Raw genomic sequence first — 229739 nt, 5'->3', positions numbered from 1 at the left:
GCTGGCCGTCGAGGCAGGCCTCGATGTCGGCGCGCATCTCGTCGGCGGACTGGTAGCGGTAGTCCGGGTCCTTGACCAGGGCACGCAGAACGATGGCGTCCATCTCCGGCGTGATCTCCGGGTCGAAGACGCTCGGCGGCTGGGGCTCCTCCCGCACGTGCTGATAGGCGACCGCCACGGGGGAGTCACCGATGAACGGCGGGCGGACCGTCAGCAGCTCGTAGAGCAGACAGCCCGTCGAGTACAGGTCGGAACGGGCGTCCACCTGCTCGCCCTTGGCCTGCTCCGGTGAGAGGTACTGGGCGGTGCCGATGACCGCGGACGTCTGCGTCATCGTCATGCCGGAGTCGCCCATGGCGCGGGCGATGCCGAAGTCCATGACCTTGACCTGGCCGTTCCGCGTCAGCATGACGTTGGCCGGCTTGATGTCGCGGTGGACGATCTGGTTGCGGTGCGCGTACTCCAGGCCCTGGAGGATGCCGATGGTCATCTCCATGGCCCGCTCCGGCAGCAGCTTGCGGCCGCTGTGGAGAAGCTCACGGAGAGTGGAACCCTCGACGTACTCCATGACGATGTACGGGATCGAGACCCCGTCGATGTAGTCCTCGCCCGTGTCGTAGACCGCCACGATCGCGGGGTGGTTGAGCGAGGCGGCCGACTGGGCCTCCCGGCGGAACCTGGCCTGGAAGGTGGGGTCGCGCGCGAGGTCCGCTCGCAGCGTCTTCACCGCCACGGTGCGGCCGAGGCGGGTGTCCATCGCGAGGTAGACCTCCGCCATGCCACCACGGCCGAGCACCTGGCCCAGCTCGTACCGGCCGCCGAGGCGACGCGGCTCTTCCATAGCTTCCTACCAGCCCTCTCCGTCGGATCCCGACCGCACCGATGTGTGGTCCGGCGGCTGTGCTCCGGGCATACGGTACCCGGCTCGCCTTCTGTGACCTGGCCGACCGCGTCACCCGATACAGGACCGGTATCGCAACGTGCACCGATGTGAAGGCGACGTGAGCGGGGTCACTTCTTGCTGTTGATCACTGCCTGCATCACGCTCTTCGCGATCGGGCCGGCCAGACCGCCACCCGAGATTTCAGCGCGATCGGCCGCACCGTCCTCGACGACCACGGCCACGGCGACCGGCGAGCTGCCGTCGCTGAGCTTGGCGTAGGAGATGAACCAGGCGTACGGCTTCTCCTTGTTGTTCACGCCGTGCTGCGCGGTTCCGGTCTTGCCGCCGACGGTGACGCCGTCGATCTTCGCCTTGCCACCGGTGCCCTGCGGGTCGTTGACGACGGTCTCCATCATGTCCTGGAGCTTCTGCGCGGTCTCCGAGGACATCGGCTGGGACAGCGTCTCCGGGTCGTGCGTCTCGATGACGTCGAGGTTGGAGGCGCGCAGCTGGTCGACCATGTACGGCTTCATCAGCTCGCCGTCGTTGGCGACGGCGGAGGCGACCATGGCCATCTGCAGCGGGGTGGCGCGGTTGGAGGCCTGCCCGATGCCGTCCATGGCGTTCTGCGGATCGTTGTCCTCGGGGTAGACGCTCTCGGCGGCGCGCACGGGGACGTCCAGCTCGGCCTCGTTGAAGCCGAACTTCGAGGCCTGCTCCCGCATCCCCTCGTTGCCGACGTTGTGCGACATCTTCGCGAAGACGGTGTTGCACGAGACCATGAGCGCATAGCGCAGGCTGGCGTTCTTGCACTCGCCGTGCTCGTTGGTGAGGTCGGTGCTCGTGCCGGGCAGCTGGTACGGGTCGGGCGTCTTCGTCTTGTCGTCGATACCCGAGACGATGCCCTTCTCCAGCGCCGCGGCGGCCGTGACGACCTTGAACGTGGAGCCCGGCGGGTAGGTCTCGCGCAGCGCGCGGTTCAGCATCGGCTTGTCGGCGTCCTTCTCCAGCTTCGAGAAGGTCTTGCTGTCCTGGGTGCTGATACCGGCGAAGGTCGACGGGTCGTACGACGGCGTGGAGGCCAGGGCGAGGATCGCGCCGGTCTTGGGGTCGAGCGCGGCTACGGCACCCTTCTTGTCGCCGAGGCCCTGGAAGGCGGCCTTCTGCGCGGCGGCGTTCAGGGTGGTGACGACGCTGCCACCCGCCTTCTTCTTGCCGGTGACCATGTCGAGCGTGTTGCGGAAGAAGAGCCGGTCGTCGTTGCCGGTGAGGATGCCGTCCTCGAGGTTCTCCAGCTGTGAGGCGCCGACGATCTGGGAGGCGTATCCGGTCACCGGAGCCCACATCTCGCCGTTCTTCCAGGTCCGCTTGTATTCGAAGTCCGTTCCCTTCGACGCGACAGACCCGGTGATCGCCTTGCCGTCGACGATGATGTTGCCGCGTGGGGTGGCGTAGCGCTCGATGGAGACTCGACGGTTGTACTTGTTGTCCTGGAGGGCATTCGCATCGACGTACTGAAGCCAGTTGTCGCGGATGAGCAGGGCCATGATGAGTAGGCCGCAGAAGATCGCGATCCGGCGCAATGGCTTGTTCACATCAGCCCTTTCCATGAGCCAACAGGTGCGCCTGTTGCTTCGGTCTCTGGGTTTTCTCGGTGCCGATGACGCTGGTGCTCATCCTTGGCCGCCCACAGTCTAGGGGCAGCGGCTGTGTCCCCTGGGAGGGGCGGTCCCGACGACTGATGAAGAGACGCATCAGGAGCGTTGTGGGTTCCCTAAGCCGTCCGTCAGGAACGCGTCCGAGGGGCTGCTCAACACTTCGGCTGTCTGCCCGCTGGCCACGTTGAAGAGGTGGTCAAAGGTGTAGCCCCAGGTGCTGCTGAGGTTGCCGCTCTTCGCGTACCCCCCTGTCGTTGCGGATCTCGTAGTCGTTCGCGGTGCAGTTGTCCCGTACAGCGGAGCGGCCTATCAGAGCCTGTCAGATGGCTGGCAACTCTGAGGCCATTACTGGTGGCCGTGTTGTCCGTCCAGCCTGACCATGACGTGAGACGTCGTCCCACCACTACGTCCTGTGCGTGACCTGCGCAAAGACGGGGGAGTAAGTACAGAGATCGGTTGGTGTCCGACTCGGTCTCCTAGGTGCTGAGCTCGGGCTGCCGGCGACGCAGGCTCCCGCGCGAACTGATGCACGGGCACGCGGCGCACCGCAGTGCACCACGTGGCGCCGCGACGGCACCTGAGACTGCGTTCCACTGTGAGCTCCACCGCCTGGTCCGGATCTGGGCCGGACGTGATCCCGAGATGTCAGCCGCTGTGATCGAAGTCCAGTCGATCAAGACCAGTGAGAGTGGCGAGATTCGTGGATTCGACGCGGGCAAGCGAACGGGGCACGTGGAAGATGCACATGATCGTCGACACGATGGGCCTTCTGTAGGCCGCCGTCACCTCCGAGTCCGTGCAGGACCCCGCCGTAGGCCGCATCGGCGTGGCCCGGCTCGCCGCTGGGCTTCCGTACGGGCAGTCTGGGCAGGGCCGACGGCGGATACGTCACCCCGCTGATTACCCGCTGCTCAGTGAGCCCACGATGCTCTGTGCATCGTCGTCGGGATCGTGAAGCGGACCGACGACGTCAAGGGCTTCGAGATCCTGCTCCGTCGCTGGGGGTGGAGCGGAGTTTCGGTCGGCTGGCCCGGCCGACGCCTCGCCCGCCTACGAGCGATTGACCGCCCCATCCAAGGCCATGATCAAGATAGCGATGATCCGACTGATGCTCGTCCAGCTCGTCGGGCGGCCATCGTCGTGGAGCTGTGAAACCCATCGCAAGGCCATCCGAACCGGAGACCGCCGAGGGCCTCATCGCAGTGTGATCAACCAGCCACCCGGCTGATCCCGAACGCATTGCGCCAACCCCTGCAGAGCCTCTGCAGGATGATTTGCTCGGAATCGAGACGATGACGTCCAACGAGCGGGAGTCATACATTCACTTAATGGATCTTTTGTCTACCTATTCACGCGGTAGGTGAGCGTGGCTGATATAGATCATTTGTTCGATAAGTTGCTTGTTGGCGCTCAAGTGCCTGAGTGAACATTTGATGTCGATCACCGGGAGGCCCCGTCCGGGGAGATATGGGGCCACTACTAGGTAGGGGGAACAACATGCGCACGCGCACAGCCGCCGTCTGCACTGCTGCAGCTATGGCCACGCTCACGTTCACTGGTCAGGCGTCGGCCACTCCGCAGAGCGCCGACCCCCGGGCGGGGTCCGTAACTTCCGTCTTCCAGCCCACAGTCGCAGGTGGCACCGCGAGTTGCTCGACGACCGGGGCACGAGGCAGCATGGGCACGACTCGACCCTCAGGGGACCTTTGGCCCTACCAGGAGTTCAAGGTCGCTCTGTCGGTTACAGATACGGCCGGTGATGGTCACCATGTTCGGGTCCGTTTCCTCAGCAAGGGGGTCGGGAGCGAGGCGGTTTCCAAGTGGCCGTGGCGCTCCCTCACCTCGGGCAGAGGCGACACTCTCACGGTCAGTACTACCGCACGGTCCGACTACGGCATCGCTGAGACTGGCGTCGAGGTGGCGCGCTTCGAAGGCAGTCGAAAGCTCAACTCCTGCACCGATTGGACCTGACCGGCGGCCATGTGGCCCCCAGGGAGCGGCCTGTCCGTGAGGTGGCGGTTCACGGGCTCTGCCTCGCGCGGACCGGGCGACATCACATCTGAGTAGCGCTGCTGTCTGCCGCGGCGCCCTGCCTCAACAGGCATCCATCAGATCGCTGATGATTCTCGGCGAATCCGGTCGACGGTGTACGGACGCGATCTACATGGAGCTGCGGTGCAGAGTACGTGGGACTAGCGGGCCGACGGGCTGCGGGGTGGTGACCATTTCGGAGGGTCGTCAGGTCGGCGTGGTGTGTGAAGTACACGCACTGTGGTCTTAGGGAACGTCGTGGCGTGAGTCTCTGTGGGCTCAGATCCCACACCCGTCGCTTGGCAGGTCCGACGTTGTGCAGATCAGACGGGTGTCACTCTCCAGAGTGGCACCCTTCTGCGTTCACTCCTTCCCACCCCTATCTGACCTTGGTCAGTGCGTATGGGTCACCTGTGGGACAGGATCAAGGTCGGCCGTCTCGTCGAGCGCGAGGGCGATAAGGCTGGTGGTCTGCTGCCGGCAGCCCTGAGGATCTTCGCGCAAATCCGGTACTACGCGGCGATGACGTGGTCGGCGCGGGATGAGCTCCGCTGAGTAGCTGTTGTCGTTCCGATCTTGAGGGGGACGTCGATCTATCGGTTGATTGCAGTGGCTGCCAGCATGAGAACACGGCCTCTTGGTAGCTCGGGCTTGCGAAGCCAATTCGCGATTCAGGAGACCCTGTTGCCGCAGTTCCACGACGGCGTCAGGTCCGTTTCTGGTAGGGGCCGCGTGGTTGTTCGAGGGTCTGTGGCGGGAGCGGGTGACGTTGATCTAGGGCTCGTCGGTGGGCAGGCCGAGGTGCTCATGTGGTCGCAGATGCGGAACACCATGGTGCTCATTGAATGTGGTCACGATGCACCGGTCTCCGCAGGGGCCGCTGCGTGGCCGGCAGGGATGAGGCCGTGGATGACCTTGCGGGTGGTGGCGGGCTTCGGCCTGGGCGAGGTCGGTGGTGGACTGGTGGGGCTACCTCTACGGCCGCGGGCACCACCGCACGGCGGCGAGCGTCAACGGCGTGCAGTTGGCCTTCGCGCGGCCTCGGTTATCGTTCTGCCGCGGCACCACGCTCGCCCGCTTCTCGGCGATCGTGATGTCGGCGTGCCGCAGGCTCAAGGTTTCGCGATACGGACCCCCGCGTCCAGCGGCAGGGCGAACACCAGCACGTCCTCACCGTCCGCAACTGCGGTGGGTGACCTGAAGAGTAGTGATGTTGATGGAAGTGATCGGCATCATGCGACAGGACCGGCGCTGCCGGGGCGAACTACCTGGGTCATTTCGGCGTCGGGGTTCGGAGCGGGCGTCGGAGCCGGGCGCCGGGCTGTGTCGCTGATCCGCAGCAGGATGCCGATCAGGGCCCAGTTGGCGATCACGGAGGAACCACCCGCCGCGAGGAACGGCATGGTCATGCCCGTCAGCGGGATGAGCCCCATCACACCGCCCGCTACCACGAAGATCTGCAGGGCGAAGGCGCCGGAGAGCCCGACCGCGAAGAGTTTGCCGAAGGGATCGCGGGCGGCGAGGGCGGTACGGATGCCCCGCTCGATGATCAGCGCGTACATCAGCAGGATGGCCATGACGCCGGCCAGCCCGAGTTCCTCGCCGAATGTGGAAAAGATGAAGTCCGAGTTGGCTGCGAAGCCGATCAGGTCGGAGTTGCCCTGGCCCAGGCCGGTGCCCATGACACCGCCGGAGCCGAAGGACATGATCGACTGACCGATCTGCTCGCAGGCCCCCGAGGTCTCGTAGCAGCCGAACGGGTCGAGCCAGGCATCGACGCGGGCCTGTACATGGCTGGCGAACGAAGCCACGCCCACGGCACCGCCCACGGACATCAGCAGACCGATCACGATCCAACTGGTTCGCTCGGTGGCGACGTACAGCATGATCACGAACATGCCGAAGAACAGGAGCGACGTACCCAGGTCGTTCTCGAAGACGAGAATGAGCAGGCTGATGGCCCAGATGGTGATGATGGGACCGAGGTCGCGGCCACGCGGCAGGTAAAGGCCCATGAAACGGCGGCTGGCCAGCGCAAGCGCGTCCCGCTTCACCATGAGGTAGCCGGAGAAGAAGATCGCGAGGAGGATCTTCGCGAACTCGCCCGGCTGGATGGAGAATCCGGCAACGCTGATCCAGATCTTTGCGCCGAACACGTCGGCACCAAGGCCGGGGACAATCGGCAGGATGAGCAGGACCAGTGCGCCCACCATCGAGATGTAGGTGTAGCGCTGCAGGATGCGATGGTCCTTGAGGAAGACGAGCACCGCAGAGAACAGGGCGAGGCCGATGCCCGAGTACATCAGCTGGTTCGGTGCCGATGCGCTGAAGACGCCGAACTGGGCCTTTGCGAGTTGCTGTAGCCGCTCGGACTGGTCCAGCCGCCAGATGACCACCAACCCCAACCCGTTCAGCAGCGTCGCCAGAGGCAGCAGCAGCGGGTCGGCGTAGGCCGCGAACTTCCGTACGACAAGGTGGCCGGCACCGGCCAGAAGGCCGAGGCCTAGGCCGTAGCCCAGCAGACCGGTGGGCACCTGCCCATTGATGGCGAGACCCACGTTGGCGTAGGCGAACACCGGGATGACGACCGCGAACGCCAGCAGGGCCAGCTCGGTGTTGCGTCGGCTAGGGGTGCCGATCGCGCCGATCGTGGACGTGTGCTGCGTCGACGGGTTGGTAGTACTGCTCATCGTGTGACTGGGCCCCTCGCGGCTTGCCTACTGCTCACCGCACCGTGAGACCAGTTCCTGCTCCTCCTCCGAGAGGCTGGGGCCGGTCGACGGTGTGGGTGCGGTCTGGGACGGGGTCGGGGACGCCGAGCCTGTCGGCGTCGGGGTCGGGGTCGGTGTGGCCTTGGACGTGAGAGAGGTCTTCGTGGTTCCCGTGACCCCGCCGGCCTCGCCCTCGCCGGTCTTGGCGTTGTTGTCCGCCGCCTCGCGGCGCTCGGCGTTCTTCTTGCACGCCGACGCCTGGGTGGACAGCTCCGTGATCTTCTTCTCGGCGTCTCCCAGACCGCCCTCGGCGATCGTGGCCTCGACCAGCTTCTGCTGGTAGGGCGGGAGGTACTTGAGTTCGATCTCGGGGTGGTCCTTCTGCACCTTCGAGAGCGAGATCCAGGCCAGGTCCTGGCTGATGCCCCGGTACAGCGCCACGTGGTCGTCGTTGGCGCCGACGTAGTACTGCGTCTGGGTCCAGCGGTAACCGCCGTACATCCCCCCGCCGACGACGGCGAGGGCGAGGACGCCGAAGAAGGATCTCTTCAGCCACCTGCGCTTCTTGCGGGGCTTGACGAAGTCGTCGTCCGAGTAGTCGTCGAAGCTGCCCGCGGCCGGCATGTACCCGGTGGCGTCGCCGGAGCCGGGCGGGCCGAACGCGCCGCCGCCCTGGCCGTGGCCCTGGCGGCCGAGGCCGGAGGCGCGGCCGGCCGGGGTCTGCATGATGCCGTTGTCCTGCAGGTGGAGCTGGTTCTCGGCGACCGCGCCGACCACGACCGGGGTGTCGGAGAGCTGCCCGGCGAGGGTGTCCCCGGTGTCGAGGTCGAGGACGTCGGCGATGATGACCGTGATGTTGTCCGGGCCGCCGCCGCGCAGCGCGAGCTGGATCAGCTCCTGCACGGTCTCCTGCGGGCCCTGGTAGCTGGCGAGGGTGTCCTCCATCGTCTGGTGGGACACGACGCCGGACAGTCCGTCGGAGCAGATCAGGTACCGGTCCCCGGCGCGGACCTCACGGATGGAGAGGTCGGGCTCGACGTGGTCGCCGCTGCCCAGGGCGCGCATCAGCAGGGAGCGCTGCGGGTGGGTGGTGGCCTCCTCCTCGGTGATGCGGCCCTCGTCGACCAGACGCTGCACCCAGGTGTGGTCCTGGGTGATCTGGGTGAGGACGCCGTCCCTGAGGAGGTAGGCGCGGGAGTCGCCGACATGCACGAGGCCGAGTCGCTGACCGGTCCACAGCAGGGCGGTGAGCGTGGTGCCCATGCCCTCCAGCTGGGGGTCCTCCTCGACCATGGCACGCAGCTGGTCGTTGGCGCGCTGCACGGCGGTGCCGAGCGAGGTGAGGATGTCGGAGCCCGGGACGTCGTCGTCGAGCGTGACGAGGGTGGAGATCACCTCGGAGGAGGCGACCTCACCGGCCGCCTGGCCACCCATGCCGTCGGCGATCGCGAGCAGCCGGGGACCGGCGTAGCCCGAGTCCTCGTTGCCCTCGCGGATCATGCCTTTGTGCGATCCGGCGGCGAAGCGCAGTGACAGACTCATGCGCACCTCGCCCGTCGGCTCCGGGTACATCCGCACGGTGCCCACCCTCCGGTCGGGAGCGCGCCGGGGCCCCTGGTGGGGGACTCCGCTGCGTGCTCGCTCCGCTCGCGCCTATTCATGATGTAGCACTACTTCCGCAGCTCGATGACGGTCTTGCCGATGCGGATCGGCGCGCCGAGCGGAATCGGCGTGGGGGTCGTCAGTCGGTTCCGGTCGAGATACGTGCCGTTGGTGGATCCCAGGTCCTCGACGATCCACTGGCCGTCGCGGTCCGGGTAGATCCGGGCGTGCCGGCTGGAGGCGTAGTCGTCGTCCAGCACGATCGTGGAGTCGTGCGCGCGGCCCAGGGTGATGGTCTGGCCCTGAAGCGCCACGGTGGTGCCCGTCAGCGTGCCCTCGCTGACGACGAGTTTGGTCGGGGCGTTGCGCCCGCGGCGACCGCCGCCGCCGGTGGCGGCCGCGGGCTGCTGGCCGCGCTGCTGCGGGGGCGCGGCCTGGCGGGCGGCCGCCTGCGGCCGCTCCCGGCGCGACCCCCGCTGGGTGACGCGCGTACCGAACAGGTCGCTGCGGATGACCTGCACGGCCACGATCACGAACAGCCACAGTACGGCCAGGAAACCCAGCCGCATGACCGTGAGGGTCAGCTCTGACATTGCCCCCGCTTCACCCTTCGGCTTGCCGGTAAATGATGGTGCTGCTGCCCACGACGATCCGCGAGCCGTCGCGGAGCGTAGCGCGGGTGGTGTGCTGCCCGTCCACCACGATGCCGTTGGTGGATCCGAGATCCTGGATCGTCGAGGGCGTTCCGGTCCGGATCTCGCAGTGCCGGCGGGAGACGCCGGGGTCGTCGATCCGCACGTCGGCTTCGGTGCTGCGTCCCAGCACCAGCGTCGGGCGGGAGATCTGATGGCGGGTGCCGTTGATCTCGATCCAGTAGCGCGTGCGTCCGCCGGCCGCCGGACCGCCGGGCGGTCGCTGGCCGAGCGAAACGCCGGGGCGGCCGCCGCCCGGTGGTGGTGCCGCCGGCATGGGCGGGGCACCCGCGGGAGCCGCGGTGGGCGGGTAGCCGTAGCCGCCGGGGCGGCCGGCGGCCGGGCTGGCCGGGGCGCCCGAGGGCGCCTGCTGGTCCGTGGATCCGGCGAGCGTACGGCTGCGCACCCGGTACAGACCGGTGTCGAGATCGTCGGCCTTCTCCAGATGGACCTTGATGGGTCCCATGAAGGTGTAGCGCTGCTGCTTCGCGTAGTCGCGCACCATGCCGGCGAGCTCGTCGCCGAGCTGGCCGGAGTAGGGGCTGAGCCGCTCGAAGTCGGGTGTGCTCAGCTCCACGATGAAGTCGTTGGGGACGACCGTGCGGTCGCGGTTCCAGATGGTCGCGTTGTTGTCGCACTCCCGCTGGAGCGCTCCCGCGATCTCCACGGGCTGGACCTCGGACTTGAACACCTTGGCGAAGGTGCCGTTGACCAGACCTTCGAGACGTTGCTCGAACTTCTTCAGGACTCCCATGGGGCACCTCCTCCGTCGTCACCGCTCTGCGTACCGAGTCGGTACTGCTTACTGATCGTATCCACGCGCCAGGAAATCGGCTGGTTCCCCCGGTCGGCCCGGTCGACCGGTGTCATCCGGTGTCGGTGCCCACTGAGGTCCCTCTGCCGGATTCCCGCCGGAGCTCGTCTTCGAACTACCTCGTCCGAACTCTGCCAAGGATCGTAGAGGCGGTGCGTGACCAGTGTCCCGCACCGGACTGTGCGCCCCGTCCCTCTCCTGTGGAGATGGCCGGGACCGGTACGAGGTTGATACGTGAACCAGCACTCGTTGATACGTGGCCCGAGGGCCCGTGTGTTCGGTCCGTGCTGGTCGCTGCCGTCGCGTCGCCGTGCGGCCGGGCCGGCGGGGAACAAGTGATGTGAAGCCACCCTCTCCACCGTGCTAATCTTCTGCATGTCGGAAGGCGCCGACACCGCAAGGAACGGGGCCTGAGGACACACCCAATGCGCGGGTGGCGGAATAGGCAGACGCGCTGGATTCAGGTTCCAGTGCCCGCAAGGGCGTGGGGGTTCAACTCCCCCCTCGCGCACAGCGAAGCGGTCTCATCGTAGTCACGATGGGACCGCTTCTTTTTGTGTGCTCGCGATCTGCTCGACCGTGTGGAATACGGCGAGCCGTGGCCCTGAAGTGTGAGGAGTCTCTCAGGGGCCCGGGTAAGGGCTTTCGTCTTTTGGGGGCGCGGAACGTCGTGGGGGCGTGCCGGGTCTCCTGCGCGCGGTGCGGGACGCATTCCGGTCAGCCTCATGTGAATCGCCGCACATAGGGATGTGGGCGATGTTTCACGTGAAACGGTCCAACAGGGCCGGAGGGTCGCATCGGCGGCGGCGACCTCCGGGCGGAGGTCGCGAAACCCGTCACCACCGTTGACGCCCGTCTGTCACCCACCTATCTTCTGGTCGGCAATTCGCACAACGTTCGTATTTTCGAACGGACTTTGCCTTCTCCTGCCCCCCGCACCTGTCAGAGACGAGGCGCACATGGCACCGCCGCTCTCCCGCCGTTTCCTCCTTCAGTCCGCCTTGCTCACCGCGGCCGCACCGGCGGTCTCCCTCGCGGCGGGGAGCGGCCGTGCGGTCGCCGCCACGGTCCCGACACCTTCCGCCTGGTCGGTGCGGCCGTTCGAACTGAAGGACGTGACGCTCGGCCAGGGCCTGTTCGCCGAGAAGCGCCGGCTGATGCTCGACCACGGCCGTGGCTATGACGTCGACCGTCTGTTGCAGGTGTTCCGGGCGAACGCGGGCCTGTCCACCAAGGGCGCGGTCGCGCCCGGCGGCTGGGAGGGACTGGACGGCGAGGCCAACGGCAACCTCCGCGGCCACTACACCGGGCACTTCCTGACGATGCTCGCCCAGGCCCACGCCGGCACCCGGGACACGGTCTACTCCGACAGGATCCGCTACATGATCGGAGCCCTGGCCGAGGTGCGCGAGGCGCTGCGCACCGGTCCGCGCATGCTCGCCGTGACCGGCAGGTTCGGCACCGCGCACGAGAACGTCCGGGGCTCCCACCAGTACGTCGACCTGCCGAACAGCGTGCTCGGCGGTGCCTCCGCGATCACTCTGTCGGCCTGGGTGAAACCCACGCACCACGCCGACTGGGCGCGGATCTTCGACTTCGGCGACAACACCACCCGCTATCTGTATCTGGCGGCGCGCAACGCGAGCGGTGTACCCCGCTTCGCCGTCACCACCAACGGGCCGGGCGGGGAGCAGGGGCTCAACGGCACCGCCGCCCTGCCGCTCGACAGGTGGAGCCACCTCGCGGTGACGATCGGCGGCGGCACCGGCACGCTCTACGTCAACGGCACGGCCGTCGCGCGGAACACGTCGATGTCCCTCACCCCGGCGGCCCTCGGCGCCCTGACGAACAACTGGCTCGGCCGGTCCAACTTCCGGACCGATCCCGTCTTCGCGGGGGCGTTCGACGAGTTCAACGTCTGGTCCCGGGTGCTGACGGCCGCCGAGATCACCTCGCTCCAGGGCAGCCGGGCCCCGGACTCGTCGGCGGGCCGGGGCGACCTGGCCTCGTACGACTTCTCCGAGACCGGCGGCGGCACCTTCGCGGACGGTTCCGGGCGTGGCCTGACCGCCACCCTGCGCCGCACCTGGGGCGCGCCCAGCCACGACGGGTTCCTGGCGGCGTACCCGGAGACGCAGTTCATCGAGCTGGAGTCGATGACCAGCGGCGACTACACGCGCGTGTGGGCGCCGTACTACACCGCGCACAAGATCCTGCGGGGTCTGCTGGACGCCTATCTCCACGTCGACGACGAGCGGGCGCTCGACCTGGCGTCGGGCCTGTGCGACTGGATGTACTCCAGGCTGTCGAAACTGCCGGACGCCACTCTGCAGCGCATGTGGGGCATCTTCTCCAGCGGGGAGTACGGGGGCCTGGTCGAGGCGATCGTCGACCTTTACGCGATCACCGGCAAGGCGGACCATCTCGCCCTGGCCAGGCTGTTCGACCTGGACAAGCTCATCGACGCCTGCGCCGCGAACACGGACACGCTCGACGGTCTGCACGCCAACCAGCACATCCCGATCTTCACCGGTCTCGTCCGGCTGTACGACGTGACGGGCGAGGCGCGCTACCTGAGCGCCGCGAAGAACTTCTGGGGCATGGTGATCCCTCAGCGGATGTACGGGATCGGCGGCACCAGCACGGCGGAGTTCTGGAAGGCGCGCGGGGCCGTCGCCGGGACGATCAGCGACACCAACGCCGAGACCTGCTGCGCCTACAACCTGCTCAAGCTGAGCCGGAGCCTGTTCTTCCACGAGCAGGACCCCAAGTACATGGACTACTACGAGCGGGCGCTGCTCAACCAGGTCCTCGGGTCCAAGCAGGACAAGGCCGACGCCGAGAAGCCCCTGGTCACGTACTTCATCGGGCTGGAGCCCGGGCACGTGCGCGACTACACCCCCAAGCAGGGCACCACCTGCTGCGAGGGCACGGGCATGGAGAGCGCGACCAAGTACCAGGACTCGGTGTACTTCGCCCGGGCCGACGGCAGCGCGCTGTACGTCAACCTGTACAGCGCCGCGACGCTGGACTGGTCCGCGAAGGGGGTGACCATCGCCCAGAGCACCGACTACCCCCGTGAGCAGGGCACCACGATCACCGTCGGAGGCGGCGGCGCGGCCTTCGCGATGCGGCTGCGGGTGCCGTCCTGGGCGACGGCGGGCTTCCGGGTGACCGTCAACGGCGGCGTGGTGGACGGCACTCCGGACCCGGGGAGCTACTTCACGATCCCCTCCCGCACCTGGGACGACGGGGACGTCGTACGGGTGTCGATCCCGTTCCGCCTGCGGACGGAGAAGGCCCTCGACGACCAGTCGCTCCAGACGCTGTTCTACGGACCGGTCAACCTGGTCGGCAGGAACAGAGCCACGAGCTATCTGCCGGTCGGGCTCTACCGCAACGCCGGGCTCTCCGGCGACCTGCTGCCCTCCCTCACCGCGGTGAGCGGAAAGCCGCTGCACTACACGCTGGACGGCACCGAGTTCGCCCCCTTCCACGAAGGGAGCGAGGACCCGACCCACGCCTACGTCAGGCGGGCGGAACCGAAAGTGGTCCTCGGCGGCACGGACTCGGGCGTCGCCAATCCGGCGAAGCGCGACGGCACGACCCTGCTCGACGAGATCTGGGCCGGGGCACCGTTCGCCGACAAGAGCGCGCTGGTGGCGCGGGTGCAGTCGACCGTCACCTCCTGGGTGTCGGCCGGGCTGCTGAGCCAGGCCGACGGGCAGCGGGTGGTGACCACCGCAAGGAACGCGACCTACGCGGCCTGACGGCACGGGCGGCCGCTCCCGGGGACGGGAGAGGCCGCCCCGCGCGTGCCGGCGCGCGCGGGCTACGCGGCGAGCCGCGCGGCCAGGTTCTTGGCCTTGACGACCGCGTCGTCGAAGGCCTTCGCGCGGGACGCCTCCGAGAGGGGGATCAGCTCGCTCATCGCGGGGTTGTGCGGGGCCATCGTGAGCTCCGGGACGATGAAGTCGACCTCCAGCCCGAGGGCTTCGGACAGGACCGCCGTCAGGTAGTTCTGCACGTACTCCAGAGGTTCGCGAGGGGTGCCCGGAGCGTAGGAACCGCCCCGGCTGGCGACGACCGTGACCGGGGTGCCCTTGATCTTCGAGTCCTCGGTCATGGCGGTGCGGCCGATGAGGACGACGTTGTCCAGCCACGCCTTGAGGGTCGACGGGATCGAGAAGTTGTACATGGGCGCGCCGATCAGGACCGCGTCCGCCTGCTCCAGCTCCACGATGAGCTTCTCCCGCTCGGCGAAGGCGGCGGCCTGCTCGGGGGTGTGCGTGGCCGGGTCGGCGAAACCGGCGGTGTGCGCGTCGGCGCCGATGTGCGGAACGGGATCGGCGTGCAGGTCGCGATAGACGACCGTGCCGTCCGGATGCTGGTCCTGCCATGCCGTGCGGAAGGCCTCCGTCACCGCACGCGATGACGAGGCGCCGACGGGAAACACGGACGAATCCAGGTGCAGCAGCGTGGCCATGGGGAGCTCCCGAAGAAGTGGCTTCGTTTTCGTACTCAACTATGAATAACACAGTCACTTACTTTTTTTCATCCCCGAACTCCGGACCAGTACTCTTGTTCTCATGGCGGAGCAGCAGGGCATCCATGGCGCCGGGCCGTGCCAGCAGGTCGACGAAGGCATCACCCGTGTGTTCGCCCTGCTCGGAAAACGCTGGACGGGTTTGATCGTGGCCGTCCTGATGCCGCATCCCGCGCACTTCGCCGACCTGCGCAGGGCGATTCCCGGCATCAGCGAGCGGATGCTCTCCGACCGGCTCACCGAACTCGGCGCGGCCGGGCTGGTGGTGCGCGAGGTCGACGACGGCCCGCCCCTGCGCGTCACGTACCGGCTGACCGAGGCCGGGGCGGCACTGGATCCGGCGCTGCGGGAACTCAGGAACTGGTCCAAGAGCCATCTGTCCCCGAGTTGGCCCTGTGCGGGGGCGGAACAGCCCTAGGCCGGACCGCCCGGCAGCGGGTGGGGCGCTCGGCTTTCCGCTGGTGCGGGCGGGTGGGACGCAGAGTTTTCCACAGGCTCTGACGCGTTTCGGCCACCGGCTGTAACGTCAGCACGAGTTGATGTTCGCGTCTGGACGTGTACGGGGGAGGCGGTCGTGATGACCGAGGCCGGGACGACGGCAGGGGCAGTGCCGGTGGCCGACGCGGGGGCGGCGTCGCCGTCGGCCGCCGCACGGGTGCCGGGAGTCGCGGGGTTCGCTCGGTGGCCCTCGGTGGGGTCGCCCAAGGACGAGGGCAAGGCGCTGCGCACGCGGGTGCCCCGCAGCGCGCACGCCGACCTGACGCTCACCACCGACCGGCCGGACGCGGTGTCCGCGGTGGAGGAGTCCAACCGCGGCCGGATCGCCGGCCTCACCCCGATAAGGGTCGGCAGGATGGCGGCCACCCCCTTCGCGTTCCTGCGCGGCTCCGCCGGCCTCATGGCGTACGACCTCGCCCGTACGCCCATGACCGGCATCGGCGCCCAGCTCTGCGGCGACGCCCATGCGGCCAACTTCGGTCTGTACGGGGACGCCCGCGGCGGTCTGGTCATGGACCTCAACGACTTCGACGAGACCGTGCACGGTCCCTGGGAGTGGGACCTCAAACGCCTCGCCGCCTCCCTGGTGCTCGCCGGCCGTGAGGCGGGCGCCGACGAGGACATCTGCCGCAAGGCGGCGTACGACGCGACGGGTGCCTACCGGCGCACGATGAGGCTGCTCGCCAAGCTCCCGGCGCTCGACGCGTGGAACGCCATCGCCGACGAGGAACTGGTCTCGCACGCCGACGCGCACGACCTGCTGGGCACGCTGGAGCGGGTCTCGGAGAAGGCGCGCGCCAACACCAGCGGACGTTTCGCGGCCAAGGCGACCCGGGCGGTGGAGGGCGGCGGCCGCCACTTCGTGGACGCCCCGCCGGTGCTGCGCCGCGTGCAGGACGAGGAGGCGGTCGCCGTGGCCACGTCCTTGGAGCAGTACCTGACCACGCTGTCGGAGGACCGCCATCCGCTGCTGGCCCGGTACGCGGTCCAGGACGTGGCGTTCCGGGTGGTCGGCACCGGCAGTGTGGGCACCCGCTCCTACGTCGTGCTGCTCCTGGACCACCGGGGGGAGCCGCTCGTCCTCCAGGTGAAGGAGGCCCGCCCCTCGGCGCTGGAGCCGCACCTGGCCACGGCCGGTTTCGAGGTGCCGGAGGTGGACCACGAGGGCCGTCGGGTGGTCTGCGGCCAGAAGCGCATGCAGGTCGTCAGCGACATGCTGCTGGGCTGGACGACGGTCGACGGACTGCCCTTCCAGGTACGCCAGTTCCGCAACCGCAAGGGCAGTGTCGACCCCGCCGCGCTGGCCGCCGACCAGGTCGACGACTACGGCCGTATGACCGGCGCCCTTCTCGCCCGCGCCCACTCCCACAGCGCCGACCCCCGCCTCGTCTCCGGCTACTGCGGCAAGAACGACGAACTCGACGAGGCCGTGGCCACGTTCGCCGTGACCTACGCGGACAGAACGGAGGCGGACCACGCGGACCTGGTGACGGCGGTGCGGGCGGGACGGGTCGCGGCCGAGATGGGGGTCTGAGGGGAGGCCGGCGAGGGGCCTCCGGGCATCCCGGGCCACGCCGAGCGGGCGGCTGGACGACGCGAGGTCGTCCCTCCGCCGCCGGTCTCCGGCGGCTTTCGCCAGGGGTCGGAACCGTGGCCTAGGCTGGGTCGGGTGACGACCCCGGAAGCCGAGCAGACACCGTCCGAGCGCCCCACCGAGCCCGGGCGGCCCGATGAGGCCACCGAGCCCGTCGAAGGCGCGGTACCGACCGAGGGAACCGAGGGCACGGCGTCCGGCGGGAGTGGTGGCTCGGGGCGGCCCGAGGAGCGGTTGGAGCGGGCCGTGCGGGCGGCCGAGCAGGCGCTGATCGAGTACGAGATCGCCGTCGAGACCTTCCGGGTCGAGGTCGAGAACTTCTCCCGGCTGCACCACCAGAAGCTCGGCCCCGTGTACGCGCGGCTCGACGAGCTGGACGCCCGGATCGCGGAGGCGAAGGCCGCGCGCACCGGCGACCCCGAGGACCTGCGCAAGGCCCAGGAGGCTCGGGCCCGGGTCATGCCCATGCCGGGTGTGGAGGAGCTGTTCCACGGCTGGATGGACTCGGAGGGCATCTTCCCCGAGGCCGCGGCCATGCTCACCGATCAGCCCGTACGGTCCCCGGAGCGGGTGCGCCCGAGCGACGAGGCTCGCCGGCTCTACCGGGAGCTGGTCCGCAAGGCCCACCCGGATCTGGCCCAGGACGACAAGGAGCGGGCGCGGCGGGACGAGTTCATCGCCCGTGTGAACGCGGCGTACGGGCGCGGTGACGAGGTGCTGCTGCGGGAGCTGTCCGAGGAGTGGGCGACCGGGCCCGTGCCGGAGGAGCGCAGGCCGAGCCGGGCCGAGGAGCTGTACGCCCGGCTCGAATGGCTCGCCCAGCGCAAGGAGATGCTCTCCTTCGTCGCCCGGGAGCTGGAGGAGGGTGCCATCGGGTCGATGCTCCGCCTCGCGCCGCAGGACCCCGACCGGCTGCTCGACGAGATCGCCGACCAGTTGCTGGCGGAGGTCGAACAGCGGGAGAGCGAGCTGGCGGGGCTGCTCGCCCGGGACGAGTAGCCCGGGGCCCGGTCGGGTAGCGTCGTACGCATGCATCTCGGAGCTGGTGTGCCCACGGTCGAGGTCGGAGACCTCAAGGACGACGACTTCCTGCTGGACGTGCGGGAGGACGACGAATGGCAGGCGGGTCATGCCGAAGGGGCACTGCACGTCCCCATCAGTGAGTTCGTGGCGCGCTACGGCGAGGTGACCGAGGCGGCTCCGCAGGATGGCAGGGTCCATGTGATCTGCCGCTCGGGCGGTCGTTCGGCGCAGGTCACCATGTATCTCGTCCAGCAGGGCATCGATGCCGTGAACGTGGACGGCGGCATGCAGCTCTGGGCGGCCGCGGGCCGTCCGGTGGTGGACGGCAAGGGCGGGGCGGGGTTCGTTCTGTAGGGAACCCGTTCCCTACAGGTGCCGGAGCCGGGGAAGGCGGCGGCGCCGGGTGCGGGTGGGGCGCGCGGAGGAGCGTGCGCGCCCCGGGGCGTGGCGTGCGCGGGTACTCAGCCCAGCGGGTGCGCCGCCAGAAGGTCCCCCAGCGCCTCTTCGTGGGCCGCCGCGGGACCGAGCGAGAGTTCCAGGTGCTTGGCCCAGGCGTGATAGCGGTGCAGGGGGTAGTCGACGTCCGCGCCGAAGCCCCCGTGCAGATGCTGTGCGGTCTGCACGACCCGTCGCACGCCCTCCGCGGCCCAGATCTTGGCCACCGAGACGTCTCCGGCGGCGGGCAGCGCGCCTGCCGCTCCGGAGGTGATCCGCCAGGCGGCCTGCCACAGCGTCGCCTCCATCGCGCGCAGGTCGATGAAGCGGTCGGCGGCCTGTACGGCGACGGCCTGGAACGTGGCGATCGGGAAGCCGAACTGCTCGCGTTTTCCGGCGTATTCGCTGGTCATGCCGAGGACGGCCTCGCCCAGGCCGAGTGCCAGCGCGCACGTCCCGGTGGTCAGCAGCTCCCGCAGCCGTTCCCACGCCCCCTCCGCGTCGATGACGTCCCGCGCGGGGATCCGGACGGACTCCAGGCGCAGTTCCGCCAGCCGTTCGCCGTGCGTGGAGATCTGCTCGGCGAGCGTCACCCCCGCGTGGGCGCGGGGAACGAGGGCGAGTACGGCCCGGCCGTCCGCGGCGGCAGGACCCCGGCCGGTCTCATGGGCAGTCCCGTCGGAGGTCTCGTCGCAGATCCCGTCCGAGGTCTCGTCGGTGGAGAGGCCGATGACCGACTCCGGCGAGGGCGTCGCGGGGACGACGACGAAGTCCGCCTGCTGTGCCCAGGGCACCGCCGTCTGCACGCCGTCCAGGATCCAGGAGCCATCGGGGTCCCGCCGTGCGGTCACGGCGAGTTCGGCGGGGTCGTGACCGGTCAGGCCGTGCGCGGCGACGGTGAGGACGACCTCCCCGCGGCCGACGCGGGCGAGCAGATCCGCCTTCAGCTCCTGGCTCCCGTGTGCCTGCACGGCCACGGCGGCGGCACTGCTCTCCAGCAGCGGCCCCCTGGCCAGCACCTTCGCCGATTCGCGCAGCACCAGGCAGAGCGCGACGGGATCGAGGCCCGACCCGCCGTACGCGGGGTCGAGCAACAGGCTGAGGAGGTCCGCGTCGGCGAGCTTCGCCCACAGGGCCCGGTCGAAGTCGTCGGCCACGGCTCCCGGAACGAGCGACGGACTCGGTACGGCGTCCGGTGCGACCCCGGAGAACACCGCCCTCGCCGCCTCGGCCGCCGCCTGCTGCTCCTCGGTGAAGGTGAAGTCCACGGTTCCGCCCTTCCGTGCCGCCGATGACAGGGCGTCAAGATAGAACAGGTTCTAGAAGAGGGGAATGGCGTGGGGCCGGGGGATGGCCGGGCCTCGGGCACGGCACGCACCGCGCCGTAAGGTGTCCCCCGCTGTGGATAACCTCGGGGTGCCGTGCGAGCGGTGTGACGATGTGACTGTTGTGACCATCGGGGTGTGCCGGACGGGCGTGGCTGAGTAAGTTCCGGTGGGGAAGTGGACCGGGTCGTGGGAATCGGGGAGCGGGGCGCAATGGACGCGAACGACGAGGTCTCGAACGCCCGGCGGGGGCCGGACGAGCCCGAGGGCTCCGACTCCGCGAGCGAAAAGGGACCGCGTGTCCCGCGGGATGCGCGGCAGGCCCCGGACCCGGCGCCGTCCAGCGCCGGGGAGCCTGCCCCGCCGCTGACCCCGGACCCTGAGCCGACGGCGGACCCTGCCCCGACGGCGGACCCCGCGCCGCCGTTGGCCGCGGACCCCGCCCCGCCTATGGCCGCGGACCCCGCGCCGCCGTTGGCCTCGGACCCCGCCGCGCCCAGGAGCGCGGAGCTTGCCGGGCCCGTGGCCGCGAACCCCGGGCGGGCCTCTTCTCCGGGTTCGGCCGCGTCGGCGGACGCGACGGCCGACCCGGTGACCCCCCTGGCCGAGGACCCGGCGCTCGGTTCGGCGGCGGGCTCCTCGCCGGACGCGTCGGGGGTTTCCTCGCCCTGGCCGCGCCCCGAGCGGACGGGCGGGCCGGCGCGGCCCGCGGCCGGTATCGCCGCGCTGACCCTGCCGTACCAGATAGCCGTGGCGCTGGTGCTCGCGGTCGTGGGGGTGGTGACCTGCGTCCATCTCGGGCTGGTGTTCCTCCATATCGCGCCCTCGAACACGTTGACGAAGCAGCACGGTCGGGCGGTGGACGAATGGGTGTATCCGGAGTTCGAGCAGAACTGGAAGCTGTTCGCGCCGAACCCGCTGCAGCAGAACATCGCCGTGCAGGCGCGCGCGGAGGTCCGTACCGCCGATGGTGAGAGACGTCAGACCGGCTGGTTCGACCTGTCCGCGCTGGACGGCGCCGCGATCGACGGGAACCCGGTGCCGAGCCACACCCAGCAGAACGAACTGCGCCGGGCCTGGGACTTCTACGTCTCCACGCACGACGCCGAGAACCGCGCGACCACCTCGCGCGGCGATCTCTCCCAGCGCTATGTGCGCCGGATCGTGGTGATGCGCCTCGACCGCGAGGGGGCCGGCGAGCCCGGCGCCGTGATCGAGCGGATCCAGCTCCGGTCCCGTACGACCAACGTGCCGGCGCCCGAATGGAGCGAGGAAAAGGTGTCCGACAAGCCAGTCGTCCGCGAGCTGCCCTGGTGGCAGGTGACCGACGACGACCGGGCGGACGCCGCCGCCGACGCGGGGGGTGCCGGCCGGGCCGCCACCGGCCGGACGGAGGCGAGCGCCGAATGAGCGGCTCCGTGCGTCCGACCACCGGCCCGGTCCGCCAGGGGAGCCCCCTGGTGCGGCTCACCGCCCCGATAGGCAACGGGATCACCCGTGTCACGGATCGCGCGCTGGGCCCGTACCAGAGCGCGATCATCCGTATCGGCTTCTCCGCGACGTGGCTGCTGTTCCTGCTGCGCGAGTTCCCGCACCGGCGCGAGCTCTACGGCCCGAACGGGCCCTGGAGCTGGGAGCTGGCCCAGCAGCTGACCGCGAGCAACGAAGCGTTCACGGTGCTGATGTGGTCCGACAGCATGGTGTGGTTCGAGATCGTCTACGCCGTCGCCGTCCTGTCCGGCCTCCTTCTGCTGCTCGGCTGGCACACCCGTGCCATGAGCGTGCTCTTCATGGTCGGTGTGCTCTCGCTGCAGAACCGCAGCGTCTTCATGGGCGACGGCGGCGACAACGTCCTCCATCTCATGGCGATCTATCTCGTCTTCGTCCGCTGCGCCCAGGTCTGGTCACTGGACGCGCGGCGCGCCCGGCGTGGGCGCGAGCGCCTGGAGCCGGACGGCAGGGCACCGGAGGACCGGGGTGGTGTCGCGCTGTGGTGCGCGCTCGGGTTCGCGCTGCTGCTGGCGACCTTCGGCGGTCTGGTCCCCGGCGGTCTGCTGGGCGGCTGGCTGACGTTCTTCTGGGGGTTGTGGGCGGTGCACGCCCTGTGGTGGGCCGTAGGGCGCATCGAGTCGGACACCAAGCCGCGTGCGCTGCTCGACATCGTGGGCAACCTCGTGCACAACGCCGCGCTCGTCGTGATCATGGCCGAGGCGTGTCTGATCTACGCGGCGGCCGGCTGGTACAAGATCCAGGGCGGGCGCTGGCAGGACGGCACGGCGGCCTACTACCCGTTCCACCTGGACTACTTCTCGCCCTGGGCCTCGCTCTCGGACCTGCTGTCGTCGAGCGGCACGATGGTGATGCTGGTGACGTACGGGACGGTGATCGTGCAGGTCGCCTTCCCGTTCACGCTCTTCAACCGGCGCGTCAAGAACGTGCTGCTGGCGGTCATGATGACCGAGCACGCCGTGATCGCCGTCGTGCTGGGCCTGCCGTTCTTCTCGCTCGCGATGATCGCCGCCGACGCGGTCTTCCTGCCCACGCCCTTCCTGAAGCGTCTGGGCGGGCTGGTGGCGCGCGTGCGCGACCGCGTCGGGCGCCGGCTCCTGCAGGGGCGCGCCCTCACGATCCCCGGCCCGCGCCGCCCCGGCGCCCCCGACGAGGGGGAGGCGGCCGAGCAGCCCCGCGTAGGCTTCACCGCATGAACGATCCGCTGAGCGAGCCCGGGGGCGTCCCGACGGCGGGGCCCGCGGAGGCTCAGGTGCCGGGACGTCCTGCCGCTTCGGCGCCGGGACCCGCAGGGGTTCAGGGGGCCGCGCGGTCTGCTGGTTCGGCGGCGGGATCCGCAGGTGGTCCGGCGGCAGAGGCCATGGGCGGGCCGGGAGGTCTGAGGGGAGCCTGCGGCCCGGGGGTGGCTTCGGGTGCGTCGGGCCGGCGGCCGGAAGGCGATCCGCTGCGGGTCTGGCGGCGTCTCGTCGACACCGCCGTCCTGCTCGACGGTTTCCACGCGCTCAAGCACGCCGTCCGTTTCGGCGCCGAGGTGTCGGTGGCCGTGACGGCCGACCGTGCGGCGGCCCTCGCCCTCGCCGACGAGCTGGCCCCGGACGTACGGGACCGGCTCGGGGACCTCCTCCAGGAGGTCCCGGAGGAGACGTACCGGGCGCTCGTACCGCGCCCGCACCCCACCGCCGTCGCCGCGCTGGCCGTACGCCCCGCGCGCGCGGACCATCTGGCGGCGCTCGCCCGCACCCCGCGCGCCGCCCCCGTCGTCGTCCTCGACAACCCGCGCAACCTGGGCAACGCGGGCGCGGTGATCCGGCTGGCGGCCGGGTTCGGGGCGACCGGTGTGGTCACGACGGGCACCCTGGACCCCTGGCACCCCACGGTCGTGCGGGGCGGGGCGGGGCTGCACTTCGCCACCGCCGTCGAGCGCCTGGAGGTGGCCGACCTGCCTCCCGGCCCGCTCTTCGCGCTGGACCCCGAGGGCGACGACATCCGGGGGCTGAAGCTCCCGGACGACGCCGTCCTCGCGTTCGGCTCCGAGCGCAGCGGCCTGTCGGCCGGGCTGCGCGCCCGTGCCGACCACCTGCTGTCGCTCCCGATGCGCCCCCAGGTCTCCAGCTACAACCTGGCGACCAGCGTGGCGATGACGCTGTACCACTGGAGCGCGGGCTCCTTCTGAGGAGCGCGCCCAGCCTCCTGCAACACGCTTTAGCGGAGCGTCTCGCTGCGGACCTCGACCACCCGGAACCGGTTGGCGACGAAGGCTCCGTCGCACAGGGCCGCGTTCGCCGCCGGGTTGCCGCCGGACCCGTGGAAGTCCGAGAAGGCCGCCGTCTGGTTCACGTACACCCCGCCCGTGAGGTTGAGTGACAGCTGCGCGCACTCCTCCAGGCAGACCTCCTCGACGGCCTGGGCCACCTCCTCGGAGGTCGTGTACGCGCCGACGGTCATCGCACCCTTGTCGCCGATGGTCCGGCGCAGCAGCTCCAGCCCTTCCGCGGCCGAGTCGACGGCGACGGCGAACGACACCGGCCCGAAGCACTCGCTGAGGTAGGCGGCCTCGTCCTCCGCGCCCTCCCAGTACTTCCGCGCGCCGTCGAGCTTCACGATCACCGGCGTCCGGACGACCGCGTCCGGGAACTCGGGGTTGGTGATCTCCCGTGAGGGGAGTGCGACCTCGCCGAGCGCGGCGGCCGCTTCGAGGCGGGCCTTGACGTCGGGGTTCACGAGCGCGCCCAGCAGCGCGTTCGCGCGCGCGTCGTCGCCCAGCAGACCGCCGACCGACCGGGCGAGGTCGGCCACGACCTCGTCGTAGGACTTGGGGCCCTGGTCGGTGGTGATGCCGTCGCGGGGGACGAGCAGGTTCTGCGGGGTGGTGCACATCTGGCCGCTGTACAGGGACAGGGAGAAGGCCAGGTTGGAGAGCATGCCCTTGTAGTCGGCGGTGGAGTCGATCAGCACGGTGTTGACACCGGCCTTCTCCGTGTAGACCTCCGCCTGGCGGGCGTTGGCCTCCAGCCAGTCGCCGAACGACGTCGAGCCGGTGTAGTCGATGATGCGGATCTCGGGGCGGGTGGCCAGGTCCTTGGCGATGCCCTCGCCGGGACGCTCGGCGGCGAGCGCGACCAGGTTGGGGTCGAAGCCGGTCTCGGCGAGCACCTCGCGGGCGGCCTGGACGGTGAGGGCGAGCGGCAGCACCGCGCGCGGGTGGGGCTTCACCAGGACCGCGTTGCCGGTGGCGAGGGAGGCGAACAGGCCCGGGTAGCCGTTCCACGTCGGGAAGGTGTTGCAGCCGATGACGAGCGCGGTGCCACGGGGGACCGGCGTGAACTTCTTGGTGAGCGCGAGCGGGTCCCGCTTGCCCTGGGGCTTGCTCCACTCGGCCGCGTCGGGGGTGCGGACCTGCTCCGCGTACGCGTACGCCACCGCCTCCAGGCCCCGGTCCTGGGCGTGCGGCCCGCCCGCCTGGAAGGCCATCATGAAAGCCTGGCCGCTGGTGTGCATGACGGCGTGGGCGAACTCGTGGGTGCGGTCGCTGATCCGCTTCAGGATCTCCAGGCACACCGCCGCGCGCGCCTCGGCGCCAGCGTCGCGCCACGCGCGCTGTCCGGCCTTCATGGCGGGCAGCAGCACGTCGAGGTCGGCGTGCGGATAGGTGACGCCCAGCTCGATGCCGTACGGGGAGATCTCGCCGCCCACCCAGTCGTCGGTGCCGGGCTGGCCGAGGTCGAGCCGGCTGCCGAGGAGGGCGTCGAAGGCCGCCTTGCCCTCGGCCATGCCCAGGCTGCCGTTCTCGCCGTACGCCTTGGGGTGCTCGGGGTGGGGCGACCAGTACGCGCGGGTGCGGATCGCTTCCAGCGCCTGGTCGAGGACGGGCCGGTGCTTGGCGATCAGGGCGTGCGCGGACGGTTCGGCGGCCATGCTGGACCAACTCCTCACGTCAAGGACTCTTCTCAGAGCTCTGACCTGGGCAGGAATGGATTCGAGAGGTGTGCGGGGGGTGCTCTCGGGGGACGGGGCGAAATGCCTTGTTCCACGGAGTGCTGGGCGACGGGTGGGCGGACAGAGTTAGAGTAACCGAACGATCGGTCGGGACAAGGGGGTCCGCCGTATCTGTGGACAACCCCGTGCGGGAGGATCGCGCACATGACAGGACTCGACCCCGGCAGCCCCGTGGCCGTCGTAGGGACCGGCACCATGGGCCAGGGCATCGCCCAGGTCGCACTGACCGCGGGCCACTCCGTACTGCTGTTCGACACTGCGCCCGGACGGGCGCGGGAGGCCGTCGAGGCGATCGGCGGCCGGCTCGACCGGCTCGTCGCCAAGGACCGCATGAGCGGCGCCGACCGGGACGCCGCGCGTGCCCGGCTGCACGCCGCCGAACGGCTCGCCGACCTCGCGGACTGCGGATTGGTCGTCGAGGCCGTCCTGGAGCGGCTGGACGTCAAGCAGGAACTGTTCCGTGCGCTGGAGGACGTCGTCGGCGAGGACTGCCTGCTCGCCACCAACACCTCCTCCCTCTCCGTCACGGCCATCGGCGGCGCCCTGCGCAACCCGGGCCGTTTCGTGGGCCTGCACTTCTTCAACCCCGCGCCGCTGCTGCCCCTGGTGGAGGTCGTCTCCGGCTTCGCCACCGACGTCACCTCGGCCACGCGCGCGTACGAGACGGCCCGCGCCTGGGGCAAGACGCCTGTGGCCTGCGCCGACACCCCCGGATTCATCGTCAACCGCATCGCACGGCCGTTCTACGCCGAAGCCTTCGCGGTGTACGAGTCGCAGGCCGCCGAACCCGTCACCATCGACGCGATCCTGCGCGAGTGCGGCGGGTTCAGGATGGGCGCCTTCGAACTGACCGACCTGATCGGGCAGGACGTCAACGAGTCCGTCACCCACTCCGTGTGGCGGGCCTTCTTCCAGGACGTGCGCTTCACGCCCTCGCTGGCCCAGCGCCGGCTCGTCGAGTCCGGCCGGCTGGGCCGCAAGACGGGGCAGGGCTGGTACGACCACGGCGAGGACGCCGAGCGTCCCGAGCCGCACACCGCGGACCCGGTCCCCGCGCCCGCGTACGTGGTCGTCGAGGGTGACCTCGGCCCCGCCGCGGACCTGCTCACGCTGATCCGCGAGGCGGGCATCTCCGTCCGCGAGGACGAGGAGGACCACGGCACCCGGCTCGTCCTGCCGAGCGGCGGCCAGCTGGCCCTCGCCGACGGCCAGACCTCCGTGGAGTTCCGGGACGTCGTCTACTTCGACCTCGCGCTCGACTACCGCAGGGCCACCCGGATCGCCCTGTCCGCCTCCCAGGACACCTCGCCGCAGACCCTCGCGGAGGCGACGGGCCTCTTCCAGGCGCTCGGCAAGGACGTCAGCGTCATCGGGGACGCCCCCGGCATGATCGTCGCGCGCACGGTGGCGCGGATCATCGACCTCGCGCACGACGCCGTCGCCAAGGGCGTGGCCACCCAGGAGGACATCGACACGGCGATGCGGCTGGGCGTCAACTACCCGCTGGGGCCCTTCGAGTGGAGCCGCAGACTGGGCCGAAACTGGGCGTACGCCCTCCTGGACGACCTGCACCTGCGCGACCCCTCCGGGCGCTACGCGCCCTCGCTGGCGCTCTACCGCCACGCCTACGCCTCGGACAAGCGGGAGGGCACCTCCTCATGACGACCGCCAAGCGCGACACGTACACCCCGGAGACGCTGCTGTCCGTCGCGGTCCGGGTCTTCAACGAACGCGGTTACGACGGGACCTCCATGGAGCATCTCTCCAAGGCGGCCGGAATCTCCAAATCGTCGATATACCACCACGTCACGGGCAAGGAGGAGTTGCTGCGCCGGGCCGTCAGCCGGGCGCTGGACGGTCTCTTCGCCATCCTCGACGAGGAGCCCGCGCGCGGGGGGCGTGCGGTGGAGCGCCTGGAGCACGTCGTGCGGCGCATGGTCGAGGTACTCATGGGCGAGCTGCCCTATGTGACCCTGCTGCTGCGGGTGCGCGGCAACACCGACACCGAGCGCTGGGCGCTGGAGCGGCGCCGCGACTTCGACCACCGGGTCGCCGACCTGCTGAAGGCCGCGGCGGCCGAGGGTGACGTGCGGCGCGACGTGGAGGTGCGGCTCGCCACCCGGCTGGTGTTCGGGATGATCAACTCGATCGTGGAGTGGTACCGGCCGGACGGGCGGGGCATGGGCGAGCGGGAAGTGTCCGAAGCGGTGACGCACCTGGTCTTCACGGGGTTGCGCGCCCCGGAGTGAGCGCGCCCCCCGGAGTGAGCGCGTGCGGGGAGGCCGCGCGCCGTCGGCGGGTCCACGCGCCCGCCGGGAGGTCCGGGTGCCGGGGGCGGCCGCGGCCGGTCACCCCTCCGGTTCCACGTCCTCCTCCTCGAACACCAGCAGGGTCCGGGTGCTGAGCACCTCCGGGATGGCCTGGAGCTTGGTGAGGACGACCTCGCGCAGGGCCCGGTTGTCCGAGGTGTGCACCAGGAGCAGGACGTCGTAGTCGCCGCCGACCAGGGCGATGTGGGCGGCGCCCGAGAGCTGGCGCAGCTGGTCGCGGACGGTGCGCCAGGAGTTCTGCACGATCTTGAGGGTGATGTAGGCCGAGGTGCCCTTTCCGGCGCGCTCGTGGTTCACGCGCGCCCCGAAGCCACGGATCACGCCGTCCTCGATGAGGCGGTTGATGCGCGCGTAGGCGTTGGCGCGGGAGACGTGGACGCGTTCGGCGACGGACCGTATCGAGGCACGGCCGTCGGCCTGCAGCATGCGCAGGATGTCCTGGTCTATGGCGTCCAGCGGGCGAGGGGGCGGCAGGGCCGGGCCGTGCTCCGGCGGCTCGGCCATTTGTTCAGGTGCCATGTGCCCCTGCCTCCCTGCCATGGACGGACTGCGTTCATTCCAGGCTGTGCAGAACCGTTTGTCCACAGCCTGTGGGTGCGTGTAGCCAAAATGCGTCAACGACCGAACAATCGGTAGGTGAGACGCGTCACAACCGTGCCGCGTCCCTGAGCCACTCCCACGAGGAGGTGCCGTATGACGGTCATGGAGCAGCGGGGCGCGTACCGCCCGACACCGCCGCCCGCCTGGCAGCCCCGCACGGACCCCGCGCCGCTGCTGCCCGACGCCCTGCCCCACCGCGTGCTCGGCACGGACGCGGCGGCCGACGCCGACCCCGCGCTGCTGCGCCGGCTCTACGCCGAGCTGGTGCGCGGCCGCCGCTACAACACGCAGGCGACCGCCCTGACCAAGCAGGGCAGGCTCGCCGTCTACCCCTCCAGCACCGGCCAGGAGGCCTGCGAGGTCGCCGCCGCGCTCGTCCTGGAGGAGCGGGACTGGCTCTTCCCCAGCTACCGCGACACGCTCGCCGCCGTCGCCCGCGGCCTCGACCCCGTGCAGGCGCTCACCCTGCTGCGCGGGGACTGGCACACCGGCTACGACCCGCACGAGCACCGCGTCGCGCCGCTGTGCACCCCCCTCGCCACCCAGCTCCCGCACGCCGTGGGCCTCGCGCACGCCGCCCGCCTCAAGGGCGACGACGTGGTGGCGCTGGCCCTGGTCGGCGACGGCGGCACCAGCGAGGGCGACTTCCACGAGGCGCTCAACTTCGCCGCCGTCTGGCAGGCACCGGTGGTCTTCCTCGTCCAGAACAACGGCTTCGCGATCTCCGTCCCGCTCGCCAAGCAGACCGCCGCCCCGTCGCTGGCCCACAAGGCCGTCGGCTACGGGATGCCGGGCCGCCTGGTCGACGGCAACGACGCGGCGGCCGTGCACCAGGTGCTCGCCGAAGCGGTGGCCCACGCGCGCGCCGGCGGCGGTCCCACGCTGGTCGAGGCGGTCACCTACCGCATCGACGCCCACACCAACGCCGACGACGCGACCCGCTACCGGGGCGACGCCGAGGTCGAGACCTGGCGGGCGCACGACCCGGTCGCGCTCCTGGAGCACGAGCTGACCGAGCGCGGCCTCCTCGACGAGGACGGCATCCGGGCCGCCCGTGACGCCGCCGAGGCGATGGCGGCCGACCTGCGCGACCGCATGAACCAGGACCCGGCGCTCGACCCCATGGACCTCTTCGCCCACGTCTACGCCGAGCCCACCCCGCAACTGCGCGAACAGCAGGCCCTGCTCCAGGCCGAGCTGGCGGCGGAGAACGAAGGGGCGCAGCCGTGACCACCGTCGCCCTCAAGCCCGCCACCATGGCGCAGGCGCTCAACCGCGCGCTGCGCGACGCCATGACCGCCGACCCCACCGTGCACGTCATGGGCGAGGACGTCGGCGCCCTCGGCGGTGTCTTCCGCGTCACCGACGGGCTCGCCAAGGAGTTCGGCGAGGACCGGGTCACCGACACCCCGCTCGCCGAGGCGGGCATCCTCGGCACCGCCGTCGGCATGGCCATGTACGGCCTGCGGCCGGTCGTCGAGATGCAGTTCGACGCGTTCGCCTACCCGGCGTTCGAGCAGCTCATCAGCCATGTCGCCCGCATGCGCAACCGCACGCGCGGAGCGATGCCCCTGCCGATCACCATCCGCGTCCCCTACGGCGGCGGCATCGGCGGAGTCGAACACCACAGCGACTCCTCCGAGGCGTACTACATGGCGACTCCGGGCCTCCATGTCGTCACCCCCGCCACCGTCGCCGACGCCTACGGGCTGCTGCGCGCCGCCATCGCCTCCGACGACCCGGTCGTCCTCCTGGAGCCCAAGCGCCTGTACTGGTCGAAGGACGCCTGGAACCCCGAGGAACCGCCGGCCGTCGAGCCGATCGGCCGCGCGGTCGTACGCCGCGCCGGCCGCAGCGCCACCCTCATCACCTACGGCCCGTCGGTGCCCGTCTGCCTGGAGGCCGCCGAGGCGGCCACGGCCGAGGGCTGGGACCTCGAAGTCGTCGACCTGCGCTCCCTGGTCCCCTTCGACGACGAGACGGTCGCCGCGTCGGTGCGCCGGACCGGCCGCGCGGTCGTCGTGCACGAGTCCGGCTCCTACGGCGGTCCGGGCGGCGAGATCGCCGCCCGTGTCACCGAGCGCTGCTTCCACCACCTGGAGGCGCCCGTGCTGCGCGTCGCCGGGTTCGACATCCCGTACCCGCCGCCCATGCTGGAGCGGCACCACCTCCCCGGCGTCGACCGGATCCTGGACGCCGTGGGCCGTCTGCAGTGGGAGGCGGGGAACTGATGGCCCAGGTGCTGGAGTTCAAGCTGCCCGACCTCGGGGAGGGGCTGACCGAGGCCGAGATCGTGCGCTGGCTGGTCCAGGTCGGGGACGTCGTCGCGATCGACCAGCCGGTCGTCGAGGTCGAGACGGCCAAGGCCATGGTCGAGGTTCCCTGCCCCTACGGCGGTGTCGTCACCGCCCGCTTCGGCGAGGAGGGCACGGAACTGCCCGTCGGTGCTCCCCTGTTGACGGTGGCGGTGGGGGCACCCGCCGCGGACGCCACCGCCGGTGAGGGCTCCGGCAACGTGCTGGTCGGCTACGGCACCGGTGCGCCGCCGGCGCGCCGCAGGCGGGTGCGGCCCGGGGAACCGGTCCGGTCCACCCCGTCGGCCGGGCCGGCGGCCCGGCGCACCGTCGTCGACACGACACCGGTCCCGGTCGCCGCTCCCGCGTGCCCGGACGGACCCGTGCCGGTCATCTCCCCGCTCGTCCGCCGTCTCGCCCGCGAGAACGGCCTGGACCTGCGGACCCTGCACGGTTCGGGCCCCGAGGGGCTGATCCTGCGGGCCGACGTGGAGCACGCGCTGCGGGCCGCCACGGCCCCCGCCACCGCTCCCGCCTCGGTTCCGGAGCCGAGTGCCGTCGCCGCGCGGCCCGCGCCCGCCGAGGCGCCCTCCGCCACCCGCATCCCCCTGCGGGGCGTCCGGGGCGCCGTCGCCGACAAGCTCTCCCGGAGCCGGCGCGAGATCCCCGACGCCACCTGCTGGGTGGACGCCGACGCGACGGAACTGATGCGCGCCCGTACGGCGATGAACGCGGCCGGTGGTCCGAAGATCTCCGTCCTCGCGCTGCTCGCCCGGATCTGCACGGCCGCGCTGGCCCGTTTCCCGGAGCTGAACTCGACGGTCGACATGGAGGCCCGGGAGATCGTCCGGCTCGACCGGGTGCACCTCGGGTTCGCCGCGCAGACCGAGCGAGGGCTGGTCGTGCCCGTCGTCCGGGACGCGCACACCAGGAACACGGAATCGCTCACCGCCGAGTTCGCCGGCCTGACCGAGGCGGCCCGGACCGGGACCCTGACACCCGGCCAGCTGACCGGCGGGACCTTCACCCTGAACAACTACGGCGTGTTCGGTGTCGACGGCTCCACGCCGATCATCAACCACCCCGAGGCCGCCATGCTTGGCGTCGGCCGTATCGTCCCCAAGCCGTGGGTGCACGAGGGCGAGCTGGCCGTACGGCAGGTCGTGCAGCTCTCGCTCACCTTCGACCACCGGGTGTGCGACGGCGGCACGGCGGGCGGCTTCCTGCGCTTCGTGGCCGACTGTGTCGAACAGCCGGCGATGCTGCTGCGCACGCTCTGAGCAGCGGATCCACCCGGCCGGGACCGACCGCCCACCGCGTCGGGCCCCGGCCGGGCCCTGATCACGCGGTCTCCCCCACGTTCCCTGTGATCGTCGGGGCCCGCATACTCGGAGGGTGACCGCGTACGAGCCCCCGGGCGACCCCGGTACCGAGCCGTTCGACGCCGTCGTGCTCGCCGGAGGAGCCGCCCGGCGGCTCGGCGGCGCCGACAAGCCCGCCGTGCGCGTGGGGGGCCGGGCGCTGCTCGACCGGGTGCTGACCGCCTGCGCCGGGGCCGGGACGACCGTCGTCGTCGCCGAACCCCGGCCCACCGCGCGGCCCGTGCGGTGGGCCCGCGAGGAACCCCCGGGCGGCGGCCCGCTCGCCGCGCTGGGCGCCGGCCTCCGGCACACCACCGCTCCCCGCGTCCTCCTTCTCTCCGCCGACCTGCCGTTCCTGGGGGAGGAAACGGCGGGATGTCTGCTCCGCGCCCTCTCGGACAGCGCGGGCTCCGCCGACGGCGTGCTGGTCACCGACGCCGACGGCCGTGACCAGCCCCTCGTCGCCGTCTACCGGGCCGAGGCCCTGCGCCGGGAACTGGCGCGGCTCGCCGCCGAGCACGACGGCCTCACCGGGCTCCCCCTGCGGCGGCTGACCGCCGCGCTGCGCCTCACCCGTATCACCGACCCGGTCGCGTCCTTCGACTGCGACACCTGGGACGACATCGCCGCCGCCCGCGCACGGATCAGGGAGCATGGCCACGTGTTGGATGAATGGATTTCCGCAGTCAAGGACGAGCTGGGGATCGACCTCGATGTCGACATCACCGAGTTGCTCGACCTCGCCCGTGACGCCGCCCACAGCGTGGCCCGGCCCGCCGCCCCGCTGACCACCTTCCTGATCGGCTACGCCGCCGCCCGGGCCGGGGGTGGCCCGGAGGCGGTCACCGAGGCGGCCCGCAAGGCGTCCGCCCTGGCCCTGCGCTGGGCCGAGGAGGACTCACCCGGCGCCGGACCGGACGCCGGATGACCGCCCAGGACGCCGAAGAGTTCGACGTGGAGGAGGCGCTGGCCGTGGCCAACGACAGGGCCGTCCAGGGACCGAAGGAGCCCCTCCCCTCCCACGAGGCCGCTGCGCCGGGGCAATCCGACGCGCACCGGGCCAAGGGCGAATCCCCCCACCGGGCCACCTCCTGGCCCGAGGCCCGGGCCGTCGCCGAACGTGCCGCCCGCACGACCGGACGCCGGGCCCCCGTGTCGGTCCCCGTCGACCGGGCGCTCGGACTCGTTCTCGCCGCGCCCCTGACCGCCCTCACCGATCTGCCCTCCTTCGACACCTCCGCCATGGACGGCTGGGCGGTGGCCGGTCCCGGCCCCTGGGCCGTGCGGGAGGAGGGCGTGCTCGCGGGGCACGCCGATCCCGGGCGGCTCACGGACGGCGAGGCGGTCCGGATCGCCACCGGCGCCCGTATCCCGCCCGACACCACCGCCGTCCTGCGCAGCGAGCACGGCCGCACCGACGACAAGGGCCGGCTGCATCCGACCCGGGACCTCCTCCACGGGCAGGACATCCGCCCCCGGGGCCAGGAGTGCCGCCACGGCGACCAACTGCTGCCGCTCGGCACCCAGATCACCCCGGCCGCGCTCGGGCTCGCGGCCGCCGCCGGGTACGACACGGTGAGCGTGCTCCCCCGCCCGCGCGTCGAACTCCTCGTCCTGGGCGACGAACTGCTCACCGACGGGCTTCCGCGCGAGGGCCTCATCCGCGATGCCCTCGGCCCCATGCTGCCGTCCTGGCTGCGGGCGCTCGGCGCCGAGGTCACCGCCGTGCGCCGCCTGGGGGACGACGCCGACGCCCTGCACCGGGCCGTGAAGAAATCCTCCGCCGACCTCATCGTCACCACGGGGGGCACGGCCGCCGGGCCCGTCGACCACGTCCACCCCATCCTGCGCCGCGTGGGGGCCGAACTCCTCGTCGACGGCGTGAAGGTGCGCCCCGGGCACCCCATGCTGCTGGCCCGCACCCGGCAGGACCAGCATCTCGTCGGGCTGCCCGGAAACCCGCTGGCCGCCGTCTCGGGGCTGTTCACCCTCGCCGAGCCGCTGCTGCGGACACTCGCCGGGCGCCCGGCCCCGGAGCCGTACACGGTGCCGCTGCGCGAGGGGGTGCACGGGCATCCGCACGACACCCGCCTCGTTCCCGTCGGTCTGCGCGGTGACGACGCCGTGCCATTGCACTACAACGGTCCCGCTATGCTCCGCGGAATCGCCACCGCCGATGCCCTTGCCGTCGTACCACCCGGCGGCGCCCGCCCGGGTCAGGAGCTGGAACTGCTCGACCTGCCCTGGGCGACCGCGGGGATCCAGGTGTGTTTCACGTGAAACATCGGTACGGCCGACCGGCCGTAGGACCAACGGTGTTTCACGTGAAACGACGGGCCGTCGGGGGCGGAGCACAGCCAGGGGACGTACGTCGAAACGGGGAGTGTTTCACGTGAAACTGCCGGGCCAGGACGCGATCGCCCGCAATGCGGACGAGCGTCTGGTGACCCACCAGGTGAGGCTGCCGAGACAGGAGGTCGAGCGGCCCATCCGACAGGTCGGCAAGCGGCTGGCGATGGCCCTGTTCGTGCTGGTCGCGACTGCGTTCATCGTCTACGCCGACCACGAGGGGTACAACGACAGCTCCGACGGCTCGGTGGATCTGCTCGACGCGTTCTACTACGCCACCGTCACCCTCTCCACCACCGGATACGGCGACATCACCCCGGTCAGTGACGCCGCGCGGTTCACCAACATCTTCGTGATCACACCGCTGCGTGTGCTGTTCCTGATCATCCTGGTCGGGACCACGCTGGAGGTCCTCACGGAACGCACCCGTGAGGAATGGCGACACAACCGCTGGAGGGCGGCCTTGAGGGACCACACCGTTGTCGTCGGCTGGGGGACGAAGGGACGGTCGGCGATCCAGACCGTCTGCGCGACCGGGCTGAAGAAGGAACAGGTCGTCGTCGTGGACCCCAGCTCCAAGGTCATCGAGGCCGCGAACGCCGAGGGGTACACGGGGGTCGTCGGTGACGCCACCCGCAGCGATGTGCTGCTCCGGGCCGAGGCGCAGAAGGCGCGGCAGATCATCATCTCCACCGCGCGGGACGACACCGCCGTCCTGGTCACGCTGACCGCCCGCCAGCTCAACCGCCAGGCGAAGATCGTGGCCGCCGTGCGGGAGGAGGAGAACGCGCCGCTGCTGAAGCAGTCCGGGGCGGACGTCGTCATCACCAGTGCCAGCGCGGCCGGAAGGCTGCTCGGGCTCTCCGTGCTCAGCCCGGCGGCCGGCATGGTGATGGAGGACCTCATCCAGCAGGGCAGCGGGCTCGACATCGCCGAACGGCCGGTCATAAAGGCCGAGGTGGGGCGCGGGGTACGGGAGACGGAGGACCTGGTGGTCAGCGTGCTGCGCGGACATCGGGTGCTCGGCTACGACGATCCCTCCATCGGCCGACTCCAGCTGACGGACCGGCTCATCACCATCGTCCGTGCCACCCCGAGCACGAAGATCACCCCCGAGACCAAGCACCTGCCGTAGCGGAAGCGAGAGGGTGGCCCCGGGGTTCCGCACCCCGGGGCCACCCTCTTGGCGTGCACGTCTACTTGCGGTTGTACAGCCGCATCGTGATCGGCCCGAAGACCAGCACGAACAGGGCGGACCAGCCCAGCGTCCAGGCGATCTCCGCGGCGGGCCACTCGCCCGCCATCAACGCGCGGACCGCCGAGGCGAGATGGGTGACCGGGCTGTTGTTGACGAACGCCTGGAGCCAGCCGGGCATCGTGCTCGGGTCGACGAAGACGTTGGACAGGAAGGTCAGCGGGAAGATCACCATCATGCTGACGCCCATCACGGACTTCTCGGTGCGCAGCATCAGGCCGAACATCGTCCAGATCCACGAGAACGCGAACGAGAAGACGATGAGCAGCGCGACCCCGGCGACCACGCCCAGCACCCCGCCGTCCGGGCGGTAGCCGAGGATCATGCCGACGGTGAGCATCACCACGGACGCGATCGCGTAGCGCAGGGCGTCGCCCAGCAGATAGCCGACCATCGTCGACGGCCGCCAGATCGGCAGCGAGCGGAAGCGGTCGAAGACGCCCTTCTCGATGTCCGTGTTGACGGAGACCCCGGTGTACATCGTGATCATCACGACCGACATCACCAGGATGCCCGGCAGCAGGAACTGGATGTACTGCTCCGGCGAGCCGGCCAGCGCACCGCCGAAGAGGTACGTGTACATCAGCACCATCATGATCGGGAAGGCGGTGACGTCGAAGAGCTGCTCCGGCACGTGCTTGATCTTGAGCATGGCCCGCCAGCCGAAGGTCAGCGAGGCCGACAACGCGCTGGGCCGCGGTGGCCGGTCCTTGGAGATGAGCAGCGCGGCGAGCGAATCGGCGCTGACGGGGGCGAGTTCCTTGTTGTCGGTGGTGGTCGCGGTGCTCATACCGCCGCCTCGTCCTTCGTCTCGGGGGCGTCGTCGGCCTGCGCGGCCGCTGCCTGGGTGTCGTGTCCGGTGAGGGCGAGGAAGACCTCGTCCAGGCTGGGCTGTCCCAGCGAGAAGTTGTCGACGGTGATGCCGGTGCGGGCCAGTTCGGCCAGGGCCCGGGCGGCCGCCTCGGCGGCTCCCTGTCCGTTGGCCGATCCCGCGCCCACGCGGGCGGTCAGCGCCACCGGGTCCGGTTCCCGCTGCACGTCGGCGTCGAGGGCCAGCCGCAGCACCTCCTCCGCCTGCGGCCGCTGGGCCGCGTCGCGCAGCCGCAGATGGACGGAACCGGCGCCCACGGACGCCTTCAGCTCGCCCTTCGTGCCCTCCGCGATCACCTTGCCCTGGTCGATGACCGCGATCCGGGACGCCAACTGGTCCGCCTCGTCCAGATACTGCGTGGTGAGCAGCACGGTCGTGCCCTGGGCGACCACCGCGCGCACGATGTCCCACACCTGGTTGCGGCTGCGCGGGTCGAGTCCGGTGGTGGGCTCGTCGAGGAAGAGCAGGTCGGGTGTGTTCAGGATGGACGCGGCGATGTCGATACGGCGCCGCATGCCGCCCGAGTAGTGCTTGACCTGCTTCGCGGCGGCCTCGCTCAGCCCGAACGCCTCCAACAGCTGCCCGGCGCGCAGCCGTGCGGCCGCTTTGCCGTGGCCGAGGAGCCGGGCCAGCAGCACCAGGTTCTCGGTGCCGGTCAGGTCCTCGTCCACGGAGGCGTACTGCCCGGTCAGGCTCACCCGGCCGCGGACCTCGTCGGCCTCCCGGACCACGTCGTGACCGAAGACGTGCGCCTCACCCCCGTCGGGGCGCAGCAGGGTGGCGAGCATTTTCACCGTGGTCGTCTTGCCGGCGCCGTTCGGGCCGAGGACGCCGTAGACCGTGCCGGCCGGCACGGCCAGGTCGACGCCGTCGACGGCCCGGGTCTCGCCGAAGGTCTTCACCAGACCCGCGGTCTCGATCGCGAGGCCGGACGTCTGTGCGCTCATGTCTGAGATCCTTCCGCGTACGGGGCCCGTGTCCTGGGCTACGCAAAGGGAGACCACGGGGACCGCCGAAACTCATCGGTCGCCGCGCGAAAAGTCGGGGACCGCGTTTCGCACTCGGTGTCGAAGCGGTTCTCGTGTCCCGTCCGCACGGCACTGCAACCTTCACGGTCTCGCCGATGGCCCGGGGACGCATCCCTATTTCCGACGGCGGGTCTCGGAGACCGGGCCGGGGAGCCAGGCCGGCGGGGCGGGCGCGGGTGTGGGCCGCGCGAGTTCGGCCTGGATGAGGGCGCGGGTCGGCGGGGATGGACTGGCGTCGGCCGGGCCGGCGGTGGCCCCGGGGCCGTCGGCCGACCGCCCGGCGAGGAGCGGGCCGGGGCCGAGGCGTGAAGGAGTGGGTGCCGGGGGCGAGGCGTGAAGGAGTGGGTGCCGGGGGCGTGACGTGGGGGTCGGGGAGTAGCGTCCCCCTCATGCATGCGATCACGATTCCCGAACCCGGTGGACCCGAGGCCCTGGTGTGGGACGAGGTCCCCGACCCCGTACCCGGCGAGGGCGAAGTGCTGATCGAGGTGGCGGCGAGCGCGGTGAACCGTGCCGACCTGCTCCAGCGACAGGGTTTCTACGACCCTCCGCCCGGCGCCTCCCCCCACCCCGGCCTGGAATGTTCCGGGCGGGTCGCGGAGATCGGGCCCGGGGTGGCCGGATGGAACGTCGGCGACGAGGTGTGCGCGCTGCTCTCCGGCGGCGGTTACGCGGAGAAGGTCGTCGCCCCGGCCGCCCAGCTGCTGCCCGTGCCCGCCGGCGTCGGCCTGACCGCGGCGGCCGCCCTGCCCGAGGTGACCTGCACGGTCTGGTCGAACGTCTTCATGATCGCCCATCTGCGGCCGGGCGAGACCCTGCTCGTGCACGGCGGCTCCAGCGGCATCGGCACCATGGCCGTCCAGCTCGCCAAGGCCGTCGGCGCGAAGGTCGCGGTCACGGCGGGCACCGAGGAGAAGCTGGCCCGGTGCGCCGCCCTGGGGGCTGACATCCTGATCAACTACCGCGAGCAGGACTTCGTCGAGGAGGTCCGCAAGGCGACGGACGGCAAGGGCGCGGATGTGGTCCTGGACAACATGGGCGCCAAGTACCTCGACCGCAACGTCCGCGTGCTCGCCGTCAACGGCCGCCTCGCGATCATCGGCATGCAGGGCGGCGTCAAGGGCGAGCTGAACATCGGCGCCCTGCTCGCCAAGCGCGCGGCGATCAGCGCGACCTCGCTGCGCGCCCGCCCGCGGGAGGAGAAGGCCGCGATCGTCGCCGCCGTGCGCGAGCACGTGTGGCCGCTCCTCGACGGCGGCCACGTGCGTCCCGTCGTCGACCGCGAGATCCCCATGGACAACGCGGCCACGGCCCACCGGGTGCTGGAGGACAGCGGCCACATCGGCAAGGTGCTCCTGGTCGTGCCGTGACCGGCGGACACGACCGAGCCGCACCCTGACCCGACTGACCCGACTGACCCGACCGACCCGCGCGAGCCGGCCGGCCCTGCACGGTGCGGGTCATACGCACGCCGCCCCGCTCAGTACCGCCGTATCCGCAGCCCGACGAAGGCCAGACCGAGGCCCGCGCCCATCAGGATGAGGCCGCTGCCGAGGGCCATGACCCGCAGGACGGGTTCCTCGGCGGTCGCGTTGTCGGCTCCGGGCGGGGCGGCCGGCGGGGGCGGAGCGGTGTCCGGGCCCGTCGAGGTGCCGGTTCCCGGGCCGTCCGGTTCGGGGACCGGATCCTCCGAGGGCGCGTACGTGTCGTCCGGGGCCGCGGGCCAGGCCTCCTGCCGCCCGGGCCGCTCCCGGCCCTCGCCCGCGCGGCTGCCGGCCCGGGAGTTCGCGGGGCCGGGCTCGGCCGCGTGGACGGACGGTACGGCCCCCGCCACCAGGACCACGAGCAGTCCCGTGACGGGGACGAGTCCCGTCAGGCGCGTCGAGCGAAGCCAAGGAGCCACGCCCCCAGGCTCACACGCCCCCCGCCCCCCGGCATCCCGGCCCGGAGCGCGGGGTCCGCGCCCGGTCCGCGCCGGCGGCTCCCGCGTGCACGGTGGATCACCCTGAGTGGGGGGCACCAGCCCGGTGGGGTGGGGGCGTGGGAGAGAATGAACGGCATGGAGATGCCGAGGAACGAACGGTCGCCCGAACAGCCCCAGATCCTGGTCGTGGGCCAGGACGGAATGGCGGTGGGCGGCGGAGGAGACGAGGACTCCCGAGAGGTCCCGGTGACGGAGATGGTGGAACAGCCGGCCAAGGTCATGCGCATCGGCAGCATGATCAAGCAGCTGCTCGAAGAGGTCCGGGTCGCCCCTCTCGACGAGGCCAGCCGGGCGCGGCTGAAGGAGATCCACGCCAGCTCGGTCAAGGAACTGGAGGACGGTCTGGCGCCCGAGCTGGTCGAGGAGCTGGAGCGGATCTCCCTGCCCTTCACGGACGAGGCGATCCCGAGCGACGCGGAGCTGCGGATCGCGCAGGCCCAGCTGGTCGGCTGGCTCGAAGGTCTCTTCCACGGGATCCAGACGACGCTGTTCGCCCAGCAGATGGCCGCCCGGGCCCAGCTGGAGCAGATGCGCCGCGCGCTGCCGCCCGGCGTCGGCGGCCACGAGGGCGACGACGACCCGCGGACGATCGGCCGCTCGGGAGGCCCGTACCTCTAGGGCCCGTCGGGCGACACCCCGTCCGGCACTCCCGCACACACTCCCACCCCCCACGCACGCAAAGGGCCCGGCACACGAGGTGCCGGGCCCTTCCACATGCCGGGGTGCGCGGGGCGTCAGGACGGGTTGCCCGAGGAGACCTTGAGGACGATCGAGGGCATGTCCTTGGGGTCGACGTCCTCGTCGGCCGACGGGTACTGCTCCATCACCGTGCCCTCGCCGTACGTGTTCTCGTCGACCTTCTGCACGTCGTACTCCCAGCCCGCGGCCTGGAAGCACTTCTTCACCGAGTCGATGTTCTTGAAGGTGAAGTCCGGCAGTTCGATCTTGTCCGGGTCGTTGTACGACTCCACGGGCTCCGTGCACGCGGTCGTGTCGATGACCTTCGAGGTGTCCGGTCCCTTGTGCCCCTCGACCACGGTCGGAGAGGAGGAGGACTTGCCCGGACCGCTGTCGCCGCCCTCGCCCTCCGTCCCCTTGCTCAGGGTCAGTGCCACGATCAGCCCGCCGACCGCGAGGACCGACACGGCGACCGCCCCCAGGATCACGCCCTTGTTGCTCTTCCCGCCCCCGGAACCCCCCGCCGACGGCGAGGACTGCTGAGGCGAGATGGTGTACGGCGGCGGGGTGGCCGACCCCTGCTGCGGCGCGTACTGGGCCGTCTGCGGCGGGGTCGGGTAACCGCCCTGCTGCGGGTAGCCGTAGGACGGGGCGGGCGTGGGCGTCGGCGGACCGTAGCCGCCCGTCGCGTGCGGCTGGTACGGCGTCTGGACGCTGCCCGGCTGCGGCGCGCCCGTCTGGTCGATCGGGGGGAAGACGGCGGAGGAGACGCCGGCTCCGCTGGGCATCTGCGCGCCCGGCACGATGCTCGGTGCGACGGCCTGGAGGGACGCGGCGACCCGCATGCACTCGCCCCGCATCGCCTCCGCGCTCGGGAACCGCTCGTTCGGGTTCTTCTTCAGCGCGCGGGCGATGATCGCGTCGACGGCCGGCGGCAGGGAACGGTTGATCGAGGAGGGAGCGACCGGCTCCTCCTGGACGTGGGCGTACGCGATGGCCAGCGGGGAGTCCGCCTCGAAGGGCAGCCGCCCGGTGGTCAGCTGGAACAGCATGATGCCGACCGAGTACAGGTCGGAGCGGGCGTCCACGCCACGGCCGAGGGCCTGCTCGGGCGACAGGTACTGGGGGGTGCCGACGACCATGCCGGTCTGCGTCATCGACGTCACACCCGACTGCATGGCGCGGGCGATGCCGAAGTCCATGACCTTCACGACGTCGCGCTTGGTCATCATCACGTTGCCCGGCTTGATGTCCCGGTGGACCAGGCCCATCTCGTGGCTGATCTCCAGCGCCGCCAGCACGTCCGCGGTGATCTTCAGCGCCGTGTCGGCGGGCATCGCGCCGAGCCGGGCGACGTCGGCGTCGAGCACCGAACCGAGCGGCTTGCCCTCGATGTACTCCATGACGATGTACGGCGTCGTCATGCCGTCCATCTCGTCCTCGCCGGTGTCGAAGACGGAGACGATGTTGGTGTGGGTGAGCTTCGCCACGGCCTGCGCCTCACGGCGGAAACGCTCGCGGAAGGCCTGTTCGCGGCCGAGTTCGGTGTGGAGCGTCTTGATCGCGACCTGCCGGTCGAGCACCGAGTCGTACGCGAGGTGGACGGAGGCCATACCGCCCTCGCCGAGCAGGTCACGCAGCTGATAGCGGCCACCGGCTAGCGACCGCCCCGCGTACCGGCCCTGTGCGGCGTCCTGGCTCATCTTCCTGCGTCCCCCATCGGCGCGCGAAAGCTGCTGGCGTTGCTCCCGCGATTCGGTGATCCCTGATCCTGCTGGTGATCCTTTGAGCTATTCCCGGCCAAGTCTGCCCCAGGGCACCGGCACGTCAAGCGCGGTGCCCGATCCGTGACCGTACGCGAAAGAAGCGTCGCGGAAGCGTTACAGGGGGCCTACGCCCGGTACACAGAACTTGCACGAGTGCGCGCGCTGCGGGTTTCATGGCCGACTCGACCTATGGATCCACCTTGAACCCGTCGTGAACCCCGTCGCGCATCCAACCCGGACCGGCCCCTTGCGTGAAGGCTGTAGCGTGGCCGACGGAGACCGTAACAAGTACCGCGCGGACCGCGGGCAGAAACGACGGCGAGGACTGATGGCACAGCAGCAGCGCTCTCAGGGCCCGTCCGACCCCGAGGCGGCTGGTGGCGGCATGTCGGACGCGCCGGAGTTGTGGGGCAACGGCGGCCTGGTCGGCGACGGTCGGTACCGGATGACCCACCGGCTCGGCCGGGGCGGCATGGCCGAGGTGTTCGCGGCGGAGGACGTGCGCCTCGGCCGTACGGTGGCGGTCAAACTGCTCCGTTCCGACCTGGCCGAAGACCCCATTTCCAAGGCCCGCTTCACGCGTGAGGCCCAGGCCGTGGCCGGTCTGAACCACCACTCGATCGTGGCGGTCTACGACTCCGGCGAGGACGTCGTGAACGGCACGCCCGTGCCGTACATCGTCATGGAGCTGGTCGAGGGCCGCACCATCCGCGACCTGCTGATCAACGCGGAGGCGCCCGGCCCCGAGCAGGCGCTGATCATCGTCTCCGGTGTGCTGGAGGCGCTGGCCTACTCCCACCAGCACGGCATCGTGCACCGCGACATCAAGCCGGCGAACGTCATCATCACCGACAACGGTGCCGTGAAGGTGATGGACTTCGGCATCGCGCGCGCCCTGCACGGGGCGTCGACGACGATGACGCAGACCGGCATGGTCATGGGCACGCCCCAGTACCTCTCCCCGGAGCAGGCCCTCGGCAAGGCCGTCGACCACCGCTCCGACCTGTACGCCACCGGCTGCCTGCTCTACGAACTCCTCGCGCTGAGGCCGCCGTTCATCGGCGAGACCCCGCTGTCGGTGGTCTACCAGCACGTCCAGGACATCCCGGTACCGCCCTCCGAGTCCTCGGACGGGGCGGCGCCGCCGGAGCTCGACGGCCTCGTCATGCGCTCCCTCGCCAAGGAGCCGGACGACCGGTTCCAGACGGCCGAGGAGATGCGCGGCCTCGTGCAGTACGGCCTGCAGATGCTGTACGACCAGGGCGGCCACACCGGCACCTGGAACACCGGGCCCGTCGCCATGCACGACGGCAGGCACACCCCGCCGAGTGGTATGTCCGGTACGACGGTCATGCCGCACCCCGGGGACGGCACCTCGCAGATCCCGCAGCCGATCCTGCCCGGATACGGCGGCGGCCGGGACGACGGCGGCTTCGAGGGACGGGGCAACCGGGGCAGCGGCCGCGGCAAGCTGTGGATCCTCGCCGTTCTCGCGGTGATCGCCATCTCCGCCGGTGTCGCGCTGGCGCTGAACACCAAGGACAACGGCAACGGCAGCGGCGGCCCCGGGACCTCGAAGTCCCCGACGGCGACGTCCTCCAGCAAGGACAAGGACACCAAGGAGACACCCACCGACGAGGTGACCGAGGAGGAGACGCAGGACAACACCGGCTCCGGCGACAACCCCGACTACACGCCGTCGTACACGCGGTCCCCGTCCTTCAGCCAGTCGCCGACGGACGAGCCGACGGACGAGCCGACCTCGGAGGAGCCGACGGCCTCCGAGGAGCCGACGACCTCGGAGGAGCCCGAGCCGCCGGTGACCGAGAGCCCCGACGAGGGCAGCAGCGGCGACACCGCCGGCCTGCCGGGCGGCATCGGCGACGACGAGGGCTGATCCGCGTGTGCGCCCAGTGGCCTCCGGGTCACTGGGCGCACATCTCGCCCACCGTCCTGGCCCCCAGGGCCCGCGGAACCGAACCGCGGCCCGAAGCGCAGACATCCGGCCGCACGGATGGAGCAACTTCCGCAGCCGATCTCGACGCCCGCCCCCGGTGAACCCTTCCCGTGGCCGGGGTGGCCGGGATAACGTGCCCGTGTTCCGGCCCCCTGCCGGGCTGCCAACCAGTGCTGTGACCAGCAACTGTTCCCGACGGACACGATCCACGGGGACCCCCTCCGACCGATTTACTTGGAAATCCAAGGAAAATCGCAGGTCAGTAGGGGTTTCACAGGAATGTGGAGCACTGGGTAACGTGCCTCGTGCAGGGCGCTCGCCGGGGCACCTGTCACGTCTGTTCCCGGCCAAGGGCACCCACCCCGTGCACGGGCACCGGGATCAGGCGAGCCGCACTGGTCTTCGGCAACCCCGGGGGCCGGACCGACGGAGGAGCACACGTGACCGTGGAGAGCACTGCCGCGCACAAGCCGCGACGCAGCGCCGCAGGCAAGACCGGCACCACCGGCAGCAAGGCGGCCGGCACCACCGGCACCAGGCGCGCCGCGACCGCCAAGAAGCCGACGAACGCCCAGCCCGAACTCGTCCAGCTGCTGACGCCCGAGGGCAAGCGTGTCAGGAACGCCGAGTACGACCCGTTCGTCGCGGACATCACCGCCGACGAGCTGCGGGGCCTGTACCGCGACATGGTGCTGACCCGGCGCTTCGACGCCGAGGCCACCTCCCTGCAGCGCCAGGGCGAGCTGGGCCTGTGGGCCTCGCTGCTCGGCCAGGAGGCCGCCCAGATCGGTTCCGGGCGGGCCACCCGCGAGGACGACTACGTCTTCCCGACCTATCGCGAGCACGGCGTCGCCTGGTGCCGCGGTGTCGACCCGGCCAACCTGCTCGGCATGTTCCGCGGCGTGAACAACGGCGGCTGGGACCCGAACAGCAACAACTTCCACCTCTACACGATCGTCATCGGCTCCCAGACGCTGCACGCGACCGGGTACGCCATGGGCATCGCCAAGGACGGCGCCGACTCGGCGGTCGTCGCCTACTTCGGCGACGGCGCCTCCAGCCAGGGCGACGTCGCCGAGGCGTTCACCTTCTCCGCGGTCTACAACGCGCCGGTCGTGTTCTTCTGCCAGAACAACCAGTGGGCCATCTCCGAACCGACCGAGAAGCAGACCCGCGTGCCGCTGTACCAGCGCGCCCAGGGCTTCGGCTTCCCGGGCGTCCGCGTCGACGGCAACGACGTCCTCGGCTGCCTCGCCGTCACCAAGTGGGCGCTGGAGCGCGCCCGCCGGGGCGAGGGCCCCACCCTGGTGGAGGCGTACACGTACCGCATGGGCGCCCACACCACCTCCGACGACCCCACCCGCTACCGCCTCGACGACGAGCGGGTGGCCTGGGAGGCCAAGGACCCGATCGCGCGCCTGCGCGCCTACCTGGAGTCCGAAACCGACACGAACGAGGGATTCTTCGCGGAACTCGAAGCGGAGAGCGAGGCGTTGGGAAGGCGAGTGCGCGAAGTGGTGCGTGCCATGCCCGACCCGGACCACTTCGCCATCTTCGAGAACGCGTACGCGGACGGACACGCGCTCGTGGACGAGGAGCGCGCCCAGTTCGCCGCGTACCAGGCGTCGTTCGCCGATGTGGACGAAGAGGGGGGCAAGTAGCGATGAGCACGCAGACAGCCGCGCAGACGGCGGGGCAGAACGCCGGGCAATCCGCCGTGAAGAGCATGGCGATCGCCAAGGCGATCAACGAATCGCTGCGCAGGGCCCTCGAAGCCGACCCCAAGGTCCTCGTCATGGGCGAGGACGTCGGCAAGCTCGGCGGGGTGTTCCGCGTGACGGACGGCCTGCAGAAGGACTTCGGCGAGGACCGGGTGATCGACACCCCGCTCGCCGAGTCGGGCATCGTCGGCACCGCCATCGGCCTCGCCCTGCGCGGGTACCGCCCGGTGGTCGAGATCCAGTTCGACGGCTTCGTCTTCCCCGCGTACGACCAGATCGTCACCCAGCTCGCCAAGATGCACGCGCGCTCGCTGGGCAAGGTCAAGCTCCCCGTCGTCGTCCGGATCCCCTACGGCGGCGGCATCGGCGCGGTCGAGCACCACTCCGAGTCCCCGGAGGCGCTGTTCGCGCACGTCGCGGGCCTGAAGGTGGTCTCGCCGTCGAACGCGTCGGACGCCTACTGGATGATGCAGCAGGCCATCCAGAGCGACGACCCGGTGATCTTCTTCGAACCCAAGCGGCGCTACTGGGACAAGGCCGAGGTCAACCCCGACGCCATCCCCGGCCCGCTGCACAAGGCCCAGGTCGTCCGCGAGGGCACCGACCTCACGCTCGCCGCGTACGGCCCGATGGTGAAGCTCTGCCAGGAGGTCGCCGACGCGGCGGCCGAGGAGGGCCGCGCCCTGGAGATCCTGGACCTGCGGTCGGTGTCCCCGCTGGACTTCGACTCGATCCAGGCGTCCGTGGAACGGACCGGCCGCCTGATCGTGGTGCACGAGGCCCCGGTGTTCTTCGGCTCGGGCGCGGAGATCGCCGCCCGCATCACCGAGCGGTGCTTCTACCACCTGGAGGCGCCCGTCCTCCGTGTCGGCGGGTACCACTCCCCCTATCCGCCGGCCCGGCTGGAGGAGGAGTACCTGCCGAATCTGGACCGGGTGCTCGACGCCGTCGACCGCTCGCTGGCGTACTGAGGGAGAGGTCCGTGACGACGATGACAGACACGTCTCCGCGCGAGTTCAAGATGCCCGACGTGGGCGAGGGACTCACCGAGGCCGAGATCCTCAAGTGGTACGTCCAGCCCGGTGACACCGTCACCGACGGCCAGGTCGTCTGCGAGGTCGAGACGGCCAAGGCCGCCGTCGAACTGCCCATCCCGTACGACGGTGTCGTCCGCGCCCTGCACTTCCCCGAGGGCACCACGGTCGACGTCGGCACGTCGATCATCGCGGTGGACGTGGCGGGCGGGGCCCCGGCCTCGGCGCCGGCCGCGGCTTCGGCCGAGGCAGCCACGCCCGCCCGGCCCGTCGCGAAGCCCGAGCCGGTGGCCAAGAAGCCCGAACGCAAGCCGGTCCTCGTCGGCTACGGCGTCGCCGAGTCGTCCACCAGGCGCCGCCCCCGCAAGGGCGTGCCGCCGGTGGCGGCGCCCGCCGAGGACACCCTGTACGCGGCCACCGCGATCCAGGGCGTCCAGGGCGAGCTGAACGGACACGGTCACAGCGCCGGCGGGCCCCGCCCGCTGGCGAAGCCGCCCGTCCGCAAGCTGGCCAAGGACCTCGGTGTGGACCTCGCGACGATCACACCGTCCGGCCCGGACGGCGTGATCACCCGTGAGGACGTCCACGCGGCCGTCGCCCCGCCGAAGGCTCCCGAGCCGGTGGCCCAGGCGCCCGTGGCCCCGGCCGCTCCCGCCGCCTCCGTCGCGGCTCCGGCCCCGGTGGCGTCGTACGACGGCGCGCGCGAGACCCGGATCCCGGTCAAGGGCGTCCGCAAGGCGACGGCGGCGGCGATGGTCGGCTCTGCCTTCACCGCGCCGCACGTCACGGAGTTCGTGACCGTCGACGTGACGCGCACGATGAAGCTGGTCGAGGAGCTGAAGCAGGACAAGGACCTCGCGGGTCTGAGGGTCAACCCGTTGCTGCTGATCGCCAAGGCACTGCTCGTGGCGATCCGCCGCAACCCGGAGATCAACGCCTCCTGGGACGAGGCCGCCCAGGAGATCGTGGTCAAGCACTACGTGAACCTGGGGATCGCGGCGGCCACCCCGCGCGGTCTGATCGTGCCGAACATCAAGGACGCCCACGCCAAGACGCTGCCCCAGCTGGCGGAGTCGCTGGGCGAACTGGTCTCGACGGCGAAGGAGGGCCGCACCAGCCCCGCCGCGATGCAGGGCGGCACGCTCACCATCACCAATGTCGGGGTCTTCGGCATCGACACCGGCACGCCGATCCTCAACCCCGGCGAGTCCGCGATCCTCGCGGTCGGCTCGATCAAGCCGCAGCCGTGGGTCCACAAGGGCAAGGTGAAGCCCCGTCAGGTCACCACCCTGGCGCTCTCCTTCGACCACCGACTGGTCGACGGGGAGCTGGGCTCCAAGGTGCTGGCGGACGTGGCGGCGATTCTGGAGCAGCCGAAGAGGCTGATCACGTGGGCGTGAGGCCCTCGACCGAGTAGGCTGACGGGAAAGGGCCGGTCGCAAGTTGCTGTTGCGACCGGCCCTTTCCTCGACTCCGCTCAGGTGCCGTCAGCGGCGGTTGAGCACGTACACCGGCGTCCCGTCCTCCGCCGCGCCCCTGGGGTGGATGCAGGCGTGCTTGCGCAGCAGCCGCAGACATTCGTTGACGCGGTGCACGGACAGCCCCGTACGGCCCGCGATCGCCTCCAGCGGCTGCCGCAGCTCTCCCTTCTCGACCAGCACCGGGGCGATCACGACGGCCACCGTCCACACGTCCTCCGTCACCGACAGCCGCTCCCGCCAGTCGGCCAGCACGGTCTCCGTGGTGGGCTGCTTCGGGACCGTCGTGGTGTCGGACACCGGCCGGGCGAGAGTCAGGGCGTCGAGCCGGTCCGCGATGCGCTCCATGGCCTGGGCCATGACCTGCTGGGCGGCGAGGGCGGCGGTCTGCAACTCCACCATCTGCTCCTGCAGGGCGATGGACCTGTGCTGTGCCACCGTGAGCTGCTCGTCCGCCTGGAGGTTGCGCTCCTCCAGCCGGACGATGGCCTCCGCCACCTGCTCGGGCATGGCGTAGGCGATGGGCGCGCCCGGCTCGGAGGGTTGCACCTCGGCCTCCTCCAGGGTGTAGGAACCCTCGCGCTGAACGGTCTCGATCACCTCCACGGCCCATTGCTTGAACGGAGCCGCAGTGGGCTTTGTGCAGGCGGTGACGAGAAAGAGGAGGCCCTGCATATCGATGAGAATCAGGTCTCGACGCCACCCTCTACCTGCGGGAATGCTGAGACCGTAAGTCCTGCTGACGGTCTCGAGGGCCGCTCGGTGTTCTAGCGGGACATGGTCGGAGACCGCTTTGCTGGGGCTGGTATGTCCTAGTTCCTTGCACACATCCACAGCCGGGAACCAATGAGCTCCGTCCGGCATGGTCAGCCGGCGGACGCGAGCTCCGGTAGCCGCGTAGACGAAGTCGCTGATGTCGATCGCCTCGTGCCGGGGGCCGGGCTCGGGCTGGTGCCTGCTGGGTTCGATCATGTGAACCACCTCCGCTGCGGAACGTAGGGCGGAGGAAATCGAATATGCCAGTTGAACTAACCATATTCACCCGTGCGAGGTAGAAAGCCCGGTTCGGCTTGCGCGAGGAAAACCGGAAGGGGGCCACCGCGGTGAGCGGTGGCCCCCTTCCCGTGCGTCCGGCGAGGCGGGCCTAGAGGGCCGCGAAGCCGTAGTTGAGGAGCTTCTTCGCGTCCGCCAGACGGGCGTCGGCGGAGGTGGCGGTGAGGACCGTGCCGTAGATGGTCTTGCCGTTGCGCGTGGCGGCGAAGACGAGACAGTACTTGGCCTCGGTGCCGGAGCCGGTCTTGATGCCGATGGTGCCGTTGTAGGTGGTCAGCAGCGGCTTGTTGGTGTTCTCCCAGGTGTAGTAGCGGTAGCCGCCGCTCTTGGTCGTCACCTTCTGCTTCGTGGTCACCGTCTTCACGATCGTCTTGAACGTGGAGTTCTTCATCACGCTGCGGGCGAGCGTGGTGAGGTCCTTCGGCGACGACTGGTTGGTGCCGTTGCTGATGCCGTCGAACGAGTCGAACTTCGTGTTCGTCATGCCGAGGCTCTTGGCGGTGGAGTTCATCTTGCCGATGAACGACTTCACGCGCGCGGCACGCGTCGAGCCGGTGCCGAACTTGTCGGCGAGCGCGTACGCGGCGTCGCAGCCCGACGGCAGCATCAGCCCGTAGAGGAGCTGACGGACGGTGACCTTGTCGCCGACGATCAGACGGGCCGAGGAGGCGTCGTTCTTGACGATGTAGTCGCTGTACGCGCCCGCGACGGTGACCTTGGCGTCCAGGTTCAGGTTCTTCTGCGACAGCACGACCTTGGCGGTCATGATCTTGGTGGTGGAGCCGGTGGCACGCGGCGTGGTCGCGGTCTTGCCGAAGCTCCTGCCGGTCGCCGGGTTGATCACGAAAGCGCCCTTGGCGTTGAGCGTGGGCTTGGCGACCGCGGCCTGTGCGGGCGCGGAGCCGACGACTCCGGTCGCGATCATCGCGCCGGTGGTCACGACGACTGCAGCGGCTCTGCGGACACGTACGCCCTTTATGGCGGTAATCAAGTTAAATACCCCGATTGCGTCAAATGTCTGTGGAGCGCGGCCACTTGGGCTCCGGGTTTCGGGCAAGCAGGGCCGCTTCTCGTGTGACAAGTGAGTAGCACAAAAGGTTGCGCTCCGGGTGGTGCGGGGGGCAATTCAGGCCCACCTCACACCCCTTCGACAGCCTTACGGCGGTTTTTCGTCCGGATCGTGGACGCCGACGGCGATGCGTACGTGTTGTATCTATGCTGTGGACATGGCTTCCGCCCCCGCTCCCTCCGCCACCGGCACCCTCCCCGCCCCTGCCTCCGTCGTGAAGCAGCCCCCCGCGGCCGACCGCGTCTACACCCACGTCAAACAAGGTGTCCTGGAGCGGCGTTACGAGGGCGGCACGCTGCTCACCGAGGGCGAGCTGGCCGAGGCGGTCGGCGTGTCCCGGACACCGGTGCGGGAGGCGCTGCTGCGGCTGGAGGTCGAGGGGCTGCTCAAGCTCTACCCGAAGAAGGGCGCCCTGGTGCTGCCCGTCTCCGCCCAGGAGATCGCGGACGTCGTCGAGACCCGGCAGCTGGTCGAGGAGCACGCCGTCCGCAAGGCGGTGCCCGCCTCGCCGCGGCTCCTGGCCCGGCTGGAGGAGCTGCTCGACCAGCAGAAGGCCCAGGCCGCCGCCGGGGACCTGGCCGCGGCCGCCGTGACCGACCGCTGTTTCCACGCCGAGATCGTCCGCAGCGGGGGGAACGAGATCCTCTCCCGCCTCTACGACCAACTCCGCGACCGGCAGCTGCGGATGGGCGTCGCCGTGATGCACGCCCACCCCGACCGCATCACCAAGGCGCTCCACGAGCACGAGGAGATCCTCGGGGCGCTGCGTGCCGGTGACGCGGAGGCGGCCGTGGCGCTCGTGCACGGGCACGTCAACTGGTTCTCCAACCTGGCGCGGGGGGAACTGCGTTGAGCCGCCCCGTCATATCCTCGTCCGCCGGGTCCCTGCCCGGGGACCCGCCCGGCGGCCGTCGCGCCCTCGCCGTCTGGGGCGTGGGCGTCTCCGTCTACTTCGTCGCCGTCATCTTCCGCACCTCGCTGGGCGTGGCCGGCCTCGACGCCGCCGACCGCTTCCAGGTGGGCGCCTCCGCCCTGTCGACCTTCTCGATCCTGCAACTCCTGGTCTACGCGGGCATGCAGATCCCCGTCGGCCTGCTGGTCGACCGGCTCGGCACCAAGAAAGTGCTGACCCTGGGCGTGCTGCTGTTCACGGCCGGCCAGATCGGCTTCGCGCTGTCGTCGTCGTACGGCACGGCGCTGGCGTCGCGGGCGCTGCTGGGCTGCGGTGACGCGATGACGTTCATCAGCGTGCTGCGGCTGGGCAGCCGCTGGTTCCCGGCCCGGCGCGGGCCGATGATCGCGCAGATGGCGGGCCTGGCCGGCATGGCGGGCAACCTGGTCTCGACGCTGCTGCTGGCCCGTCTGCTGCACGGGGTGGGCTGGACGGCGGCGTTCGCGGGCAGTTCGGTCGCCGGCCTCGTCGTCCTCGTCCTGACCCTGCTCTTCCTGAAGGACCACCCCGAGGGGCACGAGCCGGAGCCCTTCCCGCACCACGGGGCCGCGTACGTGCGGCGGCAGATCGCGACGTCCTGGCGGGAGCCCGGCACCCGGCTCGGGATGTGGGTGCACTTCACCACCCAGTTCCCGGCGATGGTGTTCCTGCTGCTGTGGGGGATGCCGTTCCTGGTCCGGGCGCAGGGCCTCAGCCGTGGCACCGCGGGTGAACTGCTCACCCTCGTCGTCCTGTCCAACATGGTCGTCGGACTGGTGTACGGCCAGATCGTCGCCCGGCACCACACGGCGCGGCTGCCGCTGGCGCTCGGCACGGTCCTCGCGACGGCGACGGTGTGGGCGGCCACGATCCTGTACCCCGGCGGCCACGCCCCGATGTGGCTCCTGGTCGTCCTCTGCGCGGTGCTCGGCGCCTGTGGTCCGGCGTCCATGCTGGGCTTCGACTTCGCCCGCCCTGCGAACCCGCCGGAACGTCAGGGCACCGCCTCCGGGATCACCAACATGGGCGGTTTCGTGGCCTCCATGACGACCCTCTTCGCGGTCGGCGCCCTGCTGGACCTGACCGGCGACGACTACCGTGTCGCCTTCTCCGCCGTGTTCGTCCTCCAGGCCCTCGGCCTGGCACAGATCCTCCGGCTGCGCGGCCGAGCCGCCCGCCGCGAGAGGGAACGCCTGGTGGCGAGCCGGGTGGAGACGGTGCACGTCCCGGTCTGAGGGCCCGCCGACGGCGGGTCCCCCGGACGCGGCGGCTAGACGGTCACCGCGAACGCGCGCAGGATCGCCGCGATCAGATGCGGGTCGCCCTCGGCCTTGATGCGGTCGGCGACGAGGTCGGCGGTGACGCGGCCGCAGGCCAGGCGGACGTAGGTCTCCCAGTCGAGGGTGAGGGTGGCGGCGGGGCCGAGGGCGGGGGAGGTCTCCAGGGTGCCGCGGCCCTGCATGTCGACGCGGACGGTCCGGATGAACTCCACCGGGCCGTGCACGTCGAGGACGACCGCCGAACTGCGGGGCGCCTGCGCGTCCTCGGCGATCACCTTCGGCAGGACGGAGAGCAGCTCGTCCCGGACGACGTACGCGCCCGGCGAGTCCAGGTTCCCCGGCTGCCCCAGTGCGGCGCGCAGGTCCTGTTCGTGGACCCAGACGTCGAACGCGCGGTTGCGCATGGCCTGTTCGAGGGTGATCTCCGTGCCGAGCGGACCACGGACCTTGTGGCCCGGGTCCCGTGACTCGTTGCGCAGCTGGCGGTTGCGCCGGATGATCGTGTACTCCAGCTCGGAGGTCATCTCCGGCGCCGTGTGGTGGCGGCGGGCGTCGACCTGCATCTCCATGTACCGCTGGTGCTCGGTCCGTACGTGGTACAGGTCGCGCGGGAGGGTGTGGATCGGCCGCGGGTCGCCGAGCATCTCGCAGTCCAGGCCGATGACATGGGAGACCACATCACGCACCGACCAGGCGGGGCACGGCGTCCGCCGGTTCCACTCGCCCTCCACGAGCGGCGTCACCAGCTCGGATATCGCGTCCACGGAGTGGGTCCAGGCGTCGGCGTAGGGCTGAAGAGTGGGATGCAGACTCACGGAAACGGGACCCCTCGGGCGGTCGGTACCTGTCAGTACGGTCGGTGCGTGTGGGTATGTGGGTGGCGGTTTCGGTGGGGGCGTCGGCGTTGACGGCGGTGAGTGGGCGTCGGCGGCTGTCGGTGGGTGTTCTGAAACGTTAAGTTACGCTGCTGTGAGGCACCCCGGCAGTGCTTTGGTGTGACGATCGTAGGCCGGTGTGGACGGCTCGAATGCCAGGACGGTGGTAGTGTGCGCGCCTCGCTCATCCAGATCGGCGTAGAAGAGGACGAATCGACCGATTCGCGCAGGCGGCGCGTGGCCTCGTTGGTGCGGGAGCAGGCCGGTGCCGATCTCGTCGTCCTGCCGGAGCTGTGGACCACCGGCGCGTTCGCGTTCGAATCCTTCACCACGGCGGCCGAGCCGCTGGAGGGGCCGACGTACGAGGCGATGGCCAAGGCGGCGAGCGACGCCGGCGTATGGCTGCACGCGGGCTCGATCCCGGAACGGGACCCCGACGGGCCCCTCTACAACACCTCCCTGGTCTTCTCACCGTCCGGAGATCTCGCCGCCGCCTACCGGAAGATCCACCGCTTCGGCTTCGACCAGGGCGAGGCCGTGCTGATGGGCGCAGGCTCGGAACTGGTGACGCTGCGCCTGCCCGGGACGACCCTCGGCATCGCCACCTGCTACGACCTCCGCTTCCCCGAACTGTTCCGCGGGCTCGTCGACGCGGGCGCCGAGACCTTCGTGCTGTCGGCGGGCTGGCCGGAGCGGCGGCGCGCGCACTGGACCCTGCTGGCGCGGGCGCGGGCCGTGGAGAACCAGGCGTACGTCCTCGCCTGCGGAACGGCCGGTACGCACGCGGGAGTCGCCCAGGCGGGCCACTCGATCGTGGTCGACCCGTGGGGCGAGGTGCTGGCGGAGGCGGGCCCCGACGAGGAGGTCCTGACGGTGGAGTTCGACCCGGCGAAGGTGGCCGCCACACGCGAGCAGTTCCCGGCTCTCAAGGACAGGCTGCTGGGGCTGGAGCGACCGCGCCGCTGAGCCCCGCCGGGAGCGGCCCGAGCCGGTCGCCGGTCGTCAGTCGTCCCTCTCCCGCTCCGCCAGGTTGATCACGCACACCGTGACGGCGATGAGCAGTGCCGGGTCCGCGTCGTCGCGGACGACGTCGAGGCCGTAGGTCTCGCGGACCCGCAGCCACCTGCGGGAGATGTGCGCGAGGAGTTCGCCGTCGTACTCGACCACGAACTCACGGTCGAGGATCTTGCCGCTGACGTCGAGTTCGGTGCCGTCGGCGAGGGAGACGCGGTAGTGGTTGCGCAGCAGGGAGAGGCGTTTGCGGCGGACGGTGGCCAGCGGCTCGCCGTCGCGTTCGACGACCATCGTGTCGCGCAGGGCGAACATCTTGCGGCGGATGTCGATCAGGACCCGCCCCTGGGTGTCCTTCAGCTCGAAGGTGTCCCGCAGCCGCATGGCCTTGCCGTCGACGAGGAACTGCTTCGTGCCGTGCTCGTCCTCGATCCAGTAGTCGTCACCGATGCCGAGGAGCCGGTCGCGTACGAGGAATCTCATGCCTTCAGGCGTTCCCCGCGACCGGCTCCGAAACATCGGCGGTAGGCCGAATGCGGCTGCCCGGTGGCCCGTGGCCCCGGTTCGGGTGCCGTCGGCGCCCGCGGGGTCAGTAGCCCCGCTGCTGTCGGTCGTCCTCGATCACCGGTGTCGTGGGCGGCACCACCACCCGCCGACGCCTGGCGATGCTGCTGAAGGTGGCGACACCGATCAGTCCGACGATCATGAAGATGACACCGACCAGGTCGAGGTTGACCCCCTGCATGTCCCAGTCGGTGGCGAACGTGAGGATGGCCCCCACGGCGATCAGGATGATGCACCCGCCCAGGCCCATGAGTGTTCCCTCCAGTGTCCGGTCGGTTCGGCCGGTCGTTCCGGTCGTTCGGTCCTACCGGTTGACATCGGGTACCCGGACGGGCCGCTCCGTAACAGCGGCGGGGGGACTGACCCGGCGTCAGCCCTCCAGGAAGGCCGCCAGCGCGTTCGCCAGCAGGTAGGGGTCCTTCGCGCCGCACAGTTCGCGGACGCTGTGCATCGAGAGGATGGCGACGCCGATGTCGACGGTGCGGATGCCGTGGCGGGCGGCCGTGATGGGGCCGATGGTGGTGCCGCAGGGCATGGAGTTGTTGGAGACGAACGTCTGGAACGGCACGCCGGCCTTCTCGCAGGCGGCGGCGAAGACGGCCCGGCCCGAACCGTCCGTGGCGTAGCGGTTGTTGACGTTGACCTTCAGGATCGGGCCCTCGTCCGCGCGGGGGTGGTGCGTCGGGTCGTGGCGCTCCGCGTAGTTGGGGTGGACGGCGTGCCCGGTGTCGGAGGAGAGACAGACCGTGCCGGCGAAGGCGCGCGCCCGGTCCTCGTAGGAGCCGCCGCGGGCGAAGACCGAGCGCTCCAGCACCCCGCCGAGCAGCGGGCCGTCCGCGCCGGTGTCGGACTGGGAGCCGTTCTCCTCGTGGTCGAAGGCCGCGAGCACGGGGATGTACGGCAGCTCGTCGGCGGAACCGGCGACCGACGCGAGGGCGGCCGTACCGGCGTGCACGGAGAGGAGGTTGTCCATCCGGGGACCGGCGAGCAGGTCCTCGTCACGGCCCAGGTACGCGGGGGGCTCGACGGAGTGGGTCATCAGGTCCCAGCCGGTGACCTCACCGGCGGGGATGCCCGACTCCTCCTCCAGGAAGGCGATCAGGTCGCCGTCGCGGACGTCGTCGCCGAGACCCCAGACGGGCTGCAGATGACGCTGCTTGTCGAGTTTCAGACCGTCGGAGGTGACATTGCGGTCGAGGTGGATGGCGAGCTGGGGGACGCGCAGGAGCGGTCTGTCGACGTTGACGAGGCGGGTGGTGCCGTCGCGCAGGGAGAGCCGCCCCGCGAGGCCGAGGTCGCGGTCGAGCCAGGAGTTGAGCAGCGGGCCGCCGTAGATCTCCACGGCGATCTGGCGCCAGCCGTGCGCGCCGCTGTCGGGGCGGGGCTTGACCCGCAGGTTGGGGGAGTCGGTGTGCGCGCCGACGATGCGGAACGGGGTGTGGGGGGCGGCGCCCTCCGGCACGTACCAGGCGATGATCGCGCCGCCGCGCAGCACGTACTTCCCGCCCAGCGAGCCGTCCCACGCGTCGGTCTCCGCGACCTGCCGGAAGCCGGCCTTCTCCAGCCGCTCCGCGGCGCTCGCCACCGCGTGGTACGGGGTCGGGCTGCTCGCCAGGAAGGTCATGAGGTCGTCGGTGTGGCCGCGGTCGAAGCGTGGGGGTGTGCGCATGGGGTTCACCTTAACGACGTACGAGGGCCCGCTCCCGGGGGATGGGAGCGGGCCCTCGTGGGTGAGCGTGCGGGGGAGGGGGCGCCGGACGGACGGGCAGGGTCCGTCCGGCGCCACGACCGGGACGCGCCCGGGGCGGGCTGCCTAGAACGCCGACTCGTCCAGCTCCATCAGGTCCAGCTCGACACCCTCGGAGATCTTGCGGGCGAGGGTGACGCCCGGCAGGACGTTGGCGGCGAAGAACTTCGCCGCCGCGATCTTGCCGGTGTAGAAGGCCTTGTCCTTGGCCGAGGCGGTCGGGAGCTTCTCGGCGGCGACGGCCGCGCCCTTGAGCAGCAGGTAGCCGACGACCACGTCACCGGAGGCCATGAGCAGGCGGGTGGTGTTGAGGCCCACCTTGTAGATGTTCTTGACGTCCTGCTCGGTGGCGGCGAGGTCGGTGAGGAGGAGGCCGACGATGGCCTCCAGCTCGACGGCGGCCTTGGCGAGGTGCTCACGGGCGGTGTCCAGCTGCTCGCCGCCCTCGCCGAGCGCCAGGAACTTCTTGATCTCCTCGGCGAGGGTGTTCAGCGCCGCGCCCTGGTTGCGGACGATCTTCCGGAAGAAGAAGTCCTGCCCCTGGATCGCGGTGGTGCCCTCGTACAGGGTGTCGATCTTGGCGTCGCGGATGTACTGCTCGATCGGGTACTCCTGCAGGAAGCCGGAGCCGCCGAAGGTCTGCAGGGACTGGGCGAGCTGCTCGTAGCCCTTCTCGGAGCCGTAGCCCTTGACGATGGGCAGGAGCAGGTCGTTCAGGGCCTCCAGCGCCTTGAAGTCCTCGCCCGCCGCCTCCTTGACCTGGATCTCGTCCTGGATGGAGGCCGTGTAGAGGACGAGGGCGCGCATGCCCTCCGCGTACGCCTTCTGCGTCATCAGCGAGCGGCGGACGTCGGGGTGGTGCGTGATGGTGACCTTGGGTGCGGCCTTGTCCATGAAGTCGGCCAGGTCGGTGCCCTGGACGCGCTCCTTGGCGTACTCCAGCGCGTTGAGGTAGCCCGTCGACAGGGTGGAGATCGCCTTCGTGCCGACCATCATGCGGGCGAACTCGATGATGCGGAACATCTGGCGGATGCCGTCGTGCTTGTCGCCGATCAGCCAGCCCTTGGCCGGGTGACGGTCGCCGAAGGTCATCTCGCAGGTGTTGGAGGCCTTCAGGCCCATCTTGTGCTCGACGTTCGTCGCGTACACGCCGTTGCGCTCGCCCAGCTCGCCGGTCTCGAAGTCGAAGAGGTACTTCGGGACGAGGAAGAGGGACAGGCCCTTGGTGCCGGGGCCGTGGCCCTCGGGGCGGGCGAGGACGTAGTGGAGGATGTTCTCCTCCATGTCGTGCTCACCGGAGGTGATGAAGCGCTTCACGCCCTCGATGTGCCAGGAGCCGTCCTCCTGCTGGACCGCCTTGGTGCGGCCGGCGCCGACGTCGGAGCCCGCGTCGGGCTCGGTGAGGACCATCGTGGAGCCCCACCGCTTCTCCACGGCGACCTGGGCGATGTGCTTCTGGACCTCGTTGCCCTCCTCGAAGAGGATGCCGGCGAACGCGGGGCCCGAGGAGTACATCCAGACGGCCGGGTTGGCGCCCAGGATCAGCTCGGCGAAGGCCCAGATCAGGGAGCGGGGCGAGGTGGTGCCGCCGATCTCCTCGGGCAGGCCGAGCCGCCAGTACTCGGAGTCCATGAAGGCCTTGTAGCTCTTCTTGAAGGAGGCCGGTACCGGCGCGGTGTTCGTCTCCGGGTCGAAGACCGGCGGGTTGCGGTCGGCGTCCGTGAAGGACTCCGCCAGCTCGTTCTCCGAGAGCCGGGTCAGCTCCTCCAGGATGCTCTTCGCGGTGTCCGTGTCCATCTCCGCGAACGGGCCCGTGCCGTACAGCTTGTCGCGCCCGAGCACCTCGAAGAGGTTGAACTCGATGTCGCGGAGATTCGACTTGTAGTGCCCCATGGCGACGGCTCCGTAAGAGAGATCGGCGAGGCACTGGATCCTCGCGCTTGTTCACATACCAACGAGTAGCTTCTCTGTCGATGATGCTACCCATCGGTAATAAGAAGCAACCCCGAGCCGTCCATCTGTGACTCGTTACGCTTTGCCGCATGTACGGCTACGACCAGAGCGCCGGTTCCCAGCAGCAGTACGCCCCGCCGCCGCAGCAGCAGATGCCCGGGCAGATGCCCGGCGGCCAGATGGGGGGCGGGTACGGGCAGCAGCCACCGCTGTACCCGGAGCCGTCCCCGCCCTCCCTCGCGGACGCGGTCCGCGCCTTCACCACCGGCCAGCTGGCCGCGGAGGACTTCCAGCAGGTCTTCGCGACCTCCAAGGTGTACTGCCCGCGCGGCGACAACCCGGGGTTCCTCGCGCTGCACAACACCCAGCAGCCGGTGATCCCCATGTTCACCTCGCTCAAGGAGCTGCGCCGGTACGCCGGCAAGGAGTCCAAGTACTTCGTGATCACCGGAGCCGAGGTGATCGACCTGCTGCCGACCGGATACGGCTTCGTCCTGGACATGGAGGGGGAGCACCGGATGGTGTTCGACGCGAAGGCCGTGGAGCAGATGGTGGAGTTCGCGATGCGGCGGATGTATGGCTAGACGCCATTGCTTCGCAGACGGGTGATGCGGCGCGCGCGGCCTCCCGTGACCCCCGGATGGGCCGCGGTGGCGCCGTGTCGGCGCGCTGAACCGTTTCCTCGCCGGTGACCGGGATGGTCGTCCCGCCGTTGGTCCTCCGGGGCCAACGGCGTTCTGCTGTCCGGGACCGCGCGGGAATGGGATGCGGCTCGTGCGCTGTTGGGGGTAGCAGAAAGTTCAACAGTCAACTAAACTGAGCGCACAAGGAGGTACCGACATGCCCGCAGTGACCGTCGAGAACCCGCTGACCCTGCCCCGTGTCGCCGCGCCGACCGACGCGGTGGCCCGGCCGGTGCTCACCGTGACGACCGCGCCCAGTGGTTTCGAGGGCGAGGGATTCCCGGTCCGCCGTGCGTTCGCCGGGATCAACTACCGCCACCTCGACCCGTTCATCATGATGGACCAGATGGGTGAGGTGGACTACGCGCCGGGAGAGCCGAAGGGCACCCCCTGGCACCCGCACCGCGGCTTCGAGACCGTCACCTACATCATCGACGGGATCTTCGACCACCAGGACAGCCAGGGCGGTGGCGGCACCATCACCAACGGCGACACCCAGTGGATGACGGCCGGCTCCGGCCTCCTCCACATCGAGGCGCCGCCGGAGTCGCTGGTCATGTCCGGCGGTCTCTTCCACGGCATCCAGCTGTGGGTGAACCTCCCGGCCAAGGACAAGATGATGGCCCCGAGGTACCAGGACATCCGCGGCGGCCAGGTCCAGCTGCTCACCACCCCGGACGGCGGCGCGCTCCTGCGCGTCATCGCCGGTGAGCTGGACGGTCACGAGGGGCCGGGCATCACCCACACCCCTATCACCCTGCTCCACGCGACGGTGGCGCCGGGCGCGGAGATCACCCTGCCGTGGCGCGAGGACTTCAACGCCCTCGCCTACGTCCTCGCCGGACGGGGCACGGTCGGTGCGGACCGGCGGCCGATCCGTCTCGGCCAGACGGCCGTGTTCGGCTCGGGCTCCTCGATCACCTTCCGCGCGGACGAGCAGCAGGACGCGCACACGCCCGACCTGGAGATCGTTCTCCTCGGCGGACAGCCGATCCGTGAGCCGATGGCCCACTACGGCCCGTTCGTCATGAACACCCGCGACGAGCTGCAGCAGGCCGTCGAGGACTTCCAGAAGGGCCGGCTGGGGACGATCCCGGCGGTCCACGGGATGACCCCCGAAGGGGTGTAGAACCGTAGTTCTGCCGGCAGTCGGCTGCCGGTCTGTTCAGGCAGAAGCCCCGTCCACGCGTGGACGGGGCTTCCCGTCTTTCGGTTCACCGCGTTCCGGGTGATCATGCCCACCCGGAAAACCGCTGGATCAGCCTTCCTCCCCCTGCGTAGGTTTTGGCATGTCCACCCGGTCGGCTGACCTCCGGGACGGGTGGCTCTCAGGGGGAGATCAGCACGCCTGACCGCCCCGGCCCACAGGCCGGGGCGTCGTCAGGCGTGCCCGCTGCCCTCGCCGTAAGGACAGGGGAACGGGGACAGACCATGGACAGAGTGCTCGACGACCAGGGAGTCCGCCGCCGGGACGCACTGCGTCCTCCGGTCGCTTGAGTACTGAGGCCCCGCTGCTCCTGCGCTTCCGCACGGCCGTCGCGGTCGTCCCGACCGCCTGCTCGGCGGCCGCGACCCCGGCCCTGGCCCTCGTGCGGCGGCTGCCGCTCTGGTCGGTCCCGGTGGTGTGGACCGTGGCCCTCGGCCTGTGGGGGCTGTCCCGGCAGCACACGGTGTGGCGGGACGAGGCCGCGACCTGGCAGGTGGCACGACGGTCGGCCCCCGAGATCTGGCACATGCTGGGGCAGGTCGACGTCGTCCACGGGCTCTACTACCTGCTGATGCACGGTCTCTTCGCGTGCTTCGGCCCCGGAACGACGACCCTGCGGCTTCCCTCGGTGCTGGCCATGGCGGTGGCGGCCGCCTGTGTGACGGTCATCGGCCGCCGGCTGGCCGGGGTCCGGGCGGGCCTGGGCGCCGGGCTGGCGTTCGCGCTGCTGCCGGCGGTGCAGTTCCACCTTCAGGAGGGCCGCCCGTACGCGATCGTCACGGCCGGCGCGGGACTCTCGACGCTGCTGCTGGTGACCCTGCTCCACCGGCAGCGGGACGGCGGCCGGGGGGCGCGCGGGGCGGCTCTCTGGGCGGCGTACGGGGCTGCGCTCCTGGTGTGCGGGCTGCTGAACTGGCTTTCGCTGCTGATCGTGCCCGCGCACGCGGCGACCCTGGTGTGGACGCGGGCGGCGCGGCCGGTCTGGGCGCGGTGGGCGGCGGCCTCGGCGGTCGCGACGGCGGCTGTCCTGCCGTTGATCCTCTTCAGCCGCGGGCAGTCCGGTCAGGTGTCCTGGATACCGCCGCTGACCTGGCACATGATGATCGGGCCCGCCGTCCTGCTGACGATCGGAGGGCTCGGGGCCCTGCTGGACCGGCCCCGGGCGGGGCGGCTGTCGGTCACGGCCGTCGCGCTGCCGTTGCTGGCGGTCCCGCAGCTCGGCCTGCTCGGCCTCTCCCTGATCCAACCCCTGTTCCTGGAACGCTATGTCCTGTCCGCGATGGTGGGTCTGGCGCTCCTGATCGGGGCGGCCCTCGGCGCGGCGGTGCAGGCCGTCCCGCCGCGGTTCCCGCAGGCGGCGTCCTGGCTCGTCCCGGTGGTGGTCGCCGTCGCGACGGTGGCGCTGCTGCCGCAGTCGCTCGCCGAGCGGTCCCCCGCCAGCCGCGTCGACGACGTCCTCGCGACCGCCGAGGACGTACGACGCCTGAAGCGGCCCGGCGACGCGGTGGTCTTCGTGCCGGCGGCCCGGCGCGACACCGCGCTGGTCTCCCCCGGCGACTTCGCGGGCGTACGGGACATCGCGCTGGCCGTGAGCCCCGAGCGGTCCGGGACGCTGAAGGGGGTCGAGGCGGACCCGGCCCGGATCCGGGCCGCGATGCTCGCGCAGCGGCGGATCCTGCTGGTCACCGACAGCCCCGACGTGGCGAAACCCCCGACGGCGCGACGGGACAGGACCAAGGCCGCCGTCCTGGAGCGCTACTTCACTGTGGTGGCGGACGAGCGGTCCCACGGGCGGTGGCTGCTGGTGTACGAGCGGGACTGAGCGGGGGCGGGCCTCGGGGCGGTCGCGTCCCGGTGCCGTGCCGTGCCGTGCCGCCCGGTCGCGGGCGGGTCACCCGGGCGGGGTGTCACAGCAGGGCGGGGGAGTGCGGGGCGTGATGCCCTGGGGGTGTGCAGGTGCTTCCCGAGGGCGTGCGGCGTGTGGCCGCGTGGTGTGCCGTGCTGCTGCTCGTCGCCGGGGTGGGGTACGTCGGTGTCCGGCTGTGCGTGGAGTTCCGGACGGCGCTCACTCCGGTGCTGCTCGCCCTGCTGGGGACCGCGCTGCTGGGGCCGTTGCACCGGAGGCTGGTCGGGGCGGGGGTGCACCGGTCGGTGGCGGCGGGGCTCACCTGTGTCGCCGTGCTCGGGATCGTCGGCGGCGCCGTGTACGTCGTGGCCGTCGCCCTCGTCGAGACGGGAGACCAGATCGTCGCCTCGCTGCGGAACGCGGCGGACGATCTCGCCTCGCACTTCGGGGCGGCCGGCACCTCGCTCGACGATCTGGCCGCCCATGCGAAGGAGCTGCTCGCCCGGTTCGGCGGGACGGCGGCCTCGAACGTCATCAGCGGGGTGAGTGTCGTCGGTGAGGCCGTGGCCATGGCCGTCCTCGCGCTGTTCCTCGTCTTCTTCTTCCTGCGGGACTCCCACCGGGCCGTGGCAGCCCTGCGGGCCATGTCGCCGCGCGGGGGCGCGGACCTGGTGGAGGCGATCGCGCGGCGGGCCTTCGAGGGAGTCGAGGGGTTCATGCGGGGGACGACGCTCATCGCGCTCATCGACGCGGTCTGCATCACGGTGGGCCTGCTGATCCTGGACGTGCCCGGCGCGATCGGGCTCGGCGCGCTCGTCTTCGTGGGGGCGTACCTCCCCTATCTGGGCGCGTTCGTCTCGGGGGCGGTGGCCGTGCTCGTCGCGCTCGCGGACCGGGGGGTGGTGATCGCGCTGTGGGTGCTCGGGATCGTCTTCGCGGTGCAGATGCTGGAGGGGCATGTGCTCATGCCGATGATCCAGAGCCGGACCGTGCAGATGCATCCGGCCGTCGTGATGCTCGCGATCACGGCGGGGGCGTCGGTGGCCGGGGTGCTCGGCATGCTGCTCGCGGTGCCGCTGACGGCGGCCGTCCTCGGGGTGGTGCACGAGCTGAGGGGGCGGTACGCGGTGGAGGGGGCCGGGGGGTGAGCCCCGACGGGCCGGGCGGGCCCCGGCCCCGTGTGTGCGGCTCCTAGACGAGTCATTCCGATGTGATCAGTGGTCGTAGGCGATCAAGGATCGAATGACGGGCTGACCGGTCTTGTGGTTGTGCCAGATCGCGGCGGCCATCGCAAGGATGCGCTGGGCGACGCGGACGGCGACACCGTCGAAGGTGCGGCCGCCGTGCCGTTCCAGGTCGAGCTGGCCTTTGAGGGTGTCGTTGACAGACTCGATCAGCTGCCGCACCGACTTCAGGAGACTCTCGCCCCTGCGCTTCTTCTCGCGCTTGAACGAAGGACGCAGCAACTCCGCGCCCCGGAGGGCCAGATCGGCCTCGAACTCCTTGGAGGCGAAGCCCTTGTCCGCGATCACCAGCAGCCCCGGCCGGCCCGCAGCCAGGTGCGGTTCGCGATCCAGCATCGCGGACAGCACTTCCCGCTCGTCCGTTTTCGGGTTCGCCAGTGCCCACAGGATCGGCATGCCGGTCGGGGTGCACACCAGGTACAGGCGCAGGCCCCAGAAGAACCGGGAGTGCGAGGCGCAGTACCCGTATCCGGCCCAGCCGGCCATGTCCGACCGCTTCACCGTCGGACGCGAGCGGCCACACTCCACCGGCGTGGAGTCGATGATCCAGTGGTTGTCGAACCAGAAGTCCGTATCGACGGCCAGCAGCCGTATCACCTTCTTGACCAGCGGCAACGCAGCCCTCAGCCGCTTGTTCCAACCCGGCTGCCTGGGCACGTACGGGAACATCGCTCCCAGCCGGGAATCCACGAACCGCAGCCACCGCGACTCCGAAGTGAAACCCAGTAGAGCCTGCGCGACGGCAAGAGTGACCAGCTCGGAATCCGTCAGCCGCGGCGGCCGGCCCAGCCATCGGGTACCGCCGATCCCGTCGTCGATCTTCACGTACAGTGCCGTCAGCAGGGCGTCCAGGTTGTTCGTCACACAGCGATCTTGGACGCCCTGTCTGCGTTCCCGGACACACCGTCAGCATTCGGAATGACTCGTCTAGTGCCGCGGCAGGCAACGTTCGCCCCGTCGCGACGCCCGGCACGCTCCCCCACTCTCGGCTTCGCTCGAGCGGGAGGGCCCCCACCGCCGCACCGGGCACAAGCCCGAGTACATCCAGCACGAGGGCATGCGCCCGGCACGCCGAGAGCACGCACCGGACGCCGCTCCTTCACGGGCAAACGTTGCCTGCCGCGGCACTAGTTCATCGGTCTACCGGTCTCCCGTTCGAGCCGTCCGGTGGTGGCGTCTCGTGCAGCTCGAACCAGGTGCTCTTGCCGTCGCCGCGGGGGTCCACGCCCCAGGCGTCCGCGAGCATGTCCATGAGGACCAGGCCGCGGCCGGAGGAGGCGAGTTCGCCGGGGTGGCGTTTGTGGGGGAGGGCGTCGCTGGCGTCGGTGACCTCGACGCGTATCCGGCGCTTGCCGCCGTCGCCGGTCACCTCGGCGACGAGGAGGGCGTCGGCGTCCGTGTGGACGAGGACGTTGGTGAGCGTCTCGGAGACGAGGAGCACCGCGGAGTCGACCTGGTCGCGGCAGTTCCAGTCGTGGAGCAGTTCGCGCACCTGCTGGCGGGCGCCGGCGATGCGTTCGGGCTCCGCCTGGGCGACGGTGAGCGCGGTGCGGCGTACGGGCGGGCGCAGGGCGTCGTCGTGGTCGTGCCCCTCGCTCTTGCGGCACAGCAGCAGCATCGCTATGTCGTCCTCCCGCCGGTCGGCGAGCGGGCCGGGCGTGTGGTGCGAGGAGGGGCCGTGCACCCCTTGCACCAGCGCGTCCGCCAGCGCCTCCAGCCGTCCCGGCGCCAGACCCGCGAGGCCCGGGTCGGCGGTGGCTAAGACGGCGGTGCCCGGCCCCTCGCCGAGCGGCTCCCCGGCGGGCCCGTCCCCGGGTGGGGCCGGGTCGAAGGATTCCAGGATGGTGCGGATGCGGCGCCAGCCGGTGTCGAGGTCGTGGCCGCCCGTCTCGATGAGGCCGTCGGTGCACAGCAGCATGGTCTCGCCGGGTTCGAGGACGAGCCGGGTGGTGGGGTAGTCGGCGTCGGGGTCGATGCCGAGGGGGAGCCCGCCCGGGGTCGGACGGACCAGCACCGTGCCGTCGGCCATGCGGACCACCGGGTCGGGATGCCCGGCGCGGGCGATGTCGAGCACGCCGGACGCCGGGTCGACCTCGACGTAGAGGCAGGTCGCGAAGCGCAGGTCGGCGAAGTGGGCGGCGGAGTCGTTGGTGACGCCGTGCAGGAAGCGGGAGGCGCGGGAGAGGACGGCGTCCGGGGGATGCCCCTCGGAGGCGTAGGCGCGCAGGGCGATGCGGAGCTGGCCCATGAGCCCGGCGGCACGTACGTCATGGCCCTGGACGTCACCGATCACCAGGGCGAAGCGGCCGCTCGGCAGGGCGATCATGTCGTACCAGTCGCCGCCGACCTGCAGCCCGCCGCCGGTGGGCACGTACCGTGCGGCGACGCTCATGCCCGGTATCTCCGGCCCCAGCGTGGGGAGCATTGTGCGCTGGAGGCCGTCGGTCAGTTCGCGTTCGGTCTCGGCGGCCCCCGCGCGGGAGAGCGCCTGGGCGAGCATGCGGGCGACGGTGGTCAGCACCGAGCGCTCGTCGGGGGTGAAGGTGACGGGGTGGGTGAAGCCCGCCATCCACGCACCCATCGTGCGCCCGGCGACGGTCAGCGGCAGGAACGCCCACGACTGCCGGGCGAACTGTTCGGCGAGCGGCCAGGCCGTGGGGTAGCGGGCCTTGTAGTCCTCGGGGGAGGAGAGATAGACGGCACGGCCGGTGCGGGCCACCTCGGCGGCCGGGTAGTCCGTCTCCAGCGGCATATGGGTGAAGGGGCCCTCGGCGCCCCGGCTGTGACCGTGGTGGCCGATGACGGTGAGACGGTCGGCCTCCACGCCGAAGACGGCGAGCCCGTCCGGGGAGAATCCCGGCATCGCCAGGCCCGCCGCGACCCGCAGCACCTCCTCCGTGGACCGCGCCTCGGCCAGCGCGCGCCCGGCGTCCAGCAGGAACGCCTCGCGCGAGCGCCGCCAGTCGCCGGTGACGGACGGCGCGCGGGCGGCGGTCGCCGGCGAGGGTTCGGTGACCTCCTGGAGGGTGCCGATCAGCTCGAAGGACCTGCGCACCGGGTCGAACGTCGGCTTGGAACGGCTGCGGACCGTGCGGAGCACCCGGCCGTGTTCGTCCATGACCCGGATCCGCACCTCGGCGAGGGTGTCCTCGGCGACGGCGAGCTGCACCACCGACACGATCTCGTTCCAGTCGACGGGGTGCAGACGGGACCGCGCACCGGCCTGGGTGAGGGTCGCCGGCTCGGCGGCCAGCCCCAGGAGCCGGGCGGCCTCGGCGTCCACCGTGACGGTTTCGGCAGCGCTGTCCCAGGTCCACAGTCCCGTCGCGAGGGCGGACAGGACGTCCCCCACAGTGGGCGGGGGCTCACCAGTGCGCATTGACCCACTCTAAGAACAGCTGATCGGACCGTGCCACCGGCGCTGTACCGGGTACCGATCGGGACCGGAGGCACGACAAGGGAACACGACCGGTGGCGACGGAGGTGACGGCAATCGACGCTAGCGACAGTAACCGCTTGCGGTCCTGCCCATGGCTATGACCGTGTGTATCCGGTCAGGGTTGAGCCTCTCGTGCGAGAGGGCTCTCGTCCGTCAGCGGTAAATGGTGGGGAGGTGATCTCGGGGTGGCCGGTACCCTGGGGCTTGTTTCACGTGAAACATCGGCCGTGAGACACCGGCCGTGAGGCACCCGCCAGATCCCCGATCAGCGAAGGCTGGATGAACGACGATGCATCGGTACAGGTCCCACACCTGCGGCGAGCTCCGCGCCTCTGACGTCGGCACCGACGTCCGGCTGAGCGGCTGGCTGCACAATCGGCGCGACCTGGGCGGCATCCTCTTCATCGATCTCCGCGATCACTACGGCATCACGCAGCTGGTGGCCCGTCCGGGCACCCCGGCCTACGAGGCGCTGGACAGGATCTCCAAGGAGTCGACCGTCCGCGTGGACGGCAAGGTCGTCTCGCGCGGCTCCGAGAACGTCAACCCGGACCTGCCCACCGGCGAGATCGAGGTCGAGGTCGGCGAGGTCGAGCTGCTCGGCGCGGCCGCCCCGCTCCCCTTCACGATCAACGCCGAGGACGGGGTCAACGAGGAGCGGCGCCTGGAGTACCGCTTCCTCGACCTGCGCCGCGAGCGCATGCACCGCAACATCATGCTGCGTACGGCAGTGATCAGCGCCATCCGTCACAAGATGACGGCCCTCGGCTTCAACGAGATGGCGACCCCGATCCTGTCCGCCACCTCCCCCGAGGGCGCCCGCGACTTCGTCGTGCCCTCGCGCCTCAACCCGGGCAGGTTCTACGCCCTCCCGCAGGCCCCGCAGCAGTTCAAGCAGCTGCTGATGATCTCGGGCTTCGACCGGTACTTCCAGATCGCGCCCTGCTTCCGTGACGAGGACGCGCGCGCGGACCGTTCGCCGGGCGAGTTCTACCAGCTCGACGTGGAGATGTCCTTCGTCGAGCAGGAGGACGTGTTCCAGCCCATCGAGAAGCTCATGACCGAGCTGTTCGAGGAGTTCGGCAACGGCCGGCACGTCACCTCCCCGTTCCCGCGCATCCCGTTCCGCGAGTCGATGCTCAAGTACGGCTCCGACAAGCCGGACCTGCGGGCCCAGCTGGAGCTGGTGGACATCACCGACGTCTTCGAGGGCTCGGAGTTCAAGGCCTTCGCCGGCAAGCACGTACGCGCGCTCGCCGTGCCGGACGTCTCCGCCCAGCCGCGCAAGTTCTTCGACCAGCTCGGCGAGTACGCGATCGAGCAGGGCGCCAAGGGCCTCGCCTGGGTGCGGGTGGCCGAGGACGGTTCGCTGTCCGGCCCGATCGCCAAGTTCCTCACCGAGGAGAACGTCGCCGAGCTGACCAAGCGCCTGTCGCTGGCCGCCGGTCACGCGGTCTTCTTCGGCGCGGGCGAGTTCGACGAGGTCTCGAAGATCATGGGCGCGGTCCGCGTCGAGGCCGCCAAGCGTGCCGGGCACTTCGAGGAGGGCGTCTTCCGGTTCTGCTGGATCGTCGACTTCCCGATGTACGAGAAGGACGAGGAGACCGGGAAGATCGACTTCTCGCACAACCCGTTCTCGATGCCGCAGGGCGGTCTGGAGGCCCTGGAGACCCAGGACCCGCTGGACATCCTCGGCTGGCAGTACGACATCGTCTGCAACGGCGTCGAGCTGTCCTCCGGCGCGATCCGGAACCACGAGCCCGACATCATGCTCAAGGCCTTCGAGATCGCGGGCTACGACCGTGAGACCGTCGAGGAGCAGTTCGCGGGCATGCTGCGCGCGTTCCGCTTCGGCGCCCCGCCGCACGGTGGCATCGCGCCCGGCGTCGACCGCATCGTCATGCTCCTCGCGGACGAGCCCAACATCCGCGAGACCATCGCCTTCCCGCTCAACGGCAACGCCCAGGACCTGATGATGGGCGCGCCGACGGAGCTGGAGGAGGCGCGGCTGCGCGAGCTGCACCTGTCGGTGCGCAAGCCCCAGCCGAAGTAGGGCCTGCCCTTTTCGCCAGGCTTTTCCGTGAAGGGACCGGAAATCGTTCGTCGATTTCCGGTCCCTTTCGCGTGCGCGCACCGGAAAAGCCGGTGAACCGTCCAATGTGACGCGCTGCCCGGCCGGACCGGCGGGGATGCACCGCCGCCGCGATGCCGGTACCGGCCCTGACCTCGGCCTCCGCGTCCGCTTCGGTGTCGCCGGCCGAGTGCCACGGGGTACGCGGCAGATCACGCCCGCCCGTATTCCCGCCGGAAAAGGACGGCGATTTCGAGCCGCTTCTCCTTCCGGAACGGAATCCGCGCGCGAATGCGAGGTGAACCACAGGTCCTTCCCATGGCTTTGACAGCCTGCCTCCCTAATTTCCTGGCCATGACGGGAAACCAGACCGGAAACGAGAAGGCCCAAGGGCCGAAGCACAAGCGGGACCTGACGCGCCGCAGGGTCGTCGTGGCGGGCGCGGGCGCCGTGGCCGCCGTGGGCGTGGGCGGAGCGGTCGTCGCCACCGCGAGCGCGGGCACCAAGGGCGAGGCGGCCAGGAAGACCCTCGCCACCGCGAGCGCGAGCGCCGGCGAGGAGTGCTACCGGCTCACCTCGGAGACCACCGAAGGCCCGTACTACATCGACGCGGACAAACTCCGCCAGGACATCACCGAGGACAAGGAGGGCATCCCCCTCACCCTCCGGCTGAAGGTGATCGACGCCGAGACCTGCAAGCCGGTCCGCAACGCGGCCGTCGACATCTGGCACTGCGACGCGCTCGGTCTCTACTCGGGCTACGAGAGCTTCTCCGAGGGCGGCGGCACCCCGCCGACCGACGCCCCCACGGGCACCCCCACGGACGTGCCGACGGGTGAGCCGCCGGCCGGGGGCGGCGGGGGCGGCGGGGGCGGTCACGAGGAGCCCACCAGCGACACCCGCTATCTGCGCGGCACCTGGAAGACCGACCGGCAGGGCCTCGTCACCTTCGAGACGGTCTTCCCGGGCTGGTACCGGGGCCGCTGTGTGCACATCCACACGAAGGTCCACGTCGACGGCGAGTGGACGGACGCCGGGTACGAGGGCGGCACCACCTGCCACACCGGACAGTTCTTCTTCGCCGAGGAGGCCGTGCTCGACTCCGCCGAGGTCGAGCCGTACTCCACCTCCACGACCGAGCGCACCACCCTCGACGACGACACGATCTACGACGGCAGCGGTGTCCAGGGAGGGCTGCTCAAGCTGAAGTACCGGAAGAAGAACGACATCTCCCGCGGTGTCGTCGGCTCCCTCACGGTCGGTGTCGACCCCGAGGCCACGCACACCGGCAGCTGACCCGGCCGCCGTACGTCCGGCCCGGAACCCCCTGTGGTTCCGGGCCTTCGGCATGCGCCGGAGCCGCGCCGGGTACCCGCCGGGGAGGTCATCAGGTGACGCACAGGTTTCCCGACGGAGGAACACAGCGGGAGGAGGTGTGATGGGACGTACAGGGTGAGGGAACCCGTAGGAGCTGGAGGAGGCCATGAAACCGGTCGTGATGGTGGCGGTGTTGCTGGTCGTGGGGGCGGTGGTCGCGATCGTCGCGCGGCGGCGGTCCGTGGGCGACCCCGGTCCGGCGTCCGGCCTGGACGCGGAGGCCGACGCCAATCGCCGGGTCGTACGGCTGGGCGGCAGCCTGGCCGGCATCGACGTACGCGCCCAGGCCGGGGCGGGCGGGGCCGCGGCCGAGTCCCTGACCGACGCCACCGAACGCCTGCGCACCGCCCGCGCCCAGCTCGCCCGGGCCCGCACGCCCGACGACTACGCGCGGGTCTCCCGCACGGCGGTCGAGGGGCTGGACCATGTGCGGGCGGCCCGTGCCGCGCTGGGCATGGAGACGGGGCGGCCACCGGCCACCGCGAGCGGCTCGGTCACCGCCACCCGCTGACCCTCCGGCCGGCGGGACACCTGGGACGACACGCGTCTTCCGCTCACTCGGGGTCCTCCTCCGGCGGGGATGCCAGCGCCTCCTCCTCCAGAAGGCGTTCGGCGATGTCGTCGGCCCAGGTCTGGGCCCAGCGGCGGAGTTCCAGGACTGCCTCCGCGTCCAGCCCGTGGCGGACGAACTCCCGGTCGTCGAGCCACTCGGTGCCCTCCAGACGGGACTGCAGGTCGGTGAGATCGAAGGTGCTGGACGTGGCGGAGGTGTGGCGCCGGGCCAGTTCCTCCAGTTCGGTGACGGTCCGCTGCGCGGTGGCCGCGTGCACGGCGATCAGGTCGCGGGCGGCGCCCCGGTCGGCCACGGCCCGGACCTTGGCGCCGAGCACGTCCTCCAGGGAGAGCGTCGGGCCCCACGCCGTGCGGACCGGCGGGTGCCAGAGGGTTTCCTTCAGCAGGTCGAGGGTGTGTTCCTCCGCCGTGACGGGATCGGTGACGAGGAGACGGGCGGAGAGCGGGGACGTCTCCACCGCGTGCGCCGCCCAGCCGCGTTCCGTCAGGCCCGCCCGGACCGCCGCGGCGATCTCCGCCATCGGGGCTGCGTGCTCCGTCGCCACCTCCATGTCCCGGCCGGGCGGCCGCGCCTGGACGAGCCCGTGCGCCTGCGCCGCGAGATCGCCGGTGAGGGCGAGGGTGTACGGGGCACCGGTCTCCAGCACGTCGTCCAGGAGCCGGCGGAGTTCGTCGGGGACGCCGTTCACGGGTGCGCCCCGAGGACGGCGGGGCGCTGCGGTGCCGGGTCTCTGCGGTGCCGGGAGGGGGCCATGCGGGAATTATCACGGCCCCGCCGGCCGGACCGGTCGGTACGGCTCAGTACGGCCGGCGGCCCAGCCAGTTCCCCGGCGGGTCGAAGTTGGCCACCACGAAGGTCCAGCCGTTCCCGCATCGGGCGCCGGCCGCGCCGACCCGTGTCGAGGTGCGCCAGACCAACTGGGTGTAGTGCAGGCACTCCCGGTCGTTCACGCAGGCGTTGGAGGGGCGGTCGTAGTCGTCCCGCTCGTCCAGCCAGAGGCGGGCCGCGTCCGCGAGGGAGTAGCGCGGGTTCGACCCCTTCGCCAGGTTCTCGCCGAACCGGCTGTTCGAGTGGATCAGCTCGCAGTCGGCGACCCGCACACGCGCCCACCGCCGGGCGTGCGCGGCGACGGACTCGTCCCAGACCAGCGGGGGCACGCCTACGTCGGCTCGCGCCTCGTTGACGACCGTCAGGAAGTCGCCGATCTGCGAGGGTCGTGCCGGGGGCGCCACCGAGCCGGCCGCCCCCGGCGCGGTGGCCGTCGTCGCCGTGATCGCCTCCACGGCCGTGGGCCGGGGGCCGGCCGCCCGGGCCGTCACCGGCGCGAGGGTCAGCAGGGCCGCCACCGCGGCCGTCGTCGCGCGCCACCTGTCCCGGCCGGGCGCCGGACCTCGTCCCACCACTGCTTCCGTTCCCCTCTTCGTGCCAACTTCCCTGCCACCGCCGACACTTGTACGGCAGGTGCCGTAGCGTGCGAGGGCCCAAGGAGCGCTCTGCCACCCCATCGGGGGAAACGGGGGCGGCGGGGGTTTGGGCCGGCCGCCACGGGGGCGGCGGGGATTGGGGCGGACGCCCCGGCCGGCCCCGCCTCCGACGGTACGGTCGCCCGGGGCGGTGCGCGCGTTCGGTGCGCGGCAGAGGGTGGGGCGGTGCGTTGTCGGGTGCGGGTGCGTGGGGGCTTCTCGCGCAGTTCCCCGCGCCCCTGAAACCCCAGGCCCTGCGGGCCTGGAAGCCCGGAGCCCCATGGCCCTGAAAGGCGGCCGGTGTCGGGCGTGAGAAGCACGGGGCGCAGCCCCTGCTTCTCAGGGGGCGCGGGGAACTGCGCGACCAGCCCCCACGCACCCGCACCCGCCCACGCACCCGCCACTCCCTCCACCGACCCGGGGGCCGGTGGCTACGGTGTGTGGCCGCTGGTCGGGGTGTGGGTGAGTCTGGAGGGCAGGTACATCACTCAGTGCTCGCCCGAGGTCTCCACCGCACGGTCGGAGAACAGGTCCTCGGCGCGCTCGACCGTGCCCGCCCGGTCGAGCCAGGCACTGACGAGGGTGAGGTCGGTGCACGAGGCGATGCGTTCACGGACGTCCTCGGTGACGGGGACGCCGCGTACTTCGAGGACGCGCAGGACCCCTTTGGCCTCGCCTTTGGCCTCGCCCTCCAGGTAAGCCGTCTCGCGGACGGTTCCGCGACCGGGAAAATAGCTGACGAAGCTCATGATGTCCCTCTACTTTTCTCCGGCGGGGGTACCCCGCAGGTTGATTTCCAGGAACTCGTAGAAGTAGTCGACCGCCTTCTCGTCCGTCGCCTGCAGGGCGCGGCCCATCGCGTCCAGTATGTCGTTGATCAGGGCGTTTCGGGCGTGGGTCAAGGCGGAGAAGGCGGCCATGGCGAGGTTGTTCGCCGCAGTCCTCGCGTCAGTGATCACCGGAAGGTTGTCCGGTCCGACGACCATGGGGTGGGTGCGCTGGGTGGTCCAGCCTCGGGTGCCACAGTCGAAGGGGCCCGACGCCCACTTGGCGGTGCGCCGGTCCTGGCAGACGACGAGCAGGAGCACGGGCAGCCGGTACTTGGACTGGAGGTACGAGACGTAGTACGGCCAGCTCATCTCCTTGCCGGGCTTCCGGTCGCCCTGTACTTCGACGGCGAGCATGAAGTCCTCCCCGTCGGACGGGCCGATGCGCAGCACGGTGTCCACGCGCCGCTCCAACGGCTTGGTCTCCGTCACGTCGGTGGTGAGCGCGTCCACGGTCGCCTTCCCGGGAAAGGGGAGGCCGAGCACCTGGAAGACAGGTGCGAGGATCTCCGGCCTCTCCTGGAAGATGCGGTGCAGGCCCTCATGGGCTGATGTGACCATGAGGGGAGGCTAGGGAGCATTCAGGCGTGGTCCGGGGCGACTTGAGAGTGGATCACTCTTTCGAGTAGCGGCAAAACGTTCACGCCGTCATCTGCGCAGCCCGGCGGGGGCGTCGCTACGCGGGTGTGCCGAAGTTCTGGGTCCAGTAGTTGCCCGGGCCCGCCAGGCCGATGCCTATTTCCTTGAAGCCGCAGTTGAGGATGTTGGCCTTGTGGCCGGGGCTGTTCATCCAGCCGTCCATGACGCTGTCGGCGGTGCCGTACCCGGCGGCGACGTTCTCGCCCGCCGAGCGGTACGCGTAGCCGACGCGGCCGAGGCGGTCGGTCATGGAGGAGCCGTCGGAGCCGGTGTGGGACATGTTCGAGTGGTCGGCCATGTCCTGGCTGTGGTTCTGCGCGGCCTTGGTGAGCTTCGCGTCCACGGTCACCGGCGAGCAACCCGCCTTCGCGCGCTCGGCGTTGACCAGTTCCAGGACGCGGTCCGCGGGGCCGGAGTCCGCGCTGGTCGGGGCGGGGGCGGGGGTGACCTTCGCCTTCGCGGGGTTCGGGGTGTTCGCGGGACCGGTCGGCTTGTCGGCGGTGTCCGCCGGCTTCTCGGCGGGCCGGTCGGCCTTCTTCGAGGGGGACGCGCTCGGTGTGGGGCTCGACCGGCGCTTGCCCGGCTTGCGGGACGGGGTGGGGGAGGCCGGGGCGTCCGCGACGGAGATCCGTTCCCGCTCGGAGGGCGTGCTCGACGGTGTGGGATCGGGTGCGGGGTCCGACTTCTGTCCGCCCCACCAGGAGGCGGCCGTGTCGCGCCAGCCGCCGGGCCCGTCACCGCTCACGACGAGGGTGGTGCCGCCCACGGCCACCACGGCCACCACGACCGCTGCGGCTATGACGGCCCTCCGGCGTCCGGCACCCCGGCGCTTCGCCTTCGCGGCGTTGCGGGCGGAGGCCCTCGGGGCGCCCTTCTTCCGGCGGTGACTGCTCATGCATGGCCTCACAGACTGGTCCGGCTTCGGTCCGACGGCGTCGCGACCTCGGCGGCCGTGGCCGTGGCCCTGGCGAGCCCGGTCATTATGGAGACCGTCGAGCACCCCGGGCAACGAACATGCGTGCTACTTCGGGTGTGGTCCTGGTTACGTTCCGTGCAGGCTCCGCCGTCGACGAGGCGCACCCCCGGCGCACCCGCCCCCGCGTCAACACCCGTCCGGGACCAGGCAGAAAGCCGTTGCGCGCCGACGGCCGGAGCCGACGTCACGGATCTCGGCCGTCGGTTCGATTCGGTATCCGGTGGCTGAAATGGCCGATAGATGCAAGGAGGAGTGCGTTGTCGCCCTCGAAAAGCGGGGCGATTGACTCCATTGCGGCACATTTCGGTCGTGACGCATGTCACCCCGATTCGAGGTGGGTGAAGGACGGCCGCAGACTGGAAGGACGTGGCGGGGCTCCCGTAGAGCGGATCCTCGTACGGAGATTCCCGAGGCCCCGCGACGGATCGGCCGTGGAGGAATCATGACGGCAGTCACGCGGGCGCAAGCCCCGGTCGAGATCGAGGGCGACGGCCTCGAAGTGCGCATCCAGGACCTGGGCGACGGGATGAGCGTCGCGTTCCTCAGGCTGCCCCAGGGCATCGACATGACCCCGGCCCTCAAGGGCCTCCCCGACGATCTGTGCCAGTGCCCGCACTGGGGCTTCGTGGTCCGCGGCCGGCTGCGGATGCGCACCAAGGAGGGTGAGGAGTTCTACGAGGCCGGACAGGCCTACTACTGGTCCCCCGGCCACTCGCCGGAGGCCCTTGAGGACGTCGAACTGGTGGAGTTCTCCCCGACGAAGGAGTTCCGGGAGGTGCTGGACCACATCAAGTGACCGGCACCCGCTGAGCCCCGCCCGCCGGCCCCCGCCTGCCCGCACGACGGTGGCCGTCCTCAAGTGGCCATCGAGGAAGTTCAGTTCGGCGGCAACCTATCCGCGAGCCGCGACCACACATGAGTCGGAACCCCCTTCACAGGGGCTCCACACGAACCACGTGTTCCCCCGCATCACGTACGTTACGTAAGGACTCATCCGTGGCCTCTGCCTCCCCGCGCCCGTCCCACCGCCGGTCCCTCCGCAAGCGCCGGACCCTCGTGGTCTCCGCCGCCGCCGTGGCCGCCGCGGTCGGCGCAGGCGTCCTCGTGATGAACGCCAGTGCCAGTCCCGCCGACCTGTACCACCAGGTGCTGCCCGCCAAGGACGGCTGGGCGGCGTCCGGCTCCGGTACGACCGGCGGCGCGAAGGCCGACGCGGCGCACACCTTCACGGTGTCCACCCGGGCGGAGCTGGTGAAGGCGCTGGGCTCCGCCACCGACACCACCCCCCGGATCATCAAGATCAAGGGCACGATCGACGCCAACACCGGCGACTCCGGCAAGAAGGTGACCTGCGCGGACTACGCCTCCGGCACGGGTTACTCGCTCTCCGCCTACCTGAAGGCGTTCGACCCGTCGACCTACGGCAAGAAGGCTCCGAAGGGCGCACAGGAGACCGCGCGCGAAGCCGCCGAGACCAGGCAGAAGAAGAACATCGTCTTCAAGGTGCCCGCCAACACCACCCTCGTGGGCGTCCCCGGCACCAAGGCGGGCATCCTCGGCGGCAGCCTGACGGTGCAGAACGTCAAGAACGTCATCATCCGCAACCTCACCTTCGCGGACACCCAGGACTGCTTCCCGGCCTGGGACCCGACCGACGGCTCGTCCGGCGAGTGGAACTCCAACTACGACGCCGTCACGGTGCGCGGCGCGACCAACGTCTGGGCAGACCACAACACGTTCACGGACGCGCCGACCTTCGACAAGACCGAGGCGACCCACTACGGCCGCAAGTACCAGGTCCACGACGGCGCCCTCGACATCACCAACGGCTCGGACCTGGTGACCGTCGAGCGCAACCAGTTCCTGAACCACGACAAGACGATGCTGATCGGCTCCAGCGACACCGACTCCAGCGGCAAGCTGCGCGTGACGATCCACCACAACCTGTGGAAGGGGATCGTGCAGCGGGCACCCCTGGCCCGCATCGGCCAGATCCACCTCTACAACAACGTGTACGACACGACCACGGTCAACGGCTACGCCCCCAAGTACAGCATCGACTCCCGCGCCAAGGCCCAGGTCGTCGCGGAACGCAACGTCTGGAGGATCCCGGCCGACGCGAAGGCCGCGAAGCTGCTGAGCGGCGACGGCACGGGCTCGGTCGCCGGCACCGGCAACATCGTCAACGGCAAGGCCACCGACCTCGTCGCCGCGTACAACACCGCGAACTCGTCGAAGAAGCTGAAGACCACGGTCAACTGGACCCCGGCCCTCACCGCCGGCCTCCAGAGCACGGTCACGGACCTGCTGACCGACCTGACGGGTACGGGGACGTCGGCCGCGGGCGCCGGCCTCCTGTCGTAGCCCTCATGAACTCCTGGCCGGGGGCGCCACCTTGAGGCCGGGAAGGTGTCCCGGACCCGATCAGGAAGGGGTCCGGGACACACGCGAAGAGGGGCCCGGGGCGCGAGCACGCTCCCTGGGCCCCGTGGGCTGAGCGGCCGCCCCAGCCGATCAGGTGGTCTACGAGTGGCTCGACCGTGGAGGGGTCAAGCAGCACCACAGGTCTCAGAATCCCAGATAGGTGATCTGGACGACGTAGACCCGCTCGCTGCGTGCGACGACCTGGTACGTGAACATGCCGCCAGGGACGATCATGTTCCCGCCCTTCGGGTCGAACCCGGCATGGGCGCCTCCCTGTACGTGGAGTGCCTCCGCAGCCCTGACCAGTTCGTTCGCCTTCTTCTCCACACCCGAGAGGAAGCCGGGTGGAGCAGTGCGGGCGGCCTCCTCCGCGCCGAAGGCGTACTCCCACTTACAGCTCACCCGCGCACAGCCTTCATGGCCTCGTCCAGTACGTCGCTCAGCTCTCGTAGCGCTTCGTGCGTGACGACGGGATCCTCGTGCTCCAGGTCGCTCGTCGCGCGAGCGTGGCGGGCGGACAGCTCGGGGCGGCGGGCGATCTCGATGTCCCTGGCCCAGGCGAGGACCCAGCTCTGTACCGGACTCAGGGACTGCCACTCGACGGCCTTGGCGAAGGCTTCGTCCTTCGTCCTCTGCATCTCTTCCAGACGGCCCGGGTCGACGACGGCGAGGGCGGCGCGCAGGGCGTCAGGAGTCTGTTCGGGGCGGGGGATCAGCTCATGCCCGTGATCGGCCTGGGTGCTCATGGTGTCCTCCAGAGGGTGCCCCGGCCAGAGTATCCGGCGAAGGGCGAGCAGGCTCTCGCCGCTCACCGCGCCACCTCCAGGTGTCCGTGCGCCAGGCCGGAATCCCCGGCGGGGCGCTCCCGGCAGTCGCGGCACCGTGCGCCGGGGCCGGGCGAGCGGAAGCCGCGGTCACAGCCGTCGCAGTTCCGGACCTTGTACTGGACGGGCGTGGGTGCCGGCTCGGCGGCGGCAGGGGCGCGCCACGGTGGCAGAGGCGGGAGCCGGTCTGTCAGGCGGTGGGCCAGGAGGGCGGCCGGGCGGTACAGGGGTTCGGCGGGCAGGTCGCTGGTCAGGGCGTCGCGTACGGCGGTGGGGGTGAGGTCGCGCTCCAGCCAGGCGGCGACACCGGGAGCGAGGTGTTCGGCGTCGGTGGCGGAGAGCAGTAGGCGGGGGTCTTCGCGGCGGAGACCGGCGAGGATGTCGGTCGCTGTCCGGAGGAAGGCCGGGGAGGTGTACCCGGGCTGGGGCACGGCGGGGAGGGCTCGGCGAGGGGGCTTCTTCCGCTGCTCGGCCGCCCGGCGGGCCGGGGCACCGGCCGCGTGCTCGGGTGCGTCGGCGGGCGCGTCCCCGTGTCGGCCCGGCTGGTTGCAGGAGACGGTTCGGGTGACGATCCGGCCGCTCTCGGTGCGTTCGCGGGTGCGGCGCAGGTAGCCGTGGGTCTCCAGTTCGCGCAGGCCGGCGGCGATACGGGCCGAGCTCTCCGGGAAGCGGCCGGCGAGCGTCCTGATGTCGACGCGGGCGCCGGTGGGGAGCGACTGGATGTGGACGGCGAGCCCGATGGCCAGCGCGGACAGCTCCGGGTGCTGGGCGAGGTGGTTGCCGACCACCGTGAAGCGGGTGGAGTGGCGGGAGTTGTCGTGAATCACGCCGCCCGTGCGGGTGCTCCGGCGCGGGTTGTTTTTGCCCGTGGGACGGGCCTGGGCGTGCGGGTGCACGCTAGGGTTCTGCGTATCCATCGGGAAGTCCTGTCTTCCTCGGTGGTCAGGCCCTCGCACTGGGATTGCCGTCCCGGCGGGGGCCGTCGCATGTCTGCGGTTGTGTGGTGCCGCGCTGAGCGTAGAGCAGTCAACCTGTCCCGAAGCCAGCCAAGTTGGTGATGTTCACTCGCGAGAGTGAGCGGGAGCCGCGGGCGGGAGGGGTGGGGCTTGGTGGGGTTTCTTTCCCCATCATGTTTCTTTGGGAAGATCACCCGTGGCACCGGAGTTCGGGTTTCTGGGCTTCGGTGGGAGGCCGGGTCCGGGGCTGCACGCCGGGCGGTGCGCCGAAGCCGAGCGGCGAGGCAGCCCGTGTGGTGAAGCTGCCCCGACCGAAGACACAGGTTGTTGAGCAGGACTAGTCGCTGTGATCGGCCCGGCGCAGGATGTCGCGTTCCCGGCCCGTCCGGGTGTCGAGAGAGTCCTCGTGGTCGATGACGATGGTGTCGTCGGCATCCTGGGCCCGGAGGTGGGTCCCGTAGGCGTCGGTCGCCCTCACCAGAAGCGCGTCCTGGTGTGCCGCGGGCCAGCTCTGGAGCAAATAGGACTCCACGACCTCGTCCACCACCGTGTGGTCGACAGCCTTGTCCCTGCCCCGGGCATGGACACGCAACCTATAGTGGCCCGGCCCTCGCGAAGCCAGCGAGGGCAGGTCCACGGGGTCATCCATGGGGGGAGCGACGAGCGCTTCTCCGGACGGGGACCGCCATGAGATCTCGGCGATTTCCTCCCAGTCCGCAGCGGGCTCGGGCTTCGCGGCATGCAGCTCGACGGTCACCCGGACGTCACCGGTGTGGATCCCGGTCGACACCTCGATGGCTCCGTCGACGGCCGACACGAGCCCGTTGTGAGACGAGTCGAGGTCATCGGCCACGGGCCCCTCCGGATCCGAGATCTTGAAGAGGTGATACTCGGCGGGCACCAGAGCGATTCGGATCTGGACCGGCTCATTCACCGGCGAGAGCCCGACCAGCGGGTCATCGGGCGACGAACTGCGTGAGGATCGCCTGCACTTCGTAGATGTCCACGCCCTTGGTGAACGTCTTCTCGATCGGTTCGTGGGTGCCGGAGAGCCAGATCTTCAGCTCGGCGTCCAGGTCGAAGTGTCCGGCCGTCTCGACCGCGAAGTGCGTGATGCTGCGGTACGGGACCGAGTGGTACTCGACCTTCTTGCCGGTGATCCCCTGCTTGTCGATGAGGATCAGTCGGCGGTCGGTGAACAGCATGGTGTCGCGGATGAGCAGGTATGCGGCCTGCACCTGCTCCCCACGCCCCAGCAGCCGTGCGTAGTCCTGCTGGGCCTTGCCGGTGTCCACGGTGTGCGCGTTTCCGAACAGTGCCATGCACGGGGAGACGCGCACCCGGGTGTTCGGGTTGCCTCCCCTACTGCTCGGGCGTGCCGCCGAAGCGCTCCTTGTACGTCTCCAGGTCGTCGTCGGTGAGCTTCGCGAAGAGGACCGGGGGGACCGTGAAGGGGGTGCCCGCGGGGACGAAGGCGAGGGCCCTGGCCTCCTCCGCCGTCACCCAGGCCGCCGTGTCGTCCTTCAGGGCGAACGCGGCGCGCATGGCGGCCGAGGACGCCGGGATGAAGGGCTCGGAGACCACCGAGTAGAGGTGGATGAGGTTCATGGCGGTGCGCAGGGTGAGGGCCGCGGCGTCCTGGTCGGTCTTGATCTCCAGCCAGGGGGCCTTCTCCTCCAGGTAGGAGTTGCCCGCCGACCACAGGGCGCGCAGCGCGGCCGCCGCCTTGCGGAACTGCAGGGCCTCCATCTGCGCCTCGTACTCGGCGAGCAGACGGGCGATCTCCTCGCCGAGACGGGTCTCCGCCTCGCCCGCCGCCGCGCCCGCCGGGACCTCGTCGCCGAAACGCTTCCTGGAGAAGGACAGCACGCGGTTGACGAAGTTGCCGAGGGTGTCGGCGAGGTCCTTGTTGACCGTGGCGGTGAAGTGCTCCCAGGTGAAGGAGGAGTCGTCCGACTCGGGGGCGTTGGCGATGAGGAAGTACCGCCAGTAGTCGGCCGGGAGGATCTCCAGGGCCTGGTCGGTGAAGACACCGCGCTTCTGCGAGGTGGAGAACTTGCCGCCGTAGTACGTCAGCCAGTTGAAGGACTTGACGTAGTCGACCTTCTTCCACGGCTCGCGGATGCCCAGCTCGGTGGCCGGGAACATCACCGTGTGGAACGGGACGTTGTCCTTCGCCATGAACTGCGTGTACCGGACGGGGTGGTCGCCGCCGTCGGCCTCGTACCACCAGGACTTCCAGTCGCGCTTCTCGCCGTCCGGGGCGGCGTCCGACCACTCCTTCGTCGCGCCGATGTACTCGATCGGGGCGTCGAACCAGACGTAGAAGACCTTGCCCTCCGCCGCCAGCTCCGGCCAGGTGTCGGCCGGTACCGGGACGCCCCAGTCCAGGTCACGGGTGATGGCGCGGTCGTGCAGGCCCTCGTTCAGCCACTTGCGGGCGATGGAGGACGACAGGTGCGGCCACTCCTCCTCGTGGGCCGCGACCCACGCCTCGACCTCGTGCTGCAGCTTGGACTGCAGGAGGAAGAGGTGCTTGGTCTCGCGGACCTCCAGGTCGGTGGAGCCGGAGATGGCGCTGCGCGGGTCGATCAGATCGGTCGGGTCCAGGACGCGGGTGCAGTTCTCGCACTGGTCGCCGCGGGCCTTGTCGTAGCCGCAGTGCGGGCAGGTGCCCTCCACGTAGCGGTCCGGGAGGAAGCGGCCGTCGGCGGGCGAGTACACCTGGCGGATGGCCCGCTCCTCGATGAACCCGTTCTCCTTGAGGCGGCGCGCGAAGTGCTGGGTGATCTCGACGTTCTGCGGGGAGGAGCTCCGGCCGAAGTAGTCGAAGGCCAGCGCGAAGCCGTCGTAGACCGCCTTCTGCGCGTCGTGCGCCTGGGCGCAGAACTCGTCGACCGGCAGGCCCCGCTCCTTGGCGGCCAGCTCGGCGGGGGTGCCGTGCTCGTCCGTCGCGCAGATGTACAGGACGTCGTGGCCGCGCTGGCGGAGGTACCGGGAGTACACGTCCGCCGGGAGCATGGACCCCACCATGTTGCCCAGGTGCTTGATCCCGTTGATGTACGGAAGGGCGCTGGTGATGAGGTGTCGAGCCATCGGGGGATGCTCCCAGGTCGGTCGATTTCGTGAGTCTTGAAATCCTAGCCGACATGGGTGTGCCGCCCGCCTCCCGTTTTGACGGGTGGGAAGCGGGCGGCACGGGGTGGTGCGGGCGTGCGGCGGGGTTGTGGTGCGGGGTGCGGTGCTACGGGCGCCAGGTGGCCAGGATGCCCTCGTAGACCTCGGCGTCCGTCAGTTCGCGCGGGGTCTCGCCGGCCAGGAAGTGGGAGGTCGTGGCCGTCTTCAGCTTGCGGAGGTAGTCGAAGGCCTTGTTCTCCGGGTCGCCGAACGCGACGAACGCGAAGTGGACGCCGGGGTGGTTCTCGGCCGCGTCCGCGAGCGCCTGGTTGGCCGGGGTCTTGGCGTCCGGGGCGCCGTCGGTCTGGAAGACGACGAGGGCGGGGGCGCCGGCCGCCGCCTTGCGGTGCTGGGCGAGGACCTCCTCGACGGCCACGTGGTAGCTGGTACGGCCCATGCGGCCGAGGCCGGCGTGCAGGTCGTCGACCTTGTTGTCGAACGCGTCGAGGGTCAGCTCGCCGGTGCCGTCCAGTTCCGTGGAGAAGAAGACGACCGGGACCGTGGTCTTCTCGGGGTCGAGGTGGGCGGCGAGGGCGAGGGTCTGCTCGCCGAGGGCCTGGGCGGAGCCGTCCTTGTAGTAGCCGCGCATCGACGCGGAGCGGTCCAGGACGAGGTACACCTTGGCGCGTACGTCGGTGAGGTCCCGCTTGGCGAGTACGGCACCGGCGGCGTCGTAGGCGGTGCGCAGGCCGGCCGGCAGGGCCTCGGCCTCGCCCCCGCCTCCGCCTGTGGTGGAGGACGGGACGGCCTCGGCTTCGCCCTCGGCCCGGTCGGCGTCCCCACCCGCACCACCCGTGCGGCTTTCGTCGTCGGCCTCGGGTGCCACCTGGGGGGCGGCCCCGCCGTCGGCGTCCGCGGCTTCGGGGGTGGCCTCATCGGCCACGACGACGAGGTCCGCGGCTTCGGAGGGTTCGGCGGCGACCGGTTCGGCGGCCTCCGGTTCGGGGGTGGCTTCCGGTTCGGCGTCGACGGCCGGTTCGGGGGTGGCCTGCGGCTCCGGGGTGACTGCTTCGGGTTCCGGGGTGGCTTCCGGTTCGGCGGCAGCGGCCGGTTCCGGGGAGACCTCGGGCTCAGGAGCGCTCTCGGGCTCCGGTGCGGCCTCGGGCTCCGGTTCGGTCTCGGCGGCGGCCTTCGGTTCTTCGGCGGCTTCCGTGGCGTCTCCGGCCTCAGAGGCCGACGGCCCCGGCTCGGCCGACGCCTCGGTCTCGGTGACGGACGCGGGGGTCGCCTCCGCTGCGGGCGCATCTGCAGGGGCCTTGGCGGCGGGCTCCGGCTCGGCTTCCTGCACCGGCACCGGCTCGACATCCGCGACGGCCTCGGGCTCCACCTCGGTGGTCGGGGCCACGGGCTCGGCGTTCCCCTCCGGCTCCGTGGCGGTGTCCGCCGTCGCGGGCTCGGCCTCGGCGACCGGCTCGGACGCGGCTTCGGCGACAGGCTCGGCGGGCTCCTCGTCAGCGGCACTCTTCACGTCGGCCGCGGCCGACACCTCGGGCCCGGCCTTCTCCGCAACCTCCTCCACCTCGGGCTCGACGGCAGCGGCGGGCTCGGCCTCGGCGACCGGCTCGGCCTCGGCGACGATCTCCGGCTCGGCGGCGGCGACCGGCTCCGGCTCGGCCTTCTCGGCGGGCTCCACCTCGGGCTCGACTGCAGCGGCGGGCTCCACCTCGGGCTGAACGGCGGCGGGCTCCACCTCCACCTCCACCTCCGGCTCGGCGGCAGCGGTGGTCTCCGGCTCGGCGGCAACGACAGGCTCGGCCTCGGTGACCGGCTCGGGCTCGGCCGGGGGCGTCTCCGCCTCGGCCTTCGGCGTGGCCTCAACCGCGGCGTCCTTCTCCACAGCCGCCGCGTCCGTCTCCGGAGCCGACGCGCCCTCCTTCGAAGTCTCCGCGTCCGTCCCCGGAGCCGCCGCGGGCGTCTCCGGTGTTCTCTCGGTCGGCTCGCCGTCCCGCGGCTTCGGGACCGTCACGTTGTCGAAGGCGGCCGAGACGAGGTCGTCGGCCACGGAAGAGGTCGCGGGCTCGGTCGCCGGGGCCGGGACCCTCGGCTCGGCGGCCGGCGGTGTCGCGGCCCCCTCGGCCGCCGCCGCGGAGGTGTCCTCCGGGGCGGAATCCCGCTCCGCCTCCTGCGAAGGAACCGTGTCGCGCCCCTTGCGTGAGCGGCTGAACGCATTCCGCAGGAGAGAGAGAATGCCCATGTGCGCAACCCTTCGGGTGAGTTGAAGCCGTCAATCCCTGGCCAGGACGGACACGTAAGGTTAACGGCCAGGCGCGGTGATCTTGGGGTGGGGCGGGTCCTTTCACTAACTCCGCCACCCCGCCCTGTCAACACCGCCCGGACCGCCGCAGGTTCACCCCTTGTTCACCTCGCGTCCCCGCGCTCGCACGCACGCCCCCCTAGCGTCGCGCTCACACCAAGAATGTACAAAGAGCACCGAGGAGCGCGCTGTGCGCAAGCTGCTGCCCATGATCGGCTCGCATCCCGGCGGCCGTTCCGCCCTGACCTGCCGGTTCCGCTGTGGTGACGCCTGCTTCCACGAGGTACCGAACACCAGTTCCAACGCCTACGTCGGCGATGTCATCGCGAGCGCGCTCAGCCGCCGCTCGGTGATGAGGGCCGCCGCCGTCGTCACCGTGGCGGGCGCGGCCGGCACGGCCGTCACGCTGGGTTCCGCCGCCCCCGCCGCCGCGGCCACCACGGCGGAGTCCGCCGAGGCCGCCAGGACCGCCGCGGCCAAGGGTGGCAGGAACAGGGCCGCCCGCGGTCTGCGGTTCACGGCCGTCGAGCCGAACACCGCCGACACCGTGACCGTCCCCGAGGGCTACCGGCAGAACGTGGTCATCCGCTGGGGTGAGCCCATCCTGCGCGGCGCCCCCGCCTTCGACCCCGAGAACCAGACGGCCAGGGCCCAGGCCGGGCAGTTCGGCTACAACAACGACTTCCTCGCGCTGCTCCCGCTCCAGGGCGAGCGCGACCGCAAGCTGCTCGTCGCGAACCACGAGTACACCGACGAGATCCTGATGTTCCGCGGCTACGACGCCGCCAACCCGACGCGTAACCAGGTCGAGGTCGCCTGGGCCGCCCACGGCCTGTCCGCCGTCGTGGTCGAGGAGGACCGGCGCACCGGCAAGCTCACCGCCGTGCCCCGCCACCAGCTCAACCGGCGGGTCACCGCCACCACCGAGTTCCGGCTGACCGGCCCCGCCGCCGGGTCGGCGCTGCTGAAGACCTCCGCCGACCCGACCGGCACCAAGGTCCTCGGCACGCTCAACAACTGCTCCGGCGGCACCACCCCCTGGGGCACCACGCTGCACGGCGAGGAGAACTTCAACCAGTACTTCGCCAACAGCAGCCGTATCACCGACAAGCGGTACGGCATCGGCACCGGCGCCAGCGAGCGCAAGTGGGAACGGTTCGACAAGCGGTTCGACGTCGCCCAGGAGCCGAACGAGGTGCACCGCTTCGGGTACGTCGTCGAGTTCGACCCGTACGACCCGTCCTCCACCCCGCGCAAGCACACCGCGCTCGGGCGGTTCAAGCACGAGGCCGCCACCATCCGGCTGACCTCGGACGGGAGTCCGGTCGTCTACTCCGGCGACGACGAGCGCTTCGACTACTTCTACAAGTTCGTCAGCAGCAAGCGGATGAAGAAGGGGTCGGGCCGTTCCGTCCGCGAGTACAACCTCTCGCTGCTGGACGAGGGCACGCTCTACGTCGCCAGGCTGACCGGCGACTCCCCTGCGATCGAGATCGACGGCACGGGCAAGCTCCCGGCGGACGGCGAGTTCGACGGCGCCGGCGAGTGGATCCCGCTGGCGACCGCCACGGCCGGGGGTGCCGTCTCGCACGTGGACGGGATGACCGCCGAGGAGGTCTTCGTCTTCACGCGGCTCGCCGGCGACAAGGTCGGCGCCACGAAGATGGACCGCCCCGAGGACATCGAGCCCAACCCCGTCACCGGCAAGGTCTACGTCGCCCTCACCAACAACTCCAACCGCGGAGTCGGCGCCAACCCCAAGGCGGACGAGGCCAACCCGCGCAACGCCAACAAGCACGGCCAGGTCCTCGAACTCACCGAGCACCGCAACCGGCCCGAGAGCACGACGTTCGGCTGGCTGCTGTTCCTCGTCGCGGGCGACCCCGAGGACCCGGCGACCTACTTCGCCGGCTTCCCGAAGGACCACGTCAGCCCGATCTCCTGCCCGGACAACGTGGCCTTCGACCCGCACGGCAACCTGTGGATCTCCACCGACGGCTCGCAGCTCGGGTCGCACGACGGTCTGTTCGGTGTCGCCACGCGCGGCAAGCGGCGCGGTGAGCTGAAGCAGTTCCTCACGGTTCCGAGCGGCGCCGAGACCTGCGGCCCGATCATCCAGGACCGCCGCGTCCTGGTCGCCGTCCAGCACCCGGGCGAGATCGACGGAGCCACCGTCGAGAAGCCGAAGAGCACCTGGCCCGACGGCCCGGGCCGCTACGTCCGCCCGGCGGTCGTCGCGGTGTGGCGCGCGGACGGCGACGACATCGGCGTCTGATCTCGTCCGCACATGCGCATGCGGGCCGTCCTCCTGTCGGGGAGGACGGCCCGCACGTCTGCGGGTGCCGCGTGGTTCAGGGGGCCAGGCAGCCGACGCCCGGGAGGCCCGCCGGGTCCACGAGGGCGGCCGGGTCGGCGAGCGCGGCCGGGCTGACCAGTTCGGTCAGGCCGGCCGGAGTCTCGGCGACACAGGTGACGGTGGTGACCGGGTCCGGGATCGCCACGGCGGCGGGGGCCGCGGTGCCGGCGAGGGCGAGGGTTCCGAGCAGGACGGTCGCGGTGCGACGCATGAAAAATCCCCTTATAGGTAGGGCGGTTGAACAGGATTGATCATGACTGCTCCTCGGCCGCGTACTCGCCCCCCGTCACCCGCGCGGGGCTGACGTAACGATTCGGCGCCTGCGCCGGGTTGACCCGGGGAACCGGGAGACCCGGACCGGCCGGCGGGGGACCCCGGGTCACAGGGGCGTGGTGATCGCCCGTGCCGCCGCCACCTCCTGGCGCAGCGGCTCCAGCACGCTCCCGGGCGGCCCGCTGAGGTCGGAGCGCACCTCGTAGAGGTTCTCCGTCCTGCGCAGCCCGTCCGACAGTTCCCGCAGCTGCAGCGTGACCTGGTCGACCTCGGCGGTGGACGGCGGCTCCGCGCCCTGCTTGATCCTGACCCGCGCGGCCGTCGTCGCGTCGACGATCCGTTCGACCGCAACGACCAGCGGCCACCAGGCGGCGGCCCGCCGGCCGATGGGCGGCGGTTCGGTGAGGGCCCGCTGGAACTCCGTACGGATGGCGGACAGGTCCCGGTAGAGACGGCGGCGCATCCGGACCCGGTCGGCGGGGGCGGCCGCGCCCCTGCCGAAGGTCTGCTCGACGTAGGCGGCCGTGTCGGCGACGGCGTCCGCGAGCCGGGCGCCGACCCGGGCGTGCCAGCTCTCCGGCCAGAGCAGATAACCGGCGACCAGGGCGATCGCGCAGCCCATGAGGGAGTCGACGAGACGCGGTACCAGCAGGCCGGTGCCCTGGTGGTTGAGGATGTCGGACAGCAGCAGGATCACGGGGGTGATGGCGGCCGTCTGGTACCCGTAGCCCCGGGGGGTGAACACGGGGATGAGCGGTGCGAGCAGCAGCATCACGGGTACGTCCCACCAGCCGCGCGGAACCTCCGCGAGGATGCCGGCCGCGACCACGAGCCCCACGACCGTGCCGAGCGCCCGCAGCAGTGCCCGCGAGAACACCGACCCGAAGTCCGGCTTCAGGACGAACGTGATGGTCAGCGCCACCCAGTAGGAGCGCGGTACGGGCACGAGCGACACCAGGGCCTGCGCGATGCCGATGCACAGGGCGAGTCGCAGGCCGTAGCGCCAGGAGGCGCCGGAGAGGGCGACGTTGCGCGCGACCCGGGCGGCGCGCACCCCCAGCGGGGCGGGGCCCCCGGCCCGGTCGCCGGCCTTCCGCAGCGCGTCAGGCGACTTCTCGGTGGCGACGTCGGCGGCGTGCCGCAGCGCCTGGTCGACCGCCCGCCCGATCTCGCTGCGGGGCTCCGGCAGCCGCAGGCCGAGGGGCCCCGAGTACCCCGTCTCGACGGCCTCCGCGAGATGCCGTACGGCCACCGGGATCTCGGCGGGCAGCGGTCTGCCGGACAGCCGGACAGCGGGGGCGGCCTCCACCAGCGGGGTGATGGCGTTCAACTGGGCCAGCAGCCGCACCAGTTCGGGGCTGCGGCCGTGGTGGCGGGCGCGGCGGGCGAGCACCAGGTCGTAGGACTGGTTCAGGGACTGGGTGACGATGTGCCGGGCCGCGTCGTAGGCGTCCGCCTGGCCGGCGGGATCGTCGCCGGTCGTGGTCGCGAGCAGGTCGGCGACCTTGCGGTAGGTGTCCGCGACGGAGTCCCGTTCCGGAACGCCCGCCCTGAGGGGCCAGGCGAGCAGGGCCAGGACGAGGACCAGGAGGCCGCCGCCGGTCATCAGGACCGGGGCGAGCCACCACTGCCCCGGCATCGGCAGGCCCGCGCCCACCACCGAGTTGAGGAGCAGGAGCAGCCCCGACACGGAGGCCACCGCGCCGATCGACGAGATCATCCCGGAGACGAGGGCGGCCAGGGTGAGCGCCCCGACGGTGACCCAGCCCTGCCCGTACACCAGCGAGCCGAGCGTGATGCCGACGGCGGCGAACAGCTGCGGGATCGCGATGTTGATCAGCCGCATCCGGTACGCCGCCGCCGTGTCGCTGATGACCCCCGACAGGGCGCCCATGGAGGCGAGTGCGCCGTACTCGGGCCGGCCGGCGGCGAGGCCGAGCGCCAGCGGCAGCGTCAGCGTGATCGCCGCGCGGGCGACGGCCGGCCGGTTGACCGGGGTCGGCTGCGGCTGGAGGTTCCGCACGAGCCAGTCGGGCGGGGCGAGGCCGATGGGGAACGGGCGGGACATGTGCCCATTATGACGGGGGGATTCCGGGGGTTCCGGGGGGTGTTTGTGACCTTTTGGTTCACCCGCGCCGGTGCAGGGCCAGATCCACGGTGACGGCTTCGTGGTCGGTGCCGGACAGCTTGAGGAAGCGGATCCCGCGTGCGGAGAAGTCCTCGTGGGAGACCAGGACGTGGTCGATCTGGGCGCCGAACCTCGGGGTCGTCCGGGACGGCCAGGTGGGCCTGCGGTCCTGTCCCGTCAGCCGGGCCGCGTCGCTCAGGCCGGTGTCGAGGACGGCCCGGAAGGCCGCGTGGTCCTGGGAGGCGTTGAAGTCGCCGGCCAGGATGGCCGGCGTCTTGCTGTCCTTCGCGGCCCAGGCCCGCAGCGCGTCGAGCTCCCGGCGCCAGGTGTCCAGCTCCCCCGGCAGCGGGGGCATGGGGTGGGCCAGCTGCAGCCGTACGGGCCGGCCCTCGATGTCGGCGATCGCGCCGGGCATGCCCATCGAGCCGGGGACCGGGGCGGCGGACGTCAGGGGGTAGCGGCTGAGGATGACGGAGCCGGCGGGGCCGTAGCCCTCGATGGACTGGCGGTACGGGTACTCGACGGGCTTCTTCTTCGCGCCGCCGGTGCCGCCGGTGCCGCCGTTGCGGTCGTCGAGGTAGCCGAAGGTGTCGCGGAGGGTGGCCGAGCAGGTGAGTTCGCACTCCTCGACGAAGACGATGTCGGGGTGGTCGCGGCGTACGGCCTTGATCAGGGCGTCGGTGCCCTGGCCGAACTCCACGTTCGACGTCATCACGCGGACCTCGGCGAGCACCGGGCCGGTGGGCTCGGTCGCCTTCCCGTAGGGCTCGATGTACCAGGCGAGCGCGGCGAGGACGATGACGCCCCAGGCCAGGCCGGTCCACCAGCGGGCGACGAGGGAGAGGAGCAGGGCGAGGGCGGTCGGGGCGAGGAGCCAGGGCAGGAACGCGAGGAGTTGGGGGACCGGGGTGAAGGCGTCCGCGTCGACGGTGCGGGAGAGGACCACGAGGGTGACGCCGAGGAGGAGCAGGGCGGCGAGGGCGGCCTTGCCGCGGTGTCGCTTGCGCCGGCTCGGGGGTGGGGTGGCTTCCGGTGTCGGGTCGGGTGTCGGGTCCGGCGTCGGTTCCGGCCGCTCGATGGTCGCGCTCTCCACGGGCCGGGGCCTCTCGTTCTTGGTGCGGGGGTCTTTGTTAGGACGGGTGGGGTGGGGAGAAGGTTGCGTGGGGAGTGGGGTGCGTGTTGTGGGTGCGGATTGGGGGGTGTGGGGGGTGCGTTGTCGGGTGCGGGTCCGGTGGGGCTTCTCGCGCAGTTCCCCGCGCCCCTAAATGCTCAGGCCCTGCGGGCCTGAAAGCATCCGGCCCTGCGGGCCTGAAAGCCGGGCCTCGCCGCTGGAAGGCCGGGTACCCGCCCCTGGAAGGTCGGGCCCCGCCCCTTGGAAGCTGGGCTTGGCATGCCTGAAAAGCACGGGTGGGCCGTGCTTTTCAGGGTGGGCCGGTTCGGTCGGGCGGGGGCGTCACATGCGGGTGTGGGACTCCGGGGCCGTTGCCAGGGACCAGATCACGAAGACCGCTACGCCGATGCAGATCACGGACCAGACCGGGGCGTACGGCAGGAACATGAAGTACTCGATGGCGAACAGGGACGTCAGGGCGATGCCCACCGCACGGGCCCAGTCGCGGCCCTGTATGACGCCGTAGCCTGCGGCCAGGACGGCGACGCCGAGCACCAGGTGGATCCAGCCCCACGAGGTGAGGCTGAACTCGAACACGTAGTTCCCGATGTTCGTGTACACGTCGTCCGTGGCGATCGCCGCGATGCCGTTGAGGATGCTCATGACGCCGATGACCATCATCAGGACACCGGCGAAGACCATCCCGCCGTGGGCCCACTCCGAGCGGGCCTCCCGGTGGCGCGAGGGCGTCTCCTGCGACGTGGGGTTCGAGCGCGGTGCGGTGCTGTGCTGGGCCATGAGGGCCTCCTCCGACGGATGGACAGCTCACCCGCATGCTCACGCGCGGGGCGGGGCGCCGCATGCGGTGTAGGCCGAACGGGTGAATCGCCTCCGTCACGCGGCCGGGGGCCGCGCCCCGTCCACCCGTGCCAGGAAGCCCTCCAGCGCCTTGTTGAACTCGTCCGGGCGCTCCAGGTTCGGCAGGTGGGCGGCGCCGTCGACGACGTGGAGGACGGAGTCGGGGAGGGCGGCGTGCATGGCCTCGGCGTCGGATACGGGCGTGTACGTGTCGTCGGCGCCCACGACGACCAGGGCCGGGACGGTGACCCGGGTGAGCAGCTCGCGGTAGTCGGGACGCTCGGCGCGGCCGCGCAGGGCGGCCGCCGCACCCACGGGGTCGGTCGCCGTCATCATGCCGCGCACGTGGGCCACGGCCCCCGCGTCCGCGTACGGCGCCACCATCTTGAACAGCACCTCGTCGGCGTACCCCGACATGCCCTCGCGCAGCAGCCGGTCGGCCATGGCATTGCGGTGGTGCCGGCCCTCGGGGGTCTCGGCGGCGGGGAAGGTGTCGGCGAGGAGGAGTCCGCGGACGCGGTGCGGGAAGAGGCGGTAGCACTCCATCGCGATCTGGCCGCCCATGGACAGGCCCCCGAGGACGAAGTCGCCGATCCCGAGACGGTCGAGCAGGGCTTCGATGTCGCCGGCGAAGGCGGACAGCGGGGTGATGCCCGGGACCACGGGGGAGGCGCCGTAGCCGCGCAGATCGGGGGCGACGACACGGCGGGAGGCGGCGAACGCGGTGATCTGGGGGTGCCACATCGTGCGGTCGAAGGGATGGCCGTGGACGAGGACCAGGGGGAGGGGGCGGGACGGGCCCGCATCCCCTTCGTCCTCGTATGCGAGGAAGGTGGCGGTCATGATCCGACCCTAGGGGCGCCCCGTCGGTCGGTGCAATAAGATCTTTGCCCTCGGTGCAATGTGGTGAGGGCCCGGGAGAAGGCGGGGAACGGTCGTGGCCGACTACCGGCGTATCGCCGATCGCATCGCGGACGACATCGCCGCCGGGCGGCTGCGGCCCGGCGACCGGCTGCCGCCGCAGCGGGTGTTCGCGCGCCGGCGGGGAATCGCCGGGTCGACCGCCGGGCGGGTCTACGCGGAACTGGTGCGCCGCGGTCTGGTGGTGGGGGAGGTCGGACGGGGGACGTTCGTCCGGGCGGCGCCGCCCGGTCCTGCCGGGAGGGCACTGGCGGAGCCGGCAGGCGCCGCGCCCGTGAACCTGGAGCTCAACTACCCTTCCGCGCCGGGCCAGTCGGAGCTGCTGGCCGCCGGGCTCGCGCCGCTGCTGCGGCCCGACGTGCTGACGGACGCGCTGCGCACGGCCCCGGCGGCCGGGACGCCCGCCGCGCGCGAGGCCGCCGCCGGTCTGCTCGCCACGGAGGGCTGGCGCCCGGCCCCGGACCGGTTCCTCTTCACCGGCAACGCCCGCCAGGCCATCGCCGCCGCCCTCGCCCACCTCGTACGGCCCGGGGCCCGCGTCGGCGTCGAGGCGCTCACGTATCCACTGGTCAAGGAGATCGCCGCGCGGCTGGGCGTGACCCTCGTGCCGCTCACGACGGACGGGCAGGGGCTGCGGCCGGAGGCGGTGGCCGCCGCGCACCGGGCGGCGCCGCTGTCCGCGGTGTACGCGCAGCCGACCCTGCACAACCCGACGTCCGTCACGATGGGCGACGGGCGCCGGAGCGAACTCGCTTGTGTGGTGCGGGAGTTGGACCTGCCGGTGATCGAGGACCGGATCTGGTCGTTCCTGGGGGACGGGGACGGGGACGGGGACGGGGACGGGGGCGCGGGGGGCTCCGGGGCGGGGGCTCCGCCGCCGCTGGCCGCGTACGCGCCGGAGCGGGTGTTCGTCGTCGACGGGCTGTCCAAGCGGGTGGCGCCGGGGCTGACGGTCGGGTTCCTGGTGGTGCCGCGGGGGCGGGCCGGGCAGGCGGCGGACGCGGTGCGTTCGGGAGGCTGGGCGGCGGGGCGGTTCGCGCTGGAGGCGGGGGCTCGGTGGATCGGGGACGGGACGGTGGGACGGCTGGTCGCGGCGAAGCGGGCGGACGCGGCGGCGCGGCAGCGGCTGGTCGCCGAGGAACTGGCGGGGTTCGCCGTACGGGGCAATCCGCGGGCGTACTACGCCTGGTGGGAGCTGCCGGAGCCCTGGCGGGCCGACACGTTCTGCGCGGCGGCGGCCGAGCGGGGGGTGGCGGTGACCCCCGGGTCCGCGTTCGCCGTCCCCGCGGTGGGGGCGGGGGCCGGCCGGGCGGAGCGGGAGGCGGGGGCCCCGGTCGCCGCTTCCGCGTCGGACTGCGTCAGGCTCGGACTCGCGTCGGTTCCTCCGCCGGAGCTGGCGGGGGCGTTGCGGACGCTCGCCGACGTCGCACGAGGCGGTCCGTGAGCCAGGCGATCGCGGCCACGGTGGTACCGAGGCCCAGCAGACCCCAGGTCACACTGCGCAGGGTGGCGGTGAGCGCGTCGTAGACGGCGCCGGCGGCGGCCGGGGAGACGTCGGGCGGCAGGTCGGCCAGCGTGAGGTGGCGGCCGAGGGCGACGGCGACGCCGAGCAGCGCACCGCCGAGAGCCGCGCCGAGGCCCGTCGCGCAGACGGCCCGACGGCGTTGTGTCGCGACGAGAATGCCACCGGCGGCCAGCGCGAGGGCGCCGACCGGGAGCCAGAACGCGGCGATTTCGAGCACGCGGTATCCCTTTCGAAGCTGGACCAGTTCCGTGGCCGACAGCACCTCGACCTCGGTGTGCGCGACGGGGATGCGATGGGCGAACGGCACGTGGTCGCGGACGAGTTGCCGTTTGACGAGTTCGCCGATCGGCGCGAGGTCGAGCATCACCGGGCGGACCGCACCGGCGTACGCGCCCCCGCCGTGTGCGCCGCCACGGCCCGCGCCCCCGCCCTCCGCACCCTCGCCGTCCGCGCCCCCGTCGCCCGCGCCGCTCCTGCCGTACGCGCCCTCCTCCCGCACCGCCGTCAGCACCGCGTCGTGCGCCGCCCGGTTGGTCAGATGCCAGGCCGTGCGGAACGCCTCGGTGCGGGTGAAGGAGTGGGCCGCGTCGTACGTGAACTCCGCGACCGGCCGCCGCAGTCGCGGCCCCACCCGCACCTCGCGCAGGATCCCGGCGGCGACCGCGTCCGCGAGCGCCTCCCGGACGGCGGGGTCGGCGGCCAGCGGTGCCATGACGGCCTCGTAGCGCGTGCGGTCCGCGATCTCGTACGTCGCCCACGCGGCCAGCGCGCCCGTCGGCATGAGCAGGCAGGCGAGCACGGTCAGCGCGGCCGACAGGGTGCCGCGGGCACGGGAGAACACCCCTCCAGGCAAGACCCCGGCCCGGCGCCGCGCGAGCGCTCCCGCCCCGGGTGACTGCGAATGGCCCCCCAGGACAAGCCGAACGGGGAGGACCGGGCGAGGCGGCCGGCCTGCCGTTCGCCCGGGGGGCGGGGGCCGTGCGGGGCTGGGGCCGTGCGGGGCGCCTCCGGTGGAGCACTCACCCGAACGGGTGTTACCTGGAGGGGAGGTGACAGGGGGTAGCGAGGGGGCGGTGAGGAGGCCGAACATGCGTGGTCATTCAGGTGCCCCGGTCCTGCGGGGCCTCGTCGCGGCCGGGATCACGGGCGGTGTGCTGACGGTGACGGCGCTCGGGACGGCGTCCGCGGCGGTGGACCGCCCGGCGGTCCGCTCCCACGCCGGCCACGAGGGGTCCGTGCGCGGCACGGTCGTCGCCCGCGGTGATCTGAACCTCCGTGAGCAGCCGACCACGCACTCCCGCGTCGTCGGCTACCTCGCCCCCGGCAGCCATGCGCGCGTCGACTGCGTGGTGCGCGGTCAGAAGGTCTTCGGCGACCGGCACTGGTACTGGCTCGCGGGCGTCCGCGGCTGGGCGAGCGCCGTGTACGTCGACACCCACGGCCGGTCCGTCCCCGCGTGCACGGACCCGTGCCCGCGCTGGAAGGACTGCGATCCCTGCCAGGACGGGCACGGGCACGGCGACGGGAACGGATCCGTCTCGTTCACCTGGACCTTCACGGCCTCCGGCACCTGGGAGCGGACGGAGGACTGAGGCGCAGGACCAGGACCGGGAACGGGGTGACGGGGTGCCGGGGACGTACGCGGTGCGAGTGGCCGCCGGCTCACCGCAGCCGGTGGCCCGTCGCGTCCTCGTGCGTGTAGTAGCGGTAGAAGTTGACCACGAGGAACCCCGCCGCGACGGCGAGGGACATGGCCACGGAACGCAGCACGGAGTGCTGGGACGCCTGGCTGTAGAGGAACCCGAACGCGCAGCCCGCGAAGGCGGCCCAGAGAGCGGCGTGCAGTTCGCGGCGCAGGCGCGGGGCCACGGTCAGCACGGCGATGTGCAGCGCCGCGAACACGAACGCGGTCACGAGGCCGAACAGGACGTTCCAGCCGGTGATCGGGCCGGCGTCGCGGTTCATGGCCGCCGCCCAGTAGCCGTAGACGAGGCCGAGGGCCACGGGCACGATCCGGTTCGCGAGCGCGTGGGTGCGCTCGCTGAAGACGTCGGGCGTGGCCGGCACCACCGGCCTGCCCGGAGTGGGTGCCATCTGCGCCATGGGAGCACTCCTCTCTTCCCGCCCCCGCGACTTGCCGCCCCGACTACCAGAGCACACCTGGGACGACCCCCTGGCAAGTCGGACGACGAAGCCCGTGACGAAAGTGCGGGGCCGTTGTGCCGGGGCCGGGGCTGAGGCACAAGGGGCCGGGGTGTGCGGATGCGCCGGGCGTGGCGGCGTGCTTCGCTGAGGGACATGCGGGTTCCGATGCCGGGGCCGCGTGCGCGTCGGGAGCCCGATCCCGTCGAGCGGCACCCGCCGCTGCGGGTCCGGGGGCATGACATCACCTGGCTCCCGCCGCTGGTGGTGCTGTTCGCGGTGCCCGTGGTCGACTGGTACACGGGCGGCGACTTCCGGATCATCTCCTGGCTGGTGCTCGTGCCGGGTCTGGCCGCCGCCGTGTGCGGGGTGTGGACGACGGCGCTGTTCGCGGTGCTCTCGATGCTCATGTACTTCGTGGGCGACAACTCCTGGCCGCACGAGTACCGCACCGGTCTGCCCGACTTCGTCCTCGTCGCCCTCGGCGGAATCCTCTCCGTGCTCGCGTGCGCGGTCCGGCTGCGCGGGCAGGAGCGGATGCTGCACATGCGGGCCGTCGTCGACACCACCCGCCGCATCCTGCTGCGCCAGCTCCCGCCGGACGTCGGCGGCCTGGACCACGCCGAGATCTACCTCGCCGCCGACAGCCAGGCCCGGGTGGGCGGCGACTTCTACGACATCCAGCCCAGCCCGCACGGCACCCGCGTCGTCGTCGGTGACGTCCAGGGCAAGGGGCTCGCGGCGGTGGAGGCGGCGTCCGTGCTGCTCGGCACGTTCCGCGAGGCCGCCTACTGCGAGGCCGACCCGGTGACCGTGGCCGAGCATCTGGAGACCCGGATGGTGCGGCACGTGCGGTACTGCGCGCACGTCGGCCGCGACGACTCCGAACGCTTCGCCACCGCCGTCCTCCTGGACTTCCCCGAACTCCGCAGCGAACGGACGGACTGGGGACCGGACCTCGCCGGCCTCGACGCCCTGACCGTGGACATCGTCAACTTCGGCCACGAGCCCCCGCTCCTGGTCCGCCCCGACGGCGTGCGCTTCCTGCCGCTGCGTGACGGACTCCCGCTGGGCCTCGGTGAGCTGGACCCGCGAACCCGCCGGACGGCCACGGTCCGGCTCGCTCCCGACGAGACGCTGCTGCTGGTCACGGACGGGGTGACGGAGGCCCGCGACGGCGACGGCGTCTTCTTCCCCCTGCGCGAGTACCTCACCCGCGCCCTGGTCGCCGGGCCGGCCGCCCTCGACCCCGCCGCCCTGGTGCGTCTCGTCCGCGACGGCGTCCTCGCCCACACCGGCGGCGGCCTCGACGACGACACGACGATCTTCGCGGTGCGCCGGGCGTCGGAGCCGATGCGCAGGGCGCCCGGGACCCCTAGGTGAGCGCCCCGGCCGCGCTCCCTCCTCGCCTCTTTCCCCGTTCGCACGTGCAGCGGTTACGGTGCTGGCAGGCGTACGTGATCGGCGGGGAGCCGACGGGAAGCCGACGGCGAGTCGACGAGGAACGGCGGGGAGACAACGATGCCCGGAACAGTGCTGCTGCTGGCGGCCTCGCCCATGGGCAGGGGCTGCCTGGTGGACGCGGCCTCCGTGCTTCCCGTGCTGGCGGCCGTCACACCCGAGGTGCTGTCGGGCACGGGCACGGCGAACGTCGTCGAGCTGGCCGATCCGGTGGAGCCGCAGGCCGTCCTCACCCGGCTGCGGGCGGCGGCCACCGCGCCGGGCCCGCTCACCGTCTACCTCACGGGACAGCTCCAACTCGACCGCAGACAGCGGCTCGTGCATCTGGCGCTGGCGCGTACGACGCCGGCGACCGTGCGGTACACGGCGTTCCCGTGGCACTGGATCGTGGAGGAACTGCGGCTGCGCGCCCCCGGATCCACGACCCTCTTCGTCGACCTGCACGCCGACGCGGAGGTGTGGCGGCAGCTGGCGGAGCAGCCGCTCTCGGCCGGGCCCGGGGTGAGCCTGTACGGGCGGGTCGCGCCGCCGGCGGGCGGGGTGCGCCGGGCGGTGGCCCTGCCCGGGTACATGAAGGCGCTGGCGACGATACTGCGCAGCGGGCAGCGGCCGGCGGCCGCGGTCCTCCACGAGCAGGTGGTCGCGCGGGCCGGGGGCCACGGTGACCTGGTGCTGGCCCGGGACGCCACGGCACCCCCGGCCACGACCCCGCACGGTGCGGCCGCTCCCGTGGCCGCCGCCCCCGCGAACCCTGCCCCCGTGAACCCTGCCCCCGTCGACCCGGGCCCCGCGAACCCCGCCCTCGCGGACCCGGACCCCCTGCCCGCCGACCCCCACAGCGCCATCGCGGGCGCCGTCGAGGCCGGGCAGCACGTCGAGGCCGCCGGGCTCGCCGCCCGCTGGGAGCAGGGGGCGCTGCGGGAGTTCGGGGACGGGTCGGAGGAGGTGCTGCACTGGCGGGAGGTGCGGGCGGACCTGGCGATGTTCGCGGGGGACGCGGCCGGGAGCTGCGAGACCTGGCTGGGGGTCGCGGCGGCGCGGCTCGCGGCGGGGCGGCCCGCGCGGGACCCGGCGGTCGAGGCGGCGGTCGACCGGGCGCACCACCAGTGGGGGCTGGTCACGGACACGGGGCGCGCCCTCGAACTCGGTGCCGTGCTGGTGGAGTTGCGCGGCCGGGTACCGGGCCGCCGGGCCGGGGCCCTGGCGCACGCCCGGCAGCGTCTGGCCGAACTCGCTCGGCAGGAAGATGAGTTGAGGTCGGCCCAGCACGTACCCGGTCAGTCGAGCCGGTCGATGAGCCGTCGTCCGTCCGTCGTAGATCGATGAGCCGTCGATCAGGGCGAATGCGGGGCCGACCTCGGAGGGGAGTCGTACGGGGCCGCACCGGCACTGCACAGGGTGGACACCGTACGTTGATCACTTAAGCGGTCGCCGTTCCGGAACGGATCGGAGCCGGATCAGAGAATGATCAGAAACTCCTCTGCCGCTCGCAAAGTCCACCCCCGGTCACAACCCGTGGGCCACGGCGGGTCACTCAGGACGAGGCCGGGATCAGCACCCTGAACCACGCCCCCCGGTGCGACGCGTGGGACGGTTCCAGCGTGATCGTCCCGCCGTGGGCCGTCGCGATCGCCGCGACGATGCTGAGGCCGAGCCCGCTTCCGGCGGCCCGTGTCTCCTCACCGCGCACGAAGGGGTCGAACAGCCGGGCGCGCAGGTCGTCCGGGATGCCGGGGCCGTCGTCCAGGATCTCGATCACCCGGTGGCCGTCCTCCGTGCCGAGCCCCAGGGTCGTCGTCGTCCCCGGCGGTGTGTGGACCCGCGCGTTGGCCAGCAGGTTGGCGACCAGCTGATGCAGGCGTAACGGGTCGCCGGTGACCGTGTGGTCCCCGGGGGCGAGCAGCAGCCGCACGGGGTGGCCGGGGTGGCAGTCGCGGGCGGCGGAGACCGCGTCGCGGCACAGCTGCGCCAGGTCCACGCAGGTCAGTTGCAGGGGCTGGCCGAGGTCGAGGCGGGTCAGCAGCACGAGTTCGTCGATGAGCGTGCTCATCCGGCCGACCTCGGTGGCGATCCGGCCGAGCGCCTCCTGCCGCATGGGCTCGTACGCGGGATCGCCGACCCGGGCGAGTTCGGCGTAACCGGAGATCGTGGTCAGCGGGTTGCGCAGTTCGTGCCCGGCGGCCGCCATGAACTCCCGCAGCCGCCGCTCGGTGTCCTCCCGCTCCCTGACCTCACGGCGGCCGAGCCGGCGCGCGCCGAACAGGACGGTGGCGAGGAGGGGCAGCGCGGCGGCCGTCTCGACCCGGAGGAGGCGTTCGACCGCCCGCCGGTCCTCCGCCGTCGACCTCGCGATCACGACGTAGCCGCCCGCGTGGTTCCGGTCCGTCCGCGGCACCCGCACCACCAGGGCCCGGTAACTCCCCCCGAACGCCGAGGGGTTGGTGCGCGCCGCGTACGTCCGCAGCCGGGCGGGGGTGAGCGTCGGGAAGGCGGGGAGCCCCTTGGACCCCGGGTGGCGCTCCACGACCCTGCCCTCGGCGTCGAGGACGAGAACCAGGTCGTTCCGGCCGACGGGCGGGGCCGGGACGAGGGCCGGGGCGGTGGTGGGCGCGGGCGCCGGCGCGGGGGCGTACGCCGAGGCCGGGGGCGGCGCCGGTACGGGTGCCGACGCCGTCACCGCCGCGGACGGCGGGAGCGAGGCCGTGGTCACCTCCGGGCCCGGCGCAGGAGCCTCCCGGGCACCCGGACGCGTACCCGGAACCGCCCCCGCAGCCGCGACCGGACCACCGAAACCGCCGAGTGCGCCGGCCCGCGCTATCTCCTGGTCGGTGCGGGCGGTGAGCTGCTGGGCGAGGGTGTGGGCGGAGAGGGCGGCGACCGCGCCCAGGGTGGCGAGGGTGGCGATCAGCCAGAAGCCGACGGTGCGCCGGCCCGCGCGATGGGGGCGGATCGGCTGTTCCACGGGCGACAGGGGGCGGCCGGGGAGCGGCCGGAGGCACGTGTCACTCGGCGCGAGCAGCCCGGCCGCCCTGATGTTCTCGCCCAGTCCGGTGAACCCGCTCATCCGACCAGCCCGTTCACGCCGTCCAGCCTTCCGTGGCCCTCGCCATCGTCGCCCGCCCCTCCCCCGGCGGCTCCCTCCCTCAGTGCGTGCACAGTTGGTAGCCCACGCCCCTGACCGTCCGTATCAGCGACTGGCCCGGCTCGCCCAGTTTGCGGCGCAGGTAGTAGATGTACGTGTCGACGACGCCCGACCCCTCGTCGCGGTGGTTCCACACGCGTTCCTGGATCTGGCCGCGGGACAGGACGCGGCCGGGGTTCTCCATGAGGTAGCGCAGCAGGGCGAATTCGGTGGTGGTGAGGTCGACCGGCCGGTCGGCGGCCCAGACCTGGTGGGCGTCGGCGTCGAGTTGGATCGCCCCGGCGCGCAGCCGGTTGCGGTCGGGGGCCGGCCGTCCGCCGCCGGACCGGCGCAGCAGGGCGCGGACGCGGGCGGCGACCTCCTTCAGCTCGAACGGCTTGGTGACGAAATCGTCGCCGCCCATGTCCAGGCCGCGCACCCGGTCGTCGACACCGCCGAGTCCGGTGAGGAACAGGACCGGCACCGCGTTGCCCCGGTCGCGCAGGGTCCGGCACACCTCGAAGCCGCCCAGGTCGGGGAGGTTGACGTCGAGGAGGATCAGATCGGGGTCGTGGCGGGTGACGGCCTGCAGTGCCTGACGCCCGGTCGCCGCCGCGGTCACCTGGTATCCGAGGAACTCCAGCGCCATGGTCAGCATGGACCTGATCCCCTCCTCGTCGTCCACGACGAGGAGGCGCCCGGTGGGTGCCGCGGTGCCCGCCGACGGGGACTGCGCGGCGGAAGTGGCTGGTGGGACTGCTGATGGGGCGGAGGGCACAGGGGTGGTCATGTCCTGTTCCTTTGCGGCCGTGACCTCAAATTGAGATCTCAAGTTTCGGCAGAGTCCGTATCGTCACACGTACCGGCAGGTAACGGAGAGCGGTTCCGGATTGATCCGGAACGACCCGTTCCCCGCCTTCGTCCCCCTCCGCCCGCCCTGCCCGGGACAGCGGCGAGCGCCGCCGGGGGACCCGTGGATCCGCCCGTCGGCGCTCGCCGTACTGCCGTGACCTGCGTCTAGTCGGTGAAGATGAAGTACTTCCAGGCCCCGTACGTCGTGGTGTTGACGTTGTCGCCCGAGGCCGTGTCGCGGTACTCGGAGCGGAAACGGAAGCGGATGTTCGTGGTCGGGGTGCCGGTGAGGGTGATGTTCGACCCGCCGGAGGTGCCGAGCTCGAAGTACTGGGCGCCCCAGTCCCGCCATGCGCCGTCGTAGTAGTACTCCAGCTGGAGGCGCTGCTGACGGTTCGGGTAGTACGTCATCACGGTCTTCAGGACGGGGTCCTTGGACTTGCGGACGAAGTGGTACTTGTGGCCCCAGGCCGTCTGCGTCTTGTAGTGGCCCGAGATCGACGACGAGATCTTGACCTTGGTGTAGACGGTGTTGGTGACCGTCCTCGCCTTGTAGCGCGAGTCTCCCGCGAACTTCACCGAGAGCTTGGTGTCACGCTTCAGGTCGACGGTGGCCGACAGGTTCCCCTGCGAGTTCACCGTCCCCGACTTCACCAGCTTGTTCGGCCGGTCGGAGCCGTAGGGGTCGGCCCAGATCTCGACCTTGCGGTTCTTGTACGTCGTGCCGAGGTGCGCCGTGAACTTCACGTCCGCGCCGTAGGAGTAGGTCTTGCGGTTCTTGTCCAGGGTCAGCGTGGGCGTCGCCCGCGAGACCTCGACGGTGTCGGAGGCGGACGCGGCGGTGTGGTCCGCGTCCCCCGCGTACTTCACGGTGTACTTGACCTTGCCGCCGGCCGGCGGGGTGTCGGAGAAGCCGTAGCTGCCGTCGGCGGCCACGGTCACCGCGGCGAGGGCCTTGCCGGACGTGGACTCCAGGTCGGTGCGGGTCACCGTCAGCTTCACCCCGGCCGGGAACGCCGCCTTCGAGGTGATCTTGCCCTTGACCGTGAGCTTCTTGGCGCGGGTGGCCGTGGCGGGGGCGTTGACGGTGAGCGTCGTGAGCGCCCTGGTGGGGGCGTCCAGCGTGCGCAGCGAGTACACGCCCTCGTCGTTGTACGTCACCGCGAACAGGCGGGAGCCGTCCGGCGCCCAGGCCAGGCCGGAGTCGGGCAGCTCGTCGCCGCCGCTGCCACTGCCGGTGTTCGGGAAGTCGTACTCCCGGACGGAGGTGGTGGAGCCGGGCTCGTAGATGTAGATGTCGGGCTCGTAGATGCCGTCGATGCCCGCCGCTACCGTGCCGTCGGGCGCGATGGCGACCGAGTTGGGGTAGGTGTCGCTGGCGTAGGTGCCGTCCGCCGTCAGGTCGGAGGTCTTGAAGACCTGGTGGTGGTACGGGGAACCGCTGGCCACCACGACGCGCTGCCCGTCCGGGGTCACCGCGAGGTCGCCCATGTTCCCGCCGCCCGTGTCCACGGCGGCCGTACGGGAGGCGGTGCCCGAGGAGACGTCGTACACGGCCAGCTTGCTGCCGCCGGGCTCACCCGCGACCAGGGCGCCGGAGCCGGGGGCCGCGTCCAGGACCGGCGCGTAGTACCAGAGGTGGGTGGTGTCCTGGTCGAGGGCGACCACGGGCTCCTCGCCGGACAGGTCCAGCGAGCCGATGTCGCCGTCACCGGCCGCGCCGTAGCCGAACCAGAGCCTGCCGCCGGCCAGGGCCAGACCCACCGGGGCGTCGCCCACCGGGTAGCGGGCGGACTCGGTCTCCGTCGCCGTGTCGATCGCCACGATCTTGTCGGCGTCGCGCACGGCCCCGTACAGGGTGCCGGAGTCGGCGGACAGCTCCAGGCCCTGGACGCCCGGCAGGTTGGTGAACTGCTTGCGGACGATGCCGTAGTAGTCGGTGACGACGATCTTGCCGTTCGTCGGGTCGCTGATGAAGACCCGCTGGTGGACGCCGTCCACCACGATGTCGGCGCTCGACGCGACCGGCAGGACCTTGGTGCTGTCGGCGGACGCCGTCGGCGCGACCGTGAGCGCGGCGGAGCTGAAGAGGACTGCCAGAGCGGTGGCAGCCGGAAGAGTGCGCATACGCACGGTGTCGAACCCCCCGGTACGAAGAAGTGGGTGCGTCCTCGCGCGGGGCCGGTGTGTTCGACCTGTGCGGCGCGTGTGACGCATGTGAAGCGTGTGCGAAGACTAAGTCATGCCACGGACAAGAGGGTCACAGGGGGTGGTGGAGAACTCAAAGCATTTACGGGACGCACGTCCACTCCGGCGCGCGCGCCGTCCGCGCACCCCGCGCGCGGTCACCCGAACGGCCCTGAACTGCGCCGTCACCCGGTCGGCCCACTGCTATCCACAAGGGGAGGGGACGTATCCGACGTACCCGCGAAGGGAAGAACCACCCATGGTCAGCCTGTCCGTCGACCTGTCCGTCGACTTCGCCCGGGGCCTGAACGACGCCTGGTCCAAGGTCGCGCAGTTCGTTCCGCAACTCGCCGCCTTCCTCGTCGTCCTGGCCGTCGGCTGGTTCGTCTCGAAACTGATCGCCCGCGTCCTCGACCGCCTCCTGCGCAAGGCCGGCTCGGAGCGCCTCTCGGAGCGTGCCGGAGCGTCCCGCCTGCTCCAGGACTCCTCCTACGACCTGACCGGCATCCTGCGCCGGATCGTGTACTACGCGCTGATGCTGCTCACCCTGCAGCTCGCGCTCGGGGTCTTCGGCACCAACCCCGTCAGCGCGATGATCAACGACATCGTGGCCTGGCTGCCGCGCGCGGTCGTCGCCGTCGTGCTCGTCGTGGTGGCGATGGCCATCGCCAACGCGGTGCGCGCCGTCGTCGGGGGCGCGCTCGCCTCCGTCTCCTACGGCCGGACCCTCGCGACCACGGTCTGGGCCTGCGTCGTCGGTCTCGGCGTCATCGCGGCGCTCGGCCAGGCCGGCATCGCCCAGGACGTCACCCGCCCGGTCCTCTACGCCGCGCTCGCCACGGTCGCCGGGATCCTGGTCGTCGGGGTGGGCGGCGGCCTGATCGGGCCGATGCGGCAGCGGTGGGAGCGGGCGCTGACGACGGTGGAGCGGGAGACCGTGCACGCGCGGGGGAGCGTGGCGGCGTACCGGGAGGCGCGCGAGACCGTCCCGGCCAGCCGGACGACCGCCGACGTCTGACGGCCGCCCCCGGCGCGTCGTCCGCTTCCGCACACGGGTCCCCGCATCCCCTCGTCAGGGGTGCGGGGACCCGTGCGTTCGGCGGTCGCCACCCCCTCTTCCCGGGGCGGACGCACAATCTCCCTCCGAGAGGGATAGCCGTGCGCGGCCCGGCACGTCGTGAGGGGTGCCGAGAAGGGGGAGGGTCGATGAAGGCATCGAGTCACGACGAGTTCCGTGAATTCGTGGCGATGCGCTCCACCGCGCTGCTGCGGCTCGCGGTGCTGCTCACGGGAGGGGACCGGCACGGAGCCGAGGATCTGCTGCAGATCGCGTTGATGAAGGTCTACGGGCGCTGGTCGAGCATCGAGCAGCCCGAGGCGTATGTGCGCCAGGTCATGTACCGCCAGCAGGTCAACCGCTGGCGGCTGCGTCGGCACCGCGCGGAGACGACGGTGCCCGTCCTCCCCGAGTCGTGCACCGACGCCGACGCCGGGGCCGAGTCGGAGCTGCGGATCGCGCTGTGGGCGGCGCTCGGCCGGCTCTCGAAGCGCCAGCGGGCCGTGGTCGTCCTGCGCTACTTCGAGGACCTGCCGGAGGCCGAGGTCGCGGCGCTGCTGAGGTGCCCGGTCGGCACCGTGCGCAGCACGGCACACAGATCGCTCGCCAAGCTCCGGGCCCTCGTACCGGAACTGGGGCCCGCCGGGCCCGCGGAGGACCAGACACAGCAGCTCGCGTTCACGCCGAAGGGGGTCCAGGGATGACGACGGAGCAGGTGGAACGGAAGATCCGGGAGACGCTGCACGCCGTCGACCTGGACCGCGTACGGGCGCCCGGCGATCTGGTGGACAAGGTGGTACGCAGGCGTGCCCGGCGCCGCTTCGCGCAGGTGGCGGGGACGGTGGCGGCCGTGGCCGGGATCACCGTGGGAGCGGTGTTCGGGTTCGGGGGCGGCCCGGGGAGCGACCAGGACCGGCCGGTGCGGCCGGCGGCGCAGACGCCGGAGGGCTGGCATCCGTGGCGGACCGAGGCCCGGGGCCTCGTCGACCGGGGCTGCATGGTGGACGGCTCCGCGCTGTACTGCGCCGGGTACAAGTACGACGCCGTGAAGTTCGACGCGAACACCGGCGAACGGCTGTGGACGGTCAAGGCGATCGGCGACGGCTCCGGGCCCGTGTCCGTGTTGAGCCGACCGGTCGGCGTGCGCGACGGCGTGCTCTACGTCTACCGCGCCCACACCGCCGAGAAGGGACCGGGCGGGAACTACGCCCCCGGCACCGACCTGGCGGCGGTGAACACCGACACCGGCAAGGTGCTGTGGTCGGTGCAACTGGCGAGTGACAACCGCGACGACCAGGCCGCCGTGCTCATCGACGGCGCGGTCCTGGCCAACACCCCGAGGGACCGGACGCTGTCGGCCGTCGACCCGCGCACCGGCAAGGTGAAGTGGCGCCACAGCTGGGGCAAGGGCATCTGGTGCGACCGGGTGGCGCTGAGCGGCGTGCCGTACCTGCTGTGCTCGCCGGAGACCAAGAAGCCCGGCCCGACCGAGTTCCTCCGTCTCGATCCGGCCACCGGACGGACCACCAAGGTCGCGTCCCTCCCCGACAGGCAGCAGATCGTCGGGACCTGGGGGGACCGGATCGTCCTGACCACGGTGCCGGAGCGGACGAGCGTGGTCTTCGAAGAGGAGGAGCAGAAGGCGAGGACCGAGAGGCTGACCGTCGTCGACAGCTCGGGCAGGCAGACCCCGCTGTCCTACCCGGTCCGGGGGACACAGGTCGCCAAGGCCCTCGTCGGGGACCGTCTGATCTCCGTGACCCGTGCGGGCCGGGCGTCCTCCTACTCGCTCACCACGGGCAAGGTCCTGTGGACCGCCCCGGTCGGCATCAAGGTGCCCGAGTTCGAGTCGAACTGGCCCGACCTGGCGAAACCGGTGGTGTCGGCGCACCGGAACGTCGTGTACTTCTTCGGCCCGAACGGCGATCTGTCCGGCCTCGACGCGGACACGGGCGAGCGGATCTGGCGCGGACACATCGACGTCGGCAAGGACGGGGCCATGCCCCAGGCACTGGTCTACGGGGACGTCCTGATCGCCCGGAGCGGCAGCCGCATGGTCTCCCTCCTGCCGAGTCTGGACGGCTGACCACACGGCCCCGGCCCTGGCGGCCGACCACGTGCTCCTGGCCGGGACGGCGCCTCTCCGTCCCGGCCGGCAGCGCGAGTTGCGGTAAAGCGGCCGGTGTAAGCGGGGTTACTGGCATGCTTACGTCATGGCAGGTACGGCCGAGCGTGACGATCCCGAGGTCATCGGGCGCAGGGTGCAGCGACTGCGGACGGAACAGGGCCTCACACAGCGTCAGTTGGCCGAACCGGCGTACACCCCGGCGTACATCTCGACCCTGGAGGCGGGCCGTGTCCGCGCCTCCGAACCGGCCCTGCGGCACATCGCCGAACGGCTCGGCGTGGACTACGAGGAGCTGGCCACCGGCCGCCCCGCCGGCTTCGCCACCGAGCTGCGGCTGCGGCTGACCGGCGCCCAGCGCACCCTCGCCGGCGGCGCCACGGAGGCCGCGGCCGAGGAGTTCGCGGCCGTCCTCGCCGAGGCGGAGGAGCACGCACTGGTCGCGGAGCACGCCGACGCGCTGCTCGGGCTCGGTGAATGCGCCCTGGAGACCGGGGACCTGGAGAGCGCCCGGCTGCGGTTCGAGCAGGTCGAGCAGTGTCTCGGCGACGCCCCGCTGTCGGCCCGTGTCCCCGCCCTGCGCGGTCGCGCCACCGCCCACTACCTCGCCGGTGAACTCCGCTACTCCTGCTATCTCTACGAGTCCACCCTCGACGAGCTGAACCGCAACGGCCTGCACGACCCGGACGCCTTACTGCTCCTCTACACCGGCGTCATCGCCCCCTACATGGACATGGGCGCCCACGCCCGCGCCGCCCAGGCCGCCGAGCTGGCCCTCGCCCTCGCCCCGCGGTCCGGCGATCCCGCCCTGGTCGCCCGGATGCACCGCTCGGTCGCCCGCACGATGATCGCCGAGGGCCGGATCGCCGAGGCCGACGCCTCGCTCGCCAAGGCGTCGGAGCTGTACCGGCAGCTCCAGATCCGCACCGAACTGGCCAACTGCCACTGGATGCGCGGCTATCTGCACGCCCAGAACGGCGACTACGCCCGCGCCGAGGACGAGCTGCGCGAGGCCCGCCGCATGCTCTCCGCCAAGCGTGCCGCCCTCTACACCAGCCAGGTCGCCGTCGAACTCGCCGACGTCCTGCACCGCCGCGGCAAGTCCGAGGAGGCCGGCGAGCTGCTCCGCGAGGTGCTCAGCGACCTCAGCTCCGAACGCGGCGCCCTGCACTCGGCCGCCGCCCACCGCCTCCTCGGCATCATCGCCGAGGACGCCCGGGACGCGGACACCGCCGAGGAACACTACGTACGGGCGCTGAGCCTGCTGGAACGCGCGGGCGCCGCGGGTGACCTGGCCGACCTGTGCCGTCTGCTCGGTGACCTGTACCGCCGTTCCGGCCGTGTCGAGGCCGCCCTCGACGCCTATCGCACCGGCCTCGGCCACCGCACCGCCCCGGGCACCACCACCCTCGGCCCGGCCCCCGCGCAGCCCCCTCTGTGACGCGGGCTCAGTCGTCGAAGGTCCGGGACACGAGGACGGTGCCCTCCTTGTCGTACACCGTGACCCTCTCGGTCAGGCTCCGCAGGCGCTCGGCGTGCGGGGTCCCCGCCTTGCGGTGCGTGAGCACGTACCAGGCCCCCCAGTCCTTCTTCCCGGACAGCCGCAGGACCGTGCCGTCGAGGGTGCGGCCGTCGCTGAGTTCGAGCCGGACGCCGGCCGCCGGGGTCCGGGTGCCGAAGTAGAGGCCGGACAGGAGGGCGTAGTCGGTGCCCGACACCGCCTCCTGCATCGCCGCTCCCGGGCGGCTCCTGTCGATGTCCTCGTCGAGCAGGTTCTGGAACTCGACGAGTTCGGACATCAACGGCTCGTACGCGTGCTTGCCCTTGCCGGTGAGCCAGATCTGCGTGCCCTTGCCGACGTCCACGCGCTCGCCCGGCTCGACGACGCGCGTCTGCCCGGCGTACGGTCCGGCGATCCGGGCGGGCGTGGGCGAGGCGCTCGCGGTCGGCGCCGGCGGCGCCATGGGCCGGACGGTGGGGGGCGGGCCGCCGGGCCGGAGCGTCAGCACCAGGGCGAACGGGAGCAGCAGCAGGGCGCAGCCCGTGCCCAGCGCGGCGGCCCGGCGCCGCCGCCGGACGGCCCGGCCGTCGTGCTCGATGGCCCGCAGCGGCACGGCCTGCGGGGTGATGTCGTACGCGGCGTCGGCGAGGGCCTCGCGCAGCAGCCGCCCGGTACCGGCGTCGTGCGCGCCGTCCTCGACCGTACCCACGTCGGTTCCGCCTCCGTTCCCTGTCCCTCGTGCTGCGGTGGTGTCCGGGCCGGTCCCGGGGGTGGGCTGGTTCATGGGCGGGCTCCGGAGACGGGCGACGGGGCGGCGTGGGCGGCGCCGGCGAACTCGGGGTGCGCGCGCAGGGCCTGCAGGCCCCGGCGGAGGTGGGTCTTGACGGTGCCGAGGGAGCAGCCGAGCAGCTGGGCGATCTCCGTCTCGCCGAGGTCCTCCCAGAAACGGAGCACCAGTACGGACCGCTGCCGGGCCGACAGCGCGGCCAGCGCCTGGAGGACGGCGGCCCGCTGGGCGATCGACTCGGCGTGCCCGGCGTGCCGCTCGTGCACCCGCTCGGGCAGGAACGGCGTCAGCAGGTGGGCCACGCGTCTCTTGCGCACGCGGCTGATGTTGTTGTTGACCAGCGAGCGCCGGACGTAGAAGTCGACGTCGTCGCGCGGTATGCGCCGCCAGCGGGCGTACACCTTCGCCAGGGTGGTCTGCACGAGGTCCTCGGCCTCGTGGAAGTCTCCGGTCAGCATGTGCGCGGTGCGCACCAGACGGGGCCAGGCGGCGGTGGCGTACGCGGCGAAGTCGGCGGCCTCCGGTGATCCGGGTTTCTCCTGCGGCACGGGCGGCGGTCCTCGGGGCTCGGGAACGGGGGAGCATGCCGTGCGGGAGCGGGGTGGTCAAGTCCCGCTCCCGCACGGCCGGTTCGGCGCGGTCGTCGCGACAGGGTCACCGCCGCGCCGAACAGGGCGGTCAGCGCAGCCGCAGCCGGGAGTAGACGCCGCCCTCGGTGTCGTGGACGGTCACCCCGCGCAGGAACTCCTGCCCGTCGTCCACCGCCGGCAGATCCGCGACGGCGTACCAGACGCCCCAGCCCGGCTTCCCGGGCAGTTCGATCAGCCTGCCCTGGACCGGGCCCGTGCTTGTGCGGACCGTCACGCGGGAAGCGGTCCCCTTGCCCCCGTAGTAGACGCCGGAGAGGTAGTAGCGCCCCTCGAAGGCGGACGCCTGGAGGGACACCCCCGGCCGGGACAGGTCGATGTTGCCGTCGACGACACTGCGGAACTGCGGGAGGTCCGGCAGGTCCGGCTCCAGCCAGTGCTTGCCCTCGGCCGTCATCCAGAACTCGAAGCCCGGCGCGGCGACGACGTGCTCACCGGGCTGGACGATGCGCGGAGTCGGCGCCTTCCGGGCGGCCGTCGCGGCCTCCGCGACGGCGGCCACCGTGCCGGCGCCGTGCGCCGCCTCCCCCCGCGAGGCGGCGTACGACGCCGTCGACGCCCCCGCCAGCAGCGTGGTCAGCGCTGCGACGGCGACGAGTGTGCGCATCCGTGTCATGGTCATGAACGGACGACCCCCAAAGGTGTGTTGGTTCAGGTGCGTTGGTCTGACACTCCTGAAACCCGGGAGGCGTACGGCACGGATGACACGGCTGGGACGATTTTTTCCGCGGCTTCCCCGCCGCCCCGTCCCCCTGCGTGTCACCTCACCGCAGAGCGCTGCCCCCCTTCCACTCCGCCCAGTCCAGGTTCCAGTCGCCGTAGCCGTTCCCGACGGCCACGGTCTCCTCCGAGCCGGTCACCTTCACCACGTCACCCGGGATGACCTGGTCGTAGAACCGCTTCGCCGTGCCGTCGTCCGCGAGACCCACACAGCCGTGGGTGACGTTCTGGCGGCCCGCGTACGTATTGGCCTTCGGGTTCTCGTGCAGATACGTTCCGGAGGTGGTGAGGTGGACCGCGTTCTCGTACCAGCCCGCGTACGAGTCGCCGTAGCCGACCGTGCGGGAGTCCATGAACACCCGGCTCTGCTTGTCGGAGACGACCATCGTGCCGTTCCACGTGTCCATGCCGGGCGCGCCGGCGGTGACGGGGATGCGCTCGGTCGAGCCGTCCTTCTCGACGGTCATGACGTGGCGGCGCACGTCCACCGTGGCGACGAGCGAGCGGCCGATCGTGAAGTGCCGGGTCAGACCCGCGCCCACCTCGACCGTGACCTTCGTGCCGGGCTTCCAGTAGGCGCGGGGCCGGTAGTCGACGCGCTGCCCGTCGGCGAGGTTGTGGTCCTTGACCCAGCTCCAGGACCCCTCGGTGCCGTTGTCCGTGCCGACCTTCAGCTCCTTCTCCACCCGTGCGCGTTCGGCCGGCGCGACGGGCCGGCCGAAGGTGACGGATATCGGCATGCCGACACCCACGGTCTGCCCGTCGGCGATGTTCACGCGCGCCCCCTCCAGGGCCTTCGGCGGCGCGGGGGCCGGCGTCGCCCGCCCGGCCCCGGTCTTCCCCTCCCCCGCCGAGTCCGCCCGGGCGTGCGCCTTCGGTATCGCGCTCGGCCCCTCGACCCGTACTCCCTCGCCGACCCCCGCACAGCCCGTGAGCGTCAGCGCGAGCGCGCACGCGGCCGTCGCCGCGAGCGCGTGGACGAGACGCCGGGCCCGCCCCGCCCCCGTCGTCCCGCCTTCCGCGGCTCTCTTCCCCGAGCCGCCGTTCCCCGTGGTCATGGTCCCCCCAGTGGTCTTACGACCAGATGTCCGACGCGGTGTGACACCGCGATGTGTTTCGATGTGTGGCGTACGTACGGGACCTGTACGCACGGCGGGGGCGGCCGGGTTGCACGGCGATGCGAGGAACTTCGGGAAAACCGGCGGGGGGCATGACCGAGGAAGAGTTCGACACGTTCTACGCGACCGCGTTCCCCCGGCTGACCGGCCAGCTCTTCGCCTTCACCGGGGACCACGGGGAGGCGCAGGACGTGGTGCAGGAGGCTTTCGTACGGGCCTGGGACCGGCGGCGGGACTTCCTCGCCGACGGGGCGCCCGAGGCATGGATCCGGACCGTGGCGATGCGGCTCGCGGTGAGCCGGTGGCGCCGGGCCCGCCGCTGGCTGGACCTGGTGCGCCGCACTCCTCCCCCGGACCACGTGCCGGGGCCCGATCCCGAGCGGGCGGTACTGGTCGACGCGTTGCGCAGGATTCCGGAGGCACAGCGGATGGCGGTGGTTCTGCACCATCTGTGCGACTTGAGTGTGGAACAGGTAGCCTCCGAGACCGGCGCCCCCGTGGGCACGGTCAAGGCCCGGCTGTCCCGGGGGCGGGCGGCGCTGGCACGCGAACTGGCCCCCGGCGAGGGTGAGAAGGAGGACGGCCGTGTCCGATGACCTCACCGTCCGGCTGCGCGAACTGGCCGAGACCGCCGAGACCCCGCCGCCCGGCTCCGGTGCCGAGGTCCGTGCCGTCGCGGGCCGCAGGCGCCGCCGGCGCCGGACGTCCGCCGCCGTCGCGGGCGGCTGCGCGGCGGCCGGCCTCGCCGCCGTGCTCACCCTCAACGCCGCCTCCCACGGCACGGAGCAGCGCCCGGCCACGACCGCCAGCGGTTCGGCCAGCGCGTCGGCCGCTCCCGACGTCACGGTTGACCTCTCGAGCCGCGTCCTCGTCTACGCGGGCCGTGAACTGCCCATCACCGCCGGCAAGGACGGCGAGCCGACGCCGACCGGCCTGATGAACGTCACCCGCAAGCTCGACACCGCGAGGTTCTCCGGCGACACAGTCGGCATCGGTGAGGGGTACACGCTGAACCTGAACTGGGTCGTGGAGTTGTCGCCCGTCGCCACGGGTGCCACGACGGAGGCGGGGCAGCTCGGCGACGCGGACGCCGCCACCCCCGCCAGCGGGAGCACGAGCCCCGCGCCGACGCGGACCGGGCGCCCGATGTCGCTCTGGATCGCCGCCATCGCCCACAACGAACAGGCCCCCGGCACCCGCGATGTCACCAGCGGCTGGATCGGCCTGCGCACGGCCGACGCCCGATGGCTGTTCGAACGCCTGCCCGAGGATGCGGTCGTGGACATCCGGAACCCGCGCTCGACCCCGCCCCCGACCCCGTCCGCCAGCCCTTCCTCGGGCGAGGGGCGGGGCTAGGGCCCGGCGCCACGGGCCCGTACGGGGGAGTGGCTCACCCGTACGCCCCCGTGCGCTGGTGGGCGGGCCCGGGTGGTGTTGGCGTGGGAGCGGAAACATCGTGCTCCCGGGAGGCTCCGCCATGCGTCGTCCGTACCGTGTTCTCGCCCGGGTCGTGGTCCTCGGGATGCTCGCGGGCGCGGCGGGCTGCTTCGTCGACGATCCGGGGCACCCGCGCGGTTTCCCCGAGGCGGCCGTCGACGACACGGCCTCCCCCTCGCCCTCCGCGCCGTCCGCCCCCGCCCTCACCGACGCCCGGGCCCGCAGCGCCCTGCTCCGCCAGGGCGACCTCGGCGACACCTGGGCCGGCACCAAGGGCGCGGCGACCTGGCGGGACGGCCTCCTCAAGGGCCGCACCGACCGCCCCGAGTGCCAGGAGCTCCTCGACGCGGTGTACGCCGAGGACGTCCTCGGCAAGCCCCGGGGCGGGACGGCCGTCGCGGGCTTCGACGACTTCGAGTACGGCGCCCAGCTGCGCTACCAGGTGGGCGCGTACGACCGGGCCGACGTCGACGCCCGGCTCGGACACCTCCGTCAACTCGTCGACGAGTGCGGGAAGTTCACCATCACCGGCTCCCAGGGCCGGGAGCACGGCGCCGAGGTCGCCCCGGTGGACCTGCCCGGCGACCTGGGCGACGCCCGGCAGGGCCTGCGGCTGGTCGTCAGCGGTGACGTCGAGGGCGAGGACAGCGCCCTCACCTTCGACCTCGCGACCGTCCGCGTGGGCGACACCGCCGCCCTCGTCACCCACGGCGGCCTCTACGGCATCGACGACACCGCAACCCGCGACGCCGCCCGCGCGGGCGCGAAGCGGCTCCGGGACGTCCTGGAGAAGGAACGGCAGGGCGCGACGAACGGCGGGAAGACCCCGAAGAAGGACCCGAAGAAGGACCCGAAGAAGGACCCGAAGAAGACCGGTGAGGCGAGCCCGGGGACGAGTCCCGAGGACGACCGGACGACGACTCGGCCTTCCGAGGAGGAGACCACCGAGGAGGACACCAGCGAGCAGGACACCTCCGAGGAGCAGTCCCCGGACGGGACGTCCGCCGACGAGGACGACTACTCCGACGAGGCCGGGCGGCCCGCCCGCGTCACCGGCCCGCCTCCTTCCCCTCGTTCAGCAACGGCGTGAGTATCGCCGCCAACTCCTTCTCGTCCAGGCGTGCTTGGACGGCACCCGCGATCCTGCCCGCCCGGTCGACGAACAGGGTGAAGGGCAGGAACTGCGGGTTCACCATGCCGCGCGGCAGTTCCAGGAACTGCCGGCCCTTCGGGTCGTGCAGGCTCGGGTAGGTGAGGCCGAACTCCCGCTGGAAGGCCCGCGCGTTCCGTCGTTCGACGTCGGTGCTGATCCCCAGGACCCGCACGCCCCGGTCCCCGAACGTCCGGTACGTGCGCTCCAGGGCGGGCGCCTCGGCCCGGCAGGGACCGCACGAGGTGGCCCAGGCGTTCACGACGACGACGTCGCCGCGGTAGTCGGAGAGACGGACCTGCTTCCCGTCGACCGTCCGGCCGGAGAACACGGGAGCGTCCGTGCGCTCGGCCACCGGAACGCGCTCGAACGGCTGGGGCATGCCCGACTGCGCCGAGTCCGTGTCGAGCACCAGCGGTTCGCTCGTCGAGCAGCCGGACAGCAGCACGACCACGAGCGCGCACAGGGCCGCCGGCCGGGCCGTCTTCCTGATGGCCATCGGGTGCTCCAGCTCCGTCAGTGGGTGTGGTGCGGCGGTGTCGTGGGAGCCGTGACATCGGAGGGAGCGAGGCACTCGTTGTCCTGTCCGAGATGTCTCACGACGGGGGAGAGGCCCACGAGGACGGCGTCGGGGGCCGCCTCGCCGACGGTGAGCTGCACCTCGACGGACGGCTCCCGGCCGTAGGTCACCAGCACCTCCCGGCCGTCGTCGTCCGTGCTCGTACGCCAGGCCCAGTCCACCCCGTCGACCTGGGTGCACGCGTCGTCGGTGGCCCCGAGCCGGGGGAAGCCGCAGCGCGCGACGACGGCCCCGTCGCCCCAGACCGCCGCGCCCTCCGTCGTGGTGTCCGACCGCTCCAGCCCGGCCAGCCGGTCGGGGTAGCGCTCGCCGACCCGGGCGCAGGCGGGATCGCCGGCCAGGGGAGCGGCGGCGAAGCTGTAGGTGGGTGCGCTCAGCAGGTGCACCGTCACCGCGGCGGCGAGGGCGAGGGCGCCGACGGTCGACGCGGCGATCCAGGTGCGGCGGGACATGCCGAGATCGTACGGGGTGCGCGTCGGCGTCCGCCGCTCAACCTCGTTCGGAGGAGGGCCGCACCGACCGTCCCGTGCCCGGCTTCACGCCCCACACGTACACCGCGTCGTCCTCGTGCATGATGTTCCAGAGCCGTTCGGCGTCCGCGTAGCGCAGGTTCACACAGCCGTGGGAGCCGCCCCGGAACAGGTCGTCGAGGACGCCGTGGAAGGCCTGCCCGTCGTTGAAGAACTGGGCGAACGGCATGGGGGCGTTGTCGTACAGGTCGGAGTGGTGGTCACGGTTCTTCCAGTAGACCGTGTGCCAGCCGGTACGGGTCTCCTGGCCGTCCCTGCCGGTGCGCACGGGCACCGGCGCGTAGATCACCCGCTCGTCCTCCTGCACCCACATCAGCTGACGGTCGAGGTCCACACACGTCACCTGGTACGTCCGCACCGGGCACTTGCCGGCCGCGTTCGGGTCGGGTCGGGCCTGCACGACCAGCATGGTGCGGTAGGTGGCGAGGCCCGCGTAACCGTCGGCCGGCCGCACCCCCGTGCGCTGCTGGAACGCGCGGATCGCCACGCAGTCGGCGGGGGACTGACGGCCGTCGGCGGGAAGCCGGAGATGGCGTTCCAGGTCCCACTGGTAGGGGCCGGTGCGCGTGACGCACTCCGGCGCGGGCGCCGCCGCGGCGGCGGGGACCGCCGTCCAGCCCAGCAGGGCGGAGGTCACCGCCGCGACCGTACGTATCCGGGTCCTGCGTGTCCTTCGTCGGGTCGTCAAAGCGGCCTCCGGTACTCACACACTCGCTCGCCGAACCCCCTCCCAGAGATACGGCATTCCGCGCGCCCCGGAGACGTCCTGCTGGGCCGAACGGGAACCGGCCTCGGGCCGCCCACCGGGATGTCCTCCGGTGGGCGGCCCGTGCGGTGCCGCGAGCGCTCGGGTCAGCCGTCGGCCGTCAGCCGTCAGCCGTCAGCCGTCTGCCGTCCCGGTCCGTCGGCCCGTCAGCACTTCTTGCCCTTGCACGCCTCTCCCCGCTGGTTGCGCAGCTTCACCAGCAGCCCGCTCCCGGACGAGGCGTTCGCCGGGGTGAGGACGTACGGCCCGGTGACCGGCTGCTTCGGCTTGAGGTAGCCCTCGGGGACGTCGGTCTCCACCAGGTGGTACGTGCCGGGCAGCAGCGAGCCGAACGAGCAGGTGCCGGCGCGGGAGGTGGCGCAGTCGTTGACGAAGCGGTCCTTGCGCATACCGCCGCGCTGCAGGCCGGGCACGCCGTTGGTGTTCTGCCACAGCTCGAACACCGCTCCGCTCAGCGGCTTGTCGGTCTTCCTGTCCAGCTTCAGGAGCGTCAGCCGCACCGACTTGGTGAGGCCGGCGTCGACCGTGTGGTTCACATGACCGGGGTCGCCGACGCGGACGACGGTCCGGCCGTGCGTGTCGGCGTCGGAGTCGATCGCGCGGTTCGAACCGGCGCCCTTCACGGTCCACTTGAGGGAGGCGAGAGTGGGCCGCCCCGGCAGCGCGGTGGTGTCGACGCCGCGGTGGTCGAAGGAGACCCGGTAGGTGGTGTTGGGCCGCAGGCCCTGGCCGCTGCCGATGTAGTACTCGCCGTTGGCGTCCGTGCGGGCCGTGAGGTCGGGGCCGGGCGACAGCGGGTCGAGCGTCACCTTCACGTTCCTGACCGGCGGCTCGGAGGGGTCCTGGATCCCGTTGCCGTTGACGTCGTACCAGACCCGGTTGCCGATCTGGACGGGTGCGCGGTCGCAGACCATCTCCAGGTCGGCGAGGCCGTTGCCCTTGCCGAAGAGCAGCGCACGCCGTGCGGCGTCGGCACTCCAGGTGTTCTGGACCGTCAGGTTGCCCTCGGTCCGGCCCTTGCCGGTGTTCCAGCGGCGGACGCCCTGCTCCCAGGGGTGGTTGTCGAAGGGGTCGTAGACCGTGCTCCACAGCCTGTTCCGGAACGGCTGGAGCGCCGTGCCGCCCTGGGTGACCTGGTCCTCGTGGGCGTCGGTGAGGGCGGTCGAGTCGTCGTAGAACTCGCCGTGGCCCGGCCCCTCGTCGTTGTTGGGCCGCGCCCCGTAGAGCGCGTCGCACCGGGCGTTGTTCTCCAGCGTGTACGTGGCCCCGGAGGCGCACACGCGCAGCACGTCACCGGCGGCGACGGCCCGGACCAGGCCGCTGTTCCGGGCGTTGAAGGGGTAGGTCGCCGTCCCCTGCATGTCGGCGAAGCGGTCGCGGAAGCCCAGCACCAGGTCACCGTTGTCGGCGATCTCGATGTTGGACAGGATCGGCTGCGGCGCGGAGACGAAGGAGAGGTGCCCGGGCACGGGGACCCGCTGGTTCCACGCCTCCCACATGGCGCTCAGCGGCTGGCCGACGGTGGCGGGCTTGGTGCAGCGGGCGACGCTCGCGGGCAGCCCGGTGAACCGGTACGCGCAGCCGCGCGGGTAGTTCATCGCCGTGTGGAACAGATGACGGAACGAGCCCTGCCGGAACTCGTAGACGTGCGCGGTGACCTCGGACGGGTCGCCCCACGGGGCGCTGCGCGTCACCGTGTTCTCCGCGCCGCACACCCCGCCGACGAGCACCCGGCCGCCGCGCACCCCGATGCCGTACGGGTGCCAGCGGCCGGCGCAGTCCTCCGGCTCGGGGATGACGTGCGAGCGGTACCTGCCCGGGTACACCCCGTCGCCGCTGCCGCGGATCGGCACGGTGTACAGCCGGGAGTCGTTGAGGCTGACCGCGTAGAGGGTCCGGCCGTCGCCGGAGACGTCGACGTCGCCGAGGCCCTCCCGGCCGACCCGGCTGTAGACGGGGTAGTCCCGGAGCCAGTCGTCGGACTCGTCGTGCTCGGTCAGCAGGCCCGGGAGGGTGACGAAGGTGCTCACTCCGGAGGCGCTGTTGCGGCGGTAGACCGTGTTGGTCGCGCCCGCCGGCCCGTACGCCGCGTGCCGCTTGACCAGTGTGCCCATGTAGGTGTTGCCGGTGCGGTCGTTGCCGATGCCGAACACGGCGCCCTGCTGGGTGTTGTTGGTCAGCCGCTCGACCGTGCCGCCGGGGTGGGTGTCGGAGAAGTTCCCCGCGAACCGCACCAGGCCCTGGTGGGTGTCGGGGGCGTCGCCCTTGGTCAGGTTGCAGGTCACCAGGTCGGGGTTCTCCTGGCAGTAGACCCCGGGCTCCCAGAAGCCGGTCGTGTACGTCACGCTGCGGTTCCGGGAGACGTCCACGAAGCCGACGCCGCTGCGCATGACGCTCGGGCCGTCACCGAGTCCCGCGATCGCCGGCTGCAGGGTGCGCGGGTCGGGGTTGTGGACCTGCACGCGGTACCTGCCGCCGAGCAGGGTGGTGGCTGACGGCTGGAACCAGGCGACGCCGTAGGAGTTGGTGGTCAGGGTCACCACGGTCCCCCGGTCGTCGGTCAGGGTGACCCGTACCCCCGCGCGGCCCTTCTCCAGCCCGGTGTCGTACGTCCCGTCGACGTCCACGTCGTTGACGACGCGGACGGTCACGTTGCCGTCGCCGGGTGCCCGGCCGGCGACCGGGCCGCCGGAGCCGGGGCCGGCCGGGACCGCCTCGCCGGCCGGGCCGAGCACCAGCGCCGCCGAGACGGCCAGGACCAGACCCACGCCCCCCGGAGTTCTTCGCTTCACGCCACGTCCTCTTCTCCTGATGTCCTGCCGAGGCGACGGAACCCGGTGCCCGAAGCCGACGCCTGCATTCATATGAAGTGCCAAGCGCGACTAATCAGGCCGAACGGGGCACGGAAGGGAAGGGAGGCGGCGGCGTGATGCCGGGAATGTGGAGATTCGGGGGAGGTAGGGGTGCGGGGACGCGGACGGCGGCCGGGTGATGTTCACCCGGCCGGGCCAGTGACGGCGTCCCCGCATGGCGTACCGCGGGGAATGGGGGTAGGCCGAGGCAGGTCAGGCCGGAGGATCCGCGAGCGGTTCCGCCAGGGACTGTTCCGCCCAGATCACCTTGCCCTCGGGCAGGAAGCGGGTGCCCCAGCGCTGGGTGAACTGGGAGATGAGGAAGAGACCGCGGCCGCCCTCGTCGGTGGTGCGCGGGTGGCGCAGATGGGGCGCGGTGGCGCCGCCGTCGAACACCTCGCAGATCAGGGTGCGTTCGAGGACGAGCCGGAGCCGGATGGGTCCGGCCGCGTGCCGGATGGCGTTGGTGACCAGCTCGCTGACGACCAGTTCGGTGGTGAACGCCAGCTCGTCCAGCCCCCACACCCCGAGCTGCCGTGCGGTCGTCTTGCGGGCCTCCGCGACGAGCGCCGGGTCGGCCGGCAGCTCCCAGGAGGCGACCCGGTGCGCGGGCAGCCGCCGGGTACGGGCCAGCAGGAGGGCCACGTCGTCGGTGGGGCGGGCCGGGGCGAGGGCGTCGAGGACACGCTGGGCGTGCCGTTCGAGGGAGGGCTCGGGCCGGGCCAGCGCACGGCACAGCGCCTCGCGGGAGGACCCGGCGAGCAGGCCGTCGGTGTGCAGGGCGATGACGGTGCCCTCGGGGAGGTCCAGCTCCAGCGCCTCGAAGGGCTGCTGGTCGACGCCGAGCGCAGGCCCCCGGGGCAGCGCGGGGAAGGTGACCGTGCCGTCGGGGGCGACCAGGGCCGGGGCCGCGTGTCCGGCGGCGGCCATGGCGCAGGTGCCCGACACCGGGTCGTGGACCACGTACAGACAGCGGGCCCCGACCGTCGGGCCGCTGCCCCCGTCCGGCTCGGCGCCCTCCTGCCGTGCCGACTTGGCCACCATGTCGTCGAGGTGGGCGAGCACCTCGTCCGGCGGCAGATCCAGGTCGGCGAGGGTGCGGACGGCCGTACGGAGGCGGCCCATGGCGGCGGCGCCGTCGATGCCGTGGCCCGCGACCTCGCCGATGACCAGGGCGACGCGGGCGCCGGAGAGCGGGATGACGTCGTACCAGTCGCCGCCGAGGCCGGTGAGTTCGTCGGCGGGCCGGTAGCGGGCCGCGACCTCGGCCGCGTCCTGCTCGGGCAGCCGGCGCGGCAGCAGGCTGCGCTGGAGGACGAGGGCGGCGTCGCGCTCGCGCGTGTACCGGCGGGCGTTGTCGACGCAGACGGCGGCCCGGCCGACCAGCTCCTCGGCGAGGCCGAGGTCGACCGCGTCGAAGGGGTCGAGCCGGTCGCGCCGGAAGAACGTGGTGATGCCGAGCGTGATGCCGCGCGCCCGCACCGGCACGATCATCACGCTGTGCAGCCGGAGCGCCTCCGCGGGCAGCGCCCGGCCCCCCGGCACGGCCTTGGCCCACTCCGCCGACAGCGGGTCCAGCCGCGGCTCCGACCACGAGCGGCCCTCGACGAGCACCCGCACCGGCGGCGAGCCGGCCGCGTACGAGGCGAACGCGCCGACCTCCAGGACGGCCTCCGGCACCCCGTCGTGCACGGACTGCTGGGCGACCCGCCGCAGCGGGACGGAATCGTCGTCGAGGGGGCCCGGCTCGGCTCCCCGCAGTACCGAGTCGAGCAGGTCCACGGTCACGAAGTCGGCGAGCGTCGGCACGACCACGTCCGCCAGCTCCTGCGCGGTCCGGCCCACGTCGAGGGTCCGGCCGATCTGCTCACCGGCCCGGTCGAGCAGGGCCAGCCGGATACGGGCGCGGTGCTGCTCCGAGACGTCGACCACCGTGTAGTACACGCCGATCGGGCGCCCGTGGTCGTCCTCCAGCCGGGTGAACGACATGGCGTGCGCGGTCTCGCGGTGCGGTGCCGACCGCAGCCGGCCCACGTGCTCGTAGTCGAGCACCGGGACGCCCGTCTCCAGCACCTTGCGCATCTGCGCCTCGATGCGCTCGGCGTCGAGGCCGGGCTGCACCTCGGCGAGCCGCAGCCCCACGCGCTCGTGCGCGCGGCCGCCGCCGAACCGCTCCAGCGCCGCGTTCGACCACACGAACCGCAGCTCCGTGTCCACCATCGCTATGCCCACGGGCGACCACGCGGTCATCCGCTCCAGCACCGTCCGGCTCATGTCCCAGCCGGGAGCGTCCGAGGCATCGGAGACGAGGGCCACCCAGTGGGCCGCCCTGAGCGGATCGGGGCCGGAGGGCGCCGGGGACGGGGAGAAGGGCAGGCGGGCGGACGGCGAGCCGGGTCCGGACACGGTCTGCCGGACCGCGGGCCCGCCCTGGGCGGCCGCCCAGGAGCCGGGCACCGGAGCCGGGCGCGCGCCGCCCCCGGGTGCCGTCCGCGGCGCGCCCGAAGCGGCGGACCGGGACGACTCGGGCCGTGGCGGGGCGGGCTTGGGCGGGGGCGGTCCGTGCCGGGCCGGGCCCCCGGGAGCCGGCCCCCGGACGGGTGCGGCGGGAGACGGTGGCCCGGCGTGGGAAGGGGACGGGGGTGCCCCCTGGGCCGGAGACGGCGGGGTGGGCCGGTCCAGGGAGGGACGGCCGGGGCGGGGGGCGGACCGGCCAGCGGGTGCGGACGCCCCGGTGGAGCCGACCGGGCCCGAGCCGTACGCCGGCCGCGCCGAGCTTCCCGCCGGGCCCGAGCCGTGTGCCGGGGCCGTGCCGCTCGCCGGGCCCGGGTGAGCCGGCGAGGTGCCCGCGGTGCGGGTGGCCGCTGCCGGGCCGGGGGCGCTCACCGCCCAGGGGCCGCTCATCGCCGCAGGGTCGTCCGTCGGCGCTGAGCCACCCGTGTGACCCGTCGAGGTCGCCTCGTGCGTGGGGACGACGCGGACCATGACCTTGAGGGGGTGGCCGTCGCGGTGGCGGGCGGTGAGGATGCCGGACCAGCCGCCGAGGGCCCGATGCGTTTCGGCCAGGAGGCCGATGCGTTCGTGGTCCTCGTCGAGCAGGAGCGTGCGGACGCTGCGGCCGAGGATCTCGGCCGCCGGATACCCGAAGAGCAGCTCCGCGTCCCGGGTCCAGCTCGTCACGAACCCGTCCGCGTCGATCAGCAACGGCGCGGCATCGGCCACGTCGAAGCGCTGACGGGAAACGGCACTGTCCCTGTCGGTCCCCACGGCGACCCTCTCTGTCGCTGAGACGCCCTCAGGCCCCATTATTCACCTTGTGTGATCGCAGGTGGGCCAACTCGTGACGGCGCAAATCGCGCGGTCGCACGCCGCGGCGCACGGACCGGGCGCGCCGCGAGCGCTCACCGGGCACCCGACCGCCGCGCACGAGTCCCCCACGCCCGGGCGGGATCGTGCCGGATCGGGCGCCATCGGGACGAAGCCGGCTGCACGTACACCCCCGCTCCGCACACGCGGGCACTCCCGTCCGCCATCATCCATGCAGCCGTACGCCGGTAGTGCGCCCCCGTACGCCCCCCAAGCTCCGGCGTGTCGAAACAAGCGCCCCCTCCGCGGAAGGGCGCGAAGGGGGCGGGGGAAGGTCAGCCCGGCATCGAGGCGTCAGCGGCCGCGGGACTCCGGATTGCGGGACCTCGGGTTTGCGGGACCTCGGGTCTGCGGGACTCCGGTCGCGGGACTCCGGCGACCGGGGCGGCCGACGAACCCGCCGTCACCCGCGCGCAGTTCACCGACGTCGGGCGAGACGGATGTTCCTGTCCCCGTCAGGGACGGACGGCGGCCGGTGCCTGCGGCCCGTGCCGGAACTCGGGGTCCACCTGGGCGGCCAGGTCGTGCCCGGTGGCGGCGTCGGCCCACGCGGCGGCGTTGCGGAGGTGGAACTCGACGGCCTGGCGCTGGAACGTGACCCAGTCCTTCGTACGGGTGTCGACGGCAGCCCTCAGCTGCGTCAGCGTGTGCAGGTTGTGCGCCTCCAGCTCGCCCTGGGGCCGCCCCTGTTCCTGCGCGCGGACGTACGACGACTGCACGCAGTACGCCAGCAGGTCGTCACCGACGTGCTCCTTGAGGAAGAGCAGGTCGTCCTCGCCGGTGACCTTGTTGCCGACGACGGCGATCGGGACGCCGAACTCGGCGGCGTGCTCCCGGTACTGCCGGTACACGGACACGCTCTTCCGGGTCGGCTCGGCGACCAGGAAGGTCATGTCGAACCGGGTGAAGAGGCCGGAGGCGAAGGCGTCCGCGCCGGCGGTCATGTCGACGACGACGTACTCGCCGGGCCCGTCGACGAGATGGTTGAGGTACAGCTCCACCGCGCCCAGCTTGGAGTGGTAGCAGGCCACGCCGAGATCGCTCTCGTCGAAGGCGCCGGTGACCATCAGCGGCACACCGTCCACCCGGGCGACGTGCCGGCCGTGGACCTCGTCGTCCCCGAGCAGTCGCAGCAGCCGCGAACCCCGCCCCGGTGGGGTCGTCTTCACCATGGCCTCGCGCGAGACGATCCGCGGGTTCGTGCCGCGCAGATGGTCCTTGATCTCGCCGGTGCGCGAACTGAGCGCAGGGGCGCCGAAGTTCTCGCTCTCGTCAAGGCCGAGCGCGTGCGCGAGATGCTGGTTGATGTCCCCGTCGATCGCCACGAGCGGCGCTCCCGAGCGGGCGAGATGCCGGGCGAAGAGCGCGGAGAGCGTCGTCTTGCCGCTGCCGCCCTTGCCTACGAAGGCCACGCGCATGGACCGTCACCCCGCTCGCCGTCGGCGGCACCGTTGACGCCGATAATGAAAATGGATGTCATGAACGTAGCGTCCGGAGCGAGGGACAGGATTGTCAAATCCGCCCCATATCAACTCACCCGCGAGGCCCGGCGGGTTGGTGAGCCCTTTACGGTGCTCCGACTCGCCGTTGGGGCACTCGTGAGGTCGCCGTGAGAACTCGGAGGAGTTGATTCCCCTTGTGTCCCAAATGTGTGACACCGAGGGCGTGGTCGTCTCCGAGGCGGCGGCGGAGCCGGGGGCCGAGGCGTCTTTTCCCGAGGTTGACAGCCCCTACCCAGTGGTAAACGATGTGCAGACTCTGTGGCTCAAGTGACCCTTGGGCCCAGTGTTTTCTTCGACCACTCACACCCTGGCGCGGCCCCGGACGGGCACGGCCTCGTGCTGCCGTCCTGCTGCCACGCCCCGGGTCGGGTCTCGTACGTTCGAGTTCGAGAATGGGATCTGCATGTCCATAGTGAGACGTGTCATCGTGAGCCGCCTGGTGGGAACGGGCATCGCGGCTCTCGCGCTGAGCGCGGCCGTGTCGGCTCCGGCCTTCGCCACCGACACGCCCGGCGGCGACGGCTGGGGCAAGAAGAGCTACGCCCCCGGCCAGGGCGCGGGCACCCCCACCGAGACCGACCGCTGCGAGTTCTCGCTGGACGGCGTGAAGTTCGCCGACTGGGTCAAGCTCGACGAGCAGAACCTCAAGCCCACCGACGACGGCAAGGTCCACATCAAGGTCCGCGCGGCCTCCGACGCCACGACCTGCACGGTCTCCCTCGCGTCCTACCTCGCCCACGGCCCGACCTTCGCCACCTCCGGCGAGCAGGTCCTCGTCGACTTCGACACGGTGACGGTCAAGCAGGGCGGCGCGGACTCCCTCGACATCGCGGTCCCCGACGCGGGCTGCTTCGGCCAGGTGGACCTGTACCGGGGCAAGGTGAAGTTCGACGGCAAGTTCGACGCGAACGACGGCTTCGAGCACGGCGACGTCCCCAAGGGTCCCGACCGTCCGGTCATCAAGGACAAGCTGATCGCGGCCTGGAACGGCGGCACGAAGGACTGCACGACCGAGCAGCCGCCGGGCGAGGAGAACCCCCCGGCCGAGGAGAACCCCCCGGCCGAGGAGCAGCCGCCGGCCGAGGAGCAGCCGCCGGCCGAGGAGCAGCCCCCGGCGGACGAGAAGCCCCCGGCCGACGAGAAGCCTCCGGCCGACGACACCCCGAAGACCGAGCCCTCTCCCTCCGACTCCGCCCCGGCGGCCCCCACCCCCAACGGTGGTGAGCCCGGCGACCTCGCCGAGACGGGCGGCGGCAACGCCATCCCGATCGCCATCGGCGCGGCGGGCCTGGTGGCCGCGGGCGGCGCCATCTTCGTGGTGACGCGCCGCAGGGGCGCGGGCCGCACGGGCGCGTGACGGGCTCGTAGTCCTTCTGGACGATGCGGTGCCCCCACCTCCACGGAGGCGGCGGCACTGCATCGGTCTGTCCGGCGGACAGCGCCCGTCGAGCAGGTCCCCCTCGGCTACGCAGCCGCGCCGCGGAAGCGGGCCAGGAGCGCCCGGGCCTGCTCGGCGCCGGCGTCGAAGAACTGCGTGGCCGGGGCAGGCGGCACGGCGGGCCCCTGCATCCGGACCTCGTCGCAGGTGAAGCAGAACGCCGCCTCGAACAGCGGCAGGTCGAGGGCGGCGTCGTACGCCCGGACACCCCATCCCGGCGAGAACCCACAGCGATGCCGCACACCGCCGGGCAGGCTCTCGACCAGGTCCAGAACCTCGGCGACCTCCGCCCCGACCCAGTGGCCCACCACCGCACCGGGGTACGGGGCGCCCCGCGTGCCGGGCAGCCCGGAGATCCTGACGACCTCGATCAGAGCGGTGGCCGCGACAGCGGGCGCGGGAAGCTGCATGACCGCAGTCTGCCCGTCACCGTCACCGTCACCGTGACCGTCACTGCCACCGCCTGCGGCCTCGGGTGTGACTACGCCGCCACCAACTGTCCGGTCGGCGTGACGCCGAACGCCCGTCCCCGTACGGCGAAGTCCGACGTGCCACCGTCGTCCGCCCAGGCCAGGAAGACGGATTCCGCACCGTCGCCGAAGGCGGCCGCGGCGCAGAGCTGGAAACGGTCACCGGCCGTCGCCGTACTGACCTGGACCTTGTCGCTGAGCGAGAGCGCGGTGTCCGAGCACATCTTCGCCATGACGGTGGGAACGGTGTCGAAGGTCGCCGCGCTCTTCTCCACCCAGGCGAGGAGGAAGCGTCCGCCCGGCAGCGCGGTGAGGGCCGGGCTGGAGCGGTTGAAGTCCCGCGGCTGCCCCGCGGTCACGCTGGTGATCTCTACGCCCCCTCCACCGGGGGCGTAGACACTGGCCTCCACGGTGGTCTGCGGGACACCCAGGTCGCTGGGCCCGATGCCGTCGATGTGCGCGACGACGAACCGTCCGTTGTCCAGCAGCGTGATCGCGTTGTCGCCCTTGAAACCGGAGGCGTTGGGCTGGACCTCTCCGCCCTGCGGGACCCCTTCGAAGTCGAAGACCCGGAAGGTGAGCCTGCCTCCGCCGATCGACGAGGGGTCGGTGGTCCAGGCGATGACGTAGTTCCCGTCCGCCAGTACCGTCACGGCCGGGTTCACATGGAAGCCCTCGGTGGTGTTCACCGTGAACTCCGGGCCGGCCTTGATGCCTTCGGAGGTGAACCGCTGGGCCCGGATCCGCTGGTCCGCGCGGGACCCCGCCCAGGTGACGAGACAGCCGCCGTCGACCATGTTCGTGACGGACGGCCGGGTCGCCGGGTCGATCTCGGCGCCGTTGACCTGGACCTCGGGCCCCGACGGCTGCCCGCCGACGAACCGCCGCAGCTTCAGCTGTGGGCCGGGCGGCGGGTTGAAGGCCTCTTCCCTCCAGACCGCGAACGACGAGAACCCCGCGGACTCGATCGTCGGCCACTGCCGGTTGGTGTTGCCGCCGAGCGCCGCCGCCGGGCTGCTGACCTGGAACTCCGCGCCGAGCTTGGCCCCCGTCACGCCCAGGTTCTGCCCCTTGATCCCGGCGTTGCTCTCGTCCGCCCACGTGGCCATGTACTGCGCACCGAGGACGGAGTCGACGGACGGTTGGAACTGAGCGCCGCTGGTGGTCGTACTGACCATGATCTCGCCCATGCCGTACTCCGTTTCGCCTTGGTCTCTTGACTGCGGATGACGGATGCGGGGGCGGCACGGGCGCGGCGCTACCAAAAGCGTGACACGCCCTTGCACCCTCTGCATCCGCATGTGCGCGGTCGCGGGTCCTCACCCCGGGAGCGAGCCCCGGGCGACTTCAGCCGAGTCGGCGCTGTCCCAGCCGTTGCCCCCGGCTCTCGGCCACCCGGATCGCGTCCGCGAGCGCCTCGCTCAACCGCTGGACGAGAAAACGGAGTTCAAGGTCCGGAGTGTCGGCCGTCAGCATCTCCCCCGCGTGACCGAGCAGTTCACGGCCCATCCCGAGCCGCACGCCCTCCACGACATCGGCTGCCCGGGACACGGCACCACACTCCCCGTCCGTGACCAGGTAGCAGGCCTTGCCCCCCTCTCCGACCCACGGCAACAACCGCATCTCATCCGCCGCTTCGCCGTCCATCAGGCGACCTCCAGCCCATGGATCCAGCACGGACCGGGCATGTCCATCCCCATCGCCGCCATCGCCGACTCCCGCCGCCGGAGCCGTTGCTCGTGGGCAGCGACGTAGGGGCGTACGGCGACGGTGGCGGCACCGTCGAACTGCTCGTCGAGGCCGTAGGGGGAGCGGTGCGCCGGGAGGGGGGCCGGGGCCGTCGCGGTCCACCGGTCGAGGAGCGGCTCGACAGCAAGCCGATCTCCGGCGCGCCGCCGCCCGGTGCCGCGAATGAACAGAAGCCGCAGCCGCCGGGCGGCCCGGCGGATAGGGTCGAGCACGTCGATGCTCCTAGCTCAGCGTTGACCATGCCCCGGGAGGTCTTACCCACCTCGCCGGGGTCTTTCATGGCACCAGACGGTATCGGCTACCGGTGCACCTGTCTACACCTAGGTGCACCGGCAGTCCTCTATGTTCGAATCTCCGCCGCTGTGTACGGTTCTGGTGTGATCGATTTCGACCCCACCCGGCCCAAGTGGGTCCAGATCGCCGATGTGCTCCGGACTAGGATCGCCAGCGGTCAGTACCCGCCCCGCACGATGATCTCCGAGGTGCGGCTTGAGCAGGAGTTCGGCGTGGCACGAACGACCGTCCGCAAGGTGACCGCGGCCCTGCGCGCGGAGGGCCTGATCACCACGACCCCGGGCATGGGCTCCTTCGTCGCCGAGCCCTCTCCTGTCACGGATGAGGTCGGCTGAGGACCGACCCGCCGCACGGACGTCGGATGAGTGCCGCGCGGACCTCGTAGAGGGTGGGCCTGTCCTCGGGAGCGTGGCTGAGCATGGCGTTGATCAGTTCGCCCAGCTCACCGGGCGCCTTCACGGGGCGGCGCCGACCGTCCGCCACGGCTTGTCTCTGCACGGGTCGAGGAGCGTCGTCCGGGTATTCGACCGCTCGCCAGCCGGTGGCGGAGATGAGCAGGGACGCGCCGAGGGCGTAGATATCGGCTTCCGGTGTCGGCTCGGCTTCGCCGGTGGCGAGCACACTGCGGGCGATCTCGGGTGCTTCGTAGTGGACCAGGCAGCCGCGGAACGGGAAGTCGTATCCCTCGGGCACGCTTCCGCCACGGGCGAGGGCGAGGTCGACCAGGTGCGACCGTTCGGGCCCGATGATGAAGTGAGCGGGCTGCACGTCACCGTGTGCCCAGCCCTTCGCGTGCAGTTCGGCCAGTGCCTCGACGCAGCCCAGGGCAACGTCCGTGTGGGGCGCGATGGACGAGTCCGGTCGACGGCAGGGTTCCCACAGCCGGTACAGGTCCGGGCCTTCGTGCCACGGCTGGAAGTTCCACGTGCCGCGCTCCCACTCGCCGTAGGCGATCTCATCGAGGCCGAGCCGATGCAGTACGGCACCCTCGCGCGCCGGCGCGAGCGCGGTCCAGGGCTGGGCGGCCCAGTCGGCCGTGGCCTCGATCGGGTGGCCGAGCTTCACGGCGTAGTGACCCCGTGGGCTCTCCACCTCCCAGACCGTGGAGCCCCGGCGGTTGATGACCAGGTGGTGAGCCGTGGGCATGAGCGCGTCGAGCACCACGATCGGCAGTTCAGGGGTTGGGCCGGACAACGTCTCTTCTCCTTCCGGGCGGACGCGACCGACTACGAGTCGTGGCCGGTCGCGTCGCTGTGGGGTGGGGTCAGTCCTGACCGTAGGGTCGGCCGCAGTCCGAGTCGCACTGCGCGAGGTTCGTGCCGTCCACGGTCCACAGCTCGTCGAAGACCATGAACCCGGCCGCCTTCATGGCGTGAGCCGAGGCAGCGACCCGCTCAGGGTCACGCGCCCCGCCGCCCGGCTTCGGGTTGTGGTGCAGGAAGCGCCCCGCGTACTGCTCGCACAGCTGGGCGTACTCCTTCGTGTGCAGGATGAGCGCGTGGAGGCCGAGGTCCACGTCGTCCGACGGGACCATGGGGACCGTCGCGGTGGCCGCCGTGACCACGAACGCGAGCGCCTGGTCCGCGATCCGATCGGCATCGGAAACAGTGGTGAGCGGGAGCGGCGCCGGACGGGCGGCGGCTTCGGTGAGCAGCAGCCGCTCAAGCGTTATCGGCACTGCGCGGGGCCCTGTGGAGTGGACGCAATGCCTAAAAAGAGTGCATGCATTGCCAACTCGCCGGCACGTAACTCGGGCACTCTTGATCAAGCGGCGACTCGGAGAACGGAGCCGCGCTGTCGGCCCAGGCGTCTATGGCCGGAAGTTGTGAACGCGTTTCATAATGCGGCTGTCGAACAGACACAGAGGAGATCCATGAATCTGCGGCGCAAGTCAGCGGTGGTACTTTCCACGCTTGCCCTGGCATCTGCCGGCATAGCGACAACGGCTACCCCTGCGGCGGCTGTTGGAGGGTGCCCTTCTGGAAAGCTCTGCCTGTATGAGGGCACAAACTTCACATCTCTCACCTTCACCAGTGCCAGCACCAAGCTCTGCTACGACCTGGCTTCCTTCGGCAACGGGTTCCGGAACGGCGTCCGTTCATACGTCAACAATCTTCCGGTGAAGGCCGAGGTGTTCCACAGTATCGGCGCCAGTACCGTCGTGCTGGACGGGACCATCAGTCCCGGTGGATCCAGCTCCAATACCGGCAGCACGACTTTCGGGGCCAGTGGTGTCGTATGCACGGGTGGAGCGCGATAGGCAGGAGCTGCCACCTGCCATGAATGAGCTCCAGCCCACGGCGTTGGAGCAGTCCTTCCTCACCAGGCAACGCGCATCAATCACGTTGCGCACCAACCGGGAGAGCGGATGCGAATCGCAAAGAAAATTTCGGCAGCAGCCATCACGACAGCGGCGATACTTGGAGTCGGCCTGGCTACCGCTGCACCAGCTGCCGCTGCTGGCCCGACGGGGTGCAAGAGCTGGCGCGACAGCAACTCCGTGAGGGGCTACGCGGACTGCTCTGGCGGCGCCGGATACGTTCGCGTCGTCGTCACGTGCAGGGATTACCGCGGCGTGGACTCGAAGCACGAGGGCTCGTGGATTGCGGCCTCGTCATCAGCCGCATCGGTCTACAGCTGTGGAGGCCAAACGGCCTGGGTTGTAGCCGCCACTTACCAAACGAAGATAGAAATCCGCTAGTTGCAGAGTGGGCATTAAGTCCCGATTTCCCGCACTGAATTTTTCTGACAACTGAAAAACGGAACTCTTCGCACCGAACCCAAAAAGATCAAATTTGGGCATATGGACTACGCCTCCCATTCTAGCCACAGCCAACGCGGGAGGCGTGGTCCATGGTAATCCGGACAAGGTGAATAAATGCACCAGATAGTGCTCCGGGTCATTGCAATGAGCAGGACCCCAGCCAGATAACTGCGCTTCTTCGAGTTGGCCACCGATCGGGTGATGGGCCGTGAAGCGCAACGAGCGATTCCCGCGGGCTGTTGATCGAGATGTCTGACGTCTTTAGAAGCCATCTCATTTGGATGACTCGGTATTCTGTGGGTCATGGTGGGGATCGTTGAGCGGCTGGTGCCGGACGAGTTGTGGGAGTTGTTCCAGCGGGTGGTGCCGGAGGCGCCGTCGCGGCCGCAGGGCGGTGGTCGGCGTCGGCACGGCGACCGGGAAGTACTGGCCGCGATCGTCTTCGTGGCTACGTCGGGTTGTACCTGGCAGCAGCTGCCTTCGGCGTCGTTCGGCCCCTCCGGAGCGACCGCCCACCGGCGGTTCGCCGAGTGGACGAAGGCAAGGGTGTGGGCCAGGCTCCACCGCCTGGTCCTCGACGAACTCGGTGCCCGCGGTGAGCTGGACTGGTCGCGGTGCGCGGTCGACTCGGTGAACATGCGGGCCCTGAAAAGGGGGACCTGACGGGTCCGAATCCTGTCGACCGGGGCAAGTACGGATCGAAGATCCACCTGATCACCGAACGGACAGGTCTGCCCATATCTGTCGCCATTTCCGGGGCCAACCTGCACGACAGCCAGGCCCTGATCCCGCTCGTGAAGGGCATCCCGCCGATCCGCTCGCGCCGAGGCCGACGACGGCGCCGGCCCGGCAAACTCCACGCCGACAAGGGCTACGACTACGCCCACCTGCGGCGATGGTTACGCAAGCGCGGCATCACCCACCGCATCGCCCGCAAGGGAGTCGAGTCCTCACAACGGCTGGGGCGCCACCGCTGGATCATCGAACGCACGATGGCATGGCTCGCCGGCTGCCGCCGCCTCCACCGACGCTACGAACGCAAGGCCGACCACTTCCTCGCCTTCACCAGCATCGCCTGCACCCTCATCTGCTACCGCAGACTCACCAAATGAGATGACTTCTTATCGCGCTGCTCGGGGGCCTCGTTGGTCATCCATCCTGCCGCACTCGACCTACCAGCGCGCTCCCGCGCTGTGCGCGGGCCGCGAAACCCCGCCATGGAAAGGCATCAGAGGCAGTCAGCCTTTCACCTGGGATCTTGCCCGATCCTATGGATCAGAAGGTCGTCGGCTCGAGCATGGTCGCCTCTTGTGGGCGTGCCGGATGCGCGTAGGCAGACCCTGCGGAGCGTGTCATGAGGTGCCGGGCAGCGAGCGCAGGCGGCCCGAGCGAGGGATCTGTCGCGGCTGGGGAACGGGCCGCTCAGGTCCAGCCCTCTCGAGCCGTCCGAGATTGAGCAATCCTCCCGTCCTCGCACGTACCCGTACCCGAGTGCACTCGGGTTTCGGAACGCGGACGGAGATCAGGGCATGGTGAGGAAGCTGTCGCGTGGTGGGGTCGCGTTGGCCGCGGGCCTGGTTGCCCTGCCCTTGGTGGCGGCGTGCAGTGGGGGCGGGGACGAGGCGAAGGGGAAGGCCAGTCCTGTCGCCGCGGCGGTCGCGCCGGCCAAGGTCGAGGTGATCGCCGAGCTGACGGGGTGCGAGGTGAAGATCCGGACCGAGGCGGAGGAGCTGCGTGAGGGCGTGTGCCAGACCTCGGCGGGGGACTACCTCATCACCACCTTCCCCAAGGAGAAGCTGAAGGAGGTCTGGCTGGAGTCGGCCTCCATGTACGGCGGGAAGTACCTGGTCGGTCCGCAGTGGGCCATCTCCGCCAAGCCCCCCGTGCTCAAGAAGCTGAAGGCCAAGGTGGGCGGCACGATCCGGGACCTGAGTCAGCCGAGCGCCTCGTAGTCGCTGAGGGTGTACGCCTCCTCGTCGTCGATCGCGTCCTCGTCCCAGTCGATGGAGAGGGCGGTCGGACGGCCGTCCTTCGCGTAGTCGACGTCCACGATGTCGGCGCCGTCACGCCGTGCCGTCTCCGCCTGCTTCAACAGCCCGGCGATGGTGGGGACTTCGGACGGATTCCGTTCCACCGCACGGCGGGCGCTGTCGTCGAGTCCAGTGGCCTTCACGACTTTGCCGTCCCGGACCGTCACCGCGAACGTGCCGATCAGCGAACGTTCACCCTCGCTCGACGTGAGGGTGAACCGGTACGCGGACGGCTCCTTCCAGGAGGGTGCCGGTGTCGCCACCTCCCTCGGCTCCTCCCTGCACGCGGAGAGCGTCGACAGCAGCGTGCCGGCCAACGCGGCGGCGGTCAGGGCGCGGTGGCGTACTCGTACGGTGGCGGGTGTCGTCATGGTGGTGGCCTCCTGGTGGGACGGGCACCACTGAGACGCCGGACGGGCCCACGACGTTCGGCGGGACCGCCGCGCGGCTCGACATCCGGCCCGACGCGGGGCGGAGGGCTCTGTTCCGGGGAGCGAGGGGGCAGCATGGCCTCATGACGAAGCTGTCCGCACCTTCGGCCCCTTCCGCCTCCCCGTCCACCTCGTCCCCGTGCACCTCGTCCCGGTCCTCCTCCTCGCTGCTGTCGCTGTGGTCCCAGGACTCCGTGCTGTCGATCGGATCGGTCGGATCCGTGCTCTCCGTGGGGTCCGTGGGCTCGGTGCTGTCCGTCGGCTCGATCGGGAGCGCCCTGTCGGTCGGCTCGATCGGTTCCTCCCTGTCGCTGATCTCGACCGGGTCGTGGCTGAGCACGGGGTCCCTGTTCTCCGCGCAGTCACGGTGGTCGGTGCTGTCGTGGCGTTCCCGCGGGGGCTTCATGACCGCAGGGGCGGTGGGAGCGGTGGGTGTGGCGGCCGGGGGCGCTCTGCTGCTGACCCGGCTGCTGAACAGGGCGGACAGCGCCACCCGGTGACGTCACCCCGTCACGGCGCCGCTCGCCGACCGGACCTCGCTCACGTCCTGCGCCAGGCGCCGAGCAGCTCGTCCGGACCGTAGGCCGCCTGGAGGCCGGAACAGCCGACCCCGCTGCGGGAGACCGCCACCAGGGGGACGGGCCGGTCGGTGAGCGCAGCCCGGTGCTTCTGCAGCGCGGCCAGATCGTGGTCGTCGAACGCGGAGTTCTCCAGCCACTTGACCGAGCCGAGGAAGAGCAGCTCCTTGGCCACGGGCTGCCGGTCGGCGCCCACCAGGTCGATCTCGACGTCGTTGCTGCGGGTCCAGTAGCCGCCGATCGCCGGGGCCGCGGGGAGCTGCCCGTCCGGCAGGAGGCGGGCGAGCGATTCGCGGACCAGGGGCTCGATCGCGCGGCCCCGCCAGCTCGTCCACCGCTCCTGGATCCGGGCCAGCGTGAGATCTCCCCGCATACGCTCGATCTCCGCCATGTGCGGGTCCAGGAACATGAGCCAGAACCGCAGGTAGGGGTCGGCCACCCGGTAACGGCGTTCCTTCGACGGGCGCAGCGATACGGGCAGTTCGGCCGCCACCACCCGGATCGTGGGCGCGACCGTCGGCCTCGCGCAAACGCGAGAGCCCCGCTTCGCTTGCGCGAAACGGGGCTCTCGGGATGGAGCGCCGGGCAGGCCTTGCACCTGCATTTCCCCACAGGAAGTGGGGCGTCTTTCCTTGGACCACCAACGCATTGAGTACTACCGGGTGTTTCCGTTTCCGGTGAGCGGCTCGTGATCAACTATAGCGGATCCTCGGGGGTGTTGCATCCTCGAAGATCCGCCGGTCAGAGCAAGTGCGCCTGGGGCGCGTACTCGACGACCAGGTACTTGGCGTTGTGCTCGCCGAAGGCCGCGCGGAGGATCGGTTCGGCCGTCGCGGGGTCGTCGACGCCGATGACGATGCGGCCGGTGCCGTCGAGGCCGACCTCGCGCAGGTCGAAGGTGCCGTCCCAGCGGGTCATGTCCTCGCTGATCCGGTCGAGGAGGACGGTGAGGTCCCGTTCGTTGATGTCGTGGTCGTGGATGCGGAGGGTCACGCCCCGCTCGGCCGCGTCGCAGGCGGCCTTGTCGAAGGCGGCGGAGGGGATGCGGTAGAGGTCCGCGCTCGCCGTGTCCTCGTCGACGACCAGACCGGCGTAGGCGTCGGCGTGGCGTCCGGTCGCCAGTTTCTCCAGGCGGGTGAGGGTCCGCTGCAGCGGGGTGTCGTCCACGGTGTCGGCCCTCTCGGGGAAGCTGCCCTCCGGGCGGGTGCCGTCGCAGGTCGTCGTGGCGGCCGGTACGGCTGCCACGGTCTGCGCGCCGGCCGTCGAGCCCTGGAGCCCGCCGAGAGCCAGGACGGCGACGGCCACGGCCACGATCGTGCCGGGCCTGACGGGTGTGCGCTCGGCCATGTGTCCCTCCGGTGTTCGCCGATGTGGGGCCGCCCGGGTGGGCGGGACCGCGATCGGTACTGAGACGCCGGAGGAGGGCGCGGCGTTCGGCCCGTGGGCCGGAGATTTCACGCCCTCGCCGTTCTCACCCCGTCCGTCGCGTCCTCAGCGTCGCGCGGGGGTTGCGCTTCCTGAGCTTCGCCCGTCTCTGTGGGCCGCGGGCGGCCGGGGTCAGGCGCCAGTAGCCGTACGGGTTGTGGAAGAAGTCGTCGTCCTCGAACCGTTCGCACTCCAGACGGTTCATGATCCAGCGCGGGGCGTCCTCGGCGATGCGGAAGCCCTCGCCGTCCTGGACGCCGTGCTCCGGCTGCTCCGTCAGCAGGTAGTACGACGCGATCTGCATGGTGGCCATCCAGTCGAGCATCAGCTTCGGCTCGGGCACCCCGGTGGTTCCGGGGGCCAGCTCCACGTCGGCCTCGCCCAGGAGGTGCATGCCGCAGCTGTGGTAGACCTCCCCGTCGTAGATCACCGGCGCGACCCAGGCCCGGACGAGGGCGCTGGCCAGGTCGTCCACGGTCTCGGCGGCCGCCGCCTCGCTCGCCAGGGCCAGCCACCGCTCGCGCCCGCAGGTCACCCCGCTGGACTCGTTCTTCACCGCGGTGGCCCCGTGGGCCAGCAGGGCCGCGGTGACGGCCAGTGTGCGGCGGGACACGTCGAGGCCGGTGGCCTGGGAGATCGGGGGCGACAGGACGTAGACGACCGAGTCGTGTGCGTCCACCGCGGCCCAGTCGCTCTCGCCGAACCCGTCGTCGCCGGTGATCTGGCGGGAGCCGAGCGCGGCGTCGAAACACTCCCGCATCCGGGGGTCCGGCTCCTGCTGGAACTCGTCGAGTTCGAAGTCCCCGCCACCGGCCTCCTCGACCACGCGGCCGAGGACGTCGGGGTCCAGGCCCACGCCGATCGCACACAGCACGTGCCTGGGCGTCACACCGTACGCCGGGACCACGAAGCGCGTGCCCTCGATGACGTGTCCTTGCCATGCTTTGCTCATCGGCACAGCATCGCAGACGCCCGCACGAGGTCCGGGCCGCCCGGACGCCAACACGCCTGCCGCACAAGCCCGTTCGTGTGTCTCCCCGCGCCCCGCGCCCCGGGGAACGGGGCACGGAGAGACGGGGCACGGAGAGACGGCCGGTCACCCCGGCCGTGCCGGTCGGTTCAGTAGCCGACCCGGAACGTCGCGTCCGCCCTCTCCGTCGCCGTGGAGACCGGGTCGATGCGGAGCACGTAGTTGCTGTGGCGGATGTAGCGGGTCGGGTTGTTGTACGAGCGGAAGGACGACCACGTCGAGTCCGCGAGGCCGGCTACCCGGGTGAACGTGGCGTCGGCGGCGAAGGTCGACGTGCCGTCGTTCACGTCGAGGCGGAGGGCGTAGTCGTAGTGCCGGAGGTAGCGGGTGGGGTGGCTGACCGACTGGAAGGAGACCCCGGAGGAGTCCGCCAGGCCCGGGACCAGCTTCCACTGGGAGTCGGTGAACGGGTCGAAGGGGTACTCGTCGATCCGGCCGACGTAGTTGCTGTGGCGGACGTAGCGGGACGGGAAGTTGTACGACTTGAGGCGGTTCCAGGCCGGCGCGCCCCACCGGGCCAGCAGGTTGGTGTACTCGGTCGAGGTGATCGGGTGGATGCCGCAGTGCTTGGAGTTGAGCGGCTGGGTGTAGAGCCTCTGGTCGAGGGCGGTCCAGGTGCCGGAGGCGAGGTTGCCCGACTGCCAGGCGTAGAAGACGCCGTTGGGGGTGTACGTGTCTCCCCAGAGGTACCAGGTGTCGGAGGTCAGGGACTTCACCACCGTGGGTGCCTCGGTGCCGCCGTGGGAGGCCGCGGTGCTGAACGGTGTGAAGCTGCCGGGGTTCAGGGTCGTCGAGCGCGCGCCCACGAGGGTCTGGTTGACCTTGTAGTAGAGGTAGTTGACGCCGTTCACGCCGACCGTGAGGTTGCCGTCGATGATGTCGTAGCCGGGGTCGAAGAAGACCTGGGGGCTGGACGTCGTGACGAAGTCGGTGGTGTAGCTGACCATGATGACGTTGTGGCCGCTGCTGTTCACCGAGGAGTAGAGGATGCCGTACCGGCCGCGCGCCGCGTCCCAGTAGGCCTCCGGGGCCCAGCTGTGGGTGGTGGTCATGTCGTGCAGCTTCACGCGCCGGTAGCCGGTGAAGGTCCGCAGGTCGGTCGAGTCCCAGACGTGGATGTAGGTGCTGTTGTAGTTCCAGTCGGTGCCCTTGAGGTCCGTCGCCAGGACGACGAACGTGCCGTCCTGCTTGCGCATCAGGAACGGGTCGCGCAGCCCGCCGGCGCCCTGGGTGGGGGTGACCAGGGGTGCGTTCTGGTTCAGCGGGGTCCAGTTGAGCCCGTCCTGGCTGACGGCCAGGTGGAGGCCGTAGTCGGCCTCCAGCATGGTGGTGGACTCGGTGAAGTAGACCATCGCGTACGCCGAGTCGGCGGCGTGGGCGGTGCCCGCGCCGAGGGTGAGCACACCGGTCGCGGCCAGCGGCACGGTCGCCGCCGTGCCGAGGAACATACGGCGGGAGAGGCCGGGCCCGCTGGTCATGTCGTTCATGTCCGGCTCCACTTCTGGTTGTTCTGGCCGTTGCAGGACCACAGGACGAGCTTCGTGCCGTTGGCGGTCGCGGCGTTGTAGGCGTCCAGGCAGAGGCCGGAGTTGACGTTGACGATCGTGCCGTCGGCGTTCACGTGCCACTGCTGGTTGGTGCCGCCGTGGCAGTCCCAGATGACGACACGGGTGCCGTTGGAGGTGCCGCGGTCCCAGGCGTCCAGGCACTTGTTGCCGTACACGACCAGTTCCTTGCGGGAGGTGTACTGCCAGACCTGGTTCTGGCCGCCGGAGCAGTCCCACAGCTGGGCGTCCGTGCCGTTGGTGATCGTGTTGTTGTCGATGTCCGCGCAGCGGCCGGAGCCCGTGCCGGTGATCAGCGTGCCGTTGGTGCCGGGCAGCGGCCGTACGACGATGCCTTCGAGGGTGGGGGCGCCGGTGAACGTGATCGTGTTGGCGCTGCCCTTGGTGAGCGACAGGGCGACCGAGATGGTGCCGGGGGAGGAGCCGGTCGGCGGGAAGGAGACCTTGGTGGAGGTCTGGCCGTTGACGGTGAGGGTGCCGACGCGTGCCGTGGAGGTGTTGTTGGTGTAGGAGACGTCGACCGTCTTCAGCCCGGTGTTCCCGGCGACCACGCCGGAGAAGCTCGACGTGCCCGTGTAGGTGCTCGATGCCTGCTCGGTGCCGCCCTTGACCGTGAGCATCACGGAGGTTCCGGCCGGGACGCTGGTGGTGTAACTCGTGCCGGGCGTACCGACGTCGGTACGGCTCCACAGGTCACGGACGGTCGCGGAGGCGTTGGTGAGGCCGAGGTCGGACCAGCGGACGGTCATGTTCTGCGTGGTGGAGGTGCGGTTGAGCAGGACGACCGCGCGGTTGCCGGTGCCGGAGAGGACCTTGCCGTAGACCTGGAGGCCGGTGGTGTCCTCGGCGACCTTGACGCCCTGGAGGCCGCGGGGGTCCTGGTCGACGGCGATGACCTCGGAGTTCTTGAGGATGTTCGCCGTCTCCGTGGTCATGGTGGAGAGGTCGTTGCCCGCGAGCAGCGGGGCGCCGGAGATTGCCCACAGGTTCATGTGGGTGCGGTCCTGGGCGGCGGTGAGACCCATGCCGATCATCAGCATGTCGGGGTCGTTGTAGTACCCGGTGTGCTGGGCGGTGGGGTGCACGTTCCGGTCGTAGTTGGTCAGCATGCCCGCGTACGTCAGGCCCTGGCCGTGGTAGAAGATGTCCGTGTTCGTCCGCCACATCGGGCCCATGCCCGGCGCCCAGTTCCAGGGGTTGGAGTAGCCCCAGTTGCACAGGGAGAGGGCGAGGGGGCGGCCGGTGGTGGCGGTCGCGGTGGCCACGGCGTCGCTGATCGCCTGGTAGGTCGTCTTCGGGTCGAGGCGCTCGGCGTCGCCGCCGCACCAGTCGACCTTCACGAAGTCGAAGCCCCACTGGGAGAACCGCGTCATGTCCTGGACGTAGTGGCCCTCGCTGCCGCTGCCGGGAGCGGCGGGGCGGCCGGTGGGGAAGTAGTAGCCGCAGCCGTCCTTGCCGGCGTCGGTGTAGATGCCCGCCTTCAGGCCCTTGCTGTGGATGTAGTCGGCGATGGCCTTCATGCCGCCGGGCCACTCGGCCTCGTCGACGGTGATGTTGCCCGCGCTGTCGCGGGTGCCCTGCCACCAGCCCTCGTCGATGTTGATGTACTCGTAGCCGGCCTCGGGCAGCCCGGCGGCGACGAACGCGTCGACCTGCTTCTTGATGACGTCGTAGTCGACCTTCGCGGCGAAGGCGTTCCAGGAGGCCCAGCCCATCGGGGCTTCGGGGACGGGGATCTGGCGGTCCGTCACCGCGACCGGGGCGATGTCGGTCAGCGTCCGGGGGGTGGGGGCCGCGGTCGGCGGCTGGGCGAAGATCAGGGCGGCTGTGGCGGCGGTCGCCAGGGTGACCGCGCGGATCACCGTCTTCCTGCAAAGTCGTTGGAGACCACGGGAGTTGGCACGTGGAGGGGAGGTCATGCGGCTCCTTCGATGGATACCCGGAGATCGATATCTCGAACGGGGATCGGCACGCCGAACATGCTGGCTGGCCGAAAGTAGAGCCGGGAGAGAGGGAAGTCAACGGGTGTGGCAGAGGTGGTTTTTGAACCGGTCACATTTTCTGCGGTGCCGAGCCGGGATGGGGCTCGGCGTCGCGCCTTGGCGGTCGCGTCGGACGATTGGGAACACAGATGCGCCGAGTCCGAGGGAGGGGGGTTGGCCTTGATGGCTTTCGGCCCGGTCAGGCCTTGTGGCCGGTCACCTTCGCTGCACTCGCAGGAGGTGCGCAGCGCGAGGGACCGGAAGGGCTACCGCTTGGCCCGCCCGCGGCCCCAGGCGGCCAGCGGCCCGAGCGCGTCGTTGAGGCGTGTCCCGTCGTCCGTCAGTGAGTACTCCACGCGGGGCGGCACCTCGTCGTAGGAGACGCGTCGCACGATGCCGTCCGTCTCCATCTCGCGCAGATGCGAGGCCAGCACCTTCTCGCTGACCCCCGGAAGCAGCCGGCGCAACTCGCCGAAGCGGCGGCTCGGATGCTCGTGCAGGGCCCAGAGAATCAGCACCTTCCACTTGCCGCCGATCACCTCCATCGCGGTGTCGATCCCGCAGGCGTGCTCGTCCGGTGCGCCCGGCCGGTTCAGCGTCGTCATGTGCCCCACCCCTTTGACGTGCTCGCTCTCCTCAGAGTAACCACCCACTCCGAAGTGCCTACTTGATCACGTCCGCGCCCGCGACCAGCCTGTTCGGCATGACACAGAACGCTCTGGAGAAGACCTCCGTCACCCTGCTGGGACTCGGCGCGATGGGCACCGCGCTGGCCCGTGCCTGGCTCGCCGCCGGCCACCCGCTCACCGTCTGGAACCGCACTCCGGCCCGCGCCGAGGCGCTCGCCGCCGAGGGGGCCAGGGTCGCCGGCAGCGCCGCTGAGGCGGTCGCGGCGAACTCCCTGGTCGTGGTCTGCCTGTTGGACGACGCCTCCGTCGACGAGGCAATTGCGGGTGCCGACTTGGCCGGACGCGACCTGGTGAACCTGACCACCAGCACCCCCGCCCAGGCCCGTGTCCGCGCCGAACGGGCCCGTGAGAGAGGCGCCCGCTATCTGGACGGCGGCATCATGGCCGTCCCACCGATGATCGGCGTCCCCGAGGCCGGCGGTTACGTCTTCTACAGCGGCTCGCGCGAACTCTTCGAGCGGCACCGTACGACCCTGGGCGTGCCGGCCGGCACCGCCTACGTGGGCGAGGACGCGGGCTTCGCGGCCCTGCACGACGTGGCCCTGCTCAGCGCCATGTACGGGATGTTCGCCGGGGCCGCGCACGCCTTCGCCCTGATCCGCAAGGAGGACATCGACCCCGCGTCCCTCGCCCCGCTACTGGCCGACTGGCTCACCGCGATGGCCCCGTCCGTGCACGGCACCGCCGACCGGCTGCGGAGCGGTCGCTACACCGGGGGCGTGGTCTCCAACCTGGCCATGCAGGTGGCGGGCACGCCGACCTTCCTCACCACCGCCGAGGAACAGGGCGTCAGCCCGGAACTGCTCAACCCCTACTTCGCGTTGATGCGCCGCCGGTCGGCCGAGGGCGGTGGGGAGGAGGACCTGACCGGGGTGATCGACCTGCTGGTGCGCTGACCGGCGTATCGGTGGGTGGCCGCCGCACCTCGGCCCCGCCTCGCCGCCGGGCCATGGGATGCGTCGGCGGCGGGGCGTCGGTGCGGTGCCGTCCGCGCGTACCCGCTACACGTGGCCCACGACGTGGGCGGCACCGGGAGATGCCTGAACGGGCTGTCGGCAGTCCGGGACGGCCGGTGGCGGGGGCTGGCCGTCGAGGGCTCGGCAGAGGGCGGCGTGGAGGTGTTCGGCTTCGGCGAGGGTGAGGGTCAGCTCGGTATGGGTGGGGTGGCCGCCGGTGTGGGTCAGCCGCAGGGGGACGGCGAGACGATCGTCGTCGGTCCGGCGCACCGGTCGTCCTGGTGCGCGCTCGATGGTCCAGCTCATGATGCGCCGCCCCTTCCGATTCTCGCGAGGCGGTACGCGCCCCACAGTTCCTGCCCGGCCTCGCACCCGTCCTGCGCCTTGGGAATGCCGTTGCAGCCCCGGTCGCACCTGCGGGTGTGCTCGAACCACAGCCGATAGGTGCGGAGCATGGGCATCTCGTCGCGCCGGACGGCAGCCTTCACTCGTCCGTCGGTCACCGGCTCACCTCCGCGAACCGTCGTGTGCGAGCCGGTGACACCGAGCAGCTCGGGGTACGGCCACGTGAGCGGGTCTGAAAGGCGCACTCAGGCTTTCGCTCGGCGGCGGCCAGGTAGGGCCGGACCATGGCGGTCGCAGCGCCATCGAGGGGGGTGTGCAGTCCGTACGGGGAGCGGTGGGCCGGGAGCGAGGGGGGCGCCGTGAGAGGCGACTCGGAAAGCCGGTCGGTGGCGGATACCGCCGTCCGCTCGCCCGCTCGGCGTCTGCCGGTGCCGGGCGCCCATACGCCCAGTACCCGTTTCACCCATGTGTGGATAATGCTCACTGCCATCAGCTCCTCTGGGTTTGGCTGGTGGCCACGCCCCCGGACGGTTGCGCCCGTCGCGGGGGTCCTCACTTCGCAAGCGGGTCTGTGGCCTGTGTCTGTGATCAGAGCCTCGCCGCATGCCGCTCCTGGTGGCGCTGCGGTCCCACCGAGGCAGCCGTCATGGTCATCGTCGCGTCCCTCCCAAGCACTCGCGTTCGGCGTGGTCCATCACCGGCCGTCGAGGCTGCCGTCCCACTAGGCTCGTCCGGTGATGCATATGAAGGTAGAAGTCCGTGATCACTGCTTGAAGTGACTGCGAGTACAAGTGTTTTGCTTCGCGCACGGAAATGGGGCTGTTTATGCAGTCGAGTTCGCGACCAGCCCTGACCAGCAGTCAGGGAACGACTGCTCGCCCTCGCACGGGCGTCATTTCCGGCCATGTCTTCCGGGTCATACGAGAGCAGGCGGGGCTCACCCAGGAGGAAGCGGCTGAGCGGCTGCGTGTGTCCGCGGACACGATCGCCGGGTGGGAGTCCGGCCGTCGCCCTCTGACCGCTGTACCGGTCGGGCAGATGCTCGTGCATCGTCACCGGCTCATGCAGATGGGCACCGTGCCTGCGCTCCTTCGGGCCCTCGATCGTGCCCTGGAGGCAGACGTCCTCCTCGCCGGCGCCCTCGACGGTGCGGCTGGGGTCGAGGACAGCCCGCTCGGAGCCTGCGTGATGCAGCGTGATCTCGTCGAGGTGCTTGCTTGGCCTCTCAACCGCGTACCGCCCCAGCCTGTCCGGGACTTGACCGCCGCGCGCCGCAGGCGCCGAGGACCCGCGCCGGCCGGGCCGGAGCTGTCGGCATCCGACCGGACTCGCTTCTTCACGCAGATGCGGCGCACGGCCGAGCAGGCACGTGGAGAGGATCAGTTCCTCCTACGCCGCCAGGCCTTGTACCTCTCCGGATACGACGATCAGCCCGACACATCGCAGTGGCTCGCCCACCAGCAGGCCACTGAACGCCCCGGCGACTGGCTCACCCGCTGGCTCAACTCTCGTTCCGTCGCAGCCGTCTCGGCCCGGCAGGGAGACCGGGACCGCATGAGCCACTTCATCGACACCGCGCTGATCGACGATGACTCCGGTGAGGCGGCGAACCTGAACTACTGGGCGTACTGGATCGGCGAGACCGCCCATCTGGAACTGACCGACGACTTCATTGCCACCCGCACCCCCGGGCCATGGCCGGGTGACAAGCTGCTCGTTCACCTCGCTCAGGGATTGGCTCCGAATCACGGTTACGTCGACCTCAACATCCACTCTGTGTGGTCCCTGCTCCAGGTCCGGCCTCACCTGCTGCGATCCGGTACTGCTAGTGCTATGACCGCATAGGTTCGCCGGGTGGGCGGTCGTAGCGGTTGGATGTGCGGTGACATCCGATCCGACCGCTGGAGGCGCGGTGGCCGAGCCCGTCCGTGTGCGCAGACTGACCGACCAGGAGGGGCAGAAGCTGCAGCAGATCGTGCGCCGGGGCAGCGCCAGTTCTGTTCGCTACCGGCGGGCGATGATGCTGCTGGCCTCGGCAGGCGGGAACCGAGTGCCGGTGATCGCCCAGCTGGTGCAGGCCGACGAGGACACCGTCAGGGATGTGATCCACGCGTTCAATGAGAAGGGCCTGGCCTGCCTGGACCCTCAGTGGGCGGGAGGCCGTCCCCGCCGACTCAGCGATGACGACGAGGACTTCGTTATCGCGACGGCCACTACCCGCCCGGTCAAGCTCGGCCAGCCGTTCACCCGCTGGTCGCTGCGCAAGCTGGTCGCCTACCTGCGCAAAGTGCACGGCCGGCTGATCCGCATCGGCCGTGAGGCGTTACGGTGCCTGCTCGCCCGCCGCGGCGTCACCTTCCAGCGCACCAAGACCTGGAAGGAGTCCCCGGACCCCGAACGGGAGGCGAAGCTGGACCGTATCGAGCACGTCTTGGACCGCTTCCCGGACCGGGTCTTTGCGTTCGACGAGTTCGGCCCGCTCGGGATCCGGCCCACCGCGGGCTCGGGCTGGGCCGAACAAGGGCGTCCCAACCGGCTGCCGGCCACCTACCACCGCACCCACGGAGTCCGGTATTTCCACGGCTGCTACTCGGTCGGCGACGACCGGCTGTGGGGCGTGAACCGGCGAAAGAAGGGAGCCGTGAACACGCTGGCCGCGCTGAGATCGATCCGTGCCGCCCGGCCCGACGGCGCACCGATCTACGTGATCCTGGACAACCTCTCCGCCCACAAGGGTGCCGACATCCGTCGCTGGGCGATGAAGCACAAGGTCGAGCTGTGTTTCACCCCGACCTACGCCTCATGGGCGAACCCGATCGAAGCGCACTTCGGACCGCTGCGGCAGTTCACCATCGCCAACTCGAACCACCCCAACCACACCGTGCAGACCCGGGCCCTGCACGCCTACCTCCGCTGGCGCAATGCCAATGCCCGCCACCATGACGTCCTGGTCGCCGAACGCAAGGAACGCGCCCGTATCCGCAGCGAGAAAGGCATCCGCTGGGGCGGCCGACCCGCTCTCGCCGCATGATCAGGCAACATGGCGAACGTTCCAGGTCACAGCACCACCTCCGCCGCGGATCTGTCTGGGCTACTTGACCAGCCGGAAGGCGGGGTGCCCAACCCAGGCCCGCAGGAACTCCGCCGATCCCAGCGCCATCCAGTCGTCGCCCGCGATCCCCGACACCCCCGGAAGGCCGGCGACGACCGACGCCTGTCCGTCCAGCAGCTCGACATTGGCCACGCCTCCGATGACGTCCATGACAGCAGCGGTCAGCAGGGCCGTGGTCACGTGATCGATCTCGCGATTGCAGCAGGCGCTGACATTGACGGCATGGGTCGGCCTGAAGCCGAGGATGGCCTCCACCTCGGGCTCGTCCGCGTGCTCAGCCTCGAAGGTGCTCTCGTCGCCGACACCCGGCCCCATCAAGTAGACCAGGAAGGGCCGACGCCAGTCCTCGCGCTGCGGATTGAATCCCACCAGGGCTGTGAGCTCCTCGTCCGCGGAGGCGTTGCCGAGGAGTGGAAGCGGGAACGGCTTTCGCCAGTCCTTCTCTCGCCTGTCCTCGACGCCCAGTCGCTCTGCGGGCACGTTGACGTCGAAGAACCCGGGCCGCTTCTCGTCGAAGTGGGAAGAGAGCCCCACCATCAACGCGCGGAACTCCCGCAGCGCAGCCGGGGAGAGCGGCTCCGCCAACTCGATCACCAACGTCGGACCAGACATGCTGGGAGCCTAGTTTGATCGGCTCCGCAACCGCTCGCATTGTTCCCACACCGCATCCAGCCGGTCCGAGCACCGACGCCGCCAACCCGGCGAACCTATGCGGTCAGAGCACTAGCCGGGCACTGCGCGACCGGCTGCCCGTGATGTTGGATAGCCAGGAGTTGTCGGCGCGCGGGCGCCGGGAGCTGGAGAGCATTCGGTACGCGATCCGCCTCGCCGAGGCGTGAGAGGAGTCCGACGGTGGCTGAAGACCTGTCCGCGGTGGCGCGCTTCCTGTACGAGGCGGGGACGCTGAAGCAGACCAAGCGCACCGGCTGGTGGATGGCCGGCGTACGCGACCCGGAGTCGGTGGCGGAGCACTCGTGGCGTACCGCTCTGCTCGCCACGATCATCGCGAAGCTCGAAGGCGCAGATCCCGCACGTGCGGCCTACCTCGCGGTGTGGCACGACTCCCAGGAGACGCGGACCGGTGACGTGAATTACCTGGGCAAGAAGTACTCCACCGAAGCGGATCCTCAGGCGGTCACTGCCGACCAGGTCGCCGGTATGCCCGAGATCCTGGCCTCGGCCGTGCGGGAACTCGTCGCCGAATACGAGGCGAAGGATTCTGCCGAGGCCATCTGCGCCCGGGACGCCGACAAGCTGGAATGCATGATCCAGGGCGTTGAGTACAAGGCCCAGGGTTATGAGAACGCGCAGCGCTGGATCGACAACAGCCGCGGGCGGCTCACCACGAAGTCGGCCAACGAACTCGCTGACGCGGTGCTGGCGACCGGGTCGCTGGACTGGTTGCGTACAGCGCTGGGTGAGAAGCGGAGTTGATCTCGGCCCTGTAGTCGAGGCAAGGCCGGCAAGGCGCTCGGCCGGGAGTGTCCGGCCGAGCGCTTGTCGTGGTCGTCTGTCGCTACGCCGACTCAGTCATGCGGGCTACCTCGTCGCCGTCGGCCTCCTCGACGCCGCCGTGGCCCCCGCCACGTCCGTCAGCGGGCGCAGCCGGTACGTGTACGTGTAGTCGCGGTTGGCGAAGAGCTTGTACTCGTCGTGGGTGTGGGCGCCCCAGCTGTTGTCGCCGCCGACTCCCATCTGACGGTGGTTGACGCGCAGGACCGGGGTGTCGCGGGGGGTGAGGTGGTAGTCGTGGCGCAGGCCCGTCGACAGGTCCTCCGGGGTGAAGTACGAGGCGTTGATCTCGATCAGGCCGTCGCCCGAGACCAGCAGGCCCTCACCGTTGCGGTCCGTGACGGCGGCCCAGCGGACGTCGGTCTTGTTGCCGTTCTCCTGGGGGCGGATGTAGCCCGACCACTGGTCGGCGATGTCGCCGGAGTAGAGGCCCACGTCGGTGCCGTTGTTGCGGTCCCAGTGGTTCTCCTCGGGGCCGCGGCCGTAGTAGTGCAGGCGCTCCAGGCGGCGGTTGAGCAGGAACAGGGTTCCCACCTCCGGGATGTACGGCAGGGAGGAGGCGCCCGGGTGCAGGGTGTTGTCGACCTTGATCTCGGCGTTGCCGAACACCGTGTAGGTGGTCGTGTAGGTGGACTCGGTGGTCGTCGGGAGCGTGCCGGTGACCTTGATCTCCACGGCCCGGTCGTCGCCCAGGGAGCGGACGGTCACGGACGTCACCTTGCGGTTCGTGCCCGCGTCCCGCCAGGTCTGGTTCCGGGTGTGCTGTCCGTTGCCGTGGTCGTTGTCGGTGGGGGCCCGCCAGAAGTTGGGCACCGGTCCGTCGGAGATCAGCCGGTTGCCGCCCGCCTTGTACGAGGTGATCGTGCCGCTCGCCTTGTCGACGGTGACGGAGAAGCGGCCCGGGTAGCCCTTGCCGGTCACCGTGACGGCCTCGTCGCTCTCCTCGTACGTCAGCTCCGGGACGTCCGCGAGCGGGACGGGGGTCACCGCCGGGCTGCCCGCGTCCACGGACAGCTGCTCCCGGGCCACCTCGAAGCCGGCCTCGGCCCACGGGGCGGAGTCCTTGGTGGTGAAGGAGAGTTCGAGGAAGTACTCGGTGCCGGGGGCCGGGGAGGCGGGGAGGTCGAAGGGGACGGTGATGTCCTTGGCGGACAGCGGGCCGACGTCCAGCTGGTCGCGGGTGAGGCGGCCCTCCTGGATCTTCCTGCCGTCGGCCACCAGCGTCCAACCGCCGTCGAGTTCCCGGAGGTTGGTGAAGAGGAACTCGTTGGTGAGCGTGACCTTCTTCGAGGCCAGGGTGGTGCCGGTGGCCGGCTTCGCGTGCACGGCCTGGTAGATGCGCTTGACCTCGGCGGCCTTGCCGGTGTGGCCCCGGTCGGCCTTGATGATGCCGTCCGCGACGAAGGCGCCGTCGTTGGGGTTGTCGCCCCAGTCACCGCCGTACGCGAGGAACGAACGGTCCTTCGCCCGGCTCTCCTTCACCTCGACCGTGGCCGCGTCGAACCAGAAACGCACCCCCTCGTCACCGGCGCCACGCCCCGTGGAGGCCAGTTCGGAGCCGCTCAGGGCGCGGGCGTACACGCGCGCCCGCCGGATCGTGCCGCTGAGTTCGCGCGTCGGGTTGTCCGTGTCGGTGCCGAGCGCGAGCGGGGCCACGTTCGCGCTGGGCCGCCGGGTCGTGCTGCGGGTCGCCTTCACCTCGCCGTCGACGTAGAGGGTGAGGGACCCGGAACCGGCGTCGAAGACACCGGCGACATGGTGCTCGCGGCCGGTCCAGCCCTCGGCCGGGAGGCCCCAGCTGACGCTGACCCACTGGCCGCCGCCGTAGATGAAGAACTCGATGCTCTTCTCGCTCTGCTTCAGCGCGTAGTGGGTGTCGCCCTTGGCGATGATCGGCTGGTGGCCGCCGGTGACGTGCGGGGTGAACCACGCCTCCAGCGTCAGGGAGCCGGTGAGGTTGAGGGCGGGGTCGCGGGTGAAGCCGGTGGCGCCGGAGAGGCCCTTGTCGCGGCTGAACGTTCCTGCGGCGGTGAGCAGTTGGCCCTGCAGCTTGCTCGGGCCGGCGTCGGTGAAGACCTTCAGCCGCGGGATCGGCCAGGTCAGCGACTGGTCGACGAAGTCCCAGATCCAGCCGCCCTGGAGGACGGGGTAGCGCCGGACGAGGTCCCAGTACTTCTTGAAGTTGCCGGTCGAGTTCCCCATCGAGTGCGAGTACTCGATCATCACGTACGGCCGGGTGTCGGAGGTGTCCTTGGCCCGCTGCTCGACGCGTTGCGGGCTGTCGTACATCTCCGACCGTATCTGGCTGATGGTCGGCCGGTCGTCGCCCTCGTACTGGATGACGCGGGTCTTGTCGTACGACTCGATCCAGTCGCGCATGGCGACGAAGGTGGAGCCGCCGCCCGCCTCGTTGCCGAGGGACCAGATGACGACGGAGGCGTGGTTCTTGTCGCGGTGGACCATGTTCCGGGCGCGGGCCACGCACGCCTTGGTCCAGTCGGGGTCGTTGCCGGGGAAGCGGTCCCGGATGCCGTGCGTCTCCAGGTTCGTCTCGTCGACGAGGTAGAGGCCGTACTCGTCCGCCAGCTCGTACCAGAGCGGGTTGTTGGGATAGTGCGAGGTGCGCACGGAGTTGATGTTGAGCCGCTTGATGATGCCCATGTCCTGGACCAGGTCGGCGCGGGTGAGCGCCATGCCCCGGTCGGGGTGCATCTCGTGGCGGTTGGTGCCCCGCAGGGAGACCGGTTTGCCGTTGATCCGCATCAGCCCGTTCCTGAGCGCGAACTCGCGCAGGCCGACGCGGTGGGAGAGGGTCTCGACGACCTTGCCGGCCGGGTCGCGCAGCTGCAGCACGGCCGTGTAGAGGGTCGGGTGCTCGGCGGACCACAGCTCGGGGGACGGCACGGACCGGGCGGCCTGCACGGTCACGTCCTCACCGGTGGCGGAGGCGCCGACGGTGACGGACTGGACGAGGGGGCGGGACCAGACGGCGTGTCCGCCGGCGTCGTAGAGCTGCGTCTCCACGGAGTACGCGCCCTCGTGCCCGGCCGCGTAGGCGCGCACGCTCGCGGTGACGGACAGCTCGGCGGTGGTGTAGCCGTCGCCGAGCGGGGTGTCCAGCTTGAAGTCGCGCAGGTGCACGGCCGGGGTGGAGTAGAGGTAGACCGAGCGGAAGATGCCGCTCAGCCGGATCATGTCCTGGTCCTCCAGCCAGTCGCCGTCCGAGTACCGGTAGACCTCGACGGCGATCTGGTTCGACCCCGGCTTCAGGTGCGGGGTGATGTCGTACTCGGCCGGGTCGTAGGAGTCCTCGTGGTAGCCGACGAGTTCGCCGTTGATCCACACGTAGTGGGCCGACTTGACGCCCTCGAAGTGCAGGAAGGTACGGCGGTCGCCGGCCGTCCAGTCCTTGGGCAGGTTGAAGCTGCGCCGGTACTGGCCGACGGGGTTGTAGCGCGTCGGCGCGTTCGGCGGCTGCGCCTCCTCGCCGAGGCCGTTGGGGCCCCACCAGGGGTAGGTGATGTTGATGTAGATGGGGAAGTCGTAGCCGTGCAGCTGCCAGTTGGACGGCACCGGGATGGTGTCCCAGTCGCTGTCGTCGACGTCCGTCTTGTAGAAGTCCTCGTCCCGGTCGCCGGGCCGTTCGACGTACGCGAACCGCCACTTGCCGTCGAGGCTCAGCCGGTACGGGGAACGGGTGCGGTCGGCGGCCAGAGCCTGTCTGACGTCCGCGTACGGCATGAGGGTGGTGTGCGGCGGTTCGGCGCCGACCTGGAAGAGGGCCATGTTGCCGGACCACTCGGGGGTGCCGTCGGCCTTCGACGCGAGGAGCGGGGCCGCGTGGGCGGCGCCACCGGAGAGGGCCACGGCGCCGAGGAGGGCGGCGCCGCCCTCCAGCAGGCGGCGGCGGCTCATGACGGGGCGGGCGGCGGGGGTGCCTGTGTGCGGGTGCGGGTGGGGCATGTACCGGGGCCTTCCTCGACGACATTGGGGAGTGCACGTGCTGAGGAGCGTCGGATGGTGTCCGAAGTTGTTGAAAAACCGGGCCCACCCTAGGACTTCGACCAGAACGGGAGCAATGAATCTGTCGCACTTTGTGCGATCGTGAGGGCGTGGGGCCCGGTGCGGTCGGGAGCGCGCGAGGGTGACGGCCACGTGGGTGCGTGCGCGGGTGTTGCCCGCCGCGGGCCCGTCCCGCCGCTTACGGTGCCCCCATGGTGGTGGGTGTGGTGTTCGCGTTGTGCGCGGCGGTGTGCATGGGGACGGCGACCGTGCTGCAGGCGCTGGGCGCGCGGCGGACGGCGGTGGACGATTGTCGAGGCCGGGGCCGGACCGTGGTGGAGGTGCTGCGCGGCTGGCCCTTCCTCGCCGGGGCGGGCCTCGACACGGCGGGCTTCGCGGCGCAGGTGGTGGCGTTGCGGCTGGTGCCGTTGTTCCTGGTGGAGGCGGCGGTGGCCGCGTCGCTGGCGGTCACGGCGGTGGGCGGCACGGCCGTGCTGGGGCTGCGGCTGAGGCGGGCCGAGTGGGGAGCCGTGGCCCTGGTGTGCCTGGGCCTCGCCACGCTCGCGGTGTCCGCCGGGCGCACGGGCGACGGGCACGGTGACACCGGGCTGCGGGTCGTGGTGCTGGTGGCGGCGGTGCTGGTGGTGGCGGGCGGGTGGGCCCTGGGTGGCCGGCTGCGGCGGGGCCGGGCGGTCGTGCTGGGAGCGGCGGCGGGGCTGAGCTTCGGCCTCACCGCGATCGCCGTACGTCTGCTGCCGGACGCCACCGTCCCCGCGATTCTGGCGCAGCCGGCCGCGTACGCCGTCGTCGTCTCCGGTCTCGGCGGCTACCTGCTCCTCGTCCAGGCCCTCCAGTCGGGCTCGGTGACGGCGGCCACGGCGGCGATGGTCATCTGCGAGACCGTCTGGCCGGGCGTCTTCGGGGTGGTCTGCCTCGGCGACTCGACACGGGCCGGGTACGGGTGGCTCGCGGTGACCGGGTTCGTGGCGTGTGTGGGGGGCGGGGTGGCACTGGCGCGGTTCGGGGAGGCGGGGGAGTCGGGAGAGGCGGGGGAAGCGGGAGAGGCAGGGGGAGCGGGGGAGGCCGGGGAAACGGCGGACCGGCGGTGACCTGTGTCCGGCGGTGACCTGTGTCCGGCGGTGACCGTGCCCGGTGGTGAGCGTGCCCGGTGGGCGGCAACCTTCGCGGGGGCCGCGGCGACCTTGTCGTGCAGTGAAGGCACGTGAAATCCCGCCCCCCACCCAGGGAGTTCACCATGCGCACCACCCGAGCCACCGGTCTCTCGGACCCCGTCGACTCCACCGGCACTCCGCGTACCACGGGCACCCCGCGTACCACGGGCACGTCGGCCACCCCCCACCTCCGTATCGCGAGACTGCTCACCGTCCTCGCCGCCGTCCTGGCCGTGCTGCTCGCGCCCGGTCTGACCACGCCGTCCGTCGCGCAGGCGGCGAACGACCGGGCCGCCGTGCAGGACCGGGCCGAGGCGGCGGTCACCGCCGAGGCGGCCGTCTGGAACCCGCCCTCGCACCTGGTCCAGCCCCTGGGCGAGGTCTGGAACCACGTCGAGTCGACCTACGGGAACCTGTACGGCTTCCGCAACTACGGCTGGGACCAGGTCATGGCCAACCGCGGGAGCGTCAACTACTGCGTCCGCTGGGAGTCGGACCAGCCGGTCAGCACCGCCCTGCGCGACCAGATCCACGCCGCGCTGAAGAAACAGTTCGGCAAGTGGATGGCGGCCATGGTCGACAACGGCCAGGGCCACAACGCCTGGCCGTACACCACCGTCCCCGTCAACATCGTCGGCTGGGCGGTGAAGAACCGCTCCACCCTCCAGTGGACCGACAACTCCGTCGACGTCTACACCAACATGCTGGACGGCGCCGGAGCCCCGCAGTGCGCTCCCGACTGCGGCCGCTTCTTCCACCAGGACGGCAACTACTCACGCTGTCCCGGCGGCGCCGCCCGCCACTACGACCAGTCCCTCTGGCTCACCGAGGGCTTCGGCGGCGGCGCCGGCGGTGACTGGGGGCAGCGCATGGGCCGCTCCTACTTCACCGGCGCCCTCGGCCAGGAGAACATCCACATCTACCTCCACGAGGTCGGCCACACCTTCGGCCTCGACGACTTCTACGACTGGTCCCCGACCGGCCAGTGCTGCTTCCTCATGAAGGCCGGCAGCGCCACCCAGATCACCGAGTTCGACACGTGGATGTTCCGCGACTTCTGGCGTCACCTGAAGTCGCGTTACGGCCTCTGACACTCTCCCGTCACCGGCGTGCGCGGGGCCGTGACAGATGTCATGGCCCCGCTGTGAAGGCGCTCGTCCGCGGGAACGATGTGGCGCGGACCGGCTGTTCGTGACAATCGCTGTACAGGGCAAGGGAGTTGACCACCCGGGCCCTGAGGAAGCCGGACGTGCCCGGGTCGGGCACGTCGGCGTCGTCACGAACGCCGGAAACGAGGGATCAGCCGTGCGCATCACCCATCTCGCCGGGACAGCTCTGGGCACCACACTCCTGCTTCTCACGGCGGTACCGGCCGCCTCGGCCGTGCCCGCGGCGGGCAGCACCGCCGGGAGCAAGGCTCCCGGGGCGGGCAGACTGGACCGGGCCGAACTGCGCGGCACGCTCGCCGCGATCCACGAGGCCGGGATGTACGGCACGTACTCCTCGGTGCGCGACGGCCGCGAGCGCTGGACCGGCGCGGCGGGGCTGGCCGACGTGGACACCGGGCGCAAGGTCACCCCGGGCATGCGGCACCGCGTCGGCAGCATCAGCAAGACGTTCACGGCCGTGGCGGTGATGCAGCAGGTGGAGCGGGGCCGGATCCGCCTCGACGCCCCGGTCACGCGCTACGTCCCCGAGCTGTTCAGGGGGACCGGCACCGACGCGAACGCCCGGGAGCGCGGCGACGCCATCACCGTGCGCATGCTGCTCAACCACACCAGCCACATCGGCGACTACGTCCTCGGTGCGTTCCCCTCCCTCAAGCAGAACTCCACCTCCAGCCTCGACGAGAACCGTTTCCGCTCGATCAGCCCCCGGGAACTGGTCCGGCTGGGCCTCGCCGCCGGCGCCACCGGCACGCCCGGCGCGCAGCCCGGCTCGTACTCCAACACCAACTACGTCCTCGCCGGCCTGATCCTGGAGAAGGTCACCGGCCAGAAGGCGTCGGCGTACATCACCCGGCATGTCATCGACCGGGCCGGGCTGCACCACACCTCGTTCCCGCGCACCCCGCACATCAAGGGTCCGCACGCCCGGATGTACGAGTCGTTCTACGGGCTGATCGACCCGCCCCGCGACTACAGCGTCTACGACATGTCCTGGGCCTCCACCGCGGGCGCGATCATCTCCACGACCGACGACCTCAACCGCTTCTACCGCGAACTGCTCACCGGCGGCCTCGTCGGCCGGGCGTCCCTCGCGGAGATGCGGCGCACGGTCCCCGTGCTGGTCGGCCCGGAGTCCACCATCGACTACGGTCTCGGCATCTACGCCCTCGACCTCCCCGGCTGCGGGCGCTTCTGGGGCCATGACGGCGGTGTCTTCGGCGCCGGGACCATCAGCTTCACCGGCGCGGACGGCAAGCGGCAGCTCTCCCTGGGCTACAACCTGATGAAGTACCAGCGCCTCAACGAGGAGGGTACGGAGCTGGAGCCGAGCCCGATCGACGAGGCGCTCATCATCCACCTGGTGAAGGGGCTGTGCCCGTCCCTGGACACGGGCCCGGGCTCCGGGGCGGCGCTGAAGTCCGGGATCGCGGCGGCGGACGTCCGGCGGCTCCTGCCGGACGGCCTGCCGGACGTGGGCCTGTCCACCGGGACCGGCCCGCTGGCCCCGAACCGTCCGGTGGCCCCGAAGCCCTGATCGTCGGCCGCGGTGGGTAGGACGCTTCCGTCACCGCCCGCACGGCCCGGGGAGCAGCGTCTTGCCCACCTTCGTCATCTTCGACCTGGAGTTCACGACCTGGCCGGGGGCCATGGAACAGCACTGGTCGGGCCCCGGCCGGCTGCGGGAGATCGTGCAGATCGGCGCGCTGCGGCTGAACGAGGAGTACGCGGTCGTCGACTCGTACGACACCCTGGTCCGGCCGGTGGTGAACCCGGTCCTCTCGCCGTACTTCACGACCCTTACCGGTATCGGGCAGCAGGCGGTCGACCGGGACGGACTCGCGCCGGCCCGGGCCCTGGGCGACTTCCTCGCCTTCTGCCAGGGCCAGTCGGTGTTCTCCTACGGCAACGACATGGTCGTCGTCGGCGAGAACATCGGCTGGGCGCGGGCCCGGGGCGAGGAGATCGGGCCCAGCGCCCTCACCCCCGGCTTCGTCAATCTCCGCCCCTGGCTGAACGCCGTCGCCCCGGCGACGGCGGGCGTCAACTCGGGCCGCCTGTGGAAGGCACTGGGCCTCCCCCGGCCCGGCGTCCCGGGCGACGAACACGCGGCCCTCTTCGACTGCCACTCCATCGCGCTGGCCCTGCGGCACCTGGCGGGGCGGGGGGTCGTGCTGCCGGACGGTCTCCTCCCAGGGCGCTGATCAGCTCCGGGCGCGGCCGGCGAGGCGGTCCAGCTCCTCGCCGACCGCCTCGCGCAGTGCGTCGTGGCGCGGTCCGAGCGCGTACCGCTCGTCGCTCCACCGCTCCGGCGGATACAGCCACACCGGTCTGCCGACCAGCTCGGGTGGCTCCCACTCGTAACGCGGCCACACATGCGCGTGCAGGAACGGGTCCTTGTTCCCGAGAATCTCCAGGTTGACCCGCCGGAACGCCGGATCCAGCCGGGCGCAGGCCCGCTCGACGGCCTCGCCCAGCCGGTCCATGTCGGCCAGGAACGCGGTCCGCCTGCGCGCCGGCAGCTCCGACAGCCGTCCCACCGCCGGATCGTCCACGAGCAGCACGCAGTACCCGGGCAGGAACTGCGTGTCCCCGATGACCGCGAACCCGGCGGTGAGCCTGCGCAGCACGGTCGGGTTGTGTCCCCGGAGCGCGCTGCCGATCCGGTCCGCCCGCCAGTCCGCCACAGTGGAATCCATGTCGGGCGACCCTAGCAACCGCCCGCGCCCACCCCGAGGAGTCCGTATGTCCGAGCGCGCACACCTGTCCGAGGGCGAAGAGCCCGCCGTCCGTGAGCTGCGGCTGGTCGTCACGGCCGTCGACTACGACGCTGCGCTGCACTTCTACCGGGATGTGCTGGGGCTTCCCGAGCGGGCCGCGTTCTCTTCGGACGGCGGGCGGGTGTCGATCCTCGAAGCGGGACGGGCGACGCTGGAGATCACCGATCCGCGGCACGCGGAGTTCATCGACGAGGTGGAGGTCGGCCGTCGGGTGGCCGGGCACGTGCGGGTGGCTTTCCAGGTGGACGACTCGACCGCGGTGACCGCGAGGCTGGCGGCGGCCGGCGCCGAGGTGCTCGCCGAGCCGACCCGCACCCCGTGGAACTCCCTGAACGCCCGCCTCGAAGCGCCGGGCGCCCTCCAACTGACCCTGTTCACCGAACTCGGCGACGGTGAGGGCGGAGAGGGGGACGGCGGGGAGGGAGACGGCGGCGGCGATGGGAGCTGAATCACCATGACCCGGCTTTGCATGATCATGCGTTGGCGTGCATAATCTTCCTATGTCCAAGGTCCTCACCTCTCTTCCGGCCGGCGAGCGCGTCGGCATCGCCTTCTCGGGCGGGCTCGACACCTCGGTCGCCGTCGCGTGGATGCGCGACAAGGGTGCTGTCCCCTGCACCTACACGGCTGACATCGGCCAGTACGACGAGCCCGACATCGCCTCGGTGCCCGGCCGCGCGAAGACCTACGGTGCCGAGATCGCGCGCCTGGTCGACTGCCGCGCCGCGCTGGTCGAGGAGGGCCTGGCCGCACTGACCTGCGGCGCGTTCCACATCCGTTCCGGCGGGCGGGCGTACTTCAACACGACCCCGCTCGGCCGTGCCGTCACCGGCACGCTGCTGGTCCGGGCGATGCTGGAGGACGACGTCCAGATCTGGGGCGACGGCTCGACCTTCAAGGGCAACGACATCGAGCGGTTCTACCGCTACGGCCTGCTGGCCAACCCGCACCTCCGGATCTACAAGCCCTGGCTGGACGCCGACTTCGTCACCGAGCTGGGCGGCCGCAAGGAGATGTCCGAGTGGCTGGTCGCGCACCAGCTGCCGTACCGGGACTCCACGGAGAAGGCGTACTCCACCGACGCCAACATCTGGGGCGCCACCCACGAGGCCAAGACCCTGGAGCACCTGGACACCGGCGTCGAGACCGTCGAGCCGATCATGGGCGTCCGGTTCTGGGACCCGTCGGTCGAGATCGCCACCGAGGACGTGACGATCGGCTTCGACCAGGGCCGCCCGGTCACGATCAACGGCAAGGAGTTCGCCTCCGCCGTCGACCTGGTGATGGAGGCCAACGCCATCGGCGGCCGCCACGGCCTCGGCATGTCCGACCAGATCGAGAACCGCATCATCGAGGCCAAGAGCCGCGGCATCTACGAGGCGCCCGGCATGGCCCTGCTGCACGCCGCGTACGAGCGTCTCGTCAACGCCATCCACAACGAGGACACCATCGCCCAGTACCACGCCGAGGGCCGTCGCCTCGGCCGGCTGATGTACGAGGGCCGCTGGCTGGACCCGCAGGCCCTGATGATCCGGGAGTCCCTGCAGCGCTGGGTCGGCGCGGCCGTCACCGGCGAGGTCACCCTGCGGCTGCGGCGCGGCGAGGACTACTCGATCCTCGACACCACGGGCCCGGCGTTCAGCTACCACCCGGACAAGCTGTCCATGGAGCGCACCGAGGACTCGGCCTTCGGCCCGGTCGACCGGATCGGCCAGCTCACCATGCGCAACCTCGACATCGCCGACTCGCGCGCCAAGCTGGAGCAGTACGCCGGTCTCGGCCTGATCGGCACCGGCAGCCCCACCGTCGGCGCCTCGCAGGCCGCCGCCACCGGCCTGATCGGCACCATGCCGGAGCTGCCCCAGGGCGGCGCGGAGGCCATCGCCTCCCGCGGCGAGGTCTCCGAGGAGGACGCGCTGCTCGACCGTGCGGCGATGGAGTCCGGCACGGACTGACCGCCGGGCGGTACCGGTTCGCACCACGGCGGCCGTACCGGTTCGCACCACGGCCGAGGCCGGCTCGACGCCCACCCGCGTCGGGCCGGCCTCGCGCCGTCTCCCGGAGGGATCAGACCGTCTCCCGGAGGGATCAGGCACTGCCGTGCTTCCGCAGCGCGTCGAGGATGCGGCCCGCCGTCAGCCCGATGTTGAACGAGGTGACGGAGGAGCGGGGGGAACGGGGGGAGCGGGGGGAACGAGTGGCGGGCGCGAGCGCCTCGATCTCGCCGAGCAGGCCGTGCGCGTCGCGCGGCAGCGCGCCGTACCCGTTCACGTACCGGCTGATCCCCCACCACGCCTCGTACCGCACGAGTTCCGACGGATCGTGGAGGTGGCCGAGCAGGAGGCGCCCGTCGCCGTCCTCGTCCTCGTCCAGCAGGGAGACGACGGCCGCCCTGACCTTGTCGGACGGGTGGCCGATCAGCCGCCGTACGGCCGGAAGCGCCTCGGGATACTCGCCGAGCGCGTTCCGGGTGTGGCGCAGGACCGTCTCGTCGGCCGTCAGGAGGGCGAGCAGCGCCTCGACCGCCGCGCGCCGCTCGCGGCGGGGCCGCCCGTGCCCCTCCGATCCCCCTGCGCCGCCCCGCCGCGGGGGAGACGTCCGACAAGAACGACCGCTTGCGGGGTCCGGGAGTGGTGCGGGTCCGGGAGTTGTGCGGGTCCGGGAGTTGTGCGGGCCCGGGAGTGGTGCGAACCGGCTCGCGCGGCCGAGGAGTTCGGCCTTGACCTCAACCTTGCTCAAGGTCCTACGGTCACCGTACGGCTCGCACGCGGTGCGGGCTCCGCGTGTTCCCGGCCCGTCCGTTCCGAAGGGATTCCGATGACCCAGCAGGTCTCCGACGCCGAACTCGCCGCACAGCCCGCCGCGTACTGGACCGGTGTCGCCTACGAGTCCCTCATCGCGTACACCCGGGCCCGGCAGGCCGAGAAGGGTCATACCCAGCCCCAGTTCTGGCTGCTGCGCAACCTGTCGCCGAACGACCTCTCACCCGACGGCGGCGGGATGACCCTGCCCGAACTGCGGGCCGCCATGGCCTCCTACCTCCGGCCCGAGGACGATCTGGAGACGGAGTCCGAGGGACTCCTGGAGCAAGGCCGGCTGACCCGGGACGCCGACGGCCGGCTGTGGCTCACGACGGCGGGGGAACAGGCCCGCGTCGAATTCGCCCGCAACGCTCCCGCGGTCCGCGCGGCCCTCCACGAGGGCATCGACGACGCGGACTACGTCATCACGGTGAAGGTGCTCCAGCGGCTGATCCGCAACGCGGGCGGGACGGTCGCCTGAGCGCGCCCGCCACGCGGGTGAGGGAAGCCCCGGCCAAGGTCTCGGCGTCCCGCATCACACGCAGCGCCAGATCGCGACGGGTCACCGGCCAGCCGCCCGCCTCGGGGAGCCAGGACACCGGCTCCCGCGCCCGGAGCAGTGCCAGCTTCGGATGCGGATCCCGGGCGAGTTCGGCGAGCGTGGTCGCGGCACCGAGCGGCCAGGAGCCGACGACGCTCATGACGCGCCCCGACAGGGCGGCAGGGAACGGTTCATACCGGTGACGCCGACAAAGCGCCGACGGCCCGCGGCCACCCGGCGGACACGGCCGGTCGGCGTCCTAGTCGTCCCCGTTGTTGCTGTTGCGGGAGTTGGAGCTCTTGCTCGCCTTGAGGACGATCTCGCTCAGCACGTCGGTCGCCGTCGCCACGCCGCGGGCCCAGCGGGGGGCGTCGCCCCGGGCCGTCCAGTAGATGCAGACGATGCCGCCGATGGCGAGCAGCATGATGACGGACAGGATGAGTACGAGCACGGAGGCCATCGCTCTCTGTGGGGTGAGGGGTTAGGGGTGAGGGTCGTGGTGGCGGCGATCCCGCATGTCTCGGTCAGGCGTACGACAGGGAGACGCGCGGGGGCGGGGGCAGGTTCCGCCCGGTCGTCCCCGGTCCCGCCCGGCCGGCCTCGGTCGCGTCCGGGGTGTCAGTGGGGCGCGGTACGTTCCGGGCATGGGCATCTACGTGGTGAGCGTCGGCAGGCAGGAGTGGTTCGAGGAGGGGGAGGAGCCCGAGGACGGCCTGGGGCGGGTGGCTCGCGCACTCAACGACGAGCTGCGGCGCCGGGGGCTGCCTGCCTTCGAGTCGATGCCCGAGAGGACGGAGCCGGCCCGGGGCTCGGGGCTGACGTTCGAGGAGAAGCTGGTCCCGCCGATGGACGGGTTCGTGCGGCTGTGCGAGGCGCTTCTCACGCGTGCGGAGACCGAGACGCTCTGCGCATGGACGGTGCTGGTGCCGATACCGCTGGAGGAGGACATCCGGCTGGACGGCGTCGGGTCCGCCTACACGGACTCGACCGTCGTCGCCGGCGCTCCCCGGGTGCTGGCCCTCGCCGAGCGTCTGGCGGCGGCCGTCGAACTGCCGCCCGAGACCCCGGCGACGTGCGACAACCTCGACCTGACGATGTGGTTCCTCGACGGCCCGGCGAAGGAACTGGCCGCGCGCCGGCCGGGCCCGTGGGCCGACGACCTCGACACCGCCTTCTACGTGGCCCTGTACCTGCGCGCGGCCCAGCACGTGCTCCGACGCGGCTGCCCCCTCGTCTACACCTGAGTCACCCTCCCCAGGAACGCGGCCAGCGTGTGCGTGGCCGTGTTGTGGGCCGTGGCCGCGAACAGCGGGTCGAGGTGGTTCATGCCCTCGTCGGACTCGTAGACGGCGTACGGGATGCGGGACTCGGCGACGACGCGGCGGGCGCTCTCCACGGCGGTGCCCCGGTAGGCGCTGGTCTGGAAGGCGTAGAGGGGTATGCCGAGGCCGGAGGCGTGGCGCAGGCGCAGGCCGAGGGAGCGGGCGAGGTCGGTGTCGGCGTAGGCGTCGCTCACGTCCAGGTCGACGGAGAGACGCGCGGGCCAGTACCACTCCCACACACCGGGCACCGGGCCCGCGTACGCCTCGGCGACCCGCCCGATCGGTGTGATCCCCGTGTCGACCCACCCCCGTACGCCGTCGGCGTCGGCGTCGGCCTCCGAGGCCAGGTGTCCGGAGTGGACGCTGATGTCGTTCGGCCAGCCGAAGCCGGCGTCCACGAAGGTGCCGAGCAGCGCGGCGTTCGTCACCGGGAACGGCACCCGCAGCGCCTCGGGCACCCGGTCCTGGAGGACGGACCGTCCCTCGGGGTCGTGCCGGGCGTACCAGCCGGCGAGCTGGTACCAGATCTGGGTGCTCTCCGCCCGGTCGCCGACGCCGACCGCGCTGAGCGTCATGTCGAAGACCTGTCCGCCGGCGATCGCCGCGAGCCGCTCGCGCACCTCCTCCGGCGAGTCGCGCACGGGCGCCCCGCTTCCCTCGAACGCGCCGCGCACGCCCCCGTCGAGGACCGCGAGCCCGGCGAGATCCCGGTGGCCGGGCCGCCCGCCGAAGTCCCAGGCCGCGTACGCCATCGCGGTGGTCGCCCCCCAGGAGTGGCCGCCGAGCACGACCCGGCGCCGACCGCCCGCACGCGCGGCGCGCACGACGCACCGCAGGTCGTCGAGGGTCCGGGCCAGCCCCCACCGGCCGAAGTACCCGGCGGTGGCGGGCTCCAGCGTCCGGTACCGCCCGTCGAGGTAGTGGCCGGCCGGGTCCGCGCCCTCGAACCCGCTCCGGTCGGCGAGGCTCTCCTCGCGCCGGTCGACGGCCCACACCTGGATCCCGGGCACCGCCGCCACCAGATCCCGCGCCATCAGCCGGAAGTCGTTCGCCGCACCGAACATCCCCGGCACCAGCACCACCACGGTCCCCGCGTCCCGCGGCCCCACCTTCAGCACATGCACCCGGTCGCTCCCGACGGGCCCGCCCCCGGCCCCGACCGCGATCGGCACGTACACCTCACCGCCCCGGCTCCCGACGGCCGAGGCGGATCCGCCCCCGGCCCCGACCCCGGCGAGCACGAGCCCACCGCCCAGACCACCACGCAACACCGCTCTACGCGCCAGACACTTCGTCATCTCCGGTCGTCTCCTTGGAAGTTGGGGGGCAACGACGCCGGGTCCCAGCTTCCTCCGGGGTGCGCGGGGGTTGATCACCGGGTCACCGGATCGGACCGTTTCCGGCGGATCGGCGTATGTCGGCGCGTGGCGCACTAGAGTTTCGCCTGCGTCGAATGTGCGGCATGTCACACGGGAAGTGGGTGGCGGGCGCAGGGGGTCCGGCATGCCCGTGTGCGGGGATTGGGGGCTTTCATGCACGAGATGACCAAGGGCGCCAACGTGGGGTTGGCGGCGCTGAGCGACAACGTCGACTCGGTGAGCGTGACGCTGGGGTGGGCCAGTTCGACCGGCGAGGGCGACGCGGACGTCTCGGTCATGCTGCTCGGCGAGCACGGAAAGGTGCGCGGCGACGGCGACTTCTACTTCTACAACAACCCGGTGGCCGACGACGGCAGTGTGCAGCTCCTGGGCAAGAAGCCCGCCGGGGAGGGCAGCGAGGACCAGATCGTCTTCGATCTGACGGCGATCCCGGCCGACGTCGAGCGCATCGTCGTCGCCGCGAGCCGTTACGAGGACGCCCGCTTCGGCGAACTCGACGACCTGCGGGTGACGTTGGCGGACGGCTCCGGTGAGGGGCTGCTGCGGTTCGCGATCGACGACGCCGGATCGGTGAGCGCCTTCATTTTCGGCGAGCTGTACCGCCGGGCGGGTGAGTGGAAGTTCCGGGCCGTCGGCCAGGGCTACGACACCGGACTGGCGGGCCTCGCGACCGACTTCGGCGTCGACATCGACGACGACGCCGGAGACGACGACGCGGGTGAGGCCGAGGCCGGCGCCGCAGCCCGGGCGGACGACCGGGACGACGCCCGGGCCGAGGGCACGGAGGTGCGCGCGGAGGTGGGCGGCGCGGCGCCCCTCGCCGCTGCCGTGAACGAGGCCGTGGCGGCCGAAACCGCAGCCCCCGCTGTCGAGCAGGAGTCCCCCATGGCGGCGGGCCTTCCCGCGGTGCCCGCGCCTCGGCAGCCCCGGCAGCCCGGCGAGGATCCGGAGCCGGGCGGGCCCCGGAAGGCGGCCACGCGTCCCCGTACCGCCAAGAAGAAGGTCACGCTGCCCAAGGCGGTGAGGAAGTCCCTGGCGGAGAACGACTCCTGGAGGGAGGCTCGGCTCTTCCCGGTCTCCGCGCTGAAGAGCGACCGTGACCGCGAGATGCGGGCCTCCTCGGTGCTGCTGTCGGTGATGGCGCAGGTGCCGGAGTTCGGCAGGAGGCTCACCGCCGCGTTCGGGGCGCCGGCGGGCCGGACGGAGACCTTCACCGAGGTGTCCCTGCCGCACGGCGAGACGCCGAGGCGCCCGGACGGGGTGATCCGGGTCGAGCGGGCCGGCAAGCTGTGGACGGCGCTGGTGGAGACCAAGACCAACGGCAACGCCCTCAAGGCCGAGCAGGTGCAGGCGTACATGGACATCGCCGCGCGCCGCGGCTACGAGGCCGTGATCACGCTGTCCAACGACGTCGCGCTGGAGGGCAGCCCGCTCGTCGAGGTCAAGATCGACGGCCGTCGCAAGCACAAGGTGGCCCTCTGGCACCTGTCCTGGGCCGAGGTCACCCATCAGGCCCAGATGCTCATCCGGCACGAGGGCGTCGGCAACAGCGCGCACGCCTGGCTGCTCCAGGAGCTTTTGCACTACCTTCAGCACGAGAACTCCGGCTGTCACGGCTTCCAGAACATGGGCGCGGCCTGGGTCCCCGTCCGCAACGGCATCGACGACGAGACGCTCTGCCAGGGCGACCCGCGCACGCTGGAGGTCGTCGAGAGCTGGGAGCGGCTCATCCGCCAGGTCTGTCTGGGTCTCGGCGGCGAACTGGGCCAGAAGGTGCTTCCGGTCCGCCGTGCCCGGCGCGGTACCGATCCCGGGGCCCGGCGCGCGCGGATGGCCGACGAGCTGTGCCTGCGGGGGACACTGCAGTCGGAGGTGCGCATCGAGGGCACCCCGGGGGTCCTCGCGCTCAGCGCCGATCTGCGGACCGGCAAGCTGCGGACGTCCATCGAGGTCCCGGCGCCCGAGCAGGGCTACCCGCTCAACTGGGCCAAGCGCCTGGTGAAACGGCTGGCCGAAGCGCCGGCGGACCTTCATGTCGAGACCCTTGTCGAGGGAGAGACTGGTGGGCCCCGGGGCACGCTGGAACGGCTGCGTCCCGAACCGGCGGACCTGCTCCCGGTGAACGGGGCGCAGATCACCGGCTTCCGGCTCTCCCTGTTCAAGGGCATGGGCAGTACCCGGGGCAACGCCGAGTCCGGTTTCATCCGCAGCGTCGACGACGCCGTGCACCGGTTCTACGCCTCGGTCGTCACCCACCTCGACCGTCCGTCCGGCCGCCGGGCCGTCGCCGAGGAGCGGGCCGTCACCGCCGGCGGCTGACCCGGGCACGGGCCGAGTCCGAAAGGGCCCTACGTCTCCTCGTCGAGGGCGATCGCCGCCGTCGGACAGACGGTCGCCGCCTCGCGGACGGACGGGTGGTGCGGCGGGGCCGGGGTGGGGGTGAGGAGGGCGACGATGCCGTCCTCGTCGCGCTGGTCGAAGACCTCGGGGGCGATCAGGACGCAGCTGCCGGCGCCGCAGCACCTCGTCTCGTCGACGCGGACCTTCATGGGAGGTTCCTTCCGTCCGGTCGGCGGGGGCGTCCGGCGGGGTTCACCAGCGCACCGGTACTTCGCGCAGGCCCCCCACCAGAAGACCCTCCAGCCTGCGCAACTCGGCCGGGGGGACCGCGAGTTCGAGGGTGGGGAGCCTGTGGAGGAGGACTTCCAGGGCGACCTGCAGTTCGGTGCGGGCCAGGGCCTGGCCCAGGCAGGAGTGGGGGCCGGCGCCGAAGGTGAGATGCGGGTTGGGGCTGCGGGTCAGATCCATCTCGGCCGGGGAGGAGAACACCCGGTCGTCCCGGTTGGCGGAGGACATGCCGCAGAAGACGGTGGTGCCGCCGGGCAGCACTTCCCGGCCGAGGGCCACGTCCTCGCTCAGCTGGCGCCGCATCCCGAAAGCGCTGAGGTTGGCGTCGAAGCGCAGGACCTCCTCCACCGCCGTACGGACCAGGGATGGGTCGGCGAGCAGCTGCTCCCAGCGGCGGCGGTCGGCCAGCAGCAGCGCGGCCATCTTGCCGATCATGTTGGCGGTGGTCTCGTGTCCGGCCACCAGCAACCCCATGCCGGTGGCGAGGAGTTCGGCGTCGGTGAGGCGTTCCGCCTCCGGGAGCGCGGTGCTGTCCACGACCAGCATGCTGAGCAGGTCCTCACCCGGCTCGGACCGCTTCGCGGCGACGAGGTCCGCCATGTAGCGGGTGAACTCCGTGAACGCCGTCCGGGTCTCCTCCTTCGAGAAGCGGCTGACGTTCAGGAACGCGTCCGACCAGTGCGAGAAGAGGTCCCGGTCCTCGGCCGGCGCGCCGAGCAGTTCGCAGATGACGTAGACCGGGAGCGGGAAGCCGAGCGCGGCCTTGAGATCGGCGGGCTGCCCGCGTTCGATCATGTCGTCCAGCAGCGATCCGGCGATCCGCGTCATGCCGGGGCGCAGGGCGGCCATGCGTTTCGCGGTGAAGTACCGGCCGACCTGGCGCCGCCAGCGCAGATGCGGTTCACCGGCCTCCGGGATCGCCAGCGGGTACGCGGCCGACGCGTCGGTCGCGACGCCGCCCGAGCCGTCCGCGGACAGGCGCGCGGAGTCGTCCCCGGCGCGCGGGCGCGCGAAGCGGGGGTCGGAGAGGAGGGCGCGTACGTCGTCGTACCGGCTCACGAACTTCGCCCGGTCCCCGCTCGGCAGTTCGACCGTGGCCACCGGGCACCGCTCCCGCAGCCGCTCCCAGGCGGCGGGCGGGTCCAGAGGGCCCTCACCGGTCATCGGCAGCCGGATCACCTCGTCGTCCGGGGGCGCACCGGTCCGGGTCCGGTCGCCGCCGCTCGTGCCGCTCCCGCTCCCGCTCGCCGTGCCGCTCCCGCTCGCCGTGCCGCCGCTCGTCTCGACCTGGCTCATGTCGTCGTCATCTCCTGGTGGGGGAAGGGGAGATGACATCGCACGCTACCCGGATCGTGCATGATGCATCAATGGTGCATCATGCACGATCCGTGCATGGCGCAATCTCGACGTAGGGTGTGGGTCCGATGGAGGCCGGACAGCCAGGAGGACACCGGTGGATGCCCGAGAGGCGGGAGAACGCATCGAGCGGGAACTGCTGATCCTGACGCGGAACCGCGAGACGACGGCGCCCCGCGGTGTCCGCGACGGCGGCGCCCTCGACCGCAGCGCCTACGTCCTGCTCAGCAGACTGGAGGCCCAGGGGCCCATGTCCATCCCGGACTTCGTGGAGGCGTTCGGGTTCAACGCCTCCACGTTCACCCGGCAGACCTCGGCGCTGCTGCGTGAGGGCCTGGTCGAGCGGACCCTCGATCCCGACGGGGGCGTGGCCCGCAAGTTCCGTGTCACGGACAAGGGGTCGGCGCGTCTGGCGGCGCAGCGCGAGGAGTTCGTCACCGGCCTCACCGGTGTCATCGCTGACTGGCCCGCCGAACGTCTCCGGCGCTTCGTCGCCGATCTGGAGCGGTTCAACACCGACATCGAACGCGTCAGCGGACGTTCCTGGCCACGTCCGGTCCCGATGGCCGACGAGCGCTGAGGGGCACCGGACCGGCGCTGACCGGCGCTGACGGGCGCCGACCGGCCCTGACCGGCCGACGGGCACCGGCAGGCAGGTGCCGGGGCCGCCCGACACCGCCGGACGGCGACCGGCCCCGCGCGCGACGGACGAGGTCCTGCCGCCGCGCGCCGTACGTCAGTTCACGCACACGATCCCGAGCAGGCACAGTCCCGAGGGTGACGTCGTCGCCGTGTCGGAGCCCGAACCGTCGGCCGCGCCGGTGCCGTTGCCGCCGCCCGTGCCCGAGCCGTTGCCGTTCGCCGAGCCGGTGTCGCCACCGCTCCCCGTGTCCGCGCCGGTACCCGTGTCCGCGCCCGAACCCGTACCGGTGTCCGCCGAGGAGCCGGGGTCGTCGGTGGGCGGGGGCGTGGTCGCCCCGTCCGCGGGGGTGTCGGTCGCCGTCCCGCCCGGGGCGGCGGCACCGGTCCGGGCGCGCTCGGCGGACGGCGTGGCCGGCGAGGTCCGCGGGGCATCGGGTTGGCTCGCGCGGGAGCCGGACCGGTTCGCGGCGGAGCGGTCGCGCGAGGTGTCGCCCGACGGCGTCCACCGGGTGGGCGCGTCCGCGGTGCGCCGGGCGTCGTCGGTCTCCGTCCCCGTCCCCGTCCCCGTCTCCGGCGTACGGCCGCGCTGCGAGCCCTGTTCCTCGAGGGCGCCCAGGCTCTCGGCGTCCGGCGCCGTGGCCGCCTGGGTGCGGTCGGTGGACTGCCGGTCCATCCCCAGCACGGTCAGACCGCCGCCGACCAGCGCGACCGTGGTCGCGACCACGGCCCGGCGCTGGTTCTTCTTCCACCGCGCCAGCTGACGCCGCCGCGCGGCCCGCCCGCGCGACGGCTCGGGGACGCCTTCCAGGTCGACATCGACATCGGCGCCCGCGGGCGCGTCACCGGTGCCGGGCGTGACCGCGGGCGCCGGGAACCCCTCCACGGGGCCGCCCTGTGCGCCGCCGTCCGCCGCTCCGTAGTCCCAGGTGACCGCCGGGATGCTCACCGGCCCGGTCGACGGGCCGGCCGGGGCGACACGGCTGTCGATCGCGGCCGGCGCGATGTCGGGCGCGTAGGCGCCGCAGCCGGGGCACACGAGGGCACCGTTGAGGTGTCGGCGACATGAGGAGCAGTAGTCCATCGAGGTCTTCCTGTGTTGACACGCCGTCGACCCGCCGGGCCGCGGCCCGGCCACGTCACGTTCGCACGTGGGATCGAGCGGATCGAGCGGTCAGCAACGCTAACGAGCCATTCTCAGAGCTGTGTGCAGGCTGTGTGACGCTCCTGAGGGGATTCACCACGGACTTGGAGCCGGTTCCGCAGGGACGCACCGGCATGTGTGCGACACGTGCCCACCGCGCTTTTCGTCGAAATCCGCGACAACAGGCAACCTCCGCACCTGATTTACCGGTCTCACAGGTTGCTCACAGGGCGGAGCATTCGAGTCCGGTCGGCCGGGACGTGTTGGGGTGCGTCCGGGCGGTTCCGGCCGTCGTCCGTGGGTTGTCCAGTCCGATGCCACCGACCATGGCACTCGCAGACGAGGAACCGATGACCAGCCAGATGACCAGCCCGACGAACAGCCCGAACAGCCCGGGGAGCGACGGCGCCGCCCAGGACCGCCGCAGCCGCCTGAAGCGCCCCGGCCTCGCGGCCCTCGCGTCCCTCACCGTGGTGGCGGCCGTGGCCGGCGCCGCGCCCGGCGCCGGTGCCGCGCCCGCCGCGAAGCCCGGGACGCCGCAGATCAAGCTGATCGCCGCGTCGAAGTCCGTGACCCTCACCCGCTGGGAGGGGAACAGCGGCGTCAACCTCCAGCTCGGCACGTACCTGTCGGTCGACAACGCGCCCCTGGAGTTCCAGGTGACGCGGAAGTCGTACAAGGACCCGATCGTCGCCAAGCAGATCCTCCGCGACGGCAAGACCGTGAAGACCCGCACCCTGCCCGCCGGCACGGTCGACGACTTCTCCGGGCTGACAGGCTTCCTGGAGATCTCGGTCAAGGACGCGACCGGCAAGCAGGTGGCGAAGACCAAGGGGAACTTCTGCCCGAACAACGCCTCGGGCCGCATCCGCCCGGACGCCCCCTCGACCAACCACTATCCGCAGAGCTGCTCCACCAACCCGTGGACGCTGGGCTCGGTGTGGGGTGTGGAGAAGGGCTGGGCCACCAACACCACCGGCTACGACTACGACAATACGGTGGACCTGCCCGTCGGTGAGTACACCGCCCAGGTACGGGTCGCGAAGAAGTACCGCGACCTGTTCGGCATCCCCGACAGCAAGCCGACCGTCAAGGTGACGGTCCGCAAGGACGACGACGGCGGCGAGGGCGGCGAGGGACTCACCGCGTCGAAGTCCTCGTCGTCCCACCACGGCGGTCACGGCGGTCACGGCAGCGGCCACTCCGCGCAGTCGGCCCCGGCCGGAGCGCCGGCCCTGGACGGCCACCACTACGGCCCGCGCGGCGCCGACGCCCCCACCCCGCCCCAGCTTCCGTTCGCCCTCGTCGACCGGGGCATCGCCAAGCACCTGGGCGACGGCGCCGGCCACACCGACGGCTCCCGCATCGCGCCCGCGCTGAAGGCCAACGCCAAGCGGCCCACCGGCAAGGCGGGCGTCGCCAAGAGCGTTCCCAAGCCGGACCTGCGGTCGCTGCCCGCCTGGGACATCGCCATCACCGACGGCGAGGACGGCGACGTGGCCGGCAAGGACTACCTCGCCTTCAGCGCCAACGTCTGGAACGCGGGCCCCGCGCCCCTCGTCGTCGACGGCTTCCGCAAGCCCGGCGCCGACAAGATGGACGCCTACCAGTACTTCTACGACGCCAAGGGCAAGCAGATCGGCTACACGCCCACCGGCACCATGGAGTGGGACCCGCGCGAGGGCCACGAGCACTGGCACTTCACGGACTTCGCCAGCTACCGCCTGCTCAGCGCGGACCAGTCCAAGCAGGTGCGCTCCGGCAAGGAGGCGTTCTGCCTGGCCAACACCGACGCCATCGACTACACGGTGAAGAACGCCAACTGGCACCCGGAGAACACCGACCTGTCCACCGCGTGCGGCTCGGAGGACGCCATCTCCGTACGTGAGGTACTCGACGTCGGCTCCGGCGACACCTACACCCAGTACCGTCCCGGCCAGTCCTTCGACATCACCGGCCTGCCGAACGGCACGTACTACATCCAGGTCATCGCCAACCCGGAGAACCGTCTCCAGGAGACCAACCACAAGAACAACATCGCCCTGCGCAAGGTGGTCCTGGGTGGCACCCCGGGCGCCCGCACGGTGAAGGTCCCGCCGCACGACCTGATCAACGCCCGCTGACCCACGTGTCGTAGCGACACGGGTTCCGCCGCGGACAGTGACGCCCCCCAGGCCCTCGGGCCCGGGGGGCGTCGTCGTGGGGAGGGGCGGGCCGGGTCAGGTCCGGCCCGCCCCGGCGGTCCGTGTGCGCTCCTCGGCGGGGTCCGCACCGGCGGGGGCGGGGGCGGCCGGGCGGCGTCCGGGGATGAAGGACGCGAGGACGAAGGCGAGGAGGGCGGCGCCCGCGCCGATGGCCATGACGACCTTGAAGCCGCTCTCGGAGGGCAGGGCGTGGCCGCCGAAGTCGGTGGTCATCTGGGCGAGGATGACGCCGGCGAGGGCACCGGCGAACGAGGTGCCGAGCGAACGCATCAGCGAGTTCAGGCTGTTGGCGGCGGCCGTCTCGGACGCCGGTACCGCGCCCATGATGAGGGCGGGCATCGCGCCGTAGGTGAAGCCGATCCCGCCGCCGATGACGCAGGAGACCAGGACGAGGTGCCAGACCTCGCTCATCAGGACGATGTTGAGGCCGTACCCGGCGGCGACGATCAGCGCGCCGGTCATCAGCGTCACCTTCGGGCCCTTGGCCCTGGTGAGCGCCGCGGACACGGCGGACATCGCCATCATCACCAGGCCCTGCGGGGCCAGCACCAGACCCACGGTCATCATCGACCTGCCGAGGCCGTACCCGGTCTGCTCCGGCAGCTGCAGCAGCTGCGGCAGCACCAGGGACATCGCGAACATCGAGAAGCCGAGCGCCACCGAGGCCAGGTTGGTGAACAGCACCTGGGGGCGGGCGGTGGTCCGCAGGTCGACCAGCGGCTGCTTCGCCCGCAGCTCGTAGAGGCCCCAGGAGGCGAGGATCAGGACGGCCGCGGCGAACAGCCCGAGCGTCGCCGCTCCGGTCCAGCCCCAGTCGGCACCCTTGGAGACGGCCAGCAGCAGGCAGACCAGTCCGGCGGAGAGTCCGAGCGAGCCGAGCAGGTCGAACCGGCCGCCGGTGCGCACCTCCGACTCCGGTACGACCGCCAGGACCAGCAGGAAGGACAGGGCGCCGAGGGCGGCGGAGGTCCAGAAGAGCAGGTGCCAGTCCCAGTTGTCCGCGATGAACGCGGCGGCGGGCAGACCGAGCGCGCCGCCGACGCCCAGCGAGGCGCTCATCAGCGCCGTCGACCCGGCGAGGCGCTCGGCGGGCAGCACGTCCCGCATGACGCTGATGCCGAGCGGGATCACGGCCGCCGCCAGTCCCTGCAGCCCCCGGCCGACGATCATCGGGAGGAGGGAGTCGGCCAGGGCGCAGACCACCGAGCCGGAGACCAGCAGCACGATGCTGAGCAGCAGCATCCGCCGCTTCCCGAACATGTCGCCGAGCCGGCCCACGACCGGTGTCGCCACCGCCGCCGCCAGCAGGGTCGCGGTCACCGCCCACGCGGCGTCGGACGCCGGCGCGTCCAGCAGTCTCGGCAGCTCCGGCACGATCGGGATGACCAGCGTCTGCATCAGCGCGACGACGATCCCGGCCAGCGCCAGCACCGCCACCACGGCGTGGGGCCGTGCCGGGGCGGCGGCCCCCGCGTCGGCGGGTCGGGCAGGGGGGTGGGACATGGCGGGGCCTCCGTGCGGAGCGAGGGGCGGGGGAACCGGGGAAGAGGTCGTCGGGCGCACTCTTTGATTGACTCAGTCAACCGTAAGTCCATTGCTTGACTTACGCAAGTTAAATCCCCGCGGCCCTTCACTCCTGCGGCCCCGCCCCTGATGCCCCGCCCCCTGATGCCCCGCCCCGTGGGGCCCTGCCCTGGGACCTCGGCCCTGGCGCCTCAGCCGATCGGGACCGCCTGGCCCGTCACCCGCGAGCGGGGGTCCCCGGGGGAGACGTCGAGGCGCAGGTCGCTGGGGCGGCCCATGTCCTCCCCCTGCCGGATCGTGACCGTGGCCGGGGCGGTGACCAGGCCGAGGGTGCGGAGGTATCCGCCGAAGGCGGCCGCCGCCGCGCCCGTCGCCGGGTCCTCCACGACCCCGCCCACGGGGAACGGGTCCCGGGCGTGGAAGCGGTCCGGCGACTCCCGCCACACCAGGTGCACGGTCGTCCAGTCGTGCCGCCGCATGACCTCCGCGAGGGCGTCGAAGTCGTAGGCGAGGTCGGCGAGACGGGCGCGGGAACCGGCGGCCAGGACCAGGTGCCGGACGCCGCCGAAGGCCACGTGCGGCGGCAGCGCCGGGTCGAGGTCGCCGTCGGACCAGCCGAGGGCCTCCAGGGCCGCGTCCCGCTCGGGGGCGGTGGCGGGGCGGGAGTCGGCCGGCACGCTGGTGAGGGTGGCGCGGGCCGTGCCGTCGGAGGCGTCGACCGAGGTGGCGACCGGGATCTCGCCCGCGAGGGTGTCGAACAGGACCTCGCCGGGGCCCAGCCGCTCGGCGAGGGCCACGGCCAGGGCGACGGTCGCGTGCCCGCAGAACGCCACCTCGGCGAGCGGGCTGAAGTACCGCACCCGGAACCGCCGCGCGGCCTCGTCGGCGGCGGTGACGAAGGCCGTCTCCGAGTACCCCACCTCGGCGGCGATCGCGAGCATCGCCGCGTCGTCGAGTCCGGAGGCGTCGAGCACCACCCCGGCCGGGTTGCCGCCCGCCGGGTCGTCGGTGAAGGCCGCGTAGCGCAGGACCGCGGGCAGCCGATCCCCGGGCGACCGGTCCCCGGGCAGCGGGTCCCCGGAGCGCGGCGCACCGGCCGACGGCTCGGGGCGGGGCAGCGGGCTCGTCACGTTCGTGTCGTGGGTCATGGCTCCACGCTGTCACCGGACCGGGATCGCGTCCAACGATCTGTTTCGATCCCTTCCATCGGGAAAGTCGATGGCCGGCCTAGGCTGGCCGGGTGGACACCAGACTGCTGCGCACCTTCACCACCCTCGCCCGGACCGGCGGTTTCACCTCGGCCGCCGCCGAACTGCACCTCGCCCAGTCCACGGTCACCGTGCACATCCGCACCCTGGAGAAGGAGCTGGGCACCCGGCTCTTCGACCGCCTGCCCACGGGCACGCTGCTCACGGAGTCGGGCCGGCGTCTGCTGGAAGGGGCGGAGGAGGTCCTCGACGCCGTGGCACGGCTGCGGGCCGGCGGCCGGGAGGGCGACGGCGCCGTGCGGGGGCGGGTGCGGGTCGGGACCCCGGAGTCCCTGTGCGCGACCCGGCTGCCCGGGGTGATCGCGGCCCTGCGCACCCGCCACCCCGAAGTGGACGTCGACCTGCACGCGGCCGGAACGGCGGAGTGCGTCGCGGGGCTGCGGGCCGGACGGCTGGATCTGGCGCTGCTGCTGGAGGACGAGGCCGACTTCCCGGAGATCACCGCCGAGCCGGTCGCGCACGAACCGCTCGCCCTCGTGTGCGCGCCCGGTCATCCGCTCGCGGCGCGCAAGCGCCCGGCCGGCTGGGCGCGGCTGGCGACGGAGAGCTTCTTCCTGCTGGAGCAGGGCTGTTCGTACAGCGACGCGCTGGAGCGGCGGCTGCTCGCGCTGCCCGGGACCGGCCCCCGGCTCACCCGGTTCGGCAGCGTGGACGCGGCACGGTCCTGCGCCGCCGCCGGGCTGGGGCTGACCCTGCTGCCGCTGACGACCGTGGCGGAGTATCTGGAACAGGGGCGGCTGACGAGGGTGCCGGGCCCCGGCTTCGCCGATGTCCCCGTGCGGCTGGCCCGGCACCGCAGACGCTGGACGGCACCGGCGACGGAGGCGTTCGCAACTGAACTGGTACGGCAGTTGGGCGCCTGAGCCCGAACCTCGGGGTGGCGGCGCACGGGGTTCGCCGCCTGCGCCTCACCGCGCCCGCCGGGGCGGGCCCAGCGGCGGGGGCAGGGCGCTCAGGGCCTCCGGCGGGACGGTGTGGTCGAGGAGGTGGAGGGGGGCGGCGCGGACGCCGGCGGCCTCGGCGGCGTCCCAGTGGGCGAGGGCGCGGGGCAGGTCGACCAGGCCGTGGACCTGGGGCAGCCGCGTACCGGAGGCCGGGTCGGCGAGGTGGGCGTGGAGCAGGGACTCCAGGCGGCAGGAGGCGAGGGTGCCGGGGAGGTGGAGCGCGAGGTGCTGCCCCGTCCGGCCGGCGGCCCCGGTGAGGGCGGTGAGGACGGCGGCGGGGAGGTCCGGTGCCGGGTGGGTCTCGGTGGAGTCCAGGGCCAGCAGACCGCCCCCGACGACCAGGACGTCCCGCGCGTCACGCATCCGCTCCAGGGCCCGCCCGGTGTCGAAGCAGTGCGGGAAGGAGTCGTCCACGACGATCGTGCCGGGCCGCAGCCGGTCGATGTCCAGCAGGGTCGTCGGGCCGCCGCCGACGGCCGTGACGACGACGTCGGCCGTCTCGTAGACCTCGGCGGGGAGTGCGGCCCGGTCGGCCGGCTCGACGACCCGTACGGACAGGGCGGGGTGGTCGGCCAGGAGTCCGGCGGCGAGCCGTCGCAGGCGGGGGGCGCTGCCCGGCACGTCGCAGAGCAGGAGCCGGGCCGGCGGGCGGGGGCTCAGGGTGAGGAGCAGCCGCAGGGACGAGGTGCCGATGGAGCCGCAGCCGACGACGGCGAGGGTGAGTCCGGCCAGGTCCCGTCCGGTCGCGGTGAGCGCGGCCCGCACGGTCCTGACGACGGCGACGGTCGTGGTGGCGTGACCGGTGGTGAGGACGCTTCCGGTGGCCGGGGAGGTCTCGCGCAGGACGTCGTAGCCGTAGCCGGTGAGGGCCGGGATCATGCCCGCCAGCGAGACACTGCGGGCGCCGAGCGAGACGGCGTGGTCCACGGCGCGCGCGGTCAGGGCGGCGAGGCCGGCCGGGCCGCCGGCGTGCGGCGGGCCGGTCAGTTCGTCGGCGAAGAGGGGGAGCGCGACGAAGCCGGATCTGCCGAGGGGCGTGGTGACGCTCTCCAGCAGCCTGGCCCGGCCGTCCGGGAAGAGCAGGGCGCGGATCGCCTCACGGCCGGGTGCGGTGTCCGGGGGGAGCCCGGCGTAGGCGGCGAGCTGCCGCGGGGCGGGGAGGTAGCCGACGAGGGCCGCGTCCAGGGCCGGAGCGGCGACGGTGGTTCCGGTGGCCGCGGTGGTCTCCGTACGCGCTGCCTGCTCCAGTTGGCGGCGCAACTCCGCTGCGAACTGCGTCAGTTGCTCGGCCGAGAGGGCGGTCGCCGGCACCCGGGCCGTGATCCGCAGGCCGTTGCCGTCACTGTCACCGCTGCCGTCTGCGGGGTCGCCGGTCGCCGCGGGGCGTACGGCGAGGAAGACGTCGGTGCCCACGGGCGGCGGCGCGAGCGCGGTGTCGGTGTCGTCGGCCCGGAGGGTCAGGACGGTGTCGGGCGGTGCGCCGAGGGCGGTGAAGTCGAGGAAGGTGAAGAAGAACTGGGCGGTACGGGGCAGCCCCTGGGGCGTACGGAGATCCAGCGGCCCCGCGGTACGCGCCGCGACCGACTCCGCTGCGATCCGGCGGAGATCTTCGTCGAAGCCGTCGAAGCCGTCGGCGGGGGAGCCGCCGTCGGGCGAGCGGCCGTCGGACGGGGGCGCCGGGCGCAGGGCCACCGCCTCGGCGAACGGGCCGAAGGCGCGGTGCGCGTCCCGTGTGCTCCCGTCCCGGCCGGTGACGGCCAGACCGAGGACCAGGTCGCGGCGGCCGGTGAGGGCGGCGAGGGCGCGGTGGTACCCGGTGAGGACCGGGGCGTGGAGGGTCGTGCCCGCGGCCTCGGCGAGGCGGCGCAGGGCGTGGGTGCGGGCGGCGTCGAGAGTGAAGGCGGCGGTGTGGAAGGCGGGGGTGGTGCCGTCCCGGTGGGGCGCGCGCAGGACCGGCGGGGCGTAGGGGGCGAGATGGCGGGCGCGGTACGCCTCCCCCTCCGGGGTCAGGGGCGGCCGGGGGGCCGTGCGGTGCAGCACGTGGTCGCGGAAGGTGGACTCCAGGGGCTCCAGGCCGTGGGGGAGCCCGCGCGCGAAACGGTCGTACACGGTGAGGAGTTCACGGGTCAGGAGGGCCGCGCTGTAGCCGTCGCCGATGAGGTGGTGGGCGTGGACGAGGAGCACGTGGTCGTCCGGGGCGACGGTGAGCAGGCGCAGCCGCAGCAGGGGCCAGGCCCAGGGCTCGAACCGGCGGCGGGCCTCCTCGGCGGCCCGTTCCTCCAGGAGGCCCGGGTGGGCCAGGGTCTCCGTCTGCACGGGGAGCCTTAGCGAGGACGGGAGTTCCTGCTGCACGGGCGGGCGGGCGCCGGCCGGGAAGACCGTGCGGAGCATGGGGTGGCGGGCCACGAGCACGTCGACGCACCGCTGGAGGAGATCGGGGTCCAGGGGCCCGCGGACCCGGAAGCGGGCCAGCCAGGCGGGGTCGGCGTCCGGTGTCCCGGAGGTGAGGGTGTCGGCGAGGAGGAAGCCCTGCTGGGAGGGGGTGAGCGGGTAGGGGGTGAGGTCGTGCGCGGGCCGCCGGTCCTGCGGGACGTCGGGGGTGGTGGCGTCGGGGGCGGGGGCGTCGAGGGCCGCCGCCAGGGCGGTCAGGGTGCGATGGGTGTAGACGGCGGTCGGGCGGGGCAGGGCGGGACGTTCCCGGCGCAGGCGGGAGAACAGTTCCAGCACGGTGAGGGAGTCACCGCCGAGCGCGAAGAAGTCGTCCTGCCGGGATATCAGGGACTCCGGCACGTCCAGCAGCGCGGACCAGGTGCGCGCCAGCAGGCGTTCGGTGGGGGTCCAGGGGGCTGCGGGCGCCGCGGGGGGCAACTCGGTTTCCGTGCGCGGGAGTTCGGCGGCTGCCGCGGCGCGTGGAGCGAGGCGGTTGCGGTCGATCTTGCCCGTGCCGGTCAGGGGGAGGGCCGGGAGGGAGTGGACGCGGGCGGGGAGCATGTACGGGGGCAGGGTGCGGGAGAGGAAGGCACGCACCTCGCGGGGGTCGAGCGGGGAGGTGCCGGTCCTCGGCTCGACGTACGCCTCCAGCCGTCCGTCCCGCAGCAGCACGGCCGCGCGGGCCGTGCCCGGGTGGGTGAGCAGGACGGCCTCGATCTCGCCGGGTTCGACCCGGTGGCCGCGGACCTTGACCTGGTCGTCGAGCCGGCCCAGGAACTCCAGCACCCCGTCGGCGCGGCGGCGCACCCGGTCGCCGCTGCGGTACCAACGGCGGCCGTCCCGTTCGGTGAAGGCGGCGGCCGTCAGGCCGGGGTCGCCCAGGTAGCCGGGGGTGAGGCCGAGGCCGGCGATGAGCAGTTCGCCGGGCTCGCCGGGGGCGCTTTCGCGTCCGTCCTCGCCGATCACGGCGAGTTCGGTGCCGGCGACCGGGCGGCCGATGGGGAGGTGGCGTACGTCGTCGCCGGGGCGGGTGTCGATGAGGTGGCAGGTGGCGTTGACGGTGGCCTCGGTGGGCCCGTACAGGTTGGCGATCCGGTGGGCGTGCGCGGGACGCGGGGCGTCGCCGGCGGGGGTGCCGAGGAGGTCGAACCAGCGGCGCACATGGGCCGCGGGCAGCGCCTCGCCGCCCACGTGGACCCAGCGCAGGGCGGAGAGGTCGGGGGCCGTGCCGTCCCGCCGGAGACGGTCCTCGGCGGCGGTCAGCAGGCGTTCCCACAGGGTGGGGACCGAACTCCACACCGTGATCCGGTCCGCCACGACGCGGTCCAGGAGGGCCTCGGGGTCGCGCAGCAGGTCACGGGAGAGGGTGTGCACGGTGGCGCCGGCCAGCAGCGGGGCCAGCAACTGCCGTACGGAGGCGTCGAAACAGACCGACGCCGTCTGCGCGAGCCGGTCGCCGGGGCCGTAGCCGAACGTGGCCAGGGACCAGTCGAGGTAGTTCGTCATCGACCGGTGGGTGATGGGGACGGCCTTCGGGCGGCCCGTCGAGCCGGAGGTGAAGATGACGTACGCGACGGCCTCGGGGGAGGGGGCGAGCGCGGGGGTGTCGGCCGCCGGGGCGATGGTGCCGGGCGGCGAGGTCTCGGGCACCTCGGGCACCTCGTGCGCGTCGGGCACCTCGGGCATCACCGGCACCGCCGTGACGCCGTCCAGGGCGGCGGCCGTTCCCCGGGCCGCCCGGTCGTGGACCAGGACGCGTACGCCCGTACGGGACAGCTGGTCCCGGTGCCGGGCGCTCGGGTGGGTCGCGTCCAGCGGTACCCAGCCGGCGCCCGCGCGCAGGATGCCGACGACCGCGGTGACCGTGTCCGTGCCGCCCGGTTCGGTGAGGAGTCCGACCAGGTCGCCGGGGCGTACGCCGTGGGCGCGCAGCCGGGCGGCGAGGGCGGCGGAGGCGGCGTCGAGGGCCGCGTAGGTGAGCGTGGTCCCGTCGCCGGCGTCGACGGCGACCGACAGGGGTGTGGCGCGGAAGCGGGCCCGCAGGCGGTCCACGAGGCCGTCGCCCGCCACCGCGGCCGGGGCGATTGCCGGGCCCGTGGGGGTGGCCGGCGCGGTGGCCGGGCCCGTGACGGCGGCGCGCAGTTCGGCCACGTACTCGTCGGCGAGGCGGCGTACGGTCTCGGGGCGGAAGAGGCGGGCCGGGTGGTTCCACGACAGGCACAGGGCCGCGTCGGCCTCCCAGCACAGCAGCCCGAGCCGGGTGGCGGCCGAGGCGGTGGCCGCGGCCGTCGGGGTGACGGTGACGGGCCAGTCGGTGCCGTGGACGACCGGGAAGCGGGCGAAGCTGAAGCCCGCCTCGGCCGCCGTGCGCGGTGCCGGGCCCGTGGCGGGCCGCAGCCCGGACAGCAGCCGGGCCAGGTCGGTGCTGCCGGGGGTCGCGTGCGCCTCGGCCTCGGCCCAGATCCGCCGCAGCCGGTCGGCGAGCGCGGTCACCGGCTCGTCGGGGTCGACGTCCACGAACACCGGCAGGGTGTCGGCCAGCGGCCCCACCAGCGTGTCGATACCGGGGACCGGCAGCTCCCGCCGGGCCCGCGCCACGTTCACCGCGACGGCCCGCCGCCCGCTCCACCGCGCCAGACAGCGCCCGTACACGGCCAGCAGCAGATGGAACAGCGAGACCCCGTGCCGTGCGGCGGTCTCGCGGAGCGCGGCGGTCAGCTCCTCGTCGATGCCGGTGCGGTGATGGGTGAGGGGCGGCGCGGGGGGCGCCTCGGGGTCGCCGTCGTACGGGAGGGCGGGGGAGGGGACGGTGTGCGCGGCCAGGCGGTCGCGCCAGTACCGCCGGTCCTCCGCGTACGCCGGCGAGCGGCGCCCGGCCTCCACGGCGGCCGCGTAGTCGGCGAACCGGGCCTGCGGCAAAGGGAGTCGGGAGAGGTCGTCCCCGCGTGCCAGGGCCGCGTGGAGCGACCAGAGTTCCTCGGCGAGCAGCTTGAGGCTGTAGCCGTCGGCGGCGGCGTGGTGGACGACCAGCAGCAGATGGGCGAGGTGCGCGTCGGCGGGGTCGGGCACGAGGACGGCCCGGACCGGGTCCTGTGCCGTCAGGTCGAACGGGCGGTTGCACAGGTCGTGTTCCAGCTGCCGCAGGTCGAGCGGTTCCCGTACCTCGAACCAGCCGGGAGCCGTGTCCACGGGCCCGGCGGGGGCGGCGTACTGGCGGGGGACCGCGCCGTCGCCGCCGGTGAACCGCAGCCGCAGCATGGGGTGACGGGCGGCGAGGACGGCGAACGCGCGGCCGAGCAGCGCGGGGTCGAGCGGGCCGCGGACGCTCTGGCGGAGGTAGCCGTAGGCGGTGAGGCCCTCGTGCAGGGTCTCGGTGGTGTGGAAGGCGAGTTGGAGGGGCGTGAGGGGGTGGGGGGCGTACGGACCGGGGCTCGGCGCCAAGCCGGACGCCGGGCCGGATGCCGGGTCGTGAGGTGGAGGGGACGCCGGGGACGGTGTGTGCGGCGGTGGCGTGGCGGCCAGATGGGCGGCCAGTTCGCCGAGGGTGCGGTGCTCGAAGAGGAGGGTGGCCGGAAGGGGGCGTCCGAGTTCGCGTTCCAGGCGGCGGGCGAGGTCGACGGCGGTGAGGGAGTCCAGGCCGAGGGTGAGGAACTGGGCGTCGTCGCCGATCTCCTGCGGGGGCCGGTGCAGGGCCTCCGCGAGCAGACGGCGTACGAGGGCGGCGACCTCGGAGGTCGCGTGGGTACCGGTACCGGTACCGGTACCGGTACCGGTACCGGTACCGGCACCGGTGCTTGTGCTTGTGCTTGTGCGTGTGCGTGTGCGTGTGGGCGTGTGAGGGCTCGGCAGGGGCCGTTCGCCGGCGGCCGCGGGCGCCGCCACCAGGACGTGGGCCGCGTCCAGGGCGACCGCCGAGCGGAGACCCGCCAGGGCGGCCCCCACGGTCATCGGCGCGGGCCCGTGGTGCGGGCGCCCGGTGTGCGGGGGCGGGCCGCTCGCCAGGCCCGTGTCGGCGACGGGGCCGAGGGCGATGCTCTGCCAGGGGCGGCCCGCGGCGCGTTCGGCGCCGGCGAAGGCGTCGAGGAAGGAGTTGGCGGCGGCGTAGTCGCCGAGGGCGCCCGCGAGCCCGGGCAGCACGGCGGAGACGGACGAGAGGACGACGCACACGGCGCCCTCCCGGCCGTGCCGGCGCAGTGCCCCGGCGAGCAGGGCGGTACCGCGGACCTTCGCGGCGAGGACGGCCTCGATCTCGTCGTCGGGTTTGCCGCGCAGGCTCCCGGGACGGGCCGTGCCCGCCGCGTGGAACACCGCGTCCAGGGACGGCAGTCCGGCGACGAGCGCGTCGACGGCGGCCGCGTCGGTGATGTCGGCGGCCTGGTAGCGGGCGTCGGCGCCGAGGGCGTGCAGGTCGGAGAGCAGGGCGTGCGGCGGGGTGGTCGTGCGGCCGGTGAGGACCAGGGTGGGGGTGCCGCGTTCCGCCAGGTCACGGGCGAGCGCGGAGCCGAGACCGCCCGCACCGCCGGTGATCAGGTAGGTGCCGTCCGGGGGGAGCGGTGCCGGGGCCGCCGGGGCGGCGGCGACGGCCGTACGGGCGAGTCGGCGGCCCGCGTGCCGGGCGACGGTACCGCCCGCGCCGGGGGTGGCGGTGGCGCTCAACTCCTCCTCCAGCGCCGCGAGTCGGGCGTCGAGCGGGTCTCCGGCACAGAGGTCGACGCCCAGGGAGGAGAGCCCGCGATGTTCCTCGGGCAGGGCCAGGGCGAAGCCGTGCAGGAGGGCCTGCGCGGGGCGGGGGCCGGGGCAGCGGTGGGTACCGGAAGCGGTGCCGGTGTCGGCGCTGGTATGGGTGTCACCGGTCGGGTACGCGTTCTCCGTGATCAGCAGCAGGCGGGCGGGGCCCGTGCCGAGCGAGGACAGCGTCTCGCGCAGGGCGGGCACGGCGGTGCCCGCCTCGTCCGCCGCTCCCTCGGCGGCGGCGAACCACAGCACGCTCTCCGGGACGGCGGCCGTCTCCGGGGCGACGGCCGTCCCCTCGCCCTCCGCCGATCCCGGCACGAGCGCTCCGCGCGCGGCGAGCCGGGCGGTGAGGGCCCGGCGGAGCGGGGTGTCGGCGCCGGTCAGGCGGGCCCGGGGCATGGGGCCGGGTGCGGTGCCGAGCGGGGCGTCCCGCCACAGCAGGGGCCGGACCAGGGGCTCCGTCGCGGGGGCGGCCGTACCGGACCCGGCGGGCGGTGTGACGAGCCGCTGCGGCCAGTACCGGCCGCGCTGGAAGGGGTACGTGGGCACGGGCACCCGTCGTGCCGTGCGCCGGGCCGGGGACGCCGGCGCCGCCGGGTCCAGCGGAGCCCCACGGGTCCAGAGCCGGCCGGCCGTCTCCAGCAGGGCGCCCGCCCCCGCCCCGGCCGTGGCGGGCAGCGCGGTCAGGACCGTCACGTCGGAGGGAGCGACACCGGGCCGGCCGGCGGCGGTCGCGCGGACCGGCGCGCCGAGGGTCGCACCGGCGCCGAGTTCGACGAACGTGTCGTAGCCCTCGTCGAGGAGCCGGGCGACGGCGTCGCCGAAGCGGACGGGGCGGATGGCGTGCTCGCGCCAGTAGCCGGAACCTGTGCCTGTGCCTGTGCCGGAACCTGTGCCTGTGCCGGAGCCTGTGGCGGAGTCGGTCTCGGTGCCGGAGCCGGGGGTGAGGTCGGGGTTCCAGTGGCCGGTGACCGTGCTCAGCAGCGGAACGCCGGCCCGGTGGACGGTCAGGGCCTTCGCCGCGTTGTGGAGCGGGTCGAGCACGGGGTTCAGCAGCGGCGAGTGGAAGGCGTGCGAGACGCGCAGCCGGCGGGCGGCCACGCCACGGGCCGTGAGGACCGCCACCGCCCGGTCGACGGCGTCGGCGGCGCCCGACAGCACCACCTGCGTCGGTGAGTTGACGGCGGCCACGCAGAGCGCGCCGTCCGACTCGGCGAGCACGGCGGCGACGGTCTCCTCGTCCCCCCGTACGGCCGCCATGGCACCCGGTACGGACAGCCGGCCCATCAGGCGCCCGCGTTCGGCGGCGAAGCCGACGGCCTCGGCCGGGGACAGGGCCCCGGCGACGCACGCGGCGGTGATCTCGCCGACGCTGTGCCCCACGACCGCGTCCGGCGTCACTCCCCACGCGGCCAGCTGCCCGGCCAGCGCCACCCCGAACGCGACCAGCAGCGGCTGCGCCACCTCGGTGCGGGCCAGGTCGGCGGGGTCGGCGTCCTCGTCCAGACACCAGGCGGCCGGCGAGCGGCCGAGCACCGGCCCGGTGAGCGAGGAGACCTCGTCCAGGATGTCCCGGAACACGGGTGCCGTGCGGTACAACTCCCGTCCGAGCCCGGCCTGTTGGGCGCCCTGTCCCGGAAGCACGAACACCGTGCGGGGCCGGGCCGCGCCCGCCGTGCCCGCCATGCCGGCCGTATCCGCCGTGCCCGGCTCCCCGGCCGCCTCCAGCCGCTCGGCGAGGTCACCGCCCTCCGTCACCACGGCCAGCCGGTACGGCCCCTCGTCCCGGGCCGTGTTGACGGTGCGGCACACCTCGCCCTCGTCGACCCCGGGGTGGTCCCGCAGATACGCGGCCAACTCGGCGGCGGCGGCGCGCAGTCCGGCGGCGGAACGGGCGGAGAGGGTCAGCAGACGCGGGCCCTCGCCTGCCCCGGCGGACACCGCGTCGGCGACCTGCCCCGGCGCCTCCTCCAGCACCGCGTGCGCGTTGGTGCCGCCGAAGCCGAAGGAGTTCACGCCGGCGAGCAGCGGGCGGCCCTCCGCGCTGCCGGGGCCGGTCCATTCCTCGGCACCCCCGGCGTCCCCGGTGACCAGCCGGAAGCCGGGAGCCGCGTCGGCGAGGAAGGGGGCCGGCGGCGTGGAGTGGGGCGAGGGCGGGAGGCGGCGGTGGGAGAGGGCGAGGACGACCTTGACGAGGGCGGGCATGCCGGCCGCGTTGAGGAGGTGCCCGAGGTTCGCCTTGACCGAGCCGAGCCCGCGCGGGACGCCGTCGGCGCGGGGCGGGAACGCCTGGCCGAGCGACCGCGCCTCGACGGGGTCGCCGATCGGCGTACCCGTGCCGTGCGCCTCGACGTACGACACGTCGGCCGGATCGACACCGCACTCCTCGTACGCCGCCCGGATCACCTCGCGCTGGCCGCGCGGGGCGGGGGCGAGCAGGCCGAGCGAGCGGCCGTCGTTGTTGACCGCCGTACCGCGTACGAGGGCGAGGACCGGGTCGCCCGCGGCGCGGGCGTCGGCGGGGCGGGCGAGGACGAGCGTGGCGCCGCCCTCTCCGGGGACGAAACCGTCCGCGTCGGCGGCGAACGCGCGGCACCGGCCGCTCGGCGACAGCGCGCCCGTCGCTTCGAGGAGGCGGTGGCCGGTCGGCGTCAGGCCCAGGTTGACGCCGCCGACGACGGCGAGGTCGCACTCGCCGGCCAGCAGGCTGCGCCGGGCGAGGTGCAGGGCGACGAGCGCGGAGGAGCAGGCCGTGTCCACGGCGAGGGCGGGGCCGTTCAGGTCCAGCACCTGCGAGACGCGGGCGGCGATCAGGTTGGGGAGGTTGCCGGTGAGGGCGGCCGGGTGGCGGGCGAGGTCCCCGTCGGCGGCCTCGGCCAGGATCTCGCGGTACCCGCTGTCACCGGTGGCCGCGAACACCCCGATCCGGCGGCCCGCCCGGCGGGGGCCCGCGTACCCGGCGCGTTCCAGTGCCTCGTGGGCCAGCTCCAGGAAGATCCGTGCCTGGGGGTCGGTGGCCCGGGCCTCCGCCTCGTCCATGCCGAAGAAACCGGCGTCGAAGGCGGCGGGTTCGGTGAGGAAGGAGCCCGTGCGGGGCCCGTCCCCCGGCCTGCCCTCGGGCAGGCCGCCGACCGTGTCGCCGCCGCTCGCGAGCAGGTCCCAGAAGGCTTCCGGCGTCCCGGCCCCGGGGAAGCGGCAGGCGACGGAGAGAACGGCGACCGCACCGGTGGGCCCGACGCCGGGAGCATCGGGAGCGCCGGGAGTGCCGGAAGCCCCGGAAGCCCCGGAAGCGCCGGGGGCCGCCTCGCCGGACGGTTCCCGCCCGCCCGTCGGGAGCGCCTTCGCGCCCTCCTCCAGCAGGCGCAGCACTTGGCCGGAGAGGCCCGCCACCGTGTCGTGGTCCCGCAGCGCGCCGGGTTCCACCGTCACCCCGAACACGTCCTCCAGTCCGGCCAGTACGGTCATCGCGCGCAGCGAGGACCCCCCGAGGTCGAAGAACCGCTCGCGCGGCCCCACGGCGGACACAGGCACCTCCAGCGCCCGCGCCCACACCTCCCGCACCGCCTCCCGGACCTCCCGCGGCGACCGGGGAACGCCCGCCGGTCCGTTCGCCCGGCTCGTCGCCCCGGTCCTCCCGTGCCCCGCCGTGGCCGGCCCCGCCGCCGGGTGAGCCGTGTCCCCCGCCGCCTCCGTCCAGCGCGCCTCCACCTCCGTGTACGCGCCGGCCTCGTAGCGCGTCCGGAGCACCCCGCGGCGCAGCTTCCCGCTGGTGGTCCGGGCGAACGCCCCCGGCGGCAGCGGCAGTACCCGGACGTCGTCGTGGCCGAGGGTCTCCCGCAGCCGGGCGGCCGCGGCGCGGAGCACCGGTGCGGCGGCCGAGGGGGCGGGCCGGGCCCACTGCACGAAGGCGACGGCCCGCTCGCCGCCGCCGGCCGGGTCGGTGGACCCCACGACGGCCACGGCACCCGGCGGCAGCCCCGGCGTCGCGGCGACCGTCTCCTCCAGGTCGGAGGCGTGGAACGTACGGCCGTTGACGAACACCACGTCCTTGTGGCGCCCGGTGACGCACAGCCGCCCGTCCCGCAGGAAGCCGAGGTCCCCGGTGCGCAGCCAGCCGTCGTCCCCGAACGCCTCCGCGCTCGCCTCGGGCGCCCGGTGGTATCCGCGCCCCAGCTGCGGCCCCCGCACCTCCACGTGCCCGACCCGCAGTTCGCCCAGCGGGCTCCCGGAACCACCGGTGATCCGTACCTCGCAGCCCTCCACCGGCCGCCCCAGGTCCATCAACTCCACCGCGCGCGGACCGGGTTCGGTCTCCGTCACCCGGCCACGGGCGAGCGCGGCCCGGTCCAGCACCAGCGGCTGCGCGCTTTCGCCGAGCGGCGGTACGGTCACCGCGAGGGTCGCCTCGGCCAGGCCGTACACCGGCAGCGGGGCGCGCGGGTCCAGGCCCGCCGGGGCGGTGAGGGCGGTGAACTCCCGCCAGACGCGGGGCGCGATGGGTTCGGCGCCGACGAGCAGCAGCCGTACGCAGCCGAGGTCGAGGCCGTCGAGCGCGGTGGCGGGGACCCGGCGCACCGCGAGCGCCAGGGCGAAGTTCGCGGCCGACAGCAGGGTCGCGCGGTGGCGGTCGACGGCCTCGAACCACAGGGCGGGCCGCTTCGCGAAGGACAGCGGCTCGATGCGTATCTGCTTCAGGCGCGCGGCCATGGGGACGAGGTGGGTGCCGATGAGACCCATGTCGTGGAAGTACGGCATCCAGGTCGCGAGCACGTCGTCCGGGCCGATCGCCATCGCGGTGCGGATCTGGCGGATGTTGGCGAGGACGCCGGCGTGTGTCAGCTCCACGCCCTTGGGGGCGCCGGTGCTGCCGGAGGAGAACTGGAGGAAGGCGACATCGCCGGGGGCCGGCCGGTGCAGCTGCCGCGGCGGACGGCCGCGCCGGAGCGTGTCGAGCCGCAACATCCTGATGGGGAGCGGGACTTGAGACCCGGCAGCCTCGCTCTCCTCGCCCGTCGCCGCCACGACGGCGGCCGTGGTCTCGTCCACCACCACGGGCGGCCTGCCGAGGAGCTCCCACACCGGGCCGATCCGGCGCGGCTCCGGGGCGAGCGGCACGGGTACGGCCCCCGCCGCCAGCGCGCCCCAGAACATCGGCTGGAAGGCGTCGCCCCGGTCGGCGACCAGCGGCAGCGGGGTGCCGGGCGTGACGCCCGCCGCCCTGAGCCCGCCCGCCACCCGCAGGGCGTCGTCGCGGAGATCGGCGAAGGTGACCGCGTGCTCGCGGCCGTCCCCCCGGACGTGGACGACGGTCCGGCAGGGGGTCTCCCGCGCGGCCCCGAGCAGCACGTCCAGCAGCGTCGACGCGGCTCCGTCGTTCACATGTTCGTTCGATCTCTCCACGTCCGGACCCTACAAGCGGTCCCGTCCGGAGCGATGCCGCCGCCGGGCCGCGCGTGTCCCGGCGGAACTCCTCGCGTGCCCAAGGGCCCTACGTCCAGCTGTGGGCCACGTCCACCACCAGGCGGCCCGGGAGCTGCAGCACCCGGAACGGCAGGCGGGCGCGGAGGCCGAGGCCGATCTGGGTCTCGCCCTCGAAGCTGCCGGCGAAGCGGGTGTCGCGGAAGGTGCGGTAGCCGGAGAGGTCCACGCCGGGCAGGGGCTCGGCGACCTCACCGGGGTAGACCACCGCACCGGTCCCGGGGTGGTGGCTGGGGGCGGCGACCCGGATCTCCAGGATGGCGCCCCCGTCCACGGGGATGACGTCGCCGGAGGCGGTCTGGTGGAGCCGGTCGACGTACTGCACCCAGTGTCCGAGGCGGTCGCCGCCGTCGGGGACGTCGAACACGATGCGGTCGTAGCAGTCGTGGCGGCCGGTCCTGATGTCCGCCAGCGGCACCGTGCCGCTGTCCGGGACGCCCTTGAGGCCGCTGCCCCAGCCCGTCGGGCAGGCAGCGGTGCCCCGCCCGGCGCCCCCCGGTGCGGCACTGGCGGTGACCGCTGCCGTCGCGATCGCGGCCCCCGCGAGCGCGAGTGCCAGGACCATGGTTCTGATGCGTCGCATGCTGCCCCCTGTGTGACCACGCCGAGTCGGTGCTGTCGTCGGAGGGGACGACCACAGCCGCCGGAAGGTTGTGTTCCGGCGGCGCCCGCCGCCTAAGTCCGCGCCACCGGGGAGCCGTTGCGTTCCGGATGGCGGCGGACCGCCGGGGCGGGCGAGGGGACCTTGTGGAGGAGGGGCGCGGCGGTGGGGCGCCCGGTGCCGGGCGGACGGCTCACGTACTGGCTGTGCAGACTGTCGTCGATCCGCCAGAGAATGCCCGTGGTGCGGCCCGTGGGCGCCGCCGGGTCGAGTTTGGCGGTGAACGAGGCCAGCCGGTCGTAGAGCGTCCTGGCGCGGGCCCCGGTGGCGGTGAGGTCCGAGGCCGTGGCCGCGCGCAGGGCGTCGAGGACCAGCACCAGGTTGTGGCCGGAGAGCTGGACGTCCTGCATCCCGCCCTCCGCCTTGGTGATCCGGCCCGGCGGCAGGTTGGGGTCGGTGCCGAGGCGGGCCGCCCCGGTCGCGGTCGGCCCGACGCGGTCGTACGGGTCGCGCGTGCTCTGCGTCCAGCCGGGCTCCCAGGCGCCGAACGCCGTGCGGGCCAGGAAGGTCCAGGTGTCCTCGTGGCAGCGCAGGGTGAGGTACGAGACGCCGGCCGCCTGCCGGAGCGTGGCGTTGTGCTGTTCCAGGGCGACCCGGTTCGCGGCGAGGGCGGCCCGCAGGACCACCCGGTCCTCCTCCCGCCAGCGCCGCTCCTGCTCACCGCGCTGCGCCCGCAGCTCCCGTTCGAGCTGCTGGTTCCGCGCGTACTGCTCGACGAACGTCGTGACCAACGTCTTCAATGCCTTGAACATGCCGCCTGCTGAGGTCGGGCCGGAGATCCGGGTGACGCCACATCCTGTGTCGCAGCGGCCAACGACCGTCGGCGGACCATGGTCACGCCCGGCGGCGGGCCGACCCGTCAACTCGCCCCACCACACGCTCTGTTGACGCGCGGCCCGGACCGGGGGAGCCGTTGTGGAATTCCTGTGGCGGGCTGCCCTACGTGCGGGTAGAGCACTAGGGTCTGCCGTATGAACGCACGGCTGGCCCTGCTCAGCACGGTGGACCCCGGTGTCGCGGAGAGCGAGGTCTTCCGGCTGGCGCTCCAGCACGCGGTCGGGGAACTAGACGCGCTCGGGGGCATGGTCCATCTGCGGGGGCCGATGTCGGCCCTGCGTCTGGTGTCGGCCTGCGGCCTGCCGCCCGCGCTCACCCGCCCCTGGGAGATCATCGACCAGGAGGGCCCGCTGCCCCCGGCCCGCGCGCTGCACCAGGGCGGCGGAGTGTGGTCGCCGCTGGGTTCCACGGCCCCCGCCTGGCCCGGCACCGGTCTCGCCGCGTTACCCGTCTCGGGCTGTGACCGCACCATAGGCGCGCTCACCGTCCTGACCGGTGACCGGGGCGAACCCACCGGTCTGGAATGGGACTTCCTGCGGGCGGTCGTCGACTGGACCGAGGACCGCATGGCCCAGGCGCCCCCGCCGACGGGCCCCGCGCAGCCCGAGCCGGGCGCCGACCGGCTGCGGCAGGCGCTCAAGGAGGTCAGCCTCGGCTCCTGGGACTGGGACATCCGTACCGGCGACCTGATCTGGGACGAGGCGGCCCTGGAGCTCTACGGCACCAGGCCGGCCGAGTTCACCGGCCAGATAGAGAACTGGATGCGGATCGTCCACCCGGACGACCTCGCCCCGACCCTCGCCGCGGCGGAACGGGCGATCCGCGAACACGGCGTCTACGAGGCGGAGTACCGCGTACGACGCCTCGACGGCACCTGGGGCTGGACGCGGGCCCGCGGCCGGGCGACCTACGACGAGCACGGGCGGCCGCACCGGATGATCGGCGTCGGCTGGGAGAGCGACGAGTCGCGGTCCGCGCGGGACGCGCTCGACCGGGCCCTGCGGCACATGAGCGACGGCTTCCTGGCCGTCGACGACGACTGGCGGATCACCTTCGCCAACCTGGAGGCGGAACGCACCCTCGGCCTCTCCGCGGCGGAACTGTGCGGGCGGCTGCTGTGGGACCTGCCCTCCGTGCGCGAGACCCCCTGCCTGGAGAGCCGCTGCCGGGAGGCCGCCGCCGAGGAGAAGCCCGCCGGGTTCGACGTCCACGTACCCGACACCGGGCTCGTCCACCATGTGCGGCTGGTCCCCGGCCCCGACGGCCGCACCATCTACTTCAGCGACGTCACCGAGAAGCGACGGCACGAGGAGGAGCGCCGCGAGACCGAGCGCGCCGCCGCCGAACGGGCCCACCGCATCGCCGCGTTGACCACCGCTCTCGCCAAGGCGACCACCTCGCAGGACGTCGTCGACGCGGTCGCGCTCCGGGTCCTGCCGCCGTTCGCCGCGGCCGGCCTGCTCGTCCAGACCGTGGAGAACGGCCGCCTGCACAACGTGGGTGCCGTCGGCTACACGGACGACTTCATCCACCTCGTCGACCGCCGCCCCAGAACGCCGTTCGGGCCGGTCTGGGACGCCATCGACACCGGCACCCCGGTCTTCATCTCCTCACCGCGGGAGTTCGCCGAGTACGTCCCCCAGTACGCCGACCTGCCCGCCCGCTCGGGCAAACAGGCGTGGGCCTTCCTGCCGTTGACCGCCTCCGACCACACCTTCGGCATCTGCGTCGTCTCCTTCGACCGGCCGCGTCGCCTCACCGACGAGGAACGCACCCTGCTGACCGCGATCAGCGCGCTCCTCGCCCAGGCCCTGGAACGCGCCCGCCTCTACGACCTCGAACACACCCGGTCCCGCGAACTCCAGCGCGCCCTGCTCCCCCAGGACCTGCCGGCCCTCGCCGCCTGCGAGTCGGCCGCCCGCTACCTGCCGGCCGGGCAGGGCATGGATGTGGGCGGCGACTGGTACGACGTCATCCCGCTCTCCAGCGGCCAGGTCGCCCTCGTCGTCGGCGACGTCATGGGTCACGGCCTGTCCGAGGCCGCCACCATGGGCCGCCTGCGCACGGCCGTGCACACGCTCGCCGACCTCGAACTGCCCCCCGACGAGATCATGAGCCACCTCAACGACATCGTCGGCACCATGGGCGAGGAGTCGTACGTCACCTGCCTGTACGCCCTCTACGACTCCACCACCCAGGTCTGCTCGATGGTCCGCGCCGGGCATCCGCCGCCGGCGCTGGTGTGCCCGGACGGGACCGTGCGCTTCCCGGAGTGGGCCGCCGACCCGCCGCTCGGCGCGGCCGAACCGCCGTTCGAGACGGTGGAGTTGAGCGTGCCCGAGGGCAGCCTGCTCGTGCTCTACACCGACGGCCTGGTCGAGTCGGCGAAACGCGGCATCGACGAGGGCATGGCCGACCTGGCCGGTCTGCTGCGCACCGCCCACGAGGACGGCACCGCCGCCGACCTGGAACGCCTCTGCGACACCCTCACGCACGGCCTGCTGCCCGCCGAGCACGCGGCGGCGGACGACGCGGCCCTTCTCGTCGCCCGCCTGCACGCCCTGACCGGCGACCGGATGGCCTCCTGGTCCCTGCTGGACGACCCCAGGGCCGCGGGGCAGGCCCGTCGCCACGTCCGCGACCAGCTCGCGGCCTGGGGCCTGGACGACCTGGCCCCGACCACCGAACTCCTCGCCAGCGAACTCGTCGGCAACGTCGTACGCCACGCCAAGGGCCCCGTCCGGCTGCGCCTGCTGCACGGCTCCGCGCTGGTCTGCGAGGTCTTCGACGGCAGTCTCACCATGCCCCGCATCCGCAGGGCCGGCGACACCGACGAGGGCGGCCGGGGCCTGCAGCTGATCACCGCGCTCTCCCAGCGCTGGGGCACCCGGTACACGCCCACCGGCAAGTGCATCTGGACCGAACAGTCCCTCACCGGCCCCGACCGAGCCTCACCGCCCGCCTCGCCGGAGGGGCCGCCGCTGGTCCCGGAGGACTTCGACGGCGACCTGGACACGCTGTCCTTCGGGGACCTGGACCTCGGCCCGGACCACGCCCGGTAGCCGCCGGGCGTGACCTCAGGGGCAGGAGGGGGAGGCCACCGGCAGCGAGTCGGTCTCGCTGTAGATGTCCGTGTCCTTCATCCAGCCCCAGGCGCCGTTGTCGGCCTCGGTCCACACCCAGCGGGTGGGGTGCGGCCCTCCCACGTGGGCTCCGGCGTCGTAACGGCACTTGAACCAGCTGGGGTTGCTGTGCATGTACCCCACCACCTGGAACGTGTACGGGTCCCGGTAGACGGGCGCCCCGGACACGTTGTTGCACCACCAGTTGCCGCCGCTCTGCCAGCAGGGGTTCGCGGCGGACGCGGTGGGCGCGGTGAGGAGGGCGGCGCCGGTGGCGAGCACCGTGCCGGCCAGCACGACGCCGAGTCGATTCGCGATGCGCATGATGTCCTGTCCCTGGTTCAGCGGTCACGGAGGACCCGACGGTCCCGTCTCCCCATGGTCAGGGTCGGCTCCCGGCCCGCACCACGGCTTTCGAACCTGGTCGAATGCCGCAGGCCGGGCCGCCTTCGAGGAGGTCGGAGCCCAGGGCGGTGAGGGTGTGCAGGACGATACCGCCGAGCCGCCGGCTGGTGAGGAGCCCGGACTCCCGGAGCACGGCCACATGGTGGCTGACGGTCGCCGGGCTGAGCCCGACGCGGGCCGCCACCTCGCTCGTGGTGCGGCCGTCGGCCACCTCCTCCAGGACGGCGGCCCGGGCCCGGCCGAGCAGCGCGGCGAGGGCCTGGTGCGTGCCGGCGGCGGCGGGCGGCGGGGGCGCCAGCCAGCGGGGGTCGTGGGCCACGGGGTGGACGAGCACCGGGGGCAGGGAGCCGTCCTTCAGCACGATCGGGCCGGGCCAGCAGAAGAAGGACGGGATGATCCGCAGGCCCCGCCCGTCGAGGTGGAGGTCGCCGCGCAGATGGGAGCCGGCGATGTGCAGGACCGGCGCCGACCAGCGCACGCTGGGGTGCAGCCCCTGCGCCAGCCCCGAGAAACCGGACCGCAGCAGTGCCCTGGCCGCGGCGGAACGGGCCTCGTCGAAGCGGGCGCGGACCTGGGTCCAGTACGGGGCGACGAACCGTTCGTGATGACGGCGGACCAGGCCGCCGAGCCCGCGCAGTGCCTGGGTGTCGCCGTCGGCGAGCGGCCGCGACCAGCCCGGCAGCGACCGGGGGAGGGACAGCTCCGTGAGGTCGGTCCGCAGCCGGGCCCGGGGCGTGGCGAGCAGTGCGTCCAGGCCCGCCTCGAAGCCGCCGACGGCGCCGGACGGGGTCAGGAAGTCCGCCGAGTAGCCGCGTGGCGGGGCGAGCCGGCGCAGCCGGGACAGCTCGGGGTCGAAGGGGCCGCGGGAGGCCCGGCGCCAGCGGCCGAACACCAGGGGGCCGTCCCGGTTCTGCAGCAGATGCAGGCTGAGCAGCCCCTCCCACAGCGGGTCGGGCTCCTCCGCGAGGACCACCCGGGCCAGGTCGTCGTACGTGAAATGGATGCGCAGCGCCATCGGGCCGGCTCCCCCCAGATCTGGATGTGCCGCGGACGTGCGAGACCCCGGGGCGCGCGCCGTGGAGGGACGGGCGCCCCGGGGCCGGGGCCGGCCGGTCGGATCACCGGCCGGCCGGGTCGTCGAACGGGCCGGCCGGTCAGCCGACCTTGCCGAGGCTGTCGACGCGCTCGTTGACGCCGTTGCGGAGTTCGCCGAGCGTCGTGCCGGGCGGGGCCGTCTTCGGGGTGGAGGACGGCGGCTGGGTCTCGTCCGCGCAGGTGGTGCCGCGGGCCGGGACCTTCAGGTCGACGAGGTAGTCGATCACCGCGTCGGTCGCGCAGGCGCTGCGGCCGAACGCCGTGTGGCCCTCGGCCTCGAACGTCACGAGCGCGGCGTTGTCGAGCTGGTGCGACAGCGCGACGGCGTGCTCGTAGGGGGTGTCGGGGTCACCGGTGGTGCCGAGGACCAGGATCGGTGCCGAGCCCTTGGCGCGGAAGGAGCCGTCGTAGCGGCTGGGCGTCTCGGCGGGCCACTGGACGCACGCGGTGGCGTGCTGGTGGTCGTAGGTCGGCGGACCGAACGCCATGGCCGGGCCCAGCAGCGGCGCCGCCGCCGCGTTGGACTCGACGTTCCACTCCAGCTTGTGCAGGCTCTTGGGGTAGTCCTTGTCGACGCACTCGACGACCACGTTCGGGCCGAGGAAGTCGAAGCTGGCCGGGGACGGCGGACGCAGCAGGAACGAGGTGTTGTCCCGCGCCTGCGCCTTCTTCAGCGCCGCGCCGAGCGAGGGCCAGATGACCTTGCCCTCGTTGATGTTGAACATCAGCCGGTAGACGAGGGTGTAGCCGTTGGCCCTGCCGCCGCTCGCGGTGGTCACCGGGTTGGCGTCGAGGTCCTTCTTCAGCTGCTCGAACGCGCCGCGCGGGTCGCCGTCGCCGAAGCCGCAGACGGGCTGGTCGGAGGCGCACCAGTCGAGGAAGCGGCTCATCGAGCCGTCCAGCGCCAGGTACTGGTCGCGGTCGTAGGCGTAGGGCCGGTAGGCGTACTTGTACGGGTCGTACGCGCCGTCGAGCGTCAGCGCCCGCACCCGCTTCGGGAACATGGCGGCGTAGACGGTGCCGATGTACGAGCCGAACGAGCGGCCGTAGTACGTCAGTTGCTCCTCGCCGAGCGCCTGGCGCAGCAGGTCGATGTCGCGGGCGACGTACTCGGTGCCGACGTACGGCAGCAGCGAGCCCGAGTTGGTCTGGCAGGCCGCGTCGAACTCGGCGGCCTCGGTCAGTGCGGGACCGAACGCGTCCGGGCCGGGGACGCCCTTGGCGTCGGTGACGGCCTTGGTGTAGCGGGCGTCGTCGAAGCAGGTGAGCGCCGAGCTGCGGCCGACACCGCGGACGTCGTAGCCGAAGACGTCGAACGACTCGCGCAGCTTGGCCGGCAGGCCGGCGTAGTTGTTGCGGACGTAGTCCACGCCGGAGTTGCCAGGACCGCCGGGCTGCATGAACAGCGTGCCCTTGCGCTTGGTCTGGTCGGCGGCCTTCTTGCGGACCACCGCGAGGGTGATCTTGGTGCCCTGCGGCTGCCGGTAGTCCAGCGGCACGTCCGCGTTGGCGCACTCGAAGCCGCCCTGGCAGTCGGACCAGGCCAGCGTGGGGACGGGCGGCGGGGTGTAGGCCGACTGCGGCTTCTGCGCGGTGTCCTGCGCGGCCATCGCCTGGGTCGCCGTCCCCGTGCCGGCGAGGACGAGGGCGGTCAGCGCGGCGCCGACGATTCTGAGACGTGAGAAACGTCTGGGTGCATGGTGAAACGTGGTCATGGGCGTGTTCCCCCTGAGCGGTAGAGACCCCTGAGAACCCACTGGTCAATGTGAGTTCGGAGAATGTCTAGCTGAAGAGACGGTAAAAAGGCCAGAGCGGTGCCGTCATGGCCGACTTTCCACTCAATCTCTCCACTACCCCACGGTAGTTACCGTTCGCGGCCATCCCTTCGTAACCTGGGCGCGACCCCGGCCGGCTTCCCGTACGGGCCCTGCCGGCACCCCCCACCAGCACGAAGGATCCACGCACGTGTCATCCAGCACCAGTCGTCCCAGGATCGCCCTGCTCGCCGTGGCCGTGGCCACCGCCGGTCTCGCCCTCGCGGGCCCCGCCGCGGCGGCCGCGCCGCGGGCCGCCTCCACCGTGGCCACGTCCCCGCAGGCGTCCGCCATACCCGTCGGCTTCGCCGACCTCGCCACCGTCCCGCTCACCGCCGACGGCCGGAGTCACGAGGTCACCCTGGCCTACCGCAACGACTCGGGCGCGGCCCGGACCGTCGCCCCGCAACTCCTGCTGGAGTCCCCGGACTCCGGCCCGTTCCTCGACCCGGCGGACGTCGAGGTCGAGCACCGCACCGCCGGAGGCTGCTGGGAGACCGTGGCCCTCGGCAGCCAGACCGGCACCCTCTTCACCGACCTGAGCGCCGCGCGGCGCACCCTGCGGGCCGGCGCGACCCTCGCGGAGCTCTACCGCGTCACCGTCACCGACCCGGCGGCCGTGGGCACGGTCCACCCGAGGATCGCCCTCTACTGACCGCCGGGCAGCCGCGAGAAGGCGCGTGACGGGGGTCACATCCCGTCATGTCACATCGGACCCGGTCCGGCCCGTCCTCGTGTCGTCACCGCATACGACGGCACGAGGAGCCCGCCATGGAAGCACGTCTGAACCTGCTCGCCAGCCCTGTCGCAGGAAAGCTCGTCAAGCACCTCGTCGCGGCGAGCAAGGCCGTCGACGAGACGGGGCTGCCGGTCACCACCCAGGAGCTGGTGAGGATCCGCGCCAGCCAGATCAACGGCTGCGGATACTGCCTCGACATGCACACCAAGGAGGCCGCGCACGCCGGGGAGACCGCCCAGCGGCTGCACCTGGTCGCCACCTGGCGGGAGGCCACGGTCTTCACCGAGGCCGAGCGTGCCGCGCTGGAGCTGGCCGAGGAGGGCACCCGCATCGCCGACGCGGCCGGCGGCGTCCCCGACGAGGTCTGGGAGAACGCGGCCAAGCACTTCGAGGAGGACCAGCTCATCGCCCTGGTGGCGCTCATCGCCCTCATCAACACCTTCAACCGGCTGAACGTCATGCTGCGCCAGCCGGCGGGCGACTACCAGGTCGGCATGTTCGGCTGACCCGGCGGGGGCGGCCGCGTCACGTCCCGTCGCGCTGGGCGAACTGCAGGGAGAGGGCCTGCAGGACGTCCGCGGCGGTGGTGTCGGTCCGCCCCTCGTCGTGCACCTCGGCGAGGTGCACGAAGGCGTAGGAGAAACAGTTGACGAGGCCCACGATCGCGGGCCCCAGGGCGTCGGTGATGATGCCGGTCGCCTCCTGGGCGCTCGCGTCGGCGGGCAGCCTGATCACGGGCAGGGTCTCCGTGAGCAACGCGGAGACGGCGCCCGTCAGCGCCACCTCGTCCCCGGGATGCTCACGGACCTGCCGCCGCATCTCGATCGCCTCGGTGAGGATGCCCACGACTCGCCGCATGATCTCGGATTGCTCCACGGGGGGAGCCTTGCCCAACTCGCCCCTGAGTAACCGACCTGGGGCGGACCCGCACCGGGTCCGCCCTTTCGACATGCCTGCGCACGGCCCTTTCAGGCGTTCGGTTCGCCTTCTTCGGCGGAGTCGTCGGCCGACTGCTCGGCCTGTACGAACGTGCCCTTGATGGGGACCGTGATGACAAGTCCTTGATCGCGGAGTTCGCGGACGGCTCGCCGAATCGTGTTGACGGCGACGCCGTACTGATCGGCGAGATCGCGCTCGGCGGCAAGGCGTGCCCCCACGGGCAGGCGGCCCGTGCGGATTTGCTCGGCGATGTGGTGCACCACCTGGAGATACACGTAGACGTGGCTCGTCGGGTCGGGGCTCCACTCGCGCTCGTTAGCCATGGCTGCACGCTAAGGCGACTGGTAGCAGCGCACCACATGAGGCAACGTCCGCATGCAACCTCATGCTTCAGGTTGCTACCTATTGCTTCCTAAGGCAAAGTGGTCACGAGAGACCCCGGCGAGGTGTGGAGACCTCCCGGGGCACGGCCCACGCTTACAAGGAGCGTCGACATGACCGACCTTATCCCCCGCGCCCTGCAATGGCTGCGCATCCTTTTCTCCCCGGGCACCGGAAAGCGGCGCCTCATCCGCCATCGCCCGTACCTCTGCCTGCACTTGACCGCCGTACGCCACTCCTCCGCCTTCGCCTCGGCGCCCGCGTCTTCCGGTCTCCCGCGTCACCGTTCCCCGTACGGCCTCCACGCCCCCATCGACGGCGCGGCCTCGCCCCTCGTCCGCCCCTACCTCGCCGTCCACGAAGACGAGGCCGCTCTCCAGCAGCGCCGCCGTCTCGCGCTCGTCCTGGCTGCAGACTTCGGGGTGGACCTCGACCAGCACTTGGTCGGAGTGCAGAAGGTGGCGGTCTGATGGAACACCTCAACGGCACACCCGTACCCGCACCCGGCCGCGGGCCCGTAACCGGCCGTGCGTCCGCGCCCCGGCTTCTGCCCTGGCCGTCCCCGGAGGGCAAACCCTCCTACCTGGTGACGGACCACCACGGCGGCTATCTCTCCCGCCTCGCCGACGACGTGGAGGCCACCCAGCTCGCCACCGGCACCGACGTACTCGGCCTCGCCCGCACGGTGCTGGACGACCCCACCTCGCCGTACACCACCGGTGACCTACAATTAATTGTCTATGGAAGATAATTCGTTGGAAGATGAGTGATGGCTGACGCTGACCTGAAGCTGCTGTACCGGGAGCTGGTCTCGCTGGAGATCGAGTTGTGGGGCGGCATCGAGGAGCGGTTGCGGGCGGAGTACGACCTGGCGCTGACCTCGTTCGAGGTGCTGCACCTGTTGTCGAGGCGGCCTGGGCGGCGGATCCAGGACATCGCGGAGGAGTTCTCGATCACGGTGGGCGGCACGAGCAAGGTCGTCGACCGTCTGGAGGCGGCGGGGCTGTGTGGCCGGAAGGCCAATCCGAACGACCGCCGTTCCTCGATCGTCGAGCTCACCGCTGAGGGGCGGAAGCTGGTGGACGGGGCGCTGAAGGTCTTCGAGGAGGAGCTGGAACTGCGGATCGGGTCGGTGATTCCCGAGGAGTCGGTACGCGAGGTGACCGCGGTCCTCAGCACTCTGCGGGCGGCCGGACGTGCTCTGGACGCGGAACGCAAGGCCGCGGGTCAGACGCCGGTTCCGGCGATGAGGGCCCCGAAGCAGCCCGGCCGGTCGGCCTCGTGAGCCGGAGCGTCTCGGGCACGCCACTGGGCGGCCTGCGGGACGGATGACCATGCTCACCTGTTCCGCAGGCCGCCCAGTGGCGTTCAGTCGGCGATGCCGTTGAAGGCGATGACTTTGTCGATGTGGGCGCGGACGAGGAGATTGCCAGGTCCGCCGTTGCGGGCGGCGTACTCCTGGGTGCGGTCTTTGCCCATGTAGCGGGCGCCGAGGAGGCCGCCCCAGTGCAGCATCTCGTCGGGGAGCGTGGAGGTCTCGGCGTGTCCTTGGAGGATGACGAACGCGTAGGGGGGTTGGTCGTCGTCGACGCAGAGGGCGAAGCGCCCGTCGCGGGCGAGGTTGCGGCCCTTGACGCCGTCCTTCTCGGTCGTGAGCACGATGTCGTCGCCGTCGAGAAGGAACCAGACCGGTGTGACGTGCGGGCTGCCGTCGGCCCGGACGGTCGACAGCCTGCCGGTGCGGGTGCCGTGGGTGACGAATGCCCGCCACTGCTCGTCGGTCATCCTGCGCATGCGATGCCTCTCGCTCTGGTGGGGGCCGTTCGTCGTGCCCTGCGGCCGGCCCGGCCGCAGGGCACGGGCGGAGTGAGGTCAGCGTCCCCAGAAGGCGTCCTCGGCGTTCTGGTCGCCGGAGAAGAGCCACATCTCGGTGATCTTGCCGTTCTGGATGCGCAGGAGATCCACGCCGTCCATGGCCATGGACGTGTCGCCGCGGCGGCCCGTGAAGTGGATGGTGGCGGCTACCAGGTCACCGTTGCCCGACAGGGAGTGGATCTTGTCGATGGCGAAGGTGCCCTGGCTGGCCTCCATCATGCCGCCGAGCATCTGGAAGACGGCCCCCTGCCCCTTGTGCTCGCCGGAGAACTGGTTGGCGCCGGGCTGGTGCCAGACGATCGCCTCGTCGAGGAGTTCGCCGAGGGCGGCCATGTCGCCGGTCTGCACGGCCTGGAAGTAGGTGCGGGCGATGTCGATGTTCGTGCTGGTCATGGTGTGTTCTCCAGAGGTTGTCGTGCGGGGGTGGCGGCTAGCGGGCGAAGTCGAGGCATCCGGCCAGGCCGGCATCGGCGAACGCGGTTTCGATCTCTTTTCGGCCTTCGGTGAAGTGGGCCCAGCTGTCGAAGTGGGCGGGGACGACCCGGCGGGCGCCGAGCGTCTTCGCGGCCTCGGCACCCTGGACGCTGTCGAGGGTGAGCAGGGCGCCGTCGAAGGCGAAGGGCATACGGGCTCCGCCGAGGAAGAGGATCGCGGTGTCGACGGGAGCGAACCTCTCGGCGATCTCCTCGACGTGTTCCAGGGCGGCGTTGTCGCCGCTGACGTAGACCGGAGGCAGGTCGTCGCTGGTGAGCATGAAGCCGATGACGTCACCGGTGATCGGTTCACAGCCGACGGGGCCGTGCCGGGCGGGCACGCCGGTGACGGTCACGGTGGCGCCGTCGGGCCGCCGTAGCTCGGCCGTCCGCCAGGGGGCCAGCCCGTGAGCGTTACCTCCCAGGCGACCGGCGCCACTTTCCGTGGTGAAGACGACGGGGACCTCGGACAGGAAGGTGCGGCCGGTGTGGTCGAGGTTGTCGTCGTGCTCGTCGTGGGAGAGCAGGACGGCGTCGACGCTGCCCAGGTCGGCGGCGGTTACGGGCGCAGGGGCGGTCTTGACGAGCTTGTGGTCGCCGGGGAGCGGCATGGGGTAGTCGCCGGGTGGGTCGAAGGTGGGATCGGTGACGAACCTGAGCCCGCCGTATTCGATCACGGTGGTCGGCCCGCCGTGGACACGGACGGGGATCTGTTCGCCGGTGGCGCTGGCGCCGGGCATCGGGAAACCTCCGGGTGGAGTACGGGCAGGGCAGGACATGGTCCTGGGGAACCGGTCAGCGGGCGGGTGCGGAGAACACGCCGAAGTGGTTGCCGGCCGTGTCCCGCAGCCGGGCGAAGGTGAAGCCCGCGGAGTCGGAGACCGGTGCCATGAGCACCTCGGCGCCCAGTCGCTCGGCGCGGGCGACGGTGGCGGCGACGTCCTGGACGACGACGTAGAAGACCGCGTAGTCGGGAAAGCCGCCTTCCGAGTCCCAGACTCCACCCGCCGGCTGCTGGGCGCCCGGCGTCATCACCGAGTGGTAGGTGACGCCCGGGGTGTTGGTGTTGAGGACGTACTTCCAGTCGAAGAGCTCGCCGTAGAACTCCTTGACCTTCTCCGGCTGGTTGGTGCCGAACTCGAACCAGGCGACCGAGTTGATGGCGGGAACGGTCATGACACTCACTCCTCACCCCATACCCGGGGGCGCAGAAACTCTCTGAGATGAATTGGACTCGATGGGTGACGGCGGCTCTGCGGCTGCGACTCGGCGAGCCGACCCGCAGGAAGCGTGACCGCGAGCCTTGATCAGCTGTCGCCCAGCCAACCATTTATATTCTGTGGAATCAACTTCCTGAGATTATTGTTCCATGGGTGTGGGTCCGGCGGCGTCCCGCCGACCGTCCCGCTGACAGCTCAGGAGCCTGGCCGCCCAGGAGGCGACGGTGAACGGCAGGAAGGAAGTCGGCCATGGAACCGGTCGAGATCGAGGCGAAGACTCTGATCCAGAAGTCGAAGACCCCGTCGAACGACTACGTCATCAACCCCTACACCGGATGCGTGCTGGGCTGCGCCTACTGCTTCGCCTCCTTCGCGGGGCGGCAGTTCGGCCGGTCCGTCAAGGAGTGGGGTGACTACCTGTACGTGAAGAAGAACGCGGTCGAGCTCGCCCGCACAGAGCTGGCGAAGATGCCACAGGACAAGCGGCAGGGCACCATGCTGCTCAGCTCGGTCACCGACCCCTACCAGGGCCACGAGACGCAGTACCGGCTCACCCGCGGCATCCTGCGCGAACTGCAAGCGGTCGGGTACCCGGGCCTGGTGCGCATCCTGACCAAGTCACCCGTCGTCACCCGCGACATCGACCTGCTCACCGGCCTGCCGCGCGCCGAGGTCGGCATGACGGTGACCACCAGCGACGACAAGGTCAGCCGATGGCTGGAGGTCCGCGCCCCGCTCGCCTCCCGCCGCCTGCGCACCCTCGCCGAACTCAACGAGGCCGGCATCCCCACCTACGCCTTCGTCGGCCCGCTCCTGCCCCACTTCGCCACCCAGCCCGAACTCCTCGACGACCTCTTCGGGCAGCTCGTCGAAGCCGGGGTGGGCGAGGTGTTCATGGAGCACATCAACCTCAAGCGGTACATCCGCGAGCGCATGGACCAGGTCCTTGCCGACGAGCCCGAAGAGGTCCGCGAGGCGTACCTCCGGGCGCGGACCAAGGAGCACCGCAAACAGCTCGACGCGATCGTGGCCGAGCTGCTGGACAGGCACGGACTGCGACTGCGCTTCGAAGAGGTCGTCCACCACGACGACAATGACGCCCTGCGGGCAAGGCTCTCATCCTCGGCGTGACCATGACCATGGCCGTCACCAAGGTCGCTAGGCCAGGCGTACGTCAGGCGGTGACGCCGGACTCGGGATCCGGCACCGCCATGGCCCACGTCCCCATGGCCTCCAGGACCTCGCGCAAGCCCTCGCCGAGAGGAGTCAGCGCGTACTCGACGCGCGGTGGGATCTCCGCGTACGTCGTGCGGGTGACGATGCCGTGCCGCTCGAACTGACGCAGTCGACTTGTCAGAGTGTGCGGACTGATGCCGGGCAGAGCCTCGCGCAGCTGGTTGAACCGGTGCGGGCCGTGGAGCAGCTCGCGCACGATCAAAGTGGCCCACGGGCCGTTGAGCAGCGTGAGGAACCGGGCGACACCGCACTCAGGCAGACAGGGATCAGTCACAATTTCGACCGTACCCCATTAGTGCAGTTGATGTAACTGGTGCATTGCATGCACTAATGGCGTCATGACCTACGTGATTCATGGCGCCACCGGCGCCCAGGGCGCCCCCGTAGTCGCCGCTCTCGCCGCCGCGGGCAAGACAGTGACAGCCCTGACCCGCAACCCCGACGCCGTCGTGCCCGGCGCGCAGCACGTCCTGGCCGCCGACTACTCCTCCGCCGCCGACCTGACCGACGCCTACCGAGGCGCCGAGGGAGTCTTCATCCACTTGCCGGTAGCTTCGGAGAAGGACCGCCAGACCTACGCGCACAACATCCTCACCGCCGTCAGCGAGGCCCGGCCGGGCCGCGTCGTGTTCGTCCACCAGCGGCTTCCCCATCGATTCCGCTATCGGCGGTGCCGCCGCGGCCCTGGCCGGCCTCACCCGTGGCTTCCGCGTCGGTGCCGCCGGTGTCGGCGGTGCCGACCGGGCCGCGGGGAAGCATCCGGTCCAGCCACTTCGGCAGCCACCAGTTGGCCCGGCCGAGGAGTGTCATGGTCGCCGGTACCAGCACCATGCGGACGACCGTGGCGTCGATGAGGATCGCGGTGGCCAGGCCGAGCCCGAACATCTTGGTGGAGGGGTCGTCGGCGACGGCGAAGGACAGGAAGACCGCCACCATGATGAGGGCGGCCGAGGTGATGATCCGGGCGGTGCGCGAGACGCCCTCGACGATGGCCGTGCCGTTGTCGCCGGTGCGCAGGTACTCCTCGCGTACGCGGGAGAGGAGGAACACCTCGTAGTCCATCGACAGGCCGAACAGGATGGCGAAGAGGAACATGGGGATGAACGACACGATCGGAACCGTCGCTTCCAGCCCGATGAGTGCGCCTCCCCAGCCCCACTGGAAGACCGCGACCATGACGCCGTAGGCCGCGCCGATGCTCAGCAGGTTCAGCAGGACCGCCTTGAGCGGTACGAGCACCGAGCGGAAGACCAGCATCAGCAGCAGGAACGACATCGCCAGCACGGCGGCGACGAACGCCGGCAGTCGCTCGCTGGTGCGTTGCCCCACGTCGGACAGGCTCGCGGCGGCGCCGCCGACGTGGGCCCTGGCCGGGCCGTGCCCGATCGCCGTGGGCAGCACGTCGGTGCGCAGCCGGGCGATGGTGTCGGCCGTGGCCTCGTCCTGAGGGCCGGTGGCCGGGAACACCACGAGGGTCGCGATGCCGGTGGCCCGGTCGACGTGCGCCGGCGCGACGGACGCGATGCCCGGATCCGCCGCGACCGCCCCGACGAGTCGGTCCAGCACTCCCGGATCACCGGCGGGGTCCGCGGCGACGACGAGGGGACCGTTGGTGCCCGGGCCGAACCCCTCGGCGACGAGGTCGTAGGCCCGGCGCTCGGTACGGCCGGGGGGAAGTGAGCCGTCGTCGGGCAGGCCGACGCGCAGGCCGAGCACGGGCAGCGTCGCGGTCAGCAGCAACCCCGCCGCGCCGACCGCGTACGGCACCGGATGCCGGCCGACGTGCCCGATCCAGCGACGCCAGCCGACGGCAGGAGCGGCGCCCGCCGCTACGTCCCGCCGCCGCCCGGCCCGAAGCGCCCGGCCGATCCGGCCGGCCCGGGCCAGGCGCGGGCCCGCCGCGCCGAGGAAGGCCGGCAGCAGCGTCACCGACGCGAGCACCATGATCAGGACGACGATCGAGACGGCGACCCCGCCCACCGTCATGAACGGCACGTTCGCGACCGCCAGGCCGAGGATCGACACGACGACGGTGCCGCCGGCGAAGACCACCGGCCGCCCCGCCGTCGCCACCGCCCGTCCGGCCGCCGTCCGCGGATCGACCCCGCCCGCGAGGTACTCCCGGTGCCTGGCGAGCACGAACAGCGCGTAGTCGATGCCCACTCCGAGCCCGACCATGCTGCCCAGGACCGGGGCGAAGGTCGGGACGTCCGTGACCCCCGCCAGGAGCGTCATCGTGGCGACCCCGACGGTCAGTCCGAAGACCGCCATGCCGATCGGCAGCGCGGCGGCGACGAGCGAGCCGAACGCCAGGAACAGGATCGCGGCCGCGGCGAGGAGGCCGATCAGCTCGCTCGCGCCGCCGTCGGGGTCGGAGAAGGCGTAGAAGAGGTTCCCGCCCATCTCGATGCGCAGGGGCAGTTCGGCGCGCAGCCGGTCGCCGAGACCGACGAGGGCGTCGAGGTCTTCGGCCGAGAGCCGGCTCTGGTCGGGGTACTGCACCCGGACGACCGCGATCCGCCCGTCGGCCGAGACGAGGCCGCCGCGCACGGCGGCGTCCCCGCGTGCGTCGAGTGCCCCCGCCGGGTCGCTCGTGCCGAGCACGTGCGGCAGCCGCTCCACCTCGGCCCGCAGCCGCGTGAGAGCGGTGCGCGCGCCGCCCCGGTCGAAGAACGTCGCAGCGCCGTCGCGGGGCGTGACGACCACTTGGGCGGTCATCCCCTCCTGGCCGGTGCGGGCCCGCCCGATCAGTTCCGCGGCTTTCTGCGAGTCCAGTCCCGGAGCGGTCATCGAGTCCGCGGTCCGCCCGCCGAAGGCGACGGCGGCGAGGACGGCGAGCGTGGTGGCGACCAGCCATGCCGCGATCACCCGCCAGGGATGGCGGGCGGCGCCTGCGCCCAGGCGCAACAGGGCTTTCGAGAGCATCGGGTCCTCCAACCACCTCGTCGGCCGTCCTTGTACGGCCGCCGATGCCGAGACTCGTCGCCACGGCGCTCCGCGGCATCGGCCCGCGGGCCGCGGATCCGTCGGCCCCGGGGCGGAGCGACAACCCGTCCTTTCGGCCGATGCGCGGCCCGCCGCGGTCCCTAGGCTGAGAACCGTGCTCCGAGACGACCTGCGAACCCTGTGGACCGAACCCCGGCCGCCCGACGCGCCCGCACGGGTGCGGCGGGACTGGGCGCTGCTCGCCGCGGGCCTCGCCGGTGTGGCGCTGGAGGCCACCCTGCGCGAGGACGTCGTGTGGCGGCCGGTGGCGGTGGTGTTCGCCGTATGGCTGTGGCTGCTGCCCCTGTGGCGCCGTACCCGCCCGCTGGCGACGGTGACGCTGGCGTTCGGCTCGGTGGCCCTGCTCCAGGTGGTCTGGCTCGTCGCCGGACCGCGCGAGCCCGTCGGCCTGTACACGGGCACGGTCGTGCTCGTGCTGGTGTACGCGCTGCCCCGGTGGGGATCGGGACGCGAGACCGTGCTGGGCGGCGCGGTGATCCTCGCGGTCGGCACGCTGTGTGTCGTCGCGGACGGGACCCCGGTCGTCGAGAAGGTCGTGGGCCTCGTCTTCCTGCTGCTGCCCGGGGTGGTCGGGGCTGCCGTGCGGTTCCGGGTGACCGCTCGCGAGCGGCAGGTGGAGCAGGTGCGCTCCCGCGAGCGCGAGCAGCTCGCCCGGGAACTGCACGACACGGTGGCCCACCACGTGTCGGCCATGGTGATCATCGCTCAGGCGGGCCGGGTGCTCGCGGGCACCGACCCGTCCGCCGCCGTCGAGGCGTTGGAGGGGGTCGAGGAGGAAGGGGCGCGCACGCTGGAGGAGATGCGTGCCATGGTCGCCGCGCTGCGCGACCGCGAGGTGGGCGCCGAGCTGGCGCCGCCCGCCGGAGTCGCGGATCTGGAGCGCCTGGTGCGTACCCCGGGTGGTCGCCTCAGGGTCGACCTGGGGCTCGACGGCGAACTGGACGCGCTGTCCCCCACCGTGGACGCTGCCGTCTACCGGATCGTGCAGGAGTCGGTGACCAACGCGCTGCGCCATGCGGTCGACGCGACCGACCTCGTCGTCCGGGTCGCCGCGGAACGGCACACGGTACGGGTGAGCGTGCGCGACAACGGCCGCCGCACCGGCCGGGGTCGCGACGGATACGGACTGACCGGACTGCGCGAGCGCGCGACCCTGCTCGGCGGCACACTACGAGCCGGCCCGGGTACCGACCGGGGCTGGCATGTCGAAGCCGAACTGCCGAGAGCGAGGAGCGAGAGCGGTGTCCATTCGCGTCCTCGTCGCTGACGACCAGACGATCATCCGCACCGGGTTGCGGATCATGCTGAACGCCCAGCCCGGCATCGAGGTGGTCGGCGAGGCCGCCGACGGGCGGGAGGCGGTGCGCCTGGCCCGCGAACTACGCCCCGACGTCTGCCTGTTCGACATCCGCATGCCCGTACTCGACGGGCTCGAGGCCACCCGGCTGGTCGCCGGCCCGGACGTCGCCGACCCGCTGGCCGTGGTCGTCATCACCACGTTCGACCTCGACGAGTACGTCTACGGCGCACTGCGTGCCGGCGCCCGCGGATTCCTTCTCAAGGACACGGGACCGGACCTTCTGGCGCAGGCCGTACGGTCGGCGTCCGAGGGTGAGGCGCTCATCGCGCCCAGCGTCACCGTCCGCCTGCTCCAGGCCTTCGCGGACGTGCCCGCCGGCCGGCCCGTGGCCCAGCCCGTCTCCCCCGTCACCGCCCGCGAGGAGCAGGTGCTCCTCTCCGTCGCCCGCGGGCTGACCAACACCGAGATCGCCGACGCGCTGCACATCAGCCTCAGCACGGTGAAGACGCACCTGGCCAGCCTGATGGCCAAGCTCGGCGCCCGCAACCGGGTCGAGATCGCGATGTGGGCCTACGAAACGCGCCGTATCCTCCCCTCCACCTGAGCCGGGGTGCCGGGCCGTGTCCCCCGAGTCCCGGCCCGGACACCGGTTCACCGGTCGGCTCACGACTGTTCGACGACCGCCGGCGAGCCCCTCGCCCGAGGCATGATCCGGGCGACCGGCCCCAGGGTCGTCGGAAGGGCCTCAGGCCGCTTCCCGCGACGCGCCTTCCGCCGGGCCCTCGGTGCCGCCCCCGGCCGGGTGGCCGACGACCGCCGGTGAGTCCCGCGCCCGAGGCATGATCCGGGCGACCGGCCCCAGGGTCGTCGGAAGGGCCTCAGGCCGCTTCCCGCGACGCGCCTTCCGCCGGGCCCTCGGTGCCGCCCCCGGCCGGGTGGCCGACCGGACCCCCGCCCGTGCCGTCCGCCGGTCCGCCGGTCGTGGCCCTGGGCGACCCGGCGGGCGTGTCACTGTCCGTTCCGCCCGTCCCGTGCTCGGCCGAACCCTGCCCCGAACCCGCGGTCGCGCCCTCCCCGGAGCCCGTGACCGCCGCTTCCCCCTGCCCCGGGTAGAACTGCGCGTACCACCGCCGCAGCGCCCTGATCCCCTTCTCGTGCGGCAGCAGGACCGGGCGGGGCTGGTGGATCTTGTGGTCCCAGATCTGGACCTCCTCCCGTACCTCGCCCAGCGCCTCGGCCCGGAAGACCAGCTTGAACAGGGGGGTGAGAAAGGGGAGCCAGGCCGGTTTGCGCAGGTAGTACAGCATCCGCAGCTCGCTCGTGCGGTCGTCGACGGGCGTGGTGAGCGCGACCGCCGTCACCGACAGCACCGGCCCGTGGACCCGCACGACCATCACCCCCGGCCCGTACATGTACGAGTCGAACGTGTTGTTGATGTCCCAGGCCAGCACCCGCCTGCTGATCGTCCCCCGCGCCTCGGCGAACGGCCCGTCCTCCCGCCACCGCTGGACCGGCGGCTCGCTCTGCCCGTGGATGAAGTGGAAGTGGGACTCGTCGACGATGTTCTCGCGCATCTCCTGGATGTGGATCCGCGCCCGGCAGACGTCGTCGATCGGCGAGGCGAAGTCCAGTGACCCCGTCTCCTCGATCTCCGGCACCTCCCAGGCCGGCTCGCCCGGCCCGGCGTACACGAACACGAGCCCGCTGTGCTCCCGCACCGGGAAGCCGCCGATCGACACCTTGGGCGTCCGCGTGGCGAACGGCGCCTCCACGCACCGCCCGTCCGTCCCGAACCGCCACCCGTGGAACGGGCACTGCACCGCCCCGTCCACGACCTTCCCGCCGACACCCAGGTGCGCGCCGTAGTGCGGACAGTGCGCGTCCCGCACGGCCGCCCGTCCGTCCGACCCGCGGAACGCGATCAGCGCCCGCCCGAAGTAGTGCAGGCTGACGACCCTCCCCGCCCGCAACTCCCCGCTGCGCAGCACCGCGTACCACCCGTGGGGCACGCTCGGCATCGGATACTCGTCGGCCCGCGGATCACGGGGCAGGGCGGCCGGATCGAGGATGCTTTTGTCATGGCTCCGACGAAGTCGCATGAGGGCGATGCTAGTGGCGGTCGTGATCTCCGGCCCAGAACTGGTCCTATATTCAAGGAAGTTGGCGCATACGGATCGGGGCGGCGGGCCGGTGGGTCGGTGGGCCGGTCACGACGGTGACCCGTAGGCCGCGACCATCACACCGAGGGCCACCCGGCTCACGTCCTGGCCCTTGGCGTCCGTGGAGTTGACGCTGTAGACGAGGGTGCGGGAGCCGTCCCGGGTGGAGGCGATGGCCGCGTTGTAGCCCCAGCGCCCGCCCGTCTTGCCCCACACCTCCCGCCCGCCGAGCACCTTCCGGGCGAGCCCGACGGCGTACTCGGCCGGCTTGCCGCTCGGGAACGCCGCCACCCGCGGCACCGTGAACATCGCCTCCAGCAGCGGCCCGCGCGGCACGATCCGCCCCCCGAACAGCGCGTCGGTGAACCGCTCCAGATCAGCCGCGGTCGAGACGAGGTCCCCGGCCGCCCACCCGTCGGTCACCCCCCACACGGTCACGTCCCGCAGCCCGGTCGTCCCGTCGTCCAGCGTCATCCGCTGGTATCCGTGGTTGTGCGGGCCGGTGATCCGGGGATCCGCCCCGGGGGCGTACGTGTCCCGCAGCCCGAGCGGCTTCAGCACCCGCCGCGCCAGCTGCCGCTCGTAGGAGTCCCCGGTCACCCGCTCCACCAGCAGCCCGGCGATCGTGTAGCCGATGTTGAGGTAGTGCTGCCGCTCGCCCGGCGCGAACTCCCGCTCCTTCGCCGTGGCCGAGCGCACCATCGCCTCCGGGTCGTGGACCAGGAAACGGTTCGCGTACCACTCCTCGACCGTCGACCCCGGGAAGTCGGCCGCCGGGATCCCGTGCGTGTGATCGAGCAACTGCCGGACGGTGACACCGCCGTACGAGGCCGGGATCAGGTCCGGCAGATAGGCGCGGACGCTCCGGTCGAGGTCGACCTTCCCCTCCGCCGCCAGCCCCAGCACCACCGCAGCCGTGAACACCTTGGTCACCGACCCCACCCGGAACCGGGCGCGCGGGTCGGCCGCCCGCCCGCTCGTCAGGTCGTGCACCCCCGAACTGCCCCGCCACACCCCGTCGGTGCCCCCGACCCGGACGAGCGCGGCGGTGGCGTCGGCGGTGGGCAGCCCGGCGACGGCGGCCTCCAGGGCGGCGGCCGTCGCGGGGTCCGTCGCGGGGTCCGTCCGCGCCGTGCCGGGGTCCACATGCGGTGGCGCGGTCATGTTCGCCGTTCCGCCGGGAGAGGGCGACGCGGCGGCCGGCAGGGCCGCCGGACCCGTCACCGTCCCCAGGACGCAGGCGGCGGCGAGCAGGGTGCGGGTGGCGCGCTTCATGAGCAACTCCGTTGATGTGAGCCGGTGTTCGCGACCGCACGGTCGCTCTCGACGGCTCCATCCTGCTGACCCGCGGACCTGCGCGGATCGCCCGCACAGGGGGTCTTCGACGGGCGGCCGCGGTCACTCCCTCGCCGACGCGGGGGAGACCCCGGGCCGGGAAACTCCCCCGGCCGGGGGACCGGCGGCCCCGTGCGGCGCGTCCCCCGCCGCGATCAGACCCGTCTCGTACGCGCAGATCACCGCCTGGACGCGGTCCCGCAGCCCGAGCTTGGCGAGCACGTTGCCGACGTGCGTCTTGACCGTGTGGTCGCTGACGACGAGCTCGGCGGCGATCTCCGCGTTCGACAGCCCCCGCGCCAGCAGCAACAGCGTCTCGCGCTCCCTCCCGGTCAGCAGGCCGAGCCGCGGGTCGGGCCGAGGGGCCCGGGCGGCGGGCGGCCGTGTGTACTGCTCCACCAGCCGCCGTGCCACGGACGGCGCGAGCAGCGAGTCGCCCCGCGCCACGACCCGTACGGCGTGCACGAGATCGTCCCGCCGTACGTCCTTCAGCAGGAACCCGCTCGCCCCCGCGTGCAGCGCCTCGTACACGTACTCGTCGGAGTCGAAGGTCGTCAGCATCACGACCCGGCAGGCACCGCCCACGTCGCCGCTGCCGCCGCCCCGCCCGGCTCTCTCGGCACCGATCGCCCGGCATGCCTCGATCCCGTCCATGCGGGGCATCCGGACGTCCAGCAGCGCCACGTCGGCGCGGTGCCGCCGTACCGCCTCCACCGCCGCCGCCCCGTCACCCACCTCGGCGACCACCTCGATGTCCGGCTGGACGTCGAGGATCAGCGCGAAGCCGCTGCGCACCAGCTCCTGGTCGTCGGCCACGACCACCCGGATCGTCATCTCCCCGCCCCCGTCCCCGCCGCGGCCGTCGTGCCCGCGAGGGGCGCCACCGGTATCCGCACCCGCACCACGAACCCCCGCCCGCCGGGCCCCGCCCCGGTCTCCGCCGTACCCCCGTGCGCGGCCGCCCGCTCCCGCACGCCGACGAGCCCGTGCCCGCCGACGTGCCCGGCGCGCGGCCCGCGCCCGTCGTCCGTCACCTCCACGCGCACCTCGTCCTCCCCGTACACCAGCCGCACGCGGACGGTACGGGCGTCCGCGTGCCTGACCGTGTTCGTCAGCGCCTCCTGCACGATCCGGAACACCGACGCCCCGGCGGCGGCCGGCAGCGCCCGCTTCCGCCCCACCACCTCGTGCACGACGTCGAGCCCGCTGCCCCGCACCCGGTCGAGCAGCCCGGCCAGATCCCCAGCCCCGGGCTGCGGTGCACGGGACACGCGTTCCTCCTCGGCCGCCTCCCCGGCCCCTTCGCGCAGCACGCCCAGCATCCGCCGCAGCTGGACCATGGCGTCCCGGCCGGCCTCGGAGATCGCGTCGAACGCCGCCTCGGCCCGTTCCGGAGCCGTCCGCACCGCCACCGGCCCGGCCTCCGCCTGCACGATCATCAGGCTCACGGCATGGGACAGGATGTCGTGCATCTCGCGGGCGATCCGGGCCCGCTCCCGCGCGGCGGCGCGCTCGGCCTCGACGTGGTGCGCCCGCTGACGGGCGTCGGTCAGCCGTCCGAAGACGTAGGCCGCCGCGAAGACGAAGGCGGAGAAGGTCAGTTCACGCGCCGACCGGCTGTTGAGCCCCACCCCCACCGGCACCGCGACCAGCAGCAGCAGTCCGGTGACCAGCCGCTTCCAGGGCGGCGAGAGGACGGCGACCGTGTAGACGATCACCAGCCCGCTGTACGGCAGCGGTTGTCCGGGCCCGTCCAGCGTCAGCCGGTAGACCAGGCTGGTCACCATGATCGCCAGCAGTACGGCGAGCGGGGCCCGGCGCCGCCACACCAGGGGCACCACGGTCAGTGTCGTCAGCCCGTACGCCGCCCAGGTCGGCGCCGGCAGCCCGCCGGCCCGCGGCACCACGAACGGCATCGTCACCGCCGCCTGCACCAGCAGCGCGACCCCGCCGTCGACCACCCACGGATGGGCCTCCCCGAGCGCCCGCCCCCGTTCCCACCACCCGCGCGCCCCGCGCACACCCCGTAACCCCGTCACGACCCCACACCGTAACGGCGATCCCGGCGCGCGACCCACCGTCGCCCCCTTCCGGCTCGGGCGTGAGCCGTGTGAAGAAACCTGTACAACCGCGCACTGGCCCTTCCACGACGGCGAACGCCAGGATGGTCACCCGGAGCCCGGGGAGCCCGGGGAGCCCGGGGAGCCCGAGGGGGCCTCACGAGGCCCGAGGGGGTAGCTGATGAGGTCGCGCTTACGCTGGGTCCCCGTCCGGGGAGAGGACGCCATGGTCGAACGCGACCAGCCCTACGCGGCCGTCCTGCTCAGGTTCGTCGTCCTGGTGGGCCTGCTGACCATGCCGGTGCTCGTCTTCCACTGGGGTGCCTGGTTCCCGTTCGCCGGCGCCGCCGGTTACCTGCTCTGGGAACTGGCCCGCACGCACCGCGCCCTCGACGAACTCGCCCGCCACTGGAACGAGCGGCACGGGCGGGGACAGGAGCAGGAACCCCTGCGGCAGCCGTGACGGGCGGGCGCTGAACGGAGGCAGACGCACGGATCAGGCGCACGGATCAGGCGCACGGATCAGGCGCACGGATCAGGCGCACGGATCAGGCGCACGGATCAGGCGCACAGATCAGGCGCACGGATCAGGCGCACAGGTCGGGCGAACGCGTTCAGGAGGCGGGCGGCGGCGCCGGCGCCGTACTGCGCCGCCGTACGAGCCGCGTGGGCACCAGCGTCGTCCCGTGCCCGGCCGTCCCTTCCTCCGCGCCCTCCCGCATCTTGCTGAGCACGCCCCGCACACACAGCCGTCCCACCTCGGCGAAGTCCTGGTGGACGGTGGTGAGGGGCGGCAGGAAGGACGCGGCCTCCGGGATGTCGTCGAAGCCGACGACGCTGACGTCCTCGGGGACCCGGCGCCCGCGCTCGTCCAGGGCGCGCAGCAGCCCGAGGGCCATCTGGTCGTTGGCGACGAACACGGCCGTGCAGTCCGCCTGTTCGGCGATCCGCAGCCCGGCCCGGTACCCCGACTCCGCCGACCAGTCGCCCCGCACCAGCGGCGGCGCCGGGCGCCCGGCCTCCTCCAGCGTGGCGCGCCAGGCGTTGGCCCGTCGCTGTGCCGCGAAGGAGTCCTCGGGCCCGGCCAGATGCCACACCGTCCCGTGCCCCAGCTCCAGCAGATGCCGTACGGCGTCCCGCGCGCCGCCCGCCTGGTCGGTGTCGACGACGGTGTACCGGTCCCCGGCGTCCGAGTCCGCCACCACGACCTGCACGCCGGGCGGCACCGACACGGTCGCCGCGTCGAGCAGATGGACCTCCATGATGACGATGACGGCGTCCACGGCCAGCTCCCCGAGCCGGGAGAACGCCCCGTTCACCTCGTCCTGCGTCGGCACGGCGACGGGCAGCAGCGTGACCGCGTACCCCTCGCGCGCGGCGGAGGTGGCGATCGCGTCGAGGGTGCGGATGTTGCCCAGGGTGGAGAGGGAGAAGGTGATCACGCCGAGCGTCCGGAACTCCCCGCGCCGCAGCGCCCGCGCGGCGCTGTTGGGCCGGTACCCCAGCTCCCGCATCGCGGCGAGGACCTGGCGCCGGGTGTCCTCGTTGACCCCGGCGAACCCGTTGGACACCCGGGAGACGGTCTGCGACGAGACACCGGCGAGCCGTGCGACGTCCCCCATGGAGGGCCCCTGCCGGGGCCGGGCGGAGCGTCTTCTCGTGCTACGACCGTCGGTCGCGTCCACCTGATGTCCCCCGACTCTTCCGTGGTTCTCTGCCCGGTTCCGTACCTGAATGTCTGCCCGCTGTTCCGGCCCCCGCGCCCCGTCCGCCACACCCGGAACGCCGTGTCGATCTCTTACGAATCCTTGACCGCCGCGATTCGGACAGTGTAGACATCCGCCTCAGTGGATGTTTACGTAAACATCCGCCGAAGCGCATCACTCGTAAACCCCATGAGAGCGTGCCGAACCGCTCCGTACACGCCTGAAAAGCAGCAGAACGCACGCCTCGCAGGAACCGCACCACGCTGAACGCCGGCCCCTTTCTCCGTGTCTCGCCGGGACGTGACACACGGAAGAGTTGGAGTACTCGAATGGCACACCGCACCCGTACGAGACGGCTCTTCGGGGCCATCGGCGTCACGGCCCTGGCCACCGGAACGGTCATGGCCACGACCTCCCTGCCGATGGCGCACGCCGACACGGCCGCCGTCGCCTCGGTCACGGTCCGCCCCGACCCCTCCTACAAGGCCGACAGCTTCGAGGGCTGGGGCACCAGCCTGGTGTGGTTCGCCAACGCCACCGGCGACTACCCCCCGGCGGTCCGCGAGAAGCTCGCCGACCTGCTCTTCGGCAAGGACGGCCTCGACCTCAACATCGCCCGCTACAACATCGGCGGCGGCAACGCCCCCGACGTCAAGGACTACCTGCGGGCCGGCGGCGCCGTCGAGGGCTGGTGGAAGGCCCCGGCGGGCACCACCCGCACGGACGTCGACTGGTGGGACGCCGACGACAAGAACGACTGGAACAAGGACGCCGACGCCACCCAGCGCTGGTGGGTCGACCGCATCAAGAACGACATCGACCACTGGGAGACGTTCAGCAACTCCCCGCCCTGGTTCATGACGGAGAGCGGCTACGTCTCCGGCGGCTTCGACTCCACCAAGGACCAGCTGAAGGCCGACTCGGTCGACGACTTCGCCAAGTACCTGGTCGGCGCCACCGAGCGCCTGGAGAAGGCCCACCACATCAAGGTCGACACCCTCGACCCCTTCAACGAGCCGAACACCAACTACTGGGGCACCAAGCTCGGCGCCGACGGCCAGCCGACCGGCGGCCGCCAGGAGGGCGCGCACATCGGCCCGGAGCTGCAGCAGAAGGTCATCAAGGCGCTCGCCCCGGTCCTGAAGAAGTCCCGTTCGGACGCGGAGATCTCCGCGATGGACGAGACCAACCCGTCCATCTTCGCCACGAACTGGAACTCCTACCCCAAGGAGGTCCGCGACCTCGTCGGCCAGATGAACGTCCACACCTACGGCACCGGCCAGCGCACCATGGTCCGTGACCTCGCCAAGGCCGCCGACAAGCCGCTGTGGATGAGCGAGGTCGAGGGCGACTGGGGCGACGGCCAGAGCTTCACCGACATGCGCCCCGGCCTGGGCCTCGCCCAGCAGATGGTCGACGACCTGCGCGAACTGGAGCCCCAGGCCTGGGTGTTCTGGCAGCCGGTCGAGGACTACGACAACATGAAGCCGGGCGGCGAGTCCGCGAAGGGCGGCAACTGGGGCTCCATCCAGATGTCGTTCTCGTGCAAGTCGTCGGACACGCTGAAGTCGTGCCCCATCTACACGAACACCAAGTTCGACACGGCCCGTAACTTCACGCACTACATCAAGCCGGGCGACCGCCTGATCAAGACCGACGACAAGTCGAGCACGGCCGCGGTCGCGAAGAAGGGCAAGAAGGCGACGGTCGTCCACGTCAACAGCACGACGGCCCCGCGCGCGGTGACGCTCGACCTCTCCCGCTTCGGTGACGTCGGCAAGCACGCACGGGTCACCCCGGTGGTGACGGACGCCTCCGGCAAGCTGGTCCGCCAGAAGGCCGTGGACGTCCGGGACAAGAAGGCCACGATCACGGTCCCGGCCCAGTCGGTGACGTCGTTCCTGATCAGCAGCGTCTCGGGCGTCGCCGCCTCCGCCGCCGAGCTGCAGGACGACCACACCTACACCCTCAACGGCGTCCAGAGCGGCAAGAACCTCGCCCTCGCCGCCGACGGCAAGAGCCTGGTCATCAAGAACCCGAACGCCGCCACGGCCGCCCAGCGGTGGACCCTGGACCGCGTCGGCACCGGCCCGACGGGCAACCGCACCCGCTACGTCCTGACCGAGGCGGCCTCCCACAAGCGCCTGGCGGTCCGGGGCGGCTCCCTGGTCGCCGAACCGGACACGGGCGCCCGTGACACCGCCACCCAGTGGATCCTCTCCAGCACCGGAGACTCCACCTGGACCCTGGTCAACACGGCCACCGGCCAGCTCGCCGACGTCGGCGGCCAGTCCACGAACGACGGCGCGGGCGTGGGCCTGTGGATCCCCAACTCGGGCACCAACCAGCGCTGGAAGCTGACGGACGTGACGCCGGCGTCGTAGGCGACGGCCCGGGACCGCGTCCACGGCCCATGAGGAAGCCCCAGGCATCGCCCTGGGGCTTCTTCGTGCGCCCGTGCCCTTGCGGCCCGGCGCGTTCGCGCCGGGCGGGCTCTGCTTGAATCGGCCCGTGATTCCCACCGACGCACCGGACGAGCCCCGGCAGACAGGGGAGTTCGCCGTCTTCCTCGGCGGGGCGTCGGTGGCGTGCTGGTTCTGCTGCCCGTTCTGGATCCTCGTCTCCGTGGCCGCCCTGCCCCTGGCCCTCGCCGGCCTCGCGCGGGCCCGGGTCGAGTACCGGGCATCGGCACAGGGCCGAACGAACAGGTCACGCGCCGTCGCCGGCGGCGCACTGTCCCTTCTGGGAGCAGCCGCGGCGATCGCCTACCTGATCTTCACGGCCACCCACCCGGACCTTCTGATCCAGGATTAGCGGCTCCGGCCGGCCGTGGTACCACTATGGCATTTCCAATGCCATAGTGAGGGGTATGGGAGACAGTGAAGAGTTTCCGCCTGGTGACGGGCCGAGCAGCGGCATCTCGGTCACGCTGACGGCCGGTACGTTGCAGGCCATTCGTGAGCGGGTCGGCAAGCGGGGAGTGTCGGCGTACCTGGAGAGGGCGGCGCAGCGACAGATCGAGCGGGACGGCCTCGACGAGCTGATCGCAGGCTTCGAAGAGGTGCACGGGCCCGCCGACCCGGAGGCGGTGGCGGCGAAGAGGGCGCGGCTCGCCGGCGATGGTTCCGGGGCGGAGGCCGCCGCGTGAGTGGTGCGCTGGTTCTGGACAGCGAAGGGCTGGCGAAGGCGGTGCAGCGGGACCGGGAGGTGCACGAGTGGCTCGTGGCCGCCCGGGAGGCCGATCTCCCGGTCGTCACTTCGGCCGCGGTGCTGGTCGAAGTGATGCATCCCCGGATCAACGATGCCGCGCTGCGGTGGACGCTGTCGCGACTGCGCGTGGAGCCGGTGACCCAGGCGCTGGCCCAGTCGGCCGCCGCGCTGCTTCGGGCGGCGGGGCTGCACGGCCACAAGTACGCGATCGACGCCATGCTGTGTGCGACGGCTCTGCAGCAGCCGGGCCGGGTGACGGTCCTGACGCCCGACGTCGAGGATGTCGGCCTGCTGACCGCCGGCCATACGCGGGTGGTGGCGGCGAAGGTCTGAACGGCGGTCCACGGATGCGGCGGTTGCCACCTCGGCAGGCGCGCATGCCCTACCGTCGTGTCTCTGAAGCGCGTGCCGGGGGGATCATGGCGTACAGGATGACCGACGACTACGCGTCGACCATGGTGACCGTCATCCCCGTCATCCTGGTCGTTGCCACCGTCGAGTTCCAGGCACTCTGGAACCGCGAACCAAGGCCGTCGGCAGGAGGGGGCGTCACGGGACGGTTGGCATGGGACACCGTTCTCCTGGTGATGTGGAACGGCCTCATCGTCAGCCACGCTGCCGTCGAGGTGAAGCTGATCATGTGGCTCGCCACCACGGAGCGGCCGGAGTCACCGGATCTGGCCTGGGCGGTCGCGTTCGTCGCGTGGCTCGGTCTCGCATGTGTGGTCGTGCTGACCGCGCTGCTCACGCTCGGGGCCGTCCTCCGCGTTCACGTCGCGTTGCTCATGGATGCCGTGCGAGACATGAGGCGGCATCCGAGTGCAGGAAGCCGGCCGACTCCGCGTCGGCCGCGGCCGCGCATGCGTCCGAGCAACCCTGCTCACCGCTCGGTTCGCGGTCCTCGTCGTGCGTCGCGTACGAGGCGCGATGCGACACCGCCGTCGTAGACCCCTTCGTGCTCGCCCACTGAGCCCTGTTCATCTGCTGTGCCGCGACCGTCCCGGCAGGCCGATGGAGCGGCCTGCCGGGACGGTCGACAAGTCGCCCGCGTCGGAAGACTTCCACGCGGACCCCGTGGAATGCGGCACCCGGGGCGAGACCTGAACCGACCGGCGGCAGTCCGGCCCGGTCGGAGGTGCGGGCTCCCCGTCGAGGGCGCGGCAGAGCGCGGCGTGAAGATGTTCGGCTTCGGAGAGGGTGAGGGTCAGGTCGGTGTCCGTGGTGGGTCCGCCGGCCAGGGACAGGCGGAGGTGTACGGCCAGGCGGTCGTCGTCCGTGCGACGAACGGGGCGGCCCGGAGTGCGCTCGACGGTCCAGTCGGTAGGCGCGCAGCAGGGGGATCTCGGTGCGCGGTTCTGTGGGCCGACCGCTCCGTACGGCGGTCATCGACACGCCTCCTCTGCCAACCGGGCCGCGGCTCGCGCGCGTTGACGTACCTCGGGCTGGAGAAGGTAGATGCCCACGAGAGTGCTGTCGTGGAGCGCATGCGTTCGATCGGCGTGGCCGTCGAGACCGCCGTTGAGGTTCCGCGACCGGGCCGCGCGACGCAAGAAGAGGCCAACCTGTTGGGGATCAGCGTCGGTGAGCTGCTGACCCGTATCGAGCGCACGTACTACGACAGCGACGGACGCCCCGTCGAGACGGCAGACATCGCCGTGCCGGACGTGCGCTGGGAGATCGCCTACGAGATCCCGATCGACTGAGCCTCGCGGGGCGGGTGTCTCGCCGAGCTCGCCGATGACCGGGTCCGCTTCACCGGCGCCCGACCATGCAAGTCCCACGCCGGCTTCGCCCCGTCACCCACGCCTCCGGCAAGAGACGCTTCGTCGGCCGCCGCTTCGTCAAGAACAACCGGCTCATGCGCGCCGGCTTCTTCTCGGCCTTCTCCGCCCCCCAGGCCCTCACTCGGAGCCACACCCACTACCGACGCCGCGACGGGTCCATGCTGTCGAGGGCGAACTCAATCAGAGGGCGTGACCGGGGCCCGCAGGCCGAGCCACTGATCGGCGTCCCAGGCCCGGAACCGCTCCGCTTCGGCGAACCCCAGCTTTGCCGCCAGGCGCATCGAACGGACGTTGGCGGTCTGGGTGGCGAGCACCACCGGCTCACCCGGAAGGGCGTCTTCGAGCCAGTTCAAAGCCGCCGCGCACGCCTCGGCGGCATACCCGAACCCCCACGCCCGCGGCAGGAACAGGTAGCCGAGATCGACCTTCCCCACGGCAGCGGGGCAAAGGTGTTCCTTTGCTCTCCTGAGCAGGATCTGGCCGATCATCGCCCCTTCGAGGTCGACGACGAGACTTCCGGGCCACCGCCCGGGCACCTCGGACATCTCGCGCTCCAGCTCGTCACGCGGGCGTGGGCCGCCGAGGTAGGTGTGCACCTCCGGCGAGGCGTGCAGCTCGATGAACGCCGCACGGTCCCGGGCCTCGGGCTCACGCAGCACGAGCCTCTCGGTCTTGATCGGTGCAGGAGGCCACGCAACGGGTCCGAGATCATTCATGCCGGCCAGCCAATCAGCGTCCTCAGTGGTGATCAAGACTCACGGCCGCTCGTCCCCGTCCCGCGTCGAAGCCCCACATGTCACGCCATATACGCCGCGCAGAGCGCCCGAGCATCGGATCGCAGACCACTCTGACCTGCACGAACCTTGTGACGGGGGCTTGGCTGCTGCTTCACTGTGGCGACCTACGGGCCGTGCGGCAGTCCCGGTATCCCCGCTGCCGTCATGCCGTCGTCCAGAAAGCGGGGGCATGAACGATTCAGTGCTGATCACGACCGGCCTGCCCGTCGCGCTCGCCGTCATCATGTTCGGCCTCGGGCTCTCGCTCACGACGGCCGACTTCCGGCGTGTGGCCCGTTCGCCGAAGGCGGTCGCGTTCGCCCTGACCGTGCAGATCGCCGTGCTGCCGCTGCTCGCCTTCGGGCTGGTCGTCGGCTTCGACGTGGACCCGCTGCTCGCCGTGGGCGTGATGCTGCTGGCCGCGTCCCCGGGCGGCACCACCGCCAATCTCTTCAGCCATCTGTTCCGTGGTGACGTGGCGTTCAACATCACCCTCACGGCGATCAACTCCGTGCTGGCCGCCGTCACCATCCCCCTCATCACCAACCTGGCCATCACCTATTTCGACGTCGAGGGCGATCTGGGGCTGCAGTTCGGCAAGGTGCTGCAGGTGATCGCCATCGTGCTCGTCCCGGTCGGGCTCGGCATGCTCGTCCGGAAGCGCTCCCCGGAGTTCGCCGCCCGCGCGGACCGTCCGGTCCGGGTGTTCTCGATCGCCGTCCTGGTCGCGGTGTCGCTGGGGGCGCTGCTGGGAGAGCGGGAGAACCTCGCGGACTACCTTCGCCAAGTCGGCCTGGTCACCGGCCTGTTCTGCCTGGCGAGCCTCGCCATCGGCTACGGCGGCGCGAAGGCCCTCCGCCTGAACGAGCCCCAGGCCGTGGCCAGCGCCATGGAGGTGGGGATCCACAACACCACGGTGGCCCTCACCATCGCCCTGAGCATTCTCGACAGCACCGAGGTGGCGGTTCCCAGCGCTGTGTACTCGGTCCTCATGTACATACTGGCGACGGCCTTCGGCTACGCCATCACCCGGACGCGCGCGAAGCATCCCTCGACGGCGAGCTGAGCCCGTGAGCGCCTACGGAGAGGGAGGGGCGGCCGTGACGACCATCGCGGTGACCGGACACCTGGACCTGACCGACGGCACCGTCCCCCTCGTGCGGGCGGCCCTGGACACACTGCTCAGGCCGTACGCCGTCGACGGGCGGCTCGTCGGGGTGTCCTGTGTCGCCAAGGGGGCCGACACCCTGTTCGCCGAGGCCGTGCTCGCGCTCGGGGGACGGCTGGTCGTCGTCACGCCGTCGCGGGACTACCGCCGCAACACCGTCGAGGCGGAGCACGGGGCGTCCTACGACCGGCTCGTCGAGGCCGCCGCGGAGGTCGTCGCGCTTCCCTACGAGACGGCCGGACGGCAGGCGTACGAGGCCGCCAACGCGGTACTCGTCGAGCGGGCGGACCGTCTCGTCGCCGTCTGGGACGGGGTGCCGCCCACCGGCAACGGCGGCGGCACCGCCGACGCCGTCCTCGACGCGCGGGCGGCCGGCGTCCCCGTGGACGTGGTGTGGCCGGACGGGGCCGCCCGACGCGGGTGAGGTGCCGCCGCGGACCGCATGGCCGTGCGGGCCCGGGTGCGGGACCGTGGAGTGAGGCGGGTTCCGCGAGCGCACGGATCCCGCACGGATCCCGCACGGATCCCGCACGGATCCCGGGCAGGCAACCGGACAGACACCGGAGGGATTCCGGACGGAAGGAGACCCCCATGAAGTCGACGCGGCCTTCGGACACGCGGGCCACCGACGCGCGGGACGACGGCGGTTTCGGTCCGTTCCTCACCGCGTGGGACCGGGCGCACCCCGCACCCGTCACCGACCCCGACTGGCGGCATCTGCTGGACGAGATGGTGCACCCCGGCACCACCCGGGCGTTCCACCGGCTGGCCGAGGCCAGGACCGTGGCCTGAGGCCACCGCCCCGGCGTGCGGGACCGGCGTACGAGACGGGCGTGCGAGACCGGCGTGCGAGACGGGCGTGCGAGACCGGCGTACGGCTCAGGCGTGCGTCGTCAGCACCACCAGCCGCTGTGTCGCCCGCGTCATCGCGACATAGTGGTCCACCGCCCCCTCGATGCCCTCCCCGAACCCCTCCGGGTCGATGAGGACCACCAGGTCGAATTCGAGGCCCTTCGACAGTTCGGGGGTCAGGGTGCGGACCCGGGGAGACGCCGGGGTCGTACGGGGCGGACCCGCCGCCGCGATGACGCAGGCGATGCCGTCGTCGTGGGCGGCCAGCCACGTCTCCAGGGTCTCCTCCAGGGCGGAGACGGGGCCGTGGACGACCGGGACGCCGCCGCTGCGGATCGAGGTCGGCACGTTCGCGTCCGGAAGCACCGCCCGGATCACCGGCTCCGCCTCCGCCATGATCTCCTCCGGCGTCCGGTAGTTGACCGTCAGGGACGCCTGCTCGACGCGGTCGAGGCCCACCCGCTTCAGACGCTCCTGCCAGGACTCGGTGAACCCGTGCCGGGCCTGGGCGCGGTCACCGACGATCGTGAAGCTCCGGGACGGACAGCGCCGCAACAGCATCCGCCACTCCGCGTCCGTCAGCTCCTGCGCCTCGTCCACGACGACGTGGGCGAACGGCCCCGCGAGCAGGTCGGGGTCGGCGGCGGACAGCTCGGAGTCGTCCACCAGGCTGACCTGCGCGTCCTCGCCCCGGAGCATGTTCACCAGGCCGATGCCCTCGTCGCCGTCGGCGCCGGAGTTGGCCACGGCCTCGATCAGGTTGTCGACGACCTGGCTCATGCGCTCACGCTGCGCGGCCAGGGTCGCCGCCTGCCGCCGCTTGCGGCGGGCCGTCTCCGGGTCGCCCAGGCGCTGCCGGGCCGCGTCGAGGAACGGCAGGTCGGACGTCGTCCAGGCCCGGGGCTCGTCGCGCTGGAGACACCGCACCTCCTCGCGGGTCAGCCAGGGCGCGCACAACCGGAGGTACGCCGGCACCGTCCACAGGTCCCCGACCAGGTCCGCCGCCTCCAGCAGGGGCCAGGCACGGTTGAAGGCCGTGACCAGGTCCCGGTTCTGCAGCAGGGCCCGGCGCAGGAGGGCGGGGGAGGGGGCGGCGGTGGTCTCCGGGTCGGGATCGGGGTCGGCCTCGGCCTCGTGCCGGTCCGTCAGGATCGTCAGCAGTTCCTCCCAGACCTGGTGCCGGGCCTCGTTGTGCGGGGTGCCGGGTTCCGCCGCGTCGAAGGCGGCGGTCCAGTCCTCGGGGCCCAGCCGGATGTCGGACCAGGGGGTGGTGACCGTCATGCCCTCGGTGGGGGGTTCCTCGTAGAAGCGCACGGCCTTCTCGATGCCGGTCACCAGCGCCGCCGACGCCTTCAGCCGCGCCACCTCCGGGTCGCTCTCCGTACCGGCCGCCGCCCCCTCGGCGACCAGGTCGCGCAGGATGCACGTCTGTACGCCCTCCTCGCCGAGGCTCGGGAGCACGTCGGCGACGTAGGAGAGGTACGGGCGGTGCGGGCCGACGAAGAGGACGCCGCCCCGGCGGTGGCCCAGCCGGGGGTCGGAGTGCAGGAGGTACGCCGAGCGGTGCAGGGCGACGACGGTCTTGCCGGTGCCGGGGCCGCCGTCCACGACCAGCGCGCCCCGGGAACCGGCGCGGATGATGGCGTCCTGGTCGGCCTGGATGGTGCCGAGGACGTCCCGCATGCGCTCCGACCGGTTGGTGCCGAGGCTCGCGATGAAGGCCGACTGGTCGTCGAGGGCGGCGGCGTGGTGGCCGGTGCGTCCGTCCAGCTCCTCGCGGGAGAAGACCTCGTCCCAGTAGTCGCTGATCCGGCCGTTCGTCCAGCGGTAGCGGCGGCGGCTCGTCAGGCCCATCGGGTTGGCGTGGGTCGCGCCGAAGAACGGCTCGGCGGCCGGGGACCGCCAGTCGATCAGCAGCCGGCGCCCGGTCACGCCGTCCGTGAGTCCGAGACGGCCGATGTAGACGGGTTCGGGGTCGTCCGGGTTCACCATGTGGCCGAGGCACAGGTCCAGGCCGAAGCGGCGCAGGGTGCGCAGGCGGGCGGTGAGACGGTGGACCTCCGTGTCCCGGTCCATCGCGTGCCGGCCCATACCGCCGGGAGCCCTGCGCGCGGCGTCCAGCTGGGCGGACACCTCGGCGATCGACCGGTCGAGACAGGTGGCGAGCGCCTCGAAGTACCGCTCGTCGGCCGCGATCAGCGCCGGGTCGGCCTTGGCGGAGAGACGGGCGGGAAGGTCGAACGCGCTGGGGCCGGTGGTCGGGGGGTTCATGTCAATCGCTCCGAACGCTTCGAATGCGGGGTCGCTTGCGGCCACGGGTGCCGCCGGGTGTCGGCCATGGGTGGTGCCGGGTGTCCTGCCTGCGGTGCTGCTGATTCTGCTGGTGACTGGTCCTCCTGGGGCCGTCTGTGGGGCGGGCCTGCCGGCTGTCGCTGCCGACCGGGCCTGTGGCACTGGCCCGCCGGACGAGGCTGCCGGCCGGGTCCGCGTGCTCGGTGGTGCGCGCTCGGCGTGCGCACCCGGTCGTGGGTGGAGGGTGGCTCGCCGCGATGCCGTCGGCACCGGCTCGGCCCGGAGATTCTGCGCCACCACGGGGGCCTTGCCGCAAGCCCCCCGGTGCGCTATAGGTTGAGAGTGGCAAGGAGAGCGTGACGTCCTTGCCTTTGCCTTTGTCCGGACGCCATTGGGTGCGCGCCGCCACGTGGCGGACCTCGAAACGCCACGGGCCGTGCACGGCCGCCGATCCGGCGGGCTCCTCGCGCAGTTCCCCGCGCCCCTGGAAGTGCAGGCCATGCAGGCCCCCGAAAGCCAGGGCCTGCGACCCCGAGAGCCAAGGCTCCGCGGCCCGAACAGTACGGGACGCGGAAGGCACGGCGAGCCACAGCCCCCGCGCCACCAGGGCCCTCGGCCACCACCACGGGCCCTCGACACCACCACGGTCCCCGACCCCGCGGGACACGCCCCACGCCCCGCCGCCGCATCCGGGCGGCGCATCCGGCGACGCCGAGGGAGGACGCGAGGCATGCCGGACACCATCCCCGACCCGGTCCTGCGTGAAGTCGTCGCCGAGATCCGCGCATGGTCGGCGACGCGATGCCATGAGCCCAGCCCTCACGGCATCAGGATCGTGGCGACCACCCGCGACGCCGCCCACGCCCTGCTGTACCCGGGCACCGGATCCAGCCAGGACCCGGTGTTCTTCGCGGTCGCCCGGGGCGACTTCCACCTGATCGGTTCGGGGCCCACCCGCACCGGGGTGTGGGCCGGCCTGTTCGTGAAGTACCCCCCGGCGCGCGTCACGTCCTTCACGCTTCGCCCGGAGGCGTACATCCCCGTGCTGGATCTCGGCAGCCTGGGCCAGGTGTACCCCGCCCCCGGACCCCCCTGAGCCGAGACCTCACCGGCAGAGCCCGAGGGCCCCGCTCGTTCACAAGCTCGGATGACCGTCGCTTCACGACGCCATCCCGGCAGCCTCGAACGCACCCGCACCGGCTCTTCCCGTAGGCACCGAAGTGCCACTGAACAGCGACTCACCGGCCTCCGAGGCGGCACTTCGCTACGCCTCTCGTGATTCATCCATGTGAACACAACACACGTACACATCTATTGACGTGTCCAGAACACCCCCTGACACTCATCTGGAGAAAGCGCTTTCTGGCTCTGATTCCGACTCTGACTCTGTTCGGCCGACCCGTCCAGGAGATCGACGATGCATACGACGCACATGAGACCCGTCACGGCGACGGCGAGCGCAGCTCTGGTGGCAGCCCTGCTGGTCGCGGTGTCCGGTACGGCGGCACAGGCCGCGACCGCGCGGTACGAGGCCGAGGCGTCACCGGCCGTCTGCACCGGCACCATCGACTCCGACTGGGCCGGGTACACGGGCAGCGGATTCTGCAACGGCACCAACGCCGCCGGCGCGTACGTCCAGTTCACCGTGACCGCACCCGCATCGGGCACGGCGACCCTGGCCGTACGCTTCGCCAACGGCACCACCGGCACCCGGGCCGCGAGCGTCACGGTGAACGGCGCCGCCGCCGCGACCACGTCCTTCGAGAGCACCGGCACCTGGTCGGGGTGGACCACCAAGACGCTGACCGTGCCCGTGACATCGGGCAGCAATGTCGTCCGCGTCAACCCCACCGGCTCCACCGGCCTGCCCAACATCGACCGCCTCGACGCCACCGTGCCCGACGGCGGCACCACGCCACCGCCGACCGGCTCCACGCTGTACGTCTCGCCGAGCGGGACGGACTCCGCGGCCGGCACCATCTCCGCCCCCACCACCCTGACCTCGGCGATCGGCCGCATCACCGCGGGCGGCACCATCTACCTGCGCGGTGGGACGTACGCCCAGGCGTCGACCGTCACCATCCCCGCCGGCAGCTCCGGGACCGCCGCCGCCCGCACCCGGCTGTCCGCCTACCCGGGCGAGACACCTGTCCTCAACTTCTCCGCCCAGAGCGAGAGTTCGTCGAACCGCGGGCTCCAGCTCAACGCCTCCTACTGGCACGTCTACGGGCTCGTCGTCGAGCGCGCCGGGGACAACGGCATCTACGTCGGCGGCAGCGACAACGTCATCGAGCGGACCGTGACCCGCTTCAACCGCGACACCGGGCTGCAGCTGGGCCGGGCGGCGTCCACCACCCCCGCCGCCGACTGGCCCTCGGACAACCTGATCCTGAGCGCCGAGTCGCACGACAACGCCGACTCCGACGGGGAGGACGCGGACGGGTTCGCTGCGAAGCTCACCACCGGCACCGGCAACGTCTTCCGCCACGCGGTGGCCCACAACAACATCGACGACGGCTGGGACCTCTACACCAAGACGGACACCGGCCCCATCGGACCGGTGACCGTCGAGGACTCGCTCGCCTACGCCAACGGCACGCTCAGCGACGGCTCGCAGGCCGGCAACGGCGACCGCAACGGCTACAAGCTCGGCGGCGACGACATCGCCGTGAACCACGTCGTCCGGCGCAGCATCGCCTACGGCAACGGCAAGCACGGTTTCACGTGGAACAGCAACCCGGGCTCCATGGCTGTCTCCGGGAACGTGAGCATCGACAACACCGAGCGGAACTTCAACTTCGACGGCGGTACGTCGGTGTTCCGCGACAACACCTCCTGCCGCAGCCGCAGTGGTACGAACGACCGGATCATCGGCAGCTCCGACAGCTCCAACCAGTTCTGGTCCGGGACGAACGGCTCCCGCTGCTCCTCCTACTCCGGCGGCCTGCACTGGTCCTTCGGAGGCGACGGCAGCCTGAAGGTCACCTTCGGATAGTCCTCACGCCTGCCTCACTCCCGCCCCGTCCCGGATCCCGCCGCGTCCGCGAAGGCCGTCACCGCCCGCGCGTACGCCTCCGGACGGGTCACGTGCGGGATGTGGCCCGCGCCCTCGAAGGTGAGGGTGCGGGCCCGGGGGAGGGCCTCGGCGAGGCGGCCGGTGATCGCGGCGAACCACGGCGGGCTGTCCGTGCCCCGGGTCAGCAGGACCGGCCCGGTGCGGGCGGCCAGCCCGGCCAGGTCCAGGTCCGCCCCGCGCGGGTCGCCGTGTTCGTCGAGGAACGTGGAGGCGTTGGCGAGGAAGGTCTGCCGGACCGGGGCGGGCAACCGGTCCCAGGTGCCGGGGCCGACGGCGATCTCGTCGGTGAACCGGCGGGCCGCGGCAAGGGGCTCGTGGGCGCGGAGACGGTCGAGGACCGAGGCGTACCTCTCCTCGACGGCGGTCACCGGCGGTCGCAGGCGGGGGTCGTCGGTGACGAGGCCCGTGAGCGGGGGCTCGTGCGCGACGAGGCCCCGGAACAGGTCGGGACGGCGGGCGGCCAGACCGAGGGCGGTCGAGGCGCCGAAGGAGGTGCCGGCCACGTAGGCCGGGGCGAAGCCCAGGGTCTCCATCAGGGCCGCCAGGTCCTCCTCGTCCTCGTGCCGTGCGCCCTGTCCCGGTGGGCGTTCGCTGCGGCTGTGGCCGCGGCGGTCGTAGACCAGGACACGGAAGCGTGCGGTGAGGGCGGGGAGGGCCGGCAGCCAGGTGTGGTGGTCGCCCCAGGAGCCGTGGACCAGGACCAGCGGGTCGCCGGCCCCGGCCACCTCGTAGAAGAGTTCGACGCCGTTCGCCTCGGCCCTTGGCACGCCCGGTCTCCTCGTTCGTCGGTCCACTGGGGGTGGTGCTGTGGACTTCAACGACAGGGCGCCGCCCGCGGCACTGCGGCGTGGGTGCTCAGCCGCGCGGCTCGCCGATGTTCACCATCCACGGCACGCCGAAGCGGTCCGTGCACATGCCGAAGACGTCGCCCCACATCTGTTTGTCGAGGGGGACGGAGACGGTCGCGCCGGCGGAGAGCTTCTCCCAGTAGCCGCGCAGTTCGGCTTCGTCGTCACCGCTGAGGCTGACGGAGAAGCTGGACCCGGGGGCGTACTCCATGCCGGGCGGGGTGTCGGCGCCCATGAGGGTGAAACCGTTCGGGGTCTCCAGCATGCCGTGCATGATCTTGTCGGCCCCGGGCGCGTCCGGCGAGCCGAACGCGCCGAAGGTGTTCAGCACCAGCTCACCGCCGAACACCTCGCGGTAGAACTCCAGCGCCTGCCGGGCATCGCCGTCGAAGCTGAGATACGGGTTGAGTCGCGAGACCACGAGAACCTCCTGAAGGGACTCGGAACTCCTGAAACGGAGCAAACGGTCAGATGTCCGGAGACTAGCCCCGGCCACTGACAACGGCATGCCGTGGCCTCTGTCACACACACCTGTCAACGCGTCAAGTCTTCACAAAGTACCCGTCGGTACCGGGAGTCCCGACTGTTACTTTTCCTTTCAAGATTCCCGCATCCCCCCACGAGGCCCCCCATGCCCCTCCCCTCTTCCGGCATCCGCGCGACCGGCCGGCACCGCAAGGCCAAGGCCCCGAACCCGGCGCTGCGACGGGCGGCCGTCCTCGCCCTGGTCGCGCCCATGGCCGGGACGATCATGGCCGGGACATCTGCCTTCGCCGCCGACAAGGCGACCGCCAAGCCCGGCGCGACCGAACTCGACCCCGCCGAGCAGAAGATCGCGGACAACCTGAACACGCGCGGCCAGGACACCCGCCTCGGCACCAGGCTCGGCGGTGTCGTCATCGACGCCAAGTCCGACAAGGTGGTGTGGGGGCACAACGCGGACACCGCGCTGATGGCCGCGTCGAACACGAAGCTCGCGACCGCCACGGCCGCGCTGACGGTGCTCGGCCCGGAGCACCGGTTCACCACGAAGGTCGTGTACGGGGACGGCACGCTCACCCTCGTCGGCGGCGGCGACCGCACGCTGACGACCGCCGACCTCGACGCGCTCGCCGGGACCGCCGTCGCCGGGCTGAAGAACGCCGGGCTCACCTCGGTGAAGGTCCGGATCGACGACAGCCTCTTCCCCGAACCGACCCTGGCCAACGGCTGGAACACCGGCTACTACCCCGACTCCGTCGCCCCCGTGCGCGCGCTGGTCGTCGACTCCCACAACGTCGACGACACCTCCCTCGACGCGGGCGGCGTCTTCGCCAAGCAGCTCGCCGCGCGCGGCGTCACCGTCGACGGCGGTGTCACGCGCGGCGTCGTCGGCAAGGGGGACGTGCCGGTCGCCTCGCACACGTCCGGCAAGCTGTCCGCGGTCGTCAAGCAGATGCTCAAGGTCAGCGACAACGACATCGCCGAGTCGCTGCTGCGGCTGACCGCGCTCGGCGCCGGCCGCTCCGCCACCTTCGAGGACGGCACGGCCGTGGTCCGCGAGGTCCTCACCCGGTACGGCATCTCGCTCGGCAACTTCGAGATGTACGACGGCAGCGGGCTGTCCCGCGCCACCCGCATCCCGGCGCGGACCATCGCCGACATCGTCGACCTGGCCGCCGACCCCCGGCACGCCCGGACGCTGAGGTACGTCATCGACGGGCTGCCCGTCTCGGGCGAGGCGGGGGCCACGCTGGGCCCGGAGTTCGGCCGTTTCGACACCGCCGACTCCAAGTGCGCGGTCGGCCAGGTCATGGCCAAGACCGGCACCCTCACCGGTGCCGTGGCCCTGAGCGGTCTGACCAAGGCCCAGGACGGCGAGTGGAAGGTCTTCTCCTTCATCGAGAACGACTCCACCGCCGGGCCGTCCGACATCAAGGACGCCCTGGACGGCCTCGCGGCCACCGTCAACGGCTGCTGGGCGTAGCGCTCACCCCTCCAAGAACTCCACGGACGCCGGGTGTGGGGACGGCCGGCGTCCGTGGGGCCGACGACGCCGTCGGGCACCGCCGTACGCCCCCGGACGGTGTGGCAGCCCCGGACGGTGTGTCAGGGCCTCAGAGGCCGAACTCCTGCGGGGGGAGGCCGAGCGCCGCGCACGCCTCGCGCAGGACCTGCTCCTCGGACTGGGCGATGTACCCGTCCGCGCCCGCCACCACGAAGCCGGTCTGGACGACCGCACGCGCCTCCGTCGGCTTCTTCGCGGCCTTGGCGATCTCCTGCATGGCCTCGGCCTTGCCGTGCTGGAAGTTGGCCGACAGCTGGCCGACGTGCTTGTTGAAGCGCTGCCGCAGCTGGTCCGCCGGGAAGTTCTGCAGGACGTCGTTGTTCAGGATGAGCGACTCCACGTGCTGCCGCTCGTGCTCGTCCACGTTCCCGTCGGCGGCGGCGACCAGCGCGCACATGGCCATGCTGGCGTCCCGGTAGGCCCCGCTCTTCAACTCCGTCTTCAGGGAGGTGAGCTGGGACTTGAGCGCGCTCACCAGCTGGGCCTTCGAACCGCCGCCGGACCGCCCGGAGCCGGAGGACCCGGTGGAGCCCAGGGGCCCCGCGCCGGGCCGCCCGTGCCCGGTGCCGCCCCGCGCTCCCTGCGCCTGCTGCTGCAGGCCCTTGGCCTGGTCCTTGATCCGATCCCACATCGCCATGCGTTGCCACCTCGGCTTCAGCCCGTGTCGTGCCGGTCGTTCCGGTCGTCCGCGTGCGTACCGCACGTCACCCGGTGAACGGCCGTCACCCCCTCCGGAGTTCCGGGGCCGGGGTGGTGGGGGTCAGCGGCCGTTGCCCTTCGCGGGGGCGCGACGGCGGCCCTGGGACGGGCGGCCGCGACGGCCGCGCGACGCCGGGCGGGCGGCCGGCTGCTCGGTGACCGGCGGGGCGAGGACCACCGGGACGCCCGAGGGGGCCTGGGCGCCCGTGATGCGGTTCAGGTCGGCGCCGCCGGAGCGGACCCTGGTGGTCGTCGGCGTGATCCCGGCGACGGCCATCAGCCGGGTGACGTCCCGGCGCTGGTGCGGCAGGACGAGGGTGACGACCGTGCCGGACTCGCCCGCGCGCGCCGTACGGCCGCCCCGGTGCAGATAGTCCTTGTGGTCGCCCGGCGGGTCGACGTTGACGACGAGGTCGAGGTCGTCGACGTGGATGCCGCGCGCGGCGACGTTCGTGGCGACCAGCGCCGTCACGTCACCGTCCTTGAACTGGCTCAGGGCCCGGTTGCGCTGCGACTGCGACTTGCCGCCGTGCAGGGCGGCGGCGCGCACGCCTACCGCCAGCAGCTTCTTGACCAGCCGGTCCGTCGCGTGCTTGCTGTCCAGGAACATGATCACTCGGCCCTCACGGGCGGCGATCTCGGTCGTGGTGGCGTGCTTGTCGTCGTCCTCGATGTGCAGCACGTGGTGGTCCATCGTGGTGACGGCGCCCGCGGACGGGTCGACCGAGTGAACGACGGGGTCGTGCAGGTAGTCGCGGACCAGCCGGTCGACGTTGCGGTCGAGGGTGGCCGAGAACAGCAGCCGCTGGCCGCCCGGACGCACCTGGTCGAGCAGCGCGGTCACCTGCGGCATGAAGCCCATGTCGGCCATCTGGTCGGCCTCGTCGAGGACGGTGATCGCGACCTGGTCCAGTCGGCAGTCGGCGCGGTCTATGAGGTCCTTGAGCCGTCCGGGTGTCGCGACGACCACCTCGGCGCCGCCGCGCAGCGCGCTCGCCTGCCGCCCGATGGACATCCCGCCGACGACCGTGGCGAGCCGCAGCCGCAGCGCGCGGGCGTACGGGGTGAGGGCGTCGGTGACCTGCTGCGCCAGTTCCCGGGTGGGGACGAGGACGAGGGCGAGCGGCTGCCGGGGTTCGGCGCGCTGCCCTGCCGTGCGGGCCAGCAGCGCGAGACCGAAGG

General features: G+C 71.9%; 197 protein-coding genes, 1 tRNA gene and 4 pseudogenes (2 of these 202 only partly in view). 95 read left to right on the top strand and 107 right to left on the bottom strand.

Features of this window, described 5'->3' with window-relative positions; genetic code table 11:
• A protein-coding gene (gene pknB / locus SCAB_RS21655) for a Stk1 family PASTA domain-containing Ser/Thr kinase (RefSeq protein WP_013002223.1) crosses the window boundary here: on the bottom strand, positions 1–841 show its beginning. Its footprint begins 1151 nt before the window's first position; the window shows 841 of its 1992 coding nt (coding positions 1–841); its start codon is at positions 839–841; its stop codon lies off the left edge, out of view.
• Between the two features lie 170 nt (positions 842–1011).
• A complete protein-coding gene (locus SCAB_RS21650; RefSeq protein ID WP_013002222.1) occupies positions 1012–2478 on the bottom strand; it encodes a peptidoglycan D,D-transpeptidase FtsI family protein in 1467 nt (488 codons plus the stop codon).
• Between the two features lie 2490 nt (positions 2479–4968).
• On the opposite strand from SCAB_RS21650, the gene SCAB_RS47390 reads away from it, so the two are divergent.
• Positions 4969–5127, top strand: coding sequence for a hypothetical protein (locus SCAB_RS47390; RefSeq protein ID WP_013002219.1), 159 nt, complete (start codon positions 4969–4971; stop codon positions 5125–5127).
• A gap of 420 nt (positions 5128–5547) precedes the next feature.
• Here the strand turns inward: SCAB_RS47390 and SCAB_RS47385 are convergent, their stop codons facing one another.
• The 5 genes from SCAB_RS47385 to SCAB_RS21630 all read right to left on the bottom strand — a co-directional run bounded on the left by SCAB_RS47385 (position 5548) and on the right by SCAB_RS21630 (position 10331).
• A complete protein-coding gene (locus tag SCAB_RS47385) occupies positions 5548–5688 on the bottom strand; it encodes a hypothetical protein (RefSeq protein WP_158512253.1) in 141 nt (46 codons plus the stop codon).
• Positions 5689–5804: 116 nt separating this feature from the next.
• Positions 5805–7262, bottom strand: coding sequence for an FtsW/RodA/SpoVE family cell cycle protein (locus SCAB_RS21645; RefSeq protein WP_013002218.1), 1458 nt, complete (start codon positions 7260–7262; stop codon positions 5805–5807).
• 27 nt (positions 7263–7289) lie between these two features.
• On the bottom strand, positions 7290–8825 hold the full coding sequence (locus SCAB_RS21640; RefSeq protein WP_013002217.1) for a Stp1/IreP family PP2C-type Ser/Thr phosphatase: 1536 nt from the start codon (positions 8823–8825) through the stop codon (positions 7290–7292).
• A gap of 128 nt (positions 8826–8953) precedes the next feature.
• The gene (locus SCAB_RS21635) at positions 8954–9478 is read right to left on the bottom strand and encodes an FHA domain-containing protein FhaB/FipA (protein ID WP_013002216.1); all 525 of its coding nucleotides are present in this window, start codon (positions 9476–9478) and stop codon (positions 8954–8956) included.
• A 10-nt stretch (positions 9479–9488) separates the two neighbouring features.
• Positions 9489–10331, bottom strand: coding sequence for an FhaA domain-containing protein (locus SCAB_RS21630; protein ID WP_013002215.1), 843 nt, complete (start codon positions 10329–10331; stop codon positions 9489–9491).
• A gap of 487 nt (positions 10332–10818) precedes the next feature.
• Between SCAB_RS21630 and SCAB_RS21625 the strand changes: the two genes are divergently transcribed.
• Both SCAB_RS21625 and SCAB_RS21620 read left to right on the top strand, forming a co-directional pair.
• Positions 10819–10902: transfer RNA gene (locus SCAB_RS21625), tRNA-Leu, on the top strand.
• A gap of 448 nt (positions 10903–11350) precedes the next feature.
• Entirely contained in the window at positions 11351–14161 is a 2811-nt protein-coding gene (locus SCAB_RS21620) for a beta-L-arabinofuranosidase domain-containing protein (protein ID WP_013002214.1), read from the top strand.
• 62 nt (positions 14162–14223) lie between these two features.
• On the opposite strand, the gene SCAB_RS21615 is transcribed toward SCAB_RS21620, so the two are convergent.
• Entirely contained in the window at positions 14224–14877 is a 654-nt protein-coding gene (locus SCAB_RS21615; protein WP_013002213.1) for an FMN-dependent NADH-azoreductase, read from the bottom strand.
• 103 nt (positions 14878–14980) lie between these two features.
• On the opposite strand from SCAB_RS21615, the gene SCAB_RS21610 reads away from it, so the two are divergent.
• The 4 genes from SCAB_RS21610 to SCAB_RS21595 all read left to right on the top strand — a co-directional run bounded on the left by SCAB_RS21610 (position 14981) and on the right by SCAB_RS21595 (position 18406).
• Positions 14981–15355, top strand: coding sequence for a winged helix-turn-helix transcriptional regulator (locus SCAB_RS21610; protein ID WP_013002212.1), 375 nt, complete (start codon positions 14981–14983; stop codon positions 15353–15355).
• 159 nt (positions 15356–15514) lie between these two features.
• Positions 15515–16969: a DUF2252 domain-containing protein gene (locus SCAB_RS21605; RefSeq protein ID WP_037726083.1), complete on the top strand. Its 1455-nt coding sequence runs from the start codon at positions 15515–15517 to the stop codon at positions 16967–16969.
• Positions 16970–17104: 135 nt separating this feature from the next.
• On the top strand, positions 17105–18028 hold the full coding sequence (locus SCAB_RS21600; RefSeq protein WP_013002210.1) for a J domain-containing protein: 924 nt from the start codon (positions 17105–17107) through the stop codon (positions 18026–18028).
• A 48-nt stretch (positions 18029–18076) separates the two neighbouring features.
• A complete protein-coding gene (locus SCAB_RS21595) occupies positions 18077–18406 on the top strand; it encodes a rhodanese-like domain-containing protein (protein ID WP_013002209.1) in 330 nt (109 codons plus the stop codon).
• 107 nt (positions 18407–18513) lie between these two features.
• Here the strand turns inward: SCAB_RS21595 and SCAB_RS21590 are convergent, their stop codons facing one another.
• The gene (locus tag SCAB_RS21590) at positions 18514–19755 is read right to left on the bottom strand and encodes an acyl-CoA dehydrogenase family protein (RefSeq protein ID WP_013002208.1); all 1242 of its coding nucleotides are present in this window, start codon (positions 19753–19755) and stop codon (positions 18514–18516) included.
• Between the two features lie 270 nt (positions 19756–20025).
• On the opposite strand from SCAB_RS21590, the gene SCAB_RS21585 reads away from it, so the two are divergent.
• From SCAB_RS21585 to SCAB_RS21575, 3 genes are all read left to right on the top strand, one after another.
• Complete coding sequence (locus tag SCAB_RS21585) at positions 20026–21222, top strand: DUF5819 family protein (RefSeq protein ID WP_037726090.1); 1197 nt, start codon at positions 20026–20028, stop codon at positions 21220–21222.
• Positions 21223–21272: 50 nt separating this feature from the next.
• Positions 21273–22517 carry an HTTM domain-containing protein gene (locus SCAB_RS21580; RefSeq protein WP_013002206.1) on the top strand — a complete coding sequence of 415 codons (1245 nt, stop codon included), beginning with the start codon at positions 21273–21275 and terminating at the stop codon, positions 22515–22517.
• Positions 22518–22681: 164 nt separating this feature from the next.
• Positions 22682–23494 carry a TrmH family RNA methyltransferase gene (locus SCAB_RS21575; protein WP_041669456.1) on the top strand — a complete coding sequence of 271 codons (813 nt, stop codon included), beginning with the start codon at positions 22682–22684 and terminating at the stop codon, positions 23492–23494.
• A 29-nt stretch (positions 23495–23523) separates the two neighbouring features.
• Here SCAB_RS21575 and paaN read toward each other — a convergent pair whose 3' ends face one another.
• A complete protein-coding gene (paaN, locus tag SCAB_RS21570) occupies positions 23524–25236 on the bottom strand; it encodes a phenylacetic acid degradation protein PaaN (RefSeq protein WP_041669454.1) in 1713 nt (570 codons plus the stop codon).
• Between the two features lie 225 nt (positions 25237–25461).
• Here paaN and SCAB_RS21565 point away from each other — a divergent pair, with 225 nt between their 5' ends.
• Together SCAB_RS21565 and SCAB_RS21560 are read left to right on the top strand one after the other, a co-directional pair.
• On the top strand, positions 25462–26979 hold the full coding sequence (locus SCAB_RS21565) for a 3-hydroxyacyl-CoA dehydrogenase (protein WP_013002203.1): 1518 nt from the start codon (positions 25462–25464) through the stop codon (positions 26977–26979).
• Complete coding sequence (locus SCAB_RS21560) at positions 26976–27566, top strand: TetR/AcrR family transcriptional regulator (RefSeq protein WP_013002202.1); 591 nt, start codon at positions 26976–26978, stop codon at positions 27564–27566. Before SCAB_RS21565 ends, SCAB_RS21560 begins: the two co-directional genes overlap by 4 nt.
• A 99-nt stretch (positions 27567–27665) precedes the next feature.
• On the opposite strand, the gene SCAB_RS21555 is transcribed toward SCAB_RS21560, so the two are convergent.
• Positions 27666–28151 (bottom strand): Lrp/AsnC family transcriptional regulator, encoded by a 486-nt coding sequence (locus SCAB_RS21555; protein WP_013002201.1) that lies wholly within the window; start codon positions 28149–28151, stop codon positions 27666–27668.
• A 189-nt stretch (positions 28152–28340) separates the two neighbouring features.
• Between SCAB_RS21555 and pdhA (SCAB_RS21550) the strand changes: the two genes are divergently transcribed.
• The 6 genes from pdhA (SCAB_RS21550) to SCAB_RS21525 all read left to right on the top strand — a co-directional run bounded on the left by pdhA (SCAB_RS21550) (position 28341) and on the right by SCAB_RS21525 (position 35386).
• A complete protein-coding gene (gene pdhA / locus SCAB_RS21550; RefSeq protein WP_013002200.1) occupies positions 28341–29477 on the top strand; it encodes a pyruvate dehydrogenase (acetyl-transferring) E1 component subunit alpha in 1137 nt (378 codons plus the stop codon).
• Positions 29474–30478 carry an alpha-ketoacid dehydrogenase subunit beta gene (locus SCAB_RS21545; RefSeq protein WP_013002199.1) on the top strand — a complete coding sequence of 335 codons (1005 nt, stop codon included), beginning with the start codon at positions 29474–29476 and terminating at the stop codon, positions 30476–30478. The genes pdhA (SCAB_RS21550) and SCAB_RS21545 overlap by 4 nt, the downstream gene beginning before the upstream one ends.
• The gene (locus tag SCAB_RS21540) at positions 30478–31821 is read left to right on the top strand and encodes a dihydrolipoamide acetyltransferase family protein (RefSeq protein WP_013002198.1); all 1344 of its coding nucleotides are present in this window, start codon (positions 30478–30480) and stop codon (positions 31819–31821) included. The genes SCAB_RS21545 and SCAB_RS21540 overlap by 1 nt, the downstream gene beginning before the upstream one ends.
• A 115-nt stretch (positions 31822–31936) precedes the next feature.
• A complete protein-coding gene (locus SCAB_RS21535; RefSeq protein ID WP_013002197.1) occupies positions 31937–32830 on the top strand; it encodes a DUF6457 domain-containing protein in 894 nt (297 codons plus the stop codon).
• The gene (locus SCAB_RS21530; protein ID WP_013002196.1) at positions 32827–34182 is read left to right on the top strand and encodes a molybdopterin molybdotransferase MoeA; all 1356 of its coding nucleotides are present in this window, start codon (positions 32827–32829) and stop codon (positions 34180–34182) included. Before SCAB_RS21535 ends, SCAB_RS21530 begins: the two co-directional genes overlap by 4 nt.
• 112 nt (positions 34183–34294) lie before the next feature.
• On the top strand, positions 34295–35386 hold the full coding sequence (locus SCAB_RS21525) for a potassium channel family protein (RefSeq protein ID WP_041669452.1): 1092 nt from the start codon (positions 34295–34297) through the stop codon (positions 35384–35386).
• Positions 35387–35447: 61 nt separating this feature from the next.
• On the opposite strand, the gene SCAB_RS21520 is transcribed toward SCAB_RS21525, so the two are convergent.
• Positions 35448–36296, bottom strand: coding sequence for an ABC transporter permease (locus tag SCAB_RS21520; protein ID WP_013002194.1), 849 nt, complete (start codon positions 36294–36296; stop codon positions 35448–35450).
• The gene (locus SCAB_RS21515) at positions 36293–37324 is read right to left on the bottom strand and encodes a daunorubicin resistance protein DrrA family ABC transporter ATP-binding protein (protein WP_013002193.1); all 1032 of its coding nucleotides are present in this window, start codon (positions 37322–37324) and stop codon (positions 36293–36295) included. Before SCAB_RS21515 ends, SCAB_RS21520 begins: the two co-directional genes overlap by 4 nt.
• 470 nt (positions 37325–37794) lie before the next feature.
• Here SCAB_RS21515 and SCAB_RS21510 point away from each other — a divergent pair, with 470 nt between their 5' ends.
• Positions 37795–38775, top strand: coding sequence for an NAD(P)H-quinone oxidoreductase (locus tag SCAB_RS21510; RefSeq protein WP_013002192.1), 981 nt, complete (start codon positions 37795–37797; stop codon positions 38773–38775).
• Positions 38776–38885: 110 nt separating this feature from the next.
• Here SCAB_RS21510 and SCAB_RS21505 read toward each other — a convergent pair whose 3' ends face one another.
• A complete protein-coding gene (locus tag SCAB_RS21505; protein ID WP_013002191.1) occupies positions 38886–39308 on the bottom strand; it encodes a hypothetical protein in 423 nt (140 codons plus the stop codon).
• A gap of 156 nt (positions 39309–39464) precedes the next feature.
• Here SCAB_RS21505 and SCAB_RS21500 point away from each other — a divergent pair, with 156 nt between their 5' ends.
• Positions 39465–40007 (top strand): bacterial proteasome activator family protein, encoded by a 543-nt coding sequence (locus tag SCAB_RS21500; RefSeq protein ID WP_037726102.1) that lies wholly within the window; start codon positions 39465–39467, stop codon positions 40005–40007.
• 116 nt (positions 40008–40123) lie between these two features.
• Here the strand turns inward: SCAB_RS21500 and SCAB_RS21495 are convergent, their stop codons facing one another.
• Positions 40124–41770 carry a protein kinase domain-containing protein gene (locus SCAB_RS21495; protein ID WP_013002189.1) on the bottom strand — a complete coding sequence of 549 codons (1647 nt, stop codon included), beginning with the start codon at positions 41768–41770 and terminating at the stop codon, positions 40124–40126.
• 391 nt (positions 41771–42161) lie between these two features.
• Between SCAB_RS21495 and SCAB_RS21490 the strand changes: the two genes are divergently transcribed.
• From SCAB_RS21490 to SCAB_RS21475, 4 genes are all read left to right on the top strand, one after another.
• Positions 42162–43730, top strand: a complete 1569-nt coding sequence (locus tag SCAB_RS21490; RefSeq protein WP_041669451.1) for a protein kinase domain-containing protein — start codon at positions 42162–42164, stop codon at positions 43728–43730.
• 500 nt (positions 43731–44230) lie between these two features.
• Positions 44231–45451 carry a pyruvate dehydrogenase (acetyl-transferring) E1 component subunit alpha gene (gene pdhA / locus SCAB_RS21485; protein ID WP_037726105.1) on the top strand — a complete coding sequence of 407 codons (1221 nt, stop codon included), beginning with the start codon at positions 44231–44233 and terminating at the stop codon, positions 45449–45451.
• A gap of 65 nt (positions 45452–45516) precedes the next feature.
• Entirely contained in the window at positions 45517–46482 is a 966-nt protein-coding gene (locus SCAB_RS21480) for an alpha-ketoacid dehydrogenase subunit beta (RefSeq protein WP_037726289.1), read from the top strand.
• An 11-nt stretch (positions 46483–46493) separates the two neighbouring features.
• The gene (locus SCAB_RS21475) at positions 46494–47945 is read left to right on the top strand and encodes a dihydrolipoamide acetyltransferase family protein (RefSeq protein ID WP_013002185.1); all 1452 of its coding nucleotides are present in this window, start codon (positions 46494–46496) and stop codon (positions 47943–47945) included.
• Between the two features lie 87 nt (positions 47946–48032).
• Here the strand turns inward: SCAB_RS21475 and SCAB_RS21470 are convergent, their stop codons facing one another.
• Both SCAB_RS21470 and SCAB_RS21465 read right to left on the bottom strand, forming a co-directional pair.
• Positions 48033–48995: a BRO-N domain-containing protein gene (locus SCAB_RS21470; protein ID WP_041669450.1), complete on the bottom strand. Its 963-nt coding sequence runs from the start codon at positions 48993–48995 to the stop codon at positions 48033–48035.
• A 172-nt stretch (positions 48996–49167) separates the two neighbouring features.
• Entirely contained in the window at positions 49168–50001 is an 834-nt protein-coding gene (locus SCAB_RS21465) for a D-alanyl-D-alanine carboxypeptidase family protein (RefSeq protein WP_078580339.1), read from the bottom strand.
• A gap of 301 nt (positions 50002–50302) precedes the next feature.
• Here SCAB_RS21465 and SCAB_RS21460 point away from each other — a divergent pair, with 301 nt between their 5' ends.
• On the top strand, positions 50303–50998 hold the full coding sequence (locus SCAB_RS21460) for a GntR family transcriptional regulator (protein WP_049875877.1): 696 nt from the start codon (positions 50303–50305) through the stop codon (positions 50996–50998).
• Entirely contained in the window at positions 50995–52311 is a 1317-nt protein-coding gene (locus SCAB_RS21455; protein WP_013002181.1) for an MFS transporter, read from the top strand. The genes SCAB_RS21460 and SCAB_RS21455 overlap by 4 nt, the downstream gene beginning before the upstream one ends.
• Before the next feature lie 35 nt (positions 52312–52346).
• On the opposite strand, the gene SCAB_RS21450 is transcribed toward SCAB_RS21455, so the two are convergent.
• On the bottom strand, positions 52347–53171 hold the full coding sequence (locus tag SCAB_RS21450) for a maleylpyruvate isomerase family mycothiol-dependent enzyme (protein WP_013002180.1): 825 nt from the start codon (positions 53169–53171) through the stop codon (positions 52347–52349).
• 231 nt (positions 53172–53402) lie between these two features.
• On the opposite strand from SCAB_RS21450, the gene SCAB_RS21445 reads away from it, so the two are divergent.
• Positions 53403–54197, top strand: a complete 795-nt coding sequence (locus tag SCAB_RS21445) for a carbon-nitrogen family hydrolase (RefSeq protein WP_013002179.1) — start codon at positions 53403–53405, stop codon at positions 54195–54197.
• 36 nt (positions 54198–54233) lie between these two features.
• Here the strand turns inward: SCAB_RS21445 and SCAB_RS21440 are convergent, their stop codons facing one another.
• From SCAB_RS21440 to SCAB_RS21425, 4 genes are all read right to left on the bottom strand, one after another.
• The gene (locus SCAB_RS21440; protein ID WP_013002178.1) at positions 54234–54725 is read right to left on the bottom strand and encodes an LURP-one-related/scramblase family protein; all 492 of its coding nucleotides are present in this window, start codon (positions 54723–54725) and stop codon (positions 54234–54236) included.
• Between the two features lie 106 nt (positions 54726–54831).
• Positions 54832–55056, bottom strand: a complete 225-nt coding sequence (locus SCAB_RS21435; protein WP_013002177.1) for a DUF6458 family protein — start codon at positions 55054–55056, stop codon at positions 54832–54834.
• A 120-nt stretch (positions 55057–55176) separates the two neighbouring features.
• Complete coding sequence (locus tag SCAB_RS21430) at positions 55177–56475, bottom strand: M18 family aminopeptidase (RefSeq protein WP_013002176.1); 1299 nt, start codon at positions 56473–56475, stop codon at positions 55177–55179.
• 144 nt (positions 56476–56619) lie between these two features.
• Positions 56620–58446, bottom strand: a complete 1827-nt coding sequence (locus tag SCAB_RS21425) for an acyl-CoA dehydrogenase (protein ID WP_013002175.1) — start codon at positions 58444–58446, stop codon at positions 56620–56622.
• 149 nt (positions 58447–58595) lie between these two features.
• On the opposite strand from SCAB_RS21425, the gene SCAB_RS21420 reads away from it, so the two are divergent.
• The 4 genes from SCAB_RS21420 (at position 58596) to SCAB_RS21405 (ending at position 63390) form a co-directional block, all read left to right on the top strand.
• Positions 58596–59090 carry an SseB family protein gene (locus tag SCAB_RS21420; RefSeq protein ID WP_013002174.1) on the top strand — a complete coding sequence of 165 codons (495 nt, stop codon included), beginning with the start codon at positions 58596–58598 and terminating at the stop codon, positions 59088–59090.
• Positions 59091–59346: 256 nt separating this feature from the next.
• Complete coding sequence (locus tag SCAB_RS21415) at positions 59347–60318, top strand: pirin family protein (RefSeq protein WP_013002173.1); 972 nt, start codon at positions 59347–59349, stop codon at positions 60316–60318.
• 460 nt (positions 60319–60778) lie between these two features.
• A complete protein-coding gene (locus SCAB_RS21410) occupies positions 60779–62218 on the top strand; it encodes a hypothetical protein (RefSeq protein ID WP_231885264.1) in 1440 nt (479 codons plus the stop codon).
• Positions 62219–62346: 128 nt separating this feature from the next.
• Entirely contained in the window at positions 62347–63390 is a 1044-nt protein-coding gene (locus SCAB_RS21405; RefSeq protein WP_013002171.1) for an AI-2E family transporter, read from the top strand.
• A gap of 66 nt (positions 63391–63456) precedes the next feature.
• Here SCAB_RS21405 and SCAB_RS21400 read toward each other — a convergent pair whose 3' ends face one another.
• Both SCAB_RS21400 and SCAB_RS21395 read right to left on the bottom strand, forming a co-directional pair.
• Positions 63457–64350, bottom strand: a complete 894-nt coding sequence (locus tag SCAB_RS21400) for an IS982 family transposase (RefSeq protein ID WP_013000191.1) — start codon at positions 64348–64350, stop codon at positions 63457–63459.
• 268 nt (positions 64351–64618) lie between these two features.
• Positions 64619–66865: a SpoIIE family protein phosphatase gene (locus tag SCAB_RS21395; protein WP_013002170.1), complete on the bottom strand. Its 2247-nt coding sequence runs from the start codon at positions 66863–66865 to the stop codon at positions 64619–64621.
• 349 nt (positions 66866–67214) lie between these two features.
• Here SCAB_RS21395 and aspS point away from each other — a divergent pair, with 349 nt between their 5' ends.
• From aspS to SCAB_RS21380, 3 genes are all read left to right on the top strand, one after another.
• Positions 67215–68978: an aspartate--tRNA ligase gene (gene aspS / locus SCAB_RS21390; protein WP_013002169.1), complete on the top strand. Its 1764-nt coding sequence runs from the start codon at positions 67215–67217 to the stop codon at positions 68976–68978.
• A 372-nt stretch (positions 68979–69350) separates the two neighbouring features.
• On the top strand, positions 69351–70292 hold the full coding sequence (locus SCAB_RS21385; protein WP_013002168.1) for an intradiol ring-cleavage dioxygenase: 942 nt from the start codon (positions 69351–69353) through the stop codon (positions 70290–70292).
• Between the two features lie 187 nt (positions 70293–70479).
• On the top strand, positions 70480–70884 hold the full coding sequence (locus tag SCAB_RS21380) for a hypothetical protein (protein WP_013002167.1): 405 nt from the start codon (positions 70480–70482) through the stop codon (positions 70882–70884).
• A 43-nt stretch (positions 70885–70927) separates the two neighbouring features.
• On the opposite strand, the gene SCAB_RS21375 is transcribed toward SCAB_RS21380, so the two are convergent.
• From SCAB_RS21375 to SCAB_RS21355, 5 genes are all read right to left on the bottom strand, one after another.
• Positions 70928–71635: a hypothetical protein gene (locus SCAB_RS21375; RefSeq protein ID WP_013002166.1), complete on the bottom strand. Its 708-nt coding sequence runs from the start codon at positions 71633–71635 to the stop codon at positions 70928–70930.
• 109 nt (positions 71636–71744) lie between these two features.
• Positions 71745–72347 (bottom strand): pathogenesis-related family 1 protein, encoded by a 603-nt coding sequence (locus tag SCAB_RS21370; protein WP_231885105.1) that lies wholly within the window; start codon positions 72345–72347, stop codon positions 71745–71747.
• Between the two features lie 551 nt (positions 72348–72898).
• Positions 72899–73159: a hypothetical protein gene (locus SCAB_RS49285; RefSeq protein ID WP_013002164.1), complete on the bottom strand. Its 261-nt coding sequence runs from the start codon at positions 73157–73159 to the stop codon at positions 72899–72901.
• Positions 73160–73168: 9 nt separating this feature from the next.
• A complete protein-coding gene (locus tag SCAB_RS21360; protein WP_013002163.1) occupies positions 73169–73798 on the bottom strand; it encodes a hypothetical protein in 630 nt (209 codons plus the stop codon).
• 115 nt (positions 73799–73913) lie between these two features.
• The gene (locus SCAB_RS21355; RefSeq protein WP_037723320.1) at positions 73914–74771 is read right to left on the bottom strand and encodes a CAP domain-containing protein; all 858 of its coding nucleotides are present in this window, start codon (positions 74769–74771) and stop codon (positions 73914–73916) included.
• 523 nt (positions 74772–75294) lie between these two features.
• On the opposite strand from SCAB_RS21355, the gene SCAB_RS21350 reads away from it, so the two are divergent.
• Together SCAB_RS21350 and SCAB_RS21345 are read left to right on the top strand one after the other, a co-directional pair.
• Complete coding sequence (locus SCAB_RS21350; RefSeq protein WP_013002161.1) at positions 75295–75648, top strand: cupin domain-containing protein; 354 nt, start codon at positions 75295–75297, stop codon at positions 75646–75648.
• Positions 75649–75848: 200 nt separating this feature from the next.
• Entirely contained in the window at positions 75849–77216 is a 1368-nt protein-coding gene (locus SCAB_RS21345) for a pectate lyase family protein (RefSeq protein WP_013002160.1), read from the top strand.
• Positions 77217–77420: 204 nt separating this feature from the next.
• On the opposite strand, the gene SCAB_RS21340 is transcribed toward SCAB_RS21345, so the two are convergent.
• The 7 genes from SCAB_RS21340 to SCAB_RS21310 all read right to left on the bottom strand — a co-directional run bounded on the left by SCAB_RS21340 (position 77421) and on the right by SCAB_RS21310 (position 84427).
• Positions 77421–77678 carry a hypothetical protein gene (locus tag SCAB_RS21340; RefSeq protein WP_013002159.1) on the bottom strand — a complete coding sequence of 86 codons (258 nt, stop codon included), beginning with the start codon at positions 77676–77678 and terminating at the stop codon, positions 77421–77423.
• The gene (locus SCAB_RS21335; protein WP_049875876.1) at positions 77675–78022 is read right to left on the bottom strand and encodes a hypothetical protein; all 348 of its coding nucleotides are present in this window, start codon (positions 78020–78022) and stop codon (positions 77675–77677) included. The genes SCAB_RS21340 and SCAB_RS21335 overlap by 4 nt, the downstream gene beginning before the upstream one ends.
• A gap of 62 nt (positions 78023–78084) precedes the next feature.
• On the bottom strand, positions 78085–79017 hold the full coding sequence (locus tag SCAB_RS21330; protein ID WP_013002157.1) for a DNA-binding protein: 933 nt from the start codon (positions 79015–79017) through the stop codon (positions 78085–78087).
• 376 nt (positions 79018–79393) lie between these two features.
• Entirely contained in the window at positions 79394–79957 is a 564-nt protein-coding gene (locus tag SCAB_RS21325) for a hypothetical protein (protein ID WP_013002156.1), read from the bottom strand.
• A gap of 55 nt (positions 79958–80012) precedes the next feature.
• A complete protein-coding gene (locus SCAB_RS21320) occupies positions 80013–80378 on the bottom strand; it encodes a PH domain-containing protein (protein WP_013002155.1) in 366 nt (121 codons plus the stop codon).
• A gap of 40 nt (positions 80379–80418) precedes the next feature.
• Positions 80419–82152 carry a methionine--tRNA ligase gene (metG, locus tag SCAB_RS21315; protein ID WP_013002154.1) on the bottom strand — a complete coding sequence of 578 codons (1734 nt, stop codon included), beginning with the start codon at positions 82150–82152 and terminating at the stop codon, positions 80419–80421.
• A 148-nt stretch (positions 82153–82300) separates the two neighbouring features.
• Complete coding sequence (locus SCAB_RS21310) at positions 82301–84427, bottom strand: VWA domain-containing protein (protein ID WP_013002153.1); 2127 nt, start codon at positions 84425–84427, stop codon at positions 82301–82303.
• Positions 84428–84677: 250 nt separating this feature from the next.
• Between SCAB_RS21310 and SCAB_RS21305 the strand changes: the two genes are divergently transcribed.
• On the top strand, positions 84678–86762 hold the full coding sequence (locus tag SCAB_RS21305) for a PhoX family protein (RefSeq protein WP_013002152.1): 2085 nt from the start codon (positions 84678–84680) through the stop codon (positions 86760–86762).
• A gap of 76 nt (positions 86763–86838) precedes the next feature.
• Here SCAB_RS21305 and SCAB_RS21300 read toward each other — a convergent pair whose 3' ends face one another.
• The 5 genes from SCAB_RS21300 to SCAB_RS21280 all read right to left on the bottom strand — a co-directional run bounded on the left by SCAB_RS21300 (position 86839) and on the right by SCAB_RS21280 (position 92056).
• Positions 86839–87054, bottom strand: a complete 216-nt coding sequence (locus tag SCAB_RS21300; protein WP_013002151.1) for a hypothetical protein — start codon at positions 87052–87054, stop codon at positions 86839–86841.
• A 168-nt stretch (positions 87055–87222) separates the two neighbouring features.
• Positions 87223–89184 (bottom strand): FUSC family protein, encoded by a 1962-nt coding sequence (locus SCAB_RS21295; RefSeq protein ID WP_013002150.1) that lies wholly within the window; start codon positions 89182–89184, stop codon positions 87223–87225.
• Positions 89185–89242: 58 nt separating this feature from the next.
• The gene (locus tag SCAB_RS21290) at positions 89243–90337 is read right to left on the bottom strand and encodes an endonuclease/exonuclease/phosphatase family protein (RefSeq protein ID WP_013002149.1); all 1095 of its coding nucleotides are present in this window, start codon (positions 90335–90337) and stop codon (positions 89243–89245) included.
• Between the two features lie 360 nt (positions 90338–90697).
• A complete protein-coding gene (locus tag SCAB_RS21285) occupies positions 90698–91153 on the bottom strand; it encodes a DUF7144 family membrane protein (protein WP_013002148.1) in 456 nt (151 codons plus the stop codon).
• A 96-nt stretch (positions 91154–91249) separates the two neighbouring features.
• Complete coding sequence (locus SCAB_RS21280; RefSeq protein ID WP_013002147.1) at positions 91250–92056, bottom strand: alpha/beta fold hydrolase; 807 nt, start codon at positions 92054–92056, stop codon at positions 91250–91252.
• A 94-nt stretch (positions 92057–92150) separates the two neighbouring features.
• Here SCAB_RS21280 and SCAB_RS21275 point away from each other — a divergent pair, with 94 nt between their 5' ends.
• Entirely contained in the window at positions 92151–93578 is a 1428-nt protein-coding gene (locus tag SCAB_RS21275; RefSeq protein ID WP_013002146.1) for an aminotransferase-like domain-containing protein, read from the top strand.
• Here SCAB_RS21275 and SCAB_RS21270 read toward each other — a convergent pair.
• Positions 93493–94500, bottom strand: coding sequence for a hypothetical protein (locus SCAB_RS21270; RefSeq protein ID WP_041669449.1), 1008 nt, complete (start codon positions 94498–94500; stop codon positions 93493–93495). The two genes, SCAB_RS21275 and SCAB_RS21270, sit on opposite strands and share 86 nt — an antisense overlap.
• A gap of 247 nt (positions 94501–94747) precedes the next feature.
• Here SCAB_RS21270 and SCAB_RS21265 point away from each other — a divergent pair, with 247 nt between their 5' ends.
• Positions 94748–95251 carry an SH3 domain-containing protein gene (locus SCAB_RS21265; protein WP_013002144.1) on the top strand — a complete coding sequence of 168 codons (504 nt, stop codon included), beginning with the start codon at positions 94748–94750 and terminating at the stop codon, positions 95249–95251.
• Positions 95252–95321: 70 nt separating this feature from the next.
• Here SCAB_RS21265 and SCAB_RS21260 read toward each other — a convergent pair whose 3' ends face one another.
• The gene (locus SCAB_RS21260) at positions 95322–95762 is read right to left on the bottom strand and encodes a hypothetical protein (protein WP_013002143.1); all 441 of its coding nucleotides are present in this window, start codon (positions 95760–95762) and stop codon (positions 95322–95324) included.
• Positions 95763–95957: 195 nt separating this feature from the next.
• On the opposite strand from SCAB_RS21260, the gene SCAB_RS21255 reads away from it, so the two are divergent.
• Both SCAB_RS21255 and SCAB_RS21250 read left to right on the top strand, forming a co-directional pair.
• Positions 95958–97184, top strand: coding sequence for a PP2C family protein-serine/threonine phosphatase (locus SCAB_RS21255; RefSeq protein WP_041669448.1), 1227 nt, complete (start codon positions 95958–95960; stop codon positions 97182–97184).
• 138 nt (positions 97185–97322) lie between these two features.
• Positions 97323–98588 carry a hypothetical protein gene (locus SCAB_RS21250; RefSeq protein WP_049875757.1) on the top strand — a complete coding sequence of 422 codons (1266 nt, stop codon included), beginning with the start codon at positions 97323–97325 and terminating at the stop codon, positions 98586–98588.
• Positions 98589–98796: 208 nt separating this feature from the next.
• On the opposite strand, the gene SCAB_RS21245 is transcribed toward SCAB_RS21250, so the two are convergent.
• The 3 genes from SCAB_RS21245 to SCAB_RS21235 all read right to left on the bottom strand — a co-directional run bounded on the left by SCAB_RS21245 (position 98797) and on the right by SCAB_RS21235 (position 103362).
• A complete protein-coding gene (locus SCAB_RS21245) occupies positions 98797–100326 on the bottom strand; it encodes a sensor histidine kinase (protein WP_013002140.1) in 1530 nt (509 codons plus the stop codon).
• Between the two features lie 79 nt (positions 100327–100405).
• Complete coding sequence (locus SCAB_RS21240) at positions 100406–101173, bottom strand: response regulator transcription factor (RefSeq protein WP_247194745.1); 768 nt, start codon at positions 101171–101173, stop codon at positions 100406–100408.
• Positions 101174–101400: 227 nt separating this feature from the next.
• Positions 101401–103362: a YncE family protein gene (locus SCAB_RS21235; protein WP_013002138.1), complete on the bottom strand. Its 1962-nt coding sequence runs from the start codon at positions 103360–103362 to the stop codon at positions 101401–101403.
• Between the two features lie 319 nt (positions 103363–103681).
• Between SCAB_RS21235 and SCAB_RS21230 the strand changes: the two genes are divergently transcribed.
• The 4 genes from SCAB_RS21230 to SCAB_RS21215 all read left to right on the top strand — a co-directional run bounded on the left by SCAB_RS21230 (position 103682) and on the right by SCAB_RS21215 (position 108045).
• Positions 103682–104440: a mechanosensitive ion channel family protein gene (locus SCAB_RS21230; protein ID WP_013002137.1), complete on the top strand. Its 759-nt coding sequence runs from the start codon at positions 103682–103684 to the stop codon at positions 104438–104440.
• Between the two features lie 188 nt (positions 104441–104628).
• Entirely contained in the window at positions 104629–105183 is a 555-nt protein-coding gene (locus SCAB_RS21225; RefSeq protein WP_013002136.1) for a SigE family RNA polymerase sigma factor, read from the top strand.
• The gene (locus SCAB_RS21220; RefSeq protein WP_013002135.1) at positions 105180–106565 is read left to right on the top strand and encodes an outer membrane protein assembly factor BamB family protein; all 1386 of its coding nucleotides are present in this window, start codon (positions 105180–105182) and stop codon (positions 106563–106565) included. The genes SCAB_RS21225 and SCAB_RS21220 overlap by 4 nt, the downstream gene beginning before the upstream one ends.
• A 127-nt stretch (positions 106566–106692) precedes the next feature.
• The gene (locus SCAB_RS21215) at positions 106693–108045 is read left to right on the top strand and encodes a helix-turn-helix domain-containing protein (protein ID WP_013002134.1); all 1353 of its coding nucleotides are present in this window, start codon (positions 106693–106695) and stop codon (positions 108043–108045) included.
• Positions 108046–108052: 7 nt separating this feature from the next.
• Here SCAB_RS21215 and SCAB_RS21210 read toward each other — a convergent pair whose 3' ends face one another.
• The 4 genes from SCAB_RS21210 to SCAB_RS21195 all read right to left on the bottom strand — a co-directional run bounded on the left by SCAB_RS21210 (position 108053) and on the right by SCAB_RS21195 (position 111317).
• On the bottom strand, positions 108053–108814 hold the full coding sequence (locus SCAB_RS21210) for a hypothetical protein (protein ID WP_231885104.1): 762 nt from the start codon (positions 108812–108814) through the stop codon (positions 108053–108055).
• Positions 108815–108885: 71 nt separating this feature from the next.
• Positions 108886–109440, bottom strand: a complete 555-nt coding sequence (locus tag SCAB_RS21205) for a SigE family RNA polymerase sigma factor (protein WP_013002132.1) — start codon at positions 109438–109440, stop codon at positions 108886–108888.
• A 130-nt stretch (positions 109441–109570) separates the two neighbouring features.
• A complete protein-coding gene (locus SCAB_RS21200) occupies positions 109571–110146 on the bottom strand; it encodes a hypothetical protein (protein ID WP_106437289.1) in 576 nt (191 codons plus the stop codon).
• 157 nt (positions 110147–110303) lie between these two features.
• Entirely contained in the window at positions 110304–111317 is a 1014-nt protein-coding gene (locus tag SCAB_RS21195; protein WP_013002130.1) for a L,D-transpeptidase, read from the bottom strand.
• Positions 111318–111469: 152 nt separating this feature from the next.
• On the opposite strand from SCAB_RS21195, the gene SCAB_RS21190 reads away from it, so the two are divergent.
• The 3 genes from SCAB_RS21190 (at position 111470) to SCAB_RS21180 (ending at position 113904) form a co-directional block, all read left to right on the top strand.
• Complete coding sequence (locus tag SCAB_RS21190; RefSeq protein WP_037723288.1) at positions 111470–111973, top strand: SigE family RNA polymerase sigma factor; 504 nt, start codon at positions 111470–111472, stop codon at positions 111971–111973.
• Entirely contained in the window at positions 111963–112733 is a 771-nt protein-coding gene (locus SCAB_RS21185; RefSeq protein ID WP_013002128.1) for a L,D-transpeptidase, read from the top strand. Before SCAB_RS21190 ends, SCAB_RS21185 begins: the two co-directional genes overlap by 11 nt.
• 121 nt (positions 112734–112854) lie before the next feature.
• Positions 112855–113904 (top strand): hypothetical protein, encoded by a 1050-nt coding sequence (locus tag SCAB_RS21180; RefSeq protein WP_013002127.1) that lies wholly within the window; start codon positions 112855–112857, stop codon positions 113902–113904.
• Here SCAB_RS21180 and SCAB_RS21175 read toward each other — a convergent pair.
• The 6 genes from SCAB_RS21175 to SCAB_RS21150 form a co-directional block, all read right to left on the bottom strand.
• Positions 113864–114463, bottom strand: a complete 600-nt coding sequence (locus SCAB_RS21175; protein WP_013002126.1) for a TlpA family protein disulfide reductase — start codon at positions 114461–114463, stop codon at positions 113864–113866. The two genes, SCAB_RS21180 and SCAB_RS21175, sit on opposite strands and share 41 nt — an antisense overlap.
• A 17-nt stretch (positions 114464–114480) precedes the next feature.
• Positions 114481–114996: a DUF3515 family protein gene (locus SCAB_RS21170; RefSeq protein ID WP_013002125.1), complete on the bottom strand. Its 516-nt coding sequence runs from the start codon at positions 114994–114996 to the stop codon at positions 114481–114483.
• Between the two features lie 37 nt (positions 114997–115033).
• On the bottom strand, positions 115034–115711 hold the full coding sequence (locus tag SCAB_RS21165) for a L,D-transpeptidase family protein (protein WP_231885103.1): 678 nt from the start codon (positions 115709–115711) through the stop codon (positions 115034–115036).
• Between the two features lie 275 nt (positions 115712–115986).
• Positions 115987–118632: an SdrD B-like domain-containing protein gene (locus tag SCAB_RS21160; RefSeq protein ID WP_013002123.1), complete on the bottom strand. Its 2646-nt coding sequence runs from the start codon at positions 118630–118632 to the stop codon at positions 115987–115989.
• 273 nt (positions 118633–118905) lie between these two features.
• On the bottom strand, positions 118906–121959 hold the full coding sequence (locus tag SCAB_RS21155) for a SpoIIE family protein phosphatase (RefSeq protein ID WP_013002122.1): 3054 nt from the start codon (positions 121957–121959) through the stop codon (positions 118906–118908).
• A 554-nt stretch (positions 121960–122513) separates the two neighbouring features.
• Positions 122514–123476: an ATP-binding protein gene (locus SCAB_RS21150; protein ID WP_013002121.1), complete on the bottom strand. Its 963-nt coding sequence runs from the start codon at positions 123474–123476 to the stop codon at positions 122514–122516.
• Positions 123477–123963: 487 nt separating this feature from the next.
• On the opposite strand from SCAB_RS21150, the gene SCAB_RS21145 reads away from it, so the two are divergent.
• Positions 123964–124917: an LAETG motif-containing sortase-dependent surface protein gene (locus SCAB_RS21145; RefSeq protein WP_013002119.1), complete on the top strand. Its 954-nt coding sequence runs from the start codon at positions 123964–123966 to the stop codon at positions 124915–124917.
• A 107-nt stretch (positions 124918–125024) separates the two neighbouring features.
• On the opposite strand, the gene SCAB_RS21140 is transcribed toward SCAB_RS21145, so the two are convergent.
• The 4 genes from SCAB_RS21140 to SCAB_RS21125 form a co-directional block, all read right to left on the bottom strand.
• Positions 125025–125408 carry a hypothetical protein gene (locus SCAB_RS21140; RefSeq protein WP_013002118.1) on the bottom strand — a complete coding sequence of 128 codons (384 nt, stop codon included), beginning with the start codon at positions 125406–125408 and terminating at the stop codon, positions 125025–125027.
• Between the two features lie 71 nt (positions 125409–125479).
• Positions 125480–126658, bottom strand: a complete 1179-nt coding sequence (locus tag SCAB_RS21135) for a hypothetical protein (protein ID WP_037723273.1) — start codon at positions 126656–126658, stop codon at positions 125480–125482.
• Between the two features lie 157 nt (positions 126659–126815).
• Positions 126816–127019, bottom strand: a complete 204-nt coding sequence (locus SCAB_RS21130; protein WP_308061670.1) for a hypothetical protein — start codon at positions 127017–127019, stop codon at positions 126816–126818.
• A 95-nt stretch (positions 127020–127114) separates the two neighbouring features.
• Positions 127115–127429 (bottom strand): hypothetical protein, encoded by a 315-nt coding sequence (locus SCAB_RS21125; protein WP_013002115.1) that lies wholly within the window; start codon positions 127427–127429, stop codon positions 127115–127117.
• Positions 127430–127594: 165 nt separating this feature from the next.
• Here SCAB_RS21125 and SCAB_RS21120 point away from each other — a divergent pair, with 165 nt between their 5' ends.
• A complete protein-coding gene (locus SCAB_RS21120) occupies positions 127595–127846 on the top strand; it encodes a GntR family transcriptional regulator (RefSeq protein ID WP_013002114.1) in 252 nt (83 codons plus the stop codon).
• Here SCAB_RS21120 and SCAB_RS21115 read toward each other — a convergent pair.
• Both SCAB_RS21115 and SCAB_RS21110 read right to left on the bottom strand, forming a co-directional pair.
• Complete coding sequence (locus SCAB_RS21115) at positions 127827–128705, bottom strand: protein kinase family protein (RefSeq protein WP_049875754.1); 879 nt, start codon at positions 128703–128705, stop codon at positions 127827–127829. The two genes, SCAB_RS21120 and SCAB_RS21115, sit on opposite strands and share 20 nt — an antisense overlap.
• Before the next feature lie 70 nt (positions 128706–128775).
• Complete coding sequence (locus SCAB_RS21110) at positions 128776–129165, bottom strand: glycine-rich domain-containing protein (RefSeq protein ID WP_408054981.1); 390 nt, start codon at positions 129163–129165, stop codon at positions 128776–128778.
• A gap of 219 nt (positions 129166–129384) precedes the next feature.
• On the opposite strand from SCAB_RS21110, the gene SCAB_RS45125 reads away from it, so the two are divergent.
• The 3 genes from SCAB_RS45125 to SCAB_RS21095 all read left to right on the top strand — a co-directional run bounded on the left by SCAB_RS45125 (position 129385) and on the right by SCAB_RS21095 (position 132227).
• A complete protein-coding gene (locus tag SCAB_RS45125; RefSeq protein ID WP_078580165.1) occupies positions 129385–129771 on the top strand; it encodes a peptidase inhibitor family I36 protein in 387 nt (128 codons plus the stop codon).
• Between the two features lie 807 nt (positions 129772–130578).
• Positions 130579–131387 (top strand): IS5 family transposase gene (locus tag SCAB_RS45955; protein WP_397962632.1). Its coding sequence is split into 2 segments (ribosomal slippage): positions 130579–130927 and positions 130927–131387, totalling 810 coding nucleotides; the frame shifts between segments, so codons are not numbered across the junction.
• Between the two features lie 417 nt (positions 131388–131804).
• On the top strand, positions 131805–132227 hold the full coding sequence (locus SCAB_RS21095) for a hypothetical protein (protein ID WP_013002111.1): 423 nt from the start codon (positions 131805–131807) through the stop codon (positions 132225–132227).
• On the opposite strand, the gene SCAB_RS21090 is transcribed toward SCAB_RS21095, so the two are convergent.
• The gene (locus tag SCAB_RS21090; protein ID WP_041669446.1) at positions 132209–132676 is read right to left on the bottom strand and encodes a DUF6174 domain-containing protein; all 468 of its coding nucleotides are present in this window, start codon (positions 132674–132676) and stop codon (positions 132209–132211) included. The two genes, SCAB_RS21095 and SCAB_RS21090, sit on opposite strands and share 19 nt — an antisense overlap.
• Positions 132677–132819: 143 nt before the next feature.
• Here SCAB_RS21090 and SCAB_RS21085 point away from each other — a divergent pair, with 143 nt between their 5' ends.
• The gene (locus SCAB_RS21085; protein ID WP_013002108.1) at positions 132820–133236 is read left to right on the top strand and encodes a hypothetical protein; all 417 of its coding nucleotides are present in this window, start codon (positions 132820–132822) and stop codon (positions 133234–133236) included.
• A gap of 40 nt (positions 133237–133276) precedes the next feature.
• On the opposite strand, the pseudogene SCAB_RS21080 reads toward SCAB_RS21085, so the two are convergent.
• From SCAB_RS21080 to SCAB_RS21055, 6 genes and pseudogenes are all read right to left on the bottom strand, one after another.
• Positions 133277–133813: pseudogene (locus SCAB_RS21080) on the bottom strand (DUF234 domain-containing protein); the annotation flags it as partial.
• 242 nt (positions 133814–134055) lie between these two features.
• Positions 134056–134661 (bottom strand): hypothetical protein, encoded by a 606-nt coding sequence (locus SCAB_RS48615; protein WP_013002106.1) that lies wholly within the window; start codon positions 134659–134661, stop codon positions 134056–134058.
• A 124-nt stretch (positions 134662–134785) separates the two neighbouring features.
• A complete protein-coding gene (locus SCAB_RS48610) occupies positions 134786–135691 on the bottom strand; it encodes a hypothetical protein (protein ID WP_049875753.1) in 906 nt (301 codons plus the stop codon).
• Positions 135692–135858: 167 nt separating this feature from the next.
• Positions 135859–137256 carry a glycoside hydrolase family 43 protein gene (locus SCAB_RS21065; protein ID WP_041669444.1) on the bottom strand — a complete coding sequence of 466 codons (1398 nt, stop codon included), beginning with the start codon at positions 137254–137256 and terminating at the stop codon, positions 135859–135861.
• Entirely contained in the window at positions 137253–139253 is a 2001-nt protein-coding gene (locus tag SCAB_RS21060; protein WP_049875752.1) for a ricin-type beta-trefoil lectin domain protein, read from the bottom strand. Before SCAB_RS21060 ends, SCAB_RS21065 begins: the two co-directional genes overlap by 4 nt.
• Positions 139254–139582: 329 nt before the next feature.
• Complete coding sequence (locus SCAB_RS21055; protein ID WP_037723262.1) at positions 139583–139921, bottom strand: winged helix-turn-helix transcriptional regulator; 339 nt, start codon at positions 139919–139921, stop codon at positions 139583–139585.
• A 98-nt stretch (positions 139922–140019) separates the two neighbouring features.
• On the opposite strand from SCAB_RS21055, the gene SCAB_RS21050 reads away from it, so the two are divergent.
• Positions 140020–140901 carry an NAD(P)-dependent oxidoreductase gene (locus SCAB_RS21050; protein ID WP_041670808.1) on the top strand — a complete coding sequence of 294 codons (882 nt, stop codon included), beginning with the start codon at positions 140020–140022 and terminating at the stop codon, positions 140899–140901.
• Positions 140902–141006: 105 nt separating this feature from the next.
• On the opposite strand, the gene SCAB_RS21045 is transcribed toward SCAB_RS21050, so the two are convergent.
• Both SCAB_RS21045 and SCAB_RS21040 read right to left on the bottom strand, forming a co-directional pair.
• Positions 141007–141267: a hypothetical protein gene (locus SCAB_RS21045; RefSeq protein WP_049875751.1), complete on the bottom strand. Its 261-nt coding sequence runs from the start codon at positions 141265–141267 to the stop codon at positions 141007–141009.
• Positions 141264–141464, bottom strand: a complete 201-nt coding sequence (locus SCAB_RS21040; RefSeq protein WP_148274218.1) for a hypothetical protein — start codon at positions 141462–141464, stop codon at positions 141264–141266. The genes SCAB_RS21045 and SCAB_RS21040 overlap by 4 nt, the downstream gene beginning before the upstream one ends.
• A gap of 655 nt (positions 141465–142119) precedes the next feature.
• On the opposite strand from SCAB_RS21040, the gene SCAB_RS21035 reads away from it, so the two are divergent.
• Positions 142120–143151, top strand: coding sequence for a helix-turn-helix domain-containing protein (locus SCAB_RS21035; protein WP_013002098.1), 1032 nt, complete (start codon positions 142120–142122; stop codon positions 143149–143151).
• Between the two features lie 67 nt (positions 143152–143218).
• Positions 143219–144337 (top strand): IS630 family transposase, encoded by a 1119-nt coding sequence (locus SCAB_RS21030; RefSeq protein ID WP_231885102.1) that lies wholly within the window; start codon positions 143219–143221, stop codon positions 144335–144337.
• Positions 144338–144397: 60 nt separating this feature from the next.
• Here SCAB_RS21030 and SCAB_RS21025 read toward each other — a convergent pair whose 3' ends face one another.
• The gene (locus tag SCAB_RS21025) at positions 144398–145030 is read right to left on the bottom strand and encodes a DUF6368 family protein (protein WP_013002096.1); all 633 of its coding nucleotides are present in this window, start codon (positions 145028–145030) and stop codon (positions 144398–144400) included.
• Positions 145031–145146: 116 nt separating this feature from the next.
• Between SCAB_RS21025 and SCAB_RS48605 the strand changes: the two are divergent.
• Together SCAB_RS48605 and SCAB_RS21020 are read left to right on the top strand one after the other, a co-directional pair.
• Positions 145147–145257, top strand: a pseudogene (locus SCAB_RS48605) (transcriptional regulator); the annotation flags it as partial.
• A gap of 13 nt (positions 145258–145270) precedes the next feature.
• Positions 145271–145852 carry an HD domain-containing protein gene (locus tag SCAB_RS21020; RefSeq protein WP_037723257.1) on the top strand — a complete coding sequence of 194 codons (582 nt, stop codon included), beginning with the start codon at positions 145271–145273 and terminating at the stop codon, positions 145850–145852.
• A 105-nt stretch (positions 145853–145957) separates the two neighbouring features.
• Here SCAB_RS21020 and SCAB_RS21015 read toward each other — a convergent pair whose 3' ends face one another.
• Entirely contained in the window at positions 145958–149893 is a 3936-nt protein-coding gene (locus tag SCAB_RS21015) for a glycoside hydrolase family 2 TIM barrel-domain containing protein (protein WP_013002093.1), read from the bottom strand.
• 251 nt (positions 149894–150144) lie between these two features.
• On the opposite strand from SCAB_RS21015, the gene SCAB_RS21010 reads away from it, so the two are divergent.
• From SCAB_RS21010 to SCAB_RS20995, 4 genes are all read left to right on the top strand, one after another.
• On the top strand, positions 150145–151041 hold the full coding sequence (locus SCAB_RS21010) for a DMT family transporter (protein WP_013002091.1): 897 nt from the start codon (positions 150145–150147) through the stop codon (positions 151039–151041).
• Positions 151042–151187: 146 nt separating this feature from the next.
• Entirely contained in the window at positions 151188–152195 is a 1008-nt protein-coding gene (locus tag SCAB_RS21005; protein WP_231885101.1) for a hypothetical protein, read from the top strand.
• Between the two features lie 214 nt (positions 152196–152409).
• A complete protein-coding gene (locus SCAB_RS21000) occupies positions 152410–153807 on the top strand; it encodes a serine hydrolase domain-containing protein (RefSeq protein WP_037723249.1) in 1398 nt (465 codons plus the stop codon).
• Between the two features lie 61 nt (positions 153808–153868).
• On the top strand, positions 153869–154474 hold the full coding sequence (locus SCAB_RS20995) for a 3'-5' exonuclease (protein ID WP_013002088.1): 606 nt from the start codon (positions 153869–153871) through the stop codon (positions 154472–154474).
• Here the strand turns inward: SCAB_RS20995 and SCAB_RS20990 are convergent, their stop codons facing one another.
• A complete protein-coding gene (locus SCAB_RS20990; RefSeq protein ID WP_173402893.1) occupies positions 154475–154969 on the bottom strand; it encodes a diadenosine tetraphosphate hydrolase in 495 nt (164 codons plus the stop codon).
• Between the two features lie 46 nt (positions 154970–155015).
• Between SCAB_RS20990 and SCAB_RS20985 the strand changes: the two genes are divergently transcribed.
• Together SCAB_RS20985 and argG are read left to right on the top strand one after the other, a co-directional pair.
• Entirely contained in the window at positions 155016–155498 is a 483-nt protein-coding gene (locus SCAB_RS20985; protein WP_013002086.1) for a VOC family protein, read from the top strand.
• Positions 155499–155550: 52 nt separating this feature from the next.
• Complete coding sequence (argG, locus tag SCAB_RS20980) at positions 155551–157005, top strand: argininosuccinate synthase (RefSeq protein ID WP_013002085.1); 1455 nt, start codon at positions 155551–155553, stop codon at positions 157003–157005.
• A gap of 133 nt (positions 157006–157138) precedes the next feature.
• Here argG and SCAB_RS20975 read toward each other — a convergent pair whose 3' ends face one another.
• Positions 157139–157789 (bottom strand): HEAT repeat domain-containing protein, encoded by a 651-nt coding sequence (locus SCAB_RS20975; RefSeq protein WP_013002084.1) that lies wholly within the window; start codon positions 157787–157789, stop codon positions 157139–157141.
• A 78-nt stretch (positions 157790–157867) separates the two neighbouring features.
• On the opposite strand from SCAB_RS20975, the gene SCAB_RS20970 reads away from it, so the two are divergent.
• Positions 157868–158332 (top strand): transposase, encoded by a 465-nt coding sequence (locus SCAB_RS20970; protein ID WP_013002083.1) that lies wholly within the window; start codon positions 157868–157870, stop codon positions 158330–158332.
• Between the two features lie 319 nt (positions 158333–158651).
• On the opposite strand, the gene SCAB_RS20965 is transcribed toward SCAB_RS20970, so the two are convergent.
• Complete coding sequence (locus SCAB_RS20965; protein ID WP_013002082.1) at positions 158652–158852, bottom strand: hypothetical protein; 201 nt, start codon at positions 158850–158852, stop codon at positions 158652–158654.
• Positions 158853–159036: 184 nt separating this feature from the next.
• Between SCAB_RS20965 and SCAB_RS20960 the strand changes: the two genes are divergently transcribed.
• On the top strand, positions 159037–159636 hold the full coding sequence (locus SCAB_RS20960; RefSeq protein WP_013002081.1) for a hypothetical protein: 600 nt from the start codon (positions 159037–159039) through the stop codon (positions 159634–159636).
• Here SCAB_RS20960 and SCAB_RS20955 read toward each other — a convergent pair.
• Entirely contained in the window at positions 159627–161012 is a 1386-nt protein-coding gene (locus tag SCAB_RS20955; RefSeq protein WP_041669442.1) for an alpha/beta fold hydrolase, read from the bottom strand. The two genes, SCAB_RS20960 and SCAB_RS20955, sit on opposite strands and share 10 nt — an antisense overlap.
• Before the next feature lie 234 nt (positions 161013–161246).
• On the opposite strand from SCAB_RS20955, the gene SCAB_RS20950 reads away from it, so the two are divergent.
• On the top strand, positions 161247–163412 hold the full coding sequence (locus SCAB_RS20950; protein WP_013002079.1) for a TerD family protein: 2166 nt from the start codon (positions 161247–161249) through the stop codon (positions 163410–163412).
• Between the two features lie 29 nt (positions 163413–163441).
• On the opposite strand, the gene SCAB_RS20945 is transcribed toward SCAB_RS20950, so the two are convergent.
• Complete coding sequence (locus SCAB_RS20945) at positions 163442–163642, bottom strand: ferredoxin (protein WP_013002078.1); 201 nt, start codon at positions 163640–163642, stop codon at positions 163442–163444.
• A 43-nt stretch (positions 163643–163685) separates the two neighbouring features.
• Positions 163686–165017 (bottom strand): cytochrome P450, encoded by a 1332-nt coding sequence (locus SCAB_RS20940; protein WP_013002077.1) that lies wholly within the window; start codon positions 165015–165017, stop codon positions 163686–163688.
• Between the two features lie 157 nt (positions 165018–165174).
• Between SCAB_RS20940 and SCAB_RS20935 the strand changes: the two genes are divergently transcribed.
• The gene (locus SCAB_RS20935; protein WP_013002076.1) at positions 165175–165657 is read left to right on the top strand and encodes a MarR family winged helix-turn-helix transcriptional regulator; all 483 of its coding nucleotides are present in this window, start codon (positions 165175–165177) and stop codon (positions 165655–165657) included.
• A 156-nt stretch (positions 165658–165813) separates the two neighbouring features.
• Here SCAB_RS20935 and SCAB_RS20930 read toward each other — a convergent pair whose 3' ends face one another.
• Positions 165814–166800, bottom strand: a complete 987-nt coding sequence (locus SCAB_RS20930) for an SCO2400 family protein (RefSeq protein ID WP_013002075.1) — start codon at positions 166798–166800, stop codon at positions 165814–165816.
• A gap of 386 nt (positions 166801–167186) precedes the next feature.
• Between SCAB_RS20930 and SCAB_RS20925 the strand changes: the two genes are divergently transcribed.
• Complete coding sequence (locus tag SCAB_RS20925; protein ID WP_013002074.1) at positions 167187–168983, top strand: lysyl oxidase family protein; 1797 nt, start codon at positions 167187–167189, stop codon at positions 168981–168983.
• Positions 168984–169079: 96 nt separating this feature from the next.
• Here SCAB_RS20925 and SCAB_RS20920 read toward each other — a convergent pair whose 3' ends face one another.
• On the bottom strand, positions 169080–170567 hold the full coding sequence (locus SCAB_RS20920; RefSeq protein ID WP_013002073.1) for an MFS transporter: 1488 nt from the start codon (positions 170565–170567) through the stop codon (positions 169080–169082).
• 212 nt (positions 170568–170779) lie between these two features.
• Positions 170780–171736, bottom strand: coding sequence for a PhzF family phenazine biosynthesis isomerase (locus tag SCAB_RS20915; protein ID WP_013002072.1), 957 nt, complete (start codon positions 171734–171736; stop codon positions 170780–170782).
• 92 nt (positions 171737–171828) lie between these two features.
• Between SCAB_RS20915 and SCAB_RS20910 the strand changes: the two genes are divergently transcribed.
• On the top strand, positions 171829–172719 hold the full coding sequence (locus SCAB_RS20910) for a LysR family transcriptional regulator (RefSeq protein ID WP_013002071.1): 891 nt from the start codon (positions 171829–171831) through the stop codon (positions 172717–172719).
• Positions 172720–172764: 45 nt separating this feature from the next.
• Here the strand turns inward: SCAB_RS20910 and SCAB_RS20905 are convergent, their stop codons facing one another.
• The 3 genes from SCAB_RS20905 to SCAB_RS20895 form a co-directional block, all read right to left on the bottom strand.
• Complete coding sequence (locus SCAB_RS20905; protein WP_013002070.1) at positions 172765–185364, bottom strand: hybrid non-ribosomal peptide synthetase/type I polyketide synthase; 12600 nt, start codon at positions 185362–185364, stop codon at positions 172765–172767.
• A gap of 88 nt (positions 185365–185452) precedes the next feature.
• Positions 185453–186025, bottom strand: a complete 573-nt coding sequence (locus tag SCAB_RS20900) for an AMIN-like domain-containing (lipo)protein (protein ID WP_013002069.1) — start codon at positions 186023–186025, stop codon at positions 185453–185455.
• Between the two features lie 92 nt (positions 186026–186117).
• Entirely contained in the window at positions 186118–186855 is a 738-nt protein-coding gene (locus tag SCAB_RS20895; protein WP_013002068.1) for a hypothetical protein, read from the bottom strand.
• 219 nt (positions 186856–187074) lie between these two features.
• Here SCAB_RS20895 and SCAB_RS20890 point away from each other — a divergent pair, with 219 nt between their 5' ends.
• Positions 187075–190002, top strand: coding sequence for a SpoIIE family protein phosphatase (locus SCAB_RS20890; RefSeq protein WP_013002067.1), 2928 nt, complete (start codon positions 187075–187077; stop codon positions 190000–190002).
• A gap of 15 nt (positions 190003–190017) precedes the next feature.
• On the opposite strand, the gene SCAB_RS20885 is transcribed toward SCAB_RS20890, so the two are convergent.
• The 3 genes from SCAB_RS20885 to SCAB_RS20875 form a co-directional block, all read right to left on the bottom strand.
• Entirely contained in the window at positions 190018–190386 is a 369-nt protein-coding gene (locus tag SCAB_RS20885; protein WP_013002066.1) for a hypothetical protein, read from the bottom strand.
• 58 nt (positions 190387–190444) lie between these two features.
• Complete coding sequence (locus tag SCAB_RS20880) at positions 190445–191482, bottom strand: ArsR/SmtB family transcription factor (protein ID WP_013002065.1); 1038 nt, start codon at positions 191480–191482, stop codon at positions 190445–190447.
• 139 nt (positions 191483–191621) lie between these two features.
• Entirely contained in the window at positions 191622–193277 is a 1656-nt protein-coding gene (locus SCAB_RS20875; RefSeq protein WP_013002064.1) for an alpha/beta hydrolase, read from the bottom strand.
• Between the two features lie 250 nt (positions 193278–193527).
• Between SCAB_RS20875 and SCAB_RS20870 the strand changes: the two genes are divergently transcribed.
• Together SCAB_RS20870 and SCAB_RS20865 are read left to right on the top strand one after the other, a co-directional pair.
• On the top strand, positions 193528–194031 hold the full coding sequence (locus SCAB_RS20870) for a hypothetical protein (RefSeq protein WP_013002063.1): 504 nt from the start codon (positions 193528–193530) through the stop codon (positions 194029–194031).
• Between the two features lie 116 nt (positions 194032–194147).
• A complete protein-coding gene (locus tag SCAB_RS20865) occupies positions 194148–194621 on the top strand; it encodes a carboxymuconolactone decarboxylase family protein (RefSeq protein WP_013002062.1) in 474 nt (157 codons plus the stop codon).
• A gap of 19 nt (positions 194622–194640) precedes the next feature.
• Here the strand turns inward: SCAB_RS20865 and SCAB_RS20860 are convergent, their stop codons facing one another.
• Together SCAB_RS20860 and SCAB_RS20855 are read right to left on the bottom strand one after the other, a co-directional pair.
• Positions 194641–194991 carry a hypothetical protein gene (locus tag SCAB_RS20860; RefSeq protein ID WP_041669438.1) on the bottom strand — a complete coding sequence of 117 codons (351 nt, stop codon included), beginning with the start codon at positions 194989–194991 and terminating at the stop codon, positions 194641–194643.
• A gap of 92 nt (positions 194992–195083) precedes the next feature.
• On the bottom strand, positions 195084–195377 hold the full coding sequence (locus SCAB_RS20855) for a GntR family transcriptional regulator (RefSeq protein ID WP_063649846.1): 294 nt from the start codon (positions 195375–195377) through the stop codon (positions 195084–195086).
• A gap of 171 nt (positions 195378–195548) precedes the next feature.
• Here SCAB_RS20855 and SCAB_RS20850 point away from each other — a divergent pair, with 171 nt between their 5' ends.
• The 3 genes from SCAB_RS20850 to SCAB_RS20840 are packed head-to-tail and all read left to right on the top strand — an operon-like array spanning position 195549 to position 196720.
• Complete coding sequence (locus tag SCAB_RS20850) at positions 195549–195905, top strand: hypothetical protein (RefSeq protein ID WP_013002059.1); 357 nt, start codon at positions 195549–195551, stop codon at positions 195903–195905.
• The gene (locus tag SCAB_RS20845; RefSeq protein WP_013002058.1) at positions 195905–196186 is read left to right on the top strand and encodes a hypothetical protein; all 282 of its coding nucleotides are present in this window, start codon (positions 195905–195907) and stop codon (positions 196184–196186) included. The genes SCAB_RS20850 and SCAB_RS20845 overlap by 1 nt, the downstream gene beginning before the upstream one ends.
• An 18-nt stretch (positions 196187–196204) precedes the next feature.
• Positions 196205–196720 (top strand): MarR family winged helix-turn-helix transcriptional regulator, encoded by a 516-nt coding sequence (locus SCAB_RS20840; protein ID WP_037723224.1) that lies wholly within the window; start codon positions 196205–196207, stop codon positions 196718–196720.
• A gap of 83 nt (positions 196721–196803) precedes the next feature.
• Here the strand turns inward: SCAB_RS20840 and SCAB_RS20835 are convergent, their stop codons facing one another.
• The 4 genes from SCAB_RS20835 to SCAB_RS20820 form a co-directional block, all read right to left on the bottom strand.
• Positions 196804–197229 (bottom strand): PPOX class F420-dependent oxidoreductase, encoded by a 426-nt coding sequence (locus tag SCAB_RS20835; RefSeq protein ID WP_013002056.1) that lies wholly within the window; start codon positions 197227–197229, stop codon positions 196804–196806.
• A gap of 78 nt (positions 197230–197307) precedes the next feature.
• Positions 197308–197703, bottom strand: coding sequence for a nuclear transport factor 2 family protein (locus tag SCAB_RS20830; RefSeq protein WP_013002055.1), 396 nt, complete (start codon positions 197701–197703; stop codon positions 197308–197310).
• Positions 197704–197740: 37 nt separating this feature from the next.
• Positions 197741–198523, bottom strand: a complete 783-nt coding sequence (locus SCAB_RS20825) for an MBL fold metallo-hydrolase (RefSeq protein WP_013002054.1) — start codon at positions 198521–198523, stop codon at positions 197741–197743.
• 55 nt (positions 198524–198578) lie between these two features.
• Entirely contained in the window at positions 198579–198959 is a 381-nt protein-coding gene (locus SCAB_RS20820; protein ID WP_037723223.1) for a VOC family protein, read from the bottom strand.
• Between the two features lie 293 nt (positions 198960–199252).
• Between SCAB_RS20820 and SCAB_RS20815 the strand changes: the two genes are divergently transcribed.
• Entirely contained in the window at positions 199253–200134 is an 882-nt protein-coding gene (locus SCAB_RS20815; RefSeq protein WP_013002052.1) for an SPL family radical SAM protein, read from the top strand.
• A 43-nt stretch (positions 200135–200177) separates the two neighbouring features.
• Here the strand turns inward: SCAB_RS20815 and SCAB_RS20810 are convergent, their stop codons facing one another.
• Positions 200178–200513 carry a winged helix-turn-helix transcriptional regulator gene (locus SCAB_RS20810; RefSeq protein ID WP_013002051.1) on the bottom strand — a complete coding sequence of 112 codons (336 nt, stop codon included), beginning with the start codon at positions 200511–200513 and terminating at the stop codon, positions 200178–200180.
• A gap of 64 nt (positions 200514–200577) precedes the next feature.
• Here SCAB_RS20810 and SCAB_RS45105 point away from each other — a divergent pair.
• Positions 200578–200817 (top strand): annotated as a pseudogene (locus tag SCAB_RS45105) (NAD(P)H-binding protein); the annotation flags it as partial.
• 22 nt (positions 200818–200839) lie between these two features.
• Here SCAB_RS45105 and SCAB_RS20805 read toward each other — a convergent pair.
• Entirely contained in the window at positions 200840–203164 is a 2325-nt protein-coding gene (locus tag SCAB_RS20805; RefSeq protein WP_013002050.1) for an MMPL family transporter, read from the bottom strand.
• A gap of 175 nt (positions 203165–203339) precedes the next feature.
• On the opposite strand from SCAB_RS20805, the gene SCAB_RS20800 reads away from it, so the two are divergent.
• Together SCAB_RS20800 and SCAB_RS20795 are read left to right on the top strand one after the other, a co-directional pair.
• A complete protein-coding gene (locus SCAB_RS20800; RefSeq protein ID WP_013002049.1) occupies positions 203340–204512 on the top strand; it encodes a sensor histidine kinase in 1173 nt (390 codons plus the stop codon).
• Positions 204487–205149, top strand: coding sequence for a response regulator (locus SCAB_RS20795; RefSeq protein ID WP_013002048.1), 663 nt, complete (start codon positions 204487–204489; stop codon positions 205147–205149). The genes SCAB_RS20800 and SCAB_RS20795 overlap by 26 nt, the downstream gene beginning before the upstream one ends.
• A 274-nt stretch (positions 205150–205423) precedes the next feature.
• Here the strand turns inward: SCAB_RS20795 and SCAB_RS20790 are convergent, their stop codons facing one another.
• The 4 genes from SCAB_RS20790 to SCAB_RS20775 all read right to left on the bottom strand — a co-directional run bounded on the left by SCAB_RS20790 (position 205424) and on the right by SCAB_RS20775 (position 210078).
• Entirely contained in the window at positions 205424–206644 is a 1221-nt protein-coding gene (locus SCAB_RS20790) for a Rieske 2Fe-2S domain-containing protein (protein ID WP_013002047.1), read from the bottom strand.
• Between the two features lie 108 nt (positions 206645–206752).
• Entirely contained in the window at positions 206753–207979 is a 1227-nt protein-coding gene (locus tag SCAB_RS20785) for a serine hydrolase domain-containing protein (protein ID WP_013002046.1), read from the bottom strand.
• A 123-nt stretch (positions 207980–208102) separates the two neighbouring features.
• A complete protein-coding gene (locus SCAB_RS20780; RefSeq protein WP_013002045.1) occupies positions 208103–208873 on the bottom strand; it encodes a response regulator transcription factor in 771 nt (256 codons plus the stop codon).
• Positions 208870–210078, bottom strand: coding sequence for a sensor histidine kinase (locus SCAB_RS20775; RefSeq protein WP_013002044.1), 1209 nt, complete (start codon positions 210076–210078; stop codon positions 208870–208872). The genes SCAB_RS20780 and SCAB_RS20775 overlap by 4 nt, the downstream gene beginning before the upstream one ends.
• Before the next feature lie 202 nt (positions 210079–210280).
• Between SCAB_RS20775 and SCAB_RS20770 the strand changes: the two genes are divergently transcribed.
• Positions 210281–210562, top strand: a complete 282-nt coding sequence (locus SCAB_RS20770; RefSeq protein ID WP_013002043.1) for a hypothetical protein — start codon at positions 210281–210283, stop codon at positions 210560–210562.
• A gap of 151 nt (positions 210563–210713) precedes the next feature.
• Here the strand turns inward: SCAB_RS20770 and SCAB_RS20765 are convergent, their stop codons facing one another.
• Positions 210714–211721 (bottom strand): LacI family DNA-binding transcriptional regulator, encoded by a 1008-nt coding sequence (locus SCAB_RS20765; RefSeq protein ID WP_037723218.1) that lies wholly within the window; start codon positions 211719–211721, stop codon positions 210714–210716.
• 413 nt (positions 211722–212134) lie between these two features.
• On the opposite strand from SCAB_RS20765, the gene SCAB_RS20760 reads away from it, so the two are divergent.
• The 7 genes and pseudogenes from SCAB_RS20760 to SCAB_RS48600 all read left to right on the top strand — a co-directional run.
• Complete coding sequence (locus SCAB_RS20760; protein ID WP_013002041.1) at positions 212135–214189, top strand: RICIN domain-containing protein; 2055 nt, start codon at positions 212135–212137, stop codon at positions 214187–214189.
• A 127-nt stretch (positions 214190–214316) separates the two neighbouring features.
• Positions 214317–214619, top strand: coding sequence for a hypothetical protein (locus tag SCAB_RS20755; protein WP_041669437.1), 303 nt, complete (start codon positions 214317–214319; stop codon positions 214617–214619).
• A 55-nt stretch (positions 214620–214674) separates the two neighbouring features.
• Positions 214675–214953, top strand: a complete 279-nt coding sequence (locus SCAB_RS20750; protein WP_013002039.1) for a hypothetical protein — start codon at positions 214675–214677, stop codon at positions 214951–214953.
• Positions 214950–215348 (top strand): PIN domain-containing protein, encoded by a 399-nt coding sequence (locus SCAB_RS20745; RefSeq protein ID WP_013002038.1) that lies wholly within the window; start codon positions 214950–214952, stop codon positions 215346–215348. Before SCAB_RS20750 ends, SCAB_RS20745 begins: the two co-directional genes overlap by 4 nt.
• A gap of 98 nt (positions 215349–215446) precedes the next feature.
• On the top strand, positions 215447–215962 hold the full coding sequence (locus SCAB_RS20740; protein ID WP_013002037.1) for a hypothetical protein: 516 nt from the start codon (positions 215447–215449) through the stop codon (positions 215960–215962).
• A gap of 132 nt (positions 215963–216094) precedes the next feature.
• Complete coding sequence (locus SCAB_RS49080; RefSeq protein ID WP_308056822.1) at positions 216095–216718, top strand: UTRA domain-containing protein; 624 nt, start codon at positions 216095–216097, stop codon at positions 216716–216718.
• Between the two features lie 18 nt (positions 216719–216736).
• Positions 216737–216948 (top strand): annotated as a pseudogene (locus tag SCAB_RS48600) (IS110 family transposase); the annotation flags it as partial.
• 27 nt (positions 216949–216975) lie between these two features.
• On the opposite strand, the gene SCAB_RS20730 reads toward SCAB_RS48600, so the two are convergent.
• Entirely contained in the window at positions 216976–217515 is a 540-nt protein-coding gene (locus tag SCAB_RS20730) for a GNAT family N-acetyltransferase (protein ID WP_037723337.1), read from the bottom strand.
• A 250-nt stretch (positions 217516–217765) separates the two neighbouring features.
• On the opposite strand from SCAB_RS20730, the gene SCAB_RS20725 reads away from it, so the two are divergent.
• The 3 genes from SCAB_RS20725 (at position 217766) to SCAB_RS20715 (ending at position 219535) form a co-directional block, all read left to right on the top strand.
• A complete protein-coding gene (locus SCAB_RS20725; RefSeq protein ID WP_013002034.1) occupies positions 217766–218641 on the top strand; it encodes a bile acid:sodium symporter family protein in 876 nt (291 codons plus the stop codon).
• A 34-nt stretch (positions 218642–218675) separates the two neighbouring features.
• Complete coding sequence (locus SCAB_RS20720; RefSeq protein ID WP_013002033.1) at positions 218676–219167, top strand: hypothetical protein; 492 nt, start codon at positions 218676–218678, stop codon at positions 219165–219167.
• Between the two features lie 167 nt (positions 219168–219334).
• Positions 219335–219535, top strand: a complete 201-nt coding sequence (locus SCAB_RS20715; protein ID WP_013002032.1) for a hypothetical protein — start codon at positions 219335–219337, stop codon at positions 219533–219535.
• Positions 219536–219622: 87 nt separating this feature from the next.
• Here the strand turns inward: SCAB_RS20715 and helR are convergent, their stop codons facing one another.
• Positions 219623–221866 carry an RNA polymerase recycling motor ATPase HelR gene (gene helR, locus SCAB_RS20710; RefSeq protein ID WP_041669435.1) on the bottom strand — a complete coding sequence of 748 codons (2244 nt, stop codon included), beginning with the start codon at positions 221864–221866 and terminating at the stop codon, positions 219623–219625.
• Positions 221867–222617: 751 nt separating this feature from the next.
• Here helR and SCAB_RS20705 point away from each other — a divergent pair.
• The gene (locus SCAB_RS20705) at positions 222618–222983 is read left to right on the top strand and encodes a hypothetical protein (RefSeq protein WP_013002030.1); all 366 of its coding nucleotides are present in this window, start codon (positions 222618–222620) and stop codon (positions 222981–222983) included.
• A gap of 336 nt (positions 222984–223319) precedes the next feature.
• Positions 223320–224882 carry a carbohydrate-binding protein gene (locus tag SCAB_RS20700; RefSeq protein WP_013002029.1) on the top strand — a complete coding sequence of 521 codons (1563 nt, stop codon included), beginning with the start codon at positions 223320–223322 and terminating at the stop codon, positions 224880–224882.
• 14 nt (positions 224883–224896) lie between these two features.
• On the opposite strand, the gene SCAB_RS20695 is transcribed toward SCAB_RS20700, so the two are convergent.
• Complete coding sequence (locus SCAB_RS20695; RefSeq protein ID WP_013002028.1) at positions 224897–225730, bottom strand: alpha/beta fold hydrolase; 834 nt, start codon at positions 225728–225730, stop codon at positions 224897–224899.
• A gap of 88 nt (positions 225731–225818) precedes the next feature.
• Complete coding sequence (locus SCAB_RS20690; RefSeq protein ID WP_037723206.1) at positions 225819–226232, bottom strand: VOC family protein; 414 nt, start codon at positions 226230–226232, stop codon at positions 225819–225821.
• Between the two features lie 210 nt (positions 226233–226442).
• Here SCAB_RS20690 and dacB point away from each other — a divergent pair, with 210 nt between their 5' ends.
• The gene (gene dacB / locus SCAB_RS20685; protein ID WP_013002026.1) at positions 226443–227777 is read left to right on the top strand and encodes a D-alanyl-D-alanine carboxypeptidase/D-alanyl-D-alanine endopeptidase; all 1335 of its coding nucleotides are present in this window, start codon (positions 226443–226445) and stop codon (positions 227775–227777) included.
• Positions 227778–227907: 130 nt separating this feature from the next.
• Here the strand turns inward: dacB and SCAB_RS20680 are convergent, their stop codons facing one another.
• Together SCAB_RS20680 and SCAB_RS20675 are read right to left on the bottom strand one after the other, a co-directional pair.
• Positions 227908–228495: a tellurite resistance TerB family protein gene (locus SCAB_RS20680; RefSeq protein ID WP_013002025.1), complete on the bottom strand. Its 588-nt coding sequence runs from the start codon at positions 228493–228495 to the stop codon at positions 227908–227910.
• 123 nt (positions 228496–228618) lie between these two features.
• Positions 228619–229739 carry the 3' portion of a DEAD/DEAH box helicase gene (locus tag SCAB_RS20675; protein WP_037723202.1) on the bottom strand. It continues 541 nt past the right edge of the window, so only the last 1121 of its 1662 coding nucleotides appear in the window; its start codon lies off the right edge, out of view; the stop codon is at positions 228619–228621.

It is taken from the genome of Streptomyces scabiei 87.22, from assembly GCF_000091305.1.
Classification (GTDB): Bacteria; Actinomycetota; Actinomycetes; order Streptomycetales; family Streptomycetaceae; genus Streptomyces; species Streptomyces scabiei.
Note: the sequence above shows the minus strand (reverse complement) of the source record. Positions and strands in the feature narration are given on the sequence as shown.

Coding starts and splice junctions, on each gene's coding strand:
- metG (WP_013002154.1), bottom strand. CDS start 82,152: ATGGCTCGACACCTCATCACCAGCGCCCTTCCGTACATCAACGGGATC.
- SCAB_RS21460 (WP_049875877.1), top strand. CDS start 50,303: ATGGCTTCCGCCCCCGCTCCCTCCGCCACCGGCACCCTCCCCGCCCCT.
- SCAB_RS20750 (WP_013002039.1), top strand. CDS start 214,675: ATGGGAGACAGTGAAGAGTTTCCGCCTGGTGACGGGCCGAGCAGCGGC.
- pdhA (WP_013002200.1), top strand. CDS start 28,341: ATGACGGTCATGGAGCAGCGGGGCGCGTACCGCCCGACACCGCCGCCC.
- SCAB_RS21060 (WP_049875752.1), bottom strand. CDS start 139,253: ATGACCTCCCCTCCACGTGCCAACTCCCGTGGTCTCCAACGACTTTGC.
- SCAB_RS21430 (WP_013002176.1), bottom strand. CDS start 56,475: ATGCGCACACCCCCACGCTTCGACCGCGGCCACACCGACGACCTCATG.
- SCAB_RS21170 (WP_013002125.1), bottom strand. CDS start 114,996: ATGTCCCGCCGCACCTGGATCGCCGCGTCGACCGTCGGCGCCCTCGCC.
- SCAB_RS21150 (WP_013002121.1), bottom strand. CDS start 123,476: ATGCGCGTGGCCTTCGTAGGCAAGGGCGGCAGCGGCAAGACGACGCTC.
- SCAB_RS21645 (WP_013002218.1), bottom strand. CDS start 7,262: ATGAGCAGTACTACCAACCCGTCGACGCAGCACACGTCCACGATCGGC.
- SCAB_RS21135 (WP_037723273.1), bottom strand. CDS start 126,658: ATGGGCGAGATCATGGTCAGTACGACCACCAGCGGCGCTCAGTTCCAA.
- SCAB_RS20990 (WP_173402893.1), bottom strand. CDS start 154,969: ATGGATTCCACTGTGGCGGACTGGCGGGCGGACCGGATCGGCAGCGCG.
- SCAB_RS21240 (WP_247194745.1), bottom strand. CDS start 101,173: ATGACCACCCCTGTGCCCTCCGCCCCATCAGCAGTCCCACCAGCCACT.
- SCAB_RS21330 (WP_013002157.1), bottom strand. CDS start 79,017: ATGGATACGCAGAACCCTAGCGTGCACCCGCACGCCCAGGCCCGTCCC.
- SCAB_RS21415 (WP_013002173.1), top strand. CDS start 59,347: ATGCCCGCAGTGACCGTCGAGAACCCGCTGACCCTGCCCCGTGTCGCC.
- SCAB_RS21300 (WP_013002151.1), bottom strand. CDS start 87,054: ATGCGTCGCACCGCGACCGTCCTGCTCGGAACCCTCGCCCTCGCCGGC.
- SCAB_RS21515 (WP_013002193.1), bottom strand. CDS start 37,324: ATGAGCGCACAGACGTCCGGCCTCGCGATCGAGACCGCGGGTCTGGTG.
- SCAB_RS20845 (WP_013002058.1), top strand. CDS start 195,905: ATGGAACACCTCAACGGCACACCCGTACCCGCACCCGGCCGCGGGCCC.
- SCAB_RS20785 (WP_013002046.1), bottom strand. CDS start 207,979: ATGAAGCGCGCCACCCGCACCCTGCTCGCCGCCGCCTGCGTCCTGGGG.
- SCAB_RS20970 (WP_013002083.1), top strand. CDS start 157,868: ATGACCCAGCAGGTCTCCGACGCCGAACTCGCCGCACAGCCCGCCGCG.
- SCAB_RS21495 (WP_013002189.1), bottom strand. CDS start 41,770: ATGAGCCAGGACGCCGCACAGGGCCGGTACGCGGGGCGGTCGCTAGCC.
- SCAB_RS21195 (WP_013002130.1), bottom strand. CDS start 111,317: ATGACCACGGGGAACGGCGGCTCGGGGAAGAGAGCCGCGGAAGGCGGG.
- SCAB_RS21090 (WP_041669446.1), bottom strand. CDS start 132,676: ATGACGACACCCGCCACCGTACGAGTACGCCACCGCGCCCTGACCGCC.
- SCAB_RS21605 (WP_037726083.1), top strand. CDS start 15,515: ATGACCGAGGCCGGGACGACGGCAGGGGCAGTGCCGGTGGCCGACGCG.
- SCAB_RS21255 (WP_041669448.1), top strand. CDS start 95,958: ATGCGGGTTCCGATGCCGGGGCCGCGTGCGCGTCGGGAGCCCGATCCC.
- SCAB_RS20965 (WP_013002082.1), bottom strand. CDS start 158,852: ATGGCCTCCGTGCTCGTACTCATCCTGTCCGTCATCATGCTGCTCGCC.
- SCAB_RS21620 (WP_013002214.1), top strand. CDS start 11,351: ATGGCACCGCCGCTCTCCCGCCGTTTCCTCCTTCAGTCCGCCTTGCTC.
- SCAB_RS21310 (WP_013002153.1), bottom strand. CDS start 84,427: ATGGGCATTCTCTCTCTCCTGCGGAATGCGTTCAGCCGCTCACGCAAG.
- SCAB_RS49080 (WP_308056822.1), top strand. CDS start 216,095: ATGCGGCACCCGGGGCGAGACCTGAACCGACCGGCGGCAGTCCGGCCC.
- SCAB_RS21490 (WP_041669451.1), top strand. CDS start 42,162: ATGGCACAGCAGCAGCGCTCTCAGGGCCCGTCCGACCCCGAGGCGGCT.
- SCAB_RS20770 (WP_013002043.1), top strand. CDS start 210,281: ATGAGGTCGCGCTTACGCTGGGTCCCCGTCCGGGGAGAGGACGCCATG.
- SCAB_RS20840 (WP_037723224.1), top strand. CDS start 196,205: ATGGCTGACGCTGACCTGAAGCTGCTGTACCGGGAGCTGGTCTCGCTG.
- SCAB_RS21045 (WP_049875751.1), bottom strand. CDS start 141,267: ATGAGCTGGACCATCGAGCGCGCACCAGGACGACCGGTGCGCCGGACC.
- SCAB_RS20815 (WP_013002052.1), top strand. CDS start 199,253: ATGGAACCGGTCGAGATCGAGGCGAAGACTCTGATCCAGAAGTCGAAG.
- SCAB_RS20925 (WP_013002074.1), top strand. CDS start 167,187: ATGGCACTCGCAGACGAGGAACCGATGACCAGCCAGATGACCAGCCCG.
- SCAB_RS20915 (WP_013002072.1), bottom strand. CDS start 171,736: ATGACCCACGACACGAACGTGACGAGCCCGCTGCCCCGCCCCGAGCCG.
- SCAB_RS21065 (WP_041669444.1), bottom strand. CDS start 137,256: ATGAACGACATGACCAGCGGGCCCGGCCTCTCCCGCCGTATGTTCCTC.
- SCAB_RS21615 (WP_013002213.1), bottom strand. CDS start 14,877: ATGGCCACGCTGCTGCACCTGGATTCGTCCGTGTTTCCCGTCGGCGCC.
- SCAB_RS21510 (WP_013002192.1), top strand. CDS start 37,795: ATGCATGCGATCACGATTCCCGAACCCGGTGGACCCGAGGCCCTGGTG.
- SCAB_RS21260 (WP_013002143.1), bottom strand. CDS start 95,762: ATGGCGCAGATGGCACCCACTCCGGGCAGGCCGGTGGTGCCGGCCACG.
- SCAB_RS20850 (WP_013002059.1), top strand. CDS start 195,549: ATGACCGACCTTATCCCCCGCGCCCTGCAATGGCTGCGCATCCTTTTC.
- SCAB_RS20855 (WP_063649846.1), bottom strand. CDS start 195,377: ATGGCTAACGAGCGCGAGTGGAGCCCCGACCCGACGAGCCACGTCTAC.
- SCAB_RS20765 (WP_037723218.1), bottom strand. CDS start 211,721: ATGGGGGACGTCGCACGGCTCGCCGGTGTCTCGTCGCAGACCGTCTCC.
- SCAB_RS20830 (WP_013002055.1), bottom strand. CDS start 197,703: ATGACCAGCACGAACATCGACATCGCCCGCACCTACTTCCAGGCCGTG.
- SCAB_RS21180 (WP_013002127.1), top strand. CDS start 112,855: ATGCGTCGTCCGTACCGTGTTCTCGCCCGGGTCGTGGTCCTCGGGATG.
- SCAB_RS21465 (WP_078580339.1), bottom strand. CDS start 50,001: ATGATCGCGACCGGAGTCGTCGGCTCCGCGCCCGCACAGGCCGCGGTC.
- SCAB_RS21640 (WP_013002217.1), bottom strand. CDS start 8,825: ATGAGTCTGTCACTGCGCTTCGCCGCCGGATCGCACAAAGGCATGATC.
- SCAB_RS20875 (WP_013002064.1), bottom strand. CDS start 193,277: ATGACCACGTTTCACCATGCACCCAGACGTTTCTCACGTCTCAGAATC.
- SCAB_RS20890 (WP_013002067.1), top strand. CDS start 187,075: ATGAACGCACGGCTGGCCCTGCTCAGCACGGTGGACCCCGGTGTCGCG.
- SCAB_RS48615 (WP_013002106.1), bottom strand. CDS start 134,661: ATGGCCGAGCGCACACCCGTCAGGCCCGGCACGATCGTGGCCGTGGCC.
- SCAB_RS21010 (WP_013002091.1), top strand. CDS start 150,145: ATGGTGGTGGGTGTGGTGTTCGCGTTGTGCGCGGCGGTGTGCATGGGG.
- SCAB_RS20835 (WP_013002056.1), bottom strand. CDS start 197,229: ATGCGCAGGATGACCGACGAGCAGTGGCGGGCATTCGTCACCCACGGC.
- SCAB_RS21320 (WP_013002155.1), bottom strand. CDS start 80,378: ATGGCACTGTTCGGAAACGCGCACACCGTGGACACCGGCAAGGCCCAG.
- SCAB_RS21635 (WP_013002216.1), bottom strand. CDS start 9,478: ATGTCAGAGCTGACCCTCACGGTCATGCGGCTGGGTTTCCTGGCCGTA.
- SCAB_RS20950 (WP_013002079.1), top strand. CDS start 161,247: ATGCACGAGATGACCAAGGGCGCCAACGTGGGGTTGGCGGCGCTGAGC.
- SCAB_RS20885 (WP_013002066.1), bottom strand. CDS start 190,386: ATGCGCATCGCGAATCGACTCGGCGTCGTGCTGGCCGGCACGGTGCTC.
- SCAB_RS20805 (WP_013002050.1), bottom strand. CDS start 203,164: ATGCTCTCGAAAGCCCTGTTGCGCCTGGGCGCAGGCGCCGCCCGCCAT.
- SCAB_RS20880 (WP_013002065.1), bottom strand. CDS start 191,482: ATGGCGCTGCGCATCCATTTCACGTACGACGACCTGGCCCGGGTGGTC.
- SCAB_RS21200 (WP_106437289.1), bottom strand. CDS start 110,146: ATGCGCACACTCGTCGCCGTCGCAGCGCTGACCACGCTGCTGGCGGGG.
- SCAB_RS21095 (WP_013002111.1), top strand. CDS start 131,805: ATGGTGAGGAAGCTGTCGCGTGGTGGGGTCGCGTTGGCCGCGGGCCTG.
- SCAB_RS21025 (WP_013002096.1), bottom strand. CDS start 145,030: ATGTCTGGTCCGACGTTGGTGATCGAGTTGGCGGAGCCGCTCTCCCCG.
- SCAB_RS20920 (WP_013002073.1), bottom strand. CDS start 170,567: ATGTCCCACCCCCCTGCCCGACCCGCCGACGCGGGGGCCGCCGCCCCG.
- SCAB_RS21280 (WP_013002147.1), bottom strand. CDS start 92,056: ATGACCGCCACCTTCCTCGCATACGAGGACGAAGGGGATGCGGGCCCG.
- SCAB_RS20780 (WP_013002045.1), bottom strand. CDS start 208,873: ATGACGATCCGGGTGGTCGTGGCCGACGACCAGGAGCTGGTGCGCAGC.
- SCAB_RS21540 (WP_013002198.1), top strand. CDS start 30,478: ATGGCCCAGGTGCTGGAGTTCAAGCTGCCCGACCTCGGGGAGGGGCTG.
- SCAB_RS21420 (WP_013002174.1), top strand. CDS start 58,596: ATGTACGGCTACGACCAGAGCGCCGGTTCCCAGCAGCAGTACGCCCCG.
- SCAB_RS20900 (WP_013002069.1), bottom strand. CDS start 186,025: ATGCGACGCATCAGAACCATGGTCCTGGCACTCGCGCTCGCGGGGGCC.
- aspS (WP_013002169.1), top strand. CDS start 67,215: ATGCATCGGTACAGGTCCCACACCTGCGGCGAGCTCCGCGCCTCTGAC.
- SCAB_RS21235 (WP_013002138.1), bottom strand. CDS start 103,362: ATGCGCACTCTTCCGGCTGCCACCGCTCTGGCAGTCCTCTTCAGCTCC.
- SCAB_RS21015 (WP_013002093.1), bottom strand. CDS start 149,893: ATGCCCCACCCGCACCCGCACACAGGCACCCCCGCCGCCCGCCCCGTC.
- SCAB_RS21050 (WP_041670808.1), top strand. CDS start 140,020: ATGACACAGAACGCTCTGGAGAAGACCTCCGTCACCCTGCTGGGACTC.
- SCAB_RS20895 (WP_013002068.1), bottom strand. CDS start 186,855: ATGTTCAAGGCATTGAAGACGTTGGTCACGACGTTCGTCGAGCAGTAC.
- SCAB_RS20705 (WP_013002030.1), top strand. CDS start 222,618: ATGCCGGACACCATCCCCGACCCGGTCCTGCGTGAAGTCGTCGCCGAG.
- SCAB_RS21560 (WP_013002202.1), top strand. CDS start 26,976: ATGACGACCGCCAAGCGCGACACGTACACCCCGGAGACGCTGCTGTCC.
- SCAB_RS20680 (WP_013002025.1), bottom strand. CDS start 228,495: ATGGCGATGTGGGATCGGATCAAGGACCAGGCCAAGGGCCTGCAGCAG.
- SCAB_RS21610 (WP_013002212.1), top strand. CDS start 14,981: ATGGCGGAGCAGCAGGGCATCCATGGCGCCGGGCCGTGCCAGCAGGTC.
- SCAB_RS20715 (WP_013002032.1), top strand. CDS start 219,335: ATGAAGTCGACGCGGCCTTCGGACACGCGGGCCACCGACGCGCGGGAC.
- SCAB_RS21530 (WP_013002196.1), top strand. CDS start 32,827: ATGACCGCCCAGGACGCCGAAGAGTTCGACGTGGAGGAGGCGCTGGCC.
- SCAB_RS21250 (WP_049875757.1), top strand. CDS start 97,323: ATGCCCGGAACAGTGCTGCTGCTGGCGGCCTCGCCCATGGGCAGGGGC.
- SCAB_RS21230 (WP_013002137.1), top strand. CDS start 103,682: ATGGTCAGCCTGTCCGTCGACCTGTCCGTCGACTTCGCCCGGGGCCTG.
- SCAB_RS21055 (WP_037723262.1), bottom strand. CDS start 139,921: ATGACGACGCTGAACCGGCCGGGCGCACCGGACGAGCACGCCTGCGGG.
- SCAB_RS20760 (WP_013002041.1), top strand. CDS start 212,135: ATGGCACACCGCACCCGTACGAGACGGCTCTTCGGGGCCATCGGCGTC.
- SCAB_RS21425 (WP_013002175.1), bottom strand. CDS start 58,446: ATGGGGCACTACAAGTCGAATCTCCGCGACATCGAGTTCAACCTCTTC.
- SCAB_RS21285 (WP_013002148.1), bottom strand. CDS start 91,153: ATGGCCCAGCACAGCACCGCACCGCGCTCGAACCCCACGTCGCAGGAG.
- SCAB_RS21245 (WP_013002140.1), bottom strand. CDS start 100,326: ATGAGCGGGTTCACCGGACTGGGCGAGAACATCAGGGCGGCCGGGCTG.
- SCAB_RS21350 (WP_013002161.1), top strand. CDS start 75,295: ATGACGGCAGTCACGCGGGCGCAAGCCCCGGTCGAGATCGAGGGCGAC.
- SCAB_RS48610 (WP_049875753.1), bottom strand. CDS start 135,691: ATGAGCAAAGCATGGCAAGGACACGTCATCGAGGGCACGCGCTTCGTG.
- SCAB_RS21630 (WP_013002215.1), bottom strand. CDS start 10,331: ATGGGAGTCCTGAAGAAGTTCGAGCAACGTCTCGAAGGTCTGGTCAAC.
- SCAB_RS21440 (WP_013002178.1), bottom strand. CDS start 54,725: ATGAGATTCCTCGTACGCGACCGGCTCCTCGGCATCGGTGACGACTAC.
- helR (WP_041669435.1), bottom strand. CDS start 221,866: ATGAACCCCCCGACCACCGGCCCCAGCGCGTTCGACCTTCCCGCCCGT.
- SCAB_RS21500 (WP_037726102.1), top strand. CDS start 39,465: ATGGAGATGCCGAGGAACGAACGGTCGCCCGAACAGCCCCAGATCCTG.
- SCAB_RS21220 (WP_013002135.1), top strand. CDS start 105,180: ATGACGACGGAGCAGGTGGAACGGAAGATCCGGGAGACGCTGCACGCC.
- SCAB_RS21190 (WP_037723288.1), top strand. CDS start 111,470: ATGACCGAGGAAGAGTTCGACACGTTCTACGCGACCGCGTTCCCCCGG.
- SCAB_RS21035 (WP_013002098.1), top strand. CDS start 142,120: ATGGGGCTGTTTATGCAGTCGAGTTCGCGACCAGCCCTGACCAGCAGT.
- SCAB_RS21435 (WP_013002177.1), bottom strand. CDS start 55,056: ATGGGCCTGGGCGGGTGCATCATCCTGATCGCCGTGGGGGCCATCCTC.
- SCAB_RS21470 (WP_041669450.1), bottom strand. CDS start 48,995: ATGATCGAACCCAGCAGGCACCAGCCCGAGCCCGGCCCCCGGCACGAG.
- SCAB_RS21380 (WP_013002167.1), top strand. CDS start 70,480: ATGAAACCGGTCGTGATGGTGGCGGTGTTGCTGGTCGTGGGGGCGGTG.
- SCAB_RS21385 (WP_013002168.1), top strand. CDS start 69,351: ATGACGGGAAACCAGACCGGAAACGAGAAGGCCCAAGGGCCGAAGCAC.
- SCAB_RS21480 (WP_037726289.1), top strand. CDS start 45,517: ATGGCGATCGCCAAGGCGATCAACGAATCGCTGCGCAGGGCCCTCGAA.
- SCAB_RS20930 (WP_013002075.1), bottom strand. CDS start 166,800: ATGGACTACTGCTCCTCATGTCGCCGACACCTCAACGGTGCCCTCGTG.
- SCAB_RS21175 (WP_013002126.1), bottom strand. CDS start 114,463: ATGGCCATCAGGAAGACGGCCCGGCCGGCGGCCCTGTGCGCGCTCGTG.
- SCAB_RS21575 (WP_041669456.1), top strand. CDS start 22,682: ATGGGCGGGCCGGGAGGTCTGAGGGGAGCCTGCGGCCCGGGGGTGGCT.
- SCAB_RS45125 (WP_078580165.1), top strand. CDS start 129,385: ATGAATCTGCGGCGCAAGTCAGCGGTGGTACTTTCCACGCTTGCCCTG.
- SCAB_RS20825 (WP_013002054.1), bottom strand. CDS start 198,523: ATGCCCGGCGCCAGCGCCACCGGCGAACAGATCCCCGTCCGTGTCCAC.
- argG (WP_013002085.1), top strand. CDS start 155,551: ATGTCCAAGGTCCTCACCTCTCTTCCGGCCGGCGAGCGCGTCGGCATC.
- SCAB_RS20700 (WP_013002029.1), top strand. CDS start 223,320: ATGAGACCCGTCACGGCGACGGCGAGCGCAGCTCTGGTGGCAGCCCTG.
- SCAB_RS20945 (WP_013002078.1), bottom strand. CDS start 163,642: ATGAAGGTCCGCGTCGACGAGACGAGGTGCTGCGGCGCCGGCAGCTGC.
- paaN (WP_041669454.1), bottom strand. CDS start 25,236: ATGGCCGCCGAACCGTCCGCGCACGCCCTGATCGCCAAGCACCGGCCC.
- SCAB_RS20985 (WP_013002086.1), top strand. CDS start 155,016: ATGTCCGAGCGCGCACACCTGTCCGAGGGCGAAGAGCCCGCCGTCCGT.
- SCAB_RS21395 (WP_013002170.1), bottom strand. CDS start 66,865: ATGCGCACTGGTGAGCCCCCGCCCACTGTGGGGGACGTCCTGTCCGCC.
- SCAB_RS21520 (WP_013002194.1), bottom strand. CDS start 36,296: ATGAGCACCGCGACCACCACCGACAACAAGGAACTCGCCCCCGTCAGC.
- SCAB_RS20740 (WP_013002037.1), top strand. CDS start 215,447: ATGACCGACGACTACGCGTCGACCATGGTGACCGTCATCCCCGTCATC.
- SCAB_RS21565 (WP_013002203.1), top strand. CDS start 25,462: ATGACAGGACTCGACCCCGGCAGCCCCGTGGCCGTCGTAGGGACCGGC.
- dacB (WP_013002026.1), top strand. CDS start 226,443: ATGCCCCTCCCCTCTTCCGGCATCCGCGCGACCGGCCGGCACCGCAAG.
- SCAB_RS20790 (WP_013002047.1), bottom strand. CDS start 206,644: ATGCGACTTCGTCGGAGCCATGACAAAAGCATCCTCGATCCGGCCGCC.
- SCAB_RS20960 (WP_013002081.1), top strand. CDS start 159,037: ATGGGCATCTACGTGGTGAGCGTCGGCAGGCAGGAGTGGTTCGAGGAG.
- SCAB_RS21585 (WP_037726090.1), top strand. CDS start 20,026: ATGGACGCGAACGACGAGGTCTCGAACGCCCGGCGGGGGCCGGACGAG.
- SCAB_RS20865 (WP_013002062.1), top strand. CDS start 194,148: ATGGAAGCACGTCTGAACCTGCTCGCCAGCCCTGTCGCAGGAAAGCTC.
- SCAB_RS21005 (WP_231885101.1), top strand. CDS start 151,188: ATGCGCACCACCCGAGCCACCGGTCTCTCGGACCCCGTCGACTCCACC.
- SCAB_RS21360 (WP_013002163.1), bottom strand. CDS start 73,798: ATGGTCACATCAGCCCATGAGGGCCTGCACCGCATCTTCCAGGAGAGG.
- SCAB_RS21145 (WP_013002119.1), top strand. CDS start 123,964: ATGTCCATAGTGAGACGTGTCATCGTGAGCCGCCTGGTGGGAACGGGC.
- SCAB_RS21265 (WP_013002144.1), top strand. CDS start 94,748: ATGCGTGGTCATTCAGGTGCCCCGGTCCTGCGGGGCCTCGTCGCGGCC.
- SCAB_RS21225 (WP_013002136.1), top strand. CDS start 104,629: ATGAAGGCATCGAGTCACGACGAGTTCCGTGAATTCGTGGCGATGCGC.
- SCAB_RS20725 (WP_013002034.1), top strand. CDS start 217,766: ATGAACGATTCAGTGCTGATCACGACCGGCCTGCCCGTCGCGCTCGCC.
- SCAB_RS21355 (WP_037723320.1), bottom strand. CDS start 74,771: ATGAGCAGTCACCGCCGGAAGAAGGGCGCCCCGAGGGCCTCCGCCCGC.
- SCAB_RS20820 (WP_037723223.1), bottom strand. CDS start 198,959: ATGACCGTTCCCGCCATCAACTCGGTCGCCTGGTTCGAGTTCGGCACC.
- SCAB_RS21215 (WP_013002134.1), top strand. CDS start 106,693: ATGGCAGGTACGGCCGAGCGTGACGATCCCGAGGTCATCGGGCGCAGG.
- SCAB_RS21335 (WP_049875876.1), bottom strand. CDS start 78,022: ATGAGCACCCAGGCCGATCACGGGCATGAGCTGATCCCCCGCCCCGAA.
- SCAB_RS20730 (WP_037723337.1), bottom strand. CDS start 217,515: ATGAATGATCTCGGACCCGTTGCGTGGCCTCCTGCACCGATCAAGACC.
- SCAB_RS49285 (WP_013002164.1), bottom strand. CDS start 73,159: ATGAGCTTCGTCAGCTATTTTCCCGGTCGCGGAACCGTCCGCGAGACG.
- SCAB_RS20955 (WP_041669442.1), bottom strand. CDS start 161,012: ATGACGAAGTGTCTGGCGCGTAGAGCGGTGTTGCGTGGTGGTCTGGGC.
- SCAB_RS21140 (WP_013002118.1), bottom strand. CDS start 125,408: ATGCAGCTTCCCGCGCCCGCTGTCGCGGCCACCGCTCTGATCGAGGTC.
- SCAB_RS21295 (WP_013002150.1), bottom strand. CDS start 89,184: ATGTCCCGCCCGTTCCCCATCGGCCTCGCCCCGCCCGACTGGCTCGTG.
- SCAB_RS20940 (WP_013002077.1), bottom strand. CDS start 165,017: ATGAGCCAGGTCGAGACGAGCGGCGGCACGGCGAGCGGGAGCGGCACG.
- SCAB_RS21555 (WP_013002201.1), bottom strand. CDS start 28,151: ATGGCCGAGCCGCCGGAGCACGGCCCGGCCCTGCCGCCCCCTCGCCCG.
- SCAB_RS21085 (WP_013002108.1), top strand. CDS start 132,820: ATGACGAAGCTGTCCGCACCTTCGGCCCCTTCCGCCTCCCCGTCCACC.